The 191573-nt window shown below is 58.8% G+C and carries 197 protein-coding genes, 2 tRNA genes and 1 riboswitch; of the genes, 118 read left to right on the top strand and 81 right to left on the bottom strand.

The window, feature by feature from the left end; genetic code table 11:
• A partial coding sequence (locus ACWR1S_RS04785) for a glycoside hydrolase family 3 N-terminal domain-containing protein (protein WP_454562614.1) occupies window positions 1–1098 on the bottom strand: 1098 nt, incomplete at its 3' end.
• A gap of 260 nt (window positions 1099–1358) precedes the next feature.
• Here ACWR1S_RS04785 and ACWR1S_RS04780 point away from each other — a divergent pair.
• From ACWR1S_RS04780 to ACWR1S_RS04765, 4 genes are all read left to right on the top strand, one after another.
• The gene (locus tag ACWR1S_RS04780) at window positions 1359–1967 is read left to right on the top strand and encodes a LemA family protein (protein ID WP_454562613.1); all 609 of its coding nucleotides are present in this window, start codon (window positions 1359–1361) and stop codon (window positions 1965–1967) included.
• Between the two features lie 119 nt (window positions 1968–2086).
• Window positions 2087–2842 (top strand): TPM domain-containing protein, encoded by a 756-nt coding sequence (locus tag ACWR1S_RS04775; protein WP_454562612.1) that lies wholly within the window; start codon window positions 2087–2089, stop codon window positions 2840–2842.
• Between the two features lie 33 nt (window positions 2843–2875).
• Window positions 2876–3493, top strand: coding sequence for a TPM domain-containing protein (locus tag ACWR1S_RS04770; protein ID WP_038358258.1), 618 nt, complete (start codon window positions 2876–2878; stop codon window positions 3491–3493).
• Window positions 3494–3781: 288 nt separating this feature from the next.
• Window positions 3782–4999 (top strand): class I SAM-dependent methyltransferase, encoded by a 1218-nt coding sequence (locus ACWR1S_RS04765; protein WP_454562611.1) that lies wholly within the window; start codon window positions 3782–3784, stop codon window positions 4997–4999.
• Window positions 5000–5032: 33 nt separating this feature from the next.
• On the opposite strand, the gene ACWR1S_RS04760 is transcribed toward ACWR1S_RS04765, so the two are convergent.
• Window positions 5033–5923, bottom strand: coding sequence for a DMT family transporter (locus tag ACWR1S_RS04760; RefSeq protein ID WP_454562610.1), 891 nt, complete (start codon window positions 5921–5923; stop codon window positions 5033–5035).
• Between the two features lie 280 nt (window positions 5924–6203).
• Here ACWR1S_RS04760 and ACWR1S_RS04755 point away from each other — a divergent pair, with 280 nt between their 5' ends.
• The 3 genes from ACWR1S_RS04755 (at window position 6204) to ACWR1S_RS04745 (ending at window position 7627) form a co-directional block, all read left to right on the top strand.
• Window positions 6204–6785, top strand: a complete 582-nt coding sequence (locus ACWR1S_RS04755) for a DJ-1/PfpI family protein (protein ID WP_454562609.1) — start codon at window positions 6204–6206, stop codon at window positions 6783–6785.
• A 13-nt stretch (window positions 6786–6798) separates the two neighbouring features.
• Window positions 6799–7104 (top strand): ribbon-helix-helix domain-containing protein, encoded by a 306-nt coding sequence (locus ACWR1S_RS04750; RefSeq protein WP_454562608.1) that lies wholly within the window; start codon window positions 6799–6801, stop codon window positions 7102–7104.
• A 178-nt stretch (window positions 7105–7282) separates the two neighbouring features.
• A complete protein-coding gene (locus ACWR1S_RS04745; protein ID WP_454562607.1) occupies window positions 7283–7627 on the top strand; it encodes a YegP family protein in 345 nt (114 codons plus the stop codon).
• A gap of 129 nt (window positions 7628–7756) precedes the next feature.
• Here ACWR1S_RS04745 and ACWR1S_RS04740 read toward each other — a convergent pair whose 3' ends face one another.
• Window positions 7757–8638, bottom strand: coding sequence for a dihydrodipicolinate synthase family protein (locus ACWR1S_RS04740; RefSeq protein WP_454562606.1), 882 nt, complete (start codon window positions 8636–8638; stop codon window positions 7757–7759).
• 22 nt (window positions 8639–8660) lie between these two features.
• Window positions 8661–9443, bottom strand: coding sequence for an aldolase (locus ACWR1S_RS04735; RefSeq protein WP_454562605.1), 783 nt, complete (start codon window positions 9441–9443; stop codon window positions 8661–8663).
• A gap of 106 nt (window positions 9444–9549) precedes the next feature.
• Here ACWR1S_RS04735 and ACWR1S_RS04730 point away from each other — a divergent pair, with 106 nt between their 5' ends.
• Window positions 9550–10092: a helix-turn-helix domain-containing protein gene (locus ACWR1S_RS04730; RefSeq protein WP_454562604.1), complete on the top strand. Its 543-nt coding sequence runs from the start codon at window positions 9550–9552 to the stop codon at window positions 10090–10092.
• Window positions 10093–10191: 99 nt separating this feature from the next.
• On the opposite strand, the gene ACWR1S_RS04725 is transcribed toward ACWR1S_RS04730, so the two are convergent.
• On the bottom strand, window positions 10192–11211 hold the full coding sequence (locus tag ACWR1S_RS04725) for a DUF4917 family protein (RefSeq protein WP_454562603.1): 1020 nt from the start codon (window positions 11209–11211) through the stop codon (window positions 10192–10194).
• Window positions 11212–11369: 158 nt separating this feature from the next.
• Between ACWR1S_RS04725 and yiaY the strand changes: the two genes are divergently transcribed.
• Window positions 11370–12518, top strand: a complete 1149-nt coding sequence (gene yiaY, locus ACWR1S_RS04720) for an L-threonine dehydrogenase (RefSeq protein ID WP_454562602.1) — start codon at window positions 11370–11372, stop codon at window positions 12516–12518.
• Between the two features lie 29 nt (window positions 12519–12547).
• On the opposite strand, the gene ACWR1S_RS04715 is transcribed toward yiaY, so the two are convergent.
• Window positions 12548–13153, bottom strand: coding sequence for a hypothetical protein (locus ACWR1S_RS04715; protein WP_454562601.1), 606 nt, complete (start codon window positions 13151–13153; stop codon window positions 12548–12550).
• A 218-nt stretch (window positions 13154–13371) separates the two neighbouring features.
• Between ACWR1S_RS04715 and ACWR1S_RS04710 the strand changes: the two genes are divergently transcribed.
• From ACWR1S_RS04710 to ACWR1S_RS04690, 5 genes are all read left to right on the top strand, one after another.
• Window positions 13372–14700, top strand: coding sequence for a delta-60 repeat domain-containing protein (locus ACWR1S_RS04710; RefSeq protein WP_454562600.1), 1329 nt, complete (start codon window positions 13372–13374; stop codon window positions 14698–14700).
• Between the two features lie 63 nt (window positions 14701–14763).
• A complete protein-coding gene (locus ACWR1S_RS04705) occupies window positions 14764–15675 on the top strand; it encodes a LysR family transcriptional regulator (protein ID WP_454562599.1) in 912 nt (303 codons plus the stop codon).
• A 251-nt stretch (window positions 15676–15926) separates the two neighbouring features.
• Window positions 15927–17120 carry a CaiB/BaiF CoA transferase family protein gene (locus ACWR1S_RS04700; protein ID WP_454562598.1) on the top strand — a complete coding sequence of 398 codons (1194 nt, stop codon included), beginning with the start codon at window positions 15927–15929 and terminating at the stop codon, window positions 17118–17120.
• On the top strand, window positions 17117–18043 hold the full coding sequence (locus tag ACWR1S_RS04695) for a hydroxymethylglutaryl-CoA lyase (RefSeq protein ID WP_454562597.1): 927 nt from the start codon (window positions 17117–17119) through the stop codon (window positions 18041–18043). Before ACWR1S_RS04700 ends, ACWR1S_RS04695 begins: the two co-directional genes overlap by 4 nt.
• 185 nt (window positions 18044–18228) lie before the next feature.
• Window positions 18229–19560 (top strand): MFS transporter, encoded by a 1332-nt coding sequence (locus tag ACWR1S_RS04690; protein ID WP_454562596.1) that lies wholly within the window; start codon window positions 18229–18231, stop codon window positions 19558–19560.
• A gap of 120 nt (window positions 19561–19680) precedes the next feature.
• Here the strand turns inward: ACWR1S_RS04690 and ACWR1S_RS04685 are convergent, their stop codons facing one another.
• A complete protein-coding gene (locus tag ACWR1S_RS04685; protein WP_454562595.1) occupies window positions 19681–20169 on the bottom strand; it encodes a DMT family transporter in 489 nt (162 codons plus the stop codon).
• A gap of 77 nt (window positions 20170–20246) precedes the next feature.
• Between ACWR1S_RS04685 and ACWR1S_RS04680 the strand changes: the two genes are divergently transcribed.
• From ACWR1S_RS04680 to ACWR1S_RS04645, 8 genes are all read left to right on the top strand, one after another.
• Window positions 20247–21158, top strand: a complete 912-nt coding sequence (locus ACWR1S_RS04680) for a LysR substrate-binding domain-containing protein (RefSeq protein WP_454562594.1) — start codon at window positions 20247–20249, stop codon at window positions 21156–21158.
• A 28-nt stretch (window positions 21159–21186) separates the two neighbouring features.
• Window positions 21187–21915: a PA3715 family protein gene (locus ACWR1S_RS04675; protein WP_454562593.1), complete on the top strand. Its 729-nt coding sequence runs from the start codon at window positions 21187–21189 to the stop codon at window positions 21913–21915.
• Window positions 21916–21952: 37 nt separating this feature from the next.
• On the top strand, window positions 21953–22669 hold the full coding sequence (locus ACWR1S_RS04670; RefSeq protein ID WP_454562592.1) for a PA3715 family protein: 717 nt from the start codon (window positions 21953–21955) through the stop codon (window positions 22667–22669).
• A 4-nt stretch (window positions 22670–22673) separates the two neighbouring features.
• Complete coding sequence (gene fos / locus ACWR1S_RS04665) at window positions 22674–23090, top strand: fosfomycin resistance glutathione transferase (protein ID WP_454562591.1); 417 nt, start codon at window positions 22674–22676, stop codon at window positions 23088–23090.
• Window positions 23091–23150: 60 nt separating this feature from the next.
• A complete protein-coding gene (locus tag ACWR1S_RS04660; RefSeq protein WP_454562590.1) occupies window positions 23151–23789 on the top strand; it encodes a LysE family translocator in 639 nt (212 codons plus the stop codon).
• A gap of 79 nt (window positions 23790–23868) precedes the next feature.
• Complete coding sequence (locus tag ACWR1S_RS04655) at window positions 23869–25218, top strand: diguanylate cyclase domain-containing protein (protein ID WP_454562589.1); 1350 nt, start codon at window positions 23869–23871, stop codon at window positions 25216–25218.
• A 116-nt stretch (window positions 25219–25334) separates the two neighbouring features.
• The gene (locus tag ACWR1S_RS04650; protein ID WP_007911485.1) at window positions 25335–25490 is read left to right on the top strand and encodes a KGG domain-containing protein; all 156 of its coding nucleotides are present in this window, start codon (window positions 25335–25337) and stop codon (window positions 25488–25490) included.
• A 76-nt stretch (window positions 25491–25566) separates the two neighbouring features.
• The gene (locus ACWR1S_RS04645) at window positions 25567–26070 is read left to right on the top strand and encodes a DUF4142 domain-containing protein (protein ID WP_454562588.1); all 504 of its coding nucleotides are present in this window, start codon (window positions 25567–25569) and stop codon (window positions 26068–26070) included.
• An 87-nt stretch (window positions 26071–26157) separates the two neighbouring features.
• On the opposite strand, the gene ACWR1S_RS04640 is transcribed toward ACWR1S_RS04645, so the two are convergent.
• Window positions 26158–26568: a low affinity iron permease family protein gene (locus ACWR1S_RS04640; RefSeq protein WP_123594790.1), complete on the bottom strand. Its 411-nt coding sequence runs from the start codon at window positions 26566–26568 to the stop codon at window positions 26158–26160.
• Between the two features lie 165 nt (window positions 26569–26733).
• Here ACWR1S_RS04640 and tam point away from each other — a divergent pair, with 165 nt between their 5' ends.
• Window positions 26734–27504 carry a trans-aconitate 2-methyltransferase gene (gene tam, locus ACWR1S_RS04635; protein ID WP_454562587.1) on the top strand — a complete coding sequence of 257 codons (771 nt, stop codon included), beginning with the start codon at window positions 26734–26736 and terminating at the stop codon, window positions 27502–27504.
• 148 nt (window positions 27505–27652) lie between these two features.
• Here the strand turns inward: tam and ACWR1S_RS04630 are convergent, their stop codons facing one another.
• On the bottom strand, window positions 27653–28390 hold the full coding sequence (locus ACWR1S_RS04630) for a class I SAM-dependent methyltransferase (protein WP_454562586.1): 738 nt from the start codon (window positions 28388–28390) through the stop codon (window positions 27653–27655).
• Between the two features lie 564 nt (window positions 28391–28954).
• Between ACWR1S_RS04630 and ACWR1S_RS04625 the strand changes: the two genes are divergently transcribed.
• Entirely contained in the window at window positions 28955–29317 is a 363-nt protein-coding gene (locus tag ACWR1S_RS04625) for a DUF6124 family protein (RefSeq protein ID WP_123376334.1), read from the top strand.
• Between the two features lie 76 nt (window positions 29318–29393).
• Here the strand turns inward: ACWR1S_RS04625 and ACWR1S_RS04620 are convergent, their stop codons facing one another.
• The 16 genes from ACWR1S_RS04620 to ACWR1S_RS04545 all read right to left on the bottom strand — a co-directional run bounded on the left by ACWR1S_RS04620 (window position 29394) and on the right by ACWR1S_RS04545 (window position 46074).
• Window positions 29394–30653: a type II toxin-antitoxin system HipA family toxin gene (locus ACWR1S_RS04620; RefSeq protein WP_454562585.1), complete on the bottom strand. Its 1260-nt coding sequence runs from the start codon at window positions 30651–30653 to the stop codon at window positions 29394–29396.
• On the bottom strand, window positions 30646–30963 hold the full coding sequence (locus tag ACWR1S_RS04615) for a helix-turn-helix domain-containing protein (RefSeq protein ID WP_095119135.1): 318 nt from the start codon (window positions 30961–30963) through the stop codon (window positions 30646–30648). The genes ACWR1S_RS04620 and ACWR1S_RS04615 overlap by 8 nt, the downstream gene beginning before the upstream one ends.
• A gap of 143 nt (window positions 30964–31106) precedes the next feature.
• On the bottom strand, window positions 31107–31514 hold the full coding sequence (locus tag ACWR1S_RS04610; protein WP_331695029.1) for a type II toxin-antitoxin system HicB family antitoxin: 408 nt from the start codon (window positions 31512–31514) through the stop codon (window positions 31107–31109).
• 51 nt (window positions 31515–31565) lie between these two features.
• Window positions 31566–31730 carry a type II toxin-antitoxin system HicA family toxin gene (locus ACWR1S_RS04605; RefSeq protein WP_454562584.1) on the bottom strand — a complete coding sequence of 55 codons (165 nt, stop codon included), beginning with the start codon at window positions 31728–31730 and terminating at the stop codon, window positions 31566–31568.
• A 277-nt stretch (window positions 31731–32007) separates the two neighbouring features.
• Window positions 32008–32081: transfer RNA gene (locus ACWR1S_RS04600), tRNA-Gly, on the bottom strand.
• A 158-nt stretch (window positions 32082–32239) separates the two neighbouring features.
• A complete protein-coding gene (locus tag ACWR1S_RS04595; RefSeq protein ID WP_077571505.1) occupies window positions 32240–33124 on the bottom strand; it encodes an alpha/beta fold hydrolase in 885 nt (294 codons plus the stop codon).
• 316 nt (window positions 33125–33440) lie between these two features.
• Entirely contained in the window at window positions 33441–34133 is a 693-nt protein-coding gene (locus tag ACWR1S_RS04590) for a pseudouridine synthase (RefSeq protein WP_454562583.1), read from the bottom strand.
• A 33-nt stretch (window positions 34134–34166) separates the two neighbouring features.
• Window positions 34167–34397, bottom strand: a complete 231-nt coding sequence (locus tag ACWR1S_RS04585; RefSeq protein ID WP_108225318.1) for a cysteine-rich CWC family protein — start codon at window positions 34395–34397, stop codon at window positions 34167–34169.
• Window positions 34390–35877, bottom strand: a complete 1488-nt coding sequence (locus ACWR1S_RS04580) for a sensor domain-containing diguanylate cyclase (RefSeq protein ID WP_454562582.1) — start codon at window positions 35875–35877, stop codon at window positions 34390–34392. The genes ACWR1S_RS04585 and ACWR1S_RS04580 overlap by 8 nt, the downstream gene beginning before the upstream one ends.
• 384 nt (window positions 35878–36261) lie before the next feature.
• The gene (gene atzF, locus ACWR1S_RS04575; protein ID WP_454562581.1) at window positions 36262–38034 is read right to left on the bottom strand and encodes an allophanate hydrolase; all 1773 of its coding nucleotides are present in this window, start codon (window positions 38032–38034) and stop codon (window positions 36262–36264) included.
• A 24-nt stretch (window positions 38035–38058) separates the two neighbouring features.
• Window positions 38059–41706, bottom strand: a complete 3648-nt coding sequence (gene uca / locus ACWR1S_RS04570; protein ID WP_454562580.1) for an urea carboxylase — start codon at window positions 41704–41706, stop codon at window positions 38059–38061.
• A 277-nt stretch (window positions 41707–41983) separates the two neighbouring features.
• Window positions 41984–42625 carry an urea amidolyase associated protein UAAP2 gene (locus ACWR1S_RS04565; RefSeq protein ID WP_454562579.1) on the bottom strand — a complete coding sequence of 214 codons (642 nt, stop codon included), beginning with the start codon at window positions 42623–42625 and terminating at the stop codon, window positions 41984–41986.
• Window positions 42626–42636: 11 nt separating this feature from the next.
• Complete coding sequence (locus ACWR1S_RS04560; RefSeq protein WP_454562616.1) at window positions 42637–43362, bottom strand: urea amidolyase associated protein UAAP1; 726 nt, start codon at window positions 43360–43362, stop codon at window positions 42637–42639.
• A 25-nt stretch (window positions 43363–43387) separates the two neighbouring features.
• Window positions 43388–44176: an ABC transporter ATP-binding protein gene (locus ACWR1S_RS04555; RefSeq protein ID WP_175555110.1), complete on the bottom strand. Its 789-nt coding sequence runs from the start codon at window positions 44174–44176 to the stop codon at window positions 43388–43390.
• The gene (locus ACWR1S_RS04550) at window positions 44173–44988 is read right to left on the bottom strand and encodes an ABC transporter permease (RefSeq protein WP_454562578.1); all 816 of its coding nucleotides are present in this window, start codon (window positions 44986–44988) and stop codon (window positions 44173–44175) included. The genes ACWR1S_RS04555 and ACWR1S_RS04550 overlap by 4 nt, the downstream gene beginning before the upstream one ends.
• 18 nt (window positions 44989–45006) lie before the next feature.
• Entirely contained in the window at window positions 45007–46074 is a 1068-nt protein-coding gene (locus tag ACWR1S_RS04545) for a putative urea ABC transporter substrate-binding protein (protein WP_454562577.1), read from the bottom strand.
• Between the two features lie 63 nt (window positions 46075–46137).
• A riboswitch (guanidine-I (ykkC/yxkD leader) is annotated at window positions 46138–46238 on the bottom strand.
• Between the two features lie 283 nt (window positions 46239–46521).
• On the opposite strand from ACWR1S_RS04545, the gene ACWR1S_RS04540 reads away from it, so the two are divergent.
• The 5 genes from ACWR1S_RS04540 to ACWR1S_RS04520 all read left to right on the top strand — a co-directional run bounded on the left by ACWR1S_RS04540 (window position 46522) and on the right by ACWR1S_RS04520 (window position 55193).
• A complete protein-coding gene (locus ACWR1S_RS04540) occupies window positions 46522–46785 on the top strand; it encodes a hypothetical protein (protein ID WP_454562576.1) in 264 nt (87 codons plus the stop codon).
• 179 nt (window positions 46786–46964) lie between these two features.
• Complete coding sequence (locus ACWR1S_RS04535; protein WP_454562575.1) at window positions 46965–47351, top strand: hypothetical protein; 387 nt, start codon at window positions 46965–46967, stop codon at window positions 47349–47351.
• A gap of 195 nt (window positions 47352–47546) precedes the next feature.
• On the top strand, window positions 47547–48791 hold the full coding sequence (locus tag ACWR1S_RS04530) for a glycosyltransferase family 4 protein (protein WP_454562574.1): 1245 nt from the start codon (window positions 47547–47549) through the stop codon (window positions 48789–48791).
• Between the two features lies 1 nt (window position 48792).
• On the top strand, window positions 48793–49647 hold the full coding sequence (locus tag ACWR1S_RS04525; RefSeq protein ID WP_454562573.1) for a hypothetical protein: 855 nt from the start codon (window positions 48793–48795) through the stop codon (window positions 49645–49647).
• Window positions 49648–49649: 2 nt separating this feature from the next.
• Entirely contained in the window at window positions 49650–55193 is a 5544-nt protein-coding gene (locus ACWR1S_RS04520; RefSeq protein ID WP_454562572.1) for a calcium-binding protein, read from the top strand.
• A 68-nt stretch (window positions 55194–55261) separates the two neighbouring features.
• On the opposite strand, the gene ACWR1S_RS04515 is transcribed toward ACWR1S_RS04520, so the two are convergent.
• On the bottom strand, window positions 55262–56374 hold the full coding sequence (locus tag ACWR1S_RS04515; RefSeq protein ID WP_454562571.1) for an enoyl-CoA hydratase/isomerase family protein: 1113 nt from the start codon (window positions 56372–56374) through the stop codon (window positions 55262–55264).
• 132 nt (window positions 56375–56506) lie between these two features.
• Here ACWR1S_RS04515 and ung point away from each other — a divergent pair, with 132 nt between their 5' ends.
• Window positions 56507–57199 carry a uracil-DNA glycosylase gene (gene ung / locus ACWR1S_RS04510; RefSeq protein ID WP_007911441.1) on the top strand — a complete coding sequence of 231 codons (693 nt, stop codon included), beginning with the start codon at window positions 56507–56509 and terminating at the stop codon, window positions 57197–57199.
• Window positions 57200–57317: 118 nt separating this feature from the next.
• Here ung and ACWR1S_RS04505 read toward each other — a convergent pair whose 3' ends face one another.
• The 5 genes from ACWR1S_RS04505 to ACWR1S_RS04485 are packed head-to-tail and all read right to left on the bottom strand — an operon-like array spanning window position 57318 to window position 62699.
• On the bottom strand, window positions 57318–58352 hold the full coding sequence (locus ACWR1S_RS04505) for an AbrB family transcriptional regulator (protein WP_095119120.1): 1035 nt from the start codon (window positions 58350–58352) through the stop codon (window positions 57318–57320).
• Window positions 58345–59859, bottom strand: coding sequence for a tripartite tricarboxylate transporter permease (locus tag ACWR1S_RS04500; RefSeq protein WP_007911435.1), 1515 nt, complete (start codon window positions 59857–59859; stop codon window positions 58345–58347). Before ACWR1S_RS04500 ends, ACWR1S_RS04505 begins: the two co-directional genes overlap by 8 nt.
• 1 nt (window position 59860) lies before the next feature.
• Window positions 59861–60319: a tripartite tricarboxylate transporter TctB family protein gene (locus tag ACWR1S_RS04495; RefSeq protein ID WP_454562570.1), complete on the bottom strand. Its 459-nt coding sequence runs from the start codon at window positions 60317–60319 to the stop codon at window positions 59861–59863.
• A 56-nt stretch (window positions 60320–60375) separates the two neighbouring features.
• The gene (locus ACWR1S_RS04490; RefSeq protein WP_454562569.1) at window positions 60376–61353 is read right to left on the bottom strand and encodes a Bug family tripartite tricarboxylate transporter substrate binding protein; all 978 of its coding nucleotides are present in this window, start codon (window positions 61351–61353) and stop codon (window positions 60376–60378) included.
• 53 nt (window positions 61354–61406) lie between these two features.
• Window positions 61407–62699: an OprD family porin gene (locus ACWR1S_RS04485; protein WP_007911430.1), complete on the bottom strand. Its 1293-nt coding sequence runs from the start codon at window positions 62697–62699 to the stop codon at window positions 61407–61409.
• 236 nt (window positions 62700–62935) lie between these two features.
• On the opposite strand from ACWR1S_RS04485, the gene ACWR1S_RS04480 reads away from it, so the two are divergent.
• Both ACWR1S_RS04480 and ACWR1S_RS04475 read left to right on the top strand, forming a co-directional pair.
• Entirely contained in the window at window positions 62936–63607 is a 672-nt protein-coding gene (locus ACWR1S_RS04480; protein ID WP_007898613.1) for a response regulator, read from the top strand.
• Window positions 63600–64985 (top strand): sensor histidine kinase, encoded by a 1386-nt coding sequence (locus tag ACWR1S_RS04475; protein ID WP_016984705.1) that lies wholly within the window; start codon window positions 63600–63602, stop codon window positions 64983–64985. The genes ACWR1S_RS04480 and ACWR1S_RS04475 overlap by 8 nt, the downstream gene beginning before the upstream one ends.
• A gap of 107 nt (window positions 64986–65092) precedes the next feature.
• Here the strand turns inward: ACWR1S_RS04475 and ACWR1S_RS04470 are convergent, their stop codons facing one another.
• Both ACWR1S_RS04470 and ygfZ read right to left on the bottom strand, forming a co-directional pair.
• Window positions 65093–65914, bottom strand: coding sequence for an HDOD domain-containing protein (locus ACWR1S_RS04470; protein ID WP_454562568.1), 822 nt, complete (start codon window positions 65912–65914; stop codon window positions 65093–65095).
• A gap of 35 nt (window positions 65915–65949) precedes the next feature.
• The gene (gene ygfZ / locus ACWR1S_RS04465) at window positions 65950–66891 is read right to left on the bottom strand and encodes a CAF17-like 4Fe-4S cluster assembly/insertion protein YgfZ (protein ID WP_454562567.1); all 942 of its coding nucleotides are present in this window, start codon (window positions 66889–66891) and stop codon (window positions 65950–65952) included.
• 150 nt (window positions 66892–67041) lie between these two features.
• Here ygfZ and ACWR1S_RS04460 point away from each other — a divergent pair, with 150 nt between their 5' ends.
• Both ACWR1S_RS04460 and ACWR1S_RS04455 read left to right on the top strand, forming a co-directional pair.
• A complete protein-coding gene (locus ACWR1S_RS04460) occupies window positions 67042–67296 on the top strand; it encodes an FAD assembly factor SdhE (RefSeq protein WP_053118052.1) in 255 nt (84 codons plus the stop codon).
• Window positions 67280–67732: a protein YgfX gene (locus tag ACWR1S_RS04455; protein WP_454562566.1), complete on the top strand. Its 453-nt coding sequence runs from the start codon at window positions 67280–67282 to the stop codon at window positions 67730–67732. Before ACWR1S_RS04460 ends, ACWR1S_RS04455 begins: the two co-directional genes overlap by 17 nt.
• On the opposite strand, the gene nadB is transcribed toward ACWR1S_RS04455, so the two are convergent.
• Window positions 67701–69317: an L-aspartate oxidase gene (nadB, locus tag ACWR1S_RS04450; RefSeq protein ID WP_454562565.1), complete on the bottom strand. Its 1617-nt coding sequence runs from the start codon at window positions 69315–69317 to the stop codon at window positions 67701–67703. The genes ACWR1S_RS04455 and nadB overlap by 32 nt on opposite strands.
• A gap of 558 nt (window positions 69318–69875) precedes the next feature.
• Between nadB and rpoE the strand changes: the two genes are divergently transcribed.
• The 4 genes from rpoE to ACWR1S_RS04430 all read left to right on the top strand — a co-directional run bounded on the left by rpoE (window position 69876) and on the right by ACWR1S_RS04430 (window position 73693).
• On the top strand, window positions 69876–70457 hold the full coding sequence (gene rpoE / locus ACWR1S_RS04445; protein WP_003172477.1) for an RNA polymerase sigma factor RpoE: 582 nt from the start codon (window positions 69876–69878) through the stop codon (window positions 70455–70457).
• 30 nt (window positions 70458–70487) lie between these two features.
• Window positions 70488–71075: a sigma-E factor negative regulatory protein gene (locus ACWR1S_RS04440; RefSeq protein ID WP_034153146.1), complete on the top strand. Its 588-nt coding sequence runs from the start codon at window positions 70488–70490 to the stop codon at window positions 71073–71075.
• An 8-nt stretch (window positions 71076–71083) separates the two neighbouring features.
• Window positions 71084–72049 (top strand): MucB/RseB C-terminal domain-containing protein, encoded by a 966-nt coding sequence (locus ACWR1S_RS04435; protein ID WP_454562564.1) that lies wholly within the window; start codon window positions 71084–71086, stop codon window positions 72047–72049.
• 210 nt (window positions 72050–72259) lie between these two features.
• Window positions 72260–73693 (top strand): DegQ family serine endoprotease, encoded by a 1434-nt coding sequence (locus tag ACWR1S_RS04430; protein ID WP_454562563.1) that lies wholly within the window; start codon window positions 72260–72262, stop codon window positions 73691–73693.
• An 80-nt stretch (window positions 73694–73773) separates the two neighbouring features.
• Here the strand turns inward: ACWR1S_RS04430 and ACWR1S_RS04425 are convergent, their stop codons facing one another.
• Window positions 73774–75207 (bottom strand): M48 family metalloprotease, encoded by a 1434-nt coding sequence (locus ACWR1S_RS04425; RefSeq protein ID WP_077571528.1) that lies wholly within the window; start codon window positions 75205–75207, stop codon window positions 73774–73776.
• 98 nt (window positions 75208–75305) lie between these two features.
• Here ACWR1S_RS04425 and ACWR1S_RS04420 point away from each other — a divergent pair, with 98 nt between their 5' ends.
• Complete coding sequence (locus ACWR1S_RS04420) at window positions 75306–75545, top strand: sulfurtransferase TusA family protein (RefSeq protein WP_007911399.1); 240 nt, start codon at window positions 75306–75308, stop codon at window positions 75543–75545.
• A 31-nt stretch (window positions 75546–75576) separates the two neighbouring features.
• Window positions 75577–76647 (top strand): AI-2E family transporter, encoded by a 1071-nt coding sequence (locus ACWR1S_RS04415; RefSeq protein ID WP_454562562.1) that lies wholly within the window; start codon window positions 75577–75579, stop codon window positions 76645–76647.
• 139 nt (window positions 76648–76786) lie between these two features.
• Here the strand turns inward: ACWR1S_RS04415 and ACWR1S_RS04410 are convergent, their stop codons facing one another.
• Entirely contained in the window at window positions 76787–77260 is a 474-nt protein-coding gene (locus ACWR1S_RS04410) for a peroxiredoxin (protein ID WP_454562561.1), read from the bottom strand.
• Window positions 77261–77270: 10 nt separating this feature from the next.
• Window positions 77271–77831 (bottom strand): glycine cleavage system protein R, encoded by a 561-nt coding sequence (locus ACWR1S_RS04405; RefSeq protein WP_454562560.1) that lies wholly within the window; start codon window positions 77829–77831, stop codon window positions 77271–77273.
• A gap of 330 nt (window positions 77832–78161) precedes the next feature.
• On the opposite strand from ACWR1S_RS04405, the gene dapA reads away from it, so the two are divergent.
• The 6 genes from dapA (at window position 78162) to ACWR1S_RS04375 (ending at window position 82812) form a co-directional block, all read left to right on the top strand.
• Window positions 78162–79040, top strand: coding sequence for a 4-hydroxy-tetrahydrodipicolinate synthase (gene dapA, locus ACWR1S_RS04400; RefSeq protein ID WP_034153154.1), 879 nt, complete (start codon window positions 78162–78164; stop codon window positions 79038–79040).
• A gap of 17 nt (window positions 79041–79057) precedes the next feature.
• Window positions 79058–80173, top strand: a complete 1116-nt coding sequence (gene bamC / locus ACWR1S_RS04395) for an outer membrane protein assembly factor BamC (protein WP_034153155.1) — start codon at window positions 79058–79060, stop codon at window positions 80171–80173.
• Between the two features lie 6 nt (window positions 80174–80179).
• A complete protein-coding gene (locus ACWR1S_RS04390) occupies window positions 80180–80941 on the top strand; it encodes an MBL fold metallo-hydrolase (RefSeq protein WP_007911390.1) in 762 nt (253 codons plus the stop codon).
• A 28-nt stretch (window positions 80942–80969) separates the two neighbouring features.
• A complete protein-coding gene (gene purC / locus ACWR1S_RS04385; RefSeq protein ID WP_008077821.1) occupies window positions 80970–81683 on the top strand; it encodes a phosphoribosylaminoimidazolesuccinocarboxamide synthase in 714 nt (237 codons plus the stop codon).
• Window positions 81684–81766: 83 nt separating this feature from the next.
• Window positions 81767–81856 (top strand) — tRNA-Ser (locus ACWR1S_RS04380).
• Between the two features lie 212 nt (window positions 81857–82068).
• On the top strand, window positions 82069–82812 hold the full coding sequence (locus ACWR1S_RS04375; RefSeq protein WP_454562559.1) for a hypothetical protein: 744 nt from the start codon (window positions 82069–82071) through the stop codon (window positions 82810–82812).
• Between the two features lie 32 nt (window positions 82813–82844).
• Here ACWR1S_RS04375 and ACWR1S_RS04370 read toward each other — a convergent pair whose 3' ends face one another.
• The 9 genes from ACWR1S_RS04370 to ACWR1S_RS04330 all read right to left on the bottom strand — a co-directional run bounded on the left by ACWR1S_RS04370 (window position 82845) and on the right by ACWR1S_RS04330 (window position 89500).
• Window positions 82845–84065 carry an Arm DNA-binding domain-containing protein gene (locus ACWR1S_RS04370; protein WP_454562558.1) on the bottom strand — a complete coding sequence of 407 codons (1221 nt, stop codon included), beginning with the start codon at window positions 84063–84065 and terminating at the stop codon, window positions 82845–82847.
• Window positions 84062–84277: an excisionase family protein gene (gene xisR / locus ACWR1S_RS04365; RefSeq protein ID WP_085683173.1), complete on the bottom strand. Its 216-nt coding sequence runs from the start codon at window positions 84275–84277 to the stop codon at window positions 84062–84064. Before xisR ends, ACWR1S_RS04370 begins: the two co-directional genes overlap by 4 nt.
• Window positions 84274–86076: a DNA cytosine methyltransferase gene (locus ACWR1S_RS04360; RefSeq protein ID WP_454562557.1), complete on the bottom strand. Its 1803-nt coding sequence runs from the start codon at window positions 86074–86076 to the stop codon at window positions 84274–84276. Before ACWR1S_RS04360 ends, xisR begins: the two co-directional genes overlap by 4 nt.
• The gene (locus ACWR1S_RS04355; protein WP_454562556.1) at window positions 86073–86681 is read right to left on the bottom strand and encodes a hypothetical protein; all 609 of its coding nucleotides are present in this window, start codon (window positions 86679–86681) and stop codon (window positions 86073–86075) included. The genes ACWR1S_RS04360 and ACWR1S_RS04355 overlap by 4 nt, the downstream gene beginning before the upstream one ends.
• Window positions 86678–87097: a hypothetical protein gene (locus ACWR1S_RS04350; RefSeq protein WP_454562555.1), complete on the bottom strand. Its 420-nt coding sequence runs from the start codon at window positions 87095–87097 to the stop codon at window positions 86678–86680. The genes ACWR1S_RS04355 and ACWR1S_RS04350 overlap by 4 nt, the downstream gene beginning before the upstream one ends.
• 58 nt (window positions 87098–87155) lie before the next feature.
• Window positions 87156–87473: a pyocin activator PrtN family protein gene (locus ACWR1S_RS04345; protein ID WP_454562554.1), complete on the bottom strand. Its 318-nt coding sequence runs from the start codon at window positions 87471–87473 to the stop codon at window positions 87156–87158.
• A gap of 158 nt (window positions 87474–87631) precedes the next feature.
• Window positions 87632–87916 carry a phage antirepressor KilAC domain-containing protein gene (locus tag ACWR1S_RS04340; RefSeq protein WP_454562553.1) on the bottom strand — a complete coding sequence of 95 codons (285 nt, stop codon included), beginning with the start codon at window positions 87914–87916 and terminating at the stop codon, window positions 87632–87634.
• Between the two features lie 10 nt (window positions 87917–87926).
• On the bottom strand, window positions 87927–88517 hold the full coding sequence (locus ACWR1S_RS04335; RefSeq protein WP_454562552.1) for a hypothetical protein: 591 nt from the start codon (window positions 88515–88517) through the stop codon (window positions 87927–87929).
• 257 nt (window positions 88518–88774) lie between these two features.
• On the bottom strand, window positions 88775–89500 hold the full coding sequence (locus ACWR1S_RS04330) for an XRE family transcriptional regulator (RefSeq protein WP_454562551.1): 726 nt from the start codon (window positions 89498–89500) through the stop codon (window positions 88775–88777).
• 100 nt (window positions 89501–89600) lie between these two features.
• Here ACWR1S_RS04330 and ACWR1S_RS04325 point away from each other — a divergent pair, with 100 nt between their 5' ends.
• The 33 genes from ACWR1S_RS04325 (at window position 89601) to ACWR1S_RS04165 (ending at window position 116984) form a co-directional block, all read left to right on the top strand.
• The gene (locus ACWR1S_RS04325; protein ID WP_454562550.1) at window positions 89601–89825 is read left to right on the top strand and encodes a helix-turn-helix transcriptional regulator; all 225 of its coding nucleotides are present in this window, start codon (window positions 89601–89603) and stop codon (window positions 89823–89825) included.
• A 327-nt stretch (window positions 89826–90152) separates the two neighbouring features.
• The gene (locus ACWR1S_RS04320) at window positions 90153–90671 is read left to right on the top strand and encodes a phage regulatory CII family protein (RefSeq protein WP_454562549.1); all 519 of its coding nucleotides are present in this window, start codon (window positions 90153–90155) and stop codon (window positions 90669–90671) included.
• On the top strand, window positions 90664–90891 hold the full coding sequence (locus ACWR1S_RS04315; protein WP_083369365.1) for a TraR/DksA family transcriptional regulator: 228 nt from the start codon (window positions 90664–90666) through the stop codon (window positions 90889–90891). The genes ACWR1S_RS04320 and ACWR1S_RS04315 overlap by 8 nt, the downstream gene beginning before the upstream one ends.
• On the top strand, window positions 90881–93100 hold the full coding sequence (locus ACWR1S_RS04310) for a VapE domain-containing protein (RefSeq protein ID WP_454562548.1): 2220 nt from the start codon (window positions 90881–90883) through the stop codon (window positions 93098–93100). Before ACWR1S_RS04315 ends, ACWR1S_RS04310 begins: the two co-directional genes overlap by 11 nt.
• Entirely contained in the window at window positions 93093–93452 is a 360-nt protein-coding gene (locus tag ACWR1S_RS04305; RefSeq protein ID WP_103520668.1) for a PA0613 family protein, read from the top strand. Before ACWR1S_RS04310 ends, ACWR1S_RS04305 begins: the two co-directional genes overlap by 8 nt.
• Window positions 93453–93978: 526 nt before the next feature.
• A complete protein-coding gene (locus ACWR1S_RS04300; protein ID WP_095139908.1) occupies window positions 93979–94323 on the top strand; it encodes a phage holin family protein in 345 nt (114 codons plus the stop codon).
• A gap of 168 nt (window positions 94324–94491) precedes the next feature.
• Window positions 94492–95094, top strand: coding sequence for a terminase small subunit (locus ACWR1S_RS04295; protein ID WP_222016227.1), 603 nt, complete (start codon window positions 94492–94494; stop codon window positions 95092–95094).
• Window positions 95095–95098: 4 nt separating this feature from the next.
• A complete protein-coding gene (locus ACWR1S_RS04290; protein ID WP_454562547.1) occupies window positions 95099–97123 on the top strand; it encodes a phage terminase large subunit family protein in 2025 nt (674 codons plus the stop codon).
• Between the two features lies 1 nt (window position 97124).
• Window positions 97125–97331, top strand: coding sequence for a phage head-tail joining protein (locus tag ACWR1S_RS04285; RefSeq protein WP_008087653.1), 207 nt, complete (start codon window positions 97125–97127; stop codon window positions 97329–97331).
• Window positions 97331–98812, top strand: a complete 1482-nt coding sequence (locus ACWR1S_RS04280; protein WP_454562546.1) for a phage portal protein — start codon at window positions 97331–97333, stop codon at window positions 98810–98812. The genes ACWR1S_RS04285 and ACWR1S_RS04280 overlap by 1 nt, the downstream gene beginning before the upstream one ends.
• A complete protein-coding gene (locus ACWR1S_RS04275; RefSeq protein WP_454562545.1) occupies window positions 98809–99963 on the top strand; it encodes a head maturation protease, ClpP-related in 1155 nt (384 codons plus the stop codon). The genes ACWR1S_RS04280 and ACWR1S_RS04275 overlap by 4 nt, the downstream gene beginning before the upstream one ends.
• Window positions 99960–100304: a head decoration protein gene (locus ACWR1S_RS04270; RefSeq protein ID WP_454562544.1), complete on the top strand. Its 345-nt coding sequence runs from the start codon at window positions 99960–99962 to the stop codon at window positions 100302–100304. The genes ACWR1S_RS04275 and ACWR1S_RS04270 overlap by 4 nt, the downstream gene beginning before the upstream one ends.
• Before the next feature lie 62 nt (window positions 100305–100366).
• On the top strand, window positions 100367–101362 hold the full coding sequence (locus tag ACWR1S_RS04265; RefSeq protein WP_454562543.1) for a major capsid protein: 996 nt from the start codon (window positions 100367–100369) through the stop codon (window positions 101360–101362).
• A gap of 2 nt (window positions 101363–101364) precedes the next feature.
• Entirely contained in the window at window positions 101365–101685 is a 321-nt protein-coding gene (locus ACWR1S_RS04260; RefSeq protein ID WP_454562542.1) for a head-tail joining protein, read from the top strand.
• Complete coding sequence (locus tag ACWR1S_RS04255) at window positions 101682–102347, top strand: hypothetical protein (RefSeq protein ID WP_454562541.1); 666 nt, start codon at window positions 101682–101684, stop codon at window positions 102345–102347. The genes ACWR1S_RS04260 and ACWR1S_RS04255 overlap by 4 nt, the downstream gene beginning before the upstream one ends.
• On the top strand, window positions 102340–102852 hold the full coding sequence (locus tag ACWR1S_RS04250) for a hypothetical protein (RefSeq protein ID WP_454562540.1): 513 nt from the start codon (window positions 102340–102342) through the stop codon (window positions 102850–102852). The genes ACWR1S_RS04255 and ACWR1S_RS04250 overlap by 8 nt, the downstream gene beginning before the upstream one ends.
• On the top strand, window positions 102849–103415 hold the full coding sequence (locus ACWR1S_RS04245; RefSeq protein ID WP_454562539.1) for a phage baseplate assembly protein V: 567 nt from the start codon (window positions 102849–102851) through the stop codon (window positions 103413–103415). Before ACWR1S_RS04250 ends, ACWR1S_RS04245 begins: the two co-directional genes overlap by 4 nt.
• Before the next feature lie 54 nt (window positions 103416–103469).
• Window positions 103470–103718, top strand: coding sequence for a hypothetical protein (locus ACWR1S_RS04240; RefSeq protein ID WP_454562538.1), 249 nt, complete (start codon window positions 103470–103472; stop codon window positions 103716–103718).
• Window positions 103719–103723: 5 nt separating this feature from the next.
• Entirely contained in the window at window positions 103724–104050 is a 327-nt protein-coding gene (locus tag ACWR1S_RS04235) for a GPW/gp25 family protein (RefSeq protein WP_454562537.1), read from the top strand.
• Window positions 104047–104928, top strand: coding sequence for a baseplate assembly protein (locus ACWR1S_RS04230; protein WP_454562536.1), 882 nt, complete (start codon window positions 104047–104049; stop codon window positions 104926–104928). The genes ACWR1S_RS04235 and ACWR1S_RS04230 overlap by 4 nt, the downstream gene beginning before the upstream one ends.
• Window position 104929: 1 nt before the next feature.
• Entirely contained in the window at window positions 104930–105538 is a 609-nt protein-coding gene (locus tag ACWR1S_RS04225) for a phage tail protein I (protein ID WP_336356848.1), read from the top strand.
• Window positions 105531–107081 (top strand): phage tail-collar fiber domain-containing protein, encoded by a 1551-nt coding sequence (locus tag ACWR1S_RS04220; protein ID WP_454562535.1) that lies wholly within the window; start codon window positions 105531–105533, stop codon window positions 107079–107081. Before ACWR1S_RS04225 ends, ACWR1S_RS04220 begins: the two co-directional genes overlap by 8 nt.
• A gap of 2 nt (window positions 107082–107083) precedes the next feature.
• Entirely contained in the window at window positions 107084–107512 is a 429-nt protein-coding gene (locus ACWR1S_RS04215) for a phage tail protein (protein WP_454562615.1), read from the top strand.
• A gap of 104 nt (window positions 107513–107616) precedes the next feature.
• A complete protein-coding gene (locus ACWR1S_RS04210) occupies window positions 107617–108783 on the top strand; it encodes a phage tail sheath subtilisin-like domain-containing protein (protein WP_454562534.1) in 1167 nt (388 codons plus the stop codon).
• A 13-nt stretch (window positions 108784–108796) separates the two neighbouring features.
• Complete coding sequence (locus ACWR1S_RS04205) at window positions 108797–109300, top strand: phage major tail tube protein (protein WP_454562533.1); 504 nt, start codon at window positions 108797–108799, stop codon at window positions 109298–109300.
• 13 nt (window positions 109301–109313) lie between these two features.
• A complete protein-coding gene (locus ACWR1S_RS04200; RefSeq protein ID WP_454562532.1) occupies window positions 109314–109913 on the top strand; it encodes a phage tail assembly protein in 600 nt (199 codons plus the stop codon).
• Window positions 109914–110063: 150 nt separating this feature from the next.
• On the top strand, window positions 110064–112721 hold the full coding sequence (locus ACWR1S_RS04195; RefSeq protein ID WP_454562531.1) for a phage tail tape measure protein: 2658 nt from the start codon (window positions 110064–110066) through the stop codon (window positions 112719–112721).
• A gap of 9 nt (window positions 112722–112730) precedes the next feature.
• Window positions 112731–113576 carry a phage tail protein gene (locus ACWR1S_RS04190; protein WP_454562530.1) on the top strand — a complete coding sequence of 282 codons (846 nt, stop codon included), beginning with the start codon at window positions 112731–112733 and terminating at the stop codon, window positions 113574–113576.
• On the top strand, window positions 113551–113757 hold the full coding sequence (locus tag ACWR1S_RS04185) for a tail protein X (RefSeq protein WP_100847413.1): 207 nt from the start codon (window positions 113551–113553) through the stop codon (window positions 113755–113757). The genes ACWR1S_RS04190 and ACWR1S_RS04185 overlap by 26 nt, the downstream gene beginning before the upstream one ends.
• Before the next feature lie 95 nt (window positions 113758–113852).
• Entirely contained in the window at window positions 113853–114902 is a 1050-nt protein-coding gene (locus ACWR1S_RS04180; RefSeq protein WP_454562529.1) for a phage late control D family protein, read from the top strand.
• A gap of 49 nt (window positions 114903–114951) precedes the next feature.
• Window positions 114952–115515, top strand: coding sequence for a glycoside hydrolase family 19 protein (locus ACWR1S_RS04175; protein ID WP_454562528.1), 564 nt, complete (start codon window positions 114952–114954; stop codon window positions 115513–115515).
• Window positions 115497–116039, top strand: coding sequence for a lysis protein (locus ACWR1S_RS04170; protein ID WP_454562527.1), 543 nt, complete (start codon window positions 115497–115499; stop codon window positions 116037–116039). Before ACWR1S_RS04175 ends, ACWR1S_RS04170 begins: the two co-directional genes overlap by 19 nt.
• 150 nt (window positions 116040–116189) lie before the next feature.
• Entirely contained in the window at window positions 116190–116984 is a 795-nt protein-coding gene (locus tag ACWR1S_RS04165) for a DNA adenine methylase (RefSeq protein WP_454562526.1), read from the top strand.
• Window positions 116985–117026: 42 nt separating this feature from the next.
• Here the strand turns inward: ACWR1S_RS04165 and ACWR1S_RS04160 are convergent, their stop codons facing one another.
• Entirely contained in the window at window positions 117027–117932 is a 906-nt protein-coding gene (locus tag ACWR1S_RS04160) for an SDH family Clp fold serine proteinase (RefSeq protein ID WP_454562525.1), read from the bottom strand.
• Window positions 117925–118305, bottom strand: a complete 381-nt coding sequence (locus tag ACWR1S_RS04155) for a hypothetical protein (protein ID WP_454562524.1) — start codon at window positions 118303–118305, stop codon at window positions 117925–117927. Before ACWR1S_RS04155 ends, ACWR1S_RS04160 begins: the two co-directional genes overlap by 8 nt.
• Before the next feature lie 252 nt (window positions 118306–118557).
• On the opposite strand from ACWR1S_RS04155, the gene ACWR1S_RS04150 reads away from it, so the two are divergent.
• Both ACWR1S_RS04150 and umuC read left to right on the top strand, forming a co-directional pair.
• Complete coding sequence (locus ACWR1S_RS04150; RefSeq protein WP_454562523.1) at window positions 118558–118983, top strand: LexA family protein; 426 nt, start codon at window positions 118558–118560, stop codon at window positions 118981–118983.
• Window positions 118976–120253, top strand: a complete 1278-nt coding sequence (gene umuC, locus ACWR1S_RS04145) for a translesion error-prone DNA polymerase V subunit UmuC (RefSeq protein ID WP_454562522.1) — start codon at window positions 118976–118978, stop codon at window positions 120251–120253. Before ACWR1S_RS04150 ends, umuC begins: the two co-directional genes overlap by 8 nt.
• A 40-nt stretch (window positions 120254–120293) precedes the next feature.
• Here the strand turns inward: umuC and ACWR1S_RS04140 are convergent, their stop codons facing one another.
• Both ACWR1S_RS04140 and ACWR1S_RS04135 read right to left on the bottom strand, forming a co-directional pair.
• Window positions 120294–121073 (bottom strand): hypothetical protein, encoded by a 780-nt coding sequence (locus ACWR1S_RS04140; protein ID WP_454562521.1) that lies wholly within the window; start codon window positions 121071–121073, stop codon window positions 120294–120296.
• Window positions 121074–121169: 96 nt separating this feature from the next.
• A complete protein-coding gene (locus ACWR1S_RS04135; protein ID WP_454562520.1) occupies window positions 121170–122042 on the bottom strand; it encodes a DUF3800 domain-containing protein in 873 nt (290 codons plus the stop codon).
• Between the two features lie 750 nt (window positions 122043–122792).
• Between ACWR1S_RS04135 and ACWR1S_RS04130 the strand changes: the two genes are divergently transcribed.
• Complete coding sequence (locus ACWR1S_RS04130; protein ID WP_454562519.1) at window positions 122793–123812, top strand: DUF4238 domain-containing protein; 1020 nt, start codon at window positions 122793–122795, stop codon at window positions 123810–123812.
• Between the two features lie 394 nt (window positions 123813–124206).
• Here ACWR1S_RS04130 and ACWR1S_RS04125 read toward each other — a convergent pair whose 3' ends face one another.
• On the bottom strand, window positions 124207–124398 hold the full coding sequence (locus ACWR1S_RS04125; protein ID WP_016984684.1) for a YegP family protein: 192 nt from the start codon (window positions 124396–124398) through the stop codon (window positions 124207–124209).
• A 277-nt stretch (window positions 124399–124675) separates the two neighbouring features.
• On the opposite strand from ACWR1S_RS04125, the gene ACWR1S_RS04120 reads away from it, so the two are divergent.
• The 6 genes from ACWR1S_RS04120 (at window position 124676) to ACWR1S_RS04095 (ending at window position 130355) form a co-directional block, all read left to right on the top strand.
• On the top strand, window positions 124676–125641 hold the full coding sequence (locus ACWR1S_RS04120) for a glycosyltransferase family 2 protein (RefSeq protein ID WP_454562518.1): 966 nt from the start codon (window positions 124676–124678) through the stop codon (window positions 125639–125641).
• 3 nt (window positions 125642–125644) lie between these two features.
• Window positions 125645–126355, top strand: a complete 711-nt coding sequence (locus ACWR1S_RS04115; RefSeq protein WP_454562517.1) for a class I SAM-dependent methyltransferase — start codon at window positions 125645–125647, stop codon at window positions 126353–126355.
• Entirely contained in the window at window positions 126352–126738 is a 387-nt protein-coding gene (locus tag ACWR1S_RS04110; RefSeq protein ID WP_454562516.1) for a GtrA family protein, read from the top strand. Before ACWR1S_RS04115 ends, ACWR1S_RS04110 begins: the two co-directional genes overlap by 4 nt.
• Window positions 126735–128831, top strand: coding sequence for a DUF6311 domain-containing protein (locus ACWR1S_RS04105; RefSeq protein WP_454562515.1), 2097 nt, complete (start codon window positions 126735–126737; stop codon window positions 128829–128831). Before ACWR1S_RS04110 ends, ACWR1S_RS04105 begins: the two co-directional genes overlap by 4 nt.
• Before the next feature lie 72 nt (window positions 128832–128903).
• Entirely contained in the window at window positions 128904–129824 is a 921-nt protein-coding gene (locus ACWR1S_RS04100; protein WP_454562514.1) for a LysR substrate-binding domain-containing protein, read from the top strand.
• Between the two features lie 165 nt (window positions 129825–129989).
• Window positions 129990–130355, top strand: coding sequence for a 5-carboxymethyl-2-hydroxymuconate Delta-isomerase (locus tag ACWR1S_RS04095; RefSeq protein ID WP_454562513.1), 366 nt, complete (start codon window positions 129990–129992; stop codon window positions 130353–130355).
• 3 nt (window positions 130356–130358) lie between these two features.
• Here the strand turns inward: ACWR1S_RS04095 and ACWR1S_RS04090 are convergent, their stop codons facing one another.
• Together ACWR1S_RS04090 and ACWR1S_RS04085 are read right to left on the bottom strand one after the other, a co-directional pair.
• Window positions 130359–131294: a LysR substrate-binding domain-containing protein gene (locus ACWR1S_RS04090; protein ID WP_454562512.1), complete on the bottom strand. Its 936-nt coding sequence runs from the start codon at window positions 131292–131294 to the stop codon at window positions 130359–130361.
• A 176-nt stretch (window positions 131295–131470) separates the two neighbouring features.
• On the bottom strand, window positions 131471–132664 hold the full coding sequence (locus ACWR1S_RS04085) for a cyanate transporter (RefSeq protein ID WP_454562511.1): 1194 nt from the start codon (window positions 132662–132664) through the stop codon (window positions 131471–131473).
• A 416-nt stretch (window positions 132665–133080) separates the two neighbouring features.
• Here ACWR1S_RS04085 and ACWR1S_RS04080 point away from each other — a divergent pair, with 416 nt between their 5' ends.
• The 4 genes from ACWR1S_RS04080 to ACWR1S_RS04065 all read left to right on the top strand — a co-directional run bounded on the left by ACWR1S_RS04080 (window position 133081) and on the right by ACWR1S_RS04065 (window position 137420).
• Entirely contained in the window at window positions 133081–134730 is a 1650-nt protein-coding gene (locus ACWR1S_RS04080) for a phosphoethanolamine transferase (RefSeq protein ID WP_454562510.1), read from the top strand.
• A 228-nt stretch (window positions 134731–134958) separates the two neighbouring features.
• Entirely contained in the window at window positions 134959–136092 is a 1134-nt protein-coding gene (rnd, locus tag ACWR1S_RS04075; RefSeq protein ID WP_077571546.1) for a ribonuclease D, read from the top strand.
• Complete coding sequence (locus ACWR1S_RS04070; RefSeq protein ID WP_194933713.1) at window positions 136089–136382, top strand: YcgL domain-containing protein; 294 nt, start codon at window positions 136089–136091, stop codon at window positions 136380–136382. The genes rnd and ACWR1S_RS04070 overlap by 4 nt, the downstream gene beginning before the upstream one ends.
• A gap of 105 nt (window positions 136383–136487) precedes the next feature.
• Window positions 136488–137420, top strand: a complete 933-nt coding sequence (locus ACWR1S_RS04065) for a D-2-hydroxyacid dehydrogenase (RefSeq protein WP_454562509.1) — start codon at window positions 136488–136490, stop codon at window positions 137418–137420.
• A 128-nt stretch (window positions 137421–137548) separates the two neighbouring features.
• On the opposite strand, the gene ACWR1S_RS04060 is transcribed toward ACWR1S_RS04065, so the two are convergent.
• Complete coding sequence (locus ACWR1S_RS04060; protein WP_454562508.1) at window positions 137549–138142, bottom strand: nitroreductase family protein; 594 nt, start codon at window positions 138140–138142, stop codon at window positions 137549–137551.
• A gap of 165 nt (window positions 138143–138307) precedes the next feature.
• On the opposite strand from ACWR1S_RS04060, the gene ACWR1S_RS04055 reads away from it, so the two are divergent.
• Together ACWR1S_RS04055 and ACWR1S_RS04050 are read left to right on the top strand one after the other, a co-directional pair.
• Window positions 138308–138757 carry a YcgN family cysteine cluster protein gene (locus ACWR1S_RS04055; protein WP_141127945.1) on the top strand — a complete coding sequence of 150 codons (450 nt, stop codon included), beginning with the start codon at window positions 138308–138310 and terminating at the stop codon, window positions 138755–138757.
• A gap of 35 nt (window positions 138758–138792) precedes the next feature.
• A complete protein-coding gene (locus ACWR1S_RS04050) occupies window positions 138793–140022 on the top strand; it encodes a hypothetical protein (protein WP_454562507.1) in 1230 nt (409 codons plus the stop codon).
• 102 nt (window positions 140023–140124) lie between these two features.
• On the opposite strand, the gene ACWR1S_RS04045 is transcribed toward ACWR1S_RS04050, so the two are convergent.
• The 4 genes from ACWR1S_RS04045 to ACWR1S_RS04030 all read right to left on the bottom strand — a co-directional run bounded on the left by ACWR1S_RS04045 (window position 140125) and on the right by ACWR1S_RS04030 (window position 142345).
• Window positions 140125–140502 carry a YgaP family membrane protein gene (locus ACWR1S_RS04045; RefSeq protein ID WP_095049253.1) on the bottom strand — a complete coding sequence of 126 codons (378 nt, stop codon included), beginning with the start codon at window positions 140500–140502 and terminating at the stop codon, window positions 140125–140127.
• 81 nt (window positions 140503–140583) lie between these two features.
• Complete coding sequence (locus ACWR1S_RS04040) at window positions 140584–141054, bottom strand: RNA methyltransferase (RefSeq protein ID WP_007911337.1); 471 nt, start codon at window positions 141052–141054, stop codon at window positions 140584–140586.
• Between the two features lie 184 nt (window positions 141055–141238).
• On the bottom strand, window positions 141239–141610 hold the full coding sequence (locus tag ACWR1S_RS04035) for a YajD family HNH nuclease (RefSeq protein WP_007911336.1): 372 nt from the start codon (window positions 141608–141610) through the stop codon (window positions 141239–141241).
• 48 nt (window positions 141611–141658) lie between these two features.
• Window positions 141659–142345, bottom strand: a complete 687-nt coding sequence (locus ACWR1S_RS04030) for a spermidine synthase (protein WP_454562506.1) — start codon at window positions 142343–142345, stop codon at window positions 141659–141661.
• A gap of 80 nt (window positions 142346–142425) precedes the next feature.
• On the opposite strand from ACWR1S_RS04030, the gene ACWR1S_RS04025 reads away from it, so the two are divergent.
• A complete protein-coding gene (locus tag ACWR1S_RS04025) occupies window positions 142426–142710 on the top strand; it encodes a hypothetical protein (protein WP_454562505.1) in 285 nt (94 codons plus the stop codon).
• On the opposite strand, the gene ACWR1S_RS04020 is transcribed toward ACWR1S_RS04025, so the two are convergent.
• Both ACWR1S_RS04020 and ACWR1S_RS04015 read right to left on the bottom strand, forming a co-directional pair.
• Window positions 142707–143180 carry a cyclic nucleotide-binding domain-containing protein gene (locus tag ACWR1S_RS04020; protein ID WP_077571551.1) on the bottom strand — a complete coding sequence of 158 codons (474 nt, stop codon included), beginning with the start codon at window positions 143178–143180 and terminating at the stop codon, window positions 142707–142709. The two genes, ACWR1S_RS04025 and ACWR1S_RS04020, sit on opposite strands and share 4 nt — an antisense overlap.
• 201 nt (window positions 143181–143381) lie before the next feature.
• Window positions 143382–145436 (bottom strand): S9 family peptidase, encoded by a 2055-nt coding sequence (locus ACWR1S_RS04015; RefSeq protein ID WP_454562504.1) that lies wholly within the window; start codon window positions 145434–145436, stop codon window positions 143382–143384.
• Between the two features lie 225 nt (window positions 145437–145661).
• On the opposite strand from ACWR1S_RS04015, the gene ACWR1S_RS04010 reads away from it, so the two are divergent.
• Genes ACWR1S_RS04010 through ACWR1S_RS04000 form a run of 3 tightly spaced genes read left to right on the top strand, consistent with a single transcriptional unit; the run spans window position 145662 to window position 147506 of the window.
• The gene (locus ACWR1S_RS04010) at window positions 145662–146159 is read left to right on the top strand and encodes a hypothetical protein (protein WP_034153176.1); all 498 of its coding nucleotides are present in this window, start codon (window positions 145662–145664) and stop codon (window positions 146157–146159) included.
• Between the two features lie 15 nt (window positions 146160–146174).
• The gene (locus ACWR1S_RS04005; RefSeq protein WP_008085906.1) at window positions 146175–146951 is read left to right on the top strand and encodes a class II glutamine amidotransferase; all 777 of its coding nucleotides are present in this window, start codon (window positions 146175–146177) and stop codon (window positions 146949–146951) included.
• Between the two features lie 12 nt (window positions 146952–146963).
• Window positions 146964–147506 (top strand): DUF2937 family protein, encoded by a 543-nt coding sequence (locus ACWR1S_RS04000; RefSeq protein WP_034153178.1) that lies wholly within the window; start codon window positions 146964–146966, stop codon window positions 147504–147506.
• A 110-nt stretch (window positions 147507–147616) separates the two neighbouring features.
• Here ACWR1S_RS04000 and ACWR1S_RS03995 read toward each other — a convergent pair whose 3' ends face one another.
• A complete protein-coding gene (locus ACWR1S_RS03995) occupies window positions 147617–148531 on the bottom strand; it encodes a LysR family transcriptional regulator (RefSeq protein WP_454562503.1) in 915 nt (304 codons plus the stop codon).
• 159 nt (window positions 148532–148690) lie between these two features.
• Between ACWR1S_RS03995 and ACWR1S_RS03990 the strand changes: the two genes are divergently transcribed.
• The 4 genes from ACWR1S_RS03990 (at window position 148691) to ACWR1S_RS03975 (ending at window position 152420) form a co-directional block, all read left to right on the top strand.
• On the top strand, window positions 148691–149977 hold the full coding sequence (locus tag ACWR1S_RS03990; protein ID WP_454562502.1) for an MFS transporter: 1287 nt from the start codon (window positions 148691–148693) through the stop codon (window positions 149975–149977).
• A 78-nt stretch (window positions 149978–150055) separates the two neighbouring features.
• Window positions 150056–150808: a 5-oxoprolinase subunit PxpA gene (locus tag ACWR1S_RS03985; RefSeq protein ID WP_454562501.1), complete on the top strand. Its 753-nt coding sequence runs from the start codon at window positions 150056–150058 to the stop codon at window positions 150806–150808.
• Complete coding sequence (gene pxpB / locus ACWR1S_RS03980) at window positions 150805–151509, top strand: 5-oxoprolinase subunit PxpB (RefSeq protein ID WP_454562500.1); 705 nt, start codon at window positions 150805–150807, stop codon at window positions 151507–151509. Before ACWR1S_RS03985 ends, pxpB begins: the two co-directional genes overlap by 4 nt.
• Window positions 151506–152420 carry a 5-oxoprolinase subunit C family protein gene (locus ACWR1S_RS03975; RefSeq protein WP_454562499.1) on the top strand — a complete coding sequence of 305 codons (915 nt, stop codon included), beginning with the start codon at window positions 151506–151508 and terminating at the stop codon, window positions 152418–152420. Before pxpB ends, ACWR1S_RS03975 begins: the two co-directional genes overlap by 4 nt.
• 107 nt (window positions 152421–152527) lie before the next feature.
• On the opposite strand, the gene ACWR1S_RS03970 is transcribed toward ACWR1S_RS03975, so the two are convergent.
• Together ACWR1S_RS03970 and ACWR1S_RS03965 are read right to left on the bottom strand one after the other, a co-directional pair.
• Window positions 152528–153706: a vWA domain-containing protein gene (locus ACWR1S_RS03970; protein WP_158835441.1), complete on the bottom strand. Its 1179-nt coding sequence runs from the start codon at window positions 153704–153706 to the stop codon at window positions 152528–152530.
• Between the two features lie 12 nt (window positions 153707–153718).
• Window positions 153719–154564, bottom strand: a complete 846-nt coding sequence (locus ACWR1S_RS03965; protein WP_007911294.1) for an AAA family ATPase — start codon at window positions 154562–154564, stop codon at window positions 153719–153721.
• 288 nt (window positions 154565–154852) lie between these two features.
• On the opposite strand from ACWR1S_RS03965, the gene ACWR1S_RS03960 reads away from it, so the two are divergent.
• Entirely contained in the window at window positions 154853–155149 is a 297-nt protein-coding gene (locus tag ACWR1S_RS03960) for a DUF2442 domain-containing protein (protein ID WP_454562498.1), read from the top strand.
• On the opposite strand, the gene ACWR1S_RS03955 is transcribed toward ACWR1S_RS03960, so the two are convergent.
• On the bottom strand, window positions 155109–156185 hold the full coding sequence (locus tag ACWR1S_RS03955; protein WP_454562497.1) for a DUF748 domain-containing protein: 1077 nt from the start codon (window positions 156183–156185) through the stop codon (window positions 155109–155111). The two genes, ACWR1S_RS03960 and ACWR1S_RS03955, sit on opposite strands and share 41 nt — an antisense overlap.
• Before the next feature lie 127 nt (window positions 156186–156312).
• On the opposite strand from ACWR1S_RS03955, the gene cysK reads away from it, so the two are divergent.
• The gene (gene cysK, locus ACWR1S_RS03950) at window positions 156313–157287 is read left to right on the top strand and encodes a cysteine synthase A (protein ID WP_454562496.1); all 975 of its coding nucleotides are present in this window, start codon (window positions 156313–156315) and stop codon (window positions 157285–157287) included.
• 184 nt (window positions 157288–157471) lie between these two features.
• Window positions 157472–158410: an aspartyl/asparaginyl beta-hydroxylase domain-containing protein gene (locus ACWR1S_RS03945; RefSeq protein WP_034153190.1), complete on the top strand. Its 939-nt coding sequence runs from the start codon at window positions 157472–157474 to the stop codon at window positions 158408–158410.
• A 272-nt stretch (window positions 158411–158682) separates the two neighbouring features.
• On the opposite strand, the gene ACWR1S_RS03940 is transcribed toward ACWR1S_RS03945, so the two are convergent.
• Window positions 158683–159216 carry a hypothetical protein gene (locus ACWR1S_RS03940; protein WP_454562495.1) on the bottom strand — a complete coding sequence of 178 codons (534 nt, stop codon included), beginning with the start codon at window positions 159214–159216 and terminating at the stop codon, window positions 158683–158685.
• A gap of 449 nt (window positions 159217–159665) precedes the next feature.
• Between ACWR1S_RS03940 and ACWR1S_RS03935 the strand changes: the two genes are divergently transcribed.
• Window positions 159666–160529: a DMT family transporter gene (locus ACWR1S_RS03935; protein ID WP_454562494.1), complete on the top strand. Its 864-nt coding sequence runs from the start codon at window positions 159666–159668 to the stop codon at window positions 160527–160529.
• A 121-nt stretch (window positions 160530–160650) separates the two neighbouring features.
• Here ACWR1S_RS03935 and ACWR1S_RS03930 read toward each other — a convergent pair whose 3' ends face one another.
• Both ACWR1S_RS03930 and ACWR1S_RS03925 read right to left on the bottom strand, forming a co-directional pair.
• Window positions 160651–161559, bottom strand: a complete 909-nt coding sequence (locus ACWR1S_RS03930; RefSeq protein ID WP_212622746.1) for a DMT family transporter — start codon at window positions 161557–161559, stop codon at window positions 160651–160653.
• 85 nt (window positions 161560–161644) lie between these two features.
• Window positions 161645–163270: a methyl-accepting chemotaxis protein gene (locus tag ACWR1S_RS03925; protein ID WP_454562493.1), complete on the bottom strand. Its 1626-nt coding sequence runs from the start codon at window positions 163268–163270 to the stop codon at window positions 161645–161647.
• Between the two features lie 398 nt (window positions 163271–163668).
• On the opposite strand from ACWR1S_RS03925, the gene aceK reads away from it, so the two are divergent.
• From aceK to ACWR1S_RS03900, 5 genes are all read left to right on the top strand, one after another.
• Window positions 163669–165390, top strand: a complete 1722-nt coding sequence (gene aceK, locus ACWR1S_RS03920) for a bifunctional isocitrate dehydrogenase kinase/phosphatase (RefSeq protein WP_454562492.1) — start codon at window positions 163669–163671, stop codon at window positions 165388–165390.
• A gap of 291 nt (window positions 165391–165681) precedes the next feature.
• Complete coding sequence (gene hrpA / locus ACWR1S_RS03915) at window positions 165682–169593, top strand: ATP-dependent RNA helicase HrpA (RefSeq protein ID WP_454562491.1); 3912 nt, start codon at window positions 165682–165684, stop codon at window positions 169591–169593.
• 319 nt (window positions 169594–169912) lie between these two features.
• Complete coding sequence (locus ACWR1S_RS03910) at window positions 169913–171034, top strand: beta-ketoacyl-ACP synthase III (protein ID WP_116028888.1); 1122 nt, start codon at window positions 169913–169915, stop codon at window positions 171032–171034.
• A 137-nt stretch (window positions 171035–171171) separates the two neighbouring features.
• A complete protein-coding gene (locus ACWR1S_RS03905) occupies window positions 171172–171783 on the top strand; it encodes an RNA polymerase sigma factor (protein WP_454562490.1) in 612 nt (203 codons plus the stop codon).
• Window positions 171777–172016, top strand: coding sequence for an anti-sigma factor family protein (locus ACWR1S_RS03900; protein WP_454562489.1), 240 nt, complete (start codon window positions 171777–171779; stop codon window positions 172014–172016). Before ACWR1S_RS03905 ends, ACWR1S_RS03900 begins: the two co-directional genes overlap by 7 nt.
• Window positions 172017–172211: 195 nt before the next feature.
• Here the strand turns inward: ACWR1S_RS03900 and ACWR1S_RS03895 are convergent, their stop codons facing one another.
• Entirely contained in the window at window positions 172212–173534 is a 1323-nt protein-coding gene (locus tag ACWR1S_RS03895; RefSeq protein ID WP_311886132.1) for a putative porin, read from the bottom strand.
• A gap of 283 nt (window positions 173535–173817) precedes the next feature.
• On the opposite strand from ACWR1S_RS03895, the gene ACWR1S_RS03890 reads away from it, so the two are divergent.
• The gene (locus tag ACWR1S_RS03890) at window positions 173818–174942 is read left to right on the top strand and encodes a GNAT family N-acetyltransferase (protein WP_454562488.1); all 1125 of its coding nucleotides are present in this window, start codon (window positions 173818–173820) and stop codon (window positions 174940–174942) included.
• A gap of 126 nt (window positions 174943–175068) precedes the next feature.
• On the opposite strand, the gene aqpZ is transcribed toward ACWR1S_RS03890, so the two are convergent.
• The 5 genes from aqpZ to ACWR1S_RS03865 all read right to left on the bottom strand — a co-directional run bounded on the left by aqpZ (window position 175069) and on the right by ACWR1S_RS03865 (window position 180182).
• Window positions 175069–175764 carry an aquaporin Z gene (gene aqpZ / locus ACWR1S_RS03885; RefSeq protein WP_454562487.1) on the bottom strand — a complete coding sequence of 232 codons (696 nt, stop codon included), beginning with the start codon at window positions 175762–175764 and terminating at the stop codon, window positions 175069–175071.
• Between the two features lie 194 nt (window positions 175765–175958).
• A complete protein-coding gene (locus ACWR1S_RS03880) occupies window positions 175959–177791 on the bottom strand; it encodes an ABC transporter ATP-binding protein (protein WP_454562486.1) in 1833 nt (610 codons plus the stop codon).
• Window positions 177792–177879: 88 nt separating this feature from the next.
• Window positions 177880–178437: a peptidylprolyl isomerase gene (locus tag ACWR1S_RS03875; protein ID WP_242204461.1), complete on the bottom strand. Its 558-nt coding sequence runs from the start codon at window positions 178435–178437 to the stop codon at window positions 177880–177882.
• 3 nt (window positions 178438–178440) lie between these two features.
• Complete coding sequence (locus tag ACWR1S_RS03870; protein ID WP_454562485.1) at window positions 178441–179244, bottom strand: alpha/beta fold hydrolase; 804 nt, start codon at window positions 179242–179244, stop codon at window positions 178441–178443.
• 14 nt (window positions 179245–179258) lie between these two features.
• Window positions 179259–180182, bottom strand: a complete 924-nt coding sequence (locus ACWR1S_RS03865; RefSeq protein ID WP_007914443.1) for a LysR family transcriptional regulator — start codon at window positions 180180–180182, stop codon at window positions 179259–179261.
• A gap of 49 nt (window positions 180183–180231) precedes the next feature.
• Between ACWR1S_RS03865 and ACWR1S_RS03860 the strand changes: the two genes are divergently transcribed.
• The 3 genes from ACWR1S_RS03860 to ACWR1S_RS03850 all read left to right on the top strand — a co-directional run bounded on the left by ACWR1S_RS03860 (window position 180232) and on the right by ACWR1S_RS03850 (window position 182590).
• Complete coding sequence (locus ACWR1S_RS03860; protein ID WP_454562484.1) at window positions 180232–180546, top strand: 3-phosphoglycerate kinase; 315 nt, start codon at window positions 180232–180234, stop codon at window positions 180544–180546.
• Window positions 180547–180779: 233 nt separating this feature from the next.
• A complete protein-coding gene (locus ACWR1S_RS03855) occupies window positions 180780–181379 on the top strand; it encodes an FMN-dependent NADH-azoreductase (RefSeq protein WP_454562483.1) in 600 nt (199 codons plus the stop codon).
• A 344-nt stretch (window positions 181380–181723) separates the two neighbouring features.
• Window positions 181724–182590, top strand: coding sequence for a carboxylate/amino acid/amine transporter (locus tag ACWR1S_RS03850; RefSeq protein ID WP_454562482.1), 867 nt, complete (start codon window positions 181724–181726; stop codon window positions 182588–182590).
• A gap of 121 nt (window positions 182591–182711) precedes the next feature.
• Here the strand turns inward: ACWR1S_RS03850 and ACWR1S_RS03845 are convergent, their stop codons facing one another.
• The gene (locus tag ACWR1S_RS03845) at window positions 182712–184010 is read right to left on the bottom strand and encodes a mechanosensitive ion channel family protein (RefSeq protein WP_116028895.1); all 1299 of its coding nucleotides are present in this window, start codon (window positions 184008–184010) and stop codon (window positions 182712–182714) included.
• A 191-nt stretch (window positions 184011–184201) separates the two neighbouring features.
• Here ACWR1S_RS03845 and ACWR1S_RS03840 point away from each other — a divergent pair, with 191 nt between their 5' ends.
• Window positions 184202–185542 carry a DEAD/DEAH box helicase gene (locus ACWR1S_RS03840; RefSeq protein WP_007914470.1) on the top strand — a complete coding sequence of 447 codons (1341 nt, stop codon included), beginning with the start codon at window positions 184202–184204 and terminating at the stop codon, window positions 185540–185542.
• A 52-nt stretch (window positions 185543–185594) separates the two neighbouring features.
• Here the strand turns inward: ACWR1S_RS03840 and ACWR1S_RS03835 are convergent, their stop codons facing one another.
• From ACWR1S_RS03835 to ACWR1S_RS03820, 4 genes are all read right to left on the bottom strand, one after another.
• Window positions 185595–186194 carry a hypothetical protein gene (locus ACWR1S_RS03835; protein ID WP_454562481.1) on the bottom strand — a complete coding sequence of 200 codons (600 nt, stop codon included), beginning with the start codon at window positions 186192–186194 and terminating at the stop codon, window positions 185595–185597.
• A 12-nt stretch (window positions 186195–186206) separates the two neighbouring features.
• Window positions 186207–186791 carry a papain-like cysteine protease family protein gene (locus ACWR1S_RS03830; RefSeq protein WP_454562480.1) on the bottom strand — a complete coding sequence of 195 codons (585 nt, stop codon included), beginning with the start codon at window positions 186789–186791 and terminating at the stop codon, window positions 186207–186209.
• Between the two features lie 262 nt (window positions 186792–187053).
• Complete coding sequence (locus ACWR1S_RS03825; protein ID WP_158836280.1) at window positions 187054–187329, bottom strand: hypothetical protein; 276 nt, start codon at window positions 187327–187329, stop codon at window positions 187054–187056.
• Window positions 187330–187400: 71 nt separating this feature from the next.
• Window positions 187401–188138 (bottom strand): DUF899 domain-containing protein, encoded by a 738-nt coding sequence (locus tag ACWR1S_RS03820; RefSeq protein WP_454562479.1) that lies wholly within the window; start codon window positions 188136–188138, stop codon window positions 187401–187403.
• Window positions 188139–188314: 176 nt separating this feature from the next.
• Here ACWR1S_RS03820 and ACWR1S_RS03815 point away from each other — a divergent pair, with 176 nt between their 5' ends.
• Window positions 188315–188707 (top strand): transcriptional regulator, encoded by a 393-nt coding sequence (locus ACWR1S_RS03815; RefSeq protein WP_454562478.1) that lies wholly within the window; start codon window positions 188315–188317, stop codon window positions 188705–188707.
• 123 nt (window positions 188708–188830) lie between these two features.
• On the opposite strand, the gene ACWR1S_RS03810 is transcribed toward ACWR1S_RS03815, so the two are convergent.
• The 3 genes from ACWR1S_RS03810 to ACWR1S_RS03800 all read right to left on the bottom strand — a co-directional run bounded on the left by ACWR1S_RS03810 (window position 188831) and on the right by ACWR1S_RS03800 (window position 190891).
• On the bottom strand, window positions 188831–189700 hold the full coding sequence (locus ACWR1S_RS03810) for a DUF6279 family lipoprotein (protein ID WP_454562477.1): 870 nt from the start codon (window positions 189698–189700) through the stop codon (window positions 188831–188833).
• Between the two features lie 78 nt (window positions 189701–189778).
• Entirely contained in the window at window positions 189779–190495 is a 717-nt protein-coding gene (locus tag ACWR1S_RS03805; RefSeq protein ID WP_454562476.1) for a TorF family putative porin, read from the bottom strand.
• Window positions 190496–190702: 207 nt separating this feature from the next.
• A complete protein-coding gene (locus ACWR1S_RS03800) occupies window positions 190703–190891 on the bottom strand; it encodes a hypothetical protein (RefSeq protein WP_016985943.1) in 189 nt (62 codons plus the stop codon).
• A gap of 340 nt (window positions 190892–191231) precedes the next feature.
• Here ACWR1S_RS03800 and ACWR1S_RS03795 point away from each other — a divergent pair.
• Window positions 191232–191573: S1-like domain-containing RNA-binding protein (locus ACWR1S_RS03795; RefSeq protein WP_454562475.1), on the top strand; the 342-nt coding region annotated here is incomplete at its 3' end.

The raw sequence follows: 191573 nt of genomic DNA, 5'->3' as shown, positions 1-191573 counted from the left end.
ATCCTCAGCTTTGCCGATGCGCAGGTACGGGTCCTTGAACAGGCCCATGTCGTACTTGGCGGCGAGGACTTCACGCACAGCGTTGTCGATATCTTTCTGTTCGATCTCGCCGGACTTCAGCAGCCCCGGCAGCTCTTTGCCATACAAGGTGTCGTTCATACTCATGTCGATGCCGGCCTTGATCGCCAGTTTCGCCGCTTCACGACCGTCGCGGGCAACACCGTGCTTGATCAGCTCAAAGATTGCACCGTGGTCGCTGACCGCCAGGCCTTTGAAGCCCCAGTCGCGGCGCAGCAGATCGTTCATCAGCCAGGTGTTGGCCGTGGCCGGAATGCCGTTGATCGAGTTCAACGCGACCATCACACCACCGGCGCCGGCATCAATCGCGGCGCGGTACGGCGGCAGGTAATCCTGGTACATCTTCACCGGGCTCATGTCGACGGTGTTGTAGTCGCGACCGCCCTCGACCGCGCCGTACAGGGCGAAGTGCTTGACGCTGGCCATGATGCTGTCGGCGGCGCTCGGGGTGGCGCCCTGATAGGCGCGCACCATGACGCCAGCGATGCGCGAGGTCAGGTAGGTGTCTTCCCCGAAACCTTCAGAGCTGCGGCCCCAGCGTGGGTCGCGGGAGATGTCGACCATCGGCGCGAAGGTGATGTCGAGGCTGTCGGCGGCGGCTTCTTTGGCGGCCACGCGACCGGATTGGCCGATGGCATCCATGTCCCAGCTCGAGGCGAGGGCCAGCGGAATCGGGAAAATCGTACGGTGACCGTGGATCACGTCGTACGCAAAAAACATCGGAATCTTCAGGCGGCTGCGCATGGCAGCGTCCTGCATCGGACGGTTTTCCGGACGGGTGATCGAGTTGAACGTGCCGCCGATGTTGCCGGCCGCGATCTCTTTGCGGATCAGCTCGCGAGGCATTTCCGGGCCGATGCTGATCAGGCGCAACTGGCCGATCTTTTCATCGAGGGTCATCTGGTTCATCAGATTGCTGATGAACGCGTCCTTGTTTTCCAGGGGTACCGGGGTCGTGGCGGCCAATACTTGATGACTGGCCAGGCTGACGAACAGACCCAGCAAACACAGCTTCTTCATGAATATTTTTCTCAAGGGCCCAAGCGGCAATGCAACGCCGGCCAGCCAAAATTTAGGGAGCGACTATTGTTGTTCGGGTACAGGCTCAAAGAAACAGAGCCAAAACGGCAGCCGACACTTGGCAGCATGATCACGCAGGGCACTTTTTAGCCCATTGCCCCGTCGTAATCCAGCGACGCGGCCGATTATGCCCCAAGAGCCCGCTGAGAATGTTTCGCGCTCGGTTTTTATAATGATATGTGCCAAGGAGCATCACTGCGATGAATGCAAGTCCAACCTCTCGCTCACGTTTGCAGGTCGCCACGCTGCTGGTGCTGGCCACGCTGTTGACCGCGTGCGGCATCAACAATATCCCGACCCTCGACGAACAGGCCAAAGCCGCGTGGGGCCAGGTGCAGAACCAGTACCAGCGCCGTGCCGACCTGATCCCCAATCTGGTGGAAACAGTAAAGGGTTACGCCAAGCATGAAGAGGAAACCCTGACCGCAGTGATTGAGGCGCGGGCGAAAGCCACGTCGATTCAGGTCGACGCCAGCACCCTCGACAATCCCGAGAAGCTCAAGCAATTCCAGCAGGCGCAGGATCAACTGACCGGCGCCTTGAGCCGCTTGATGGTGGTGTCCGAGCGTTATCCGGATCTGAAAGCCAACCAGAATTTCCTTGCCCTGCAATCGCAGCTCGAAGGCACGGAAAACCGCATTGCCGTGGCGCGCCGCGATTTCATCCTGGCGGTGCAGAAATACAACACCGAGATTCGCACCTTCCCCGGTCGTCTCTGGCACAGCGTGATGTACAGCGACCTGCCGATCCGCGAAACCTTCGAAGCCACCACGCCAGATGCCGATAAGGCACCCCAGGTCAAATTCTGAAAACACACCTGTGTAGGAGCTGCCGAAGGCTGCGATCTTTTGATCTTGTTTTTTTACAAACCAACATCAAAAGATCGCAGCCTTCGGCAGCTCCTACAGGGGATCGGTGGGGGGTATTCATGCGTGCGTTGAAAATGGGCCTGGTGCTGATGCTGTCGCTGTTCGCCCTCAGCGCCCGGGCCGAGTTGACGTTCCCGGCGCTGAGCGGGCGGGTAGTGGATGAAGCGCAGATGCTCGAGCCGTCGGTGCGCGCGCAACTGAGCCAGCAATTGCAGGCCCACGAGCAGGCGACTGGTGAGCAGTTGGTCGTGGTCACGTTGCCGGATCTGCAAGGCACGACCATTGAGGATTTTGGCGTTCAGCTCGGGCGGCACTGGGGCATCGGGCAAAAGGACAAGAACAACGGCGCACTGCTGATCGTCGCTCGTGACGAGCACAAACTGCGCATCGAAGTCGGTTATGGCCTGGAAGACCGGCTGACCGATGCGCAGACGTCAGTGATCATTCATCAAGTCATCACGCCCGCGTTCAAAACCGGCAATTTCAGCAAAGGCATCAGCGATGGCGTCGCGGCGATGCTGGTGGTACTGGGCGGTAATCCGCTGGATGAGCCGTCGACGGTGTATGAATCCAGCGGTGATCCGTCCGATGATTTCATCTCGCGGCATCCGGCATTGTTCGTGTTTTTGGTGATGTTGTTCATCCTGACGGTGTTTGTCTGCCAGATGCTCGGTATCCTGCCTGCCGGCCGGGGCGGCTCCGGAGGAGGGGGCGGCTTTGGTGGTGGCGGCGGATTTGGCGGCGGCAGTGGAGGCGGCGGCTTCAGCGGCGGCGGGGGCAGTTTCGGCGGCGGTGGTTCGTCCGGCGGCTGGTGAGATCAGAAGAATAATGAGCAGGCACTTTTCCACATGGCATTACTGACTGAACACGAACAACGCAAAGTCGCCGAGGCGATTGCTCGGGTCGAGCGCGACACCGACGCCGAACTGGTGACGGTGCTGGCTGCCCGCGCCGATGACTATGCGTATATCCCGCTGTTGTGGGCGAGTCTCTTGGCACTGGTGGTGCCGGGCGTCGTGCACTACCTGACTGGCTGGTTGACCCTGCGCAGTCTGCTGCTGGTGCAGTGGGGTGCGTTTATCGTGCTGTGCCTGCTGTTTCGTCTGCCGAAAATCACTACTCATCTGATTCCGCGCCGCGTGCGGCATTGGCGCGCCTCGAACCTGGCGCGGCGGCAGTTTCTTGAGCAGAACCTGCACCACACGGTGGGCAGCACGGGGATGCTGATTTTTGTCTGCGAGGCGGAGCGGTATGTGGAGATTCTGGTGGATGAGGGGATTTCCAAACGGCTCGATAACAAGAGTTGGGATGCGATTGTGGCGGCGTTTACCGAGCAGGTGAGGCAGGGGCGTACGCTGGAGGGGTTTGTCACTTGCATCGAAGCGTGTGGGGAGTTGCTGAAAGTGCATGTGCCGGTGACGCAGGTGAGGAATGAGTTGCCGAATCGGTTGATTGTGCTGGGGTAAGATCTGGATTATTCGTCGACGCTGAGATCCAGCCCCTCACCCCAGCCCTCTCCCAATGGGAGAGGGGGAAAGGGAGCAGATCGGGGGCCCTTCAAACCTGAGTTCGGCTCGGTATTTCAGGTCGGCGTCACTCGTGAAAACACCTCGGTCAGTCCCCTCTACCTCTGGGAGAGGGCTAGGGTGAGGGCGCTTCTAACAACCGTTGGGTAAATAAGAACGTGTCCCCAACCCCCATCCCCCCTAAAATACCCGCCATTCCCGATTTCGCCCGTCCGAGGCCGCTTTTCCATGTCCGTTACTTCCCCTGCCACCAAGCCTGCGCCCGATCACCACGCCCAGTTCATCGAGCTGCTGCAAACCAGCCTCGAACAGAACGGTTTCATCAAACTGGTGCTGGCCAAGTACGTCGGTGACGAAGCGGATCTGCAGCGGGTCATCATCAAACCGGTGACGGTCAAGGCGCAGCCGAATCTGTCGTTCGTCTATCGCTACAAAACCCGCGACATCACCAAAAACCTGCCATTGGTTGAAGGCGTGGCGGCGATTGCCGAGCTGTTGCCGGTCTCGTTCAAAAATGCGCATTTACTCGCGGTAACTGACGAAGCTCAGCTCGAATACAGCAAAAAGGGCAAGAGTTCGCTGTTCAAAAGCAAACCTCAGCAATTGCGCGAAGCGCCGTCCGCCGAGCACAACCGCGAGAAAAACCGCTTCCTTGAGCTGAGCCGGCCGTTCCTCAAGGACCTCGGCGTGACCAATGCGCAGCACGAGCTGATCCCGGCGATGTCGCGCAAATGGAAGCAGATCAACAAGTTCATCGAAGTGTTCAGTCATGCCCTGACCTCGTCGCCGCTGGCGCTGGACAAACCGGTGCGCGTGGCGGATTTCGGTTCGGGCAAGGGTTACCTGACCTTTGCGATTCACGATTACCTGCGCAACACCTTGAAGGCCGAGGGCGAAGTCACCGGCGTCGAGCTGCGCGAAGAGATGGTCAACCTGTGCAACGCCGCCGCCGCGAAACTCGATCATCCGGGCTTGGTGTTCAAGTGCGGTGACGTGCGCAGCGTGGCGCCGAGCGAGCTGGATGTGATGATCGCCCTGCATGCCTGCGACATCGCCACTGACTACGCGATCCACACCGGCATCCGCTCGGGCGCGTCGATCATCATGTGTTCGCCGTGCTGCCATAAACAGATCCGCCTGCAGATCCAGAGCCCGGCGTTGCTCAAACCGATGTTGCAATACGGTTTGCACCTGGGCCAGCAGGCGGAAATGGTCACCGACAGCCTGCGTGCGTTGTTCCTCGAGGCCTGTGGTTACGAGACCAAGGTGTTCGAGTTCATCTCGCTGGATCACACCAACAAGAACAAGATGATTCTGGCGGTGAAACGCGCCGAGCCGGTCGACCCGGCGCAGTTGTTGGTGAAGATTCAGGAGTTGAAGGACTTCTACAACATCAGCGAACACTGCCTGGAAACCCTGCTGCGCGCTGACGGTTTCCTGGCCTGACAAGATCTGAAATACAACCACAAGGTTATGTGTTCAAGCTGTAGCAGGTTGCGCCGGGCGCACAGCGGTTTTGCGGCCGAGCATGACGGTGGCAATCACGCCGCAGGCAAACACCCAGGTAATCGGCTCGACATGTTCGCCAAAGAACAGCGCCGAAAACGCGATGGTGAAGAAGATCTGCAACAACTGGATCTGACTGACCCGGGCGATGCCACCCATGGCCAGCCCGGCGTACCAGGCAAAGAAGCCGAGAAACTGCGAAAACAGCGCCACATAACCAAACGCCCACCAAGTCTTCGCTGACACCGCGCCCTGATGTTGCAGCGCCAGATACAACACCGGACCGATCAACAGCGGCGTCGAAAGCACCAACGCCCAGCAGATCACCTGCCAGCCGCCCATTTCCTTGGCCAACCGGCCGCCCTCGGCATAACCCAGACCACCGACCGCAATCGCGCCGAGCATCAACAGATCCCCCGCCTGAATACTGCCGGCCCCGGTGTACAACGCATAACCGAGCACCAATGCACTGCCCAACGCCGCACAGGCCCAGAAGGCTTTTGACGGGCGCTCGTGGGACAACCACGCGGCATACAACGCTACGCACAACGGTTGCAGCCCGTTGACCAACGCACCGTGGGACGCCGGCAACGTCTGCATGGCCCACGCCGACAACACCGGGAATCCGAGAATCACCCCGGCGATCACCAGGCTCAGGCCTTTGACTTGCTGCCACGTTGGCCATTTCTCGCGGCGCCATAACAGAAGCATCGCCGCTGGAATTGCAGCGAATAACGCGCGGCCCAAACCGTTGAGCAGCGGGTGCAGTTCCTGCACCACGATGCGGGTGAAGGGCAGGGTGAGGCTGAAAATCACCACGCCGAGCAGGCCGAGGGCCATGCCGGTGTTTTCGCGCGAGGACATGAGGGGAGACCTGAACCGTAGGGCATTGGAAGGTGTCCTCATCTAGCCATAATCCGCGAATTTCGGGGTGTTACAGCTAGGCACGGACTTAGGCGTACAGTTTGAGGGCCCCTTCGCGAGCAAGCTCGCTCCCACAGGAGAATGCATTCCAAATGTGGGAGCGAGCTTGCTCGCGAAGAACGATGACGTGGTCTCTCAGGTAGTAGCCGGTTGTTACCCGACCTCGCGGATAAGGTCTACCTTCAATACTCCCAAGCATTCCCCCAGAGGAGTCCTCCCCATGGCCGCAAAAAAAATCCTGATGCTGGTCGGCGATTACGTCGAAGACTACGAAGTGATGGTGCCGTTCCAGGCCCTGCAAATGGTCGGTCACAGCGTCCACGCCGTGTGCCCGGACAAGGCTGCAGGCAACACCGTGCGCACGGCGATCCATGACTTTGAAGGCGATCAGACCTACAGCGAAAAGCCCGGTCACCTGTTCGCCCTCAACTTCGACTTCGCCAAGGTCAGCGAGGCCGATTACGATGCGCTGCTGATCCCCGGCGGGCGTGCGCCGGAATACCTGCGCCTCAACGAAAAAGTCCTCGACCTGGTGCGCGCCTTCGACAAGGCCGGCAAACCGATTGCCGCCGTCTGCCACGGCGCGCAATTGCTCGCGGCGGCGGGCGTTTTGGAAGGTCGCGAATGCAGCGCCTATCCGGCTTGCGCGCCGGAAGTGCGACTGGCGGGCGGTACGTACATCGACATCCCCGTGACGGACGGCCACGTTCAAGGCAATCTGGCCACTGCTCCGGCATGGCCGGCGCACCCGAACTGGCTGGCCGGTTTCCTTGGCTTGCTCGGCACCAAAATCACCCTGTAACGAGGAATCGCCGATGTGCGAGCTCTACGTTAAAGCTGACCCGATTCTCTACGAATCGCGCTCGCGTTCGCTACGCATCTGTGGCGTGGTGACCACGTTGCGCCTGGAGAATCAGTTCTGGGACATCCTCAGCGAAATCGCCGAAGTCGATGGCATGACCACCAATCAATTGATCGCCAAACTGTATGAAGAGGTGATGGACTATCGCGGGGAAGTGGTGAATTTTGCCTCGTTCCTGCGGGTGAGTTGTACGCGGTATCTGAGTCAGCGGCGGGTGAGTACGCCGGAGTTGTCGGTGGTGCGGGCGGTGCTGAAATAGCAGCACCGAGTTGCCTCATTCGCGAGCAGGCTCGCTCCCACAGTAGTTCTTCAGTGAACACTCAGTATCCAGTGTGGGAGCGAGCTTGCTCGCGAAGAGGCCGGTACAGGCGACAGATAATCAGGACTGGTCTTTACTCTGAAGCGCGAAATCTCTCAATCGCCAAGGAGAAACGAGCATGTCCGGATGGTACGAACTCAGTAAAAGCAGCAACGGCCAGTTCAGGTTCGTGCTGAAAGCGGCGAATGCCGAAACGATTCTGACCAGCGAGTTGTACACCACGCGCGCGGCAGCAGAAGGCGGCATTGCCTCGGTGCAGGCCAACAGCCCGCTGGATGAGCGCTATGAGAAGAAGTCGACGAAGGACGGCCATCCGTACTTCAATCTGAAAGCCGCCAATCATCAGATCATCGGCAGCAGCGAATCCTATTCCTCGCAGGCGACGTGCGATAAAGGCATTGCCAGCGTCAAGACGAACGGTCCGAGCAAAGTGATCAAGGACAAGACCTTGCCGGTGCTCTAAATTCACCACATTCCTTTGTAGGAGTGAGCCTGCTCGCGATAGCGGTGGGTCAGTCGATACATGCTCAGCTGATCCACCGCTATCGCGAGCAGGCTCACTCCTACATTGTTTTTTGTGGTGTCAGTGAGATCAGCGCAGGGTTTTCAGGATCGTTTGCAACTGGGTCTGGCCCGCTTCACTCAGCGGGAAGACCGGCAAACGTGGATCGCCCGATTCAAGCCCGGTCCGCCGCAACCCGGCCTTGATCGTCGCCGGCAAGCCACCCTTGAGGATGAAATCCAGCAGCGGCAACTGGCGGTAAAACAAATCCCGCGCGCGATCCAGATCACCGGCCATGGCGGCCTCGTACAAGTCCAGATTCAATTGCGGGATCAGGTTCGGCGCCGCCGTACACCAGCCTTTCGCCCCGGCGGCAAACGCTTCCAGCGCCAGCGGATTGCAGCCGTTGTAGAACGGCACCTGACCGTCGCCGAGCAATTGCAGCTTGTGCATGCGCTGAATATCGCCGGTGCTCTCCTTGACCATGGTCACGTTTTCCACGCCGTTGACGATGCGCAGAATCAAATCAACCGACAGGTCGGTGCCGCTGGTGGCCGGGTTGTTGTAGAGCATGATCGGCACGCCGATGCTCTCGCCGATGGCACGGTAGTGGGCGAGGATTTCCGCTTCGCTGAGTTTCCAGTACGAGGCCGGCAACACCATCACCACATCGGCGCCGTGGGCTTCAGCAAAACGCGCGCGACGCACGGCTTTGGCGGTGGTCAGGTCGGATACGCTGACGATGGTCGGTACGCGTTTGGCCACGTGTTTGATGCTGAATTCGGCAACCTGATCCCACTCCGCATCGCTCAGGTAAGCGCCTTCGCCGGTGCTGCCCAATGGCGCGATGGCGTGGACGCCGCTGTCGATCAGGCGATCGATCGATTGGCCGAGCGCGGGCAGATCCAGACCTTCGCCGTTGGCGCCGAACGGGGTGATGGTGTAGCCGATGATGCCGTGAATAGTGGACATGGGAATCTCTCCGTAACAGGTTTCAGTTCAGGCAATCGGCGTGTTGACGCAGGTTCTGCCGGGCGTAGTAGTTGAAGGCGGCGGCGTGACGTTTCGGCTTGGCGATCCAGTCGTGCGCCTCGCGGCCCAGCTCAGGAATGATCGGCTTGATCGTGCCGGCCGCCATCGCCAGCAGTTGCAACCTGGCCGCGCGCTCGATCAATTGGGCGATGACACACGCTTCTTCAATCGTTGTGCCGGTCGACAGCTGACCATGGTGCGAAAGCAGAATCGCGCGTTTGTCGCCCAGCGCACCGGCAATCAGCTCACCCTCTTCGTTACCGACCGGCACGCCCGGCCAGCCTTCGAGAAATGCGCAGTCGTCGTACAGCGGGCACAGATCCATGTGGGAAATCTGCAGTGGCACTTCCAGCATCGATAGAGCCGCCACGTGGGTCGGGTGAGTGTGGATGATGCAGTTCACATCCGGACGGGCGCGGTACACCCAGCTATGGAAACGGTTGGCCGGGTTGGCCATGCCGTGACCTTCGAGGACTTCCAGGTCTTCGTTGACCAGCAGCAGATTGCTCGCAGTGATTTCGTCGAAACCCAGGCCCAATTGCTGAGTGTAATAGGTGCCGGGCTGCGGGCCTCGAGCGGTGATTTGGCCGGCCAGACCGGAGTCGTGACCGTTCTCGAACAGAATCCGGCAGGTCAAAGCCAGCTTTTGCCGGTCCGTCCACGTATTATCCGCGAGGCTTTTTTGCATCTGGATCAGCGCTTGCTTGACCAGTTGGTCTTTGGGTAGTGCTAATGTCTTGGCCATGTCTGTGTCCTTTGGGTGATTGCAAATGACACGAAAGAGGCTATATGACACAAAGTGTCATTGGCAAGCACAAATCGTCGCTTCCTTGCTGGAATAACCGCCGCGCATGTCTATCCGTTTGAAATTGTTGAGAAAAAAACTTGGCGTAACCCTTGAGGCACTGGCCGAAAAATCCGGCATGACCAAGAGTTATCTGTCCAAAATCGAGCGCGGGCTGAACACCCCGTCGATTGCTGCTGCGTTGAAACTGGCGAAAGCGCTGAACGTCAAAGTCGAGGAACTGTTTTCCGAAGACAACGTCAGCCTCGACAGCTACAGCCTGGTGCGCAGCCACGAACGGCAGTCACTGGCGGCGAATGATCAGAGCCCCGGTTATGCCGTGCTGGCGCATCAGGTCAGCGAGCGCAACCTGTTGCCGTTCATCATCTACCCGCCCAGCGAGTTCACTGACAAGACCTTCAAGGAACACCTGGGTGAGGAATTTCTGTTCGTCCACGAAGGGCAAGTCGAAGTGGATTTCATGAACGAAAAGGTGTTGCTGGAACGCGGTGATGCGCTGCACTTCAATGCACAGAAACCGCACCGGATCAGGTCGGTGGGGGATGTGCAGGCGCAGTTGCTGGTGGTGGTGCACAGCAGCGAAGAATGAGGTGTCTGCTAAAAGCTTCGCGAGCAAGCTCGCTCCCACAGTAGACCGCGTTCCAATGTGGGAGCGAGCTTGCTCGCGAAGGCGTCGGCGGGGCCTACATTAAACCTCGACCGGCACCGACAACTTCGGGTTGCCAAGCGCATGGCTCTTGGCATCAAAAAACCGCAACTCCACACCCGTCCCCTCAAACACCTGCGCGTAATGCCGCTTCTGATGCTGAACAAACGCCGCACTGCGCGGGTAAATCGAGATCGCCACCGTCGCAGGTTTCGCCAGGCGAAGCGCGCGAACGATGTGCTCATCCTGCTCACCCAACGCATGGCCAAAGATGCACAAACTGTCGCCATGCGCCAACAACTGCTGATAACAGAACGACAGATAATCCGAACTGCGGATGGTCTTGAGTTTGTCCGCGCTCGGCCCTTCAGTGACGAACAGCGGCACGTCATCCAGCGTCTTGATCGTATTGTTGATCGCGAAGCTGCCGAGCAGCGTGCCCTCGGTTGACGTCAGTTTGCGTGCGGTGCCGTCCTGATTGCGCACCAGGTGCAGACCGCCATGCAGGTACAGTAAACGCGATGTGTCGGTGCTGCTTTCGCTCAGGTCGAAACTCGCGTTCGGGCCATTGAACAAGTCGTCGATAGCGTCGCTTTGATGTTGCAGCGCCCAGTAGTTGAGCAAGTCGTAATTGGTGGTAAACACCGTGCGATAACGCGCCAGCTCTTCATTCAAAACCGTCAGCGTCGAAGGCTTCACCAGCCGCCACGGAATGTGCACCGCGTGCACGGTGTTGATCAGCGCTTCCTTGATCGCGTAGTAGCGATTGCGCGGCGCCGCCGAGCTGACGGCCAGGGCCTTGTTGACACGGCTGGTGGTTTTCAAGGCACCGAGCACTTGCTCGAAACTGCGCGTCTGCATCGCGTCAAACACCGCCAGTTCCGACGCGCTCAGCGGTTTTTCTTCGACGGTACGGGCATTTTCGAACAGCGAGTCATAGCCGAAATCGTCCCACACCGCGCGGCTGGCGCCATTGCCCACCAGCAAACCGTTGAACTCGGTCGCGGCGCGCAGGGTGTTCCAGTCTTCAAGGCTGGCGTCGACATCCAGAAAATCGGTCATTGCGTAGGCGGTCTCAAAACAAAGGGGCGGATGGGCGGCGACTTTATCACGAGCGGGCATTGAGCCAGATCAACATCGGTCGTGACCGATCGGTCGATCCTGTGTCTATCCGCCGAATCGGAGCAGTCGATTCGGCTCCCTTGTCAGGAGACGCGCGCATGACCAGCACCTTTTTCATTCCGGCGGTAAACATCATGGGCAACGGCTGCCTCGACGAAGCCATGGTCGCGATCCGCAACTATGGTTTTCGCAAGGCGCTGATCGTCACCGATGCGGGACTGGCCAAGGCGGGCGTGGCGACGATGGTCGCCGAGAAACTGGCGATGCAGGACATCGATTCGGTGATCTTCGACGGCGCCAAACCGAACCCGAGCATCGCCAATGTCGAGTCGGGTCTGGGGCTTCTCAAGGAAAGTCGCTGCGATTTCGTCGTGTCGCTGGGCGGCGGCTCGCCGCACGACTGCGCCAAGGGTATTGCGTTGTGTGCGACCAACGGCGGTGAGATTCGCGATTACGAAGGCGTCGATCAATCGAGCAAGCCGCAACTGCCGCTGATCGCGATCAACACCACCGCCGGTACCGCCAGCGAGATGACCCGGTTCTGCATCATCACCGACGAATCGCGTCACGTGAAAATGGCCATCGTCGACCGTAACGTCACGCCGCTGCTGTCGGTCAACGATCCGGAATTGATGGTTGCCATGCCCAAAGGCCTGACCGCCGCCACTGGCATGGACGCGCTGACTCACGCCATCGAAGCCTATGTTTCGACCGCTGCCAACCCGATCACCGATGCCTGCGCGTTGAAGGCGATGACCTTGATCAGCAACAACCTGCGCCTGGCCGTGCGCGACGGCAGCGACCTCGCCGCACGGGAAAACATGGCATACGCGCAGTTCCTCGCCGGCATGGCCTTCAACAACGCGTCCCTCGGTTACGTGCATGCGATGGCGCATCAATTGGGCGGTTTCTACGACCTGCCCCATGGCGTGTGCAATGCCGTGCTGCTGCCCCATGTGCAGACGTTCAATGCGCTGGTGTGTGCCGATCGACTGACCGATGTGGCCCACGCCATGGGCGCGGATATTCGCGGTTTCAGCGCGGAAGAGGGCGCCCAGGCGGCGATCACTGCGATCCGCTGCCTGGCCAAAGATGTCGAGATTCCCGGTGGCCTGCGCGAACTCGGTGCCAGGCTCAGCGACATTCCGCTGCTTGCCGCCAATGCCTTGAAGGACGCCTGCGGCTTCACCAATCCACGGGCGGCGGATCAGCGCCAGATCGAGGAGATTTTTCGCAACGCGTTTTGAGGGGCAAAGTTGGGTGAATGTCTTGAACGTCAGGTTTTGCTGTTTGTGGTCACCGTAAACGACCGAACACGACACCAGTCTGAGACCTTCCCGGCAATGTTGTGAATGGCGGATATCCGGTACTGTCCGGCCGGTAAATGTTGCGTAACCTGAGTCTCCCATAGCCGGTTGCTCTCGACTTTGGCTCTGACAATCTCCAGGCCGGTGTCCAGGTTGAAAATGTTAACGAAGCCATTGGCTTGTGTGACATCACCCGAAAAGACCAGAGATGCACCCACCTGGGCACCCTCTTTCGGTTCGAAGATCACCGGTGCGTCGATATCGGGCCGCAATCGCACGGTATATCTGCGCACCTCACTCCAGTCTGACGCGACGCCTTCCAACGTCTGCTGGGCCTGAATCCCATGCTCTCCCTGGGACTGGGCAGTGTAGATACTAAACGCCCATCGTCCATTTGCGCTGACCTCCCCTGCACCGAGCGAATACGTGTGTTCACTGTTCCAGACCTGCACCCGCGCACCCGGTATGCCGCTGCCGAGCAACAGTGTTGCAGGCCCCGTGGTGCTGCCGTCCTCGGGGAATGTGATGGTCGGGGGCGGGACAGATTGAGTATTTTGCTCGTCGGGAGTGCTCATTGTTCTTCTCGCTTCGGGCTGACTTGAATCGAGAGGTTGGCATGACGCGCTACGTTTTGAACCTGTAAGAACTACCAGTTTTTTAGCTTTTTTTGATTGGGCGATAATTTCATTTTGTTCTAAAAAACTGTCATTTCTGTCAGTTGTATCGCTTCGGTGCTTCGGATCGAATGCTCTGAACAACGGGATCTACTTCGATCTTTTGAGGAGCACACGATATGCCGAAAGCCACAGCACCCAACGTATCGAAAGCCCGCAAAAAGAAAAAAGCACAATCAGCGGGAGAACTGGATGAGCGCTTTGGCTTGCGAACGCTGAAGTTCCCCGCAGCGAGCAAGACCATTGGCCATGGGGTGGCGATAACCCCGACAGGGCAGATCATGGTCAGCGCAACCGTTGAAGAATCGGGCGGTTCGTATTACGGCCTGGTGCGCCTGGATGCCGATGGAAAGCCTGATCCGGGTTTTGGTCATGACGGCTATCTTCGCGGCCAATTTGGCAATGGTCTGTTCTCGCAAGCCGGACAGTTGATCGTCGATGCGACCGGACAAATCTTGATGTGCGGTGTGATTGGCGTCAAAAAAGAGGAGGTTATCGAATACCAACAGGTCATCGCCCGATTCTTGCCCGACGGCTCGCTGGATACCCGGTTCGGTGAGGATAAGAACGGCTGGAAGGCAGTGAACACGCGCATTCCTCTTCTGACAGGTGCCACGGGTGGGCGTCTGATTCTGGCGAAATCCACTCCACAGATGGCGGCGCCGGACAAACTGCTGTTCGTGACGTCGCAAAAGGGCAGTGGATTGCTGACGCGGTTCGAACTCGATGGTGTGGACGATCCATTGTTCGCGGTCAACGGCTGGATTGCCCTGACGCTGACAGGGGTGGCGATTTCGTTGTCGGGGATCATTCAACTCGGTAATGGACTGATTCTGGTACATGGAAAAACAGAAATCACCAACCAGGGATTGGTCATGGCGTTCGACCACAGCGGAAAAGTTGCAGAAGCTTTTGGCGACAAGGGGATAGTGCTGTTGAACCTTCAAAAGGAGGGCAAGCCGCTCGAAAGCTCGGTGCAGCACATCATTGTGCAAACGGCAGAGCGCTTGCTTTTGCTCGGTTCGGCAGTCGAAGCCTTTGAAGGCAAGAAACTAGCTCATGCGTTCATTAGCGGTTTCACTGGCACTGGCAAGGAAGACGAAACATTCAATGGCAAAGAACCGGTTATTACCTTAACGATAGATGAAAAGGATCTCAGACGTTGGACAGCAGGCTTCGCACTGGATGACATCGCCGGCAAACGCATCGTCACGGTCGGACAGCGCTCGGACGGTGAACGGGGATTGCTGACAGGAGGTTTTCTGGTCGATGGCGCTGTGGATCAATCGTTTAAGGTCGATGGCGCGAAGGATATTTCCTGGCACGCCATCGATGCGTGCCTGCAGCTTTCTTCGATCCTGGTGCTGGGAAGGCGCAACAACAGCGCACAGCTGGTCCGCTTGCTGACCGCACCTGCCGCAAAACGGCGTAACACCACGGGCCGTTGATCAGTTGGAGATAAATCCGGGCTATCCTGCCGATTCGGAACAACCCCAGTCAGCGAGCCCTCCATGCTGCAAAAAAGCCTGATCCGCCGCCTCGACCTGATCACCCTGCAACTGTTTGTCGCCGTCCACGAAGAGGGCACGCTGACCCGCGCGGCGTCGCGCGAAGCCATCGCGGTGTCGGCGGCCAGCAAGCGCCTGATGGAGCTGGAAGAGGCGCTCGGGATCAGCCTGTTCGTGCGCCAGGCCAAGGGCATGACGCTGACGCCCGCCGGTGAAACGCTGCTGCACCATGCGCGGCAAATGTTGTTCAACGTCGAAAAAATGGGCCTGGAACTCGGCGAACACAGCCACGGTGTGCGCGGCTACGTGCGCATGCTGGCGAACCTGTCGGCGATCATTCAGTTTCTTCCCGAAGATTTGCGCGACTTCTCCGCGCGGCATCCGCAGGTCAAGACCGACCTTGAAGAGCGGCCCAGTGCCGGGGTGATTCAAGGTGTGCTCGATGGCGTGGCGGATCTCGGCATCTGCTCCAACGACAGCGACACCAAAGGTCTGCGCAGCGTGTTGTACCGCGAGGACAAACTGGTCGTGGTCATGCTGCCAGAACATCCCTTGGCCACGCGTGAATCAGTGGCGTTCGCTGAAACGCTCGACAGCGACTACGTCGGATTGCATGCCGCCAGTTCGATCAACATGCGTACTCACGCGGCGGCGCGACAGGCCGGCAAAGTCCTGCGCATTCGCATTCATGTGCCTGGGTTCGATGCGGTGTGCCGGATGGTCCAGGCCAACATGGGCATTGGCATTTTGCCGCAGCGCGCTTATGAATTGTTTGGCCAGGCGTTGGGTTTGCACGCGGTGCCGTTGACGGATGAGTGGTCGGATCGCGCGTTGATTGTGGTGGTGCGGGATGAGGCGGGATTGTCGCCGGTGAGTCGGTTGTTGTTTGAGCATTTGCGGGGGCAGGGTGCATAGATCTTCAGTGAATGTCCCTGCCTCTTCGCGAGCAAGCTCGCTCCCACAGTGGATATGTGTTGAGCACAGAATCTGCAGCCGCCACGAAACCCTGTGGGAGCGAGCCTGCTCGCGAAGACTGATTTGAATTCACCACATCACTCCTGGGCGTTCGCATTTGGCGAACGCCCATTGCCGAGAGACGGCTGGATTACCCGATCATCGTTCCTCTAGCCTTGGCCACCTATTCCAAGAACAAGAGGTACCCCGCGATGACTGCCCCTTTGAGTGCGATCAAAGTGATCGAGATCGGCACCCTGATCGCCGCGCCGTTTGCCGCGCGCATGCTCGCCGAGTTTGGCGCCGAGGTGATCAAGATCGAAGCCATGGGTCAGGGCGACCCGCTGCGCAAATGGCGCAAGCTGCACGAAGGCACGTCGCTGTGGTGGTACCTGCAATCACGCAACAAGAAATCCCTGGCACTCAACCTGAAATCTGCCGAAGGCATTGAACTGGTCAAGCAACTGGCCAGCGATGCCGACGTCATCATCGAAAACCTGCGCCCCGGCGCATTGGAAAAACTCGGCCTCGGTTGGGACGTACTCCACGCGCTGAACCCCAATCTCACCCTCGTGCGCATTTCCGGCTACGGCCAGACCGGCCCGTACCGCGATCGTCCGGGTTTCGGCGCGATCGGCGAGGCCATGGGCGGCATTCGCTACACCACCGGCACCCCCGGTTCACCGCCGGCGCGGGTCGGCGTCAGCCTCGGCGATTCGCTGGCCTCGCTGCACGCGGTGATCGGCGCGCTGATGTCGCTGCTGCGGGTCAAGACCGGGCAGGGCGGCGGGCAAGTGGTCGACGTGTCGCTGGCCGAAAGTGTGTTCAATGTCATGGAAAGCCTGGTGCCGGAATACGACATGCTTGGCCATGTCCGCGAACGCAGCGGCGGCGCCTTGCCGGGCATCGCACCGTCGAACACTTACCTCACGGCGGATGGCGCTTACGTGGTGATCGCCGGCAACAGCGACCCGATCTACAAACGTCTGATGCAAACCATTGGCCGTGATGACCTGGCGCAAGCAGCAGAATTCGCTCACAACGATGGTCGTGCCGCCAAGAGCGGTTTGCTCGACGCCGCGATCACCCACTGGACCAGCAGCCTGCCGATCGACGATGTCCTCGCGGCACTGGAAGCCGCTGAAGTGCCGGCCGGGCGCATTTATTCGGTGGCCGACATCGTTGCCGACCCGCACTATCTGGCACGGGACATGCTGCTCAATGCCGAGTTGCCCGGCGGTGCAACAGTGAAGATGCCCGGCATCGTCCCCAAGCTCTCGGAAACCCCCGGCGGCGTGAACTGGTCGGGGCCGAAACTCGGCCAGCACACCGACGGCATTCTTGCCGGCCTCGGCCTGACTGAACTCGACATCGAACGCCTGAAAAGCCAAGGGGTGGTGCAATGATCACGGACATTTCGCAAACCCTGATCGTCCAGGAAGTCTCGCCGCGCGATGGCTTGCAGATCGAGCCGACGTGGGTGGAAACCGCTGACAAGATCGCGTTGATCGATCAACTGTCGCGGGCCGGTTTCAGTCGTATCGAGGCCGGTTCGTTCGTGTCGCCGAAAGCCATTCCGGCGCTGCGTGACGGCGAACAGGTCTTCACTGGCATTCAACGACAGCCGGGGGTGATTTACGTCGCGCTGATTCCCAACCTCAAAGGTGCGCAACGCGCGTTGGCGGCGGGTGCCGATGAACTGAATCTGGTGATGTCCGCCAGCCAGACGCACAACATGGCCAACATGCGCATGCGTTGTGAAGGTTCGCTGGCAGCGTTTGCAGAGATAGTCGCGTTTGCCAGCGGTTCTGACGTGCGCCTCAACGGCAGCATCGCGACGACGTTCGGTTGTCCGTTCGAAGGTCGGATCGATGAGGATCGCGTACTGCAAATCGTCGATGCTTACCAGGAACTCGGCATTGCCGGCATCACCCTGGCCGACACCACTGGCGTGGCCAATCCGCGCCAGGTGGATCGTTTGGTGCGGCGGGTGTTGCAGCGGGTTTCGCCGGCTGATCTGACCCTGCATTTCCACAACACCCGTGGTCTGGGTTTGTGCAATGTGCTGGCGGCCTATGAGGCGGGGGCGCGGCGTTTCGATGCGGCGCTCGGTGGTCTCGGTGGCTGCCCGTTTGCGCCGGGTGCGTCGGGCAATATCTGCACTGAAGATCTGGTGAACCTGTGCGATGAGATGGGCATCCACACCGGCATCGACTTGCCGCTGCTGTTGAAACTCTCGCGCGGCTTGCCGGCTCTGCTGGGCCACGAAGTGCCCGGCCAACTGGCCAAGGCCGGACGCAACTGCGACCTGCACCCGATCCCCACCTGAATATACAAATCCCCATGTGGGAGCGAGCTTGCTCGCGAAGACGGTGCATCATTCCCATTTGATTTCGACTGACTCGACGCCTTCGCGAGCAAGCTCGCTCCCACAAAAAACGCTCCACAGTGAGCGTCATAACCAGACAACAAAAACAATCGGACGCCCACCGGCAGTCCGCCTGGAGAAAAGCCATGAGCCTCAATGTAATGGAGGCGGGCGCGCGTCCGTCCGTCGATCACGATGCCGAAAAAGCCCTGGTCAGCAAAGTCGCCTGGCGTCTGATGCCGCTGATCATGGTCTGCTACCTGTTCGCCTTTTTCGACCGCATCAACATCAGCTTCGCCAAGTTCCAGCTACAGACCGATCTGAGCCTGAGCGACACCGCGTACGGCCTCGGCGCCGGGTTGTTCGTGGTCGGTTACGTACTGTTCGAAGTGCCGAGCAACATGATGCTGTACAAGGTTGGCGCACGGCGCTGGATCGCGCGGATCATGATGTCGTGGGGCGTGGCGACGGCGGCGATGGTGTTCGTCAACAGCGAATGGCAGTTCTACGCGCTGCGCTTTGTGATCGGCGCGATGGAAGCCGGTTTTGCCCCGGGCGTGCTGTATTACCTGACCCTGTGGTTTCCGCAGCATTTCCGTGGCCGCATCACCTCAATGTTATTTCTCGCCTCGGCGTTCGCCGGGCTGGTCGGCGCGCCGTTCTCCGGTCTGGTGCTGGAACACCTCGACGGTGTGCTGCAAATGCGCGGCTGGCACTGGTTGTTTTTGCTCGGCGGCGTGCCGTGCATCGGTCTCGGTTTTCTGGTGCTGATGCTGCTCAAGGATCGCATCGAGGATGCGCACTGGCTGAGCGCTGACGAGAAGAAGCTGCTGTCCAGCCGCATCGCCCAGCATGAGCCGCACAAGAGTGGCGGTTCGTTGCTCGCGGCGTTGAAGATTCCCGGTTTTCTGACCTTGGGTCTGATCTACTTTCTGATTCAGGTCGCGTCCTACGGTTTGAATTTCTGGGCGCCGCAATTGATCCGCAGCGCCGGCACCGAGAGTCCGGTGATGATCGGTCTGCTGACGGCCATTCCGTACATTTGCGGGGCGATCAGCATGGTGGTGATCGGGCGTTTGTCGGATGCCACCGGTGAGCGGCGCAAGTTTGTCGCCGGGCTGGTGGTCGTCGGCGCCATCGGCTTTTTCAGTGCGGGAATTTTCGCCAGCCACACGACGTTCCTGATCGTAGCCCTCGGCTTGCTGGGTGCCGGGATCATTGCTTCGATTCCGAGCTTCTGGACGCTGCCACCGAAGTTGTTGGCCGGTGCTGGCGCTGGTGCGGCCGGCGGGATTGCGGTGATCAATACACTCGGGCAATTCGGCGGGATCGTCAGCCCGGTGATGGTCGGGCGGATCAAGGATCTGACGGGCAGCACCACACCGGCGCTCTACGTGATCGGTGTGGCCGCGCTGATCGCTGCGGCACTGTTGCTGTGGGGCTTGCCGCAGAAATTGCGCACGCTCGACAAATATTGATATCAGCTCTGACACCTTCGCGAGCAGGCTCGCTCCCACATTTGAAATGCATTCCCCTGTGGGAGCGAGCCTGCTCGCGAAGACTGACTTCCGGACACTGAAAATCATCGATTCAAACGATCATCCAGGAGCCACTGCATTCCTCTCAAATACCCCGCCAAACTGAATCAACACCACCCCGGCAATCAACAACGCCGCGCCAAATACCCGCGACACCGTCAGTTGTTTTTCAACCAACCCAAACAACCCGAAGTGATCCAGCACCATCGACGCAATCACCTGCCCAGCCAACGCCAGCGCGACAAACCCGGAAGCGCCAAGCTTGGGCAGCAACATCACCGCTAACGCCACAAAACACACACCAAACGCACCACCGGCCCACATCCACAACGGCGCCTTGCTGATAAATGCCAGGGAGGGCAGCGGCAAACGCAACGCCACAATCACCGGCAGCAACACCAACACACTCACCAGCAACGAAGCCAACGTCGCCCACAACGGATGCCCCAGCCCTCGCGCCAGATTGCTGTTGATCGCACTCTGAAACGGCACCACCGCCCCGGCAAACGCGGCCAACGCCAACAAGCCGGCCCACTGCAACGTACTCATCTGGATTCTCCAACAGGTTTTGCTGGACTCTAGAGTATTCGTCGCGCAGATTTAAATTCCGTTTCATCATCCAGAACATGCATCAAATGAATGATCTGCGCCGTATCGACCTCAACCTGTTGGTAATCCTCGACGCCTTGCTCAGCGAGCAGCACGTCACCCGTGCCGCCGAGCGTCTGCACCTCAGTCAACCGGCAGTCAGCCATGCGCTGGCACGCTTGCGCGATCTGCTCGGTGATCCGCTTCTGGTGCGCGCTGGTTCAACCCTGGTGCCCACCGCACGAGCGCTGGAACTGGTCGCGCCGCTGACCGAAGCGCTGGCCCAGGTGCAATCGCTGCTGGCGCCGAACACCTTCGATCCGGCCAGTGCGCGTCGGACCTTTCGCGTGGCGATGTCGGACTATGGCGCGGCGATCATTCTGCCTACGCTGATCCGCACCTTGCGCCGGGAAGCACCGGGGATCGACCTGCAAATCAGCCATGCCAGTCGCGAAGGCATGCTGGAAGGCGTGCTCAATGGCGATATCGATGTCGCCGCCGGCGTCTTCCCGGAAATGCCCCACGAATTGCGCAGCTCGGTGCTGTTTGAAGAGCGCTACGTCTGCCTGCTGGATCGCCAGACGCTGCCGGCCAGCGGTGTGCTGGACTTGCCGACCTACCTGTTTCGTCCGCACGTCCTGCTGGAAATGCGCGGCAGCGGCACACCGGAAATCGAACGGGCATTGACGTCTCTGCGTGAGCGTCGCCGCGTCGCAATCAGCCTGCCGCACTGGAACGTCGCGCCGCAGTTCATCAGTGGCACGGATCTGATTCTTACGGTGTCATCGCGCAGCGTGCGCGAGATCGATCTGCGTGAACTGATCGTGGTGCCGCCGCCGTTCGAAATACCGCCGTTTACGTTTGTGCTGGCGTGGCATAAGCGGCGGGGCGGGGATCAGGCGTTGAACTGGTTGAATCGGACGATTGAGGAGGGGATAGTGCGCGACTGAAAAAGTCATCAAGGAGCGGGAAGTGACAATGAAGTCTGGCTGGATCGGGTGTGCGGCATTGTGCGGCTGGTTGCTGGCGGGGCAGGCATTGGCCGATTGCACGCCGCCGGTAGTGTCGGGGGATCTGGATTTTTCGGTTTGCAAGGATTGGCCGGCCTATCCCGGGCATACCCTCAGCGCCACCGCCAGGTTCGAGCGAGCTTCCGATTATGTCGAGGGAAACTCGCACGGCTTTTACGATGTTGATTTGTCTGTATTACAGGATGGACGATCAGTTCCTGTCGCCACTTATCATCAAGCCGCTGCTTTCGAAACTGACGGCGTAGCCTTGGTGGAACTGGCACTCGATACTGCACGCTACAAAGTTGCTGCCGATTTCCGTGCCTTCGGTGTGCGTGCCCGTGTCACCAATGGATCCCGTCTTAATCCTTTGGAAGAGGTTCAACTCTCGCTTTACGTGAGAGAAGGCGCAACGTTGCGTCCAGTCCTGAGCCAGTTGCTGGTCTCCCAATACAGCGGCGAATGGAATGATGTTTGCGAAGGTGAACGCAGCGAAACTATCAGAACGGTGGAAGTCGCCAAAACAAGCTCCCATGGTTACGCGGACCTGATCGTCAAGACTCAGCAAACCGGCACAAGCAGCGTGGGCGACGCAGAGACTTGTGAAGATAAAATCACCCATTACTCTCCCGTTCTCACAACATTGCGTTATGACGGAAAGTCTTACGTCTTGCCGCAAGGTTTCAAAGGGCTTTAACCGGCCTGCCTAACACGACTCTTATCAAGGAAGAACAATGCTCACGCGCACCAGACTCCTTATAGCCCTCAGTATTCTGGCCCTCGCACCTCAAGCCCAGGCCGCCTGCCAGACCAAAGACTTCGACGGTAAATCCCTGTCGCGCTGCAAAGTCTGGCCCGCCGTGCAGAATCAGGCGATCGCAGTCAAATCCACCTACCTTGCCGACGCCGGCGACGATGATGCCGGGGTGTTCGATCTGGATCTTTCGATCGTCAACGCCAGCACTTACAACCCCATCGCCACTTACCGTAAACCGGGCGCTTACAACTCAGATGCCGTGCGCTTCGATGATCTGCGCATCGACACGGCACGCTATCGACTGGCGCCGGAAGTTCGGGCTTTCGGCTTGCGTTCAAAGTTCGCGCACAGTTCCCACGCCATTCCCTACGAGAAAACCGACCTGGCATTGTACGTTCGCGAAGGTAATGAGCTGCGCCCGGTGCTGGAGGGATTGGTGGTTGCCAAGAGCAACGGCGAGTTCATGAATGATTGTGAAGGCTATACGAAGACCATTCGCCGAACTGTCGAGATCGGTCCTTCCAGCCATCATGGTCTGGCCGATTTGATCGTTACCACCCGCGGCAGCAAAATGAAAAATACTCAATCGGGTAAAGAGTGCGTTTCCAATACCACCCGCCTGAAGCAAAAACAGATCACCCTGACCTACGACGGCCAGCAATACATCGTCCCTGAAGACCTCAGAGGTTACTGACCCGATGCTCACCGGCCTCAATCATCTGACCCTCGCGGTCAGCGATTTGCAGCGCAGCCTGGCGTTCTATCGCGATGTGTTGCAGCTGCGCGTCGAAGCCACGTGGGATACCGGTGCCTACTTGTCGCTGCCGGGGTTGTGGTTGTGTCTGTCGCTTGATCCGCTGCGTTCAAGCGAACCGTGCGCCGATTACACCCATTACGCTTTCAGCCTCAATGCCGCCGGCTTCTCAACGTTCGTAACAAAGCTAAAAGCGGTGAACGTGCGGGAGTGGCGCGATAACCGCAGCGAAGGTGCGTCGTTCTACTTCCTTGATCCCGATGGCCACAAGCTCGAAGCGCATGTTGGCGATCTCGCTTCACGGCTGGCAGCGTGTCGGCAAAAACCGTACGCCGGCATGCGTTTTTACGACGAGTCATGATCAGACACATTTGTCTGTTATAGACTGGCGGCCACGTGTTCTGGCGCTTGCAGGTTTTCCATGACTTCATCGTTGCTAATGGCCGTGCTGGCCTCGGGTTTCATTTACGGCATTACGCCCGGGCCGGGTGTACTCGCGGTGTTCGGCATCGGCGCTGCCCATGGGCGGCGGGCCGGGGCGGGGTTTCTCTGCGGGCATCTGCTCGGCGATGTGGTCTGGTGCAGCACGGCATTGATCGCGATTGTCGGCGCCCGGGAAATCGGCAGCACCGCGTTTGATGTGCTCGGTGTGCTCAGCGGCCTGTATCTGTTCTGGCTCGGCTGGCGCGCGGTGCGGGCCCAGCGTCGCAACGGTGATGAACCGCAAGGCGCGGCACGCAAGCCGTTCTGGCACGGCATTCTGTTTGGCTTGACCAATCCAAAGGCCTACCCGGTGGCGGTCGCGACATTCACTGCGTTGCTGTCGAGCCGCGCTGAACTGCTCAACTGGTCGATGTTGCCGGCGCTGATTGCCCTGAGTTTCCTCGGTGGCCTGCTGGCCTACGCTATTCTGATTGGCGTAGTCGGCGCACAACGGGTACGCACGCTGTATCAGCGACATGAGTTGCTTATCACCCGCCTGTGCGGCGTGATGTTCATCGGTTTTGCCATCAACGCGTTGGTGCATGCGCTGCCGGGGCTGATGCCAAACAAGGCATGAAGGTGTGTGCAGGGATGCGCAATCAAAGGGGCAGGGATGGTTGATCAGTGCTGCATTACCCGGACACCCACGCTGAATCATGGAAAGCCGAAATTCCGCGCCGTTGGCGAGTTTTATCGACCTGTTGCTGGACGCCGTTTGCGCGGTCGACAAGCAGGGTCGCTTCGTTTTTGTCAGTGCCGCCTGCGAGCGTGTTTTCGGTTATTCACCCGAAGAGTTGATCGGCCGGCAAATGATCGAGCTGGTGCACCCGGCGGATCGTCAGCGCACGCTCGCGGCCGCCAACGAAATCATGGGCGGCGAACCCAAACTCAACTTCGAAAACCGTTACCTGCGCAAGGACGGCAGCGTCGTACATATCCTCTGGTCGGCGCGCTGGTCGGAAGTCGATCAACTGCGCATCGCGGTGGCGCGCGACATCACCGAACGCAAACAGGCTGAATCGCGCCAGGCAGCGCTGTACGCGATTTCCGAAGCGGCCCATGCGGCCGAAGATCTGCTGGCGCTGTTCAAGCGCATCCACTTGATTATCGGCGAATGGCTGCCAGCGATGAACTTCTCCGTGGCGCTGTACGACGAGCATTGCGCACAACTGAATTTCCCCTATCACGTCGACGATGACGAATTGCAGCCCGAGCGACCGGGCACCGTCACCGGGCGCCTGTGTGCGGAAGTTATCCGTAGCGGCCAGCCGATTCTTCTGACGCCGGACAGTGCAGATTCCCCAGCCGATTTCGCCGAGCTGGTGGCGGGGCAGAACGCGCCTTGCTGGCTCGGTGTGCCGCTGAACTCGAAAAACGGCACCATCGGTGCCTTGATCGTCAAAAGCCTGCCCGGCGGCGAGCGCTACACCGAGCAGGACAAGGAATTGCTGCAATACGTCTGCGCCCAAGTCGCCACGGCCATCGAACGCCAGCAACTGCACGCCCGCCTGCGGCGCATGGCGCAGTACGATCAACTGACGCAACTGCCCAATCGTGAATTACTGCGCGATCGCTTGAAAGCCGCGTTGGCTGGCGCTCGCGAACAATCCGGGCACATGGCTTTGTTGTATGTCGACCTGGATCGCTTCAAACAGGTCAATGACACCTTCGGCCATGCCGTCGGCGATATGCTCCTGCAAACCGTGGCCAACCGCCTCAAGGGCTGCGTGCGGGAAACCGACACCGTGGCCCGAATCGGCGGGGATGAATTTGTCGTGCTGCTGCACAGCGTTCAGGCTTCGGAAGATGCTGACGGTGTGGCGGAAAAAATCCGACAGGTGCTGGTGCAACCGATGCGTCTCGATGGCCACAACTTGCACATCGAACCGAGCATTGGCGTTGCCCGCTATCCAGAGCATGGCCGTGAGGAACAACAACTGTTCCGCCATGCCGATCAGGCGATGTACGCCGCCAAACGCTTGAATCATCACGCGCTGAATAGCTGACAAAGCGGCGCCGTTCGTCGCAGCGACTGCAACTTTTCTAAACCTTTGCCCGCCAGAAAATTCTCAATCTAGGCGGGCACCTGCTCGCCACGATCATTACCAAGAGGTAGAGAATCATGCCTAACTCAAGAAACTCGAACTCGGGAAACTTCGCCAACGATCGAACGAAGGCCTCTGAAGCAGGTCGCAAAGGTGGGAAAACCACCACAACGACTGTCGACAAAGAGCCAAAACCCGATATGGGCCGCAAACCTGCTCAGAAATCGAAGTAGTCGGTGAAGGTTGTTTTGATTGAGAGGCGGGGGCGTAAGCTCCCGCTTGAATTTCGCAAGTAAGGAGGGCGCGACCATGAGCCGGATGGCCACCCGTATACGCACCATGAGTTTTGCATCGCTGTTGGGCCTGTGTGCCAGCAGTGCTTTTGCCCAGTCGCCCGCCGATTTCATCAACGATGCCTCGGCCAAAGGCATGGCCGACATCGAGGCCAGTCGCCTGGCCCATAGCAAGGCCGAATCGAAAGAGGTCAAGGACTACACCATCGTCGTCATCAACGACCGCACCACGGCCAACCAGCACCTGGCGAAAATCGCCAAGAAGCTCGACCTGCCGGTAGCGCCGCATGAAGAACTGGCCGACAAGGCCAAGGAGTTGATGCCGCCAGTGACCGACGGCGCCTCCTTCGATCAGGCCTATGCCGCCAGTCAGGTCAAAGCCACTGAAGAGGCCATCGAGCAGATTCAGCAGGAAGCGCAGACCACCGACGTGCCGGAGATCAAGGCTTTTGCCGACGAGACCTTGCCGAAGCTGCAGAGTCATCTGGAAAGGGCTCGCCAGTTACAGGCCAGTCGCTAATCAAGAGCAAAAGATCGCAGCCTTCGGCAGCTCCTACACCTGTTTCTGTAGGAGCTGCCGAAGGCTGCGATCTTTTGATTTCAATCCTCAACACTCATTCAAATCCTGCTTCGACTTACTCTTCTCGCCCAACCCCTCAAGATTGAACACCTCACCCTCGCCCAACGAGCGGTAGTGCCTGCGCAACGCTTCCAGTTGCTTAAGATCCAGCGCTTCCAGCCCAAGCATCGCGTTCTGCGCCTCTTTGGTCACCAAGAGCAATTCATCGATCTTCAAATGCAGAATGTCGGTATCGCGGTTCTGCGTGTTCTGGATCAGGAACACCATCAGGAACGTGATGATGGTGGTCGAGGTGTTGATGATCAGTTGCCAGGTGTCGTTGTAATGAAAAATCGGCCCGCTCAGTCCCCACAACCCGATCAGGATCAATGCACCCATGAAGGTCTTGGGACTACCGGCCACCATCGCGAGCTTCTGGGAGATTTTGGCGAATTTCATAGCGGTGTTCCTTATTGGAGGGAGTGCTTGAAATTCAGACATCTGCGGCAGGTGGAAAATTCTAATTACAAATCCGCCTTCGTCACCGGACGTTTGTAGGGGAGGCAGGCGTGCCAGATCGCTGTATCGTGACGAACCGCCAAAATGTCCCGACAGGAGAACGCAATGAGTTGGTCCGCCAAACAATACGTCGCTTTCGAAGATGAACGCACCCGCCCGGCCCGCGATCTGCTGGCGGCGATTCCCACGCCTGAAGCGCGAACAGTGGTTGATATCGGTTGCGGTCCTGGCAACTCTACAGAGCTGCTGGTGCAGCGTTTTCCAGACGCCAGGGTCAGCGGTCTGGACAGCTCGGCGGACATGATCGATGCAGCACGCAAGCGCTTGCCGCAGTTGCAGTTCGAGGTGGCCGAAATTGATAAGTGGGCCGATGCAGGGCCCTTCGATGTGATCTTCGCCAATGCCGTATTGCAGTGGGTACCGGATCACGCGACGTTGCTGCCGGGGTTGGCCCGCAAGTTGTCGGCAGGCGGCAGTCTGGCGATCCAGATGCCGGATAACCTTAATGAACCGTCCCACCGTTTGATGCGTGAGGTTGCTGCGAATGGCCCGTGGGCGAGCAAGCTTTCAGGCGCTGCGGGACAACGTACCGACATGGCGAGTGCCAGCGATTATTTCTCGATGCTGCGGCCACATTGTGCGCGGGTCGATGTGTGGCGCACCACCTATCACCATCAGCTATCTGGCGGGGCAGCGGGGGTGGTGGAGTGGTTCAAGGGCAGCGGGTTGATTCCGTTTTTGAGTCCGCTGACCGAGGCGGAAAAGGCGCAGTACCTTGAGCAGTATCTGGCGGAGGTTGAGAAGGCTTATCCGGCATTGGCGGATGGCTCGGTGCTGTTGCCGTTTCCACGCTTGTTTATCGTCGCGACGCGCTGAAATAAATTGGCGCCCCTCACCCCAGCCCTCTCCCGAGGGAGAGGGAGCCGACCGGTGTAGTATCCGAAACCGGAGTTCGGCTCGATATTTCAGGTCGGCGTAACCCTGGAGAACAACTCGGTCAGTCCCCTCTCCCTCTGGGAGAGGGTTAGGGTGAGGGCTTCTGTACCGCGACCAACATCATCATCGGCCGCTCCCGCTCTTCCGCGAGCGCCGGTTGCGCCGCGACTTCAGCATCGCTCGGCCCCCATTCATTGACATGTCGAATCGTGAACCCTGCATCGATCAGCGAATTGAGCAATGTCCCGACCGTACGATGCTGCTTGATCACACCCTCGGCCAGCCAATTGGTCACCCGCTCACCCTCCAACTGATAGCTGTCCAGCGGCCAACGCTTGTTACCTTCAGCGTCAATCAACCAACCCGGATTACGCGGCGCCATGAAGATTGGATGCTCAATGGAAAACACAAAGTGCGAACCCGGTTTCAGCGCCGCATACAGGTGAGCAAACAGCCCTGGCAGATCCTTGATGTAATGCAGCGCCAGTGAGCTGTAAGCCAGATCAAAACTGCAGGCGGGCAGGTCGAGCTGTTCCAGATCGGCACGCTCATAACGAATGTTCGCCGCCGTCGTAGATGCCCGCGCCCGCTCCAGCATCTTCTCCGAGACATCCAGCGCCAACACACTCCCCGCGCCATGCTCAATGGCCCAACGGCTGAACCAGCCATAACCGCAGCCCAGATCCACCACGTTCAAGCCATGCATTGATGGCAACAGCGCTTTAAGCGCCGGCCACTCCGGCGCCGCATCGAGGCCGCCGATGGAGCGGTTCATCTGGCTGTAGCCTTGAAAGAATTCGGGATCGTCGTAAATGTTTTGCGTCATGGTGAAGTGCTCTGTTGAGTTCGATCATCAGCGACAAAGTGGCCGCGATTGGAATCCCTCGAAAGTGATGGCGCGTATTCGTCGATGGCCGCACAGGAGGAGGGTGGTGGGTGATGAGGAAATGCTAGTTGGTCGGGTGGGAGGTGGAAACCGGTGGAGTGTTATGGATCTGTAATGTCGGGGAAATCGCTATGTTTTATCGCCGCGTAAACGTCTTCCGAGCGAAGTGTTTAAAGGCGTGCAGTGTTACGTCCTGAAGCCTACAAATCCTTGCGCCGTTGCCTACCGCTACGCCAGAATCCGCCGGCTTGTGCGCTTGGCAGGCGGTCGGTAACTTGGTTCGCGTCACTGATTTCCAGTGATCGGGTTTAGCAGCCACGCGTTTCCACCAAATCGTACGAGCGTCATTCAGCCAGGTTCTCCTGTGCTTAATGGTGGCTGTGCGCATGGCACCCTTGGGTGCGCCGGGATTTTGGTGGATTCGCCCGGTCTGCTAACTTGCGTACAGCCGCCACCCTTTCGTGTAGCAGCGGAATGGTCGTAGCCCTATTCGGAATACACCAAATGTTCAAAGTAACGCCAAATCCGCCGGAAACCGATCCGGCATCCCCCTACGAATCACCCAATTCCAAGAAATTCCACGAAGCCGCCGAACGCGCGCTCGACCACTACCTCAGCCCGACCGCGCAGATCATGGGTTCCTCCCGCGAACCCGAACCGATGTACCTCGCCAACCCTGCCTATGACACCGAATCCCTGCTGGCCAACGCCAGCGAAACACTCGGCTCGGCCACCACCATGCTCAACAACTTCGCCGCGCTGCTCGACACCTCGCACCGCAAGACTGCACTCGGCATCGCGCAGGTCGTCATGTTGGGGGAATTGGCGGTGAATCAGGCGCTGGATAAGGTTGTGCCGGCGGGTTAACCCTTTCGCTTCAAGAAGCCAAAGAAACCGGCCAATGAGTGCCGGTTTCTCGAGACTGCTACTTGGCAGCACGAACTCAGGCAAGTAGCCCGATGTTTTGGTCGATGCGTTGTTGAATGGTGCGCAAGGTTTCCTGGGTGATCACACCCGGATACAAACTTTCAGCCATGGCTGAGAATCGGCTAGCTACCTCGCAAAATCTGTCAATGATGTCGGCGGCCGTAGCGGCGTTTACTTCAGCCTCCACTGCAAGGTTGAGCAGGTTTTCTCTTCCAATTTCCAAGGCTTCACCCATCACGTCCATCTGGTGATAGCCTCCCGGCCCCTCGCAGAAAGTGACGTCATAGGCCGGCGCTAATTTCCAGTCTCCGCCAGGCGACATGATGTAAGCAAAGTTCTTCGGATGGTCGTCTCGGTTGTTGAATGCGACATTGAAGACGACCCGCTCAAACGCTGCGGCTTTCTCTCGTACGTCATTGCTGCACTTATGAGTCGCACGCAGGAAGTTGACGTAGTCCAGCGCCCCGGGGGATCTGAAATCCGCACCGGTAAAGGCTGCAAGACTCTGCATGGGCACCCGCAAGTCGTTTTGTCGGTCAAAGCGTTTGGTGGCAAAAGCGGCCATTCCCTCAGACAGGCTGAAATAACGAGTGTCAGGAGTTTGGATACCGCACAAGCGTAAACATTCGGCATAGACCATTTCGATGGCGCACACCTCGGGATGTTCTTGCTGAGCCGGAAATTTCACCAACCAGGCTTCGAAACCGGGAGTGGCAGCCGTAGTAAAGGCGTCAGTGTGTGGATCGCGATATACCAGCGCTTTGGGTCGGACGCCCTGTGGAGAGCCTCCGACCAGTAGCAGCTTCTGGAGAAGCTCTCCACCTTTACCTTTGAGTACTTCCTGCACTTCGGACGCGAGCAACTCGATGGGAACATGCATTTGCGGTTCCAGCGCCTCGGGTGCAACAGGTTCAAACGACATGGCCCCCATGGCATTGTTGCCAATGTAGGCTAGCCGCTCCAAGGGGCCTATGCGCGCTGGGTTGAGGCCTCGACGTTTGAACAATCGGTCCATGAGCAACATGCCCCAGCCATCTGGCAGCGAGTCATAAACCGGCCCAGGCAGTCCCAACTGATGTGACGGGAAATCCCGGTTTAACCTGGCTCCCTGTAATGGAAGCCTCAAGGAGGAGAGTTCCAGCCCTCTGTTTTTTGCCTCATCGCTGTACTCAAACATGACCTGCGGGCGACCGGTCAGGGCTTTCGTCGTAGCAAGTGTGCCCCACCGCCAACGTTCACCCCAGCCCGCGTAGTAGACGTCAACTTGTTCAAGCATTGTCGGCTTTCCTTTTGATGCGATGACGCTTGGCCGTTTTTTCGTAGCGAATGATATCGTCCAGAGTTTCGAGCCTTGGCAGAAACAACCCTTCGAGTTCCTTTTCGCGCCCGAGAACCATCGCCACTCGCACCATGTTGTCGAAACTCACATTACGACCGGCTTCAAGGTTTGACACCGTATTCGTCGCAATGCCCGCGCGAGCGGCCACGTCTGCCTGTGTCATCTCCAAAGCCAATCGTTCTGTGCGCAGGCGTTGGCAAATCCGTTTGACGATCTCGCTTGCGGTGGTGAGGCTTAAATCCAGCATGTCGTGTGTACCGTCGGCGTTCAGTTTTGATTATCAGTACACAATATACTGTGGATTAAACCTAAAAAATTCATTTAACTCACAAGAAAATGTAATTAGGTTTAATGGGTAGGATAGGCCAGCAGGGGTTGACGCGCCAAGGTTCAACCCTGCTGCAAAACTTTCAGAGCCGCCGACGCCAGAAAGCCCGAGCGGCTTTTTTCTTCCGGGTGGTGCAACACATATTCATCAATGCGGTTGAGCAAGTGCCCCGGCAGGGTGATGTTGAGCTTTTGGGCTTTGCCCAAATACTTGAGCACATCGATATCCACCACGGCCCATGCACAACCGGCGTATTTCGGGTTGGCCACGTGCAGGTTCAGTTTGCTGGCCGCTGGAATGGGGGCGTCATCGTCCGCCAGAATCTCGAAATGACCTTCGATGGCTTCGCGAGCCATGGCGACGGCATCGTCCAGATCATCGCCAGCCGAAAAGCAGCCCGGAATGTCCGGCACCTCCACGCCCCAGGCGTGTTCCTCATCACCTATTGAAATCGCAATCGGGTAGAGCATATTCGTTTCCTCCATCGTGCCGATGACCTGAACAAGTCAAAGCAGCGCCTGCTACAAAATACTGATGGCCGTTTTCTTCAGCAGATCTTTCTTCGGATGCGGCACAGTGACCAGTCCAGGCTTGACCGGGTGTTTGAAGTGATGGTGGCTGCCTCTGACCCGCACTAAATACCAACCGTCTGCGACGAGCTGGCCGATTAAAAAACGGCTATTCACAACACCTCCTTGTGGTGTGCTTGGTGGGTACTATACCTACTTGGATTTTGCGATCAACACTATAACCACCAAGTGGTCATCGTCCGTCATTCGGCTCAGCGGTGTGAATCAGTCTAGATGGGGAGGCCGCGCAGGGATTCAGAGTGTGTTGCAGGTTTTTGCATTGTTTCGAAATGCAGCATCGGATTTTTTCAGGCACAAAAAAACCGGCCATCAAGGCCGGTTTTTTCTGTTCCTGCATCCCCCGTCAAAAAACACAACGTGAGACAAAATTGAGTGGAGCGGGTAGAGGGAATCGAACCCTCGTCGGAAGCTTGGGAAGCTACTGTTCTACCATTAAACTATACCCGCTCAGAGCGGCTGACTTTGTACCAGACTCGGCCACGGATTTGAAGTTTTTCTTTTACTCATGAACGCTTTGAATCACTGAAAACGGTCAATCGCGGGCGAGCACTGCGGTGAGAAAAGCAAAATCTCAACTCCACAGCCTCGCTCGCAACGACACCCTTTCAAATAGCCAATGCATGTTGATCCTGAACAAACGAGTAACGCGTTCGGCTGGTCTGCTGTGCCGGTTTCAGAAAGCCGAGCAGGGCGTTCTGGCTATCGCGGCATGCCGCTTTGTGTTCCATATCGAGAAAGTGCCCGGTGGCTTGCAGCGTGGTGAACGTGCTCTGCGCCACATGATTGCCAAACAGGCGCGCGTCTTCGGCTGCGGTGTATTCGTCCCATTCGCCGTTGAGAAACAGCACCGGCACGTTGATCTTTTTCGCCGCATTCAAGTAGCACTGCCGATCGCTGTGCAGCACGTCGCTGATGTGGAAGTGCATCTGCCCGTATTCGTGCTCGGCCAGGCTGCTGACGTGGCGATAGTTGAAGCGTTTGAACAGTGACGGCAGGTGTTTGCCGATGGTGTTGTTGACCAGATGGCCGACGCGGTCGCCGTCGCGCTGGCCGAGGTAGTCGACGCCGCGTTCGAGGTAATCAAGCATGTGCGCGTTGATCACCGGCGAGAACGAGCTGATCACCGCCCGTTCGATGCGCCGTGGCTGCTGGGCGAGGGCGACCAGGGTCGCGGCGCCGCCCCAGGAGAACGACAGCACGTGTTCGGCGGCGAAGTGGTCGATCAGCTCCAGCAGAATCTGCCCTTCGACGTCTTTCGTCAGATGTTTCTCATGGCGGTTGTGGGCTTTTGACCGACCCGCGTAGGGTTGGTCGTAGCAAACCACGTTGAATTGCGGGTGCAGGTTTTTCACAGTCTGTGCAAACGACGCAGTCGTGGCCATCGAGCCGTTGACCAGGATGATGGTCTTTTCTGCGGCGTCTGCGCGATAGAACTCCGTGTAAACCCGATACTGACCCTGTATATCCAGCACAGCGATTTCTGGCCTCATGTCATAAGACTCCTGGCAAGCAAGCGGGTATGCGCGCAAATAGAGATTGCACGAGCTTTGTGACAGGTAGGCATACGCCTGGAATTTGCTTGGCCCATGTCGATCCATGACTGCGGTCGACGGGTATTGTTATTGGCGGGCAGTCTGCCGGCTGAGGCGGAGCCTTGAAGGCTCTCTACCGGCAAAAAGTTTCTTGGATGTCTGTTGTGACTCATCGGTCACAATCTGGCCGACGTCCTGATTCAAGCAGGGGAGTCGGGATCGCGCAAGTGCCGTTGGTAAATTGTTCGACAACTTCTGCTGAGCGGTCGCCGGCTTAGAACAAATGGATCTCTTCGGTGCGCAAAGCGCGGTACTCGCCCGGTTTTAGCGCGTTATCGAGCAGCAGCGGGCCCATCGATTCGCGGTGCAGACGCAGGACTTTGTTGTTGAAGAAACCAAACATGCGCTTCACCTGATGGTAGCGCCCCTCGACGATGCTCAACCGCGCCGACCGTGGCCCGAGCAGCTCCAGTTGCGCCGGCTGCGTGGTCAGGTCCTCGAAGGCGAAATAGATCCCCTCGGCAAAAGTGCTCGCATATTGCGCGCCAATCTCTTGCTCGGTCTCGACGTAGTAGACCTTCGGCAGTTTGGTCTGCGGCTGGGTCAGGCGGCGCGACCACGCGCCGTCGTTGGTGATCAGCATCAGGCCGGTGGTATTGAAGTCCAGGCGTCCGGCGATGTGCAGGTCATCCTTGTCCGGTTCATCGATCAGGTCGAGCACCGTCGGATGTTGCGGATCGCGGGTGGCGCTGACGCAGCCCGGCGGCTTGTGCAGCATGAAGTAGCGCGCCGCTTTGCCGACTTGTAGCACTTCGTCATCGACTTCGACACGGCTGAATTCCAGCACTTCGCTGTGCGGATCGCTGACGACTTTTCCGTCAATTCGCACGCGCTTTTCCACCAGCAACAGACGAACCTGCTGACGGTTGTAGCGGGGCAGGTTGCTGAGGAAACGGTCGACGCGCATGTTCAGGTTTCAGTGAGTGGCGGGGCGCGCATCTTACGGGATCGGCCGCCTGGCCGCTTGCAGTTGCGCCTCGACCTGCGCGCAACGCGGGCACAGGCAGGATTGGTTGCGCAGTTCTGGCGGCAGCGCTTCAAGCACGGCCGGGTCGATGCTCACGCCATAGCACCAGCATTCGCGGTCGGCGGTGCGCGGGTCGGCCAGGCTGCAGTCGTTGCGGGCGCCGCAAGCCGGGCAATGGTCAGGTTTAACGTCGGAATCAGGCATAAGTCGAGTGAGGCATTTCCACGCAGGTGCGGTTGCGGCCGGTTTGTTTGGCTCGGTACATCGCATGATCGGCCCGCGACAGCAGGCTGTGCAAGGTGTCATCGCGTTGCAGGGTGGTGGCGCCGATGCTCACCGTCAGATTGAGGCGTTGGCCGTCGTAGGCATATTCCTGTTGTTCGACGTGTTGGCGGATCTTTTCGGCAATTTTCTGACCGGTGTCGCCGTCGGTGTCCTTCAGCAACACGATAAATTCCTCTCCGCCCCAGCGGCAGACAATGTCGGCGTGGCGCAGGCAACTTTGCAGGTCGCGGGCAAAACCGATCAATACCTGATCGCCGGCCATGTGCCCGTAGGTGTCGTTCAACACTTTGAAGTGATCGAGGTCGAGCAGCAACGCGGTCAGTGGTTTGGTTTCGCGTTGTGCTTCGTGCAGGGCCTGTGCGGCGAGAATATCGAAGCCACGGCGGTTGGGCAGTTCGGTGAGACTGTCGAGAATGGCCTGCGCCTGGATTTTGCTTTGGTAGCGTTTGATCACGCGGTTGAGCAGCGCCATGACAATCAGCGTCACCAGCAGGCAGATCAGCAGATTCAGGTACAGCGACTGACGGATTTCAATCAGGGCGCCGTCTTCGCGTTTATCGACAAACAGGTACCAGTTCAGCTCCGGGATAAACCGCACATTGAGGAAGTGGCCCTGACCGTGGGCGGAATATTCGTAGCTGCCGCTGTGCGGTTTCGGCAACTGGCTGACCAGACTCTTCATGCTGTCGAGTTCGCCGAGACTCTGGCCGATGTGCGCGCCTTGCGGGCCACCTTCGGCGCCGGTCAATACCAGTCGGCCAAAGGTGTCGACGAAGTACACGCTGCGTTGATAGCGCTGTTGATACTTGTCGATCAACTTGATCACCGCGTCCACGGTCAGACCGACCCCGGCCGCGCCGATGAAGCGATTGTGATAGTCGTAAACCTTGTAGTTGATGAAGAAGGTCAGGTTGTCCTTGTTGGCCAGATCCGGGTCGACGTTGATCTCGTACGGATCCTTCATGTCACGCACGCGGAAGTACCAGGCATCGCGCGGTTCGTCGACCTTGACCTGCTTGAGCACGCCTTTGGCGTGGTAGTAGGTGTGGCTGGCGTTGGAGACGAAAAACGCGGTGTAGGCGCCGTAGTGGGTCATGACTTCGTCGAGGTAGCGGGTCATCTGCTCGGGGTTTTGTTCGCCGTTGACCACCCAATCGCGCATGAAGGTGTCGCGGGACATCATCGAGGAAATCAGGATCGGTCTGACGAGGTCTTTCTGGATTTCCGAATAGACGGTGTCGGAGGTCAGCGGCAGTTCGGTGTTGACGATGTTGTCGCGGATCGACGCGCGGGAGGCGTAGTAGCTCAGCAACGACGTGGCGAGAAACCCGGCGCCGAGCAGGGCGATCAGCGTCAGAACCAGTGAGCGTTGCGAGTACAGGGGAGAACGAAGCGGCATGGCAGATCCGTTGGCAGTGGCCCGATGGCATGCATTCTAGTGGGATGGCCGGGAAAAGACTGCGGGATTTGTGCCTCAAACGCCGGGGGATATGACGTTTGAGGGTATGTCTGGAGGATCGCTCCCTCACCCCAGCCCTCTCCCGGAGGGAGAGGGGGCTAAATTGTGGTGATTTCAAAACCTGAGTTCGACTCGGTATCACCGAATGGCAACTATCTTAACGACACCCCGGTCAGTCTTCTCTCCCTCCGGGAGAGGGGGCTAAATTGTGATGATTTCAAAACCTGGGTTCGGCTCGGTATCACCGAATGACAGCCACTTTCAGACAACTCGATCAGTCCCCTCTCCTCCGGGAGAGGGCTAGGGTGAGGGTTGGTTTCCGGATCAGCTCTGAGTTTCCAGATACGCGCGCCATCCCCCCAAATCGCTGATATCCCGCGCACCTTCCAGGCCATACGGCTCGCAGATAAACCCGCTCTCCCAACGTCCGTCCGCCAATTGCACCTTGCCCAATCCCAGCGGTGCCGGAATTCCGGTCAGGAACGAGCCCAACTCGCTGCTCGGCAACTCCCACACCTCCACCGCAATCGCCACACCGCCATCCTTTACCCGCACCATGCCCGGCCGCAGCGGCGGGCCGCCGGCCAACGCATACAGTTGATAATCCGGCGAGCTCAACGTCGATTCCAGCAAGCGCCCACCCCGCTGTGTCAGTTGCCAGTTCAACGCCAACCCTTGCAGATGCGCGCCACACACCACGATGCGTGCGCAATCATGGCGCGCAACGTTTACAGGTGTGGGCAGTGCCGGATCCTGCTGACGCTGCAGTGCATCCGCCACGCTCAGTAGATATTGATCGGTGAACGCCCGACCAAACAACGTCACACCCCATGGCAAACCGTTGGCCATGAACGCGCTCGGCACGGCGACGGCGGCGTAGTCGAGCAGGTTCATGAAGTTGGTGTAGTAACCCAGTTCGGAATTGCGCAGCACCGGTTCGGCGTGCAGTTCGGCCAGCGTCACCGGACGACCGATGGTGGGTGTGAGCACGCAGTCGAGGCCTTCGAGGGCCTGATCGCACAGGGCTTTCAAAGCTTGCAACCGATACTGCGCACGGAAGGTTTGCACGCCCGTCACCGCCGGGGCCTTGGCCAGTACGGCGCGGATCACCGGTAAAACGGCCTCGGGATTGTTCTCCATCAACTCACCCGCCACGCTGTAGCGCTCGGCAACCCACGGCCCTTCGTATAGCAAACGCGCGGCTTCAAGGAATGGCGACAGGTCCAGTTCAACCGCTTCGCCACCCAAGGCCTTGAGGCGGTCGATGGCATCGCCAAACAACAGTGGCCCTTCGACGCAGCCGAAAAACTCAAGATCCTGCGCACGCGGCACACCGAAACGAAATGCTCGTGGCGCACCAAACGCCGAGCCGTCATTCCACGATGGATTGCGGCGGCTGTACTCATCACGCGGATCAAGCGTGGCGGTCAGCGCCAGCAACTGACTGGCCTCACGCGCAGTGGCGGTAAACGTGGTCACGCAATCGAGCGTACGACAGGCCGGCAGCACACCGGCGGTGGAGATCAGCCCTTTGCTCGCCTTCAATCCGACCAGATTGTTCAGCGCCGCCGGCACCCGACCGGAGCCTGCGGTGTCGGTGCCCAAGGCTAAACTCGCCACGCCCAACGCCACCGCCAGCGACGAACCGGCGCTGGAACCGCCGGACGGATATTCCGTCAGCACACTGTTCGGGCACGCGCCATACGGCGAGCGGCTGCCGTTGAGGCCCGTGGCAAATTGATCGAGATTGGTCTTGCCCAACGGAATAGCACCCAACGCAATCAACTGCTCGACGATGGTCGCCGAGCGCTCCGGCACATAAGCAAAGTCCGGGCACGCAGCGGTGGTCGGTATGCCGGCCAGATCGATATTGTCCTTGATCGCAAATGGCACGCCGTACAGCGGCAGACTGTCGAGGTCGCGACCGTCGAGAGCGGCCAGATAGGGCTCCAGTTCTGCGACGCTGAGCAGATGAATGAACAGGTGGTAATCCGGGTTCAGCGCGGCGGCTTTCTCGCGCAGTTTCGGCAGCAGTTGACGTGGAGTGGTGTCGCCATTGCGATAGGCCTGGCGCAGAACATCGAGTTGCAAATTCATGAGTAGATCCTTATCCAATTGGCTTCAGTCGAGTGCCAGCACCACGACGCGTTGTCCGGCGCGTACCGCCGAACCGGGCTGCACGCGGATCTCGCGCACCACCCCGGCCAGCGGCGCGAGTACCGGGATCTCCATCTTCATCGACTCGAGAATCACCAGCACATCGCCCGCCGCGACACGGCTGCCGGCCTCGACCTGCACCTGCCAGAGATTGCCGGCAATGTGGCTGTCGACGCTGTGTTCACCGTCGGCCAGTGGCGCATCCTCGGTCGATTCCGGCACGGCTTCTTCGCTGTCGAAATGCGCCTGACCGCTGGCGATCCAGCGTTCGCGCTCGGCATTGAAGGCACCCTGTTGTTGGGCGCGAAAGGCGCTGATGCCTTCGGCTTCGCGGCTGAGAAACGCCTGATAATCGGCGAGGTTGAGCTGGCTGTGTTCGATGTTCAGCTCGAAACGCCCCAGCGGAAAATCGCGGCGGATGCGCAGCAGTTCTTCGGCGCTGACCGGGTAGAAACGAATCTGATCGAAGAAGCGCAGCAGCCACGGTTTGCCGTCGAACGCAGCGACTTCGCGGTAGCGATTCCACATCTGCAGAGTGCGCCCGACAAACTGATAACCGCCCGGGCCTTCCATGCCGTACACGCACATATAGGCGCCGCCGATGCCCACCGAGTTCTCGGCGGTCCAGGTGCGCGCCGGGTTGTATTTGGTCGTAACCAGACGATGGCGCGGATCCAGCGGCGTGGCCACCGGCGCACCGAGATAAACGTCGCCAAGGCCCATCACCAGATAGCTCGCGTCGAACACGGTGCGCTGTACTTCGTCGAGATTGGGCAGGTCGTTGATGCGGCGGATAAACTCCAGATTGCTCGGGCACCACGGCGCGTCCTTGCGCACGGTGGTCATGTATTTTTCGATGGCCAACTGGCAGGCCGGGTCGTCCCACGACAACGGTAAATGGACGATGCGTGACGGTACTTGCAGGTCATTGGCGGCGCACACCGCGTCCCATTCGCCGGCGATGATGCCGAGCAGATCGGCGAGCGGCAGTTGCTCGGGCTGGTAGTGGATTTGCAGCGAGCGAATGCCGGGGGTGAGGTCGATCACGCCGTGCAGGTGTTTGCTTTCCAGCGCTTGCATCAGGGCGTGAGCGCGAAAGCGCAGGACCAGATTGAGTTCCGGCTCCCCGATTTCCAGCAACAGATGAGTATCCCCGGAGACCCGTGCAACAAGCCGCCGATCCTCCTGACCCAAATTCAACACTGCAGGTGACACCAAACCCTGTGGGAGCGAGCTTGCTCGCGAATGCGGTGTGTCAGACACATCAATGTTGACTGACACGGCCTCTTCGCGAGCAAGCTCGCTCCCACAGGGGAGATCCCATTTCAGGGCGAGATCGCGAGCGGTTTTTAGATTGACGGGGATGAACTGGATTTTATCGCCCGCCTTGAGCTGCCCCAGTTGCCACAGATCCGCTTCGATCACCGTCACCGGGCACACGAACCCGCCAAGGCTCGGGCCATCCGGGCCGAGGATCACCGGCATGTCACCGGTAAAATCCACCGCGCCGATGGCATACGGATTGTCGTGAATATTCGACGGATGCAACCCGGCCTCGCCACCGTCGGCCCGCACCCATTCCGGCTTCGGCCCGATCAGCCGGACACCGGTGCGGCTGGAGTTGAAATGCACTTCCCACTGAGTTTGAAAAAAAGTGCTGATGTAGTTTTCAGTGAAGTATTCCGGTGCCGCGTGCGGGCCGTAAATCACCCGAATCTGCCGCACCGCCGGCAACGCGGTGATGTGCTGCTCGGCCAGTTGCTGACCCGCACTGCGGTCCTTCAGCGCAGCGATATGCAACACATCCCCGGCACGCAACGCCCGACCACCGTGCCCACCAAACTGACCCAGAGTGAAAGTACTTTTGCTGCCCAGGTAATCCGGCACCTGCAAGCCACCGCGCAGACACAGATAACTGCGTGCCCCGGCGCCGCTGATGCTGCCCAGATGCAACGTCGCGCCAGCGGGGATCAGCAACGTGGTGTTCATCGGCACGCTTTCCCCCTCAAGCGTCAGGCCAATCGGCGCCCCCGTCACCGCGACCACCGCCGCACAATTGAAGCGCAGCAAAGGTCCGCTCATGGTGATTTCCAGCGCCGCCGCACCTTCAGGATTGCCGAGCAGACGATTGCCCAGACGCAATGCACGGCTGTCCATCGGCCCCGACGGCGGCACACCGACCGCCCAGTAGCCGAGGCGACCGGGATAGTCCTGCACACTGGTTTGCGTGCCGGCGCTGAGCACTTCGAAAGTGTTGGCGCGATAGACCAGACCTTCCAGGCAACGGGTCCACGGCTCGCCGCTGGCGAAAGGCGTGTCGAGGAGAATCTGCCGCAGGTAATCGCGGTTGGTTTCCACGCCATACAACAAACTGTCGCCCAGCGCCTGGTGCAGTTCGGCACGCGCCTGTTCGCGAGTCGGCGCCCAGGTGATGACCTTGGCGATCATCGGGTCGAAATACGGCGGGATCTCGCAGCCAGCCTCAACCCAGGTATCGATGCGCAGTTGAATGCCGTTGGTCGGGGGAAACGCCACCGCCGTCAGCAAGCCCGGGCTTGGCTGAAAATCGCGTCCGGGATCCTCCGCATACAGCCGCGCCTGAATCGCATGGCCCTCGGGTTTCAGCTGACGATACAACTCGCTCAGCGGCGGCAAATCACCCGCCGCCAACTCAACCATCCAACGCACCAGATCCACGCCCCAAACCTGTTCGGTGACACCGTGCTCGACCTGCAAACGCGTGTTCACTTCGAGGAAATAGAAGCGCTGCGCTTCGCTGTCGAAGACGAATTCCACGGTGCCGGCGCTGCGGTAGTTAACGGCTTTCGCCAGTTTGATCGCCGCCGCGCACAGCTCTTCGGCCATGCCGTCCGGCAGGTTTGGTGCCGGGGTTTCTTCGAGGACTTTCTGATTGCGCCGCTGCACCGAGCAGTCGCGCACGCCGAGGGCGATGACCTCACCGCGTCCGTCGCCGAACACCTGCACTTCCAGATGCCGGGCGCGCTGGATGTACTTTTCGATGAACACCCCGGCGTCGCTGAAGTTGTTCTGGCCGAGGCGTTTCACCGCTTCGAACGACTCGCTCAGTTCGCTGGCGCTGCGGCACACGCGCATGCCGATGCCGCCACCGCCGGCGGTGCTTTTCAGCATCACCGGGTAGCCGACCTGTTCGCCGGCAATCAGCGCGGCGTCGAGGCTGTCGAGCAGTTCGGTGCCTTCGAGCATGGGCACGCCGTGCTGTTTGGCCAGCGCGCGGGCGGTGTGCTTGAGTCCGAACACGCGCAACTGTTCTGGCGTCGGGCCGATGAAGGCGATGTTCTGCGCTTCACAGGCTTCGGCGAACGCAGCGTTTTCCGAGAGAAAGCCGTAGCCGGGGTGGATCGCCGTGGCGCCACTTTGTTTGGCAATGGCGAGGATCTTGTCGACGGCCAGATAAGTGCCGGCAGCAGCGCCTTCACCGAGGCTGTGGGCTTCATCGGCGTGCAGGATGTGCAGGCTGGCGGCGTCGGCTTCGGAATACACCGCCACGCCTTTCACCTGCAGTGCGGCGAGGGTGCGCAGGATGCGGCAGGCGATGGCGCCACGGTTGGCGATGAGGACTTTTTCGAACATGGCATAACCCCTGAAGGGGAAGCGGGCCGTCCCGCCGTTTTTCGACAGACATCCGGGCCGTCCCGGATGAAAAAACCACTTCAGAACACCACCGATCCCCTGTAGGAGTGAGCCTGCTCGCGATAGCGTCGGATCAGTGAAACTAATGTATCTGACACACCGCTATCGCGAGCAGGCTCACTCCTACAAAGGGATTTACGGTGGTTTCACTTTTTCAGGCACTGCCCGGAACGCGCCTGGCACAGTGCGAAAAGCAAGCGGCGCAACCGGCTGATTTTCAGTTCCATACCAGCAGCTCCGCAGGTGTCGGGTTATAGGCGTTGCACGGGTTGTTCAACTGCGGGCAGTTGGAAATCAGCACGATCACATCCATCTCCGCGCGTAAATCGACGTACTTGCCCGGCGCCGAAATCCCGTCCTCGAACGTCAGCCCGCCATCCGCCGTGACCGGTACATTCATGAAGAAATTGATGTTCGGTCCGATGTCGCCTTTGCCCAGTCGGCCGTCATGCACACAGGCGCGCAGGTAGTTGTCGCGGCAGCTGTGCATGTAGCGTTTCTCCAGGGCGTAACGCACGGTGTTGCTCTCCTGCGCGCAGGCACCGCCGAGGGTGTCGTGTCGCCCGCAAGTGTCGGCGACGATGGTCAGCATCGCGTGGCCGAGGTTGGAATACAGCACGCTGCCGGTGCTTAGGTAGACGCTGTTCTGCCGGCGTAAAGTGCGCTGCACGTCATAGCGTTCCTTGGGATTGGCGAGGCTGTAGAACAACGTATCGACGGCCTGATTACCTTCCAGGTCGAGGATGCGCAGGGTCTGGCCGGCCTTGACCTCCATCAGCCAGGGCTCACCGGCCGGGATTGTGGCGCGGTACACCGCTGTGTCGGGTTGGTTTTGCGAAGTGGCGATAGCAACTGGCATGGCAGCGATCCTCAGGCGAACAAACGGTCGGTGTTGATAAAGCCGCGCTCATTTTCCGGGCGCGAAGTGCGGCAGTGTTCGGCGACGCTGGCGTCGGCGTTCATCCAGCTCAGCTTCAGCGGTTTTGGTGCGTATTCCGGCGACGGATCCATCGGGTGTTGCAGCGCGGTGAGCACCACCAGCGTGTCCATCGGCGCGTACAACTCGATGTAATCGCCAGCCTTGGAGTTGGCCTCGACGAAGTGGAAACGCCCGGCCTCATCGACGTTCACGCGGCTGAACAGATTGAGCGTCATCAACAGATCGGACAGGCCCAGGCCCCACTTGCCGAGTTCCACCAACAGGTTGTCGGTGCCGTTGCGGAAGAAGCCGTTACGCAGTTCCTGATAGCGGCCCTGACCGTACTTCTGCGCGACCTCTTCGGCGCAGAGCACGCCGCCGAGGCTGTCGCTCCAGCCGCAAGTGTCGGCGGTGATTGCGGCCAGCACGCGGCCCATGTCCGAGTACAGGCAGTGGCCGCTGGTGAGCTTGGCGGTGTGTTGGCATTTGAGGCTGTCGGGCAGGTTCAGCCGCTCGGTTTTTTCATTAGCGTTGAGCAGGGTCAGGCTGACGTTGGCGCCGCCGCGCAGATCGGTCAGGCGCAACAATTGGCCGCGCTTCAACACGAAGGAACGGTGGCCGCCGCCGGGGAGCATTTCTTCGGCGAACGGTGGGAACAGTTGGGTCGAATCGGTCATCGGTTTATTCATCGGAGCAGTCCTCTCAAGCGGTGCGAAGGGCGCCTGCCAGTGGCAACGGCAGGGCGTCGACGGCGGCGCGTTGGGCGCGGCGGTCGCTGTTCAAAGGGATGTCGTAGGTGATGCGCGCGCCATAGGCGCCGGGGGCATGCGGGTCGAGGCGAACCTTGTCGAACACCAGCAGACGCGTGCCGAGGCTGAAGCCTTCGGACAAGTCATGAGTGACCATGAACACCGTCAGTTTGGTTTCGCGCCACAGCTCCAGCAGCAAGGCGTGCATGTCTTTGCGGATGCCCGGATCGAGCGCGCCGAACGGTTCGTCGAGCAGCAACACGCGCGGTTTCATGATCAGTGCCTGGGCAATCGCCAGCCGTTGCTGCATGCCGCCGGACAACTGCGCCGGGTACTTGTCGAGCGCATGGCCGAGGCCAACCTTGTGCAGCAACGCCGCTGCCTGTTCGCGTGCCTCACGTTTGGCGCTGCCGAACAACCGCCCCAGCAATGGCGCGCGCGGCAATTCAAGGCCGAGGGCGACGTTGTCGAGCACGCTCAAATGCGGGAACACCGAGTAGCGCTGGAACACCACGCCACGGCTGGCATCCGGCTCACTGGCCAGCGCTTGACCGTCGAGCAGAATCTCGCCGCGACTCGCCGTTTCCTGGCCGAGCAGCAAGCGCAGGAAGGTCGATTTGCCGCAACCGGACGCGCCGACCAAGGTGCAAAATTCGCCTTCGTTGACATTCAGGTTCAAGCCTTCCAGCACCACTTGATCGGCGTATTGCTGCCAGACATTTTTCACGGTGATGAAGCTCATTTGGCCGCCCCCTCATACCAAGGGAATGCCCGGCGGGTCAGGTGTTTCAGGCCCCAATCCATCAGCCAGGCGAGGAGGGTGATCCACACCACGTACGGCAGGATCACGTCCATCGCCAGATAGCGGCGTACCAGAAAAATCCGGTAGCCGAGGCCGTCGGTGGAGGCGATCGCTTCGGCGGCAATCAGGAACAGCCACGCCGAACCGAGCATCAGCCGCAGCGAGATCAACAAACGCGGCAACAGTTGCGGCAGCACTACGCGCAGCATCAGCGTCCAGGTCGAGGCGCCGAGGGTCTGCGCCTTGATCAGCAGTTCGACCGGTATCTCCCGGGCGCGTTGTTCCAGATCGCGAGCGAGCGCCGGGGTGATGCCGATCACGATCAGCATGACTTTCGACAACTCGCCCAGACCGAAGACGATGAACAGAATCGGCAGGATCGCCAGTGGCGGCACCATCGACAGTACTGTCAGCAGCGGCGACAACGGTGCACCGAACAGCGGCAACGTACCGGCGGCGATGCCCAGGCACAGCCCGGCCAGTGCGGCGATGCCGAGGCCGATGGCCAGACGCCGCAGACTCGACGCGGTGTCCTGCCACAACAGGTAGTCACCGGTGCGGCTGTCGGCATTGAAGGCCAGGCGTTTGACCGCGTCGCTCATCTGCACGGCGCTGGGCAGCAGCTTGTCGTTGGGGTTGTCCGCCAGGCGCTCGGCCGAGCCCATGAAGTAGGCGAACAGCAGCAGGGCGAACGGCAGGATCACCAGCAACAGGCGACTCGGGCGATCCGGGTGGCGATTGATCAGGCGCATGGCCAAATCCTCCGTGGCTTACAGCTTGGCGTCGGCGGCCATCTGCACGTAGGTCGGATCGAAACGCAGCTTGAGGTTGCCGGTATCGCCACTGGTCACGCCGTTGGCGAAGGCCATGCCGACCGCGCTGGTGTCTTTCGCGCCTTCGCCGAGCAAGCCGTGCTGGAACGAGAATTCGGCGACCTTGCGCATGGTTTCCGGCAGTTGTTTGCTGGTGGCGAAACTCAGCGCTTCGCTGGGCGTGGCGAACAGTTTGGTGGTGTCGAGTTGCGCCTGGAATCCAGCCAGATCGGTGCCCGAGGCTTTGGCCATATGCTCCAGCGCAGCCTTGCTCGCGGCGTTCTTGGCGTTCATCAAATCGACCACTTCGAACCACGCGCCGGTCAGCGCTTTGCCCAGCGCCGGGTTGTCTTTGAGGGTGGCGCTGTTGACCACCATCATGTCCATGATCTCGCCGGGGATCTGGCTGGAGTTGAACACTTCGGTCACGCCCGGTTTGGCCTTGATGTCCGAGAGCATCGGGTTCCACGTGGTCACCGCGTTGACCTGTTCGGTGTTGAACGCGGCGGAGATGTCGGCGTCGGAGGTGTTGACCACTTTCAGGTCTTTCTCGGTGAGGTCGACCGAATCCAGCGCGCGGGCCAGCAGGTAGTGCGAGACCGACAGTTCGACCAGATTGACGTCCATGCCCTTGAGGTCGGCGACTTTCTTGCCGTCGCCCTTGAGGACAATGCCGTCGTTGCCGTTGGAGAAATCGCTGACGATCAGCGCGGTGCTGTCGACGCCGCCGGCGGCCGGAATGGTCAGCGCATCCATGTTGGTCATGGTGCAGCCGTCGAATTGGCCAGCGGTGTATTGGTTGATCGATTCGACGTAATCGTTGAGCTGCACGACGTCGATCTTGATCCCGTATTTCTTTGCCCATTTATCGACGATGCCCTGGCTGCCGGCGTATTCCCATGGCATCCAGCCGGCGTAAATCGTCCAGCAGACGCTGAAATGGTCTTTCTGGGCAGCGGGGGCTTGGGTGCTGACGAGCGCGGCGAAGGCGGCGGCGAGCAGGGCGGGCAAACGTAGTCGGGTCATGGTGGGTTCTCCAGTTGATCAAGGGCGGACAGGAAGGCAACGCGGCACCGCGAACGGTGGCTTGTCTCCCGGGCTTTTGTCCCGCCGTGTAACCTCAACTGGAGGTCGCCAACTCTCGGACCAGCCACTCGCGATTGCGAGCCGGAACCCTAGTCAGCCATTGCAAATTGTGGTGCCGCGAACCTGTGATGACTCCTGCACGGGTTTGCTAAAGCGAGACGCGTGCCAAGTCGCGTCAGGCGCTCTGGCACGGGCGCGCAGGTTGCATCGGGTTGGCGGCGAGGGCGCTGAGGCGCTTTGTGTTGGTGCGCGGCTGCACCGTGATGCAGCGTGTCTGCCGCTGATCCGATGGTTTTGGGGTGTCGGCACTCGGCATGGCTTTGCCAGTCAAAACAGATGTCAGCCGGTCTGTGCCGACTGCTGTCGCAGGTCTTTCAGGAGGCCGCCATGCTTATTCAGAAAACGTTACGAAGGGTGCTGCTGGGAGCAGTGCTCGGTTTGGGTCTGTCTGGTTGTTATTACTACGCCGCTCCCTACGATGCGTATCCGTCTACTTACTACTCTCCCGGCTATTACTCGCCTTATTACTATGGTGGTTATTACGGTCCGCGCTACTACGGCGGTTCGCGTTATTACTATGGTGGTTACGGTTATCGGGGTGGCTACGGGCGGGGTTATCACGGCGGCGGATATCACGGTGGCCACCATTGATCAGTGGCTGAATGACAGCGGTTTCCAAATGAACAGGATTTCATCAATCACTTGTTTCAACTTGTTGCAGGAACGCACCAGATGCCGAAAACGCTGTCTGATTTTTCGACAGTCACCGATTAATGACTGTCGCCTGCCAGCGTCGCTGGTGTGGCCAACCCGCGGTCCAGGAGGCCGCCATGTATAGACGAATTCTTCTACTTGCTGCGTTGATGTTTTCCGTTGCCGGTTGCGTCCCGTACTCCTACGCGGACTCGTATTACAGCTCAGAGGTCTACACATCACCCGCACCGGCCTACTACAACACGGGCGGCACGTATTACAACGGTGGCAGCACGTATTACGCGCAGCCACGCTACTACCAGCCAGCCCCGCGGTACTACCAGCAACCGCGCTATTACCAACCGGCCCCGCGTTACTACGAAAGCCGTCGCTGGCACGACAACGATCGCGGACGTTGGGATGGCCACCGTCGCGGCGGTTGGGATAACGATCATCGCGGTCGTGGCAACTACGACCGACACAGCGGTCGCGGCGACCACAACGGACGTGGCAACCGCTGGTAGATCCACGCAAATGAAAGCGGCGCAATTAGCGCCGCTTTTTTATGCCCGTCGAAAAGTCGTCCCGTTAGCCATCTCCTAGGGCATTCCCAGACGCTTCCTACAGTTTCATTTCCTTGCATTTGTTAGCGTTTGTTCCTGCCGATCAAGGTGAGCAAAACTCAGTTCAACAGCGGCGAATAAAAGGACGATGCCGCTATGAAGCTTCTTGTGATTCACCAAAACTTTCCGGGCCAGTTCCGTCATGTGGTGCTGGCGGCGATTGACAGGCGTTATGAGGTTTTAGCGATAGGTCGGGATACGGCGCCGGGTATCGCAGGGGTGAAAATATATCGATACCGCGCTGCCAGCCGAGCACCGGGCGGTATTCACCCCTACCTGACCCGTTACGAACAAGCGGTGACTGATGGACAGAAGGTTTTTGAAATTCTGAGCCGGCTGAAACATTCGGGTTATCGGCCGGACGTAATTCTCGCTCATCCCGGATGGGGGGAAACGCTCTTCGTCAAGGATGTCTATCCTGACGCGCCGCTTATTCACTATTGCGAATATTACTATCGGGCGCAGGGCGCAGATTCCGGGTTCGATCCTGAATTCCCGCGAGCAACAAGAGAGTCATCAAGGCTGCGAGTGCTCAATTCGTTGCATCTTTTGAATCTTGAGCAATGTGACATTGCCATTGCGCCCACGCGGTGGCAGCGCAGTCTGTTTCCTGCAGCTTATCAGTCGGCCATTCGGGTTATTCACGAGGGCGTCATTCAAAGTTCCTGTTTTGCGAAAGTTGGGGCCGTCAGGTTGCCCAATGGCGTCGAACTGAGAGCCGGGCAGCCGATCGTTACTTATGTCGCGAGGAATCTTGAGCCTTATCGCGGGTTTCACAGTTTTATGCGAGCGATCCCGCATATTCAGGCTGAGTGCCCCGATGCGCAGATAATCATAGTGGGCGGTGATGACGTCAGTTATGGGTGTAAGCCGGTTGGCTACGCCAATTGGCGCAGCAGGATGGAGGGCGAGGTAAGTTTCGATCATTCCAACGTTCATTTCACAGGCAAACTTTCTTACCAGACTTACCGGTCGCTTCTGGAATGTTCAAAGGTTCATGTTTATTTGACGTATCCGTTTGTTTTGTCGTGGTCGTTACTGGAGGCGATGGCGGCTGGGTGTGTGCTAGTAGCGTCGGATACGGCTCCGGTAAGGGAGGTGATCGTCGATGGTCACAATGGAATGCTGGTGGATTTCTTCGATCATCACGGTATTGCCAAATGTATTGCCAAGGTTCTTGAATCCGTTGATGAGTACGACTGCCTTCGCAGTGCTGCGAAGTTGACAGCTAGCAGATTTGATGTGGCGTACGGCACGAAACAATACTTTGAGGTATTTGAAAGCGCGATGTACGAGCATCTCAAGAAACAGCCTGTTCCTCTGTTTGACAGGGAGATTTGAAATGTTCCGGATGTCGCGTAAGCAATGGGTTAAATGGTTTAAGAAGTTGTTGAAATACGGCTTGTTTATTTATGTCTGTTACTGCGTGGTGAATTTTTATATCCGTGAAGAACAAGTCGCCGAGGCGATGGCAATGTATTACGCGGATCAGGAGGCCTGTCAAAAGAAGCTGGCGAGCATGAAGCAGGTGCCCATACTGGGCGGCAGCTATGTGGATAAGACTCTGGTCCCGGAGTTTTATGTTGGCATGCCTGAATTGTCGAATAAGAAAGCGTGTCTGGCCAATACGCTCAAGGGGCATTTCTGGTGGACCGGGACGGATATACGGTCGTACCACGATCAGAGTGTAAAGCCGACTCCTGAAAGTTGGCGTCTTTATAAAGTGAACGCCGGGCTTTATACAAAAAAAGAGACTACCGAGCCCCATGAACGGGGCTATCGGCACATCAACTGGCCGGATGAGTTGATAGTGAAGCTAAAAAATTATCCGGGACTGGAGCTTTGGCTTAATGCACCTCCGCCGCATTTCAAGAATGAGGGGGTCGTTAGAACGTTTGTCATTACTGGCTGGTCGCGGCGTGATGGAACACCTCGATTAATAAATTGTGACGGCTTGATACGTCCGGCTTCCGAGGAAGAACTGACTGGCAAGAAACTGGCAAAGTTCAGCAGAACTGAACTGGAGAATCTGGATTTTGGAAAGTTGAGTTTTTTTTGCACAGTGGAGTTGCACAGCTTTGATTTTTCCGGGGGGCACGGTCGCGTAAGTCTCCGACTTTCCTCATTACGCGAAGCACCTGGGATGCTCAAGTTTCTCAGTGATTATCTTTCACGCGCTGTTATTACAAGGAAGTAACGATGAGTTATGTATTTAGCGATATGGAAAAAACAGAAATCTTTAATGCAGCCAATATTTGCAAAGGGATGAGGCTGCGCTCAGAAGAGATTCAGTACGAAGCGCTGGAGTTAGCAGGGACTGGCTGCGCTCCGCTGTATCAAAAGCTATTTGACATTATCGATGGAAGAGTTTCTGAAGTTTTCGCTGTTGATGAAGAGACTGCAAAAGTTCTGAATAGCGCCAGGCTCTGGCTTGCCGTGGCCATTGATGCCAACGGGGGAAACGGTGCCTACTCCGCCCTGATTCGCGGCTACACCTCCCGCCAAGGCGAATTGAGACTGAATAGAATCTTCAGTGAAGACCTGATGCAGCTGTCATCCAATCAAGTCGCCGTCAATTTCATCAATACCCTGATCGACGGATCCCTTGCTGATCGATTAGCACCCTGGACGGTTCCGTCCATTAGCCAGATCGCAGAAATCGATGCCAGCGCGATTGGCGAGGCTCTGTTTAGTAAGGTTTGCGGGGAGGAAGATACAGCCGTGAAACGCAATGCCGGCTGGTCTGGGACAGTCGGATTCAGCCTGTTGGGTGGAGCCCCGCCCTATGAAACCTGGAGATTGATCTCCGCTGGTGATTCGCAGGGGGAAGATGGCGGCCCGCCGATTCAAGCAAAAGCCAACAGGCTCGATGACTATAAAAATATTCTGTTCGCCATCGATTCATACAGTGTCGGATTGCAGGCGGCGCTCAGCAATTTCGGCGTCAATCCAATGCAAAGTCTGCTTTCCGTCGTGCCAGAGCAAATCAATATCGCGCTCGCCAGTGGCAGCCTGAATCCGCTGATTCAGCATGTGGTCAAAGGCACGCCGGTTTCCGTCGTGGTCGACCTGATATTGCGCTATGGCCAGAATGAATTCCTGGACATGTTCAAGCGCACTTACGACGGCGATTCAGCAGCGCCGCCTACCACCGATGAAACCTTCGCCACCAACGCTTACGCATTCTTCTCGGCATTTTCACCAGAGCAGTCCCAAAGCATCGTCACCCGATCAATAGGCGAATACGGAAACGCGAATTCATGGGCAAAACTGGCTGGGGAGTCGACACCTATCGGCCTGGCGTTGCGCAATTCCCTGAAGCAACTCAGCGAAGTCGTCATAGAACGAGCTGACGATTACCCCGGACGCGGACTGGAGCTCTACGATCCGCTGACCGGCGAAGGTTTCATCACCGCGCAATGGCTCGCCGATCGCGCGCAAATGCTGGCCCGGTTGATTGCCCGAACCCAGGGCTCGTTTGGAGAACAATCGCTGCAGAAGTTTTCCTACTCCGATCTCGCCTCAGCCAAACAGGTGCCGATGACCACCGGTGTGTTAAATCCGCTGGTGATGTTCGGTGATGACGGTGCGCGATCTTTCGCGGGCGGTGCAAATGCTGATCATCTGTATGGCGGCGTGGGCAATGACACGATCAACGGGCTGGCAGGTCACGATGTCATCGAGGGTGGACGCGGCAACGATTTGCTTGGCGGAGGCGACGGCAATGATGCGCTGTACGGAATGGCCGGTGATGATGTTCTGGTCGGAGGAAAGGGTAACGACTCTTTGATCGGTGGCGAAGGCAGCGACCGCTATGAGTTTTCCAGCGGTGATGGCATTGATGAGATCTTCGACGCCAACGCCAATGGGCAGCTGTGGATCAACGGCGCGCCGATTCCTTCACTCAAACGTCGCGCCCCTTTGAGCAATATCTGGTCGACCGAGGATCAGGCCATCACCCTGACCCTCATCGAAGAACGCAATGAACCCACGCTCAACATCAAATATGGCCTGAACGATCTCGTCGTTATCAAGAACTTCCGCCCCGGGATGCTTGGCATCCGACTTCCTGAACACCAAGGCCATACGTTCTCTGCTCCCGATCTGGTTCTCCAGGGCGACTGGAAAGCGAAAGATATCGACCCCAATGTTCCCGGTGATCAGTTCTCATACGATGAGTTGGGCAACGCCTTGCTATTGGCCAACGTAAAACAGAGAAACAAGGCCGATGTGCTCTACGGCTCTGCAAAAGACGACGTCATTCTCGGACTTGGTGGATCAGACCGATTGTTCGGCAACGACGGAAACGATCAGTTGTTTGGGGATAAACAGACGACGCTCGAAAAGGCCATGGCCGCTGGCGCCTCTAAAGGCAAAGCAGCTCGCGGCGATTGGCTTGACGGAGGCGCCGGCCACGATTTGCTCATCGGTACGGCATCCCAGGACGTGCTTCTGGGCGGTAACGATCGGGATACGCTGATTGGAGGTGCGGGAGATGACATTTTATCAGGGGATGAAACGACTGGCGCGCTGGAGCAGAAATGGGGATTCAAACGCGTCAAAGTGCTTATAGACGGTGGTGTCACCAGTCACCGAACTGTCTTTTCAAAGGCCTCCTTCAATAGTTCGACGCAGGGCGATAACGATGTTCTCTACGGTCAGGGCGGTCGCGATGTTCTCAATGGCGGATGGGGTGAGGATCTGCTTGATGGCGGAACTGAAGATGATCTTCTTTGGGGGGAGGGCGGGAATGACACGCTGGCCGGAGGAAGCGGTAACGACACAATGATGGGAGATAACCTCGACTGGGGAGGTGGCCTGCAAAGCAAACACCATGGCAACGATGTATTGGACGGTGGCAGTGGCGATGATTGGCTCGCTGGTAACGGTGGAGCCGATGCGATTTATGGTGGCTCAGGTAATGACACTCTCCACGGGGATGACGATGTACTGAGCGGCGTTGCCGGTGACGCCGCCCACTTTTTTGGAAATGACCTGCTGGACGGTGGTGCGGGAGACGACAAACTTTTCGGGGGCGGGGCGAATGATCTGCTGTTCGGAGGGGAAGGTAACGACGTGCTGGCCGGGGACAATGCTGAGCATCCGGTTCGTTATCACGGTAATGATTTACTTGATGGTGGAGCGGGCGATGACACACTTCAGGGAATGGGTGGCTCCGATACCCTGATCGGTGGGGCAGGAGCTGACGCAATGGATGGCGATGTGTCCAACCTGCAGTCAGGTGGAATCAACAATGATTACCTTCAAGGCGATGAAGGAAACGATACCCTTCTGGGAGGCTTGGGCGCCGACACGCTTTATGGCGGCGCTGATGATGACATTTTATCCGGCGATTACGAGCACACAGCCGAGGCTGAACACGGCGCAGATTATCTGGACGGTGGTTCAGGTAACGATACCCTGCTGGGCGGTGGTGGCGACGACACGTTGTTGGGCGGGGAGGGTGTAGACCACCTTCGGGGAGATTCAGGCAATAACGTTTTTGATGGCGGGGCCGGTAACGACGTGATGGAGGGCCATGACGGTGCTGATGTTTATTATTTCGGGACTGGCGATGGTCTGGATATTGTTACCGATGCCGGCGGCCGCAACATCATCAGGTTCGGCGCAGGGTTTTCTGCACAAAGTCTGAAAGCCGACATTATTGAAGTTACCGTCGGCACGGTATTGCGGCTGGCCAATGGCGCGGGCGACGCGATACTCATCAAGAGTCACGAGCAGTGGAAGGATTCCACATTCAGTTTCAGCGATGGCGTTGTACTTGGTTATGAGGATGCCCTGCGCAAAACATTGCCGCCGATAAAGGTGCCCGAGTCACCTGTACCGGAAGTTGTAACAGCCACAGGAATCCAGCAAAGCAAAGTTGATGACCCGGTTCAGCCAGACGATGTAACCATCGCGGCGCAACGCCCTGTGGCATCTGATCACCCCGTTGACTGGACTGAAAAATTCCTCGCGCAAATCAAATCCAGGCGCTCCGCCCGCAAACACGCCACAGGTTTCACCTTGAGTGATCAAGGCGTCTGGGTTCGCAGTCATATCACGACTAGCGACACCGGTTACATCACTCACACCGAGCTGAGCGATGACGGCGTCGAAGCGGGAACACTGTCTGAAACGCCGCCATGGATGAAGGTTGATGCAGGGCATGCCGTGGTCAGTGAAAGGCAGTCGAAAACCACAACTCGTGTCGAACATAAACAGGTGAAAGCCGATGGGACGATAGCCTCTTCACGTCAGGCGCCTCGCTATTATCGATCCGGCTCGGCCAACGGCTTTTCATTCAATACGGGAGATGTATTGGTTGAAGACCGTAAGGAATCCGGCGCGCTTGAGGGCTGGTACATCTATCCGGCAGCAAGCTTCGGTTCGGGGGAAACGGTGCCCAAGGCGTTTCGCTGGGATGTCACAACTGAAACGATCAAACGCAAAATCGTCCCTGGCGACGATGCCGGCGGGCGAGTCAACGTCGAAGTGGAAAACGTTTTCCACGGCGGCGCGGGAGACGATCTGATTGTCGCTCATGCAGGCTCCCCACTTGACTACGGCACTGTCGGCGACAGAACACCGGGCGCGTTTTTATCCGCAGGTGCAGGTGACGATACCTTGCTGGGCTCCGAGGGCGCCGACTATCTGGTCAGCGGGGCAGGGGATGATTGGCTTTACGGTGAAGACGGTGCCGACACCTACATCGTGCAAGCGCACGCCGGAGCAACTACCACGATTGCGGATGTGCCGAACCCTGTTTTCCACCGAGCAGAAGTTGGCGCAGCGGGGTGGAAAGACGAGTACGGATTGATCGATCAGGACACGGTCGTCCTTCCAGCAGATGCGCAGCGCGATGCACTGCAATTGAGCTGGGGTGCTGCGCTGATAGAAACCACGCATGTCGAGCTGGAACCCAACCCAGGTCGCGGGGCACACCGCAATCCGCCAAGAGCGAAAATGCTCCATCCGACACTCGATATCAATTGGGGTGGGATACAGAAAGTTCGCATCGTCTTGCCCCTCAATGGTGCACTTGAGGGGGCCGGGATTGAGCTCTTGAATTTCGCCGATGGGTCGGTCGTGAGTTTGAAACAACTCTTGGAGTCAAGTCAGCTGGGCCCTGCGCCCGAGACTTTTCATACGGGTGTAACCGTTAACAATTCAACGCGTTTTACGTCTCTGCGAGACGGACGGGCGCTGCCGTTAGTCGGTGGTCGAGGCAACGACACGATAAGCGGCGCGGGGGAAATCCGAGGCATGGAAGGGGATGACGTGCTCACGGGCAGCCCCGGTGGTGATCTGCTGTTGGGTGGGCCGGGCAATGACACGCTAACCGGCGGCGCCGGAAATGATATCTACCGATACGATGGCCTCGGCAGGGACGTGATCATCAATCGGGGAGACGGCCTTGACGGGATCGACTTTTCCGAACGCAGGCTGACGATCGACAACTTGAAGTTTCACCGTGAGCGCGATGATCTGGTGATCGTGGTGGATTACGGCATGGCACCGAAAATCCGGGTTTCCAATCATTTTGCCGCAGGCGAAAGCGCTATCGGCTTCATAAGAGTCAGCGAAGGAACAGCGACTCAAGACTACAGCGCGATGCAGATTGCTGAACGTCTGCATCCTCTTCCGCCATTGAGGGATGTCGAAGACATTTTGATAAAGGGCGACGAAGAAGCGCAGCGGGCGATGAAGGAGATCATTCAGTTTTACGAGCTGAATGTCTGAGTCGTATGGCGACCGATTGAGCCAGCTCGCGATGGGAATCCAGTCGTCATCGCGAGCATCGCGTCAGTTCAATACTGCGTCAGATCCGCCAACGGATGTCGGCCCTCCCAAACCTTGTGAAAGTGCGCCTCAACCACCGCATCCGGCACATTGTTGATATCCGGCCAGTGCCAGTGCGGCTTCTGATCCTTGTCGATCAACCGCGCGCGAACCCCTTCGCTGAATTCCGGATGCCGGCAGCAATTGAGGCTCAAGGTGTATTCCATCTGAAAAACTTCGGCCAGCGACATATGCCGGGCGCGAATGATCTGTTCCCAGACCAGATGCGCGGTCAGCGGCGAGCCTTCGCTCATGGTTTTCGCCGCGCGGGCGATCAACGGATCGCTGCTGTCGCGTTGCAGGCTGATGGCTTTCCAGGCGCAGGTCACGTCGCTGACGTCGAGCAGTTCATCGATCTGCTGTCGACGCGGCAGCCACTGCGCCTCGGGCATCTGCGCCACGGCTTCCTGTTGCAAAGCCTTGAGCAGGCTGTTGAGTTGCACGTCGGTCTGTTCCTGCCAATTCAGTTGCAGCAGACCTTCGATCAGTTGCGGCTGTTGTTCGTCGAGCAGGAAGCGGTCGGCCAGATCCAGATCGATCGCGTCACGACCATTCATGTGTGCGCCGGTCAGGCCCAGAAACAAACCAAGTTTGCCCGGCAGCCGGGCGAGAAACCAACTGGCGCCGACGTCCGGATACAGGCCAATGGTGATTTCCGGCATGGCCAAACGGCTGCTTGGCGTGACGATCCGTGTGCTCGCGCCTTGCAGTAAACCCATACCGCCACCGAGCACATAACCATGGCCCCAGCAGATCAACGGTTTCGGATAGGTGTGCAGGCTGTAATCCAGGCGATATTCCGTGCTGAAAAACTGCGCGGCCAGCGGTGGTACTTCGCCAGGATGGGCGCGACAGGCCTCGACCAGGCTGCGTACCTCACCGCCGGCGCAGAACGCTTTGGCGCCGTTGCCGCGCAGCAGCACACAGACGATTTGTTCATCCTTGGCCCAGGCGTTCAGTTTGTCGCTGAGGGCGTTGATCATCGGCAGGGACAGCGCGTTCAGCGATTTTTCAGCATCCAGGCTAGCGATACCGATGCGGGCGCCGTCGGTGCCGGTGAGTTCTTCGAAGTGCAGATTCATCGTGACCTCGATCGGGAATTTGAGCGATCAGTATGATCGTTGTGGGGGAAAGTGCCGGATCTGCGTCAGATCAATTGACAAGCGTGGTCGGCTTTCCTAGGGTTCGCCCCAATGTTTTTGCCGGGTATGACCATGACTGCTGACGACCGTATCAAACTCGAACCGAGCTGGAAGGAGGCACTGCGTGCTGAATTCGACCAGCCTTACATGGCAGAGTTGCGCCAGTTTCTGCAGCAGGAGCGGGCGGCCGGCAAGGAAATCTATCCGCCGGGGCCGATGATTTTCAATGCTTTGAACTCGACGCCGCTGGATAAAGTGAAGGTGGTGATCCTCGGCCAGGACCCTTATCACGGCCCGGGCCAGGCCCACGGCTTGTGCTTCTCGGTGCAACCGGGCGTACCGGCGCCGCCGTCGCTGGTCAACATCTATAAAGAGTTGAAGCGCGACCTGAACATCGACATTCCCAATCACGGTTACCTGCAGAGCTGGGCCGATCAGGGCGTGTTGATGATCAACACCACCATGACCGTCGAGCGCGCCAACGCCAATGCGCACAAGGACAAGGGCTGGCAGTTTTTTACTGATCGGATTATTGAACTGGTCAGCGAGCGCCAGCCGCACCTGGTGTTCATGCTCTGGGGGGCGCACGCGCAGAGCAAGCAGAAGCTGATCGACGCGACCAAGCATCTGGTGCTGACGTCGGTGCATCCGTCACCATTGTCGGCATATCGCGGGTTCTTGGGTTGTGGACACTTCAGCCGGACCAACAAGTTTCTCGAGCAGAATGGCGAGACGCCGATCGAGTGGCGTTTGCCGCCGATTTGATGGGTGACCGAGCCGGCCCCTTCGCGAGCAAGCTCGCTCCCACATTGGTTTTGCGGCGTTCACATGACCAATGTGGGAGCGAGCTTGCTCGCGAAGAAGGCAGCTCGGTCTTGCAGGCTTACTCGGGATTACGATTCCAGTACTTGAACAACGGCTCCGCCAGAAACAGCACAAACAGCAACCGCATCACCTGCATCGCCGTCACCAGCGGCACCGACAATTGCAGCGTCTCCGCCGTCAGGCTCATCTCGGCAATCCCGCCGGGCATCATGCCCAAGGTCAGCGAACGCAGATCCAGATGGGTCAGCGCACTCAAGCCCAACGCCGCCAACGTCGCGATCAACATGGTCAACGCCGTGCCGATCAACGTCCGCCCCATGAATGAAGGCGCGCGGCGGAAGAACTGCCGGTTGAAGTGACAACCCAAACCGCTACCAATCAACCACTGACCAATCTGACTGCCACCGTTGGGCAAACCAATGTGCAGATCCCAGCCAATGCTCACCGCCGCACTCACCAGCAACGGCCCGAACAGCCATGGATTGGGTTGACGCAAACGCTGCCAAAGCCAAGCGAGCAGACCGCCCGCCGGAAACAGTATCGCCAGCCAGCGCCAATCGACGCTGCCAGCGTGGGAAATCGGATTGCCGTCGCCCAGCAGATACTTGAACGCCGCCGGCACACACAAGACCACCACCAACACCCGTAAACTCTGCCCCGCCGCAACGTGGCTAAGCATCGCGCCGTTACGCGCGCCGAGGTTGACCATCTCCCCGGACCCGCCGGGCATGCTCGAGAAAAACGCCGTGGCGCGATCCTCACCGGTGCGGCGCATCAACCAAACACCGACCACCGCCGAGACACTGGTGACCAGCGCGCCGAAGAAGATCAAACCGAAATGACTGAGCACCTGCTCCATCACCACCGGGGTGAAGTGCAGGCCGATGCCGATGCCGACGATCCACTGGCCGCACTTGCGGCCGCCAGGGATTTCGGTGAGTTGCCACGGGGTCAGGCAGCGCACGAGGATGATCGCCAGCAACGAGCCGACCATCCACGGCAGTGGCCAGCCGATCTGGCTGGCGAGGTAGCCGCCGAGCAGACCGACCAGCGGGGTTCCCCACCAGGATTTCAGTGAGGCGCGATCAAACATCGGCAATGGCGCGACGCGCGACCGAACGTTTGCGCCAGATGCGCAGCAGCGGCATCAGCAGCATGATCGCGGTCAGCACCCAGACACCGAAGGTGATCGGGCTCGACCAGAGGATCTCCAGCGCACCGTTGGAAATCGACAGGGCACGGCGCAGGTTCTGCTCCATCAAGCCGCCGAGAATGAAGCCCAGCAACACCGGCGACAACGGGAAGTCGAGCTTGCGCAGGATGTAACCGAAGATGCCGATGCCGACCATCAGGAACAGGTCGAACGTGGTGGCGTGCACCGCGTAGACGCCGATCCCGGTGATGATCGCGATCACTGGTACCAGTGCCCAGTTCGGCACGGCGAGGATGCGGGTGAAGATGCGGATCATCGGAATGTTGAGGATCACCAGCATGATGTTGGCGATGAACAACGAGGCGATCAGGCCCCAGACGATGTCCGGTTGTTGCTGGAACAGCAGCGGCCCCGGGGTGATGTTGTACAGCGACAGCGCGCCGATCATCACCGCCGTGGTGCCCGAACCTGGAACGCCCAGCGTCAGCATCGGCACCAAAGCACCACACGCGGAAGCACCGATGGCAGTTTCTGGCGCGGCAAGACCACGAGCATCACCCTGACCGAATTTGCCGCTGGCACCGGCGATGCGTTTTTCGGTCATGTAGGCTACGGCACTGGCCAGCGTTGCACCGGCACCTGGCAACACGCCCATGATGAAACCGAGCAGGCCGCAACGGATGTTCACTACGAACACCGACGACGCTTCCTTGAAGTTGAACATCATCCGCCCGGTGGCTTTCACCGCTTCCTGACCGCGATGGGTTTTCTCCAGCAGCAACAAAATCTCACTGACCGAGAACAGACCCAGCACCAGCACAACGAATTGAATGCCATCAGTCAGGTGGATGTTGTCGCCGGTAAAGCGGTAAACGCCGCTGTTTGCGTCAATGCCGACGCTCGACAGGAACAGGCCGATCAACGCCGCGATAAACGTCTTCAACGGTCGATCACCGGCCATGCCGCCGAGGCAGACAATCGCAAACACCATCAGCACGAAGTATTCCGCCGGGCCGAAGGCAATCGCCCATTTCGCCAGCAGCGGCGCGAACAGGACCATGCCGCAGGTGGCGATAAACGCACCGATAAACGAACTCCACGCCGACAACGACAGCGCGACACCGGCCAGACCTTTACGGGCCATCGGATAACCGTCGAGGGTGGTCATTACGGTCGATGCTTCGCCCGGAATGTTCAGCAGGATCGAGCTGATCCGCCCGCCGTATTCGCAGCCCAGATACACCGCCGCGAGCAAAATCAACGCCGACTCCGGCGGCAGGCCGAGCGCAAAAGCAATCGGGATCAGCAGTGCCACACCGTTGATCGGACCAAGGCCCGGGAGCAGGCCGACGACGGTGCCGATCAGTGTGCCGGTCAGGGCCGTGACCAGGTTGTACGGGCTCAGCGCGACGCCGAAGCCTTGACCCAAATAACCGAGGGTATCCATATCAGTTCTCCAGCACGTCGAGCAGGCCAAGGGGCAGCGGAACGTCCATCACACGGTCGAACAGCAGGTACAGACCGATGGCCATCAGCGTGGTCACCACGATGCTCGGCATCCAGCGACCGCCATACAGGCGCGCCATCGGAATGCCGATGAGGATGCTGCTGAGGATGAAACCCAGCGGTTCGAACAGTCCGGCGAACACCAACAACAGTGCGACGCAAATGGCGATTTTGGTCAGGGTTTCGCGATCCAGTGGCGGCTCGTCTTCACTGTGTTTGATCGGCGCCGGGCGAAACACCATGTACAGCAGCGCCAAGCCCATCAGGCCGAGCATCAGCAGCGGGAAGGCGCGTGGGCCCACCGGTTCGTAGGAAAAAGCCGCTTGGTACGGCCACGCCATCAGTGCCAGGCCGACACAGACCAGCAACAGCACCGAGGCGAAAATGCGTTGAATAAGCATGGGAGCTCCTGTGCCGCGTCCCCGCAACCGGGAACGCAGCCGCTAGACAGAGGCGATCACTGGATCAGGCCGAACTCTTTGGCCAGCACTTTGTAGTCCGCGACTTGCTTCTTCACGTAGGTGTCGAGTTCCGGGCCAGTCATGGCGAACGGGAACAGTTCACGCTGATCGCGCAGCTTGGCGAACTCGTCGGAGGCCAGCAGTTTGTCGAACGAGTCTTTCCACCAGGCGTAGTCTTCGTCGCTGACTTTTGGCCCCAGGTAGAAGCCGCGCACCACTGGCCAGACGATGTCGTAGCCTTGCTCACGAGCGGTCGGGATGTCTTTCATTTCCGGCTCGTCGAGACGCTTGTCGGCGAACACCGCGAGCAGACGCATGTCACCGCTCTGGATGTGCGGCATGGAGTCGGAGATGTCGGTGCTGCCGACCTGGATGTGGCCGCCGAGCAGGGCGGTAGCGATTTCACCGCCGCCTTCGAGGGCGACGTAACGCAAGTCGCGCGGGTTGATCCCGGCAGCCTTGGCGATCAGCGCAGTTTGCATCCAGTCCTGGCTGCCAACCGTGCCACCGGAACCGATCACCACCGAGCTTGGATCTTTCTTCAGTGCCTGCACGAGATCGTCGAGGGTCTTGTAGGGCGAATCGCTTTTCACCGCGATGGCGCCGTAGCTGGTACCGACCGCCGCCAACCAGCGCACGTTGGTTTCATCGAAGCGACCAAACTTGCCCTGCGCCAGGTTCAACAGCGAGCCACTCGACCACGCTACCAGCGTGCCAGCATCGGCCGGACGCTGCGCGACCACGGCGTTGTACGCCACCGCGCCGACGCCACCGGGCATGTAGGTGACGCGCATCGGTTTGCTCAGCAATTTCTGGTTGACCAGTGCGCTCTGCACCAGTTTGCAGGTCAGGTCGAAACCGCCGCCGGGCGAGGCCGGGGCGATACATTCCGGACGTTTCGGTTCGGCTATCAGTTGGCCGGCAAACAGGATGCAACTGGCGGCCAGTGCAACTTTACGCAGTGACAGGTTCATTCGATTCTCCACGGGCATTGTTGTTATTCGACGTGTTTTTCACTGACGGGCATTTACCAAAGTGCAACGCTGTAGCTCACCAGCAAACGCACTTCGTCTGCATCGCGAGCCGAGTAGTTGGAACGGTAAGTGGCATTACGCAAACGCACGGCGACATCCTTCAAGGCGCCGCTTTGTACTACATATTTGATCTCGGTGTTGCGCTCCCACTCTTTGCCTTCTTCGCCGTTCTTGAGCTTGATGTTGTCACCGCTCAGGTAACGGCTCATGAAACTCAGGCCAGGAATGCCGAGCTTGGCGAAGTCAAAGTCGTAACGAGCCTGCCAGGAGCGCTCTTCAGCACCGGCGAAATCGTTGATCTGCACGAAGTTGACCAGGTACGGGTCGCTGCCATCGACATAAGGGAAGGCGCTGTCGCCAGACATGTGCTGATAACCGGCGCTGAACTTGTGACCGCTCAGCGCATAGCTGACCAGACCGTTGAGCGAGCGGTTGTCGATCTCGCCGCCACGGGCCGCGCCCTGATCATCACTGACGGCGAAACGCAGGTCAGTGGCAAACGTGCCGGGGCCCATCGGCCGCGAGGCAACGAGGCCGAAGAAGTGCTGGTTGTAGACTTCGTCAAGTTGGGCGAAGTGGTAACTGCCGGTGATCTTGTCGGTGAACTTGTAATCCACGCCGCCAAAATCAAAGTGCTTGCCGGCCGCGGTGCCAGCGAAACGGCTGTTCTTGTTGTTGAGGGCGATGTCCTCGAAATCGGTGCTGTCGCGATCCTTGGCTTTCTCCAGGCGACCGCCGGTGAAGGTCAGGTTCTTGATCTCTTTGGAGGTCAGCAAACCACCTTCAAAGGTCTGCGGCAGAATGCGCCCGTCGTTGGGCTTGAGGATCGGCAGTTCGGGAATCAGGCTGCCGATTTTCAGCTCGGTGGCGGAAATTTTTACTTTGCCGGTCAGGCCGACTTTCGAGTACTCATCCGCCGCGCGCCCGTCATCGTGGGTCGGCAGCAGGCCAGTACCGGTGCGGTCCGGGCTCGAATCGAGTTTGACCCCAAGCATGCCTAAAGCATCGACACCGAACCCCACGGTGCCGTCGGTGTAACCCGATTGCAGATTGAGCATGAAGCCCTGAGCCCATTCGTCACGCTTGGACTGTTGAGCACTGGTGCCATCGCGAAAGTCGCGGTTGAAATACATGTTGCGGGTTTCGAAGGTGGCGCTGCTGTCTTCGATGAAGTCGGCAAAACTCAATGGCGAAAAACCGGCAAGGGCGGCGGCACTGACGAGGGCGGTGTGGCTGAAACGGGAAGGGCGAACAGGCGTGGATGCCTGAGGCTGCATGGACGGCATGCGGGTGTACTCCGTTTATTGTTCTTATTGGTCGAAAACGCTTCGAGGCGTTTTTCGTTGCGCTGTGTGGCATCAGCGACGGCAGTCGGAACTGTCCGTGGGCCGACTGTAACGAGCTAACCTTTCGCTAACCTTTCAGCAGACTTTCAAGGTTTTCGGGCTTCACAGCGGCGGTTGCGGCTGTAAACTCCGCGGCAAAGCGTGGCGTTGGCCATCCCTGAACGAGGTAAAAATCCATGCGTGTCCTGCTCGTCGAAGACCATCTGCAACTGGCCGAAAGTGTCGCTCAGGCGCTCAAGAGCACCGGTCTGACCGTGGATGTGTTGCACGATGGCGTGGCCGCCGATCTGGCCTTGAGCAGCGAGGAATACGCTGTGGCGATCCTCGATGTCGGTTTGCCGCGCATGGACGGTTTTGAGGTGCTGGCGCGGTTGCGCGCACGCGGCAAAAACCTGCCGGTGCTGATGTTGACCGCGCGCAGCGATGTGAAGGATCGCGTCCATGGTCTCAATCTGGGCGCCGACGATTACCTCGCCAAACCGTTCGAACTGACTGAACTGGAAGCTCGGGTCAAAGCCTTGCTGCGCCGCAGTGTGCTCGGCGGCGAGCGCCAGCAGCGTTGTGGCGTGCTGGCCTACGACCTCGACACCCGGCGCTTCACCCTTGGCGAAGAGTTACTGACGTTGACGTCCCGCGAGCAAGCCGTACTGGAAGCGCTGATCGCCCGGCCGGGGCGGGTGATGAGCAAGGAACAATTGGCCGCGCAGGTGTTCGGCCTCGACGAAGAAGCCAGCCCCGACGCCATCGAAATCTACGTGCATCGCTTGCGCAAGAAACTCGATGGCCAACCGGTGGCGATCGTGACGTTCCGTGGTCTGGGGTATCTGCTGGAAAGCCGCGATGCATAAGCCCAGCAGCCTGCGCTGGCGCTTGCTGTGGAACCTCGCATTGCTGCTGGTGGTGTTGATGCTCGCCAGTGGCTTGAGCGCTTACTGGAATGGTCGCGAAGCGGCAGACACCGCGTACGACCGCACGTTGCTGGCCTCGGCGCGGACCATCGCGGCGGGCCTGTCGCAACGTGACGGCACATTGAGCGCCGATGTGCCTTACGTGGCACTCGATACTTTCGCTTATGACAGTGCCGGGCGGATTTACTATCAGGTCAATGACATCCATCAGAAACTGATTTCCGGCTACGAAAACCTCCCCGGCCCGCCGCCGGGGACGCCGCGCACGGACAGTTATCCAGCGTTGGCGCGTTTCTACAACGCCACCTACAAAGGACAGAACGTGCGTGTGGTCAGCCTGCTGAAAGCAGTGACCGAACCGAACATGAACGGCATGGCAGAAATCCGCGTGGCCGAAACTGACGAAGCGCGGGTGAGCATGGCGCGCAGTCTGGCAGCCGATACCTTGCTGCGATTGGGTATGTTGGCGATTGGCGCGTTGTTGCTGGTCTGGTTTGCGGTCAGTGCCGCGTTGCGCCCACTGGAGCGTTTGCGCACAGCAGTGGAAGAGCGGCAGCCCGACGACTTGCGGCCGCTGCCATTGGTTGAAGTGCAGCATGAACTGTGGCCGTTGGTGCGCGGGCTTAACCATTTTACCGAGCGCCTGCGCGGGCAGTTTGAACGGCAGGCGCAGTTCATCGCCGACGCGGCCCATGAACTGCGCACGCCCTTGGCCGCGCTGAAGGCGCGGCTTGAACTGGGCCTGCGCTCGAACGAACCCGAGACGTGGCGCACGACATTGGAATCCTCGGCGCAAAGCACTGATCGCCTGACCCATCTGGCCAATCAGTTGCTGTCGCTGGCGCGTGTCGAAAACGGTGCGCGGGCGATTGCCGAGGGGGGTGCACAGTTGCTCGATTTGAGTCAGTTGGCCCGGGAACTGGGCATGGCCATGGCGCCGTTGGCGCACAAGCGTGGTGTGGCATTGGCGCTGGAGGCGGACGAGCCGGTGTGGTTGCGCGGTGAGCCGACGCTGCTCAATGAGTTGCTGAGCAATCTGGTCGACAACGCGCTGGCGCACACGCCACCGGGCGGCAATGTGATTTTGCGGGTGACGGCGCCGGCGGTGCTGGAAGTTGAAGATGATGGGCCGGGGATTCCGCTGGAAGAGCGCGATCGGGTGTTCGAGCGGTTCTACCGGCGTAATCAGCAGGTGGCGGGTTCGGGGCTGGGATTGGCGATTGTCGGTGAGATCTGCCGGGCGCATCTGGCCCAGATCAGTCTGCATGATGGCGAGCAGGCGGGGTTGAAGGTGCGGGTCAGTTTTATTGCCGGGTGATTGTGGTGGTTTTGCTGGCCCCATCGCGAGCAGGCTCACTCCTACATTTGGAATGCATTCCCCTGTAGGAGTGAGCCTGCTCGCGATGGCCACAATAAGGTCTCGGATCAGTAAAACATCGTCCGCGACTCTTCCAGATCTTCACACAGCGCTTTGTTCTCAGGATCAATCCCAAGCTTTCTGAACGCCGGCACGCTCATTGGATCAATCCGCGCAAACGGATGATCAGTGTCCTTGTGGCAATACAGGCTCGCCACTTGCACCAGATCGACGTAATCAATGGCTGTCGAGTCGCGCTTGAAGTCCTGATAGCGCCCCGGTAACTCTACCAGTCGTTCCGGGAACTCCCAGACGCGCAGCAATTTGTCGCCCAGCAACGGATGAATGTGATCGATCACATGGTTGAGGCTGACCGGGTCTGACAGTAGCTCGTAGTGATCTTCGGCGTAAGTCAGAATCGGCAGCACGCCGATCTGATGCACGAGCCCACCGAGCGCTGCCTGATCGGGTTTGAGCTGCGTGTAGCGACGACACAGCGCGTAACTGACCCCGGCAATTTCCAGGCTCTTGCGCCAGACTTCGCGCATCTTCTGTTCGACCACCTCGGAGCGGGCGTGGAAGATCTGCTCCATCACCAGACCGATCGCCAGGTTGCTGCTGTAGTTGATGCCCAACCGGGTGATGGCCGTGTGCAGGTCGGTGACTTCCTGCGCGGCGCGCAGCAGCGGGCTATTGACCACTTTGATCAGGCGCGCCGACAGCGCGGTGTCACGGCCGATCACTTTGCTCAGGTCGCTGACGCTGATTTCCGGGTCTTCAGCGGCCTTGCGAATCTGCAGGGCCACTTCCGGCAACGTGGGCAGAACCAGGTCATCGTTATCGATGGCCTCAACCAAATCCTGTTGGACTTTTTCCGCCAGTTCGCTCATTTAAACTCTCTAGGGTGTTGCAACAAATGCTGCGATCAGCGCTGGATTTCGCGGTCGCGATCCAGTTCGTAAGGCAGGTCGAGCAGATGCAGCGCGGGACCTTCGAGGGTGCCCAGATGCAAATCACCGGCTTCGGCAGCTTCGGCCTGCAGCACCGCCAGGAGTTCAATGTTTTGCCCGGCCTTGGCGGCCAGCACCACTTCGCCGATGGCGCTGTTGTGGCTTGGCGCAAACAGTTGTGTGCCAGGCTCTGGCAAATCAGCAGTGTCCAGGCTCAGGCGATACAAACGACGCTTGAGTTTGCCGAGGTACTGCATGCGCGCAACGATTTCCTGGCCGGTGTAGCAGCCTTTCTTGAAACTCACGCCGCCGACGGCTTGCAGGTTAAGCATCTGCGGGATAAACAGCTCGCGGGTGCTCGGCATGACCTGGCCGATACCGGCGCGGATCTGGCCCAGCAGCCATTGATTCAGCTCGGCTTCAGGCAGGGCTGCGGACAGTTTGGCTTTGATCGCGTCAGCCTGATCGGCCGGTGCCCAGAGCTCGGCGCGATCGGCCGAGACGCGAATCGCGATCAGGCCTTCGCTGCGCACGACGCTGTCAGTGTCGGCCGGCAGACTCAGACCGAGGCTGCACAAGGCGTCGTCGCCATGCGCGAGGCCGAAGCGCACCCAGGCGGCGCTTTCGTCGGTCAGTTTCGATTTGGAGAACACCGCGTACTTTTTCAGGTCCGCCAGTTGCGGCTCCAGCAGTTCGCTGGCCATTGCCAGAACCACGCCGTCACCTTCGAGCAGAATGCGGAAACTCGACTGCATCCGGCCTTTCTGCGTGCAGCGGGCGCCGAGGCTGGCGCGGTTGTCGCTGAGGTAATTGAGGTTGCAGGTCAACTGGCCTTGCAGGAATTTTCCGGCATCCGCGCCGCGAACCGCGAGAACGCCTTCATGAGACAGGGTGCAGAAAAAAGCAGAATCGGCCATGGGTCATCGCAGGGTAAATAGACTGGGGCACATCATAAGGGTGCGTCGGTGAAATGGGTAGTTGATAAAGGATCGGTGGTGCCCGACCAAAGCCGACTGTGCGGGCCGCCTCGGGGCTGTATACTTGCCGCCAAATTTGAGGAGGGCTCCATGGTCGAACAAGTTGAACTGAATCGCCTCTTTTGGCACAGCCGTCGCGGCATGCTTGAGCTTGACGTGTTGCTGGTGCCGTTCGTGAAGGAGGTCTACGCGACGTTGAACCAGGTGGATCGCGATCTGTATGTGCGTCTGCTGACGTGCGAGGATCAGGACATGTTCGGCTGGTTCATGGAGCGCAGCGAGTCTGAAGATCCGGAATTGCAGCGCATGGTTCGCATGATCCTGGACCGTGTCCAGCCCAAGTAACACGTTCGAATGCCGCTGGCATGCCTCACGGCAGTTGCTGGCGGCTTATCTGTTGGCCCAGGCATTCGCGCTGGGCGCTCTGTTTCTGCTCTCTATTCCACTCTGGGCCAGTCTGCTCGGCGCTTTTGGCTGTCTGCTTCACGGGTTTTGGGTGTTGCCTCGGCAGATTCTGCTGAATCACCGTCGGGCGTTTCGCGGATTGCGCCGGGACGCCGATGGCTGGCAGTTGTGGAATCAGGCGGATGGCTGGCAAGCCGTGCAATTGAGGCCGGACAGCCTCGCGCTGCCGTTGATCGTGGTGTTGCGTTTTCGTCTGCGCGGGGAATGGCGGGTCAGATCGATCTGCGTACCAAGGGACTCGCAGGCGGCGGATTTGCACCGACGCCTGCGAGTACGGCTCAAGTTCAGCCGACGTAGGTGGGCGGCACCAGAATAGTGTCGAGCGCTTCGGGCAGCATGTCGGGATAGTCGAGCGTGTAGTGCAGGCCGCGACTTTCCTTGCGTTCCATGGCTGAGCAGATCATCAACTCGGCGACTTGCGCCAGATTGCGCAGCTCGATCAGATCGCGGCTGACTTTATAGTTGCTGTAGAACTCGTCGATCTCGTCCAGCAGCAGGCGCACGCGGTGTTGCGCCCGTTGCAGGCGCTTGTTGGTGCGTACGATGCCGACGTAGTCCCACATGAACCGCCGCAGTTCATCCCAGTTGTGCGCGATGATCACGTCTTCGTCGGAGTCGGTCACCTGGCTGGCGTCCCACGCGGGCAGGGCGTTTGGCGCGGTGACATCGTCCAGTTGCGCGAGGATGTCGGCTGCGGCCGAGCGCGCATAGACGAAACATTCCAGCAGCGAGTTGCTGGCCATGCGGTTGGCGCCGTGCAGGCCGGTGAAGCTGGTTTCGCCGATGGCATACAGGCCGGGAACATCGGTGCGGCCATTCTGATCAACCATCACGCCGCCGCAGGTGTAATGCGCGGCCGGTACGACCGGGATCGGCTGCTTGGTGATGTCGATGCCGAAACCCAGGCAACGCTCATAAACAGTCGGGAAGTGACTTTTAATGAACGCCTCGGGCTTGTGGCTGATGTCGAGGTAGACGCAGTCGATACCCAAACGCTTCATTTCATGGTCGATGGCGCGGGCGACGATATCGCGTGGCGCCAGTTCGGCGCGCTCGTCGAAGCGATACATGAAGCGTTCGCCATTGGGCAGCTTCAAATGCGCACCTTCACCGCGCAGGGCTTCGGTGATCAGAAAACTCTTGGCCTGCGGGTGATACAGACAGGTCGGGTGGAACTGGTTGAATTCCAGGTTCGCCACCCGGCAGCCGGAGCGCCAGGCCATGGCGATGCCATCACCGCAGGCGCCGTCGGGGTTGCTGGTGTAGAGGTAAACCTTGGCGGCGCCGCCCGAGGCCAGAATCACGAAACGCGCACCGTAGGTGTCGACTTCGCCGGTTTTGCGGTTGAGCACGTAGGCGCCGAGGCAGCGTTCGCCTTCCATGCCCAGACGCCGTTCAGTGATCAGGTCGACGGCAACCCGCTGCTCCAGCAGTTCGATGTTCGAACGCTCTTTGGCCTGGGCGAGCAAGGTTTTGAAGATGGCGGCGCCGGTGGCATCGGCCGCATGGATGATGCGGCGGTGGCTGTGGCCGCCTTCGCGGGTCAGGTGGAATTCGAATCCGCCATCTTCAGTACCGGACTGGTCGTCGCGGGTGAAGGGCACGCCTTGGTCGATCAGCCACTGGATGGCTTCGCGGCTGTGTTCCACGGTGAAGCGCACGGCGTCTTCATGACACAGTCCGCCACCCGCGTTCAGGGTGTCATCGACATGGGATTCGACAGTGTCGGTGTCGTCGAGCACGGCGGCGACGCCGCCCTGAGCCCAGAACGTCGAACCGTTGGCCAGATCGCCTTTACTCAATACAGCAATGCGCAAATGACCCGGCAGGGTCAGCGCGAGACTCAAACCGGCAGCACCGCTGCCTATGACCAGAACATCATGTTGGAATTGTTGGCTCATTACAGGATTCCGCTCAAAGCGACCCGGGTCGGGGGTGGCGCAAGACAGCTGGATCGGCGAGTCAAGACAGCCACACAGCCCACTAGTATATAGAGGGGTGGGACGGCACAATAGCCGGGCCGATATGGCATTGTGAAACTACTGTGACGGAAAAAACCGGGTGCTTCGTCGGAAGTTTTTTTCACCCGTTTGGGGAAAAGGCGACTGTATCGGCGCTGAAACAGACTTTTTCTGCACAGGGTTGCCCAGTGTCGGGTGGCGACGGCTATAAATAATTGGAACTTTTGCCAAAGGCCCAAGATCAATAGTCGGTGCCAGAGATAAGGGACAGTGTCGGCTTCAGTGCGGAATCTGCGGTTGGGTTCCTGCCGGCGAAACCGATGACAAGATTATTCGCGCAGCCGGTTTATCCCGAGCTGCGTTTTTCGTGCGTGCCAAATCAGAGCCCGCAGGAAACTTGCCTGGAGGGGGAGAACTTTTGCGAAAAGCCCGAGTCTATGTTTGCAAGTCTGGTCGTTTAGTTATGCAAGTCTCCTTCGGGCTTATCGAGGAGTGTTCATGCTAACCCAGGAAGAGGATCAGCAGCTGGTCGAGCGCGTTCAACGCGGCGACAAGCGAGCTTTCGATCTGTTGGTGCTGAAGTATCAGCACAAGATTCTCGGGTTGATCGTGCGTTTTGTGCACGACACCCATGAAGCCCAGGATGTGGCTCAGGAAGCCTTTATCAAGGCGTATCGAGCACTTGGAAACTTTCGCGGCGACAGTGCGTTTTATACGTGGCTGTACCGTATTGCCATTAACACGGCAAAGAATTACCTGGTTTCACGCGGCCGTCGGCCGCCGGATAGCGATGTAAGTTCCGAAGACGCAGAGTTCTACGATGGCGATCACGGCCTCAAGGATCTCGAGTCACCAGAACGTGCACTGCTGCGGGATGAGATCGAAGGCACCGTCCATCGAACCATTCAGCAACTGCCAGAGGATTTGCGTACGGCTTTAACTTTGCGTGAATTCGATGGTCTGAGTTACGAGGACATTGCGAGCGTCATGCAGTGTCCGGTGGGTACCGTGCGCTCCCGGATTTTCCGCGCCCGGGAGGCCATCGATAAAGCCCTGCAGCCGTTGTTGCAGGAAAACTGAGACAGCGGCGACAGCCAAGAGAGGAACGCCATGAGTCGTGAAGCCCTGCAGGAATCGCTGTCCGCAGTGATGGATAACGAAGCGGACGAACTGGAATTGCGTCGAGTGCTCAATGCACTGGATGATGTTGATACCCGTGAGACCTGGGCTCGTTACCAGATCGCTCGGGCAGCCATGCACAAGGATCTGCTGCTTCCGCGTCTGGATATCGCTGCGGCAGTATCTGCTGCACTGGAAGACGAAACGGCTCCGGCCAAAGTATCTCGCAGCCCATGGCGCAACCTCGGCCGTCTGGCTGTTGCAGCCTCGGTGACTGTTGCCGTTCTGGCCGGTGTTCGCCTGTACAACCAGGACGAGATCGCTGGTGTCGAACTGGCTCAGCAATCCAACCAGCCAACCCTGGCCACTCCACAGGTCAAAGGTCCAGCTGTTCTGGCAGGCTATAGTGAAAGTTCGGAAGCCACTGGTCCTATGGCCAACGGCGTACTGCAAGGTCAACCAGGCTGGCACGATCAGCGTCTGCCAGGCTACTTGCGTCAGCACGCTCAGCAGGCTGCACTGAAAGGCACTGAAAGCGCGCTGCCATACGCTCGTGCTGCAAGCCTGGAAAACCGTTAAGGAGGATCATGCGCGCCATACCTCTACTTTCGCTTCTGCTCAGTGGCTGGTTCATTGTTCCAGCCCACGCTGATGAGGCCCAGGATTGGTTAAGCCGTCTGGGCCAGGCCGAGCAGCAGCAAAGCTTTCACGGCACATTCGTTTACGAGCGTAACGGTAGCTTTTCTACCCATAACATCTGGCATCGCGTCCAGAATGGCCAGGTCCGCGAGCGTTTACTGCAGCTCGACGGTTCGGCGCAGGAAGTCGTGCGCATTGATGGACATACTCAATGCGTCAGCGGCACCCTGATTGCCGGGCTGGGGGATTCTCCCAACTCAGCCGCTCGTCCTCTCGATCCGCAAAAGCTGAAAAACTGGTATGACCTTGCCGTCATCGGCAAATCGCGCGTGGCTGGGCGGGATGCAGTGATCGTATCGCTGACGCCTCGCGATCAGCATCGTTACGGCTTTGAGTTGCATCTGGACAAGAAGACGGGCTTGCCGCTGAAATCGTTGCTTTTGAACGACAAAGGGCAGTTGCTCGAGCGCTTCCAGTTCACCAGTCTTGATACTGATGAAGTCCCTTCGGACAAAGACTTGCAGGCCGACGCTGACTGCAAGGCAATTACGCTGGACAGCGACAAGGCTTCAGCGGTCAAGACTGCTCAAGTCTGGCACTCCGACTGGCTGCCGCCGGGTTTCGAACTGACCAGCAGTACCTCGCACAAAGATCCGGAAACCAAGACTCAAGTCAACAGCTTGCTGTATGACGACGGTCTGGCGCGTTTCTCGGTTTTCCTCGAGCCGTTGAACGGCGCGACTGTGACTGACACGCGGACTCAACTGGGGCCGACCGTTGCTGTTTCCCGTCGCCTGACCACGCCCGAAGGCGAAATGATGGTGACCGTCGTGGGCGAGATCCCGATTGGCACCGCCGAACGAATTGCTCTGTCGATGCGGAATACCGATGGCACTGCAACCAGTAAGCAATGAGCTGATTTCAGTCGTTGGCACCTCTTCGTCGAGACGTAGATGAAATGTTTGCTGAGCATTTTCATTTGCAAATACCCTGAAAATTTTTTATAGGTCAGAGCCTCACGGCTCTGGCCTTGTTTGTTTTTGCCGGAACAAAAATGCCGGTCGGTGGTTTCCGGTGTTCCTTGCTCCATATCGCTTAACCCTGCTCGTCGTAACGGGAGCTGTATGTCGATACCAAGTTTGAAATCTTATCTGTCCATTTTCGCCACCGTGCTGCTGCTCGGTCAGGTAGTCCCTGCTGCACAAGCGGCGGATCTGCCTGACTTCACCCAATTGGTCGAACAGGCGTCGCCAGCCGTGGTGAACATCAGTACCACGCAGAAACTGCCCGATCGCAAAGTGAACCAGCAGATGCCTGATCTGGAAGGCCTGCCGCCGATGCTGCGCGAGTTCTTCGAGCGAGGCATGCCGCCTCAACAGCGTTCGCCGGGCGGTGGTGGTCGTCAGCGAGAAGCGCAGTCGCTGGGCTCGGGCTTCATCATCTCTCCGGATGGCTACATCCTGACCAACAACCATGTGATCGCTGATGCTGACGAGATCCTCGTGCGTCTGGCTGATCGCAGCGAAATGAAAGCCAAGCTGATCGGCACCGACCCGCGTTCCGACGTGGCCTTGCTGAAAATCGAAGGCAAGGATCTGCCGGTATTGAAGCTCGGCAAATCCCAGGACCTGAAAGCCGGGCAGTGGGTCGTCGCTATCGGTTCGCCGTTCGGCTTCGACCACACCGTGACCCAAGGCATCGTCAGTGCCGTCGGCCGTAGCCTGCCGAACGAAAACTATGTGCCGTTCATCCAGACTGACGTGCCGATCAACCCGGGCAACTCCGGTGGTCCGCTATTCAACCTGAACGGTGAAGTGGTCGGCATCAACTCGCAGATCTACACCCGCTCCGGCGGCTTCATGGGTGTGTCGTTCGCGATCCCGATCGACGTGGCGATGGACGTTTCCAATCAGCTGAAGAGCGGTGGCAAGGTCAGCCGTGGCTGGTTGGGCGTGGTCATCCAGGAAGTGAACAAGGATCTGGCCGAGTCGTTCGGTCTGGAAAAACCGGCCGGCGCGCTGGTTGCACAGATTCAGGATGACGGCCCGGCAGCGAGGGGCGGCCTGCAAGTTGGCGACGTGATTCTGAGCATGAATGGTCAGCCGATCGTCATGTCTGCTGACCTGCCGCATCTGGTCGGTGCGCTGAAAGCTGGCGCCAAAGCCAATCTGGAAGTGATTCGTGAAGGCAAGCGCAAGAACGTCGAGCTGACCGTTGGCGCCATCCCGGACGAAGACAAAGAACTGGATGCGCTGCCGAAGTCCGGCGCTGAAACCACCAGCAACCGTCTCGGTGTTGCCGTGGGTGAGCTGACCGCCGAGCAGAAGAAAACCTACGACCTCAAAGGTGGTGTGGTGATCAAGGAAGTGCAGGACGGTCCTGCGGCCCTGATCGGTCTGCAGCCAGGTGACGTGATCACGCACCTGAACAATCAAGCCATTGGCTCCACCAAGGAGTTCGGCGAGATCGCCAAAGCGCTGCCGAAGAATCGTTCGGTGTCGATGCGCGTTCTGCGTCAAGGTCGCGCCAGCTTCATCACCTTCAAACTGGCTGAATAACCCAGCGCAAAGGTAAAAAAGAAACCGCCTCGAGAGAGGCGGTTTTTTATGCCTGAAGCTTTTGTCCCGGCGGGTAACGATCAGCCCATCATGTCCTTGATCATGCGCTCTTGTTCCATCAGCTCACGCTGGCGGGCGTCGATGCGTGAAGACAGCGGGAAGTTGCTGCCAGCCTTGCGCTTGGCAAAGTCGAGCTGCTGGATCGCCTGACGGTAATCGCCGACCAGTGCGAAGTACTCTGCGCGCGCCTGATGCAGGCCAATGATGTTGCCGGACAAGCCACGGGTCTCGGCGACCTGATACCAGACGTCTGGATCATCCGGGCGTGATTTGAGTAACGCTTCCAGGGCCTTCTCGGCATCCGGCGCGCGATTCTGTTTCAGTAGCAGATCCACGCGAACCTGATTCAGTGGATAGTTGCCCGGATATTGCGTGAGCATCCGGTCAACCCTTGATTGCGCATCCGGCAAACGATTATTGGTGATATCCAGATCAACCTGGGCGAGGTTGTAGATGATTTCGTTAGGCGATGTTGCCAGCAATTGCTTGAGATTCTCGCGTGCCTCATTCAACTGACCACCCTTGATCTGCGCAATCGCCAGACCGTAGCGCGCCACGTCGTTCTGCGGGTTTTCATCCAGTTGCGCGCGGAAACGCTTGGCGCCCAGGCCCGGGGTTTCTTCGTAGATCAATTGCACGCGGGCACGAATCAACTGATAGCGCTTGGAGTCTTCGATGCCGCCCGGTTTGGCTTGTTCGGCACGGTTGCGGGTGTCGGCAATACGCGATTCGGTCACCGGGTGAGTCAGCAGGAATTCCGGCGGTTTGGCGTCGAAGCGATACTGGCGCATCAAGCGTTCGAACATGGTCGGCATCGAGCGCGGGTCATACCCGGCTTTCTCCAGATTGAGAATGCCGATGCGGTCGGCTTCCTGTTCGTTCTGGCGGGAGAAGGTCCGTTGCGACTGAATCGCTGCCGCTTGAGTGCCGGCGATGGTCGCAATGCCGGCATCGCCGCCACCGGCCGCCGCAATGACGATGCCGGCCAGCAGCGCAGCCATCATCGGCACCTGCATCCGCTGTGAAGCTTCGACGCCACGGGCAAAGTGGCGTTGCGACAAGTGCGCCAATTCGTGGGCGAGAACCGAGGCGTATTCACCTTCCGTCTGCGCGTTGAGGAACAAACCACCGTTGACCCCGACCACGCCACCTGGCGCCGCGAAGGCGTTGAGCTGCGGGCTGTTGATCAGAATGAATTCAAGGCGCCGGTCAGTGACCTGGCTGGTCTCCACCAGTTTGTACACGCTGGATTCGACGTAGTCCTTGAGCTGCGGATCGTTGAGTTGTGAAACCTGGCTGCGCAACATCGCCAGCCAGGCGCGGCCGAGCTGGTATTCCTGTTGCGGCGAGACAATGGCAGAACTGGCGTCGCCGAGTGACGGCAGATCGTCGGCAAAGCCTGGTGAGGCGAGCAGGCAAGCGAGCGTCAGCAGGGTAGGGCGCAGAAAAGTCATGCACAAAGCCTTAGAAGACAAAGACCTTACTGTAGCCGGACACCGGAGCTGCGACCAGATATTCTAGGCAGCTCGACGACCTGAACCGGAGTGACGCAATGACTGACGCTGTAGCCCATGACGTGGAACTGGACGCCAGTGGCCTGAATTGTCCGTTGCCGTTGCTCAAGGCAAAAATGGAACTCAACAAACTCCAGAGTGGCGCCGTTCTCAAGGTGATCGCTACCGACGCGGGCTCACAGCGCGACTTTCGCACCTTTGCCAAATTGGCCGGTCATACGCTGCTTCGCGAAGAAGACGAAGCAGGCGTCTACCGTTACTGGTTGAAAAAGGCCTGAACCCACAGCGTAAAAGACCTAAGGATTATTGATGTTCAAAGTGTTACGCGACTGGATTCAGCGCTATTTCTCCGACGAAGAAGCGGTGGTACTGGCGGTGCTGTTGTTTCTCGCCTTCACGGCCGTGCTCACCCTCGGCGGCATGCTTGCGCCGGTGTTGGCGGGGATGGTGCTGGCGTATTTGATGCAAGGGCTGGTGGTCACACTCGAGCGCTTGCGCGTGCCGGGTGGCGTGGCGGTAGGGTTGGTGTTTGCGCTGTTCATGGGCGTGCTGATGCTGTTTATCGTCGTGGTGCTGCCGTTGCTCTGGCATCAGTTGATCACGTTATTCAACGAGCTGCCGGGCATGCTCGCCAAATGGCAATCGCTGCTGTTATTGCTGCCGGAGCGTTATCCGCATCTGGTGTCCGATGAGCAGGTGTTGCAGGCGATCGAGGCGGCGCGTGGCGAGATCGGCAAGTTCGGCCAGTGGGCGCTGACATTCTCACTGTCGAGTCTGCCGCTGCTGGTGAACATCATGATTTATCTGGTGCTGGTGCCGATTCTGGTGTTCTTCTTTCTCAAGGATCGGGTCATGATCGGCGAATGGGTGCGTGGCTACTTGCCGCGTGAGCGTGCATTGATCACCCGGGTTGCGCAGGAAATGAACCGGCAGATTGCCAACTACATTCGCGGCAAGGTCATCGAGATCGTGATTTGTGGTGGCGTGACCTACATCGCTTTCGTCGCGCTCGGGCTCAATTACGCGGCGCTGCTGGCGTTGCTGGTCGGGATTTCGGTGGTGGTGCCGTATGTTGGCGCGGTGGTGGTAACCGTGCCGGTGTTGCTGATTGCGCTGTTTCAGTGGGGCTGGAGTGATCAGTTCATCTATTTGATGGCGGTGTACGGGATCATCCAGACGCTGGATGGCAACGTGCTGGTGCCGTTGCTGTTCTCGGAAGCGGTCAACCTGCACCCGGTCGCAATTATCTGCGCGGTGCTGTTGTTTGGCGGGTTGTGGGGATTCTGGGGGGTGTTCTTCGCGATTCCGCTGGCGACGCTGTTCAAGGCTGTGCTGGATGCGTGGCCGCGCCAGGAACCAGCGGTGGCACCACTACTGTAGCGATTGATCCAGATTGTTTGGTGACACTTAGGGCCCATTCGCGAGCAAGCTCGCTCCCACATTGGACTTGTGAGCACCACAGATCCAATGTGGGAGCGAGCTTGCTCGCGAAAGCGTCAATGAGGGCGACGCAAAACCATCAGGCTTTATTCAGATCCTGAGCAGCAGCCAGCACCGCATCCACATGCCCCGGCACCTTCACACCACGCCATTCCTGCCGCAGCACACCGTCCTTATCAATCAGGAAGGTGCTGCGATCAACGCCCAGGTATTCCTTGCCATACAGCTTCTTCAACTTGATCACGTCGAACAATTGGCAGACGGCTTCGTCCTTGTCGCTGATCAGCTCGAACGGAAACTCCTGCTTGCCCTTGAAGTTCTCGTGGGACTTCAGGCTGTCGCGGGAGATGCCGAAGATTTCCGTGTTGGCAGCCTTGAAAGCCGCGTATTGATCACGAAAGCCCTGGCCTTCGGTGGTGCAGCCCGGCGTGCTGTCCTTCGGGTAAAAATAGATCACCACTTGCTTGCCCTTCAGGGCTGACAGGCTGACGGTCTGCCCGCTGGTGGCAGGTGCTGCGAAATCGGCAACCGGTTGGTCGATGACAACGGCCATGAAAGCTTCCTTACATTGGGTTCTGTGGGCGCCAAGGCTCGATCAGTGCATCCAGGTTCATCGCATCAGAGAAGTCGAGGAACTGATCGCGCAACCAGCTGATCTGGGTGCCGGCCGGCAGGGTCACGGTGAACGTGGCGTTGAGCATGGTGCCGCCGGTCTGTGGCGCCTGATAAGTGTCGCAGGTCAGGTTTTCCAGCTCGACGTTGTGATCCATGAAGAACTGGCACAGCTCATTGATGATGTCCGGGCGATACGCCGAGCTGACATACGCCACGTACGGCAGGGCCTGCGGACGATTTTCCAGCGGCGCACTGCGCACTACATTGACGGTGAAAGCGTGTTTCTTGGACAGGCCCGGCAGACTGCCTTCCAGGCGCGCAAGGGCGTCCCAACTACCGGAGACCTCAAGGATCAGCGCACTGCACTCGCCGTGGCGAGTCAGGCGCGAGGTGACCACGGCGCAGCGATTTTCATGGCTGGCGCGGCACAGGACGTTAGTCAGCTCCATGGGGTTGGCGCCGAGGGCACTGATGACAAGGAATTGTTCGCGAACTGTGGGGGTGGACATGCAGCATTCCTAAAGCGATGAGCGGTCGGTAGGTTAACGGGCGTTGGCTGCCGGGGAGTGCCTGTTGTGGCCGTCCGTACTAAAAGACCCGGCAAGCGCTCGCGGCTCGCTCCACTATAGCGGGAGCGCGTCGATGCGACGCAGGAACGGGGTCTGGGAGGCCGAAAAGGGAGGCTGGAACCCGGCGTACAAGCTGATCAGTACCGATCAAAGTCTGAAGGGTAGCGAAAAGCGACGCCAAGGGGAATGGCGGCAGCGCAGTACTTCGCTTGTGCAAGCATCTTGGCGCCAGTACCATTACCGCTCTCTTTTTCCGGCAGGAGCGGTTTCATGATTGCGGGCAGTATGGTGGCACTGGTCACTCCCATGGATGCACAAGGGCGTCTTGACTGGGACAGCCTCAGCAAACTCGTGGACTTCCATCTCAAGAACGGCACCCATGCCATTGTCGCGGTCGGTACTACCGGCGAGTCGGCAACCCTTGATGTAGAAGAACACATCGCCGTCATCAAAGCCGTGGTCAAACAGGTTGCCGGGCGCATCCCGGTCATCGCCGGCACTGGCGCCAACTCGACCCGCGAAGCCGTCGAACTGACCCGCAACGCCAAGGAAGCCGGCGCCGATGCCTGCCTGCTGGTCGTGCCGTACTACAACAAGCCGACTCAGGAAGGTTTGTATCAGCACTTCAAGTACATCGCTGAAGCGGTCGACATTCCACAGATTCTCTACAACGTTCCTGGCCGCACCTCTTGCGATATGCAGGCCGAGACCGTGATTCGCCTGTCCACCGTGCCGAACATCATCGGTATCAAGGAAGCCACTGGCGATCTGAAACGCGCCAAAGCGATCATCGATGGTGTGAGCAAGGATTTCATCGTGCTGTCCGGCGATGATCCGACCGCCGTTGAACTGATTCTGCTGGGCGGCAAAGGCAACATCTCGGTGACCGCCAACGTCGCGCCACGCGAAATGGCCGATCTGTGCGAGGCTGCGCTCAAAGGCGACGCCGACACCGCACGGGCGATCAACGAAAAACTGATGCCACTGCACAAAGACCTGTTCATCGAAGCCAACCCGATTCCGGTGAAGTGGGCTCTGGTTGAAATGGGCCTGATGCACGAAGGCATCCGCCTGCCACTGACCTGGCTGAGCACACCTTGTCACGAAACGCTTCGCTCGGCCCTGCGCCAGTGCAGCGTCCTGGTTTAATTGAGGAAGTACAACGCATGAAGCGAATGGCCGGACTTTCCGCACTTGCCTTGATTATCTCCAGCACCAGCGGCTGCGGATGGGTCTGGGGGCCGGAAGGTTATTTCCGCGACCGTGGTAGCGATTACCTGCAAGCGCAACAGACTGCACCGATGCAACTGCCGCCGGAAGTCAGCACTTCCAAACGTCTGGATCCGCTGTTGCCGATCCCGCGTAACGTGGCTGATGACACCGCCAAGGGCGAATACATTGTGCCGCGTCCTCAGCCGCTGTCGGCCGTTGCCGATGCCAGCGATTACTCGCTGCAGAAGAGCGGTGATTCGCGTTGGGTCGTGGCCCAGCACCCACCGGCCGAAGTCTGGCCAGTGGCGGTGCAGTTCTTCCAGGACAACGGTTTCCGTCTGGATGAACAGCGCCCGCAAACCGGCGAATTCACCACCACTTGGCAGCATTCCGATGAACTGTCCGCGTCCATGGCCAAGCGCCTGAGCGCAGCCGGCATCGCCAGTGACAGCGAAACCCGCGTGCGCGTACGTATCGAGCCGGGTGTGCAGCGCAATACCAGTGAAATCTACGTGGTCAGCGCCGAGCGACCTGCCGGCAGCACTGCTGACGTGGCCTTCACCAACCGTTCGGTCAACACTGGCCTGGACGCAGCACTGGTCGACGACATGCTCGCGAGCATGAGCCGGATTTCCGAGAAGGGCGGTTCGGTGTCGATGCTGGCCTCGCGTGATTTCGATACGCCAAGCCGTGTCAGCCTCAGCGAAGACGGCAGCGGTAACCCGGTGTTGAACGTCGGTACCGATCTGGACCGTGCCTGGTCGAGCGTTGGCCGTGCACTGGAACAGGGCGAATGGCGCGTTGAAGACATCAACCGCAGCCTCGGCCTGTACTACATCAACCTGGCCGAAAAAGCCGAGAAGAAAGACGACAAGCCTGGTTTCTTCAGCAGCCTGTTCGGCAGTGCGCCAAGCAAGGAAGAAGTTGAAGCCCGTGCCGAGCGTTATCAGGTTCGCCTGAGCAAGGTTGGCGAGAACATTCAGGTGACCGTCGAGAAAAACATCAACACCGTCGCGCCGGCTGAAGTGGCACGCAAAGTGTTGAGCGTGATTCAGGACAACCTGGGCTGATCAACCATGCGTTTTGCCGTTCTCGGCAGCGGTAGCCAAGGGAACGGCACGCTGATCGCCAGTGCTGATACGTATGTGCTGGTGGATTGTGGTTTTTCCCTGCGGGAAACCGAAAAACGCCTGTTGCGCCTGGGTGTAAACCCGGCGCAACTGAGCGCGATACTCGTGACCCACGAACATGCCGACCACGTGCATGGCGTGGGTTTGCTGTCTCGGCGCTACAATCTACCGGTCTACCTCAGTCGCGGCACACTGCGCGGGATGCGCAAACCGATCGAGCCCGCAGGCTTTCTGGCCGGCGGCGAGCAACTGCAGATCGGTGCACTGAACATCGGGGTCATTGCCGTGGCCCATGATGCGCAGGAACCGACCCAGTATGTCTTCAGTGATCACGAGCAGCGGCGCTTCGGCCTGCTGACCGACCTGGGCTCCTACTGCGAGCGGGTGCTGGACGGTTATCGGGACCTCGATGCGTTGATGATCGAGTCCAACCATTGTCGCGACATGCTGGCCCGTGGTCATTACCCGTACTTTCTCAAGCAGCGGGTGGGCGGCGAGCTGGGACATTTGAACAACCATCAGGCGGCTTTCCTGGTGTCCGAGTTGGGCTGGCAGGGCTTGCAACACCTGGTTCTGGCCCATCTGAGCAGCAAGAACAACCTGCCGCAGCTGGCCCGGCAATGTTTTGTCGACACCCTCGGGTGCGACCCGGACTGGCTGCAACTGGCCGATCAAGATTCAGGGCTCGACTGGCGCCACATCGCCTAGCCCACCTACTTAGCAAGCGGAGCCCATCATGGAAAAACGTGAAGAACTCTACCGCGGCAAAGCCAAATCGGTTTACAAGACCGACGACGCTGACCGCTTGATCCTGCTGTTTCGCAACGACACCTCGGCGTTCGACGGCAAGCGCATCGAGCAGCTCGACCGCAAAGGCATGGTCAACAACAAGTTCAACGCCTTCATCATGCAGAAACTCGAAGCGGCCGGCATCCCGACCCAATTCGACAAACTGCTGGCCGACAACGAAGTCCTGGTGAAGAAGCTCGACATGATCCCGGTCGAGTGCGTCGTGCGTAACTACGCCGCCGGCAGCCTGGTCAAGCGTCTGGGCGTGGAAGAAGGCCTGAAGCTCAACCCTTACACCTTCGAACTGTTCCTGAAGGACGACGCCAAGGGCGACCCGTTCATCAACGAATCCCACGTCGTGGCATTTGGCTGGGGCACCGCCGAGCAACTGGTTCGCATGAAAGAACTGTCGCTCAAGGTCAATGAAGTCCTGACCAAACTGTTCGACGACGCCGGCCTGCTGCTGGTCGACTTCAAGCTTGAATTCGGCGTGTTCAGCGACGGCTCGATCGTCCTCGGCGACGAGTTCAGCCCGGACGGCTGCCGTCTGTGGGACAAGGACACCAAGAAGAAGATGGACAAAGACCGCTTCCGTCAGGGCCTCGGTGACGTCATCGAAGCCTACGAAGAAGTCGCCAATCGTCTGGGCGTACCGCTTTAATCGACGCAAGCATCTGATAGCACGAAGAAATTTTCGAAAGAGGGTTTGCTTTCGGTAAAAGTGTTGTTATGATGCGCGCCGTTGGAGAGATGCCAGAGTGGCCGAATGGGACGGATTCGAAATCCGTTGTACCTTCACCGGTACCTAGGGTTCGAATCCCTATCTCTCCGCCATTATTGAATAAGACGAAGCCCCCGTAGTCATTGCTGATTACGGGGGCTTTTTCGTTTCTGGGCTTTCGGTTAGGGCATTTTTAGGGCAAAAAATGGCATCGTGAGGACGCTCCAAGCCCTTGTAAGCCCTAGCCAATTCCGGAGGGGTGACGTTGGGGCTTACGCAACTGGCGAGGGCGCACGCGACATTTCGGGGTATCAGGGAGTTATGTATGTGGATTTGGCAGGAAGCACGAGAGCGTTGGCTGTTGGTGGCTGTAGTGTTGGTGTTCGCACTACTTTGCTTGGTAAATCTTAGGTTGCCCTTGTTGCCGTTTCTGGAAGGCGGGGCTATTGCCGCATTTCTATGTGCAGACGCAACGATCAGCGTCACCAGCGATCTGCTTGTCGGACTCATATCTGCATATGTGTTCTATGTGATTATTGAGCTGTTGCCGAGTCACCGCAAAAAGGTTGAAACCTTGCGGGTTTTGAATTTGCTGGTTGCGTCTGTAGTCGATGCATACGATAAGGCAAGCATATTTGGTCATGAGAGGTCTCTCAGCTCACTCGATTTAATCGTCCTCAAGCGTTCGAAGCTTAAATCAACTCTCGATACTCTTGACGGTGATGCTGCGTTTCTTCAACTCAAATTTGCAATGCAGACTGGACACTCTCGTTACCAGGATTTCCAGCATGCTCTCAGCCTGGCTGTTGGCTTATCCCCACAGCATGCCCTTAATTGGCTTGTGCTGACGGATAAGATCAGGCTGCTTGCCGATGAGTATGGTGCGCAGCCTGTCAATCCGAATGCAGACTACGCGACTCAAATCACATCAAACATCCAAGATGTAACTGCGTATTTTGCATATGAAAAAGAAATGGATCTGTATATGGCTGCACTCTTATTGAGGGTCACTGAGTTTTTCGAGGCGGCATTGGATTGGATGGAGTATCAAAATTTCGAGGCGGGCTGAAAAATATATGCAAGTTGTGGTCTTTCGCAGCCTTACTCATCCACTCTAAATCCAAGCATTTTGGAAACAATTCCCGCCATGCTCTTGGTGTCTTTTGGTATCCATCTACCGTAGTGCTTTCGCACCATTGTAGTGTCGGCATGTCCAAGTTGTTTGGCCACCCATTCGACCGGTACATAGCTTGAAAGCATTTGACTGGCGAACGTGTGGCGGCACTGGTTGGCGCCTCGGTGTCGCACTTCTGCCTTTTTCAGGTGAGCTGTAAACCAGTTGCTCAGTGTCTTGCCGCTCCACATCAAGCCGCTGGTAGAGCTGCGGAAAAGAAACCTGACTTTCATCCTCTTCGACGTGATGTTGTCGCGCTGAATAACGGTGATCTCTTCGGCGGGTGCTTCCCTGGCCGCCGCAACGATCTCTCGCATCAGTTCCAGTGCAGGGTCTATCAGCTCGACGACTCTCACCCGGGAGCGTTCTTTCGGGACTTTGAACTCGCCTACGACTAGCGCGCGTCGGACATGCACCAAGCCGGCATCAAGGTCGATGTCCTCAACAGCGAGTGCGATGAGTTCGGATAGCGATAGTCCGGCCCAGCAGTTGAACTCAATCATCCTGGTATCGGGTCGTCGTTCCGGATCCGCTTTGCCGATCAAATCAATCTCGGTGCGACTGAAGGGATCGGCGTGCTCGAGGTCGACGTCCGAACCGACGTTGCTGATTCGGTCCAGTGGGTTGGCTTTCAAGATGCCGTCTCCGAAGGCGTCAGCCCAGACGCCTCGGACGACGGTGAAGATGTCGTTTACTGTCTTTGGGGCCAGGCCTTGCTTCAGCAGTTGCGCTTGAAACAGTTCTATATCGCTCTTGCTGATGTCCACGATTCGGCGTTTGCCGAATTTGTTTTCGACGTGCTTGGCCTTGCTGACGTAGTTAACAACGGTACTTGATGCTTTGAGTGCGCGCTGAACCTCCAACCATCGGTCGATACCTTCCTTCACGGTGCGCTTGAGAGACGGTCCGCCAGTCCCGGTGAACATTGCTGCCCTGGGAGAGTTGGGGAAGTGGGCCGCATAGTCAAAGCGGCCCTCTTTGATCTCTGCAAGGATTGTGCGACGTTTGTTGTCGGCATAGGCAATCGCAGCTTTGTTAACCTTCGAGATCCCCTCAAGTGGTTCCCGGCATCGCTGGCCATTGAAGATGAACCAGATGCGCAGCTGTTTGCCGTTCATCTCGACACCTGTGGGCATCTTGTCACTCATGGTTGACCTGCCATCCACTTTTCAATTGCTTCCTTGTTGTAAACCAGCACATTGGCGGGGTCGGTACGGTAGTGTTTGCCCTCCAGCCACAGACCGCGAGAACGATACTTGCGGACAGCTTCTGTGCTGAGTCCGAACACTGGATAAAGCAGGTCTTGGCGGAACCAAGCGCCTGGTGTGATTTGAAAATCAATTTTCTCTGCAGCGCTCATGCTGCCTCCTCCCTCTGACTCACGCTCAATCCCACTGCAACAGGGCGCACCCACACCGGCATGTTGCTCAGCATGAAGGTTTCGCCGGCTTCGGCCAGCAGTAGGGTGGTGCCCATCACATGGGCGATTGCTTCGGCGGCTGCCGGCGGTACCGCGTTGCCGATCCGCTCGCGCCATGCCTGATCGCTCAGGCCGTCCAGCTCGAACTGCTCTTCCGGTTCGACCAAACTTTGCAGCGCAGCCAGCTCCAGCGTGGTGAATGGTCGGTGCCAGGTGCCGTCGAGGCTTTCGATAACGCAGGTCAGACGGTCATTGGCTTCCGGCATGCGGGGATCCGCCACAGACCAACGACCGTTGTCCTGCTTTGCGCTGGCCGATACGGCGCCGCATTGCTCGTTCCAGCCGACGACGCCGTAGTGACCGCCAGTCAGGTACGCGTCGCCCTTCGTGCGCTTCATGCCTGGGCGCGGGTCTGCGATCGACAATGCCCCACTGGCTACCTGCTGCGATCCTGTGACAGTCCCAGCAGTTTTATCCCAAGGGCAAACGCTAAGCTTCCGGCTGCTCGCTCTTGGGTGCCAGTTGTGATACCGAGGATCCTGAACCGCAAAAGCGCCTTGCCCCGTGGTGCTGCCGGCGATGACCGTTCCTGCGGCATTGTCGAACGGCGTTACCAGATACTTGCCAAAGCCATCACCAGGCCGGCGAGGATCAGCAACGCTGAACGTCCCTTGCCCGGGCGATTTGACGCCGATTACCGCGCCGCTCGTTTCGTCCCAACGGCGCACGCCGTACTGCTGATATTGCAGGGCGCCTGCCTTGGCGCGCGGATCTGCTACCGAGAACGCGCCGTTCGTTGGGCTGCTTCGCCCGGCAACGGTTCCGGCGGTGTCCTGCCATTCATGCACACCGAGATAGCCGGCGCGGTATTTCGGCACGATCACCAGGTCACGCAGGTAACCATCCTCGATCGCCAAGTCATTCAGGCTGCGCCAATCCTTGCCGGCGGTGACTAGGGCGAGGCGAACCCACGTTTTCCATTGCAACGCCGGCACTCGGTGCATCGGGCCCGCGGCTTCGACATCGCCGGCCAGCGGCATGCGACCGAGGATCGAGCCGACCGACTTCAGCGTCTTCTTTTCCGGTTCGTACAGGAACGGCGGCACTTTTTCGATGTGGCGGGCGACCAGCAGGAAGCGCTTGCGGCTCTGGGCCAGTCCGCCAATGACGCCGCAGTCGTGCGTGGTTTCGGCGACTGCGTATCCGTAGTGGTTCAGCAGTTTGTTGATCTGGTCGAGCAGGTGGCGGCCACGGGTGGCAAGGCGAGGAACGTTCTCGAAGACGATCAACGACACCGGGTCGTCCTTCCACGCCTCACACATCAGCCAGATGCATCGCAACGTCAGCTCGTTCAGGGCCTGGTACTTCGGCGTCAGGCTCATTGTTTCCGACAGCAAGCCCGAAGCGCCCTTGCAGGGGCTGGAAATAAACACGGCATCTGGACGTTCGTTGCTGGCGGCGCGGCGCAGATCGTCGGCGCTCGCCTCAGTCCAGCCGGCTGGTGGCTCTTTACCGTGGAACCGTGTGTATTGGTCGCGGGTGAACAGATCCATCAGTGTGCCAGGCACACCAGAAAGGCGCTGGAAGTCGCGTAGGCCTGCCGGATCTACGTCCACGCCACCGATGCACTGCCACTCGGCTTGTATGTGCCCGACGATAGGCTTGGCCCGATTGAATCCCTTGGCTCCGCCGCCCAGGCCGCAGCACATGTGAAAGTGCTTGAGAGTGCGCTTGATCACGGGCGAACTCCTTTGGTTTGCTGGCCAACGAGTGCGGCGTGCTTCCATGCTCTGCGCTTCCATGCGGCGAAGCCGGCCCGGTACGCGTAATGCTCACGGGCGAACGAATCGGATGTCTTCGCACCTGGTGCGGTGATGTACGTGCCTCGTTGAGTGCAGTACTGCAGGCCTTCGGGGACTGGGAACTCTTTCTCGAACTCAACGCGTTCGTCGATCTGCATCCCGTCGACGGCTTTTTGTGATGGGCTTTCAGAGTTGCTGTCAGGGTGCGTATACCCCACAGCAGGCTGCGCGGGCGGGCGATTCTGAGCGATTAGCGTTGCATTGGGTGTGGCTGCCTCGCGCAGCTTTTCGTGGGGTATAAGCGCCTCGGTGGTGCTGCTGGAGGGAGCGATAATGCCTGCTGCTGCGCAGCAGAGGCTGTTTGTTTCTAGTGTGTCGACGCTGGTTTTCTTGCGGAGCAAAGCGGTCGTGAATTGGGTGTTGTGCTGGTCCTTTCGCATGCCGCTTTTCTCCGAGGTTCGAATGCGCGTTGGTTCATCAACCGCTGTTGAGGCGTGAGCCGGGTTGCGGTGGTTGTTGGATTGAGGGCCGATCTGGCTCATGCGGCGCTCTCCTGATTGGCTGGATCAAGCAGGGCTGCGATGGCGAGCGCTTGATCGCGCAAGGCGCGGGTTTCGCGCTCGAGTGCCTTCCCTGTGCGAAAGGCTGCGAACGTGTCGGCGGCAATGCGGAGCTTTTCAGCGATGTCGAGCAACGTCTGGCGTTCGGTTTCACCAAGCTTCAATGCTTGCTGAAGGCGTTTGCTGAATTGCGCCAAGTGGGCGTGGTCAGCCTTGATAAAGTCGAGAGAGGCCCTCAACTCGCGAATGGTCTTGGCACTTTCAGCGCGCAGGGTGTTGTCGCTTTCTTTCCTGCCGGCGGACATGCCGTCGCCGTGTCCCATGAAGTAACCGGCCCAGACTAGTAATCCAGCCAAGGTGATAAGGGTGATGAGTGCGCAGATCTGAACTGCAGTCATGTGGTGTGCTCCTGGTGATGTCATTGGCTGGTGGTGGCAGCTGTTTGGTTAGTCGGTGTTACTCGTTGGTGTCGTCCTGCTGTCGCTGCATGTCTTCGTCGGCCTTGTAGGCGCGGATGTCGATCAGTGAGGCGACGTGCCGGATGTGGGCGTACTTCGGTGCTTTGCGGCTGGTGTCCAGCGTGGTGATGGGAAGCTGGATGCGGCCGCTGCTGATCTCGGCCACGAACGATTGCTCGTTGAGGTTGCGGAAGTACTGCTCGCGCACTTTGTCCAGCGGAATCAGGACGTCGCCGAAGATGCGGTAGAGCAATTCGACGGTGGCTGACTCCGGGGCGGGGAGCAGGCGGAGCGGGTTTTGTGCTGTGTTACTCATGGCTTTGTTGGGCCTCCTTGCGTTGTTTTCTGCCTGGGTGATTCCAGGCGTTCAGGCAGTGCCGTTTGGTCAGCTCGCGCAGATGTTCGGGCACTTCAAGGAGCGCGGCGTTGCGCTCCTCTCGTGTCCGCATGGCGATGATCTGGCGGGCGTATTCCCTAGGCCACGTCACGGTTGTCTGCCGGGATGGCAGGCAGGTCGATGCCCAGCTGTTCGGCTAGCCAGCGGATGCCGGGCTGTTTCACCCTGGTCGACTGGCTGTACTGCATGCCGAGCTGCTCGTGGTACCACTGGCCGTCCTTGATGCGCAGGTAATCGCGGTCGCGGTTGGGGTAGGCCGGTAGGTTCCTCTCGTTCAGCAGGCCTTTTTCCCGCATGCGAGCGATGAGCTTTGGCCGGGTGAGGCCGAGTTGGGTTGCGGCTTGGGCGAGGTTGCGTTCCATGGCGTCCTCCTCATGCCGCGTGCGCGGCTGGGGTGGCCGCTGCAGCGAGGTGGTTGATGGACTCGGTGACCTTGCCGTAGATCTCGACATCGGTGCCGTAGGCGGTGAAGCAGCGGGTGTGCGGGCTTTTGTTTCCGATGCTCAGGATGGTGGTGACGCCCGAGCGCGATTGCGTGCGGTGCAGCGCGACCTGTAGGGGGTAGTCGAAGCCCATGTCTAGGCTCAGCACGCCGCCGGTGCGTACCAGCTCGAACACGCGTTGCTTGTCCGAGACTTCGAAGCGGCCAAATTCGCGGCTGGCGTGCGGGCGGTGCACCAGGTCGCTGGTGTTGCTCGCGTCGAACGGGCCATTGGCGATTTCTTCGATGAAGTCGGCCAGCTTGAGGTGCGTTTTCTTGTCGTTCTGCAGAGTCAGCGTGTGGCGTTCGCTGCCCAGCTCGACGACGAAGGTGCTCTCCGTTGTGCCGCGTTCGACCTTGAGACGGAATGCCAGGCACTCACGTTTGGGCGCTGTCCTGAGGACATGGTTGAAGGTCTCGGTCAGGTTGACCTGGGCGTTGAGCAGCTGCAGGGTACGGTTGTCGATTTTGTACTTGATCATGCCGCGTGCCCCCCGCCGTTCGGATCGAATGGGGTGGGTGCGGTGCGAGCTTGCTGCTTCGGTTTGCTGGTAACAAACATGCAGCCGCTCTCGCGGGCTAGGCGGCGGATCTCGAAGATTCGGGTGGGGTCAGCGCCGGCCGGGTGGACGTGCAGTGTTGCTGTGGTGTGCATGGTTTTGCCTCGCTCTGTGGTGGAAGAGTGAGGCAAATATCACGCAGTGTGTTTTTTAAGTCAACACGAAATGTGATTATTTTGTCACGTAGCGTGCAAAAAACGTGAGGACTTGAGAATTCCGCCCACCAAGTGGATCTCAATCACATCGCTAGCGGCGATATGGATTGGCGGGTGTTCGGCGTTCACGCTATCCAAGCGGTACATCCCATCTCTCAGGTAGATGAACTCCTTGATCATCGTACGGCCTTCTATAGTCCTTACCACTACTTCGTCGCCGCTGAAGTAATTCTTGTTAGGCTCGATGAGCACATATTCGCCATTTTTGATCCTGGGAAGCATGCTATCGCCGGTAACCTTTAAGCCATATGCATCTGGGTCATCGCTGTGAATGCTCAAATATCCATCGCCATGGCCTGGAGGGAAATCAAGCGCTTCAAAATACCCTTCATTACCCAGCTGTGCTGTTCCAACCACCGGAACGCTCCCTGTTTTTGCTCGTCCTGCTGACGTTAACCCTTCACTCTGACTGCTCTTGAGTCGAGGAGGAAATCTGATGTCGAAAATGTTCCCCAGTGCATCACCAGCTAAGTGAGGTACTGGCCCTTCGACGTCTTTTACCAGCTCTGTCAGCGGAGTTTTCAAGGCTGCGGCAATCTTCCCTAGATCTTGAAGGTTCGGCTGGCGTTGATCCTTCTCATAGTTGCCGATGCGAGATTGTGATTCCCAGCCACAGGCGAGAGCCAGATCCTTCTGGCTCATGCCTTTGGCTTTCCTGAGTGATTTGATGCGTGAGCCTAGTGTGTTCATTTGCCTTTTTTACCACGCATTGAAATAAATTTATCGCACTTTGCGTGTTGTAAAAATCACGAATCGTGTTTATTCTGCGCTCCAGTTACAGGAGGTATTTATGAACAGGATTGCTGATTATCGAGAGAAAGCGGGTATCAAGCAGCGAGATCTAGTTTCGATGTTGGGTTGGACGCAGACGCGGATAAGTAATTATGAGTCTGGACGTCGAATAGCCGGACTCGCCGAGTCTCGAGCAATTACGGCCGCGTTGAATCAGCTCGGAATCAAATGCTCGCTTGATGATGTCTTTCCACCAGAGATCGATTTTAAGAACGTAGCTTAGAAAAAAGGCGACCAATAGGTCGCCCAGTTCCTCCCGACACGCACCACCACAGCGCTGTCGGGTCGCGATAAAGGTAGGCGGGCACACCACATGCAACCACCTCCCTTTATCGCGCTTTTCCAAGGCTCGGAAGCCTTGGTGTTGCTGCCTTTTCCACCACAGATTGGGCAGCTGTTGCGCCAGGGGTGAGCAACGGATTGCTCGCCCCGGCACGGTGCCGGTGTCGATCCCGAAGATCTAGCCGGCGTTTGGGCCCTTTCAAGCCACGCGGCAAATGTATCACCACTGCATGTCGCGCGGCACTGGCAACTTACAAGGATTAATGCCATGAGCCGTATCATTCTGAGCTCCGTAGAGCGGGCGCAGCGGGAAGTTTTGCCGCTCGATCTCGCGCTTTACCATGCTGCCCGGGACTACCCCGGTGGCGCCGCCGCCATCGCCGCTACCACCGGCCGCAATGCGACCACGCTGCAGCACAAGCTGTCCCCAACCCACCCCAGCCACACGGTGAACATTCAAGAGTTCGGCGAGATTCTGGAACTGACCAAGGATCGCCGCATTTTGGATGCGGTGCATGCGTTGGTCGGTGACACGACTTGGCAGGAGCTGGCTGAGGCGTACACCAACGATATGCCCGAAACGCTGACCACCGGGATTGCCGAGTACTTCCGGCAAGTTGCGGATCTGGCGGATACCTGGGCCAAGAGCATTGGCGACGGGGTGGTTTCCGATGAGGAACTCGCAGCGATTCGCCTGCAGGTATTCCGTGGGATTCAGGGGCTGTTGGGGTTGTTCAACCGCGCCACGTATGTCAACCAGACGACGCGGGGTGTTGATCGTGGCTGACATTGCTGACTTCGCAAATGACCTGGTGCAGGAGCGTATCGATCAGGCGCTCGCTGCACGCAACGCCGCTAAACCTGCATTGGCGGCGCATTCGTTTCTATTCTGTGAAAACTGCGACAGCCCAATCCCCGAGGGACGGCGTTTAGCTGTTCCTGGCTGCACGCAATGCGTGAGCTGCCAGGAGGTCGAGGAGATCATGGAGGCCATCCATGCTCGATGAAGTATTGGGGCAATTCGCGGACTACGGTCTTGAGCCTGCGCAGCCGCTGGTGTTTGGCAAGCTGACCCGGTGTAAGACTTCGCAGGACAAGGGCAAGGAAAAGAATGGCTGGTATGTCGTCCATGAACAGCACACGGAGAAAGGCGAGACGCTGATCTTCGGTGCGTTCGGTGACTGGCGTTCGGGCGAGTCTCAGAAGATCAAGGTCAAGGCCGGGCGGATGTCGCCTGAAGAGCGCGAGGTCATGCGTGCTCGACAGGAGGAGGCCAAACGCCGCGCGGCTGAGATCTCGGCCAATGCGGCACGTCGTGCGGCGAACCGGGCGGCGGGGATGTTCAAGCGCATGCCGGAAAAGGGCCGTAGTGACTATCTGGACCGCAAGCAGATCGTTGGCTTCGGCGTTCGATACGCGCCGCGCTCTGGTGCGTTTCTGGTGCCGATGAGCAATGTGCGCGACGAGATTGTCGGCCTGCAGGTGGTGTTCCCGACCAAGCAAGAGGACACCGGCCGGGACAAATCCTATTGGCCTTACGGCATGTCCAAAGAGGGGGCTTTCCATCTGATAGGGCCGCATCCGGATCCGGGCGAGCCGGTGCTGGTGTGTGAAGGCTACGCGACCGGCGCAAGCCTGCATATGGCCACGTCACTGACCGTGGCCGTTGCGTTTGATGCGGGCAATTTGCTGGTGGTTTGCAAGGCCATGCGCGAGCGCTTCGCTGGTTGCCCGCTGATCATCTGCCGAGATGATGACTGGAAGACCACGAAGCCGAATGGCGATGCGTGGAACCCCGGTGAAGAGAAAGCGAACAACGCGGCGCTGATTGTCGGTGGTCAGGTGGTCGCGCCGATCTTTTCCGGAGAGCGGGAAGCCAAGTGGACCGACTTCAACGACCTGCATGTCGCGGAAGGTTTGGAAGCGGTGCGTCGTCAGGTGCTGGCGGTGGTCAAGCCGCCGGCCGCTGGTGGCTGGAAGGACATGCTGGCCCGCAGTGAAAGCGGCGCGTTGATTGCCCACATGCAGAACGTCGAGTTGATCCTGGCCAATGACGAACGTTGGGCCGGGGTGATCAGCTACAGCGCGTTCAGTTCGAAGATCGTGAAGCTGCGTGCGGCGCCTTATGGTGGTGGCACCGGCGATTGGGCGGACATTGATGACGTGCGGGTGATGAAGTGGCTCGCGCAGCAGTACAACTTGCGGGTCAAGGCCTCGCATGTGATCGAGGCGGTGAGTGTGGTTGCGCATGACCATGCGTTTCATCCGGTGCGGCAGTACCTGCGCAAGCTCGAATGGGATCGCGTGCCGCGCTTGGAAAGTTGGCTCACAGACGTCATGGGGGTGAAAGCCACCGACTATTCGTCCAAGGTGGGCAAGCGCTGGATGTTGTCAGCCGTGGCGCGGGTAATGAAGCCTGGCTGCAAGGCTGACTCGGTGATGATCCTTGAGGGCGCGCAGGGCGCCGGTAAGTCGACGGCGATGAGCATTCTCGGTGGTGAGTGGTTCATGGATACGCCGTTTGCCCTGGGCGACAAGGATGGGTTTCAGGCGATCCGGGGCAAGTGGATCGTCGAGCTGGGTGAGCTGGACAGTTTCAACAAGGCCGAGAGCACCAAGGCCAAGCAGTTTTTCTCCGCGTCCACCGATACCTACCGCGAGAGCTATGGCCGCCGCACAATGGACGTGCCGCGTCAGTGCGTGTTCGTTGGTACGACTAACCAGGACGAGTACCTGAAGGACGCGACCGGTAACCGGCGTTACTGGCCGGTGGCGTGTACCAAGGTGGATCTGGAATTGTTGCGCTCGATTCGCGAGCAGCTTTGGGCTGAAGCTGTGTTTTGCTACGACGCGGGTGACCTTTGGTGGGTGACGCTGGATGAGGCGTCGATGTTCGGTGAGGAGCAGGACGAGCGTTTTGTGGTGGATGAGTGGGAAGGTCCGATTCTGACCTGGCTCGAGGAGTCGCAGATCGGCGAGACCACCACGGGCAGCGAGGTGCTGGCCAATGCGCTGAAGCTGGACTTTGGGCATTGGGGCAAGCCAGAGCAGATGCGTGTCGGGGCGATCATGCATCGGCTGGGGTGGCGGCGTGTGCGGTTGCCTGCACTGGTGAAAAGTGGGCAGCGGCCGTGGGCTTACAAGAAGCCGGCAGGGTGGGGCGGTGCTTCGGCGTTGCAGCGCGAAGCGTTCGAGGAGCCTTGTTTCGATGATTAAGGAGATCGATTCGCTTCTTCGGTCGTGGGCACTGGACCTACATTCGGATCTCTCAAGCGGAGGTCTCGCAGGTGGGAATATGGTCGCCATGATGATGGAGACCAATGGTCAACTGATTCGGGGGCGACGAGCCTTCCGTGCGCCGCTGGAGAGTTCGTTGGACATCGAACTGATCGTGAACAAGCATCTCGCGCCCGAGCTGGTGACGGTCGTGCGTGAGCATTACTGCACGCACGATGTGGATATGCGTTTGCGGTACGCCCATTGCGGTTGCGGCCGCGACACGTATTACCAGCGCTTGCACGACGCGCACTTGCAGATCTTCGGTGTGATGATGGGGATGGCTGCGTGACCCCAGGCATCGATCCGGTTGTGGTTGTCCCACTGGCCCGTCTTGTCTCGCTGCGATTTGATGCAGTGGGACAGGTGCGGGCCTTGTCGTTGTTGGGCTGTCCCACCGTCCCGCTTGCGTCCGCCTCCCGCCCATGTGTGCATAGCGGGCAGCAGCACGCGCTTACGCGCGAACGCGTGTTCTTTAATTTTCTTCCTTTACACGAGAAAGGAGAAAGATAAGTGGGACAGTGGGGCGAAGCCCCGAATTTAGGCGCTCTCAGGCGTCCTACTTCGATTCTGAAAAGTGGGACGTATGGGACAGCACCGTAACAACAGAATGCCATGGTGGTGTATTCGCCGACATTCGCTAGGCGTTCACCCTGTGTTACCCACTTATTCACCGGGTGGCATTAAAACAGGGTTGCTGCCACCGGAATCGACCTGTAAAAAGTAGTCATCTTCGATAGGTGCGACCGCAGAGAGCTGCAGGCACCACACCACCAAACCCGGCCATTGCGCCGGGTTTTTGCGTTTAGGGGTTGGCGATGACAAACGAGCAACAAGCGCTGGCAGAGATGCCAATCTGGTTAGTGATCGTCCTGGCCCTGGTCGGCGGCGTATCGGGGGAGATGTGGCGGGCTGACAAGGATGGGGCGCGGGGCTGGGCGTTGTTGCGCCGCCTCGCGCTTCGATCCGGTGCCTGCATTGTCTGCGGGGTGTCGGCGATGATGCTGATGATCGCGGCCGGCATGACGATCTGGACGGCGGGCGCCTTGGGTTGCCTGACGGCAATGGCCGGTGCCGATGTTGCTATCGGGTTGTACGAACGCTGGGCTGCCAAGCGGCTGGGCGTCTGCGAAGTCCCGCCCGCCGGGGGCGAGCAGGGGTGATGCACCGATCTGGGGCGCCGAAAACCGCCGGGGACCCTAGGGGTATCTGAAGGACACGGGGTCGGAAACCCGCGGGAAAGTGTTAGCGGGAGCGCCCCCAGCTTACTGAAATTTCAATCATTGAAATCTTGAAAGGATTCATTGAAAAACGTTGAAAAAGGAGGGCTCATGACAGAACCAACCTACCTGTCGAAGAGTGCCTTCGCGGCCCGGCTCGGCAGGTCGCCGAGTTACATCACCTGGCTAAAAGACAACAACCGTCTGGTGCTTTCGCCCAACGGTAAACAGGTTGATGTACATGCCACCGAAGCGCTGATTCGCGACACCGCAGATCCTAGCAAGGTCGCCGTCGCTGAACGACACCAGCAGGACCGGATTCAGCGTGACGTTTACAGCCAACTGTCCACCCAGACCGAGCCGACTTCCACGGCTGCGCCGCCGCAGGTGCTTACCGTCGACGGCAAACTCCCCGACTTCCAGAAGGCCCGCGCCCTGCGCGAGCACAACATGGCCAAGTTGGCGGAGATCGAGCTGGGCAAAGCCCAAGGCTCGTTGGTCTCCAAGGAGGCGGTCGAAACCGGTGCTTACAACGCCGGCCGCTTGCTGCGCGATCAGCTGTTCGGGCCGCTACCACAGCTGTCCCACGATCTCGCCGCCATGACCGATCCTTGGCTGATCGAAAAACACCTGACCGCCACCTTCCGTCGAACGCTGGAGGAAGCCGAGCGGCTCTCTTCAGCAGATCTTGAGCACGCCATGACAACGGACTGAACCTATGCACACGGAATTTCCTGACGGTGCAGAGGTGTACCGTGAGGCTTATTTCCGTGGACTGCGCCCAGACCCCGATCTCTGGATCGATGAATGGGCCGACGAGTACATGCGAATCCCGCGTGACACCGGTGCCCCTGAGCCCGGCCAGTACCGCACCTCACGGACACCTTACGCCCGCGAGCCAATGCGCTGCCTGTCGCCGGCTCACCCTTGCAGACGCGTGATCACCATGGTGGCCTCGCAGTTGATGAAAACGCAGATCGCACTGAACTGGATGGGTGGCCTGATCCACATGGCGCCGTCAAACATCCTGGCGCTGCTCCCCAGCCTTGGCTTGTCCAAGCGGGTTTCCGGACGGATCAGCAAGACAATCAAGGCCACTCCCGTTCTGCGCGAGCGGGTCGCGGCCACCCGTTCGCGGGACGCACGCAACACGATGGACACCAAGGAATTCGAGGGTGGCTCGCTGTACGTCACCACCGCCGGTTCTGCGGCCAACCTTTCGGAGCTGTCGGCGCGTTATATCTACGGCGACGAAGTCGACCGCTGGGAGAATGACGTCGGCCAGGAGGGTGACCCCATCAAGCTGGCAGAGACGCGGGCGACCAACTTCGGTCGCAACGCCAAGATCTACTTCTCCAGCTCGCCGACAATCAAAGGCGCCTCGCGGATCGCCGACCTGTTCGAGTCCAGCGACCAGCGCTACTACTACGTGCCATGCCCTACCTGCGGTCATATGCAGGTGTTGGAATGGGAGCGACTGCACTACAGCAAGGATCTCCGCACTGTGCATTACGAGTGCGCAGCACCTGAATGCGACGTGCTGATCGAGGAACACCACAAGAGCGACATGCTCGCCCGAGGCGAGTGGCGCGCCCACGCGGGTGGCGACGGCAAAACCGTTGGCTTTCATCTCAACGCGCTGTATTCGCCGACCGGCTGGATGGATTGGGCCGGCCTTGCCGAGGAGTTTGAAGACGCCAAGAAAGCTCAGGCCCAAGGCGACACGAGCCTGATGCAGGTTTTCTACAACACTCGTCTGGCGAAGGTCTGGGACAGCGCACTCGAACAGACCAAAGCGGAAGTGCTGATCGCTCGGGCACGGCTGGAGAATTACACCCTCGGCGCGATGCCGGTCGGTGTGCTGATGCTGACCGGTGCCGTCGACGTCCAGGCCAATCGTCTGGAACTGATGGTGATGGGCTTCGGCGTCGGTATGGAGCGCTGGGTGGTCGACCACCAGATCATCTGGGGTGACCCGGCAGACGAACGCACCTGGGCAGTGCTGGACGAGAAACTCAAAGCCCGTTACCGGCATCCTTGCGGTGTGGGTCTGGCGATCCTCGCCGTGGGTGTCGACTCCGGTGGCCATCACACCGATGAGGTCTACCAGTTCTGCCGCGTCCGTCGCTGGCGCAACATCTTCGCCATCAAGGGCGCGAGCAAGCCTGGCAGGCCCGTGATTGCACAGCGTCCATCCATGGTCGACGTGACATGGAAGGGGCAGACCGAACGCAACGGCGCCGAGTTGTGGTTTGTCGGCACCGACACCGCGAAAGACTGGATCTACAACCGCTATCCATTCCCGGACGGTCCGGGATCGCTGCACTTTGCCAACGACCTGCCGGACGAGTTTTTCGCCCAGTGCGTCGCCGAACGCAAGATCGTGCGCTACGTGCGCGGACATAAGCGCATCGAGTGGGTGAAGGGCAAGGCCGAGCGCAACGAAGCGCTCGACCTGATGGTGTACTGCCTCGCCATGGCGCATTACCTCGGCATCAACCGCTACCAGGAACACGATTGGGACAGGGTGCGACAAGCCCTGGCCCAGTCCGGTTTGTTCGATGACGCCTTGAACATCAAACCTGTTCAGGGCGAGCGACTTGATGCTGAGCGAACACCAGCACCCGCTGCTGTACGTCAAGCCCAACCCGCACCCCCACCTGCTGCACCGGTGACAAAACCGCGACCGGCAGCTCCCCCTCAACGCCGCAGCTCAGCTAGCGGCTACCTGAAGAGACGCTGATATGTCCTTTACGAAAAAGCACCTCGACGCGGTTGAGGCGGCCATCGCACGCGGTGAGAAAACTGTGCGCTACACCGACCGCACCGTGGAATACCGCACGGTCGATGAACTCCTCAAGGCTCGCGAAGAAATACGCTCTTCGCTTGCCAGCGCTGCCGGGCCACGCTCGCGCGTGGTCCGGCTTTACCATGCTGGGAAGGGGGTCTGATGGCCCGACACTTCCCAACGCTGACCCGTAACGGATTTGTGCTGCCGTCCAATATCAAGGCCAGTTACGAAGGCGCTGGAGAAGGGCGTCGCTCCACTGGCTGGGACGCTCCCGACAACGGGATCAACAGCATCAACACTCCGGCCCTGCGCAATCTGCGGTCGCGCTCGCGGGCGGCGGTTCGCAACGACCCTTACGCCTTCAACGTCATCGACAAGCGTGTCAGCAACCTGATCGGCACCGGCATCACTCCTCGACCCACAACCGACGACGATGCTCTGCGCAAGTTGCTGCAGGAGCTGTGGGGGGATTGGGTTGATGAGGCGGACGCGGATGATCGCACCGACTTCTACGGCCAGCAGGCGTTGGTGGCGCGCACGGTGGAAACCTCAGGCGAATGTTTCGTCCGGTTGCGTCCTCGCAGCCTGGATGAAGGTTTGGCGGTTCCGCTGCAGCTGCAGATCCTCGCACCGGAGTTTGTGCCGCACGACAAGTTCGAGAGCACCAAGACCGGCAACGTCATCCGCGCCGGTATCGAGTTCACACCCGGTGGCAAGCGGGTGGCGTACTGGATGTACCTGTCACATCCGCGTGATGCGGCCTCGCTGAACGCCGGCTACAACCAGCTGGTGCGCGTGCCGGCGGCTCAGGTGCTGCACATTTTCGAATCGGTGGAGCCTGGTCAGTTGCGCGGTGTGCCCCGATTGTCGCCGGTGCTTAAACGCCTGCGCAGTCTGGACAACTACGACGACGCGGTGCTGTTCCGTCAGGAAGTAGCCAACCTGTTTGCCGGTTTCATCAAGCGTCCAGCACCGGAGTCGGGACAAGCGCCACGCGATCCAGTTACCGGCGCCTTGCTGGATCTGGATCGCGATGGCTTTACGCCGATGGTTGCGCTCGAACCCGGCACCATGCAGGAACTGGGGGCAGGCGAGGAGGTTGAGTTCTCCAAACCGCCAGACGCCGGCAACAACTACCCGGACTTCATGCGGCAGCAACTGATGGCTGCTGCAGCAGGGTCGGGAACGCCTTACGAGATCCTCACGGGCGACATGCGCGGCATCAATGACCGAGCGCTTCGGGTGGTGCTCAACGAGTTTCGGCGCCGTCTGGAACAACTGCAATTCAGCGTGTACGTGCATCAGCTCTGCCGTCCAGTACGGGCGGCGTGGATGGACATGGCGGTGCTGTCTGGCGTCCTGGTGCTGGACGATTACGCACAGAAACGCCGTCAGTACCTGCGCACTCGCTGGGTGCCTCAAGGCTGGGCCTATATCCAGCCAGTGCAGGACGTGCAGGCACGCCGGATGGAAGTACAGGCCGGGTTTTCTTCTCGCAGCGAGATGGTGCTGCGCACGGGCTACGACGCCGAAACGGTCGATCTGGAAAACGCCGCCGATCTGGCACGGGCCACAAAACTGGGCCTCAACTACAACACCCTTGATGCCGTCGAAGACACCGACGACAAGGAGCAACCATGAGCAAACAAGCGCGACCGCGCATTTACAACCGCGCAGGCAAACGCGTCGAGGTTCAGGACAAGACTTGGTACGCCCTGCAGGCCAGCGGAGAAGCCACCGAGCGGGTGATCGAGGTTTTCGTCTATGGCGAGATCGGCGCGTGGGGCATCACTGCCAACCAGTTCGTGCAGGACCTGCGCGCCATGGATGACGGTGTTTCACCCGTGATCGCCGCGTTCAACAGTATTGGTGGCGACCTGTTTGACGGTCTGGCCATGCACAACGCGCTGTCGCGTCTGGGCGAGCGTTGCACCGGACGTATCGATGCGCTCGCAGCCAGTGCCGCCAGTGTCGCCGTGTGCGGTGCACACCGCGTAGTAATTGCGGCGAACGCAATGTTGATGATCCACAACCCATACACCTATGCAGGCGGTGGCGCTGAGGACTTCCGCCGTGTAGCTGATGTATTGGATCAAACCTTGGAGGCCATCATCGCTGCCTATAAGGCCAAGGCGCCCGACATCGATGACGCTGAACTGCGGCGAATGGTTGATGCTGAAACCTGGCTGACTGCTAACGAAGCGGTGGCTCTTGGCCTTGCAGACGAAGTCGGCGACGGCATCAAAGTCAAAGCATGCCTCGGTCAAGGCGCGGTGTTGCAACGGTTCCAGCACGCTCCGGTTGAGTTGGTGGCCCAGCTCGACGAGCCGCCTGAATCGGATCCCGAACTTGAACCTGTCGATCCGCCGCTGGTGCCGCCTGTAGTGGACTCGGCCAAGTTGGCATTGATGATTACTCAGCGTTGCACGGCGGCGGGCATCAGCAATCTGGTCGAGCCGCTGCTCAATTCTACCCAGCTCGAAAGCGAGGAAATCGTTCTCGCCGGTCTGGCTCGCGCCAAGGCGGTGAACGACCTCTGCGTCGCCGCGCGTCTGCCGGAATTCAGCGCCGAGTATGTCTCGGCCGGTCTGGATGCGGCGGCGGTTCGGGCGCGTCTGTTCGACAAGATTGTCACCAGCGGCAAGGGCTTTGAAATCGACAACAGTCTGCCGTTGGCGGACGATCCGGCACCCAAGGTGCTGGCCAAACAACCTGACCCCAACTCGATTTGGGCTGCTCGCCAAGCGGCTCAAACTGGAACCGCGCGCGGCGCGAAAGGAGCACGAGCATGACCATCAAGCAGGAACCGATCCATGCAGGTGAATTCCTGCTGTCTGAGGGCGCCGGCACGATCTCGCGCGAAGCGATCAATGTCGCGGCGGGTCCAGCATTGTGGCCGGGGCAAATTCTCGGGCTGGTGACCGCTACCGGCGAATTCGCACCGTACGAACCGACGGCAGAGGACGGCACTGAAAACGCGGTCGCCATTCTGTACGGCCCGCTCGGTGAATCCGACGTGCTGCGTCGCGGTCGCGCCGTGGTGAGGTTGGCCGAGGTCAGCGAAGCGCATTTGACCGGCCTCGATCTGGCTGCCGAGAAAGCCCTGGCCGCACATTCGCTGATCGTCCGCTAAAGCGTTCCTTCTTTTATTTGCATCCCGCCGCGTGCGGGATTTTTCGTTTCTGGAGAGTACCCATGGCCGATATCGCCATTTTTGACGACGAAGCGTTTACCGTTACCTCGCTGACCGCTTCACTCAACGATCAACCATACCTGCCAGGGCGCATCAGCGCCTTGGGGCTGTTCCGCGAGGAAGGCATTACCACTCTGACCGTGCAGATTGAAAAGGATGGCGACACCCTGGCATTGGTGCCCGCTGGCGAGCGTGGTGGTTCTGGCCTGGTGGTTGCAGCCAGCAAGCGCACCCTGATCCCGTTCAACACTGTGCACCTGCCTGAGCGCTTCACCATCAAGGCTGACGAGATCCAAGGCATCCGTGCCTTCGGTACTCGTACTGAGCTGCAGGCGGTGCAGGACGTGGTTAATGCGCGGCTGGCTAAGGCGCGGCGCCAGTTGGACGCCACGCACGAATTCCAGCGTATGGGCGCACTGAATGGCCAGATCCTCGACGCGGATGGCAAAACTGTATTGCTGAATCTCTATGACCGCTTCGGTGTGGAGCGCCAAAAGCTGTCCATGGGCCTGGCGGATCCGAACACGAAGGTTCGAGTTAAATGTATCGAAGCGCTCGACATGCAAGAGGACGCGCTTGGTAGCGTGACAAGCACCGGCTCGCGGGCTTTCTGCGGTAAGAATTTCTGGAACAAACTCGTCGTTCACAAGTCGGTCGAGGAGACCTATCTCAACAGCCAACAAGCCGCGTCCTTGCGCGGTGACGCCCGGGAGAGCTTCGAACTCGGGGGCATCACTTGGGAACGCTACCGTGGCAAGGTGGCTGGGGTGTCTTTCGTCCACGACGATCAGGCGCTACTGGTCCCCGAAGGTGTACCCGACTTGTACATCTCGGCGTTTGCGCCGGCCGACTACATGGAAACGGTCAATACCCAAGGTATTCCCTACTACAGCAAGATCGAGCCGATGCAGTTCGGGAAAGGCATGGCCGGTGAAGCTCAGTCCAACCCGCTGCACCTGTGCACCCGCCCGCGTGCGCAGGTCCTGCTGGAACTCTGACCGTGGGCTTTCGCGATCTGATCGCCGAAGTTGATGCGGTGGTGTTTGAAACGCTGGGCGATACCGCGCGGATCGAGGGGCGCGACGAGCCAGTGTTCGGCATGTTCGCCGCGCCCTGGCTGCAACCCAAGTTCGGCAAGCTCAACACCGGGTTGCGCGAGCCGCGCTTCGAGATTCGCGTCAGCGATTCGCACGGTCTGGAACAGGGCATGTCGGTCAGCGTCGATTTGCCCGCCTTGGATGGTGGTGGTGACTACGACCTGCTGCAACTGGAACCGAGCGGTGACGGTCTGGTCGCCTTGATTCTGAGGTTGCGGCCATGAGTGTCGGCAGCTATTTCAAACCCTCGGCCGGGGGCGGGATGATCTCTATCCAGTCCTCGGCCGCAGATTTTCAGGCGTTCCAGGACTTTGCCAAGATGGTGCCGAAAGCGGCTGCTGCGGCGCATCGGCGTGCGATCAACAAGACATTGGGCTGGTTGCGCACGCACATTGCCCGAGCCGTCAGCCGGTCAGAGCGAATCGCTGTTGCGGCGGTCCGTCAGCGGTTGCGCAGCTATCCGGTTTCCGGCGGTGCCGCGAGCGGCAAACTATGGTTCGGTTTGAATGCCATTGAATCCAGCCGGATCGGCCGGGCGCGGCAAAGCGGCAGCGGCGTGTCAGTGGCAGGGCGGCGTTACCAAGGGGCTTTCCTCAAGAAGGTCTACGGCAATAAGCCCGACATCTGGATCCGCACGGCTAGCAAGCATTTCAACGCGGACGACTACCCCGACAGCACAGTGTCACCCGGTCGCGGACCGAGTTCAGGTTGGGTTGCCGAAAACGGCAGTCGTTTCCCGCTGGCCAAGGCCAAGGTGTCGCTGGAGCAAGCCCGACCGCACTTCGACAGCTGGGTAAAAAAAGCGGATGAGCGCCTGCTGGAGATCCTCAAGCAGGAGCTCAACTTTGAGCTGCAGAAATACCTCAAGAGGATCGGCAATGTCTGAAGAACCTTTCAGCCTGGACCAGCTTTATCGGGCGGTAGAGCAGCATCTGCGTACCCACTTGCCTGGCGTGCAGGCCGTCGCAGCCTGGCCAGACATTAAGGATCGCGTGTTGCTGCCAGCGGTGTTTCTGGAGGTGGCCGAGATCGAGCCGGGTACCGATATCGGCACCGGCGAAACCTCGCTGGTCTTCAATTTTGAGGCTCGGATCATTGTTGACCCGATCAAGCCGCACCATCATCAACAGGCTGTGCAATTGGCGACGCAGTTGGCGGTACTGCTGCGTTCGCAGACGTGGGGGTTGGCAGTTGAACCCGCCGAGTTTGTGCAATCGCTGCAGGACTGGACCCAGCCGCACCTGGATGGGTACACGGTGTGGCTGGTGGAGTGGACTCAGCAAGTTTATCTCGGCCTTGAGGAATGGCCATGGCCGGACCAGCCGCCGGGGACGTTGGTGTGCGACGTTGAACCGGGTGACGGACCATTCAGGCCCGAGGATCTGCCGTGAGCTACGCGAGCGCCCAGCATGACCGCATGATCGCGGGGGCGGTCAAGGCTTGCTACGTGGTCGCGGTGGATCTGTCCGCATCGCCGCCGGTGTGTCGGGTGTCCGATGGCAGTGATTGGGTCAGCGCCTGGGTGCGCTGGCACAGCATCGCCGCCGGCAAGGCCAGGCACTGGCGGGCGCCGTCTTTGGGCGAGCAGGGCAGTTTGATCAGTCCCAGCGGTGACGTGTCACAAGGCACATTTGTCCCGGGCTTGTATGGCAATGCCGGGCCGCCGCCAGATAATCGCGACCATGTCGAGGTCTGGCGTTTTGATGATGGCGGGTCGCTGATCTACGACTGGCAGGCCAAGAGCTACAGCATCACCCTCCTGAGCGGCACGGTCACCATCAAAGTGGCCAGCACGGAAGCGGTCGTGACCGATAGCGCGGTGAACGTGACCACCGGCAACATCAATTTGAAAGCGGCGGTGATGATCGACGGCGCGCTACACGTTACCAAGGGCATCACCAGCGCCGGCGCAATCATTGATGCCACCGGCAACAGCAATCACCACACGCATTAATTTCAACTCACCACAGCCCGCCCAGTGCGGGCTTTTTCATGCCTGGAGAACCACATGGCCAAGATCGATACGACCTCAACCGATGCACAAGCGTCCTCTGAATTGGCATTGTCATCCTCAACTTACTCATCGCCTGAGTCCTTGAAATTCCGCGACAAGCTCTACACGTCGCGACTGGTGATCGTGCCCGGTTCCGACCGATCCTATCCGGTGGAGAAGGCGACGGTCGTGGTGCCGGCCTCCGACATCGAGGCGGTCAAGTTCCTGAAAGCCAGCGAAGAATACGAGCCGTTCAAGGAGTGACAACGATGATCGGAATGGATCGCCAGACCGGCCTACCCATCTCCGGCATCGAGCGTCTGCGGCAAGCCATTGGCGACATCTTAAGCACGCCGCTGGGCAGTCGCCGGCACCGCATGGAGTACGGCAGCAAGCTGCGCCGCTTTGTCGATTTGCCCGTTAACGAGGGCTGGAAAAGCGCCGTACAGGCCGAGGTTGCCCGCGCCCTTGGGCGCTGGGAGCCGAGTTTGAAACTCGATCAGGTACGCGTCCTTTCCGTCATTGGCGGGCAAATCAATCTGCAAATCGTCGGGAAGTACCTGGGCGACGGCGTCACGTTGGAGGTGGCTGCATGAGTACCGTTGATTTGTCGTCGCTGCCGGCGCCGACCGTGCTGGAGCCTCTGGACTTCGAAGAGGTTTATCAGGACGGTTTAGGCGTCTTTCGCGGGTACATGGGTGGCAACTGGACGGCCGCGCTGGAAAGCGATCCAGTGGTCAAAGTGCTTGAGGTCGGGGCTTACAACAAGGTCGGTAACCGCGCCCGAGTCAATGACGCCGGCAAGGCGTTGTTACTGGCGCACGCTATTCGCGGCGACCTTGATCACCTGGGCGCGAACGTCAATCTGACGCGCCTGGTCATTCAGCCCGAGGATCTGCTGGCAGTGCCACCGGTTCCCAAGGTCATGGAAGACGACGATCCGTTTCGCGAGCGCATCCAGTTGGCCTATGAGGGCTTGACCACAGCCGGCCCGCGTAACAGCTACATCCTGCATGCGCGTAACGCCTCTGGGCTCGTAGCAGACGCCACGGCCGAAAGCCCGAAGCCCTGTTATGTCACGGTCACGGTGCTGGGGTTGGACGGGGAAGGCGAAGCGCCGCCAGAGCTGCTGGCGACGGTGGCCGCTGCGCTCAATGACGATGACGTGCGGCCGGTGGGTGATCGGGTGACTGTGCAAAGCGCGCAGGTGATCCGTTACGAGATTGACGCCATTTTGCACATGGCCAGTGCCGGACCAGAAGCGGATGCCAGTTTGGCCGAGGCGAAAAGCCGCTTGGCAGCCTGGATCAATCCACGCAAGCGGTTGGGCGTTGAGGTCGCCCGCTCAGCTGTTGACGCTCAGTTGCACGTTGCCGGCGTTGCCCGGGTTGAGTTGGTCGGGTGGCAGGATCTGGCCCCGACCAAGGCGCAAGCGGCTTTCTGTACGAGCTACAAAGTGAGGCTGGCGGGCTGATATGAAAAGTCTCCTACCGCTCAACAGCACGCAACTGGAACGGGCCATGGAGGCCGCGTTTTTCGAAAAGACGATTGTCCCTCTGCGCGACCTCTACAACGCTGATACCTGCCCGGTGCATTTGCTGCCGCACCTGGCATGGGCATGGTCGGTGGATCGCTGGGATTACCGGTGGACTGAGGCGACCAAGCGCGCGGCCATCAAGGCGTCGTACTACATCCACAAGCACAAAGGCACCATCGGCGCGTTGCGCCGCGTGGTCGAGCCGCTGGGCTATCTGATCGAGATTGTCGAGTGGTTTCAGACCGTGCCCGAGGGCGTGCCGGGCACCTTCGCGCTGAAGGTCGGGGTGCTGGATACCGGCATTACCGAAGAAATGTATCAGGAGCTTGAGCGCCTGATTGACGATGCCAAGCCCGTCACCCGGCAACTGACCGGTCTGGCAATCAGCCTGGAAACTCAAGGCAATTTGAATATCGCGGTGGCCCTCTACGAAGGCGACGAAATCGACGTTTACCCGCCCGTCATGCGTGACATTGAGGTCACTGGCAGCTTTGGCGTGGTTGGCCGCGAACACACCATTGATACCCTGGACGTTTATTATGATTGATGCGAATTCGCAGTTTTTCGCGATCCTCACGAACGTGGGGATGGCCAAGCAGGCGAACGCCGACGCGCTCGGCATTCCCTGGCTGATCACGCAAATGGGCGTGGGTGATGCCAATGGTACCGAGCCGATCCCCAGCGCGTCGCAAACCAAGCTGATCAACGAGTGGCGGCGCAAGCCGCTCAACCAACTGAAGATTGACCCGATCAACCCGGCGGTAATTATCGCCGAGCAGATCATTCCCGCCGATGAGGGCGGTAAGTGGATCCGCGAAATCGGTCTCTACGATGCGGACGGGGATCTGGTGGCGGTGGCCAACTGCGCGCCGAGCTTCAAACCGCTGCTGTCGCAAGGCTCGGGGCGCACGCAGATCGTGCGGATGAATTTCATTGTCACCAGCACGGGCAACATTCAGCTCAAGATTGACCCGGCAATTGTGCTGGCCTCGCGTGCCTACGTCGACGCGGCCATTCTGGAAGTGCTGCCGAAGAACAAGGTCCCGGGCGAATACACGCGAGTCAAGGTCAACGATCGCGGGATTGTCGTATCGGGTGATAACCCGGAAACGCTCGCCGCCATGGGTATCAAGGACAGCTACACCAAGGCCGAAATCGAGGCGATGATTGCTCAAGCCTCGGCGTTGCCGGTAGGCGCCATGGTGGCGTTTCCGCTGGACAAGGTGGCGCCTGGGTTTCTGGAGCTGGACGGCAGCGTCAAAAGCATCGCCGTCTATCCCGATCTGGCGGCGTTCCTCGGTACGGCGTTCAACAAGGGTGGCGAGGGTACGGGCAATTTCCGGTTGCCCGAGTCGCGGGCGGAATTCCTGCGTGGTTGGGATCATGGGCGCGGGGTGGATGCTGGGCGAGCAATTGGCAGTAATCAGCTCGGTTCAAATGTGCGAGGTGTCGCAAGTAACTCCGGTACGCCAAGCCCTGGCAATATCTGGAACAACACCGAGTTCGACGAGCTGGGCAACCAAAGTTTTTACGTCACTCAATCGACAACGACGCAGTTCTCGGTGCAAACGGGTGTTGTCCGTCCGCGCAACTTGGCGGTCATGTGGTGCATTAAGGCGTGGAACGCGCCAATCAATCAGGGAAACATCGACATTGCCGCGCTCGCGGCTTTGGCGACGCAGGCCACGGAAATCAAGCTGGGTACGGCCAAAATCGCCACGCAGGCGCAGTTTGATGCCGGCACCGATGACACGACGATCGTCACGCCGAAGAAGCTCAGGCAGGGTTTTATGGCGAGTCTTTCGCCAAACGGATACCAGAAGCTCCCGTCAGGGTTAATCGAGCAATGGGGCACTGTCTCTGTTCAAGACAATACTGAGCAGACCGTTCTTCTTTCGACCGCGTTCCCGAACGCGATTCTGGGGGCTTTGGCGTCGGTCCCCAATGCGGGATCTGCGGGGCCAGGGGAGTTCTCTACTGCCGGGGTGAGAAAGAACGGCAGTAGCCTCAACAGCATTTTGGTGAACTCGAACTCGGGGCCTACCGTTTCTGTAATGCCTGTCGTTTTCTGGCGCGTGTGGGGGTATTGATCGTGATCTTCTTTAGTGCGTCGCAGCTTGGCTTTTATGACAGCGCCATCAATGACGTAATTCCAGATGATGGCGTTGAGGTTTCCTATGAAAACCGTCGCGCAATTCTGGATGGTCAATCTGCCGGGATGGTCGTCGCTGCTGACGAGTTCGGCGGCCCCATCCTGATCGATCGGTCGCCGCTTAGCCCTGAGGTGCAGGCCGCTGTAGAGCGCGCTTGGCGTGATGCGCAACTGGCGCTGACAGATCCGCTGGTTTCCCGGCACCGGGACGAGGTCGAGGAGGGCGGGCCGACCTCGATCACGGCCGAGCAATACACCGAGCTGCAAGGCTACCGCCGCCTGTTGCGCGACTGGCCGCAAGGGGATCAATTCCCGCTCGCCGAACACCGGCCGCCGGCGCCGACCTGGCTGTCAGCACAAGCCACTTAACCCCCCCCTCGCTGACGGGGCGTTTTTCATTCCGTTACGCGTAACACCAACACCCTCACAGCCTCGCTTATGCGGGGCTTTTTCGTTTCTGGAGACTGACCCTTATGAGTTTTTTCCACGGCGTCACGACCACCTCGGTCGACACGGGCGCGCGCACCATCTCGCTGCCGTCATCATCGATTATCGGTCTGTGTGACACCTTCACCCCGGGCGTTCTCGGCGGTGGTACAGCCAAGGCGGGCGAGCTGAAGTTAATCACCACCGAGCGCGAAGCCATCGCTGCGTTCGGCCCCGACTCGGCGATCACCAAGGCCTGTCAGGCCATCTACGTCAAGGCCAAAGCGGTGATCGTCGCCATCGGCGTAGCCAAGCTGGAAGACCCCGCGCTGCAGACCTCGGCGATCATCGGCGGCGTTTTGGCCTCGGGTCAGCGCACCGGGTTGCAGGCGCTGCTCGACGGTAAAAGTTTGTTCAATGCGCAACCGCGGCTGTTGATCGCGCCGGGTCACACCGCGACTCAGGCGGTGGCCACGGCGCTCGATAGCTTGGCGCAGAAACTGCGCGCCATTGGCATCATCGACGGCCCGGGCACGACCGACGAGGCCGCTATGGCCTACGCCGAGAACTTCGGCAGTCGCAACCTGTTCATGGTCGACCCGGGCGTCAAGTACTGGGACACCAGCACCAGCAAGACCGTCGACGCGCCGGGTTCGGCTTGGGCAGCGGGGCTGTTTGCGTGGACGGATGCTGAGTACGGTTTCTGGGCCTCGCCGTCGAACAAGGAGTTGACCGGCATCACCGGTACCGGTCGCGCGGTCGAGTACCTGGACGGCGACGAGACCTGCCGGGCCAACCTGCTCAACAACGCCAATATCACCACGATCATTCGTGACGACGGTTACCGCCTGTGGGGCAACCGCACGCTTTCGAGCGATCCGAAGTGGGCGTTCGTTACCCGCGTTCGCACGCTGTTCATCATCATGGACGCGGTGCAGGCCGGGCACAAATGGGCGGTCGACCGCTCGATCACCAAGACCTACGTCAAGGACGTCACCGACGGCCTGCAAGCGTTCGGTCGCGACCTGAAGAACCAGGGCGCGGTGCTCAAGTTCGAGGCTTACGCCGATCAGGAACTAAACACGGCCAGCCAGATTGAGCAGGGCAAGGTGTACTGGCGCATTCGCTTCACCGACGTGCCGCCGGCCGAAAACCCGAACTTTCTTTTTGAGGTCACCAATGAAGGGATGACCGAAGTGCTTGAAGCAGCCTAAGGGGGCGTAGCAAATGATTCCTCAGACTTTGTACAACACCAACCTGTTCGTCGACGGCGTGAACTTCTCCGGCGACGTGCCGAGCCTGACGCTGCCCAAGCTGACCACCAAGACCGACGAATATCGTGGCGGCGGCATGGCTGGCCCCATCGAGATGGATCAGGGGCTGGAAAAAATGGAAGCCTCGTTTGTCACCAAGGGCGTGCGCCGCGAGTCGCTGAAGTACTTCGGCCTGGCCGACGGCACTGCGTTCAACGCCACGTTCCGTGGTGCCTTCAAGGGCCAAAAGGGCGCGGTGACAGCGGTCGTTGCCACCCTGCGCGGTCGCCTCAAAGAGGTCGATCTTGGTGACTGGAAAGCCGGTGATGCTGCCGAGATCAAACACGCCGTTGCGGTCACGTACTACAAGCTCGAAATCGACGGGCGCCTGATGTACGAGATCGACATGGTCGCCGGCATCCAGGTGATCGACGGCAAAGACCAACTCCTCGAAGTGCGCCAAGCACTCGGCATGTAAGGAATAGATCCAGATGACTCAAGTAATCGCTAAAAACCTGCCGGTCTGGCTGTCGCTCAGTGCAGTCGGTGCTGTTGTAACGCTGACCCGTCCAAGCCAAGCCAATAGCATTGACGTCGAGACGTTGAACCTGCGTAACCCGACCGTGCGTGAAGTGCGCGCGGCTGATCGTGCTGCCAACGGCGATGATGAGCAGCGCGAACTGATGCTGTTCGCAGGTCTCGCCGAAGTCGGACTGAAGGATCTGGAAGGCCTCAAACTGACGGATTATCGCCGCGTGCAAACGGCCTATTCGCACCTGGTACCGAAAACCGATTATTCGGACTCGATGCCGGCGTGGTTGTCGCTGACCACCGACCAGGTGCTGGTGACGCTGTCGTGTCCGAGTGAAATCAACGGCGTGACCGTGGACAAGCTGGCCTTGCGTTCGCCGACTGTGGGCGACGTGCGAGCGGCTAACCGTGAAGTGGGTGGCGATGATGAGCAGCGCGAGCTGGTGTTGTTTGCTGCATTGTCCGGTGCGCATGTGGCGGATCTGGAGGGGCTGAAGCTGGTGGATTTTAACCGCTTGCAGGCCGGCTATTTTCGCATGGACAACGACGACGGGCTTTAACCCCAGCGTTATCAAGTCGGCGGCGAAACGTCTGGCGGCGGAAACCGGATTTTCCGCCGCCGAGATCCAGTCGATGCCGTTCGCGGATATGGTGTGGTGGCTCACGGATTGAGCCGCCACCGGTAGTGCTGGGCACATGAGGGCCATGACATGGCAAACAAACTCGCCCTCGGGCTGGTGATCGGCGGTGCCGTCAGTTCCACGGTCGGCGCCGCGTTCAAGGACGTGACCGGACGCATCAAGCGCCTTGAGGCTGAAGGCAACAAAGCGCGCGTGCTGCAGCGCACGATTGGCGACACCATCCGCCTGCGCGAAGAATGGAAAAAGGCTCACGACACCGGCGCTGCCGGTGCGTCCAAATTACTCAGCCGTTTGAACTCGAACCTCGACAGCCTGAAAAAGCAGGGGGTCGAGGTCGGCCGGCTGGAAAAAGCCTATCGCTCGATGGGGCAGACGGCCAACAAAGCCGAGCTGAAAGCCAAGGGTCATCAGCAGATTGATTCTGGCGTAAAGGGCATGAAGGGCGCTGTCGGTGCGGCGGTGGTCGGTGTCGGTGCCATGGCGGTACCGGCCAAGGTCAGCGCTGATTTTGGCGCGATTGTCCGTGACATCGCGATCAAGGCCGGCATTGCCAACAAGCCGCAAGAACAGGAGATGTCGCGCAAGATCATCGACACTTCACGCGACACCGGCATGGCGCGCAACGATGTGGCCGACGTGGTCAATCAGTTGGTCGGCGCCGGCATGGACTTGAGCAAGGCGCTGGAATACGCGCCTGTCGCGGCCAAGTTTGTCGTGGGGCAGGGATCCAGCGGCGTCGACACGGCGAAGATGATCAACGCCCTGGGGCAGAACGCCAAGATCACCGACCCCAAGCAAATGCAGCAGGCGCTGGAGGCGATCGCTTACCAAGGGCAGGCGGGCAGCTTCGAAGCGGCCGACATGGCCAAGTGGTTTCCGGAGCTGCTGGCCAACATGGCCAGCAACGGCATCACTGGCTTGGATGCGGTGACGCAGTTGGGCGCCATGCTGCAGGTGCAGATGAAGCAGGCCGGCAGTTCGGATGAAGCGGCCAACAACCTGAAAAACTGGATGGGCAAAATCGGCTCGGGCGATACGGTCAAGGCTTACGAAAAGGCCGGTATCGACTACAAGGGGTCGATGCAGACCGGTTTGCAGAACGGCATGTCGACGCTTGAGACCAGTATGGCGCTGGCTCAGAAATACATTCAGGCGACCGATCCAAAGCGCGCGGCGGCCATGGCCGAAGCGACGTCGAAAATCAGCAAGGAAGCCGATCCGGACAAGGCCAAGGCCATGATGGCCTCGCTGGAAGAATCCCTGCGCACCGGCGACCTGTTCGCTGACATGCAGGTCAAGGCCGCACTGTCCGCCTACATGCAGAACAAGGCGCTATACAGCCAACTCAAAAACGATTCGCGTGAGGCGACCGGGATCCTCGACAAGAACCTCGCCGAGCGGCGCGAGTCGTCATCGCAGAAATGGGCGGAAATGGCCCAGTCGATGGATGACGCCATGCGTAGCATCGGTGATGCGCTGCGCCCGGTGACGGACACTGTGGCCGAGTCGTTGACCAAGGTTACTAAAGGCATTACGTCGCTGACGGATAGCGCGCCCGGGGTAGTTGCCGGTATCGCCACGGTCGGGGCGGGGCTGCTCGCCTTAAAAGGTATCTTCAGCACGATCAAAATCAGCAAGGGGCTACTCAACCTTGCACGCGGTTCGCGCGGTGGCAGGAGAGAAAGAGACGGCAATCAAAAGCCCGGTGAACTTGATCTGGTAGCGACTGGCCTGGATGTTGTTTCGCGGGTGAAGGAAGCGGCAACGGGCGGCGGCCTTGGCACTGAAACTGGCGCAGGTAACGACGGCGTCAAAAAGGTTTTCGTCGTCAATGCCGGTGCTATGGGTGGCGGTGTGGATGCGTCGGGCGAATCGCGCCGACGTGGACGTGGGTCAAGGCGCAGCGCTCGGCGTCGGTCGTTGCCGAGTTCGAGAGGGCCTCGCCCGTCTGTGCCTCGTCCACCTGTTCCGGTTTCACGCTCATCTGTTCCGGCTCCGCGTCCCCCTGTTTCGATCCCGACGCCATCAGCCCCTGCCGTTCCAAGTGGTGTGCTGTCAAAGCTCGGCGTCGTTGCAGAATCCGTCGGTAAGGTCGGCAAGGCGGCCAAGGTCATTCCTGGCGGCACGCTGCTGGAGTCCGGTGCAATGGCTTTTGAAACCTTTCAAAACGCCAAGACCAAGGACGAAAAAGCCGAAGGCTACGGTGCGGCCGCCGGCAATCTGGCCGGCACCATGGCCGGTGCGGCGGCGGGCGCCGCCATGGGTTCGGTGGTGCCGATCATCGGCACAGCTATCGGCGGCATGATCGGTGCTTACCTGGGCAGTCAGGGCGGTGCGGCGCTGGGTGGATCGTTGGGTAAGTCGTTGTTCGGTGGCGAGGATGAAAAGCCCGAACAGACGGCAAAGGCAGCGGTGCCAACCACGCCGCTGATGATGGCGTCAGCGGGCCAGCAAGGACCGGCGCTCGGGGATGTCGCGCGCTCGATGGCGGTGACGGCGCCACTCAAGTCGGCGGCGCTGGCCATTCAGCCCAAGGAGCCAGAAAAACCGGTGCCGGCCAAGGTGGACCAGCAGTTCCAATATTCACTGAGCATGCCGGTCACCGTGCAGGGCGACGTCAAGGACCCGCAAACCTTGGCGCAGGATCTGATGCCGCACATGCAGCGAATGATGGCGGATGCGGCGAAGAGTAATGCCGCCAAGCTGTACGACGAACCCCATGTTTAAGGAGGTTTCATGGCTTACATGGAGCAAATGCAATCGAGCCTGAAGTACCTGGTCGAGGCAGCGGAAACCGGACGGCGCAGTGCTGACGGCATGCTGACCCCGGTCAACGGCGCGATCCGCGAACTGACCGGTGCCGCGTCCGAGCTGGAAAACATCCCATTTGTTGGTCCGGCCATCGGCGCCAAGCTTCAGCGGGTGATGCGCGGCGTCGACGCGGCTCAGGCCAAGGTCGGTCAGGTGGTGGCTGTGTACGGTCGCGCCACCCGGGCGGCGGCTGAAGTGCAGGATCGACTGGGCACGTTGAAGGAACAGGCGGGCAAGGCGGCCACGGCGATCAACAACGTCGCCGGAAAGGTCAGTCCGTCGCTGGCCAACATCGTGTCCACCAGTTCCTTTGCCGGTGAGGCCACGCCGGCTCCGGAGGCGGTGAAGCCGTTCCCACATCTGATGATCATTCAGCCGCGCGATCCGAAGATTGAGCCGTATTACTTCAATCTCGACACGGCAGCGTTTGATGAACTGAGCCGTTCGACCGAATTCCGCTGGGCTTCGCAGGAGCGGCTGACGCGCCGGCCGGCGAAGCAAGCCATCGGCATGGGCGATGAAAAGTTGACGCTCAAGGGCACGATCTACCCGGGCTTCAAGGGCGGACTGAAGCAGCTCGACACCCTGCGTTCCATCGGGGCCAGGCAGCAACCGCTGACCCTGACCACTGGGTATGGCGAAGTGATCGGAACGTGGTGCCTGAAAAACATCAACGAAGAACAGTCCGCGCTGCTGCACGGCGGGATTGCTCGCAAACAGGGGTTCACTTTGGAGTTTGAGCGCTATGGCGACGACATGCAGGACGTCTGATGGCGACATGCTCGATGTCATTTGCAACAACGTTTACGGCCATCTGAATGGCAGCGTCGAGGCTGTGCTCGATGCGAACCAGGGGCTGGCGGATGAGCCTCAGCCGTTCCGGTTGGGCGTGATCATCGTCCTGCCGGATCTGCCCAGTCCGACCAGTGAGGGCGTCAGCTTGTGGGATTGACCCAAGCTGCCTGCGCCGTCGCACAGCCGCGCTAGGCGTAACGACACGTTGTTTTTCTGACCCGTCTTGTGCGGGTTTTTTATTGGATAAAAACCATGACTCCGATGTTTCGCATTGTCGCCGATGGCGCCGATGTCACGGCCAAGATCAATGATCGGCTGTTGTTACTGCGTACCTCTGACAAGCCGGGCATGGAGTCCGACGAATTTGAGTTGCGTATCGACGACCGTGATGGGCAAGTGCAATTGCCACGGCGTGGCAGCTCAATCGAGATCTATCTGGGTTACGCCGAAACGTCCTTGGCGCGAATGGGCAGTTACACCGTGGACACGGTCGAGGTATCAGGCCCACCCGATACCATCGTGATCAAGGGCAAGGCCAGCGACATGCGTGGCAGTGGCAAGACCATCCGTAGCGGAAGCTGGGAAGACGTGCCGCTGTCGAAGATCGTGGCTGACGTCGCCGCGCGCAATGGCTGGACGCCGGCGTGTCCGGTGTCGACCAAGGTCGCCCGGGTCGACCAGCTCAACGAGTCCGATTTTAATTTCATCACCCGTCTGGCCAAGCAATACGACTGCACGGCCAAGGTGGCAGACAGCAAGCTGTTGGTGATGCCGCGCCAAGGTGGCCAGACTGCCAGCGGCAAAGCATTTGGCGCTATCACGCTGACCCGCAGTGACCTTAGCCGCTGGCAATTCAGTCTCGGCGATCGCAATTCGCACAAGGCGGTGGCCACCAAGCATCAGGACAAAAAGAACGGCAAGCTCGCGGTGGTTACCATCGACAACGATGACGCTCCAGACGGATTGCCGGCAGTGCATACCGACCGCCATATCTACCCAGACAAGGGCGCTGCTGAAGCGGCGGCCAAGGCCAGATTGTCAGCGTTCAACCGCTCGACCGCCGATGTGCGGCTTGAAATGCCCGGCCGGACGGACATCTTCGCCGAGCGTCCCATCATCGCTCAGGGTTTCAAGGTCGGGCTTGATGGCGAATACCTGGCGGATTCGGTCGAGCAAGTGTTCACCCAGTCTGGCTGGTCCACCACGGTCGAATGCAATGCCGGCAAAGCCGGTAAATCCAAGGTCAAGAAAAAGAAAGGGCCGAAACCACCACTCAAGGTTGTGAACATCGAGAAACAGTAGCCGCATCCCATCGCCGCCTGAGTGCGGTTTTTTTACGTCTGGAGTTTGTATGTCCATCACTGAACAACAGCTGCAAAGCATCATGCCCGACGCCCGCCGCCAAGCGGGTGTTTTTGTATCCGCCCTCAACGCAGCCATGGCCCATCGACAGATCAACACGCCGAAACGCCAAGCCGCGTTTCTGGCGCAAGTCGGTCACGAGTCGGGTCAGCTGCAGTACGTCCGGGAACTGGGCGGCGATCAGTACCTGAGCAAATACGACACCGGCAACCTGGCTGCAAAACTGGGCAACACGCCGGCAGCAGATGGTGATGGCCAGCGCTATCGCGGTCGCGGCCTGATCCAAGTGACCGGCCACGACAACTACCTACGCTGCAGCTTGGCGCTGTTCGGTGACGAGCGATTGCTCCGCACGCCTGAACTGCTGGAGCTGCCACAATGGGCCGCCGAGTCGGCCGCGTGGTTCTGGTCGGTGAATGGGCTGAACGCGCTGGCCGATCAAAACGAATTCAACACGATCACCCGCAGGATCAATGGCGGCCTCAATGGCCTGCAGGATCGGCTGGAGTTGTGGGGGCGGGCGAGGGCCGTGTTATGCGTCTCGGCGAACTGATCCCGGCACCGTATCGGCTGGTGGCCAAGGGCTTGGTGCTGGTCGTCATGGCCGGTGGTGCTGTGGCCACTACCTGGCAAGTACAGAATTGGCGCTACGGCAAACAGCTCGCAGAGCAGGCCCAACTCCACATCGAAACCTTAAACCAGTTGGCCCTGGCCACGGTTGCGCAGCAGCGTGCCGAACAGGATAAACGCCTCGAGCTCGAGCAGCGCTTGGCAACCAGTGAACAAACCCATTACCGAGCCTTGAGTGATGCCCAACGTGATCAAGGTCGCCTGCGCGACCGTCTTGCCACTGCTGATCTGCGCTTGTCAGTCCTACTCGACGCCACTACCAGCGCCGTCAACGGAACGGTGTCAGCCACCACCGCCTCCGGCGGCGTGGTTCATGGCCCCACAAGAGCCGAACTTGACCCAGCGCATGCTCAACGAATTATCGGCGTCACCGATGACGGCGACCGGGGGCTGATTGCCCTCGCGGCCTGTCAGGCATACGCCAAAGAAGTCTCAACACCGAAGTGAAAAAGAGCGGCCGGTCCGGATGCGTCAACATCCGGATCGACCGCCGTCCCTGCAGATGGTCCCTGCAAGTCCAGCCAAGGCTCTTGCTCCGTGCACAAAGCGCGGCGAGCCTAGCACCTGTTTATCCATACAGTAAAGGTCTTGCTTTTTATGTCTACACCCATCATTCCTTGGATGGGCGGCAAACGCCGCCTGGCCGACCGCCTCATTCCGCTTTTTCCGCCACACGAATGCTACGTTGAAGTCTTTGCCGGCGGTGCCGCGCTGTACTTCATGAAGCCTCAGCCATCGCCGGTCGAAGTCCTCAACGACATCAACGGCGACCTGGTCACGCTTTACCGCGTCGTGCAGAACCACCTCGAAGAGTTCGTGCGCCAGTTCAAATGGGCGCTCAGCTCGCGACAAGTGTTCGAATGGCAGAAAATGACCCGCCCCGAAACCCTTACCGACATCCAGCGCGCCGCCCGTTTCTTCTACCTGCAGCACCATGCCTTCGCCGGCAAGGTCTCCGGTCAGACATTCGGCACGGCAACCACCGCACCGGCCATCAATCTGCTGCGCATCGAGGAAAACCTCTCGGCTGCGTGGCAGCGCTTGTCCGGCACCTACGTCGAAAACCTCCCCTGGCTTGAATGCGCTGAACGCTACGACCGTGCCCACACCTTCCACTACATGGACCCGCCTTACTGGCAGACCGCCGGCTACGGCGTGGACTTTCCGTTCGAGAACTACGAGCGGATGGCCGACTTCATGCGCCACTGCAAAGGCAAGGTGATGGTCAGCATCAACGATCACCCGGACATCCGCCGGGTTTTTGAAGGCTTTCACCTCGAGACCCTGGACATCCGCTACACCACTACCAATCAGCGGCAAGGAAAAGCTGAGGTCAGTAGTGAGCTGGTCATCATGAACTGGATGCCTGCAGATCTAGGTGGTTTGTTCTAGTCGCATGCAGAAAAAAGCCCCGCGGATGCGAGGCTTGGGGGATTAGCTCAGATTCATTCTTACGTGGGCAATGCCGCGATCATTCTCGACTACCTTCGCGACACGTCCAGTATCCATAGCATTGATGTAGCAATGGTGAACGGTGAGGATGAGATCCTGGAGTTGATCGTCATCTTCCATCTGTAGGATATTCAGGCCAATTTCTTTGCATTTGTTGATGTTTATATGGCGAGTGTGATGGCGAGTCGCATCGAAATCGCTCAAAAACTCAACGACAGATTGCGCTCGTTGCTCGCATTCGGGCTCTTCCTTGAACATCACTGTCTTGAGCGAGGTCTCGACAAACTCCTTCGCCCATTTGATTGCTTGCTCGCAACTCACAACGAGTGTCGGATGGTATTTATTGATGATCATTCTCCAAAGCTCTAGCTTGGAGGGATCTTCTTTGATGTCTGCTGCAGCCTTATCCAGCTCAGCGAGCACCCCAATTGCCGGGACGTTCTGCAATTGAGGATCGATAGGGCCGAGGCTCGACTGCTTACCCATCACAATCACTTTTGCCGCACAGGCAATCATCGTGCCCGCAGACATGGCCAGCTGCGGGACAATCACACGAATGTCTGATCCAAACAGTTGGTGCAGATAATCGACAAGTGATTCTGCGGCTGCAATATCGCCGCCGGGCGTATGCAGGATTAGGTCTAGACCCTTATTAAACTCGCACCCATGAACCACGGTCATGAAAGCGTTTTTGTCGCTGTCATTAACGTAGAGCTGTGGGTTGTTTGGCGTCGAGGTCAGCCAGCCGGAATAGTAGGCAATGGTATTCCGGCCGGTATGTGCTGACAATTTTGCGAGATACTTCCGGCGGACTACGTCCTGCGCCATCTCTCCATGAGTCTGTGATTCAGCTGCAATCTCAGTGAGTACATCTGTCCAGTTAGGCATTCCGTACGCTTATAGTATTTGTAGTGACGGCGGTTTTCAGGGAGTAGTCAAGACCGGTGTAGATCTCAAAGCCCTGGTTGATCTGCTGCGGCTCAGCTGGAGCTTGCGCAACAGTCGCTGCTTGCCCAAAAATTGCTTGTAAAAGCTCAACGCGTGATGATTTCTTGTCTTGCATGTGCTGTTGCATGCCCGCCTCCAGAGATCCCTGCCCACGTACGTCTTTGCATACTTTTTGGCTGCGAAAAAGCCCACGATGCGTGGGCTTAAATTTGAATGTTGCCGATTCTGCTAAGTCCACGCTCAATAGACAATAGCCAAGCATCGAAAATTCGATGATTTTTTTTACAAAAAAAAGCGAAAAAAAATAAGTCAACAAAATTTACGCTTTCTTCCATGAAAAACGAGCCATTGCCTAAGTCTGGCCGACCGATGACAGTTCTACTGATTGTACGAGCGTTGAGCGCTCGTCGGAAGCATTCCTCTTTATAGAGGCGCGTCGTCGGAATGGTTTGGAGCGATTTTTAGCAGATCGACGTCCGGTGGTCAGATTCTTCCCACAAAAATTGACCTAGATCCAATCTATCAGTTTACTGTATTTATGTACAGTATTCGGAAGTCGTACGTCATGGGTTACTCGGTTCTAGGTCCTATCAGTGAAGGTGGCTCGAAGGTCCCGCTATGTCTTTTCCGCGTCCCGGCCGGGTTTCCGTCGCCGGCAGCTGATCACATCGAAGCGCAGATATCGTTGGATGAAGTGCTGAACATTCGTGCGCCACACGTCTACCTGGTGTCACTCACCGGTGAAAGCATGCAGGGCGCTGGGATCTATGAGGGAGACCTGGCCATTGTCGACCGATCCATCGAGCCGGCCCACGGCCACATCGTCATTGCGCTGTTGAACAATGAGCCCGTGTGCAAGCGCCTGTGCATTCGCAGTAGGGAAATCATTCTGATGTCCGAAAACCCAAAGTATCCGCCTCGGTACGTCCTTGAAGGTGACGAACTGGCGATCTGGGGAGTGGTTACCAGCAGCGTGCGCAGTCATGTCTAAGGTGCCGCCGGTGTTCGGCCTGATCGACTGCAACAGCTTTTACGCCAGTTGCGAGCGCGTGTTCCGGCCGGACTTGTCGAGGGTGCCCATCGTGGTGCTGAGCAACAACGACGGTTGTGTCATTGCACGCAGCTACGACGCGAAGCCGTTCATCAAGATGGGTGAACCGTATTTTCAGATCAAGCACAAGCTCAAGCAACACGGCATTGTCGCGTTCTCCTCGAACTATGCGCTGTACGGCGACATGAGCGAGCGTGTGATGAGCCTTATCGAGACGATGGTGTCGGCAGTTGAGGTGTACAGCATTGACGAAGCCTTCGTCGACCTCACCGGCATCAATGACTTGGACGGCCTCGGCCGCAAGATCCGCAGCCAGGTACTGCGTTGCACCGGTATTCCAGTCGGTGTCGGCATTGCGCACACCAAGACCCTTGCCAAGCTGGCCAACCACACCGCCAAACGCCTGCAGGCGCAAACCGGTGGCGTCGTGAACATCTGTGACTCAATCAAGCGCGACTGGGTGCTGCGTAACACGGACGTTGCGGAGGTGTGGGGAGTAGGACGGCGCATGAAAGTGCACCTCGACGGCATGGGGATCCAGACCGCCATGGATCTGGCCAAAGCAGACCCGTGGACGTTGAGAAAAAACTTCAGTGTAGTGATCGAGAAAACTGCCCGGGAATTGGCCGGCACACCGTGCTTGGAGCTGGACGAGCCAGATCCGCCCAAGCAGGAGATCTGCTGCAGCCGGATGTTCGGCAAAAGACTGAAGGAGCTGCCACCGATCAAGGAGGCAGTGGCGACCTACATGATGCGGGCATCGGAAAAGCTCCGAGCACAGCGGTCGCTGTGCAAGAAGATTCGAGTCAGCATTCGTACCGGCATGTTCAACCCCGATGAGGCTAAATATGCAAACGGCGTGGTCATCGATCTACCTTATCCAACGGATGACGTTCGGCTGCTAACGACGGCGGCCGTCGATGCACTTGATCGCGTATTCCGTCCTGGTTTCAGTTACAGCAAAGCGGAAGTCCTGCTGCTGAATCTCTGCCAGCCGGGCGAATACACGGACGATCTGTTCGCCATTTCTCAGCCCTCTGAGGCAACAAGGGTGATGGCGGTATTGGACGAAATCAATGGGCGATGGGGTAGGGGGACGCTCCGGTCCGCGAGTGTGCCAAGCAATCCAGATTGGGGGATGCGGCGGGACATGATGAGCCAGAGCTACACAACGAAACTCGATCAATTATGGACGGTATCATGTAAATAGTTTTGCCAGTAAGGCCTTGGATTTACCATTGCATCATCTTTTACGGATTGCTTAACGTGCTTGTAGTGTCAATAATTCCGGAGGAAATAGGTGTGGTCGGATAGATAACAAGCTCAGATGTATTGTTAGCAACTTTAATTTCTATTGTGTTGTTTTTGTAAAGCGGTCGCGCGAGAATAAAATTGCCTTGGTTCTGCCCTATGATGCTCCAATGCTCTGCTTTGCCATCCTTAACCGAAGAGTAATTGCTGAACCCAGTGCGCATAGCGCTCTGTGCAGCTGCGGCTCCTAGGGATTTTGGAGAGTCGAATATTCCTATCATTACTATGCAAAAAATAAGCAAGGAATAGATTGGGATTTGGAATTTTCTCTCATGGGTTTCAAAGTTGGGAGTGGTTTTTTCGTTTGAAAGAAGCTTTATTATCCCGCCGAGAATAAAGCCTGTGGTGCATATCTGATACTGGCTCTTAAAGATTGAATATTCTGGTGTTGAGTTTTGTTCAATCAGTGAAGCAGCGAGATCTCCAAACGGAGCCAATATAAAAGCGAAGATAGCTAGAGTCATCGTTGCGGCATCATATCTCCAGTTGGACAACCCCCATATGGAAAACCATCCGACGGCTCCGGCCAGAAGAAATAACTCAATGATTACTATGCCCGCCTTGATGGTATCTAAATAATTTGCATATCCACTCATCCAAGGGAAGCCAAGTTCAGTGTAAAAGCCGTCTTGCCATCGCATTCCTACGATAAAGGTAAGAACGATACATACTGCGGTCACCTGTGAGATTGTGCCCATGCCTTTCGAGATTTTATCCATTGCTCATTTTCTCTTTTATCGAGGAAATACGTGGGTTGTGAGCCAGTTGACGGCCATTTAGGCGTTACACAGGCTCGCAAGGAGCACAGTTAGGACTCAGCCTCTATCGGGCAGTCGAATTTCGACCTGCATCGTTTCGACCATTTCTGTAGTAATAATCGCGGTTGCTAGCGTTGGGGCAGCTTCGACACGCTGGAGTTTTCGGCGCACATGTAGGCCGTGCACGGTGCCTCCGACGTTATCGAAGCAGTTTTTTATGATGTCGTAGAACTGCGAATCGTCAGCCTGATAATGCCGGTAGATTGAGAAAGCCACCAGATCAGCAAGCTGGATCATCCTGGACGCTTTGGAATCTAAAAACAGCGGCACTTCAGCAAAGTTTTTAATTTTGCCGAATGAATGGCCGTCGTGCTTAAAAGTCCTTGCAAGGTTCTGAATGCTTTTTTCAGTGCTCGACTTATCGAAAATGGCAATCCCTCGTTGAGGGTCCCCTTGCGCATGGAGTCGACGCAGGTACATGTCGAAACGGGAGGCTACTTGTTCAAAACAGCTTTGGATTGGATCGTCACCGCCATTCGCTCCACGCTCGATCACCGCAGCAAACAGTCTGATCTTTCCTTTCGAGTCAGCGATGATTGACAGACAGTCCTTGATCGCCTGAATACGATCCTCCTTCTGAAAATGCTTCCATTCGCTTTTACCAGATCGCATAGGCGATCCATGCAGCTCTAAAGCGTAAGGGTCTTCAGGGCTAAACCTGGCGACAATTTCATTTAGCTGTGTTTCAACCCAATGTGTCTTCCGCTCGAAGATAGACACACCGGACAGGATAAAGAAATTCTGGTCCGGATCGCTTGGCGAGCCTGATTCGTCAACGTAGAGAAGGTGCATCCAATCAACCCCAAGCAAAAGGAAGGCAAAAAAAAAGTCGAGCAGGCTGCTCGACTTTTGATGATGAGAACCGTGCATGTGGCACAGTCTTTAACGAATTAGGTAAGCCAGCGAAGGAGTTCCCTCTTGCACCGCTAAGGGCAGCGCTACCGACTCAGGGAAAATTTACCCTTAAAGGTAAAGGGTGTCAACACGACATGCTGAATAGGGGGATCGGCATCCTAGATGAGCTGTATTCCCTCGCTATATTTTTAGCATCATTTGGGCACCCACAGGAAATAAAACTTGTCTGGCACACCCAGTGAGGGGCGAAAGGGCAGCCGTACGCCAATCTATGCCACCTATGCATCTAGGCAGCCTGCCGAGGACAACCGCCATAGCCCACAGCAACGGACCTATACCCCTAAATCACCCGCATACACCTAAACCATTAGGGGGGCTCACTCGGAATCAGAGCTGTCGAGTTTGATCAGTTGTGAGCGGGGCTGGTGGTATCGCTCGATGAGGGAGAGGTTATGAGGAACGACTAAGCGTTGGTGTCCGTTGTAAATCGTCTGCATCCCGCAAAAAGCGGAAACAGACACCTTAATAGACACCTTGAAGTAGCGAGGTAGGCTGGAGGCCTTGAAAATAGTGGAGCGGGTGAAGGGAATCGAACCCTCGTTATTAGCTTGGGAAGCTGCAGGTTGTCAATTTCGAGCGGGGGGCAACCATCGCGGGCCGTTAATAGCCCATCTGTCCGTGTTGATATCATAATGCCGCCCATGCTATGTAACAGCTAAGATTGCTTCCGAACTGTCTGAAGCACTGCACAAGTAGGAACTACTGATGGCGAATCTGCGCAGGGACAACCACTATGTACCGAAGCTCTATTTGAAGCAGTGGTCGCATGACGGTTTTATCCCCACCTATCGATTATTAGTTCCCAACGAAAAGTATCCATTGTGGAAAGAGCAATCTCTCAAAGGTATTGCATTTCACCAACATCTCTATACCTATCTAGCTGGGCAGGAAGAGACTGACGAATTTGAAAAGTGGCTTGATAAAGAGTTTGAAAACCCAGCGCAGGAAGCTATAGAGCGTGTAGTTAATGAGCGAAGTCTTTCTCCAGAGCACTGGAAGAAGTTAGTGCGTTTCGCTGTTGCTCAGGATGTACGAACTCCTGCGCGGCTTAGAGAGTTCCTCGGACGGCAACGCGAGATACTGCCATCAATGTTGGAGGATTCCGTGGAGCGTTCTGTTCATATGATGGAAAGGGCTGTCAGAGGCAGGGGGGCGCTTCCAGAATCAAAAAATTATACCGACGGCTTTCCAATGAAGGTTTCAATCGAAAAGGAGTCGGACGGCAGTGGGCTGCTCAATGCAGAAATCATTATAGGCAGGCGGTTATGGCTTTGGAACATAAGGCATCTACTGACCAAAACTTTAGGTCGCCTGCCGAGGCATCGGTGGACGATACTCCATGCACCACCGGGCATATCTTGGCCTACCTCGGATAACCCACTCATTCGCCTCAATTTCCATGATGCTCGAAACTATAACTTTGGGGGCGGATGGGGAGTTGAAAACGGGGAGATACTTCTTCCGCTGAGTCCGAAGCACCTTCTCTATACGTGCATCGGGAAGCGCCCTTGGTATCGAGGAAAGAGGCTTGACGAAGAGAATGCTCAACTAATGCGGAAGATCATAATCGAGCACGCTGATCGCTACGTTTTTTCTCGAGACCAGAGCGATATCCATCTTATTCGGCCTCGAACGGTTTGTTCAGAAACTTTCAAACGTGAGCAAGATGAATGGGGAAATTGGCGGAATGAACAGTGCCAAGCTGAGGCCGAGCTTCAGCGTTAGCTTTAGGAGCCTATGCTGGAGCGGAATCCGTTTAGGGCAAAATTAGGGCAGAATCAGGGCCGTGATAGGCCGCGATAGGCCATACGCGATTAGCAAAAAACGCGTATCTGGTGGGCTGGAGCGGTCTATGGTGATAAGCGAAGGGGTTCGAATCCCTATCTCTCCGCCATTACATAGAAAAAGCCCCGTAGCTGAGAAGCTACGGGGCTTTTTCGTTTTCGGGCGAAAGTCAGAGGCTGCGCAACTCAGTCCCACGCTCGTCAGTCACCCCGTCTTGCGCCGCATAAAAAGCCCCGCTGAATCGAACCAGCGGGTCTTTCTCATTTCTGCAGAAGCAACATCACCTTCGCATCAAGCATTGACGACGGTGAATGCCCTGACTTGACTGACGCGGTTAGATCTCCTTGACCGGCGTCTCTCCCTGCACAGCCTTGATCAACCCGATCACATGCAAGCAATCCGCCTTGTTCACATAAGACTCGCCACTGGCGATCGTCTCGTGGTTACCCGCCCTCAGCCTCCAGCGCCATTGCCCTTTGCCGGTGCTCGGGGTGCCTCTGGATTGCCTGTAAATCTCGAAATACATTCAGTTCGCTCCATGCGATTCATTTGTGCGACAGCCTGTGTGGCGCATGGTCGCAAGCCTAGCGCAGACGGTTTTTTTGGCTATCGGACATTTGTTTCCAATCGTTCGTGAATGTTTCTGAAGGGCGCGGACTAGAGCGCAGCAATAGGCCTGTGGATTGGCCAATATGACGCCGCCTGATCCTTGCAACACCGTCGATGCTCCTGCTTAATACCGGACGGCTCATGGCGTCGAAAATCGTTCGACGACCGACAAACACTATAAAAAGAGCACTCCTTTGACTGAGCACGGAACGCAACAGGCCGGGCAGGTGACGTTATCGCTGGTGGTCCCCGTTTTTAACGAGGAGGACAGCCTCGACACCTTTCTGCGGCGCATCAATGAAGTCTTTCAGGCGCAGGCGTTGATCGATCTTGAGCTGGTGTTCGTCAACGACGGCAGCACCGATGCCACGCTCGAACGCTTGCTCGAACATCAGCGCCACGATGCGCGTCTGCGCATCGTCGACCTGAGCCGCAACTTCGGCAAGGAAGCGGCGTTGTCCGCCGGTTTGCAGATTGCCACCGGGCGGATCGTAGTGCCAATCGATGCTGACTTGCAGGATCCGCCGGAAGTCATTCTGCAAATGATCGAGCGCTGGCGAGAAGGCTTTGAAGTGGTGCTCGGTCACCGCATCAGTCGTCGCAGCGACACCTGGGCGAAGCAGACTTCCGCTCACTGGTTCTATCGCTTGCACAACAAAATTGCCGAACAACCCTTACCCGAGAACGTCGGCGATTTTCGTCTGATGGATCGCTGCGTGGTCGATGCCTTGCTGACGTTGCCCGAATCCCGACGCTTCATGAAAGGGCTTTTCGCCTGGGTCGGCTTTCGTACCACTCACGTCGATTACGAACGCCCGGAGCGCGTGGCGGGGCAGAGCAAGTTCAATGGCTGGCGGTTGTGGAATTTCGCACTGGAAGGCATCACCAGTTTCAGCACCGAGCCATTGCGCGTCTGGACGTATGTCGGCGCTTTGGTATCGCTGGTGTCTTTTGCCTTCGCCATGTTCATTGTTGTGCGCACGTTGATCCACGGCGTCGACATGCCCGGTTATGCCTCGCTGATGGTGGCCGTGACCTTCCTCGGTGGGCTGCAGTTGATCGGCATCGGCGTACTCGGCGAGTACCTGGGCCGCACGTATATCGAATCCAAACGCCGGCCGGTTTTTCTGGTGCGTCGCGTCTACGACCCCAAGGACTGATACATGGATCTCAAGGAAACCGACATCCTCGGCGACAGCATCAACGAGCATTGGTATTACTGTTCCAAAGCCGCGGCAACCAAGCGTTTACTGGGTGATGCGCCGATCAGCCGAATCCTCGATGTCGGCGCCGGTTCGGGTTTTTTCTCCCACCATTTGCTGACGCATACCGATGCGCGCGAAGCGTGGTGCGTGGATATCAGCTATCCCGCCGATTCCAGCGCGACCACCGTCGGCAAACCGGTGCATTACCGTCGCGCAATCGACACCCTCGATGCCGATCTGGTGCTGTTGATGGACGTGCTGGAGCATGTCGACGACGACCTTGGCTTGCTCAAGATGTATGTCGATAAGGTGCCATCGGGCAGTCGATTCCTGATGACAGTTCCGGCGTTTCAGTTCTTGTGGAGCGGTCACGACGATTTTCTTGAACACAAGCGCCGCTACACTCTGGCGCAGTTCGAAACACTGGCACGTGACGCGGGTTTGACGGTACAGCGCGGTGCCTATTATTTCGGCGCGGTATTTCCGATTGCGGCGGCACTGCGCTTGTTGCCGCAAGGCGCGCAAACCCAACCACCGCGCTCGCAGCTTAAACGCCATCACCCACTGGTGAACGGCGTCCTGAAGACCCTGTGCAGCCTCGAACTGCCGTTGATGGGCATCAACCGCCTGGCCGGATTGAGTGTGTTCGTGCTGGCGTGCAAACCGTGACCTCGGCGGAAAAAAAAGCATTGATCCAGCGTGGTGTGCGCTTTGCCGTGACCGGGCTGTTCGTCACCGCCCTGCACGCGCTGGTGGCGGTGCTCTTCATTAACTTCATCGCTGCGCAACCGCCGCTGGCCAACGGCGTGGCGTTTGCCGTGGCGACCGTGGTGTCCTATGTGATCAACACCACCTGGAGTTTTTCTGCCCGTTTGCAGGGACGAACGCTGCTGCGTTTTCTACTGGTGTCCGTGGGCGGCTTTTTCCTCGCGATGTTCGTTGCCTGGGCCGCACAGATTGCCGGGCTGCACTATCTGCTGGGCATCGTTGCGGTGGCGTTGACGATTCCAGCGTTCACCTTTGTCTTGCACAATTTCTGGACATATCGATGAAGGCTTCACGAAACCATCCGGCGCTGGGTCTTTTGCCGTTGTTGCTCGGCGTGCTGGCGTTTTTCTGTGTGATCGGGCCGCAAGCGCTGGATCCGCAAAACATTGCCTGGCTGGAGCAGGGCGACCCGGCAACGCATTATCTGGGCTGGGCATATTTCCGCCATTCACCCTGGACCTTTCCGCTGGGCCTTAACCCGTCCTATGGTCTGGAATTGGGCAATTCGATCATTTTTTCCGACTCCAATCCGCTGCTGGCGCTGCTGTTCAAGCCATTCAATGCCTGGCTACCGGCGACGTTCCAGTACTTCGGCCTGTGGCTGCTGGCGTGTTTCGTTCTGCAAGCCTGGTTCGGCTGGAAACTGCTGGGGTTGATGACGGGCAACCCGCTGATTCGCCTGCTGGGCACGGGTTTGCTGGTGGTTTCGCCGCCGATGTTCCTGCGCATGGGTGGGCACCTTTCCCTGTCCGGACATTTTTTGATTCTGGCAGCGCTGTACCTGGCGTTGTTGCCGAATCTGTATCGCCGTCGTCTGGCCTGGGGCGCGCTGCTGGCGGTGACGGCGATGGTGCATGCGTACCTGCTGGCGATGGTGGCGCTGATCTGGGTGGCCGATCTGCTCGGCAAGACCTTCAGCCAACAAATGACGCGGCGTCAGGGGCTGGTCGAAGGCGTGTTGCTGTTTGCCGTGGTGAGTGTGTGTTGCTGGCAGGCCGGTTACTTCGCTATTGCCGATGGCGCGCAATCCGGCGGTTTCGGCTTGTACCGGATGAATCTGCTGTCGCCATTGGATCCGGCAGGCTGGTCGTTCATTTTGCCGGACTTGCCAAAAGCCAGTGGCGATTACGAAGGCTTCAACTATCCGGGGCTGGGCGTGCTGTTGCTGCTGCCGCTGGCGCTGATTGCCTTTCTGAGAAATCGCCAGCCGCTGAAGAATGAGCTTCGCATTCGCCCTTGGCTAATGCTGGCGTTGATCGGTTTATCGTTGTTTGCGCTATCGAACCAGATTGGTGTCGGCGCGCACACCTTTAGCTACCCGCTACCGAAAATCGCCATCAAACTGGCGAATATTTTTCGCGCCTCGGGGCGAATGTTCTGGCCAGTGTTGTATGCGCTCATTCTGACGGTGATGTTCCTGCTGGTGCGCGGTTACCGGCCACGCATCGTCGTCGCGCTGCTGGCGCTGGCGTTGACCATACAGATCGTCGATACGCGCAACGGCTGGATGGGCTTGCGCAACGGCAAGATGATGACGCCGTCCGCAGAATGGGCAACGCCGATGCGTGATCCGTTCTGGGCGAGTGCGGCGGCGCATTACCCGAATATCCGCAGTCTGATGCCGCAGAATCAGTCCGAGCGCTGGCAAGTGATTGCCGATTTCGCCGCGACCCATGGCCTGAAAACCGACGCCGTTTATCTGGGGCGCATGAGTTCCAAAGCTTTGGAGCAGGCCCGGCAAAAATCGCAGCGCATGCTTGAATCAGGGCAATACGATGCTGACTCCTTGTACATCCTCGACGAGACGGTGCTGGCCGATGCTGCCAAAAGCGTCAACAGTGACACGGATCTGTTGACGAGAGTGGATGGTCTGGTGGTGCTGGCGCCGGGCTGGAAGCGTTGTTCGCAGTGCCTGAGCGTGCCGGATGAAGGACGGCGCATGTCACTGCTGGCATTGATGCGTCCCGGTCAGGCGCTGATCTTCAACTACTCCGCTCGGCAGTTGGCCAGCGGCTGGTCGACCCCGGAAAACTGGGGAACATGGTCGGCGGGTCAGCAGGCGCAGATCGACTTGCGGGTGTCACCCGAGGCGCGCTCGATTGCACTGGAGGTCATGGCATTCGTTTTGCCGCAACACCCGGCGCAGCGAGTGATTGTCAGTGTGAATGGCGAGCAGGTGTTGAGCACGCGGCTGGTGCAACATCAGGATAATCATCTGGAGATCCCGATCAGTCCTGTGATCCGACAGCGCCTGGCGGACGATGATCGCCTGACAATCGAGCTGCAATTGCCCGACGCCATCAGCCCTGAACAATTGGGCATCAATGACGATTCACGGGTCATGGGGCTGGGCTTGAAGCGCTTGACGGTGAACTGACGCACCGTGGCGATGGACGCCGGGGCCCCGGCCTTTCTACACTGCCGGTATTCCGGGGGCAGGGGGCAATGGATGAACCGCAATGAACTTCGCAAGGCCGACATCAACCTGATGGTGGTGTTCGAGACCTTGATGCTCGAACGCAACGTGACCCGCGCGGCCGAGAAACTGTTTCTCGGCCAGCCGACCATCAGCTCGGCGCTCAACCGCCTGCGCACGATGCTCAACGATCCGCTGTTCATCCGCGTCGGCCACCGCATGGAGCCGACCGCCCGCGCCGAAGATATTTTCCGCCATCTCAAACCCGCACTGGATTCACTGTCGGTTGCGCTGAGCCTGACCCGCGATTTCGACCCGGCCGTCAGCACCATGACTTTTCGCATCGGCCTGTCCGATGACGTCGAATTCGGCTTGCTGCCACCGTTGTTGCGTGCGTTGCGTCAGGAAGCGCCGAACGTGGTGTTTGTGGTGCAGCACGTCGATTACTGGCGCATCCCCGATCTGCTCGCGGCGGGCGACATCACGGTCGGCATCAGCCAGACCCGTGGCTTGCCGGCCAATGCCAAACGTAAACTGCTGCGGCATATCCAGCCGAGCATTCTGCGCGCCGACGCCAGCGATACACCGCTGACGCTGGATGAATATTGCGCGCGTCCGCACGTACTGGTTTCACACACGGCCAACGTCAGTGGCTTTGCCGATGAATGGCTCGCGGAACTTGGCCGCACTCGGCAGGTGGTGCTGTCGGTGCCGCAATACAGTGCGTTGCCGGCGCTGCTGGCCGGCACCGACCTGATTGCCAGCCTGCCGGATTACACCGCCGCGGCCATGGCTGCTTCGGGGCTGCTGTTCAAGGAACCCTTTCCGTTCAAGACGCCGACGCTGGATCTGTCGATGGTCTGGCTCAGCCATGTGGACAGTGATCCGGCCGAGCGCTGGTTGCGTTCGCGGCTGGAGCAATTCATGAGTGAGCGGCCACTGACCCCATCCTGAGCCACAACACCGTGTAGGAGCTGCGGCACGCTGCGATCTTTTGATCTTCAAATCTCACGATCAAAAGATCGCAGCCTCGTTTCACTCGACAGCTCCTACAGGGATTAGTGATGAGCTGCATGTGCTATATGTACGAGCTTTCTGCCAACTCACCGGGGATCTGCAATGCCACACCTGCACATGGAATACACCGCCAACCTGCCGCAGTTGAACGCCGACGTCGCGTTGATCCGCCTCAACAACACCCTGATGGGCTCCGGTCAGTTCGCGGCGGAGTTCGATATCAAAAGTCGTGCGATTAAAGTCGAAACATTCAAGGTTGGCACCGCCATGGCCGAGCGCGCCTTCGTCTATGTGAAGCTGGCGCTGCTCAGCGGGCGTTCGCCGCAGATCAAGAAGCAGTTGTCAGAAAGTCTGTTGCTGGTGTTGCAGGAGCTGTGCGAATGGCCGGTCGGCGTCGAAGTGCAGTTGTGTGTCGAACTGGTCGATATGGATCGCGAGTCCTACAGCAAAACTGCCATCGGCGCGTAGGCATCAGGCCGCTTCGAGTTCACTGCACACCTTGACCACCTGCTCGCGCAACCACAGGTTGGCGCTGTCCTGATCAACGCTCTGGCTCCATTGCATGTCGAGGGTGAAGCCGGGCAAGCCGTTCGGCGCCTCACAGTGATTGAACACCGCTTCGTTGGTCAGCAAACGCTGGATGCGGCGGGGCAGGGTGAGGATGAAGTCGGTCCCGGTGATCATTTTCAATGCCGCGCTGTAGCTGTTCGAGCGCGCGACGATCTGGCGCTTCTGCGCTTGCCGTGCCAGCCAGCCATCGACCATGTTGGTGGTCGACGTCCACGGTGTCGGGAACACATGCCTGCGTTCGGTAAAGGCCTGCAGGCTCAGGCGCGGCTCCAGTGGCGTGGCGCGTTTGTCGAAGACGCAGACCAGATCATCTTCCAGCAGCATCCGCGATTTCAGGTCAGCGTGATGGCGATGGAAGTTGGGGCCGAAACTGATCACCAGATCGAGGCTGCCGTCGCGCAGTTCATCCGCCGGGACGTCGGTCTCGAACTTGTGCATGTTGACCATCACCGGCAAATCGTCGAAATCGAAACGTTTCAACAGACGCGGCAGAATCAGTTGCTCGAAATATTCCGGGGCGCAGATGTTGAAAGTGACGGCTTGCCGGGTCGGGTCGAACGTGGGGGCACCGGCGTGGCACAGGTTGATGCTTTCGAGGATCTTCTGCACATGGCCATACATCGTGCAGGCCTTGTAGGTCGGGCGCATGCCGGTACGGGTATTGATGAACAGTTCGTCTTCGAAACTGGTGCGCAGTTTTTTCAAACAGTAACTGACGGTGGATTGGCTGACGAACAGGGTTTCTGACACATCGGTGACGCTGCTCTGCTCATAAACAGCGATAAACACCATGAGATCCTGCATGTCGAGCTTTCGTAGCAAGTTGCTGTTCAGCATCCGTTCTGTCTCGCTGTGCTCCTTGCGCTGAATCCGCGCAAACGTGTGCGAACGATCCTAACGGAACGATGGTGCCAGGACAAAGCCCTGTAGGACGTTTCACGGTCAGTTGTGGGACAGAAAGTTTTAGTAATACGACGTCACGAATCAAACCACTGAAAGATGGCCAGAAGCCTTTAGCTTGACCGCGGAAAGTGTCGGGCGTAATGCCTGGGATCGAAGCGCCACACCATCAACAGCATCACTCCCATCACAGCGGTCAGCGACCACCAGGCCCATTCGAAACTCCCGAGCCTGTCGCGGATCAATCCGGCCAGCAGCGGCGAAAGGCCAGCGATCAAGTAACCGATGCCCTGCACGAAGGCGGTCAGTCCACCGGCGCGTTGCGGGTTGTCGAGGTGGTCGAGAGAGACGATCAGGCTCATCGGAAACAAACCGCCAATGCCCAAGCCCAGCAGGCAGGGCCACAGCAGGCTGAACTGTTGTGGGCTGAGGATCAGGCCGCAAAATCCGGCGATGATCAGCATCAGTAGCGCCATCAGAATCACGCGGCGATCCCGGCTGCGATTGGCGATAGCGGGAACCACCAGGCCGGAAATCACCTCCATGGCCGTCAGAAAACCTAACAGCAGCCCGGCGTTTTGTTCGCTCCAGCCTTTTTCCACGTAGTACGGCGCGAGCCAGGCCAGCACGCAGGTGTAGGACGCGGTTCCCAGACCAAAGAAGATGGCCAGTAACCAGGCGCGGGAATGGGTGAAGAATGAATCTTTCCTCGCTGCCGCCGGCGCCGTGGAGGTCAGCTGGCCGCGTTGCGACCACCAGAACAGAAACGCCAGTAATGCCAGGATCGCCCAGATGGCCAAACCGCTGCGCCAGCTTCCGGTTTGCACCATCACCAGTGGTGCAAACGAGGCCGCAATGGCTGCGCCGCCCATGATCGACGTGACGTACAAGCCCATGCACAGCGCGACGTTGTCGGCGAAGCGCGATTTGATCAGCGCCGGCATCAACGCTTGAATCAGCGCAATACCGATGCCCGCCAGCACGGCGCTGAAGATCAACTGAACGGCTGTGTCGATAAACAGCCGCGACAACGTTGCCAGGGCAATCACCAGCAGCGACAACAGCACCGTGCGTCGTTCGCCCAGCCGCTGACTGATGCCGAGACCGAAAAACATCGCCAAGCCCATCGCCATCACCGGCAACATCGTCAGCAGTGACGCGACCGTGAAGCTCAGCGGGATATCGCCGCGAATGGCCGACAACAAGGGGCCGACGGCGGCCATCGACGGACGCAGATTGAGGGCAACGAGGATAATGGCGAGCATCAGCCAGACAGCGGGACGGGCGGTGGCGCGGACATTTTCCATCATCAGACCTTTGGACAGGGCAGGTGATTAGGCGCGCAGCTGTCTGCTCCGGGCAAACCAGAAAACCCACAGCAGTATTTAAAAAATCGATAACCCCGCCATCCCCTGTGTGTGCGAGCCTGCTCGCGAAAGCGGATTGTCTGCCACCGAAAATATTGGATGTGCCGACCTCTTCGCGAGCAGGCTCGCTCCCACAATAAACAGCCGTGCTGTTTTTTCTGAATCAAACCTGAACCATTCTCAAATACTTCGCGAGTTTCAACGTATGACCCAACGCCAACTAATCGTTGGCGTCTTTTTCACAAAAAATTGATGGTTGCCTGCTTAAAGTTTGTCATGCCTTAGTTAATGAAAATTTCACAATTGGCTTTTTTGTCATTGGCCGAGGCTCTTCTTTTCAGGAATTGCCCCTTTTTATGTTGAAGTTAAAAGCCGTGCGCCCGGAATGGGTGACGTTGATCGCCAGCGCCTTTCTTTTGATCGGTTTCAATTTTGTCCTCTGGCAGCATCTCTTCGAGATCACTGCGGCTGATGGCAAGGGCATCGCCATGCGCGTGGCGTTCGGGGTAATGATCCTCGCGGCATTCAACATTGTGCTGACCTTCCTGGCCTTTCGCCCGCTGCTCAAACCGCTGTTGACGCTGATATTTCTGGTCAGCGCCGGCGTGGCTTACTTCATGAGTCAGTATGGCGTCATGATCGATGCCGGCATGTTTCGCAACTTTGCCGAAACCAATGCAACGGAAGTGCGTGATCTGCTCTCCTTGAAGTTGGTTGCTTATATCCTGTTACTCGGTGTCTTGCCATCCTGGTTGTTGTGGAAGTTGCCGGTTAATTATCGTCGCTGGCACCGTGAGTTGTTCAGCAAAGTTATTGTCGGTGTTGCCTCGGCAGCGGTGATTGGTGGTGTGGCACTGGCCAATTATCAGGGCCTGTCTTCACTGTTTCGCAATCACCACGAAATTCGCCTGATGCTGGTGCCCAGCAACTACATCGGTGCTTCAGCCGGTTACCTGCGCGAGCAAGTGGTCTCGGCGCAGCAACCGTTCGTCAAGATCGGCGAAGACGCTCAGCGCAATCCCGATCTGAAACGCCAGCCGCGCAAATCCCTGACCGTACTGGTGGTGGGAGAGAGCGCCCGTGCGGAGAACTTCGGCATCCTTGGTTATAACCGCGATACCACGCCGCAACTCGATAAGGAGGCCGGGCTGATCGCCTTCACGGATGTGCATTCCTGCGGGACTGAAACGGCCGTATCGGTGCCGTGCATGTTCTCCAACATGGGCCGCAAGGATTACGACGCCAGCAGGGCCAAGAATGAGGAAGGTCTGCTCGACGTACTCAAGCGCGCCGGTATCGATGTGATCTGGCGCGACAACCAGTCCGGCTGCAAAGGCACCTGCGACCGGGTCACCGTGCAAGATGTCAGTAACCTGAAAGACCCAGTGCTGTGCGCCAGCAGTGAGTGTCGCGATGAAATCCTTCTGCAAGGCCTGCAAGGTTTTATCGACCACTTGGACAAGGACACTGTTTTAGTCCTGCACCAGATGGGCAGCCACGGCCCGGAATACTTCAAACGTTATCCGAAGGAATACGAGCACTTCACCCCGGTGTGTGAAAGTAACGCGCTGAACAATTGCAGCCGCGAAAGTATCGTCAACGGTTACGACAACACACTGGTGTATACCGACCATGTGTTGTCGAGCCTGATCGATGTATTGCGCAGCAATCAGGACAAAGTCGATACCGCCATGTTGTATCTGTCGGACCATGGTGAGTCGCTGGGTGAATACAACCTGTTCCTGCACGGTACGCCTTACATGTTGGCGCCTGAGCAACAAAAGCATGTCGCGATGCTGGCGTGGTTCTCCGATAACTATCAGAAGGCTTATTCGGTCAACACCCATTGCCTGCAGATGAGCCGCGACAAACCGCTGAGCCAGGACAACCTGTTCCACTCGATGCTGGGTCTGCTGGAGGTCAAGAGCACGGTCTATCAGCCGGGTCTGGACATGTTTGCCGGGTGCCGTGGTGCGGTGATCGACGGCGTTCTGGCCAAGGACTGAACCCCGTTCCTTATAGGAGCTGCCGAGGGCTGGGATCTCTTGATCTATTTTTGAAGATCAAGAGATCGCAGCCTTCGGCGGCTCTTACACATAACAGGCCTTTCGGCTTCCTCTGTCAGACTATTCTTGCCATTGGGCAGGACATTTCGTTACAGCTCTTGCCCTTCGCAGGCGCGTAAATCGCCAGTGGCGATATATACTGCGCGCCATTCTTCAAGGGAGAGCCGTGTGGCCATCGATATTCACTGGATTCGCGACAACGAAAGCCTCGCGCAGTTTTGCGCCGAGTGGCAGCAGCTGCCGTTCGTTGCCCTCGACACCGAATTCATGCGGGTCGACACCTTCTACCCGATTGCCGGTCTGTTGCAGGTCGGCGACGGCAAACGCGCCTACCTGATCGATCCGCTGACCATCAACGCCTGGCAACCGCTGGCTGCGTTGCTGGAAAACCCGGCGGTGCTGAAAGTCCTGCACGCCTGCAGCGAAGACCTCGAAGTCCTGTTGCGCCTGACCGGCAGCCTGCCGGCACCGATGTTCGACACGCAACTGGCCGCCGCTTACCTGAACCTCGGTTTCTCGATGGGCTATTCGCGGCTGGTGCAGGAAGTGCTCGGCATCGAGCTGCCGAAGGGCGAAACCCGTTCCGACTGGTTGCAGCGCCCGTTGTCCGACACGCAAATCAGCTACGCCGCCGAAGATGCGGTGCATCTGGCGGAAGTTTTCGTACAACTGCGGCCGAAACTGTCTGACGACAAATTTGCCTGGGTGCTGGAGGACGGTGCTGAACTGGTCGCCAACCTGCGCCGCGAAACCGACCCTTACGAGGTCTATCGCGAGGCCAAACTGGCGTGGAAACTCTCGCGGGCGCAACTGGCGGTATTGCGTGAGTTGTGCGCTTGGCGTGAAAAAGAGGCCCGCGCCCGCGATCTGCCGCGCAACCGCATCGTCCGCGAGCATTCGCTGTGGCCGTTGGCTCGCACGCAACCGGACAACCTCGCGGCGCTGGGCAAGATCGAAGACATGCACCCGCGTACCGTGCGTCAGGACGGTCAGTTTTTGCTTGATCTGATCAAGCGCTCTGGCAGTGTGGGGCCTGATCAATGGCCGCCTGCCGTGGCGGAGCCATTGCCGATCGAAGCTGCTGCGTTGATCAAACAACTGCGCGCACTGGGCCAGGCTGAGGCCGAGCGTCTGGGGATCGCCCCGGAACTGATGCTGCGCAAGAAAACCCTCGAAGCCCTGGTCAAAAGCGGCTATCCCGAGGGTCCTTACCAATTGCCTGAGTCGTTGCGTGGCTGGCGCCGCGAACTCATGGGTCAGAAGCTGCTCGACAGCCTGGCCACCGCCGGAGAACAGCCTTGAAACGTATTTGTTCCATCTACCAAAGCTCCAAGCGCAGCGGCATGTACCTTTATGTGCTCAAAAGTGATGCGCTCGAGCGTGTACCGGAAGCGCTGATGCTGGCCTTCGGCAAAGCGAAGCATTCGTTTGATCTGGTGCTGTCGCCCGAGCGCAAACTGGCCAGCGAAGACATCGTTGTGGTGCTGGAGAATCTCGACAAGCAGGGCTATCACCTGCAAATGCCGCCGGCCGAAGACGAGTACATTGAGCACTTGCCCGAAGAGTTGCTGCGACGCAACGACCCGGTCTGATCTGCGAGGCCCTGTTCTGGGCCTCGGTTAACCCTGGAACTGTTTTTACCGCGATGGCCTGCCGAAATCCGGCGGCCGTCTGCACGGTTTGCGAAAGGTTTGAAGATGCGCGTTCTGATTGCTGAACACGACCACGCGATATACGCCCGGCTGCTGCGTCAGGCAGCGCCCGAGCTTGAAGTACTGACCAGCGGCGACTCCGCCGAACTGGCGCGTCAGGCCGCCGATTGCCCGGTATGGCTGGGCCAGCCGGACCTGCTCGCGACCCTGTTGCGCCAGGGCCACCAGCCCCAATGGCTGCAATCGACCTGGGCCGGCATTACGCCACTGCTCGCGGACGGTTTGCGCCGCGATTACCGTTTGACCCGCGCGGTGGGGATTTTCGGTCAGGTGATGGCTGAATACGTGCTGACGTACATCCTCGGTCACGAGCGCGAAGTGCTGGCGCGACTGGTCAGCCAGGTCGAACGCAAGTGGGACAACCGCAGCGGCCAGAGCCTGGTTGGGCGCAAAGTGCTGATCGTCGGTACCGGCGACATCGGTCAGAGCGTGGCGCAGTTTCTGCTGCCATTCGGCATTGAGTTGTACGGCATCGCCAGTACGGCTCGCGAGCAGGCGCCGTTTGTCGAGGTCGGTTCGATGGCCGACCTGCCACGTCTGGTGGGCGAGGTGGATTACGTGGTCAACCTGCTGCCGAACACCGAGCACACCCACGATATTTACGACGCGGCGCTGTTCAAGCAATTCAAGCCGACTGGGTTGTTTATCAACGCCGGGCGCGGTGTCGCGGTGGTTGACGCGGATTTGGTGGAGGCGTTGAAGGAAGGGCACCTGGCGGGGGCGGTGATCGACGTTTGCCGTCAGGAGCCACTGCCGCAGCGCCATCCGTTCTGGACGGCGTGGGGTTTGCTGCTGACCGGGCACAGTTCGGCACCGACGTCTCCGGCGTTGATGGTGCAGCTGTTTGTCGAGAACCTGAAGGCGTATCAGGCGAGCGAGGCATTGCGCGGGGAAGTGGATTTCAACCGCGGTTACTGATTCCTACGCAGATCATTCCCACGCTCCGCGTGGGAATGCAGCCGGGGACGCTCCGCGTCCCATTGGAACGCGGAGCGTCCCTTGAGGCATTCCCACGCAGAGCGGGGGAACGATCATTTCGGTGTGGCTTAGAGGGTGAAGTCGCCTTCCGCCGCCAGTTCGTTCAGCGGGCGACGCGGGCTCGGCTCTTCGCGTGCTTGCAGGTAGTCAGCCAAGCTTGCCTTGTCACCCAGTTTGCCGACCGCCACCGCCGCGTGCAGTGCGTAACCTTCAGGAATATTCAGTTCCTTGCGCGTCAGTTCCTGATCGAAACCGGCCATGCCGTGGGTGTGCCAGCCGCTGAGGCTCGCTTGCAACGCCAGGTGACCCCAAGCTGAACCCGTGTCGAAGGTGTGCCACAACGCTGGAGTTTCTTCCGTCGCTCCGGGTGCAGTGAAGGTGGTTTTCGAAATCACGATCACCAGCGCCGACGCATGCTGCGCCCAGCTACGGTTGAACTCGTTCAGCAGACCCAGATAACGCTCCCAGTTCGGCGTATCGCGACGCGCATAGAGGAAACGCCACGGCTGCGAGTTGTACGCCGACGGCGCCCAGCGGGCCGCTTCGAAAAAGCTCAGCAGGGTTTCTTCCGGGATCGCTTCGCCGGTGAAGGCGCGCGGCGACCAGCGGTCGGTGAATTGTGGGTGAATGGCGTAATCGGCAACGCGAGGGGTGGCACTCATCGAGAGATTCCTTGCTACGTTTGAGTCATGAATTCGAGGCAAAACCCTACGTGGCGGTGATCAGGCTGACAAGCGCGATTTACCGACAGTCGCCAGCGCTTGGCCCGCCGGGCCTTGGGCACTAGACTGGCGGCCTTTTCACCACCTGATGTTGATGCTTGAGCCATGGCCGCCGAAGTCGAACCGTTCTGGATACGCAAAACCCTCGATCAACTGGATCACCAGGAATGGGAATCGCTGTGCGACGGCTGTGGTCTGTGCTGCCTGCAAAAACTCGAGGACGAAGAGGACAACAGCGTTTATTACACGCGCATCGCCTGCAAACTGCTGGACCTGAAAACCTGCCAGTGCAGTGATTACCCGAATCGCATCAAGTTTGTCCCGGACTGCATCCAGCTCACCCCGGGCCAGGCTGAAGAATTCAAATGGCTGCCGCCGACCTGCGGTTATCGACTGGTCAGCGAGGGCAAGGATTTGCCGTTGTGGCACCACCTGGTGTGTGGCGATCGCGACGCGGTGCACCACGAACGGATCTCCCAATCCGGGCGCATGCTCGCTGAAGGCAGCGTGCCGGAAGATGACTGGGAAGATCACCTGATTTTCCGCGCAGGTTAAACACCTGCGGACTTAAGCTTTACCAAGGAGTGTGTATGGCTGTCGGATTGCAGCGGGCGTTGATGGTTGCGCTGCTGGCGTTGAGTGCGCCGGTCTGGGCCGCGAAGAAAGTCGATCTGGATTATCACGTGCGCCTGTTGCCGCAAAGTGATCAGGCCGAGGTGCGCCTGACCCTGGCCAAGGGCGAAGCGGTGCGCAGTCTTGATTTCGACCTCGGCGACGGCAGCCATTACAGCGACTTCAAGGCTGACGGCCAATGGCTGCTGAACCCGGGCAAAAATGCCCGTGGCATCTGGCGCCCGACCAGTGACAAGGCCAGCCTGACTTACCGCGTACGCATCAGCCACGGCCGCAAGAACGGCAGCTTCGACACGCGCATGACCCCGAGCTGGGCCTTGATGCGTGGCGACGAACTGGTACCGCCAGCCAAACTCGATCAACAGGACGGCACCGAACTGGTCGCGCGTCTGCAATTCGAATTGCCTGAAGGCTGGAAAAGCGTCGAAACCGCGTGGCCGCGCATCGGCAAAAACAAATTCCGCATCGACAATCCCGCGCGCCTGTTCGACCGTCCGACCGGCTGGATGCTCGCCGGTCATCTCGGCAGCCGCCGCACACGTTTGGGCGAAACCGAAGTCACCGTGGCCTCGCCGCAAGGGCAGGGCATGCGGCGCATGGACGTGCTGACCTTGCTGACGTTCGTCTGGCCGCAGGTGCAGGCGGTTTATCCACGCCATCCGGCCAAACTGTTGATTGTCGGCGCGAACGATCCGATGTGGCGCGGCAGCCTTGGCGCGCATGAATCCATCTACGTGAACACACGGTTGCCGCTGGTCAGCGAAAGCGGTAGCAGCGCGCTGGTGCGTGAGCTGGCGCAGGTGTTCGGGCGGATCAATGACGAGCAGCGCAGTGACTGGATCAGCGAAGGTTTTGCCGAGTATTACGCCATTGAACTGGTGCGCCGTGCGGGTGGCATGAGCGATGAGCGTTATCAGAGTTTGCAGGTGAAACTGGCCAAGGACAGCCAGAAAGTCACGACGTTACGCGGCGAACAGATCAGCCCGGCGCAGGTAGCGAAAGCAGTGATTGTGTTGCAGGAACTCGATCGCGAGATTCGCTTGAAGACGCGCAACAAGCGCTCGCTGGATGACGTGTTGCGCGGGGCGATGCATCTGGGCACGGTGAGCACCAAGGAATTTGTGCAACTGGCCGAGAGCGTGCTCGGTGAGTCCTCCAAAGTCCTTGATACCGTATTGCTTCAGTGACACCGCTATCGCGAGCAGGCTCACTCCTACAAGGGAACGCATTCCAAATGTAGGAGTGAGCCTGCTCGCGATGGGGCCCTCAACCCCAACGCAAATCTCGGATCAAACCCCGGCTTTCGGCGATTTAACCGAATCATTGCCGGTCACGGTGGCAGTGCTGGTCGCCGCTTCGGCATTGGCTTTCAGCTTGCTCAACTCTTCCCCGGCCCGTTCGATCTTGGCCCGCACGTTGTTCATGTCCTGACGACTCTTTTCAAACAGACTCTTCACCGAGCTGTGCCCGGTAATCCCGCGCGCCATAGCCACGCCGCCGATCGCCACCTGAATCAACCCGAACACACCGCCACGGCGCAGGCCTTTGCCGACCATGATCACGCCACCGGCGAGCGAGCCGATGCGCTCCCAGCCTTCGACGTTCTGCTCGGAACGGCTCTGGAACGGGGTGGATTCGATGCGTTCGACACGTTTGAGCTCGGTCATGATCTTTCTCCAGGCAATGAGTAATCGATAAACAAGCTGACTGCCAGAGCGGTCAGCTCGTTCCATCGGATGTGCGACGCTTTAGCGGAATTTTGGCCCGGAGCGAGTGTTCAAGCCCTTGGCCATGCGGTCATAGAGCACGACGTTGACCGTGGCGGCGAGGTTCATGCAGCCGGTTGTCGGGATGTACACGACGTCTTCGCACCAGTCGCGGATCTCTTTATCCAACGAGCCGTCTTCGGGGCCGAAGATGTACAGGGCACGATCCGGATGAGTGTATTCCGGCAGCGGGCGGGCGCCTTCGACCAGTTCCACGGCGACGGGCACGCAGTTGAGCGGAAGGATCTTTTTCAGATCGTCGATACCGATCAGCGGGATGTCGTAGTGCACGCGTTTGGTGTCGGTGACGAAGTCGGCGGCGCGTTCATAACGCTTGCCGGTGTAGAACACCGACGCCACGCCATAGCAGCCTGCGGCGCGCATCACCGAACCGACGTTCTCCGGTGATTTGGGGTTATACAAACCAATGCAGCTGTACCGTTTGTCTGCCACGAGCGGGGTGCCTTTGGGAAAAAGAGCGCGATTATACGGGGATTGGGCGGTTGTGGTCAGACTGCTCGTTCCCACGCTCTGCGTGGGAATGCAGCCCGGGACGCTCCGCGTCCCCTTAAACCGCCGAACGCAGAGCGTCCGAAGAGGCATTCCCACGCGGAGCGTGGGAACGATCATGGCTGGCTTAGTCTTCTTTTTTCATCAACCCGGCCAGTGCGGCAAACGGGTTGTGCGTCGCCTTGGCGATCTTCGGCGTGCTCAGCGAGCCTTCGCTGAAATACTGCTGGTCGGTATAGCGCGAGTGTTCGTTGTCGTGACAATACAGGCACAACAATTCCCAGTTCGAGCCGTCCTGCGGGTTGTTGTCGTGGTTGTGGTCGCGGTGGTGCACGGTCAGTTCGCTCAGGCGCTTGCCGGAAAACTCACGGGTGCAGCGGCCACAGACGTGCGGGTACATCTTCAGGGCTTTGTCGCGGTAGCCCATTTCCTTGTCGCGCTGGTTGTCGGCGAGGATGCGATCCAGCTTCGACGTGTTGGTTGGGGTGGACGAACTCATGGGTTCACCTTTGTAAAAGACTAATGACGGTTATGCGCAGAGTTTAGCTCAGCCCTTGAGCTTCTCGGCAATCCAGATCGTGTGGCGCGTGCCCTTGTTGCCGTGGGCGAAGACCTGGACCTCTTCGGCCTTGAATCCGGCCTTCTTCAATTTGTCGGAAAACAGCCGATCAGCGCTGGCCGACCACACAGCGAGCACGCCTTTCGGGCGCAGGGCCTTGGCGCAGGCATTCAGACCTGCGGCGGAGTACAGCCAACTGTTGGCCTTCTGGGTCAGGCCTTCGGGACCGTTGTCGACGTCGAGCATGATCGCGTCGAAACCGTTTGGTTCGCTCTGCAGCACCTTGGCCACGTCTTCCTGACGGATGACGGTGCGTGGATCGAGCAGCGGTCGACCGGACTTCTCGCCGAGCGGGCCACGGTTCCACTCGATCACGCCCGGCACCAGTTCTGCGACCACCACTTCAGCGGTTTTGCCCAGATGCTTGAGCGCCGAGGCGAGGGTAAAGCCCATGCCCAGACCGCCGATCAGCACCCGCGAACCCGGCCGGCCAGCGACCTTGCGGCACGGAATTTCCGCCAGAGCATCTTCGGAACCGTGCATGCGCGTGTTCATCAATTGCCCGCCGTCGCCGCCCTGGATCTTGATGACGAAATCTTCGCCATACTCGAACAGGCACAGGGCACCGCCGCTTTCAGGGATCGGGGTGGTGTCGAGCAGAACGAAACGTTTCATGGAAATCTCTACAAGGGGGAAGGCAAGCAGGCCCGTTGAGAGTAGCCTGAGCACAGACTAGAGGCCAAACGGAGCCCTTGATGAAGCGCACCATTCTAACGGTCATTGCCCTGGCCGCGCTCTCGATTACTGCAGTGCAGGCGCAACAGACCATTCCGCTCAGCCCGGCGCCGCAACCCGGCGCGCCCGGCACCGCGACACCGACGCCGTATCCGCAGATCACCCCGATCAACATTCCCAAGTCGGGTGCCGGCAGTGGCAGCCCGCCGCTGGTGCCGATCGAAATGCCCAGCCCGCCGAGCAAGGATCAACCGGTGCCGGGCATTGAGCCGAGCGGCACCAAGGCAAAATCTCCCGGCGGTTAAACCTGTTGCGCCGCCAGTTGACCGTCGGCCATGCGCAGGCGTTTCGACAGGGAGACGGCGAGGGCGCGGATGATCTTCGCGGCGATCTTCGGCGCGTCGTTGAGCATTTTTTCCAGCGAATCCTTGCCGAGGTTCAATAGCTGGCAGTTCGTCGCGGCGACGCAGGTGGCCGAACGGCGTTCACCGTCGAGCACGGCCATTTCGCCGAACGCCCGACCGCTGCGCAGGGTGGCCATGGTGATCACTTGGCCATCGGGCCCGGTTTTCTGCACGGCCACCTGGCCGGTATGAAGGATGCACATGAAACTGCCAGCATCGCCCTCGCGGAAGATCGCCTCGCCCTCAGCCACGGTGCTGATGCTGAAGTAGCCGGAAGCGGCCGCAAAGTCGGCCAGCTGCAATTGATCGAACAGGCCGCAGTCCATCAGCCAGTCGCGGATTTCGTTGTTCAGTAAGGTCGGTTCTGACATGTCGTCACGGTCTTTTTGTTTTCACTGTTTCAGGCTTCACACGGTCCCCATGTAGGAGCTGCCGAAGGCTGCGATCTGTTGATCTTGCCTTTGAGAAAATCAAACTCAAAAGATCGCAGCCTTCGGCAGCTCCTACAGGGAATCTGTGGGGTATCGGCCTCTTGGGTCTGCAATTAAGACCCAAGTGACCGACGGAGTTCCTCAGGCCAGGCCCAAAACCTTGAAAACAAATGCGTATTCGAGCGCTACGTCACGTAATCCCTGATAACGCCCGCTCATCCCGCCATGCCCGGCGCCCAGTTCAGTCTTGAGCAGCAGCACGTTGTTGTCGGTCTTGGTTGCGCGCAGTTTCGCCACCCACTTGGCCGCTTCCCAGTACTGCACGCGGCTGTCGTTGTAGCCGGCAATCACCAGCGTCGCAGGATAATTCTGTGCGCTGACGTTTTCGTACGGCGCGTAAGCCTTGATCCGCTCATAAACCTCCGGCTCTTCAGGATTGCCCCACTCGTCATATTCAGTGACGGTCAGCGGCAGCTCCGGGTCGAGCATGGTGTTGAGCACGTCAACGAACGGCACTTCGGCAATCGCCACGGCGAACAGGTCCGGACGCTGGTTGAGCACAGCACCGATCAACAAACCACCGGCGCTGCCACCGCTGATTGCCAGTTTGTCTGCGGTGGTAATGCCGTTGAGGATCAGGAATTCGGCGCAGGCAATGAAATCGCTGAAAGTGTTGTGCTTGTGTTCCTGTTTGCCGGCGCGATACCACGCCTCGCCCAGTTCACCGCCGCCGCGTACATGGGCGATGGCGAAGGCCATACCGCGATCCAGAAGGCTCAGGCGCGCGTGAGAGAACCACGGATCAAGGCTCGAACCGTAAGCGCCGTAACCGTAGAGATACAGCGGCACCGCTTTGCCGACCATTTCGCGCTTCATCACCAGACTGATCGGCACCTGCGTACCGTCCGGCGCGGTCGCCCACAGGCGCTGGCTGACGTAAGCGTCGGCGTCGAACGGGCCGAGCACCGGGGTTTCTTTCAAAACGGTTTGTTCGCCGCTCGCCAAGATCAACTGGCGCACCTGTGCCGGACGGTTCAACGCCTCGTAGCGCAGACGAATGCGGTCGCTTTCAAACTCCAGGCTGTTTTGCACATACAGGCTGTAGGCCGCGTCCGGCAATTGCACGCGATACGGCGCCAGACCGTGTGGGTGAACTTCGATGATCGGCAGGCCACCCTCGCGCAGGCTCAGGGTCATGGCCTCGGTGTTGAGGCTGACACCGTCGAGCATCACTGCGTCGCTGTGGGGGATCAGGTTCTGCCAGTCGGCTTCGGTCGGCGCGGTGCCGGTGTCCGGGGCCTGATACAGGGCGTAGTTGATGCCGTCACGGTTGGTGCGGATAAACCACGTCCACACACCATCGAGCAGGCCGTGATCGACATCGTATTCATGATCTTCGACTCGCGGGGCCAGGCAGGTGAACGGCAGGTGCGGCTGATTGGCGTCGAGCGCCCAGACTTCGCTGGTGGTTTTGCTGCCCAGCGACAGCAGCAATTGCTGCTCGGAACTGGAACGGTAGCAGTGCAGGAAGAAACGCCCGTCCGCCTCATGGAACACCTCTTCGGCAGCCGTGCCATCGAGGCGATAACGGAACAGTTTGTGCGGGCGATGGGTATCGTCGAGTACGCCGAAAAACAGCGTCAGGCTGTCGTTGGCCCAGGTCATGCTGCCGTCGCAGTCTTCGAATTCCAGTTCGCTGACTTTATCGTTGGCCAGTTCCTTGACGAACAGCGTGTAAATCTCATCGCCCGAGGCGTCGACGCTGTAGGCCAGACGCTGGTGATCGGGGCTGATGCTGAACGCGCCCAGCGAGAAGAACCCGCCATTGGCCAGCACATTCGGGTCGAGCAGCAATTGTTCGCGGCTTTCGTCGAGGCTCAGGCTGTCGTCTGCCGGACGCGGGCAGCGGTAATGCCGGGCGTATTCGTCACCGGCGGTAGTACGCGTGTAATACAGGTACGGGCCCCACGGCGAAGGCAGGGACAGGTCGGTTTCCAGAATCCGGCCCTTGATCTCTTCGAAAAGGGTTTCACGAAGTTCAGCCTGATCGGCGGTTTGCGCTTCCTGGTAGGCGTTTTCGGCCTTGAGGTAATCGAGCACCGCGTCGGTGTCGCGCTCCTGCAACCAGGCATACGGGTCGGCACCGGCAGCCTTGTGGGCGATCGGGGCACTGATGACGTTGGCGGATTGGGGCATGGAAGGCTCTCGGACAATGTAGGAATAGGGGTTTTCGCAGCGCTTGAAACCGCCGCAGACCCTGTAGGAGTGAGCCTGCTCGCGATAAGGCCGGCACATTCAACATCAATGTTGTCAGGCTGTCCGTCATCGCGAGCAGGCTCACTCCTACAGGTCGCATGTCTATTGGGACAAGCCGCACGGGCGAAAAGTCGTTACTATAAGCGCCTCTTTGCCTGCCTTGCCATGGACACCATGACCGAGAACGACTATCTGATCGCCTGGGGCCTCTACGCCTTTGCCGCTGTGGGCTGCCTGTTGGTATGGATGCGCCTGACCACCTGGATGTGGCGCTGGTTGCGCGAACCGCTGCGTGTGTTGATGGCGGTGTTGCTGTTCAGCCCGACCATCATTGATCCGGTGAAAGCCAAGGTTGCGCCGTCCATCGCCATCACTGCGCTGGACCTGGCCTTCAAGGTCGGCAACAACGCCTGGCGGGCGATCTCCGATCTGTTCATGTACAGCATGATCGCGTTCGGCATCTACCTGATCTTTGTGCTGATCCGCTTCCCGATCGAACGTGCTTCGCGTGCGCGCCGTGAACAGGCAGAAGCCGCCAAAGCCGCGGCTCGCGCCGATGACCGTGACGATGATCAACCGTTCGGCGGTGCCGGCGATGACCGTTATGGCCGTCCACCTCTGCCGAATAATCCGCAGCGCATGCGGGTCGAGCCGCGCCTGTAACCCGAGAGTCCGCACATGTGTGAATTACTGGGCATGAGTGCCAACGTGCCGACCGATATCGTGTTCAGCTTCACCGGCCTGATGCAGCGCGGCGGCCGCACCGGCCCGCACCGCGATGGCTGGGGCATTGCCTTCTATGAAGGCCGTGGCTTGCGCCTGTTTCAGGACCCTGCGGCGAGTTGCGAGTCGGAAGTCGCCAATCTGGTGCAGCGCTATCCGATCAAGAGCGAAGTGGTCATCGGCCACATCCGCCAGGCCAACGTCGGCAAGGTCTGCCTGTCCAACACCCATCCGTTCGTCCGCGAGCTGTGGGGGCGCAACTGGTGTTTCGCGCATAACGGCCAGCTCGCCGATTTCACCCCGATCAAAAGCTTCTACCGCCCGGTCGGCGATACCGACAGCGAGGCGGCGTTCTGCGATTTGCTCAACCGCGTGCGTGCAGCTTTTCCGGAGCCGGTCGATATAGAAGCGCTGCTGCCGGATCTGGTCGCCGCGTGCGCCGAATACCGCAGCAAAGGCGTGTTCAACTGCCTGCTCAGCGATGGCGACTGGCTGTTCTGCTATTGCTCGACCAAACTCGCACAGATCACCCGACGCGCCCCGTTCGGCCCGGCGCGGTTGAAGGATGTCGACGTGATCGTCGATTTCCAGGCGGAAACCACGCCCAACGATGTGGTCACGGTGATCGCCACCGAACCTTTGACCGAAAATGAAACCTGGACCCGCTACGAACCGGGCCAATGGAGCCTGTGGCGACGCGGCGAATGCGTTAGCCAGGGCAAGACCGAATAAGGATCTACCCCGATGTTGCTCAGTTATGTACGGCTGGTGTTGTTTGCGGCGGGCCTGTTGATCGGTGTCCAGGTGCCGGGTTTCATCAATGATTACGCGAAACGCGTCGAGGCGCATCTGATCGAGGCGCAGACCGGTCTGCGCGGTTTTCAAGGGACTGCCGAGCAGTTCTTCAAGGGCGATATGCAGGCGCTGGTCGCGCATTATCGCGCTAGTGAAGACCCGATATTCCGCAGCGATGCCGACAGTCTGAACACCTTGCTCACGCGTCAGGTGGCGTTGGACAAGCAGTTCCAGGCGATGCAAGGCCCGTGGTACATCCGCTTCCTGCAAGTGGTGCTGGCGGCGGATCCGGACATTCGCAAGGAAACCTGGAACGGTTACAGCTACCAGATTTTGCTGACCCCGGAAGCGATGATTTGGGGCATGAGCGGCGCGTTGCTGCTGTCGTTCGGCATTGAATGCCTGTTCCGACTGATCGACTGGGTCGTGCTCGGTGGCCGACGTTTGCGCCAGAGCCGGCCGATCGAAGACCGCGACGTGCGCGGGTTGTAACAGGATGATCATTCCCACGCTCCGCGTGGGAATGTAGCCCGGGACGCTCCGCGTCCCAGACCGGACGCGGAGCGTCCATTGAGGCATTCCCACGCGGAGCGTAGGAACGATCACTGGGTCAGGGTGATGTAGTTTTCACCGACCTTATGCGCATATCCGGTCAGCACCTGCTGACACAACGTCACAATCTCCTCGACCCACTCAACCCCCACCCGCCACGACACCACCACCTGCAAATCCGGCGGCCGTTGATCAATGGCCAATAACGTCAATTCCCCCCGCGCCAATTCCTCCGCCACCAGCACCGGCGGCAGCACACCAATACCAAAACCATCGCGCAATAACCGGGTAATCGCCGACACTGAATTCACGCAATTCAAGCGTGGTGCGATCACGCCGTTCGCCTGCATCAACGCCAAAAGGTCCTGATGCGGCCGGGAGTTTTTCGAGTAGGTGATGATGCGCTCCTGCGCCAGTTCGGTGAGGTCGGCATAGTCGCGGTTGTAGATCGAATTACTGGCGACAATCCAGCCCAGCGGATGGCTGGCCAGCTCCAGACTGCGCACGCTTTCATGGCGGATCAGATCGGTTTGCAGAACGATGTCGAGGAAGCCTTTTTGCAGTTGATCGCAGAGGTTCAGCGAGGTATCCGCCACCAATTCTATTTCCACCCGTGGATACAGGTCAGTCATCTGCGCCACCAACGGGCTGAGCCAGGTGTGAATCACCGTGTCCATCACGCCGATACGTACACGGCCGACCTTGCTTGAGCGGGTTTCGATCGATTGCTTGAGTGCAGACATCGTGTCGAGCATCTGCTCGGCATACTCCAGCACTTTCAGACCTTCAGGCGTCAGGCTGACACCGCGTGAATCGCGCAAAAACAGCTTCACCCCCAGTTCACCTTCCAACACCGCGATGCGGCTGGAAATCGACGCCTGGGTGGTGAACAGCTTGTCGGCGGTCAGGCGAAAACTCTTCAGGCGGGCGACCCAGACAAAGGTCTCGAGAAACTTCAGGTTCATGGGCAAGGCTCGGGTGACAAATTTTTCTTATGGCTAAGGCGGGTTTTTATTCGTTGGACGCAGCAGGGCCGCGCGACGAAAAATCGACGCATCCGGTCCCCACGATAGGCGTCGTCGGGGCTACGAACAAGACCAATAAAAAACCTGCGGAGATAAGCCATGCGTGCTCCCGACACCCTAGAAACATCCACGGCACCGGCGCGTCCGGGGCCGTTCGACTGGTATCGCAACATCAATCAGCAAGAGCGTCGCACGTTCTGGAGCTGCAAGATCGGCTACGGTCTGGACGGTATGGACACGCAGATGCTCAGCTTCGTCGTACCGACACTGATTGCGATGTGGGGCATCACCACCGGCGAAGCGGGGCTGATTCATACCAGCACGCTGATTGCTTCAGCGATTGGCGGTTGGGTCGCCGGGATTCTCTCTGACCGCATCGGTCGTGTGCGCACCCTGCAACTGACCGTGCTGTGGTTCGCCTTCTTCACCTTCCTCTGCGGCTTCGCGCAAAACTACGAACAACTGTTGATCGCCCGCACCTTGATGGGCTTCGGTTTCGGCGGTGAATGGACTGCTGGCGCGGTGCTGATCGGCGAGGTGATCCGCGCCAAGGACCGCGGTAAAGCGGTGGGCATGGTGCAATCCGGTTGGGCGCTGGGCTGGGGGCTGACGGCGATTCTGTATGCGCTGCTGTTCTCGGTGCTGCCACCGGAAGACGCCTGGCGCGCGCTGTTCATCCTCGGCATCGTGCCAGCCATTTTCGTGATTTTCGTCCGCCGTCTGGTCAAGGATCCGGAGATTTATCGCGAGGCCAAGGCCCAACAAACGCCGGAGAATCAATCGAAGTTCTACGAGATCTTCGCCCCCGGCATGCTCTTCACCACGTTCCGCGCTTCGCTGCTGACTACCGGGGCTCTGGGTGGTTACTACGCAATTACCTCCTGGTTGCCGACCTTCCTGAAAAACGAGCGAGGCTTGAGCGTACTCGGCACAGGCGGGTATCTGGCGATGGTGATTGTCGGGTCTTACGTCGGTTATGTGATCAGCGCCTATCTGACCGACCTGCTGGGACGGAAAAAGAACTTCATCCTGTTCGCGGTCGGCTCGTTCACCATCGTTCTGCTCTATACGCAGTTGCCGGTCAGCAACGGCGTGATGTTGTGGCTGGGCTTTCCGTTGGGTTTCTTCGCCTCGGGGATTTTCAGCGGCATGGGCGCGTTTCTGACTGAATTGTTTCCCACACGAATTCGCGGTTCGGGGCAGGGCTTTTGCTACAACATCGGCCGTGCACTGGCGGCATTGTTTCCGCTGTTGATCGGTTTGCTCAGCCAGAAAGTACCGTTGAGCGTAGGCATTGGCGCGTTTGCGGCGGTGTCCTACGGCGTAGTCATTATCGCGGCGTTGAGCCTGCCGGAAACCCGTGGCAAACAACTCGATGCGCAGTAACTGATAACCTGCGAGGGCAATGCCCAACGGGCATTTGTCCTACGGATAGAAAGACAAGCACCTACAGGAGTGTTCACCGTGAGCCGCCTGCTATTGAATTGTGACATTGGCGAGAGCTTCGGCAGCTGGACCATGGGTCTGGATGCCGAGGTCATGCCCTTCATCGATTGCGCCAACGTAGCCTGCGGTTTCCATGCCGGCGACCCGAGCATCATGCGCAAGACCGTCAGCCTGGCGTTGAGCCACGGCGTGCAGATCGGTGCGCACCCGGCCTATCAGGATCTGGTCGGTTTCGGCCGTCGCTCCATGGCGTATTCGGCGCAAGAGCTGCAAGACATTCTGCATTATCAGATTGGCGCCCTCGACGGCATCTGCAAAGCCCAGGGCGGACGCGTCAGTTACGTCAAACCCCACGGCGCGATGTACAACGACATGATGGCCAACCCGGCGCAATTGCGTGCGGTGATCCAGGCGGTGGCTGCTTATGACCGCAGCCTGCCGCTGATGCTGATGGCCACCCGCGATAACTCCGCTGCGCAGCAGATCGGCGATGAGTACGGCGTGACACTCTGGTTCGAAGCCTTCGCCGACCGCGCCTACGACAGCGCCGGCACACTGGTTTCACGACAACTGCCGGGCGCGGTGCATCACGACCCCGAGGTAATCATCGAACAAGCCCTGACCATCGCCCGTGGCGGCAACCTCACCGCCAGCGATGGCAGCGCCTTGCGCCTGCACGCCAATACCCTCTGCGTGCACGGTGATAACGCCAGTTCGGTGGCCGCCGTGCAGCGCATTCGCGAGGCCCTGAGTCAGCAGAGTGCCTCATGAATCCAAGGATTGAAGTGGTGGCGCTGGATTGCCTGATGCTGCGTCTGTTCGATGAAATCGCCGAAGCCAACATGCCGTGGATGCTGGCCGCCAGTGAGCGTTTGCGTTCGGTGTTCGGCGCACAGCTGATTGATCTGGTGCCGTCGTATACGACGTTGATGGTGCATTACGACCTGACGGTTTTGAATCCGAATCAGGCGCGGGAATTGCTTGCTGAGGCGCTGGTTGATTTGTCGCCCCATGCGCGAAGCGGCGGCCAATGTCACGCGTTGCCGGTCTGGTACGACCTCAGCGTCGGGCCAGAACTGCGCTTGCTGGCTGAGCGCAGTGGGCTGGCAGTAGAAGAGGTGATCCGTCGGCACAGCGGTCGCGAATATCAAGTGTTCGCTCTCGGTTTTGCACCGGGCTTCGCCTTTATGGGCCTGGTCGAAGAGATTCTGGCCGCGCCGCGTCTGAACACGCCACGCAAGAAAGTCGCTGCCGGCAGCGTCGGGATTGCCGAACGGCAGACGGCGGCCTACCCGGTGGTTTCTCCCGGCGGCTGGAACCTGATCGGTCGCACGCCAGCGAAATTGTTCGACCGCAACCGTGATGGCTACAGCCTGATGCAACCCGGCGACACAGTGCGATTCGAAGCGGTAAGTCGCGCTGAATTCGTCAATCTGGGCGGCGACGACACGCCACTGGAGGTGCAGGCATGAGCCGGCTGACGATTGAAGCGAGTACACCGCTGTGCCTGTTGCAGGACGCAGGACGCTTCGGCGTGCGGCATCTGGGGGTGACCCAGGGCGGTGCGGCGGATTGGTGTTCGATGAGCTGGGCCAACTGGTTGCTGGGCAATCGACTGGATGTACCGGTGATCGAAATCACGCTTGGCGGGTTTGCCGTCATCGCTGAAGACGATTGCTTGCTGGCGCTGGCCGGCGCAGATCTTGGCGCACAGATTGACGGGCAGCCGCTGGCGCCGTGGCGCAGTTTCAAGTTGGGTAAAGGACAGAAGTTGCTGTTCACGCAACCGCTGCTCGGTGCCCGGGCTTATCTGGCGGCGCCCGGCGGCTTTGAGGCCCCCAAGGTCTTGGGCAGCAGCGCGACAGTGGTGCGCGAAGAGTTCGGCGGTCTGGATGGCCTGGGCTTGCCGCTGGCCAAGGGGGCGGCACTGAGTTATCGCGGTGAATCGCTGTGTGTTCGCGAAGTGCCTGTGGATTCACGGCCGGATTTGAAATCGAATGCGCCGCTGGATCTGGTGCTCGGCGCGCAGATCGGCCAGTTCAGCGGGCAGAGCCTGTTTGATGTGTTCAACAGTGCCTGGACACTGGACAGTCGCGCTGATCGCATGGGCATTCGTTTGCTCGGCAAGACGTTGCAGTATCAGGGGCAGCCGATGATTTCCGAGGGCATTCCGCTCGGAGCGGTGCAGGTGCCGCCGGACGGGCAGCCGATTGTGTTGCTCAATGATCGGCAGACGATTGGCGGGTATCCACGTTTGGGGGCGTTGACGCCGGTAGCGTTGGCGCGGCTGGCGCAGTGTCTGCCGGGAGCGCAGGTGCGGTTAAGGCCGGTGGTGCAGGACGTCGCGCACCGTGAGCAGATCAAATATCTGCAGCGCTTTTGATCGTTCCCACGCTCCGCGTGGGAATGCCGCCCGGGACGCTCCGCGTCCCTGTGACGCAGAGCGTCAATGGATGCGTTCCCACGCAGAGCGTTGGAACGATCTGGTCGTCATTTGGACAGAAACCGCATCCCTTCCTCAAGCCCGCGCAACGTCAACGGATACATCTGATCCTCGATCAGATCCCGCACGATGTTGGTCGACGAGGTATAGCCCCAGGTGTCCTTCGGATACGGATTGATCCAGATAAGCTTCTTGTACTTTTCCATGAAACGCTGCATCCACACATAACCCGGCTCTTCGTTCCAGTGCTCGACGCTGCCGCCAGCCTGGGTGATTTCATAAGGCGCCATGGCGGCATCACCGATGAAGATCACTTTGTAGTCGGCGCCGTACTTGTGCAGCAGATCCTGGGTCGAGGTGCGCTCGGAGGTGCGGCGCATGTTGTTCTTCCACACCGATTCGTAAACGAAGTTGTGGAAGTAGAAGTACTCCAGATGCTTGAACTCGGTCTTGCAGGCCGAGAACAGCTCTTCGCAGATCTTCACGTGGGCGTCCATCGAACCGCCGATGTCGAACAGTAGCAAGAGCTTCACGGTATTACGTCGTTCGGGGCGCATCTGAATGTTCAGCAGACCGGCATCACGAGCGGTGTGGTCGATGGTGCCGTCGATGTCCAGTTCTTCCGCTGCGCCCTGACGCGCGAATTTACGCAAGCGGCGCAGGGCAACCTTGATGTTGCGGGTACCCAGTTCCACCGAATCATCGAGGTTTTTGTACTCACGCTGATCCCAGACTTTCACGGCTTTGCCCTGGCGCTTGCCAGCATCGCCGACCCGAATGCCTTCCGGGTTGAAACCACCGGAGCCGAACGGGCTAGTGCCGCCGGTGCCGATCCATTTGTTGCCGCCGGCGTGACGTTCCTTCTGTTCTTCCAGGCGCTTCTTGAACTCTTCGATCAGCTTGTCCAGACCGCCGAGGGACTGGATCTGCGCGCGCTCCTCATCGCTCAGCGAACGCTCGAACTCCTTGCGCAGCCACTCTTCGGGAATCAGCGCCTGCAAATGATCGTCGAGCTTTTCGAGGCCATTGAAATAGGCGCCGAACGCGCGGTCGAACTTGTCGAAATGGCGTTCGTCCTTCACCAGAATCGCCCGCGACAAGTAATAAAACTCGTCCATGTCGGCGAAGGTCACGCGCTGCTTCAGCGCGTTGATCAGGTCGAGCAACTCGCGCACCGACACCGGCACCTTGGCCGCACGCATTTCATTGAACAGGTTGAGCAACATGGCATCAGCCTCTTAGCGGGTGCCACGACGGCTCATGAACGCCAGGCGCTCAAGCAATTGCACGTCCTGTTCGTTCTTCACCAAGGCACCGGCCAGTGGCGGGATCGCCTTGGTCGGATCGCGTTCGCGCAGCACCGCTTCGCCGATGTTGTCGGCCATCAGCAGCTTCAGCCAGTCAACCAGTTCCGAGGTCGACGGCTTCTTCTTCAGGCCCGGCACTTTGCGCACGTCGAAGAACACGTCCAGCGCTTCGCTGACCAGATCCTTCTTGATGTCCGGGTAGTGCACGTCGACGATTTTTTGCAGGGTGGTACGGTCGGGGAAGGCGATGTAGTGGAAAAAGCAGCGGCGCAGGAAGGCGTCCGGGAGCTCTTTCTCGTTGTTGGAGGTAATGATGATGATCGGGCGCTTCTTGGCCTTGATGGTCTCGTCGATCTCGTAAACGTAGAACTCCATCTTGTCGAGTTCTTGCAGCAAGTCGTTGGGGAACTCGATGTCGGCCTTGTCGATCTCATCGATCAGCAGAATGACCCGCTCTTCGGACTCGAACGCCTCCCAGAGCTTGCCTTTCTTCAAGTAGTTGCGCACGTCGTGGACTTTTTCATTGCCCAGTTGCGAGTCGCGCAGACGGCTGACCGCATCGTACTCGTAGAGGCCCTGATGAGCCTTGGTGGTGGACTTGATGTGCCAGGTGATCAACTTGGCGCCGAACGATTCGGCCAGTTGCTCGGCGAGCATGGTCTTGCCGGTGCCTGGCTCGCCCTTGACCAGCAGCGGCCGCTCCAGGGTGATGGCGGCGTTGACCGCCAGCTTCAGGTCATCGGTGGCGACGTAGGCCTGGGTGCCTTCGAACTTCATCTGCTAATCCTCGAACGGTAACGCCGACCTGACGGGCAGGGCGGGGGCGAAATAATCGGATGCCCGACTATAACGCGCAGCCCGGTCGACTGTGAACGCAGACGGCTTATTCAGTCTCTGAATGGGGCGTCACATGTTGACTCAGTCTCGGCCGATGGCCAGTATTCAGGCCTCGTTGATTTGACGATAGCCTTCAGGATGTCCACTGAATCTGTGGCGAGGGAGCTTGCTCCCGCTGGGCTGCGAAGCAGTCCCCATGTGCCCGGAGGCGCTGAATTGATGCTATCCATGAAACGACCACGCTTGGCGGCTGTTACTGCACTCTCTGATTGCCGGCTTGCACTGGACTTTGTTGATGGTCGAGCGCTGACACTCGATTTGAGTCGAGATATTCAAACGTGTAAGCAGTTGCAGCCCTTGCTTGATCCCCAAGTCTTTGCGACTGCCATCTTGGGCGATAAAGGTTGGACCGTTGAATGGCAGGCCCCGGATATTCAGATTGGCGCCGATACTCTATATCTGGATGCTTTTCCAGAGATGAACTCTAACCCGCGTCCGGCTTCGGCCGCTCATACCGGGCATTGAATGCCTGAACGAAACCATTACGCAAAATCTGCAAAAACGCTTCGAATGCGCTGATGTTTTGCTGATGCACGTTACCGCTGAGTTCGACCTTGGTGGCGAACTGGTTTTTCGCCTGGTTCTTCAGCACGGTTTCCGTGCCGCCCACCAGTGCTTCCCAGACCGAGCGGAAAATGCTCTTGTTCTTGTTTTCCACGTCCTGCTGCCAGTTGAACACTTCGACATCGCGCAGCAGCGGTTTGATGTAGCCGTTGACCTGGGCTTTTTTGGCTTGGGCCTCGATCACCACATCACCGTGGCCGGCGTTGAAGTCGAACTTGCCGTAAGCCGAGGCGAAGTCGTTCATGCTTTTGAGTTCGATGTCTTTGGCGCGCAGGCGGAATTCGAAGTCTTCGAAATTGCTCAGCGGGTCAAACGTGGCGGTGGTTTCCAGCGGTGCGTGGCCGAGCAGCAGAGCTTTACCCTCGAAACGGGCATCGCGCTTGCCCTGTTTATCGACGACGTTAGTCAGGTTGTAGATGCTGGCCTCGACGTTCGTGGCGTTCATGTTGACCGGCGGTTTCGAGTTGAAATTGCGGAAACTGATCTTGCCCTCATGAATTTGCACTTCGTCGAGGGTGATCGGCAGCAATTTGCCCAGTTGCGCGCGCCAGTCGGTACCTTGACCGGTTTGAGAGTTCTGCTTGTTGGCACCGCCATCGACGAAGTTGACTTCAGGTTTGACGAATTTGACCTGCGCTACAACAGCATGGTCGTACCACAGCGAATGCCAACTGACTGCCAGATCGATCAGCGGCGCATTGACGAACGGTACCGGCACCTTGCCGTCGACTTTGACGATTTTCAGGCCGTTAATCTTGTAGGCGCCGCGCCATAGGGCCAGATCGACATCAGTGATCTGGCCCCGATAGTCACCCATGTCCGCCAGCTTGCCGTTCAGGTAGTCGCGCACCATGTAAGGCAGGGCGATGTGCAGCGCGATCAGCAGCACAACGACGACGGCAAAAATCCCTAGTGGCCAACTGTAGCGACGCTTCATGACGGCAATTCCCTGACGATGTAAGCGATTGACTGTTACGCCGCGCAGACGTTCGACCCGACTGGACTGCGCCAGGCAACAGGCATACCTTGGAAGGCTGAATTCAATGCTGCATAAGGACCCAGCCATGAGCCGTATTTTTGCTGACAACGCCCATTCCATCGGTAATACGCCGCTGGTGCAGATCAACCGTATCGCGCCGCGCGGTGTGACCATCCTGGCCAAGATCGAGGGGCGCAACCCCGGTTATTCGGTCAAGTGCCGGATCGGCGCCAACATGATCTGGGACGCCGAAAGCAGCGGCAAACTCAAGCCGGGCATGACCATTGTCGAGCCGACCTCGGGTAACACGGGCATCGGTCTGGCCTTTGTGGCTGCCGCGCGTGGTTACAAATTGATGCTGACCATGCCGGCCTCGATGAGCATCGAGCGCCGCAAAGTCCTCAAGGCACTGGGCGCCGAACTAGTGCTTACCGAGCCTGCCAAAGGCATGAAGGGCGCGATCGAGAAAGCGGGCGAAATCGTCGCCAGCGATGCCGACAAATATTTCATGCCGGCACAGTTCGATAACCCGGCCAACCCGGCCATCCATGAAAAGACCACCGGTCCGGAGATCTGGAACGACACCGACGGTGCTGTTGATGTACTCGTGGCAGGCGTCGGCACTGGCGGAACCATCACCGGCGTGTCGCGGTATATCAAGAACACGCAAGGCAAGCCGATTTTGTCGGTGGCGGTGGAACCCATGTCTTCGCCGGTGATCACCCAGGCGCTGGCCGGCGAAGAGATCAAGCCGAGCCCGCACAAGATTCAGGGCATCGGGGCCGGTTTTGTACCGAAGAACCTTGATCTGTCGATGGTTGACCGGGTCGAGCAGGTTACCGACGAAGAGTCCAAGGCGATGGCGCTGCGTCTGATGCAGGAAGAAGGGATTTTGTGCGGCATCTCCTGCGGTGCAGCGATGGCCGTGGCGGTGCGTCTGGCCGAGACGCCAGAGATGCAGGGCAAGACCATCGTGGTGATTCTGCCGGACTCCGGCGAGCGTTATCTGTCGAGCATGTTGTTCAGCGATCTGTTCACTGAACAGGAGACTCAGCAGTAGTCCAGTTGATTCAGGTCAGCCGGGGTTCAGGATGGTTATGCTAATAAATGCTTTGTTGCGCAATTCTTAACACTGAATCTTGTGTAAGGCGGGTTTTGCCCGGCGCCGGTAGTGTTTATCATGGCCGGCTGCCATGCCGGGTAAAAGGCATTGCGCAGCGTTGTCTTTATTCAAGGAGTCGTTGATGACCTTTTCGTTAGCCGCCAAGGTATTGGTGCTGCTGCTGTTCGTGGGCAGCATCCTCTATGTGCATTTGCGCGGCAAGGCGCGTTTGCCGGTTTTGCGCCAGTTCGTCAACCACTCGGCGCTGTTCGCTCCGTACAACGCGTTGATGTACCTGTTCTCCGGCGTGCCGTCCAAGCCATACCTGGATCGCAGCAAATTCCCGGAACTGGACGTACTGCGCGATAACTGGGAAACCATTCGCGACGAAGCCATGCATCTGTTCGATGAAGGCTACATTCGCGCGGCGGAAAAGAACAACGACGCCGGTTTTGGCTCGTTTTTCAAAAAGGGCTGGAAGCGTTTCTACCTCAAGTGGTACGACAAACCGCTGCCTTCCGCCGAAACCCTGTGCCCGAAAACCGTGGCGCTGGTCAGCGCGATTCCCAACGTCAAAGGGGCGATGTTTGCGTTGCTGCCGGGTGGCAGTCACCTGAACCCGCATCGTGACCCGTTTGCCGGCTCGCTGCGCTATCACCTCGGCCTGTCGACGCCGAACTCCGACGATTGCCGGATCTTCGTCGACGGTCAGGTTTACGCCTGGCGCGACGGTGAAGACGTGATGTTCGACGAGACCTACGTGCACTGGGTCAAGAACGAAACCGACCAAACCCGTGTGATTCTGTTCTGCGACGTCGAGCGTCCGCTGAGCAATCGCCTCATGACCCGCATCAACCGCGCGATCAGCGCCTGGCTCGGGCGTGCCACCGCACCGCAGAACCTCGACGATGAACGCGTTGGCGGGATCAACCAAGCCTATGCCTGGAGCAAGAACTTCAGCGACAAGTTCAGTGGCGTGGTCAAACAGTGGAAACGCCGTCATCCGAAGGCTTACCGCGTGATGCGGCCGGTGCTGGCGGTGGTGGTGTTGACGTTGTTGGGGTATTGGCTGTTTGGCTGAGGCTGGATGTTGTAATAAAAAACCGCTCCTTGTGAGCGGTTTTTTTATGAAGAGAAGGTGAACGAGGCGCCAGCGAGGACGCCTCCTGGCTCTTCCGCGGCTGGATTCACCAATGCTTCTCTGATTCGGTGCAACTCCCGTTCAGACAACTTTCCAGAAGAGCGTTTTCTATCAGCTTTTATCGATCTGGCGCCTGGCGCCTTTTTTTCAACGGCAGCCTTCATGGTGCCTCCGGCGTTGATCATTAAATGAGCAGTTGCTCGATACTAGTCTTACCAAATCAGCTTCACAAGCCTACCCTCCGAATCGAATTCAAAACCCAGTTGCCGGTACAGGGAAATCACTCCAGGGAGAGGTTCCTGAATTTCAATTTGGGTACTGCCGATGATTCGCGCGAAGGGAGTCACGGCAGTCAAGGCAAATGTCGCAACTCGGCTTTTGAGAGGGTGATCGTTATCGGGCTTTCCTTCCAGACGCACAATTTTCACTCGCAACCGGCTCTGATTAGGGTTTGCAAAGCAAAGTCCGCATAACTCCTGATCAAACCAGATTGCCAAATCGAAGCTAAGTGGTTCTTTGGCCTTCCACCTGACTACATCTTGCCAAGAGAAATGAGGATCGAACCATTCTTCATAGGCAGTCAGCGCTTGAGCATCGATTGCTTCGAAACGAACTCTGGAGTGATCAACATCCACTATCCCTTGCTGCAACAAGTCTTTGTGCAGCTTTGCGAAAGTAACCCCAGCCTGTTTCCTAGCCTGTGATTTATACACTTGGTAGCGCAAATACGTCCGTTCCCTTGGCATGTGATCCCGTGCATTCCTTGTCCTCCATGGTGGGGTGTCGCAATTGCGATCCAGCCTATTCACCTTGCAGCCAACTGTCCCTGCTGGCCCTTTGTCCAAATCATTGCAATCCATGTCCCACGCTGGTTATAGTCGGTGCTCGTGAGCCGCATCGCTCACGCTCCACCCCTTCAAAAAAGATCTGCGCCAATGCCTGCATCCCTCATCAACGCGGTAGTCGATTCAGCGGTCAACGCTGGCGTCGTGCCGTGCGGGAATCAGCAGCCCCAGCAGATCAGTCATTACCCCCCACCTGTCAGTAGCACGCCGGTGTGCGCAGTCGTATCACCGCCGGGCGTTGGCGTTTCGGGCTGATCGGCAGTTTTTGCTGAGCCCTGCGCCCGCCAGAAAAACCTACTGAATTTCAGCTTCGGCTGAGTTGGCTTCTTGCCTGACTACAGGTGGTATTCATGTTTGTCCTATCGAAAAAATCCGCGCTCGCGGCCGCGTCCACGAGCTTGTTCGTCCTGCTGTGGAGCAGCGGGGCGATCTTCTCCAAGTGGGGTCTGGCCCACGCTTCACCGTTTGCCTTTCTGCTGATTCGCTTTGTGATTGCCCTGTGTGGGCTTCTGCTGTTGGCGCCGCTGCTCAAGCTGAAGTTGCCCAAGGGCGCAAAGCCGATGCTGTTTGCGATCGCCACGGGTGTGGTGTTGTTGGGGGCGTATCAGATTTTCTATCTGCTGGCGCTCAACACCAAAGTCACCCCCGGTGTGATGGCGACCATCATGGGCGTGCAGCCGATTCTCACCGTGGTCTTGATGGAGCGGCAGCGCTCGGCGAGCCGGATGTTCGGACTGGCGCTGGGGCTGGCGGGCCTGATCATGGTGGTTTACCAAGGCATCGGTCTGGCCGGGATGTCCTGGGCGGGGATGCTGTTTGGTCTGTTGGCGCTGGCGAGCATGACGCTGGGTTCGATCATGCAGAAGCGCATCACCGACAATCCTCTCGGTACGCTGCCGGTGCAGTATCTGGCCGGGCTGTTGTTGTGTGGGATCTTCGTGCCGTTCCAGCCGTTCCACTTTGAACACAGCACAGGCTTTATCGTGCCAGTGTTGTGGATGGGGCTGGTGGTCTCGGTGCTGGCGACGTTGTTGCTGTATCGGCTGATCGCGCGGGGCAACCTGGTGAACGTCACCAGTCTGTTTTACCTGGTGCCGGCGGTGACGGCAGTGATGGACTATGTGATTTTCGGCAATCGCCTGGCGGCGTTGAGTGTGCTGGGGATGCTGTTGATCATTGTCGGTCTGGCGTTTGTGTTCCGTAAAACCCGCTAACAGATCGTCAGGTGGCGGCTTTTAGGCCGCCGATCGCGAGCAGGCTCACTCCTACAGGGGAACGCATTCCAATTGTAGGAGTGAGCCTGCTCGCGATCACCATTTCAGCAGCGCCAGAAGTCTAGCGGGCTGTCACCTGCGAAGGTTTCACCACAGCAGGCTTCAACACCAGCCACAACGCCGCAGCAATCAACACCCCGCCATAAATGTGCGCCATCGACAACGGCTCATCCAGCAGCAACGCCCCCCACAACACGCCGAACGGCGGAATCATGAAGGTCACCGTCATCGATTTCACCGGGCCGATCGAACTGAGCAGGCGGAAGTAAATGATGTAGGCAAACGCCGTGCAGCCCAGACCCAGGCCCAGCAGCGACAGCCAGACATTCCAGCCGCCCCAACTGACCGGCGGTGAAGTGATCACGCTATACCCGAACAACGGCAACAGGAACAACGTCGCGCCGAGCATGCTGCCCAGCGCCGACAGACGACTGTCCAGGCCACCGGCCTGATCGAGCCAGCGCCGCGCGAGGAAACCGGCGAAGCCATAGCAAGTGGTCGCCAGCAAGCAGGCGAGGGCGCCCATCAACAGTTGCATGTCAAATGCCACGGGACCGGCGCGGGTCAGTACGCCAACACCGAACAGGCCGAGGAACACCCCGCCCAGTTTGGCCGCGGTGAGTTTTTCACTGAAGAACAACCCGCCAATCAGCACGCCCATCAGCGGCGTGGTGGCGTTGAAAATCGCCGAATAACCGGCCGGCAACACCTGGGCCGCGACCGAATACAGCGTCGCCGGAATCCCCGAGTTGATGACGCCCAGCAGCATCACGGTTTTCAGTTTGCCTTTGAAATCCCAGCGCACGCGCATCAGTCCGAGGATCACCAGCAGGCCAACGGCCGCAATCGACACGCGAAAGAAGCCGGTAGGGATCGTGCCAATCACCGGCGCAATAATGCGCATGAACAGAAAACTCGCGCCCCAGATGGCCGCCAGCGACAACATACGGAAAATATCGACAGGGCTCACGGCGCGTCTCCTTCCTTGATCGGGACGAGAGTGTTGCCGAGCGCCCTGACGAAGGCAACCGCTATTGGAGCATGCAACTTTCCGATCAGATCACAAAACGCGTGACCAGACCGTTGAGGTCGACGGCCAGTCGCGACAGTTCCTGGCTCGCGGCCGAGGTCTGAGTGGCGCCGGCGGCGGTTTGAGTCGAGAGGTCGCGGATGGTCACCAGGTTCTGATCGACCTCCCGCGCCACCAATGCCTGTTGCTCGGCCGCGCTGGCGATCACCAGATTGCGCTGGTTGATCTGCGCGATCGACGCAGTGATTTTCTCCAGTGCCTGACCGGCACTGTTGGCGCGGCGCAACGTCTGACTCGCCTGCTCGGCACTGCTCTGCAAAGCGCCAACGGTTGCCCCGGTGCCTTGCTGGATGTTGCTGATCATCAGCTCGATTTCTTCGGTGGAATTCTGCGTGCGTTGCGCCAGCGAGCGCACTTCATCGGCCACTACCGCAAAGCCGCGCCCGGCCTCACCGGCGCGTGCTGCTTCGATCGCGGCGTTGAGCGCCAACAGGTTGGTCTGCCCGGCAATCCCGCGAATGACCTCCAGCACTTTGCTGATGTCCTGCGCCTGAGTGGCCAGGCCCTCGGCTTGCTCCGATGCGCCGAGTACCGCATCGACCAGTTGCTGAATCGAACTGATGGTTTCGCTGACCTGGACATGGCCGTGTTTGCTGTCCTCGTTCGAAGCCTCGGACGCCTCGGCGCTGGACACCGCGTTGGCGGCGACTTCATCCACCGCCGTGCTCATCTCAGTGACCGCCGTGGCGGCCTGTTCGATCTGGTCGTTCTGCTGTTGCAGGCCGCGGGTACTTTGCTCCATCACCGAACTCATTTCCTCGGCAGCGGAAGCCAGTTGCTGCGCCGATTCGCTGATACCGCGAATGGTCGAGCGCAGATTGCCTTGCATCTCGGCCAAGGCGTCGAGTAGCTGCGCCGCTTCATCTTTACCGGTGCTGGCGATCTGGCCGCTGAGGTCGCCGGCGGCAATGCGTCGTGCCACATCCAGTGCCTGGTTGATCGGGGTGGTGATGCTGCGGGTCAGCAGCCAGGCCAATAGCAAGGTGGCAATCAGGGCGACCACGATGATCGACGCGACGATCCAGAATGCCCGTTCATACATGGCTGCGGCGGCATCGGCGGCGGCGTCTGCACCTTGTTGATTGAGGCTGATCATCTGCTCCAGCGTCTTGTCGAGCACCGTGCCCTGCGGTGCCAGCTCGTTGCTTAAACGGGCGGCGGCCTGCTCGTTCTGACCGGCTTCAATCTGGCTGACGATCTGATCGAGAATGCTCAGGTATTTGCCGACGGCCACGTTCAAGCCGTCGAGCATTGCCTGTTCCTGATCACTGGCGATCAAGGCTTTGTGATCGTTGAGGCGTTTGAGCAACTCCTCACGTTGCGCCTTGAGGATGCCTTTGCTTCGGTCGCGCACCGCAGGCTGGGAGTTGGTGATCAGACGCAGTGATTCGAGACGAATGCTGGCGATGTTCGCCGCCGCGTCATGAATGCTCTCGATGCTCGGCATCCACGATTCTTCGATCACCGCTGCGCTTTCGCGCAGGGTTTTCATCTGGCCGAGCCCGAACAGACCGACCACCACCAGCAAACTGGCCAAAACGGCAAAACTCAAACTGGCGCGCAAGCCGATGCGCAGATTCCGGATAGACATCAATGTGCTCCTTGATCTTTGAGGGAGAGGTCGTCCTCGTGGACCGAGGATCTTGTTGTGAGGCGGGTGATGGCGGGCTGTATATCAAAGTGCCATCATTTTGGTAAGACCAATCTGGAATCGATGTGAGCGGTGCGCGCGGCCGCAGCAAAGCCACGGACTAGACGCGTGGCGCGCTGATTGGATCCGAAGCCCAGAGAATTCGCGGGTTGGCGCAACGCCAGGAGAAGAACCGCCACGGCGATTAACTGACCGAACGGTCGATTAAAAAAACTTTGCTAAAAACTGTGTCGCTGTACAACCCTGACGCGCATTTGGCAGAAATTGCACTTCACCTGCGCGCGCATCCGTGGCTAAGCTCAGGCACAGATTTCCCAACGCACGCCGAGGTCTCATCTATGCCGCAGCAATGGCCAGCCACCGACATCGCCCGGATGATCCTCGATGGCTTTGACGATTACCGCGAGCATTTCCGGCGGATCACCGACGGCGCCCGGGAACGCTTCGAACAGGCGCGCTGGCAGGATACGCAAACGGCGTCGGCGGCGCGGATCAATCTCTACGAAGAAAAAGTCGGCGAAACCATCGCCCGTCTGCGCGAATACTTCGACGACGACACGCTGATGAATGTCAGTTGCTGGCCGCTGGTGAAAAGCGCCTACATCAGCGTCATCGACCTGCGCTTCGACGATGAGCTGTCCGAGACCTGGTACAACTCGATTTTCTGTGGGCTGTTCAGCCACGACCTGATCAGCGACGGCTGCATGTTCATCCACACCACGCGCCCGAGCCTGCGCCGTGCCCGCGCCGCGCAAACCCGCACCTACAAACCGCAGGGGCAGTTGTCGGGGATGCTCGCGAGCATTTTTGCCGACTACCGTTTCAGCGAGGACTACGCCGATTTGCCCGGTGACTTGCGCCGTCTCGAAGCGCAACTGCGTGAGAACCTGCCGGACTGGGTGTGCAAGGACCCGGAGCTCAGCGTCGAGCTGTTTTCCTCGGTGCTCTACCGCAACAAGGGCGCGTATCTGGTTGGGCGTATTTACACCCGCGACGAGCAGTGGCCGTTGGTGATTCCGCTGCTGCACCGCGAAGGACGCGGGATTCAGATCGATGCGCTGATCACCGACGAAGCCGATGTGTCGATCATTTTCTCGTTCACCCGTTCGTACTTCATGGTCGATGTGCCGGTGCCAGCAGAGTTTATTGGTTTTCTGCGGCGCATCCTGCCGGGCAAGCACATCGCCGAGCTGTACACCTCGATCGGTTTCTACAAGCACGGCAAATCCGAGTTCTACCGCGCGCTGATCAACCATCTGGCCAACACCGATGATCAGTTCATCATGGCCCCGGGTGTGCGTGGCATGGTCATGAGCGTGTTTACCCTGCCGGGCTTCAACACCGTGTTCAAAATCATCAAGGACCGTTTTTCACCGTCGAAAAACGTTGATCGCGCGACTGTGATCGAAAAGTATCGGCTGGTGAAAAGCGTTGATCGGGTAGGGCGCATGGCCGATACCCAGGAGTTCGCCGATTTCCGTTTTCCGCTGAGCAAGTTCGATCCGGCGTGTCTTGAAGAACTGCTGGACGTGGCGCCATCAACGGTGTCGGTAGAAGGCGACACGGTGCTGATCCGGCACTGCTGGACCGAGCGGCGGATGACCCCGCTCAACCTTTATCTGGAAAACGCCAACGAGGCGCAGGTGCGTGAAGCGCTGGAGGATTATGGCCTGGCGATCAAGCAACTGGCGGCAGCGAACATCTTTCCCGGCGACATGCTGCTGAAGAACTTCGGCGTCACCCGCCACGGGCGCGTGGTGTTTTATGACTATGACGAGATCTGCTTTCTGACTGAGGCCAACTTCCGCCACATCCCTGCGCCGCGCACGCCCGAGGACGAAATGGCCTCCGAGCCGTGGTATTCGATTGGGCCGCTGGACGTGTTTCCCGAGGAATTTCCGCCGTTTTTGTTTGCCGATTCGGGGCAGCGCAAGTTGTTCGATCAGTTGCATGGCGAGTTGTATAACGCCGATTACTGGAAAAGCCTGCAGGAGGCGATTCGGGCGGGGAAGGTCATTGATGTCTTTCCGTATCGGCGTAAAGGCTTGGATAACGAGTAGCCCTCTTAAAAAACACCCTCACCCCAGCCCTCCCGAAACGTCGGACCGCCCATAGGGAGAGGGGGCCTACCGAGATGTCTCAAGTCAAACGCCGACCTGAAAGAGCTTGGCGATTATGGATTCGGCAAAGCTCTTTCAGGTCGATGTACCTTTGAAGCATCCCCCAATCGGTCCCCTCTCCCTCCGGGAGAGGGCTAGGGTGAGGGCAGCAATCCCCCAGACACGCCACAAATCCCCCAAATCTGCGACAATCCGCCCCCTGCATAAATAGACGACCGAATTGCCTACCCGATGACCGACGAATCGCCCTCCATCGACAAACTGCTGAAAAACCTCGACCACGCCATGCTCGCCGACCGTCACCGGCTGCGGCGGCAGTTGCTTGAGCTGCGCAAGAAACCCGACGAAGCCAAACTGGCCCAATGGGTGACGCGCATGCAGGCGTCCTGTGATCAGGTGCTGGCGCGCAAGGCCAGCCTGCCAGTGATTCGTTACGACGACAGTCTGCCGATCGCGGCCAAGCGCGACGAAATCAAGAAGGCGCTGGAAAAGCATCAGGTGCTGATCATCGCCGGCGAAACCGGCTCGGGTAAAACCACCCAGTTGCCGAAAATCTGCCTGGAGATCGGTCGCGGCCAGCACGGTCTGATCGGCCACACCCAGCCGCGTCGAATCGCAGCACGCAGCGTCGCCAGCCGGGTTGCCGAAGAACTCGGCACACCGCTCGGTTCGCTGGTCGGCTATCAGGTGCGTTTCGAGGATCAAAGCGATTCCAACACCCTGATCAAGCTGATGACCGACGGCATTCTGTTGGCGGAAACCCAGAATGATCGCTACCTCGAACGCTACGACACGATCATCGTCGATGAAGCCCACGAACGCAGTCTCAACATCGACTTCCTGCTCGGTTACCTGAAAACCCTGTTGCCGCGTCGCCCGGATCTGAAGGTCATCATCACTTCGGCAACCATCGATCTGGAGCGCTTTTCCAAGCACTTCGACGACGCGCCGATTGTTGAGGTATCGGGCCGCACCTTCCCGGTCGACACCTGGTATCGACCGCTGACGCTGGAGCAGGACGAAGAGGGCAACCGCGTCGAGGATGACCTGACGGTGGATCAGGCAATCCTCGCCACCCTCGATGAAATCGCCGCTTACGAGCGCAGCGAACGTCGCAGCCCCGGTGACGTGCTGGTGTTCTTGCCGGGCGAGCGCGAGATTCGCGACGCCGCCGACATGCTGCGCAAAGCCCAGATCAAACACACTGAAATCCTGCCACTGTATGCGCGCTTGTCACCGGCCGAACAGCAGCGAATTTTCCAGTCGCACCCGGGGCGTCGTGTGGTGCTGGCGACCAACGTCGCCGAGACTTCGCTGACCGTGCCGGGCATCCGTTACGTGATCGACAGCGGCACCGCGCGCATCAGCCGCTACAGCTATCGCGCCAAAGTCCAGCGTTTGCCGATCGAGGCGATTTCCCAGGCCAGCGCCAACCAGCGTAAAGGTCGTTGCGGGCGGGTCGAGCCGGGCATTTGCATTCGGCTGTACAGCGAAGAAGATTTTAACGGGCGCCCGGAATTCACCGATCCTGAGATTCTGCGCACCAACCTTGCGGCGGTTATTTTGCAGATGCTGCATCTGCGCCTCGGCGAAATCACCGCATTCCCGTTTATCGAGCCGCCGGATGGCAAAGCGATCAGCGACGGTTTCAACCTGCTGCAAGAACTCTCGGCGGTGGATCGCAACAGCCAGTTGACCCCGCTGGGTCGCCAGTTGGCGCGCCTGCCGGTCGATCCGCGCATGGGCCGCATGTTGCTCGAAGCGGCCAAGCTCGGCAGCCTGCAGGAAGTGCTGATCGTCGCCAGCGCGATGTCTATTCAAGACCCGCGCGAGCGGCCGCCGGAGCGTCAGCAAGCCGCCGACCAGGCCCACGCACAGTGGAAAGACATCGACTCCGACTTCGCCGGTTTAGTGAATCTGTGGCGTGGCTTTGAAGAGCAGCGCCAAGCATTGACGGCCAGCCCGCTGCGCAACTGGTGCCGCAAGAACTTCCTCAACTATCTGCGCCTGCGCGAATGGCGCGATTCCCATCGCCAGTTGAGCCTGATCTGCCGCGACATGCAGTTGAGCCTGAACAAAGAGCCGGCCGATTACCCGAAACTGCACAAAGCCGTGCTGGTCGGTCTGCTCAGCCAGATCGGTCAGAAAACCGAAGACGGTGATTACCTCGGCGCGCGTCAGCGACGCTTCTGGATTCATCCGTCGTCGGGCATTGGCAAGAAGCGCCCGCAGTGGCTGATGACCGCCGAACTGGTGGAAACCACCAAGCTCTACGCGCGCATGGTCGCCAAGATCGACGCCGACTGGATCGAGCCGCTGGCCGGGCACCTGATCAAGAAAAATCACTTCGAACCGCACTGGGAGAAGAAGCGCGGTCAGGTCGTGGCGTTCGAGCAGATCACCTTGTTCGGGCTGATCGTGGTCGGTCGCCGTCCGGTGCATTACGGCCCGGTCGATCCAGTGGTTTCCCGTGAGCTTTTTATCCGCGAAGGTCTGGTGCGTGGCGAGATTCAGTCCAGAGCCAAGTGCCTGACCGCCAACCAGCAACTGCTGGAACAGCTCGACGAACTGGAGGCCAAGGCCCGTCGCCGCGACATTCTCGCCGACGAAGAAACCTTGTACGCGTTCTACGACGCGCGGCTGCCGGCGGAGATTCACCAGACCGCGACCTTCGACAGTTGGTACCGCATCAACAGCCAGAAAGATCCACAGTTGTTGATCATGCGCGAAGAAGACGTACTGGCCCGCGAGGCCAGTGAAGTCACCGCGCGCGATTACCCGGACACGCTGCACATCGGTGATCTGGAACTGGCGCTGACCTATCACTTCGAACCCAATCACCCACGTGACGGCGTGACCCTGCGCGTGCCGGCACCGCTGTTGCCGATGCTGCCGCCGGAACGCCTGGAGTGGCTGGTGCCGGGGATGATCGAAGCCAAGTGCATCGCTCTCGTGCGCAACTTGCCGAAAGCGCTGCGCAAGAATTTTGTGCCGGTGCCTGACTTCATCAAAGCTGCGCTGCAACGCATGACCTTCGGCTACGGTTCGTTGCCGCAGGCGCTGGGCCGCGAATTGCTGCGCATGACCGGCGCGCGGGTCAGCGATGAAGCATGGGCCGAAGCTGAGCAAGGCGTCGAAGGGCATCTGCGGATGAACCTGGAAATCGTTGATGGCCAAGGCAAGTTCCTCGGTGAGGGGCGCGATCTGGCCGAACTGACCGCACGGTTTGCCGAAGCCAGCCAAGCCGCGTTGGCCGTGCCGCAAACTGCGAAAAGCCAGCAGCCGGTGGAGGCCAAAGTCTTCGCGCCGGTGGCGGAAAAGACTCAGCAGAAGATCGCCGGGCTGTCGATGACGGTGTATCCGGCGCTGGTCGAAGAGGGTGGCACGGTCAAGGAAGGGCGCTTCTCGACCCCGGCCGAGGCCGAATTCCAGCACCGTCGCGCCTTGCAGCGGTTGTTGATGCAGCAACTGGCGGAGCCGGCCAAATTCCTGCGCGGCAAGTTGCCGGGGCAAACCGAACTGGGCTTGCTCTATCGCGAGCTGGGCCGCGTCGATGCGCTGGTCGAAGACATTCTGCTGGCCAGCCTCGACAGCTGCATTCTTGAGGGCGAAGACCCGTTGCCCCGCGACGGCGCCGGGTTGGCGGCATTGGCCGAGCGCAAACGCGGCAACTGGACCGAGCACGCCGAGCGCGTGGCGCGGTTGACGCTGGAAATTCTCAAGCTCTGGCACGGTCTGCAAAAACGCTTCAAGGGCAAGATCGATCTGGCCCAGGCTGTGGCACTGAACGACATCAAGCAGCAGATCAACAATCTGATTTACCCGGGTTTTGTCCGCGAGACGCCGATGCAGTGGCTCAAGGAGTTGCCGCGTTACCTGAAAGCGGTCGAGCAGCGCTTTGAAAAGCTCGGCGCGCAGGTGCAGAAGGATCGCGTCTGGAGCGGCGAACTCGCCGGCCTCTGGGCGCAATACCAGACTCGCGCGGCCAAACATGCCCAGGAAGGCAAGCGCGATCCGCAGCTTGAGCTGTATCGCTGGTGGCTGGAGGAATACCGGGTGTCGCTGTTCGCCCAACAATTGGGCACCAAAGTGCCGATCTCCGACAAACGCCTGAACAAGCAGTGGACCCAGGTAGAACCGTAGCGTTGATCGTTCCCACGCTCTGCGTGGGAATGCCTCTGGGGACGCTCCGCGTCCAGTGACGCGGAGCGTCACGGGCTGCATTCCCACGCAGGAGCGTGGGAACGATCATCCGTGTTGATCTTGAGAAAGGCGCCAAAAGGCCCCGTTTATGGCAAACTTCGCGACCATAAACGCCGGTTTCGCGACCCAGAGCCTTCGGCCGTGGTGCGGGACGGAATAAAGCGATGCCAGGTTTGCGTCCCCCGGATGGGAATAGACCCTTTGTGTGTTGGTACGACGGTTCCAGCACTTTCTGCCTGAACAGATTAGAGAAACGACCATGCATAACGTCGTCATCAGCGGCACCGGCCTGTACACCCCGGCCAACAGCATCTCCAACGAAGAGCTGGTGCAGTCTTTCAATACCTACGTCGCCCAGTTCAACGCCGACAACGCCGATGCGATCGCCAGCGGTGAAGTCCAGGCCCTGACCGAATCCAGCGCCGCGTTCATCGAAAAAGCCTCGGGCATCAAGAGCCGCTTTGTCATGGACAAGGACGGCATCCTCGATCCGCAACGCATGGCCCCACGCCTGCCGGAGCGTTCCAACGACGAATGGTCGGTACTCTGCCAAATGGCCATCGGCGCTGCCGAGCAAGCCTTGCAGCGCGCCGGCAAAACCGCCGCTGACATCGACGGCGTGATCGTTGCCTGCTCCAACCTGCAGCGCGCCTACCCGGCCATCGCTATCGAAGTTCAGGAAGCCCTGGGCATTCAAGGCTTCGGTTTCGACATGAACGTGGCTTGCTCCTCGGCGACTTTCGGCATTCAGGCCGCTGCCAACAGCGTGCAACTGGGCCAGGCCCGGGCGATCCTGATGGTCAACCCGGAAGTCTGCACCGGTCACCTGAACTTCCGTGATCGCGACAGCCACTTCATCTTCGGCGACGCCGCGACTGCGGTGATCATCGAACGTGCGGACACCGCCACCTCCAAGCACCAGTTCGATGTGGTCAGCACCAAGCTGCTGACCAAGTTCTCCAACAACATCCGCAACAACTTCGGCTTCCTCAACCGCGCAGCCGAAGAGGGCATTGGTGCCCGCGACAAGCTGTTTGTGCAGGAAGGCCGCAAGGTGTTCAAGGATGTCTGCCCGATGGTTGCCGAGCTGATCGGCGAGCATCTGCAAGAGAACCAGCTCAACGTCGGTGACGTGAAGCGCTTCTGGCTGCACCAGGCCAACCTGAGCATGAATCACCTGATCGTGCGCAAGTTACTGGGCCGTGAAGCCACCGAAGAAGAAGCGCCGGTGATTCTCGACACCTACGCCAACACCAGCTCCGCAGGTTCGGTCATTGCTTTCCACAAATATCAGGACGATCTGGCGGCCGGTTCGCTGGCGGTGTTGAGTTCGTTCGGTGCGGGCTATTCGATCGGCAGCGTGATTCTGCGCAAGCGTTGAAAATTGGTTTAATTTCCTCTTAATCGCGCCGACCTTTCCTACATCCGAATCGGCTCAAACGCTGTAATTTTTCGGAAATGGCGGCAGGTGAAGACCTGCCGCCGTCATTTTCGGAATCGGGAACAGGAGATTGATGGATGGCGGCTGACGACACCCAACTGCATGCGCGCCTGCTGGCCGGTGAGCAACAGGCTTTCAAGGAACTGGTGACGACGTATCAGAGCGCTATGCGCGCCGTGGCGTATGCGATTGTCGGTCAACGCCACGTTGAAGAAGTGGTGCAGGACGCCTGGCTTTCCGTGGTGCGCCACATTGCCACCTTCGAAGGCCGCTCCAGTCTCAAGACCTGGCTGTTGACCATCACGGCCAACTCGGCCAAAAGCCGTTACAAAAAAAATCGCCGTGAAGTGTTGATGGATGACCTGCCTTCGCCCCATGGCACGATCGACGACGAGCGCTTTTCTCCCGGTGATGGCCATTGGCTGGTCGCCCCGTTCGCCTGGCACCAGGACACCCCCGAAGCGCTGCTCACTGAAGGCGAATTGCGCGACTGTCTGGAGCACACTCTTTTGAGTCTGTCGGAACTGCAAAGCAGCGTTTTGCTGTTACGCGAGCGCCAGGGGCTGGAGCTTGAAGAGATCTGTAATCTTCTGGATATCTCGCTCTCCAATGTCCGTGTGCTGCTGCATCGTGCGCGGCTGAAAGTCTTCGCGACCGTGGAGCATTTTGAGGAGACCGGAGAATGCTGACCTGTAAGGAACAAGTGGCGCGCTCCAGCGATTATCTCGATGGCCAATTGAGCTTTCGCGAAAAGCTGATGGTGCGTCATCACCTGATGTTTTGCCCCAACTGTCGGCGTTTCATTCGCCAGATGCGTGTGATGCAAGCCACCTTGAAGGCGATGCCGGAGACACCGGAAGAAGGCATCGATGACCTGGCCGCACGTCTGGCCGAGCAACGACGAAAAGATAATCCCCCGTAGGAGCTGTCGAGTGAAACGAGGCTGCGATCTTTTGATCTTTTTTAAGATCAAGATCAAAAGATCGTCCGATCGCGGCCCGAGCCTTCGGCAGCTCCTACGGGGGATTCTTGCATCCTGCAGAAATAGCTCGGCGCGAGCGAAACGAACGGATGATGGGGATCGTCCCGCCCGCACCGGGCTAAAGGGTGAAGCGTTTTAGAACTTGGCTTCCGCGTCCAGCTGCAAGGTGTTGGCATCAGCGTCACGCTGGGTACGGCTGGCGAAGTCGGCCTTGGTCAGGAAGTACGTAGCACCAATGGCGAAGTTCTTGTCGATGTCGTAACCGACCTTGAACTTGTGGCCACGCGAACCGGTGGTGCCGTTGGCGAAGTCGGAGTCGGTGAAGGCGCCGACCACGGCGTTGCGCTGCACGTCCCGATAGTTGTAATCGAGGTTCAGGCCGAAGACTTTCGACTTGGCACCCAACAGCCACGCGGTGTCCTGATCGGTCACGGCATCGTTGTTCTTCACGTACTGACCGTAGAACGACAATGGCATCGGCAGACCGCCGATGTCGACCTGACTGAACCCTTCATACAGACGGAATTCGTTGTTGGCCGAGTTGCCGTTGACGGCCAGTGCGCACGGCGTGGAAGTACCGGTGCAACGGCTGTCTTCGTCGTTCTGGTAGGCGTAGACGCTGCCGCCCACGGTGACTTTCAGGTTGTCGGTGATGTTGAAGCGGCTACCCAACTGGCCAGCGGTCAGACGCAGGTCATGACGGAATTGCACGCCATCGCCGTCAACGTTGTCCTTGAGGTTGTAGTTACCCAGACTGCCGAACAGTTCGGCGCTGCTGCCCAACGGGTATTTGTAGGTAACGGCCAGGCCTTCCGGGTTGATGTCGCTGTCCCAGATCACGTCACCCATGCTGACCCACGGCTGGAGCATCTTGCCACCGATGATGTGCAGGTTCTTGATCTGATCCGGGTGGTAGTCGATGTAACCCAGGTCGAGCCAGATCTGCTTCTTGTCGAAGTAGTTGTCCTGGTCCTGGTTGGTGGAACGGGCATCGTCGCCGCCACCGGTGGCGATACGAATGCCGGTGTCGACCTGCGGGTTGATCTCGGTGTAGGCACCCAGACGCGCACGGATACGCTGACGATCCTTGTCGCGGCCGCCGTTGTTCGGCTCGCCGTCGATCTTGATGGTTTCCTGACGGATACGCACATCACCCTTGAACTGGGTCTTCGCGGCCCAGGCCAGTTTCTGGTCAAAGACACTTTGTTCGTTGGTTTTCTTCGCAACAGCCGCGACTTGTTCATTGGTCTCTTGCTGCGCCTGCTGCGCGATTTGCTGAGCCTTCTGATCCTTGGCCAGTTCAGTTTGCAGTTCGATGTACTGCGCCTGGGAAATGGAACCGTTAGCCTTGAGCATGTCGAGCAGTTTGGCGTCGACTGCAGCACTGGCCGGAACACTCATGGCCAGCAACAAGCCACCGCACAGGGCCGCCGCAGTTTTCGTGGAAGCAAGACGCATAGCAATCTCCGAAGATGAGAGGGGATGGCTGAACCATCCTGGGCACAACCGACGATTTAAACGTCGGAAAACAGTGTCCGGGTAGAACCCGGCGCTCTAAAAACAGGCGCCAGTATCGCGATGGTTTATGACAGAGCAGTGGCACAGTGATGGCAGGTTGATGACGATATTGATTTGCCCTGAACTATTGATCTAGAGCGCTGTCGGCCGATTGCGGGTGTGCAAAGCCGCGCAATCGGCGATACTCGCCGGGCGCTGAAGTCCTGTTGTGGAGAGCTTTTTGATGCCGTTGCAATGCCTGCAAAACCTGTCGCAAATCGCGCCGGCCACATGGGATGCGCTGGTGCCTGAAAACCAGCCATTTCTGCGCCATGCCTTTCTCAGTGCGCTGGAAGACAGCGGCAGCGTCGGCCCCCACACTGGCTGGCAACCTGAGCATTTGCTGCACTTCGAAGACGGCCATCTGATCGCCGCGTTACCCAGTTACCGCAAGTGGCATTCCTACGGCGAGTACGTGTTCGATCACGGCTGGGCCGACGCCTGCGCCCGCGCCGGTATCGATTACTACCCCAAGCTTTTGACGGCTGTGCCATTCAGTCCAGTCAGCGGCCCGCGCCTGTTGGCGGCCAATGTCGAAGACGGTTTCGAGCTGCTCAAGAGTCTGCCTGGTTACCTGGAGATCGAAGGGCTTTCCAGCGCGCACATCAACTTCACGGATCCTTTCACCGACGCTGCAATGGCCGAGCAACCAGGCTGGCTGCAACGTATTGGCTGTCAATATCACTGGCAGAATCGCGGGTATCGCGACTTTCAGGATTTTCTCGACGTACTCAGTTCGCGCAAGCGCAAACAGATGCGCAAGGAACGCGAGCAAGTGGCGGGGCAGGGCTTTGAATTTGAGTGGCTGGAGGGCCGCGAGCTGGGCGAGGCGCAGTGGGATTTTGTCTACGCCTGTTACGCCAATACCTATGCGGTGCGGCGTCAGACCCCGTATCTGACGCGGGAATTTTTCAGTCTGCTGGCCGAGCGCATGCCCGAGGCGATTCGCGTAGTGCTGGCCAAACAGGGCTCACGACCGGTGGCGATGGCGTTCAGTCTGGTCGGTGGCGACAGTTTCTACGGGCGTTATTGGGGGTGTCTGGCGGAGTTTGATCGACTGCACTTCGAGACCTGTTTTTATCAGGGAATGGATTACGCGATTGCGCAGGGTTATCAGCGTTTCGATGCTGGCGCTCAGGGCGAGCACAAGTTGATTCGCGGGTTCGAACCGGTGATTACCCATTCGTGGCATTACCTGCGGCATCCCGGTCTGAAAGCAGCGGTGAAGGATTTCCTGCAACAGGAACGCGCCGGCATCCTCGCCTACGCCGAAGAAGCGAAAACAGCCTTGCCCTACCGCCAAACCTAGATCCCCTGTAGGAGCTGCCGAAGGCTGCGATCTTTTGATCTTCATGTTCAAAAAAGCAAGATCAAAAGATCGTCCGATCGCGGCCCGAGCCTTCGGCAGCTCCTACAAGGGGATCTCAGGCACCCCTCAGGTTTCTTCTTTGCCCAACCATCGATAAATCCCGCCACCCAATACCGCACCCATCAACGGGGCGACCCAGAACATCCACAACTGCGCAATCGCCCAGCCGCCGACCATCAGTGCCGGTCCCGTGCTGCGGGCCGGGTTCACCGAGGTGTTGGTGACCGGAATCGAGATCAGGTGGATCAACGTCAGGCCCAGGCCGATGGCGATGGGTGCCAGTCCCGGCGGTGCGCGTTTATCGGTGGCGCCGAGGATGATGATCACAAACATCGCCGTCATCACCAGCTCAGTGACAAACCCTGCCGCCATCGAATATTTGCCTGGTGAATGCTCGCCATAACCGTTGGAAGCGAGGCCTGAGGCGATATCGAAGCCCTCCTTGCCGCTGGCGATGTGGGCGATCAGCGCCGCCGCGAGAATCGCGCCGAGCACTTGGGCAATGATGTACGCGGGCAACTCCTTGGCCGGAAACCGACCGCCGACGAACAGACCGACCGAGACGGCCGGGTTGAGATGACATCCGCTGATGTGACCGATGGCGAATGCCATGGTCAGCACCGTCAGACCAAACGCCAGGGCCACCCCCAGCACCCCGATTCCCAACGGTGAAGACGCGGCGATCACCGCGCTGCCGCAACCACCCAATACTAACCAGAACGTACCCAACAACTCAGTGACTGAACGTTTGAACAGAGACATGAGAGGCGTCCTTGATAGCCCTGCTATCGAGACTGCATCGCGTTGTGCATCCTTGCAGACTTACGACAGGCTCCCTTCCGGAACCTTGGCTGAGTACAGCAGGGATTTGGTGGATTTCCAGCGGCCACAAAAAAACCGCCAGCGCCCGTGGTTGGCGGGTTGTGGCGGTGATCGTTCCCACGCTCTTGGAGGGGTCAGTCGATGCCGACAAACCCCCCGGTCTGATGCGCCCATAGCCGTGCATACAGACCACGGTGGGCGAGCAATTCAGCATGGGTGCCGCTCTCGGCGATCTTGCCGTTCTCCAGCACCACCAGCCGATCCATCCTGGCAATGGTCGAGAGACGGTGTGCAATGGCGATCACGGTTTTGCCCTGCATCAGGGTTTCCAGGCTTTCCTGAATCGCCGCTTCCACCTCCGAGTCCAGCGCTGAAGTCGCTTCGTCCATGATCAGGATCGGCGCATCCTTGAGCAGTACCCGCGCAATCGCGATGCGCTGACGCTGGCCACCGGACAGTTTCACCCCGCGCTCACCGACATGCGCATCAAAGCCTGTGCGGCCCTCAGCATCCGACAGCAGCGGAATGAACTCATCGGCGCGCGCCTTGTGCACCGCGTCCCACAACTCGGCGTCGGTGGCATCAGGTTTGCCGTACAGCAAGTTGTCGCGGATCGAACGGTGCAGCAGCGAGGTGTCCTGGGTGATCATGCCGATCCGCGCACGCAGGCTTTCCTGGCCGACTTCGGCGATGTTTTGGCCATCAATCACGATCCGCCCGCCCTCGACGTCGTAGAGACGCAGGAGCAGGTTGACCAGGGTCGATTTGCCCGCGCCGGACGGCCCGATCAAACCGATTTTTTCGCCCGGTTTGATGTTCAGGTTGAGGTCGCCGATGATCCCGCGCTTCTTGCCGTAGTGAAAATCCACGTGTTCGAAACGCACTTCGCCACGGGCCACGTCCAGCGGCTTTGCCTGCTCGTGATCGGTGACGCTGACCGGTTGCGAGATCGTGCGCAGACCGTCCTGAACCATGCCGATGTTTTCGAATATGCCGGTGACCACCCACATGATCCAGCCGGACATGTTGACGATGCGGATCACCAGGCCCGTGGCCAGGGCAATTGCGCCGACGGTAATCAACGATTGCGTCCACAACCAAAGCGCCAGCGCTGTGGTGCCGACGATCAACAAGCCGTTCATGGCGGTGATCACCACGTCCATGCTGGTGACGACGCGGCCGGCCATCTGTGCTTTGACGGTCTGTTCTTCGATGGCTTCCTTGGCGTAATGCTGTTCGAAATTGGTGTGGGCGAACAGCTTCAGCGTGGCAATGTTGGTGTATCCATCGACGATGCGGCCCATCAGTTTTGAACGCGCGTCAGAAGCCTCCACCGAGCGATCTTTCACGCGCGGTACGAAGTAATACAGTGCGCCGATGTAGGCAACGATCCACGTCAGCAGTGGGATCATCAGGCGCCAGTCGGCCTCGGCGAACAACACCAGTGAACTGATCGCGTAGATGACCACGTGCCACAGCGCATCCACCGCTTGCACTGCCGAGTCACGCAGCGAGTTGCCGGTCTGCATGATGCGTTGCGCGATACGTCCGGCGAAGTCGTTCTGGAAGAAATTCAGGCTCTGCTTGAGCACGTAGCTGTGGTTCTGCCAACGGATCATGCTGGTCATGCCGGGGCTCAGGGTCTGATGGACCAGCAAGTCGTGCAGGCCGAAGAAGATCGGCCGCAGCACCAGGGCAACTACCAGCATCCACGTCAGTTCAAGGGCGTGGTCGCTGAAGAAATTCGGGTTGGGCGTGCCTTGGGCGAGGTCGATGATGCGGCTCAGGTAACTGAACAGCGCCACTTCGATCAGCGCGGCAAACAGGCCAACGACCAGCAGGGCGGCAAAACTCGGCCAGACCTGCTTGAGGTAATAGGTATAGAAGGGGAGAACGCGGTCCGGCGGAGACGCCGTCGGGGCGTCGCGGAATATGTCGATCAGTTGTTCGAAACGGCGATAGAGCATCAGATAACCGCCCGGAGTACGGGCTCTCCTTTTATCGGTGTGAGCGGCGTGAGGTTGAGCTCACGCCGCTCGATACGCCCTGTACAGCTTAGTCGATGACTTTGGCCGACTTGATGAACACAGGGTCGGAAGGCACGTCTTTCATGCCGCTTTTGGTGGTGGTCGGCGAGTTGACGATGATGTCGACAACGTCCATGCCTTTGACCACTTTGCCGAACACTGCGTAGCCATCACCCTGGTCGAGGAAGTCGTTGTCCTTGACGTTGATGAAGAACTGGCTGGTCGCCGAATCAGGTACGGAAGTGCGAGCCATGGACAAGGTGCCACGAACGTTGGCCAGACCGTTTTTGTGTTCGTTCTTGATAGGAGCCTTGGTTTCTTTTTGCTGCATCTGTTGAGTGAAACCGCCGCCCTGGACCATAAAGCCCGGGATCACACGGTGGAAAATCGTGTTGTTGTAGAAGCCGCTGTTGACGTAATCCAGAAAGTTTTTGGTACTGATCGGCGCCTTGACCGGATCCAGTTCGATTTCGATCTGGCCGTTGGTGGTGTCCAGCAGCACGTGCGGTGCCTTGGCCGGCGTGGCAGCCATCAGGTTGGCGGCAAACAGCACAGTACCAGCGGCGAGGGCGAGTTTTTTCAACATGGGTCAGTGATCCTGAGATTGAATATCGGCTGCGGCGAGAAACGCCAGCAGCGTTTGATTGAAGCGTTCGGGTTGATCGAGCGGGGTGGCGTGGCGCGAATCGGCGATCACCACCAGCCGCGCATTGGGCAGCAGTTTTACATAGGTTTCTTTCAGCGCAACCGGTGTGTAGTCACGGTCGGCGCTGATGACGAGCGTTGGACAGGTCACCCGGGAAAGTCGTTCCTGAACGCCCCAGCCAACAATCGCATCGAAGCTGGCGAGATAAGCACGTTTGTCGTTTTTTGCCCAGCGTTCGGCCATTTTCTGCCGCAGATCGGCTTGTTCGGGTTTCGGAAAAAGTTTGCCGCCAAGCGCTTTGCCAATGGCCGCGAGACTCAGCACGCGCATCAGGCTCCAGCGTTTGAACCACTGCCAGTAGTCGTCGCGGCTGCGGATTTTGACTTCGGGGGCGCTGTTGACGATGGTCAGGCTCTTGAGCATTTGCGGCTGATCGACGCCGAACTGGAAGCCGATCATCCCGCCCATCGACAGCCCGACGTAATGCACCGGGCCAAGATTCAGATGCTCGATCAGCGCCAGCATATCGGCACTGAAACCGGCGATGCTGTAGCGCTCGCGCGGTTTGTCCGAGCGCCCGTGGCCACGGATATCCGGGACGATCACCCGGTAGTGCGCGGCCAGGGCCGGGACCTGCATTTCCCAGTCCAGGGTGCTCGAACCGAGCCCGTGAACCAGCAGCAACGGCGCGCCGTGGCCATATTCCTCGTAGTGCAGGTTGCAACCTTCGTGCTCGAAATATGCCATCGGTGAACTCCGTGTCAGGCTTGTTCAGGGGCGGCGAACGGGGCGTCCAGCGGCAAAGTGTCGAAGGTGCGCAGCAGTTCGATGAGGATTTGCGTGGCCGGGCCCAAGGGTTTGTCCTTGTTCGAATACAGATAGAAGCTGGAATTGCGGTTGCCGCCCCTGTCCAACGGTAGCAGCTTGAGCGAACCATCTTTCAGTTCTCGTTCAATCATGTGCCGTGGCAACCAGGCAAAGCCAAGGCCGCTGCTGACGAACGTCGCCGCCGTGGCGAGGCTGCCGACGGTCCAGCGCTGCTCGGCGCCGAGCCAGCCGACGTCCCGCGGTTGCTGGCGGCCGGAGTCGCGGATCACCACCTGCATCTGGGTTTCCAGATCCTGAAAACTCAGCTCGCGATTGAGCCGATGCAGTGGGTGATCGGGATGGGCGACGGCGACGAACTCGACGTCGCTCAGTTCCGCACCGAGGTAACCGGGGATGCTCAGGCCGGTGATGGCCAGATCAGCTACGCCTTCGAGCAGCACTTCCTCGACACCTGACAACACTTCCTCACGCAGACGCACACGGCAGCCGCGACTCTGCGGCATGAACGCGGTCAATGCGCGCACAATCCGCGCGCTCGGGTAGGCCGCATCGACCACCAGCCGCACTTCGGCTTCCCAACCTTGCTCCATGTGATGGGCGAGGTCTTCCAGTTGACTGGCCTGTTTCACCAGTTGCCGCGAACGACGCAGCAACACGCCGCCGGCTTCGGTGAGCACGGCTTTACGCCCGTCGATGCGCAGCAACGGCACGCCGAGCTGGTCCTGCATGCGGGCGACGGTGTAACTCACCGACGATTGCGAACGGTGCAAGGCCTCGGCGGCCTGAGCGAATCCGCCGTGGTCGACCACGGCCTGCAATGTTCGCCATTGATCAAGGGTCACGCGGGGCGCTTTCATCAATAGCTCCTCTTGTCCTAAGCTGGCCGTCCCTCATGGAGACTGCCGAATGAAAAAATTCTGTTGTGTGCTGCTGGCGCTGCTTCCGCTGACTGCTTTTGCGTACCCGATCGATGTGGAGAAAGACCTCAACGGCATGAAGATCGACTACGAGACCTTCGACACCGACAACGACATCGGCTCGATTCGGGTGGCCAACTACGGTGATGTCGATGCAGTGTGCAAGGCGAAGTTCAGCAATGGCCCGGAAGCGCCACGCTTCCGCACTATCGAGGTCCCGGCCGGCAAACATAAAAACGCCACGGCCAAGTTCACCCGCGAGATCATCAAGCTGCGCATCAAGTTGACCTGCACCCCGAAATAACACCGCGAACCCTTGTGGGAGCGAGCTTGCTCGCGAAAGCGGTGTGTCATTCAACAATGATGTCGACTGATACGGCCAATTCGCGAGCAAGCTCGCTCCCACAGGGTTATGTGTCAGCATCTAAACGAATTATTCGATACTTTGCAGCAATTATTTGCGCTTTTTCATCGATTCGACTCTGTTTAACCTTCACTCCATCGACCTACAACATTCTCGGATGGAGGCTACACACCATGTCCCGCGTTCTGATCATCGAAAGCAGTGCCCGCCAGCAAGACTCGGTATCCCGTCAACTGACCCAGACCTTTATCAGTCAGTGGAAAGCGGCGCACCCGGACGATCAGATCACCGTGCGTGACCTTGCCGTGAATCCGGTGCCACATTTGGACAGCAACCTGTTGGGCGGCTGGATGAAGCCTGCCGAGCAGCGCAATGCCAACGAGCAATCGTCGCTGGATCGTTCCAACGAATTGACCGATGAGTTAATTGCCGCCGACGTGCTGGTCATGGCCGCGCCGATGTACAACTTCGCCATCCCGAGCACCCTCAAGGCCTGGCTCGACCACGTGCTGCGTGCCGGCGTGACCTTCAAGTACACCGAAACCGGCCCGCAAGGCCTGCTCAGCGGTAAACGTGCCTACGTGCTCACCGCTCGCGGCGGCATCTACGCCGGCGGCCCGGCCGACCATCAGGAACCGTACCTGCGTCAGGTCATGGGTTTCATCGGCATCAACGACGTGACGTTCATTCACGCCGAGGGCATGAACCTCGGTGGCGACTTTCAGGAGAAGGGCCTGAATCAGGCCAACGCCAAGCTGTCCCAGGTCGCTTGACAGGTTAATCCCCAGATAATCGCCGATTGTTTAAGTGACCTGGCGCAACCCCTTCAAGGCTCTACGCGCATCGAACCTCCCTTTGCACTTGTTGCTCCTGAGTGCTGTAGCCCGATTGAACGCATTAGCGAGATCGGGCTTTTTTTTGCCTGGGATTCAGAAAACGACATAGATCCCTGTAGGCCTTCGCCTGCTCGCGATAGCGGTGTGTCAGTCAATACTGATGTGTCTGAACAACCGCCATCGCGAGCAGGCGAAGGCCTACAGGGGATTTGTGTTGTTGGAGGGTTCGCGGTCTGGACTAAAAACCGCTATCGTCGCCGCCATTCGATTTCGAGGCGAGCATGGGCTATCTACTTTTTGTCACGCTGATCCAGGCGTTTTCCTTCAGTCTGATCGGCGAATACCTGGCCGGTCATGTCGACAGTTACTTCGCGGTGCTGGTGCGTGTGGTGCTGGCCGGGCTGGTGTTCATTCCGTTGACACGCTGGCGGTCGGTGGAACCTTCATTCATGCGCGGCATGCTGCTGATCGGCGCGTTGCAGTTCGGCGTGACCTACGTCTGCCTGTACCTGAGCTTCCGCGTGTTGACGGTGCCGGAAGTGTTGCTGTTCACCATCCTCACGCCGTTGCACGTGACCCTGATCGAAGATGCGCTGAACCGGCGTTTCAATCCGTGGGCACTGATTGCTGCACTGGTGGCAGTGTGCGGCGCGGCGGTGATTCGTTTCGACAGCATCAGTCCGGACTTCTTCATGGGCTTCCTGCTGCTGCAACTGGCCAACTTCACCTATGCGGCAGGGCAGGTGATGTACAAGCACCTGGTGGCGAAACACCCGAGCGATCTGCCGCATTACCGGCGTTTCGGCTTCTTCTACCTCGGCGCACTGGCCGTGGTACTACCGGCATTCCTGATGTTCGGCAAAGCCAACTTCCTCCCGGAAGCGCCGCTACAGTGGGGCGTTTTGTTGTTCCTCGGCCTGGTCTCGACCGCGTTGGGCATGTACTGGTGGAACAAGGGCGCGTGCATGGTCAACGGCGGCACGCTGGCGGTGATGAACAACCTGCACGTGCCGGTGGGCTTGCTGCTGAACTTGCTGATCTGGAATCAGCATGAGGAACTGGGGCGGTTGTTCCTTGGCGGGAGTGTGATCCTCGCTGCCGTGTGGATCAGCCGTCTCGGCATCCGCAAATCCCCAGCCACCGCATAACCCCTGTAGGAGTGAGCCTGCTCGCGATGGCGGTGTGTCAGACAAATCAATGTTGGCTGACACACCGCCATCGTCGGAACGCCGCCCGGAGCAGGCTCACTCCTACAGTTTTATTTGTGGGCTACATCAGGTGTTTCTGCGGCTCGGGAATACTGGCCGCGCCGAGCACCGCCGGCAACAGGCCAGAGCGCAAATCCCCGCCACTCGGCTGCTGATACAGGCTCAGCCCAAACTCCGGCAACACCGCCAGCAGATAATCAAAAATATCCCCCTGAATCCGCTCGTAATCGGCCCACACCGTGGTGCGGGTGAAGCAGTAGATCTCCAGCGGAATGCCCTGCGCGGTGGTCTGCATCTGGCGGACCATGCAAGTCATGTTCGGCTGAATCTCCGGATGGCTCTTCAGATACGCCAGTGCATAGGCGCGAAAGGTACCGATATTGGTCATGCGCCGGCGGTTGGCCGACATCGCCGCGACATTGCCCTGCGCCTCGTTCCACGCCTTGAGTTCGGCTTTCTTGCGGCTCATGTAGTCGGTCAGCAAGTGCACTTGCGAGAGTTTTTCTTCTTCGTCATCACGGATGAAACGCACGCCGCTGGCGTCGATGAACAGACTGCGCTTGATCCGTCGCCCACCGGATTGCTGCATGCCGCGCCAGTTCTTGAACGATTCGGACATCAGCCGCCAGGTCGGAATGGAAACGATGGTCTTGTCAAAATTCTGCACCTTGACCGTGTGCAAAGTGATGTCGACCACGTCGCCATCGGCGCCGACCTGCGGCATTTCGATCCAGTCGCCGACGCGCAGCATGTCGTTGCTGGTCAGTTGCACACTGGCAACGAACGACAGCAGCGTGTCCTTGTAAACCAACAGGATCACCGCCGACATCGCACCCAGACCGGACAGCAACAACAGCGGTGAGCGGTCGATCAGTGTGGCGACGATGATGATCGCGCCGAACACGTACAAGACCATTTTCGCCAGTTGCACGTAGCCTTTGATCGAGCGCGTACGGGCGTGCTCGGTGCGCGCATAGATGTCGAGCAGGGCATTGAGCAGGGCGCTGACCGACAGCAGCAGGAACAGAATGGTGAACGACAACGCGACGTTGCCGAGGAAGGTCATCGCGGTTTTGCTCAGTTCCGGCACCAGATGCAGGCCGAACTGGATCACCAGCGATGGCGTCATCTGCGCCAGACGCTGAAACACCTTGTTGTGGCGAAAGTCATTGATCCAGTGCAGCGCCGGTTGGCGGCCGAGCATGCGGCTGGCGTGCAGAATCAGGTAACGCGCCACTCGTCCGAGCACCAGCGCGATCACCAATAACAAGGTCAGCGCGAGGCCGGCCTGCAACAGTGGATGCTGTTCGAGGGTGCCCCAGAGGTCCTGGGCGTTGAGCCAGAGCTGTTTGAAATCCATATGAGCAACGATTCTTCTGTAGGACGCGATGGGCGATTAGAGCATTTAAGACGCCGTGTATTACCGTTGGAGACAAATCGAGCAACAAAAAAGCCACTGATTACGTCCGTTTGTATAAAGAAACTCGGCCTGAGCGCTCGAAACCGGTAACCTATGCAGCTGTTTTTTTGCATATCTTCGAGGTAGCACCCGTGTTTTCCCAATTCGCCCTGCACGAACGCCTGCTTAAAGCTGTGGCCGAGCTGAAATTTGTCGAGCCAACGCCTGTGCAAGCCGCGGCCATTCCGCTGGCGCTCCAAGGGCGTGATCTGCGGGTGACGGCGCAAACCGGTAGCGGCAAAACCGCCGCTTTCGTTCTGCCAATCCTCAATCGCCTGATCGGCCCGGCCAAGGTTCGCGTGAGCATCAAGACGCTGATCTTGCTGCCGACCCGCGAACTGGCCCAGCAGACGTTGAAAGAAGTTGAACGCTTTTCGCAGTTCACTTTCATCAAGTCCGGCCTGATCACCGGCGGTGAAGACTTCAAGGTCCAGGCCGCCATGCTACGCAAAGTGCCGGACATCCTCATCGGCACCCCGGGCCGCATGATCGAGCAACTCAATGCCGGCAACCTCGACTTGAAAGAAGTCGAAGTGCTGGTACTCGACGAAGCCGACCGCATGCTCGACATGGGCTTCGCCGAAGACGTGCAGCGTCTGGTCGACGAATGCCCGAACCGTCAGCAGACCATGCTGTTCTCCGCCACCACCGGCGGTTCAGGTCTGCGCGACATGATCGGCAAGGTGCTGAACAACCCTGAGCACCTGCAGCTCAACGCGGTCAGCCAACTGAACTCGACCACCCGTCAGCAGATCATCACCGCCGACCACAATCAGCACAAAGAGCAGATTGTGAACTGGCTGCTGGCCAACGAGACCTATCAGAAGGCCATCGTCTTCACCAACACCCGTGCCATGGCCGACCGCATCTACGGCCGCCTCGTGGCTCAGGAATACAAAGCGTTCGTACTGCACGGCGAGAAAGACCAGAAGGATCGCAAACTGGCGATCGACCGTCTGAAGCAGGGCGGCGTGAAGATTCTGGTCGCTACCGACGTCGCGGCCCGTGGTCTGGACGTTGATGGTCTGGATCTGGTGATCAACTTCGACATGCCCCGCAGCGGCGACGAATACGTGCACCGCATCGGTCGTACCGGTCGTGCCGGTAACGACGGTCTGGCGATCTCGCTGATCTGCCACGGCGACTGGAACCTGATGTCGAGCATCGAGCGCTACCTGAAGCAGAGCTTCGAGCGCCGCACCATCAAGGAAGTCAAAGGCACCTACGGCGGACCGAAAAAGGTCAAGGCTTCGGGCAAAGCCGTTGGCGTGAAAAAGAAAAAGACCGACGCCAAGGGCGACAAGAAAAAAACTGCCGCCAAGACGCCGACCAAGCGCAAGAGCGCAAACCGTCCGAAGCCCGATTCGTTGGTGAGCAGCGACGGCATGGCACCGCTGAAGCGCCGCAAGCCAGCAGAACCTGCGGCTGAGTAAGTTTCAGGCGCGCATAAAAAACCCGGACAATGTCCGGGTTTTTTTTCAGCCATCAGTTGCCGAGTTGGCCACTGGTGTCGGCATCGAAGCGCCGTTTGGCTTGATCCGCTGCCGGTTTCAGCGCAGCGAGCAAGGCGCCATCGCTGTACAACCGAGTGGTCGCCAGTTCTTTCGGGGTCGGCTCAATCGGGATCAGCACGTCCTCACCGTCGGCATGCAGCCAGATCGCCACGACGTGCAGCGCCGAGACAAACAGCACGCGCAACTCAACGGTTTTGCCCTGAAGCTGCGGCGCCTGTTCCGCCAGTTTCAGCGCACTCACCGTTGCAGCGGCGTGATCGCCGTGATTCAACGAGGCAAACTCGACATGCCCGCGCACTTCGGCCAATTGCGCATCGGCAATCGTCACGCCGTCGGCAAACACCAGGTAATGCCAGTCGCCGATTCGTGCGTCTTTCAGGCCTTTGCCTTGGCTCAGGTCATCCAGGCTGAGCGAGTAGCCACGGTAGGCTTCGCTGAGGCTGATGTTTGCAGGTGCTGAATTGGCAAATTGGCGATTAGCGCCAAAGCCCTGGGTTTGCAGTGCCGCTTGCAGTGCCGGACGCAGCGTCTGAACGCCGTTGGAAGGCGCCTTTGGATAAGTCAGTTGCATGATGTCGCCCTCCTAGTTTTTTACCGTGAAGTAGGTGTGAGTCCAGTTGCCGCCGCCGTTGTAGGCACGCGGGAACGCGTTCAGTGCGCGGGTCGAATAGCCGTAGATCGAGTCCGCGACCAACACGTAATCGCCGTTGGTGCCGTGAATCGTCAGGAAATGCGCACCGCCGCCGTACCAGGCGCAGCGCAGGCCGACCGGGCGGCCCATGCTGATCTGGTTACGGATGGCCGACATCTGCAGCGAGCCCTGATTCATGCCGTTGTAGCTGCGAGTGGTTTGCAGAGCGGAATCCAGATAGCCGTAGACGTTGCACGGTCCCGGCTGATTGCAGCAATTGCGATCAAGCAGGGTGCTGGCGACACCGCACTGAGTCCAGTTGCCGGTGCCGTAATAGTTGCCGACCGAAGCAGACAAAGCGGCCCAGCACCAGTTGGTCTGGGTCTGTTTCTGCATATTGAAGTTGAGGCTGCCGGCGACGAGGGCGCCGATTTTTTCAGCGGCTTCGACTTCGATGAGTTGCGGGTCGAGCAGGTGACCGGCCAGGCACCTTGGCAGTGATTCGCCGGTGAATTGTGTTGCTGCTGTGGTTAACATTTTTCAATCCTCCATGAGTGAAAACAAGCGTCCAGCTTGTGTGGGTGTTGCGGTGTTGCTGAGCGATCGGTGCTTAACAGTTGCCATCTTCTGTGGGCGGTCTCGATCTCCTTGCTCGAGGTAACCCTAGCCAGTGATATGCGTTAATGCAAATAAATAAATGCACTAATGCATTTTCGATGTCTAAAGATCGCAGCCTTCGGCAGCTCCTACAGGGTTTTGTGTAGGAGCTGCCGAAGGCTGCGATCTTTTGATCTTGCTGTTAGCCCTCGGTCTTCTTCTCGGCCGTATCCAGCTCTTTCAATCGCTGATCAATCAACTGGCACTTGTCGGGCAGATCCTTGCTGGCCGTACCGAGGTCCATTTTCTGCAACTCAGCGTTGATTTCTTTGGCCTTGGCTGGGTTCTGCTCGGTCAGCTTGGCGACTTCCTTGGCCAGTTGTTCGCGTTTGGCGGTGGCTTCTTCCGGCGTACAGGCCCAGACGGGCAGGGCGCAGGCGAGCGTGGCGGCAAGGGTGAGCTTGATCAGGGTTTTCATCGGGGCAGGCCTCAGTTCCGGTTAAGGCGGGTTAACCGGTTGAGGCCTTGAGCGCGGGAAAAGTTCAGTGCTTATCGTTGTTCGTGGCAGCAGCTCGATTTAGAATCCTGGTCATAGCGATCATGATGCCGCACCCACTCCATGATCTCGTCCTCATTCCTGCCCTTGGGTGTGAGGTCGAGGTAGTTGTAGGCACCGACCAGCATGTCCAGACCGCGGGCATAGGTTGAGTAAGTGTGGAAAATGTCGCCGTTCGCATCCCGATAAAACACGCTCAGTCCGGGCATTTCTTCCTCGGCGCTGTCGGTTTTTTCGTAGTTGTACGTAGACTTTCCAGCAGCGACATCTTCAGACCGGGCGCAAACTCCAAAGTCATAGTTGAAGTCGCAACCCTCTGACGACACCCAGTCAAACTTCCAGCCCATCCGCCGTTTAAAGTCCTGGAACTCGTTGAACGGCGCATGAGAGACAGCCACTACGGCGATATCGTGATGCGCCAGATGCAGGTTGGCGCCATCGATGTGGTCACTGAGAAACGAACAGCCCTGGCAACCTTCCTCCCAGTCCTTGGCAAACATGAAGTGGTAAACCACTAACTGGCTGTGTTTACCGAACAGATCAGCGAGTTTCAATTCACCGTTCGGACCCTGGAAGTGGTAGTCCTTATCAACTTTTACCCACGGCAATGCGCGACGTTTGGCGCTGAGGCGATCGCGCTCTTTGGTGAACGCTTTCTCGTCGGCGAGATGCTGCTTGCGGGCGGCGAGCCATTCTTCGCGCGATACCACCGGATGATTCTCAACGTTCATGATGATTTCTCCTGCGGGGGTTGAAACCGTCTGTTTCAGACTAGTCGTTTAACCCTGCTGGAAATCGACAGACCGCCGGTCAGTCGGCTCGGGAAATGCGGCTGAACGGCTGCGAGCCACTCCGGTCACAACCTATGAACGCGCCATAAATCACGCGCACCGGAGGTTGTATCAGGATGACGACTTATAACTGGGATTTGATTGAACGCTTGTTGCACGAAGTGCAAAACAGCGCCGGCCACAGCTTTGCCCCACGGGCTTATGCCGAGGACTATGCGGCGGAGAAAGCCAGTGCGGGCGAGCCGATCGAGAATCTGGATCATCTGAAAACGCTGGCTTGCGACTATGAAAGGTTGCTGCTGTTGCGCGGCTACATCGCACCGCGTCCGGATGAAGAGGGCAGCACCGGAAACAACTTTGTGCTGACGCCGCGCGGTTCCAGCCTGCTGAGCCTGATCGACAGCAGCATTCCTGGCAACGATCACCCGCGTCAGGTACTGGATGAGCAAGAGGATGCGCTGGCTGAGGCGACTTTTGATCACGTGGCTTCAAAAGCCCAGATCGCCTGAGTTCACGCACATCCCCCTGTAGGAGTGAGCCTGCTCGCGATAGCGGACTTCCAGTGACATCAATGTTGACTGGAAGACCGCTATCGCGAGCAGGCTCACTCCTACAATTGAATGTAGGTGTCTTCAGGTTTTTTGCGCGGCTTTGAGGCACTTCAGGTCGTTGAAGTCTTTGCGTACGCCATCAATCTTCTTCAACAAGCGCTGACGCTGTTGCGGCGTGCTTTCGGCCATCAAGTCCACCGCCAGCGATCGCGCTTGCGCCTCGGTGTTGGCGTAGGCCTTGCGGTAATCCGCTGTCCATAAACTCTCGCGATTGACCAGAAGCGTCTCGATTCTCTGTGGGAATTCGGGACTTTTACGTTGCGCTACAGCCGCACTGAACTGCTTCTGCCAATGGGCCCGGTTGGCAATCCATTGGGTGTACTGATCGCCCAGGGCGGTCGACCACGCCATCACCCTCTGTTCTTGCGTGGCGCTCAAGGGGCCGAGCCAGTCGTTCAGACGTTTGACCATTCGCGCGCCACGCTCGGCAATTTGTTGATCAAGCGGTGGTTTCAGGTATTCCTGCTGACGCTTGCGCAAATCCTTGGCAAACGCGTCATTCATCTCGGCGACCTGTTTGTCATCCAGCCCCTGCAGCAACTCGATCGCCGACGGGGTGATCTCTCGAGCGGTTTCGGCAATGGCTTGCTTGGCTTCGGCAGTGCGCGCCTGCAACGCGGCATCGTTGACCTGATTGGTCTCGACCATCGTTTGTAAACGATCCAGCCAGTCCAGATAGCCCGGTAATTGCGTGGTGCAATGCCAGTTCAGGTGGTCCTTGAGGCGTTCGTTGAACCAGTCTTTCTGCTCGCCGTTCATGTCCAGATAGTCGCCGAGCGTCCACGGAATGATCACGTCGAGATTGCGATAGGCCAGGCCGACGCGACTGCAAGCGCCGAGGGCGAGGGTGAAAATCAGTAGTGCGGCGATGTGCTTGAACCAGCGAGACATGGGCGAATCCTTGCGTGAGCCTGGCTTCGAGGGACCGATTCCTATGTGAACGCAGAATGAACCCGGCAGTTCAGCCGATCAATAGAACGCGCGGGCAGCCTTGAGGGTGACGAGGCCGTCACACTCGCTGTTGTGCCCGGAATAGGCCGAGCAATCGCTGCCACTGAGGCTGGAGTTGCTGTAGATCAGGTCGAGATCGACACCCATGAATGGCCGGGATAGTTTCACCGACCAGTCGGTAAAACTGCTGACATAACCACCGTCCACGGCCACGGGCGTGTTCAGTTGGTGGGTGGTGTATTTCATGCTGACGCCGATGCCGAACGGCTGGTTGCCGCCCAGGTCGGCAAACAAGGTGTTGTTCTGTTTATCCGGATCGTTGCTGAAGGCCACGCCGAAGCGACTGCCGAGCAAGGTCAGGCCACCGAACAGCTCCTGGCTGTCGAGGGTATCCACTTTGGGATAGCTGTAATGGATCATCCCGACTTCGTAGCCGAGGGTCTGATCGAAAGGTTGTTTAAAGCCGACGTAGGAATCGATCTCGAGGTTCTTTCCCGGCGAGATGCCCATGCTCGGTGCGTACTGGCCGACATAGAGGCCGCTGTCGTGGCTCAGGTCGAGGCCGCCGTGGAACGAACCGACAGCTGCCGGTTTGACCAGGCCCTGGGCCATGCTGCGCGTCGGCGTGGTGCCGAGTTTGAGATCGAAGTCGCCCAGTTCACGCTGGAAAATCTGCGCGTGCGCAGTCGAGCTAGCCATCAGGCTTGCGAGCAATAAACAGGAAGATTTGCGCATGCGTCACTCCATGAACGGCGAGCGCAGGACGGCGGGCCTGCTGAAACGCTTGATCTAGACGCGTGCAAGGATACCGGCGAATGATCGGCATTGATGGCCGTTCGTCGATTTACAAGGATTTTTGTTTAAAGCGAAGGGGATGTTGCGCGGTGCCAGTCCAGACGCTTCGAAGCTCAAAGCGCCTCTGGACGGGTGTAAAACCGGGTGTTACTTCTTGCCCAGGCTGATCTGCTTGGACGGGCCGAATGTCTGGCCACTGACGCCTTTGGCAATTTGCTGGATCTCGCCACCAGACTTGAGGAACGCTGCGATCTGATCGTTGATCGATTCGCTGGTTTCAACGGCTGGAGCTGGCTTTGCTTTGCTGGTGGATGCTTTTACACGCATGGCGGCCATTAACCTGTAGAAAAGTAACTCGGCCAGGCATCGTACAGGAATAACTTGACAATTGCTTGGTAAATATCCTCGGGAATAACCAACCGCTGTGCTGCATTATTCTCGATTCAATATTCGAAATATCCGGCTAACCTGCTGTTTTAAATAAGAACATTTAGTCGCCGGCGCATTGAATTGTTCCACCGCCAGCGTGAGTGCCTCCCTGACGAGCGGCACCTCAGCCCAGTCGCGCACAAGGAAAATCAAGGCATTGCGCAGATTTACGCCGCGTGCGGATCTGCCGCCCGACGGCCACGCCAAAAACGGGTAGAATGCCGCCCACGCAATGAGGGTTCTGGAAATGGCTTTAGTCGGGCGTTACAACAGTTTGCAAGTGGTTAAACACACTAACTTCGGTTTATATCTGGATGGCGGTGCCGACGGCGAGATTCTTTTGCCTAATCGTTATATCCCGAAAGATATTCCGACCGAAGATGAAGATTGGCTCAACGTATTTGTTTATCTGGACAGCGAAGACAAACTTCTCGCTACCACGGAAAAACCAAAAGTTCAGGTCGGTGAGTTTGCCAGTCTGAAAGTCGTTGAAGTCAACAGCATCGGTGTGTTCCTCGATTGGGGGCTGCCGAAGGATCTGTTGCTGCCGTATTCCGAAGAAAAGCGCCAGATGACCGCCGGCGAATAC

This window comes from Pseudomonas sp. AIG, from assembly GCF_977020205.1.
This window is presented reverse-complemented; position numbering and strand designations above follow the sequence as displayed.

Bases quoted from the DNA above. Each gene is read 5' to 3' on its own strand.
- nadB (WP_454562565.1), bottom strand. From the start codon at position 69,317: ATGAGCCAACAATTCCAACATGATGTTCTGGTCATAGGCAGCGGTGCT.
- ACWR1S_RS04680 (WP_454562594.1), top strand. From the start codon at position 20,247: ATGCATCAAATGAATGATCTGCGCCGTATCGACCTCAACCTGTTGGTA.
- ACWR1S_RS04030 (WP_454562506.1), bottom strand. From the start codon at position 142,345: ATGAAACGTTTCGTTCTGCTCGACACCACCCCGATCCCTGAAAGCGGC.
- ACWR1S_RS04615 (WP_095119135.1), bottom strand. From the start codon at position 30,963: ATGCTGGATTTAAGCCTCACCACCGCAAGCGAGATCGTCAAACGGATT.
- ACWR1S_RS04170 (WP_454562527.1), top strand. From the start codon at position 115,497: ATGCGTCTCGGCGAACTGATCCCGGCACCGTATCGGCTGGTGGCCAAG.
- ACWR1S_RS03830 (WP_454562480.1), bottom strand. From the start codon at position 186,791: ATGTTAACCACAGCAGCAACACAATTCACCGGCGAATCACTGCCAAGG.
- ACWR1S_RS04655 (WP_454562589.1), top strand. From the start codon at position 23,869: ATGGAAAGCCGAAATTCCGCGCCGTTGGCGAGTTTTATCGACCTGTTG.
- xisR (WP_085683173.1), bottom strand. From the start codon at position 84,277: ATGAGCGCTGCAGAGAAAATTGATTTTCAAATCACACCAGGCGCTTGG.
- umuC (WP_454562522.1), top strand. From the start codon at position 118,976: ATGTCTAAGGTGCCGCCGGTGTTCGGCCTGATCGACTGCAACAGCTTT.
- ACWR1S_RS04375 (WP_454562559.1), top strand. From the start codon at position 82,069: ATGTGGATTTGGCAGGAAGCACGAGAGCGTTGGCTGTTGGTGGCTGTA.
- ACWR1S_RS04505 (WP_095119120.1), bottom strand. From the start codon at position 58,352: ATGTTTGATCGCGCCTCACTGAAATCCTGGTGGGGAACCCCGCTGGTC.
- ACWR1S_RS04295 (WP_222016227.1), top strand. From the start codon at position 94,492: ATGACAGAACCAACCTACCTGTCGAAGAGTGCCTTCGCGGCCCGGCTC.
- ACWR1S_RS03870 (WP_454562485.1), bottom strand. From the start codon at position 179,244: ATGGCATATTTCGAGCACGAAGGTTGCAACCTGCACTACGAGGAATAT.
- ACWR1S_RS04430 (WP_454562563.1), top strand. From the start codon at position 72,260: ATGTCGATACCAAGTTTGAAATCTTATCTGTCCATTTTCGCCACCGTG.
- ACWR1S_RS04590 (WP_454562583.1), bottom strand. From the start codon at position 34,133: ATGCGCGTCGACCGTTTCCTCAGCAACCTGCCCCGCTACAACCGTCAG.
- ACWR1S_RS04180 (WP_454562529.1), top strand. From the start codon at position 113,853: ATGACTCCGATGTTTCGCATTGTCGCCGATGGCGCCGATGTCACGGCC.
- ACWR1S_RS04460 (WP_053118052.1), top strand. From the start codon at position 67,042: ATGGTCGAACAAGTTGAACTGAATCGCCTCTTTTGGCACAGCCGTCGC.
- ACWR1S_RS03910 (WP_116028888.1), top strand. From the start codon at position 169,913: ATGCATAACGTCGTCATCAGCGGCACCGGCCTGTACACCCCGGCCAAC.
- ACWR1S_RS04300 (WP_095139908.1), top strand. From the start codon at position 93,979: ATGACAAACGAGCAACAAGCGCTGGCAGAGATGCCAATCTGGTTAGTG.
- ACWR1S_RS04135 (WP_454562520.1), bottom strand. From the start codon at position 122,042: ATGCACGGTTCTCATCATCAAAAGTCGAGCAGCCTGCTCGACTTTTTT.
- ACWR1S_RS04345 (WP_454562554.1), bottom strand. From the start codon at position 87,473: ATGAGTAACACAGCACAAAACCCGCTCCGCCTGCTCCCCGCCCCGGAG.
- ACWR1S_RS03815 (WP_454562478.1), top strand. From the start codon at position 188,315: ATGACGACTTATAACTGGGATTTGATTGAACGCTTGTTGCACGAAGTG.
- ACWR1S_RS04160 (WP_454562525.1), bottom strand. From the start codon at position 117,932: ATGCCTAACTGGACAGATGTACTCACTGAGATTGCAGCTGAATCACAG.
- ACWR1S_RS04090 (WP_454562512.1), bottom strand. From the start codon at position 131,294: ATGCTGAACAGCAACTTGCTACGAAAGCTCGACATGCAGGATCTCATG.
- ACWR1S_RS04080 (WP_454562510.1), top strand. From the start codon at position 133,081: ATGTTGAAGTTAAAAGCCGTGCGCCCGGAATGGGTGACGTTGATCGCC.
- aqpZ (WP_454562487.1), bottom strand. From the start codon at position 175,764: ATGTCTCTGTTCAAACGTTCAGTCACTGAGTTGTTGGGTACGTTCTGG.
- ACWR1S_RS04535 (WP_454562575.1), top strand. From the start codon at position 46,965: ATGTATAGACGAATTCTTCTACTTGCTGCGTTGATGTTTTCCGTTGCC.
- ACWR1S_RS04555 (WP_175555110.1), bottom strand. From the start codon at position 44,176: ATGAGCTTCATCACCGTGAAAAATGTCTGGCAGCAATACGCCGATCAA.
- ACWR1S_RS03865 (WP_007914443.1), bottom strand. From the start codon at position 180,182: ATGAAAGCGCCCCGCGTGACCCTTGATCAATGGCGAACATTGCAGGCC.
- ACWR1S_RS04105 (WP_454562515.1), top strand. From the start codon at position 126,735: ATGAAGGCTTCACGAAACCATCCGGCGCTGGGTCTTTTGCCGTTGTTG.
- ACWR1S_RS04520 (WP_454562572.1), top strand. From the start codon at position 49,650: ATGAGTTATGTATTTAGCGATATGGAAAAAACAGAAATCTTTAATGCA.
- ACWR1S_RS04340 (WP_454562553.1), bottom strand. From the start codon at position 87,916: ATGGAACGCAACCTCGCCCAAGCCGCAACCCAACTCGGCCTCACCCGG.
- ACWR1S_RS04175 (WP_454562528.1), top strand. From the start codon at position 114,952: ATGTCCATCACTGAACAACAGCTGCAAAGCATCATGCCCGACGCCCGC.
- rpoE (WP_003172477.1), top strand. From the start codon at position 69,876: ATGCTAACCCAGGAAGAGGATCAGCAGCTGGTCGAGCGCGTTCAACGC.
- ACWR1S_RS03995 (WP_454562503.1), bottom strand. From the start codon at position 148,531: ATGAACCTGAAGTTTCTCGAGACCTTTGTCTGGGTCGCCCGCCTGAAG.
- ACWR1S_RS04710 (WP_454562600.1), top strand. From the start codon at position 13,372: ATGCCGAAAGCCACAGCACCCAACGTATCGAAAGCCCGCAAAAAGAAA.
- ACWR1S_RS03955 (WP_454562497.1), bottom strand. From the start codon at position 156,185: ATGAAGCGTCGCTACAGTTGGCCACTAGGGATTTTTGCCGTCGTCGTT.
- ACWR1S_RS04470 (WP_454562568.1), bottom strand. From the start codon at position 65,914: ATGAGCGAACTGGCGGAAAAAGTCCAACAGGATTTGGTTGAGGCCATC.
- ACWR1S_RS04115 (WP_454562517.1), top strand. From the start codon at position 125,645: ATGGATCTCAAGGAAACCGACATCCTCGGCGACAGCATCAACGAGCAT.
- purC (WP_008077821.1), top strand. From the start codon at position 80,970: ATGGAAAAACGTGAAGAACTCTACCGCGGCAAAGCCAAATCGGTTTAC.
- ACWR1S_RS04130 (WP_454562519.1), top strand. From the start codon at position 122,793: ATGGCGAATCTGCGCAGGGACAACCACTATGTACCGAAGCTCTATTTG.
- ACWR1S_RS04765 (WP_454562611.1), top strand. From the start codon at position 3,782: ATGTCCGTTACTTCCCCTGCCACCAAGCCTGCGCCCGATCACCACGCC.
- ACWR1S_RS04485 (WP_007911430.1), bottom strand. From the start codon at position 62,699: ATGCCGTCCATGCAGCCTCAGGCATCCACGCCTGTTCGCCCTTCCCGT.
- ACWR1S_RS03990 (WP_454562502.1), top strand. From the start codon at position 148,691: ATGCGTGCTCCCGACACCCTAGAAACATCCACGGCACCGGCGCGTCCG.
- ACWR1S_RS03875 (WP_242204461.1), bottom strand. From the start codon at position 178,437: ATGTTGAAAAAACTCGCCCTCGCCGCTGGTACTGTGCTGTTTGCCGCC.
- ACWR1S_RS04205 (WP_454562533.1), top strand. From the start codon at position 108,797: ATGATTCCTCAGACTTTGTACAACACCAACCTGTTCGTCGACGGCGTG.
- ACWR1S_RS04735 (WP_454562605.1), bottom strand. From the start codon at position 9,443: ATGGCCAAGACATTAGCACTACCCAAAGACCAACTGGTCAAGCAAGCG.
- ACWR1S_RS04045 (WP_095049253.1), bottom strand. From the start codon at position 140,502: ATGACCGAGCTCAAACGTGTCGAACGCATCGAATCCACCCCGTTCCAG.
- ACWR1S_RS04500 (WP_007911435.1), bottom strand. From the start codon at position 59,859: ATGGATACCCTCGGTTATTTGGGTCAAGGCTTCGGCGTCGCGCTGAGC.
- ACWR1S_RS04020 (WP_077571551.1), bottom strand. From the start codon at position 143,180: ATGTCAGAACCGACCTTACTGAACAACGAAATCCGCGACTGGCTGATG.
- ACWR1S_RS04685 (WP_454562595.1), bottom strand. From the start codon at position 20,169: ATGAGTACGTTGCAGTGGGCCGGCTTGTTGGCGTTGGCCGCGTTTGCC.
- ACWR1S_RS04015 (WP_454562504.1), bottom strand. From the start codon at position 145,436: ATGCCCCAATCCGCCAACGTCATCAGTGCCCCGATCGCCCACAAGGCT.
- ACWR1S_RS04265 (WP_454562543.1), top strand. From the start codon at position 100,367: ATGGCCGATATCGCCATTTTTGACGACGAAGCGTTTACCGTTACCTCG.
- ACWR1S_RS04620 (WP_454562585.1), bottom strand. From the start codon at position 30,653: ATGCTTGAACAAGTTGACGTCTACTACGCGGGCTGGGGTGAACGTTGG.
- tam (WP_454562587.1), top strand. From the start codon at position 26,734: ATGAGTTGGTCCGCCAAACAATACGTCGCTTTCGAAGATGAACGCACC.
- ACWR1S_RS04250 (WP_454562540.1), top strand. From the start codon at position 102,340: ATGTCTGAAGAACCTTTCAGCCTGGACCAGCTTTATCGGGCGGTAGAG.
- ACWR1S_RS03880 (WP_454562486.1), bottom strand. From the start codon at position 177,791: ATGCTCTATCGCCGTTTCGAACAACTGATCGACATATTCCGCGACGCC.
- ACWR1S_RS04410 (WP_454562561.1), bottom strand. From the start codon at position 77,260: ATGGCCGTTGTCATCGACCAACCGGTTGCCGATTTCGCAGCACCTGCC.
- ACWR1S_RS03805 (WP_454562476.1), bottom strand. From the start codon at position 190,495: ATGCGCAAATCTTCCTGTTTATTGCTCGCAAGCCTGATGGCTAGCTCG.
- ACWR1S_RS04660 (WP_454562590.1), top strand. From the start codon at position 23,151: ATGACTTCATCGTTGCTAATGGCCGTGCTGGCCTCGGGTTTCATTTAC.
- ACWR1S_RS04515 (WP_454562571.1), bottom strand. From the start codon at position 56,374: ATGAATCTGCACTTCGAAGAACTCACCGGCACCGACGGCGCCCGCATC.
- ACWR1S_RS03975 (WP_454562499.1), top strand. From the start codon at position 151,506: ATGAGCCGGCTGACGATTGAAGCGAGTACACCGCTGTGCCTGTTGCAG.
- ACWR1S_RS04280 (WP_454562546.1), top strand. From the start codon at position 97,331: ATGGCCCGACACTTCCCAACGCTGACCCGTAACGGATTTGTGCTGCCG.
- ACWR1S_RS04755 (WP_454562609.1), top strand. From the start codon at position 6,204: ATGGCCGCAAAAAAAATCCTGATGCTGGTCGGCGATTACGTCGAAGAC.
- ACWR1S_RS04390 (WP_007911390.1), top strand. From the start codon at position 80,180: ATGCGTTTTGCCGTTCTCGGCAGCGGTAGCCAAGGGAACGGCACGCTG.
- ACWR1S_RS03970 (WP_158835441.1), bottom strand. From the start codon at position 153,706: ATGTTGCTCAACCTGTTCAATGAAATGCGTGCGGCCAAGGTGCCGGTG.
- ACWR1S_RS04495 (WP_454562570.1), bottom strand. From the start codon at position 60,319: ATGCTTATTCAACGCATTTTCGCCTCGGTGCTGTTGCTGGTCTGTGTC.
- ACWR1S_RS04230 (WP_454562536.1), top strand. From the start codon at position 104,047: ATGAGTACCGTTGATTTGTCGTCGCTGCCGGCGCCGACCGTGCTGGAG.
- ACWR1S_RS04780 (WP_454562613.1), top strand. From the start codon at position 1,359: ATGAATGCAAGTCCAACCTCTCGCTCACGTTTGCAGGTCGCCACGCTG.
- ACWR1S_RS04630 (WP_454562586.1), bottom strand. From the start codon at position 28,390: ATGACGCAAAACATTTACGACGATCCCGAATTCTTTCAAGGCTACAGC.
- ACWR1S_RS04475 (WP_016984705.1), top strand. From the start codon at position 63,600: ATGCATAAGCCCAGCAGCCTGCGCTGGCGCTTGCTGTGGAACCTCGCA.
- ACWR1S_RS04565 (WP_454562579.1), bottom strand. From the start codon at position 42,625: ATGCCAGTTGCTATCGCCACTTCGCAAAACCAACCCGACACAGCGGTG.
- ACWR1S_RS04285 (WP_008087653.1), top strand. From the start codon at position 97,125: ATGTCCTTTACGAAAAAGCACCTCGACGCGGTTGAGGCGGCCATCGCA.
- ACWR1S_RS04050 (WP_454562507.1), top strand. From the start codon at position 138,793: ATGGCTGTCGGATTGCAGCGGGCGTTGATGGTTGCGCTGCTGGCGTTG.
- ACWR1S_RS04705 (WP_454562599.1), top strand. From the start codon at position 14,764: ATGCTGCAAAAAAGCCTGATCCGCCGCCTCGACCTGATCACCCTGCAA.
- ACWR1S_RS04525 (WP_454562573.1), top strand. From the start codon at position 48,793: ATGTTCCGGATGTCGCGTAAGCAATGGGTTAAATGGTTTAAGAAGTTG.
- ACWR1S_RS04255 (WP_454562541.1), top strand. From the start codon at position 101,682: ATGAGTGTCGGCAGCTATTTCAAACCCTCGGCCGGGGGCGGGATGATC.
- ACWR1S_RS04005 (WP_008085906.1), top strand. From the start codon at position 146,175: ATGTGTGAATTACTGGGCATGAGTGCCAACGTGCCGACCGATATCGTG.
- ACWR1S_RS03855 (WP_454562483.1), top strand. From the start codon at position 180,780: ATGTCCCGCGTTCTGATCATCGAAAGCAGTGCCCGCCAGCAAGACTCG.
- ACWR1S_RS03825 (WP_158836280.1), bottom strand. From the start codon at position 187,329: ATGAAAACCCTGATCAAGCTCACCCTTGCCGCCACGCTCGCCTGCGCC.
- ACWR1S_RS04220 (WP_454562535.1), top strand. From the start codon at position 105,531: ATGATTGATGCGAATTCGCAGTTTTTCGCGATCCTCACGAACGTGGGG.
- atzF (WP_454562581.1), bottom strand. From the start codon at position 38,034: ATGAATTTGCAACTCGATGTTCTGCGCCAGGCCTATCGCAATGGCGAC.
- ACWR1S_RS04690 (WP_454562596.1), top strand. From the start codon at position 18,229: ATGAGCCTCAATGTAATGGAGGCGGGCGCGCGTCCGTCCGTCGATCAC.
- ACWR1S_RS04750 (WP_454562608.1), top strand. From the start codon at position 6,799: ATGTGCGAGCTCTACGTTAAAGCTGACCCGATTCTCTACGAATCGCGC.
- ACWR1S_RS03925 (WP_454562493.1), bottom strand. From the start codon at position 163,270: ATGTCTATCCGGAATCTGCGCATCGGCTTGCGCGCCAGTTTGAGTTTT.
- ACWR1S_RS04065 (WP_454562509.1), top strand. From the start codon at position 136,488: ATGCGCGTTCTGATTGCTGAACACGACCACGCGATATACGCCCGGCTG.
- fos (WP_454562591.1), top strand. From the start codon at position 22,674: ATGCTCACCGGCCTCAATCATCTGACCCTCGCGGTCAGCGATTTGCAG.
- ACWR1S_RS04645 (WP_454562588.1), top strand. From the start codon at position 25,567: ATGAGCCGGATGGCCACCCGTATACGCACCATGAGTTTTGCATCGCTG.
- dapA (WP_034153154.1), top strand. From the start codon at position 78,162: ATGATTGCGGGCAGTATGGTGGCACTGGTCACTCCCATGGATGCACAA.
- ACWR1S_RS04580 (WP_454562582.1), bottom strand. From the start codon at position 35,877: ATGCCGCTTCGTTCTCCCCTGTACTCGCAACGCTCACTGGTTCTGACG.
- ACWR1S_RS04060 (WP_454562508.1), bottom strand. From the start codon at position 138,142: ATGAGTGCCACCCCTCGCGTTGCCGATTACGCCATTCACCCACAATTC.
- ACWR1S_RS03850 (WP_454562482.1), top strand. From the start codon at position 181,724: ATGGGCTATCTACTTTTTGTCACGCTGATCCAGGCGTTTTCCTTCAGT.
- ACWR1S_RS03810 (WP_454562477.1), bottom strand. From the start codon at position 189,700: ATGTCTCGCTGGTTCAAGCACATCGCCGCACTACTGATTTTCACCCTC.
- ACWR1S_RS04240 (WP_454562538.1), top strand. From the start codon at position 103,470: ATGGCCAAGATCGATACGACCTCAACCGATGCACAAGCGTCCTCTGAA.
- ACWR1S_RS03835 (WP_454562481.1), bottom strand. From the start codon at position 186,194: ATGCAACTGACTTATCCAAAGGCGCCTTCCAACGGCGTTCAGACGCTG.
- ACWR1S_RS04370 (WP_454562558.1), bottom strand. From the start codon at position 84,065: ATGAGTGACAAGATGCCCACAGGTGTCGAGATGAACGGCAAACAGCTG.
- ACWR1S_RS03935 (WP_454562494.1), top strand. From the start codon at position 159,666: ATGTTTGTCCTATCGAAAAAATCCGCGCTCGCGGCCGCGTCCACGAGC.
- hrpA (WP_454562491.1), top strand. From the start codon at position 165,682: ATGACCGACGAATCGCCCTCCATCGACAAACTGCTGAAAAACCTCGAC.
- ACWR1S_RS04350 (WP_454562555.1), bottom strand. From the start codon at position 87,097: ATGACTGCAGTTCAGATCTGCGCACTCATCACCCTTATCACCTTGGCT.
- ACWR1S_RS04290 (WP_454562547.1), top strand. From the start codon at position 95,099: ATGCACACGGAATTTCCTGACGGTGCAGAGGTGTACCGTGAGGCTTAT.
- ACWR1S_RS04125 (WP_016984684.1), bottom strand. From the start codon at position 124,398: ATGTATTTCGAGATTTACAGGCAATCCAGAGGCACCCCGAGCACCGGC.
- ACWR1S_RS04310 (WP_454562548.1), top strand. From the start codon at position 90,881: ATGCTCGATGAAGTATTGGGGCAATTCGCGGACTACGGTCTTGAGCCT.
- ACWR1S_RS04530 (WP_454562574.1), top strand. From the start codon at position 47,547: ATGAAGCTTCTTGTGATTCACCAAAACTTTCCGGGCCAGTTCCGTCAT.
- ACWR1S_RS04405 (WP_454562560.1), bottom strand. From the start codon at position 77,831: ATGTCCACCCCCACAGTTCGCGAACAATTCCTTGTCATCAGTGCCCTC.
- ACWR1S_RS04675 (WP_454562593.1), top strand. From the start codon at position 21,187: ATGAAGTCTGGCTGGATCGGGTGTGCGGCATTGTGCGGCTGGTTGCTG.
- ACWR1S_RS03900 (WP_454562489.1), top strand. From the start codon at position 171,777: ATGCTGACCTGTAAGGAACAAGTGGCGCGCTCCAGCGATTATCTCGAT.
- ACWR1S_RS04435 (WP_454562564.1), top strand. From the start codon at position 71,084: ATGCGCGCCATACCTCTACTTTCGCTTCTGCTCAGTGGCTGGTTCATT.
- ACWR1S_RS04010 (WP_034153176.1), top strand. From the start codon at position 145,662: ATGGACACCATGACCGAGAACGACTATCTGATCGCCTGGGGCCTCTAC.
- ACWR1S_RS04085 (WP_454562511.1), bottom strand. From the start codon at position 132,664: ATGGAAAATGTCCGCGCCACCGCCCGTCCCGCTGTCTGGCTGATGCTC.
- ACWR1S_RS04760 (WP_454562610.1), bottom strand. From the start codon at position 5,923: ATGTCCTCGCGCGAAAACACCGGCATGGCCCTCGGCCTGCTCGGCGTG.
- ACWR1S_RS04490 (WP_454562569.1), bottom strand. From the start codon at position 61,353: ATGAACCTGTCACTGCGTAAAGTTGCACTGGCCGCCAGTTGCATCCTG.
- ung (WP_007911441.1), top strand. From the start codon at position 56,507: ATGACTGCTGACGACCGTATCAAACTCGAACCGAGCTGGAAGGAGGCA.
- ACWR1S_RS04095 (WP_454562513.1), top strand. From the start codon at position 129,990: ATGCCACACCTGCACATGGAATACACCGCCAACCTGCCGCAGTTGAAC.
- ACWR1S_RS04210 (WP_454562534.1), top strand. From the start codon at position 107,617: ATGAGTTTTTTCCACGGCGTCACGACCACCTCGGTCGACACGGGCGCG.
- ACWR1S_RS03845 (WP_116028895.1), bottom strand. From the start codon at position 184,010: ATGGATTTCAAACAGCTCTGGCTCAACGCCCAGGACCTCTGGGGCACC.
- ACWR1S_RS04540 (WP_454562576.1), top strand. From the start codon at position 46,522: ATGCTTATTCAGAAAACGTTACGAAGGGTGCTGCTGGGAGCAGTGCTC.
- ACWR1S_RS04550 (WP_454562578.1), bottom strand. From the start codon at position 44,988: ATGCGCCTGATCAATCGCCACCCGGATCGCCCGAGTCGCCTGTTGCTG.
- ACWR1S_RS04305 (WP_103520668.1), top strand. From the start codon at position 93,093: ATGATTAAGGAGATCGATTCGCTTCTTCGGTCGTGGGCACTGGACCTA.
- ACWR1S_RS04185 (WP_100847413.1), top strand. From the start codon at position 113,551: ATGGCGACGACATGCAGGACGTCTGATGGCGACATGCTCGATGTCATT.
- ACWR1S_RS04415 (WP_454562562.1), top strand. From the start codon at position 75,577: ATGTTCAAAGTGTTACGCGACTGGATTCAGCGCTATTTCTCCGACGAA.
- ACWR1S_RS03965 (WP_007911294.1), bottom strand. From the start codon at position 154,564: ATGAAGTTCGAAGGCACCCAGGCCTACGTCGCCACCGATGACCTGAAG.
- ACWR1S_RS04055 (WP_141127945.1), top strand. From the start codon at position 138,308: ATGGCCGCCGAAGTCGAACCGTTCTGGATACGCAAAACCCTCGATCAA.
- ACWR1S_RS03820 (WP_454562479.1), bottom strand. From the start codon at position 188,138: ATGAACGTTGAGAATCATCCGGTGGTATCGCGCGAAGAATGGCTCGCC.
- ACWR1S_RS03860 (WP_454562484.1), top strand. From the start codon at position 180,232: ATGAAAAAATTCTGTTGTGTGCTGCTGGCGCTGCTTCCGCTGACTGCT.
- ACWR1S_RS04740 (WP_454562606.1), bottom strand. From the start codon at position 8,638: ATGTCCACTATTCACGGCATCATCGGCTACACCATCACCCCGTTCGGC.
- ACWR1S_RS04140 (WP_454562521.1), bottom strand. From the start codon at position 121,073: ATGGATAAAATCTCGAAAGGCATGGGCACAATCTCACAGGTGACCGCA.
- ACWR1S_RS04420 (WP_007911399.1), top strand. From the start codon at position 75,306: ATGACTGACGCTGTAGCCCATGACGTGGAACTGGACGCCAGTGGCCTG.
- ACWR1S_RS04235 (WP_454562537.1), top strand. From the start codon at position 103,724: ATGATCGGAATGGATCGCCAGACCGGCCTACCCATCTCCGGCATCGAG.
- ACWR1S_RS04640 (WP_123594790.1), bottom strand. From the start codon at position 26,568: ATGAAATTCGCCAAAATCTCCCAGAAGCTCGCGATGGTGGCCGGTAGT.
- ACWR1S_RS04270 (WP_454562544.1), top strand. From the start codon at position 99,960: ATGACCATCAAGCAGGAACCGATCCATGCAGGTGAATTCCTGCTGTCT.
- ygfZ (WP_454562567.1), bottom strand. From the start codon at position 66,891: ATGGCCGATTCTGCTTTTTTCTGCACCCTGTCTCATGAAGGCGTTCTC.
- ACWR1S_RS04275 (WP_454562545.1), top strand. From the start codon at position 98,809: ATGAGCAAACAAGCGCGACCGCGCATTTACAACCGCGCAGGCAAACGC.
- ACWR1S_RS04425 (WP_077571528.1), bottom strand. From the start codon at position 75,207: ATGACTTTTCTGCGCCCTACCCTGCTGACGCTCGCTTGCCTGCTCGCC.
- ACWR1S_RS04165 (WP_454562526.1), top strand. From the start codon at position 116,190: ATGTCTACACCCATCATTCCTTGGATGGGCGGCAAACGCCGCCTGGCC.
- ACWR1S_RS04725 (WP_454562603.1), bottom strand. From the start codon at position 11,211: ATGACCGATTTTCTGGATGTCGACGCCAGCCTTGAAGACTGGAACACC.
- ACWR1S_RS04545 (WP_454562577.1), bottom strand. From the start codon at position 46,074: ATGACCCGACTACGTTTGCCCGCCCTGCTCGCCGCCGCCTTCGCCGCG.
- ACWR1S_RS04700 (WP_454562598.1), top strand. From the start codon at position 15,927: ATGACTGCCCCTTTGAGTGCGATCAAAGTGATCGAGATCGGCACCCTG.
- ACWR1S_RS03800 (WP_016985943.1), bottom strand. From the start codon at position 190,891: ATGGCCGCCATGCGTGTAAAAGCATCCACCAGCAAAGCAAAGCCAGCT.
- ACWR1S_RS04355 (WP_454562556.1), bottom strand. From the start codon at position 86,681: ATGAGCCAGATCGGCCCTCAATCCAACAACCACCGCAACCCGGCTCAC.
- ACWR1S_RS04695 (WP_454562597.1), top strand. From the start codon at position 17,117: ATGATCACGGACATTTCGCAAACCCTGATCGTCCAGGAAGTCTCGCCG.
- uca (WP_454562580.1), bottom strand. From the start codon at position 41,706: ATGTTCGAAAAAGTCCTCATCGCCAACCGTGGCGCCATCGCCTGCCGC.
- ACWR1S_RS04625 (WP_123376334.1), top strand. From the start codon at position 28,955: ATGTTCAAAGTAACGCCAAATCCGCCGGAAACCGATCCGGCATCCCCC.
- ACWR1S_RS04715 (WP_454562601.1), bottom strand. From the start codon at position 13,153: ATGAGCACTCCCGACGAGCAAAATACTCAATCTGTCCCGCCCCCGACC.
- ACWR1S_RS04610 (WP_331695029.1), bottom strand. From the start codon at position 31,514: ATGCTCTACCCGATTGCGATTTCAATAGGTGATGAGGAACACGCCTGG.
- ACWR1S_RS03960 (WP_454562498.1), top strand. From the start codon at position 154,853: ATGAAACGACCACGCTTGGCGGCTGTTACTGCACTCTCTGATTGCCGG.
- ACWR1S_RS03895 (WP_311886132.1), bottom strand. From the start codon at position 173,534: ATGCGTCTTGCTTCCACGAAAACTGCGGCGGCCCTGTGCGGTGGCTTG.
- ACWR1S_RS04325 (WP_454562550.1), top strand. From the start codon at position 89,601: ATGAACAGGATTGCTGATTATCGAGAGAAAGCGGGTATCAAGCAGCGA.
- ACWR1S_RS04560 (WP_454562616.1), bottom strand. From the start codon at position 43,362: ATGACCGATTCGACCCAACTGTTCCCACCGTTCGCCGAAGAAATGCTC.
- cysK (WP_454562496.1), top strand. From the start codon at position 156,313: ATGAGCCGTATTTTTGCTGACAACGCCCATTCCATCGGTAATACGCCG.
- ACWR1S_RS03905 (WP_454562490.1), top strand. From the start codon at position 171,172: ATGGCGGCTGACGACACCCAACTGCATGCGCGCCTGCTGGCCGGTGAG.
- ACWR1S_RS04670 (WP_454562592.1), top strand. From the start codon at position 21,953: ATGCTCACGCGCACCAGACTCCTTATAGCCCTCAGTATTCTGGCCCTC.
- ACWR1S_RS04150 (WP_454562523.1), top strand. From the start codon at position 118,558: ATGGGTTACTCGGTTCTAGGTCCTATCAGTGAAGGTGGCTCGAAGGTC.
- ACWR1S_RS03890 (WP_454562488.1), top strand. From the start codon at position 173,818: ATGCCGTTGCAATGCCTGCAAAACCTGTCGCAAATCGCGCCGGCCACA.
- ACWR1S_RS04100 (WP_454562514.1), top strand. From the start codon at position 128,904: ATGAACCGCAATGAACTTCGCAAGGCCGACATCAACCTGATGGTGGTG.
- ACWR1S_RS04000 (WP_034153178.1), top strand. From the start codon at position 146,964: ATGTTGCTCAGTTATGTACGGCTGGTGTTGTTTGCGGCGGGCCTGTTG.
- yiaY (WP_454562602.1), top strand. From the start codon at position 11,370: ATGACCAGCACCTTTTTCATTCCGGCGGTAAACATCATGGGCAACGGC.
- ACWR1S_RS04745 (WP_454562607.1), top strand. From the start codon at position 7,283: ATGTCCGGATGGTACGAACTCAGTAAAAGCAGCAACGGCCAGTTCAGG.
- ACWR1S_RS04330 (WP_454562551.1), bottom strand. From the start codon at position 89,500: ATGAACACACTAGGCTCACGCATCAAATCACTCAGGAAAGCCAAAGGC.
- ACWR1S_RS03940 (WP_454562495.1), bottom strand. From the start codon at position 159,216: ATGCCAAGGGAACGGACGTATTTGCGCTACCAAGTGTATAAATCACAG.
- ACWR1S_RS04770 (WP_038358258.1), top strand. From the start codon at position 2,876: ATGGCATTACTGACTGAACACGAACAACGCAAAGTCGCCGAGGCGATT.
- ACWR1S_RS04195 (WP_454562531.1), top strand. From the start codon at position 110,064: ATGGCAAACAAACTCGCCCTCGGGCTGGTGATCGGCGGTGCCGTCAGT.
- ACWR1S_RS04190 (WP_454562530.1), top strand. From the start codon at position 112,731: ATGGCTTACATGGAGCAAATGCAATCGAGCCTGAAGTACCTGGTCGAG.
- aceK (WP_454562492.1), top strand. From the start codon at position 163,669: ATGCCGCAGCAATGGCCAGCCACCGACATCGCCCGGATGATCCTCGAT.
- ACWR1S_RS04320 (WP_454562549.1), top strand. From the start codon at position 90,153: ATGAGCCGTATCATTCTGAGCTCCGTAGAGCGGGCGCAGCGGGAAGTT.
- ACWR1S_RS04595 (WP_077571505.1), bottom strand. From the start codon at position 33,124: ATGAGGCCAGAAATCGCTGTGCTGGATATACAGGGTCAGTATCGGGTT.
- ACWR1S_RS04225 (WP_336356848.1), top strand. From the start codon at position 104,930: ATGAAAAGTCTCCTACCGCTCAACAGCACGCAACTGGAACGGGCCATG.
- ACWR1S_RS04730 (WP_454562604.1), top strand. From the start codon at position 9,550: ATGTCTATCCGTTTGAAATTGTTGAGAAAAAAACTTGGCGTAACCCTT.
- pxpB (WP_454562500.1), top strand. From the start codon at position 150,805: ATGAATCCAAGGATTGAAGTGGTGGCGCTGGATTGCCTGATGCTGCGT.
- ACWR1S_RS04650 (WP_007911485.1), top strand. From the start codon at position 25,335: ATGCCTAACTCAAGAAACTCGAACTCGGGAAACTTCGCCAACGATCGA.
- ACWR1S_RS04200 (WP_454562532.1), top strand. From the start codon at position 109,314: ATGACTCAAGTAATCGCTAAAAACCTGCCGGTCTGGCTGTCGCTCAGT.
- ACWR1S_RS04585 (WP_108225318.1), bottom strand. From the start codon at position 34,397: ATGCCTGATTCCGACGTTAAACCTGACCATTGCCCGGCTTGCGGCGCC.
- ACWR1S_RS04480 (WP_007898613.1), top strand. From the start codon at position 62,936: ATGCGTGTCCTGCTCGTCGAAGACCATCTGCAACTGGCCGAAAGTGTC.
- ACWR1S_RS04335 (WP_454562552.1), bottom strand. From the start codon at position 88,517: ATGATCAAGTACAAAATCGACAACCGTACCCTGCAGCTGCTCAACGCC.
- ACWR1S_RS04440 (WP_034153146.1), top strand. From the start codon at position 70,488: ATGAGTCGTGAAGCCCTGCAGGAATCGCTGTCCGCAGTGATGGATAAC.
- ACWR1S_RS03945 (WP_034153190.1), top strand. From the start codon at position 157,472: ATGACCTTTTCGTTAGCCGCCAAGGTATTGGTGCTGCTGCTGTTCGTG.
- ACWR1S_RS04035 (WP_007911336.1), bottom strand. From the start codon at position 141,610: ATGAGTTCGTCCACCCCAACCAACACGTCGAAGCTGGATCGCATCCTC.
- ACWR1S_RS04025 (WP_454562505.1), top strand. From the start codon at position 142,426: ATGAAGCGCACCATTCTAACGGTCATTGCCCTGGCCGCGCTCTCGATT.
- ACWR1S_RS04775 (WP_454562612.1), top strand. From the start codon at position 2,087: ATGCGTGCGTTGAAAATGGGCCTGGTGCTGATGCTGTCGCTGTTCGCC.
- bamC (WP_034153155.1), top strand. From the start codon at position 79,058: ATGAAGCGAATGGCCGGACTTTCCGCACTTGCCTTGATTATCTCCAGC.